216 protein-coding genes, 3 tRNA genes and 1 riboswitch (2 of these 220 only partly in view) are annotated in these 230,686 nt (G+C 38.8%); of the genes, 138 read left to right on the forward strand and 81 right to left on the reverse strand.

The window, feature by feature from the left end; translation table 11 throughout:
• The 17 genes from ACED20_RS03685 to ACED20_RS03765 form a co-directional block, all read right to left on the reverse strand.
• Window positions 1-691, reverse strand: the 5' portion of a protein-coding gene (locus ACED20_RS03685; protein ID WP_345767032.1) for a glycosyltransferase family 2 protein. The gene continues 233 nt to the left of window position 1, outside the view; 691 of the gene's 924 nt are visible here — the first part of the coding sequence; it begins with the start codon at window positions 689-691; its stop codon lies off the left edge, out of view.
• A 33-nt stretch (window positions 692-724) separates the two neighbouring features.
• Window positions 725-1,651, reverse strand: a complete 927-nt coding sequence (locus ACED20_RS03690) for a glycosyltransferase family 2 protein (protein WP_378103542.1) — start codon at window positions 1,649-1,651, stop codon at window positions 725-727.
• A gap of 16 nt (window positions 1,652-1,667) precedes the next feature.
• A complete protein-coding gene (locus ACED20_RS03695; RefSeq protein ID WP_294239488.1) occupies window positions 1,668-2,336 on the reverse strand; it encodes a hypothetical protein in 669 nt (222 codons plus the stop codon).
• 14 nt (window positions 2,337-2,350) lie between these two features.
• Entirely contained in the window at window positions 2,351-3,283 is a 933-nt protein-coding gene (locus tag ACED20_RS03700; RefSeq protein WP_378103545.1) for a glycosyltransferase family 2 protein, read from the reverse strand.
• 10 nt (window positions 3,284-3,293) lie between these two features.
• Complete coding sequence (locus ACED20_RS03705) at window positions 3,294-4,229, reverse strand: glycosyltransferase (protein ID WP_378103547.1); 936 nt, start codon at window positions 4,227-4,229, stop codon at window positions 3,294-3,296.
• Entirely contained in the window at window positions 4,226-5,053 is an 828-nt protein-coding gene (locus ACED20_RS03710) for a glycosyltransferase family A protein (protein ID WP_294324557.1), read from the reverse strand. The genes ACED20_RS03705 and ACED20_RS03710 overlap by 4 nt, the downstream gene beginning before the upstream one ends.
• A 4-nt stretch (window positions 5,054-5,057) precedes the next feature.
• On the reverse strand, window positions 5,058-5,957 hold the full coding sequence (locus tag ACED20_RS03715; RefSeq protein ID WP_294225261.1) for a glycosyltransferase family 2 protein: 900 nt from the start codon (window positions 5,955-5,957) through the stop codon (window positions 5,058-5,060).
• Window positions 5,958-5,966: 9 nt separating this feature from the next.
• Entirely contained in the window at window positions 5,967-7,067 is a 1,101-nt protein-coding gene (locus ACED20_RS03720; protein WP_294225264.1) for a DegT/DnrJ/EryC1/StrS aminotransferase family protein, read from the reverse strand.
• Entirely contained in the window at window positions 7,064-8,500 is a 1,437-nt protein-coding gene (locus ACED20_RS03725) for a hypothetical protein (protein ID WP_378103550.1), read from the reverse strand. The genes ACED20_RS03720 and ACED20_RS03725 overlap by 4 nt, the downstream gene beginning before the upstream one ends.
• Window positions 8,501-8,564: 64 nt before the next feature.
• Window positions 8,565-9,032: an acyltransferase gene (locus tag ACED20_RS03730; RefSeq protein WP_294225271.1), complete on the reverse strand. Its 468-nt coding sequence runs from the start codon at window positions 9,030-9,032 to the stop codon at window positions 8,565-8,567.
• Window positions 9,029-9,427 (reverse strand): FdtA/QdtA family cupin domain-containing protein, encoded by a 399-nt coding sequence (locus ACED20_RS03735; RefSeq protein WP_294225274.1) that lies wholly within the window; start codon window positions 9,425-9,427, stop codon window positions 9,029-9,031. Before ACED20_RS03735 ends, ACED20_RS03730 begins: the two co-directional genes overlap by 4 nt.
• Window positions 9,428-9,440: 13 nt before the next feature.
• Window positions 9,441-10,415 carry a hypothetical protein gene (locus ACED20_RS03740; protein ID WP_294225277.1) on the reverse strand — a complete coding sequence of 325 codons (975 nt, stop codon included), beginning with the start codon at window positions 10,413-10,415 and terminating at the stop codon, window positions 9,441-9,443.
• A 24-nt stretch (window positions 10,416-10,439) separates the two neighbouring features.
• Complete coding sequence (locus ACED20_RS03745; protein ID WP_294225279.1) at window positions 10,440-11,690, reverse strand: ABC transporter ATP-binding protein; 1,251 nt, start codon at window positions 11,688-11,690, stop codon at window positions 10,440-10,442.
• A gap of 29 nt (window positions 11,691-11,719) precedes the next feature.
• Window positions 11,720-12,568 carry an ABC transporter permease gene (locus ACED20_RS03750; RefSeq protein ID WP_294225281.1) on the reverse strand — a complete coding sequence of 283 codons (849 nt, stop codon included), beginning with the start codon at window positions 12,566-12,568 and terminating at the stop codon, window positions 11,720-11,722.
• A gap of 159 nt (window positions 12,569-12,727) precedes the next feature.
• On the reverse strand, window positions 12,728-13,591 hold the full coding sequence (gene rfbA / locus ACED20_RS03755; RefSeq protein WP_294225283.1) for a glucose-1-phosphate thymidylyltransferase RfbA: 864 nt from the start codon (window positions 13,589-13,591) through the stop codon (window positions 12,728-12,730).
• 18 nt (window positions 13,592-13,609) lie between these two features.
• Window positions 13,610-14,689, reverse strand: coding sequence for a dTDP-glucose 4,6-dehydratase (gene rfbB, locus ACED20_RS03760; protein WP_294225285.1), 1,080 nt, complete (start codon window positions 14,687-14,689; stop codon window positions 13,610-13,612).
• Between the two features lie 4 nt (window positions 14,690-14,693).
• Window positions 14,694-16,007 (reverse strand): UDP-glucose/GDP-mannose dehydrogenase family protein, encoded by a 1,314-nt coding sequence (locus tag ACED20_RS03765; RefSeq protein ID WP_294225288.1) that lies wholly within the window; start codon window positions 16,005-16,007, stop codon window positions 14,694-14,696.
• 216 nt (window positions 16,008-16,223) lie between these two features.
• Here ACED20_RS03765 and rimP point away from each other — a divergent pair, with 216 nt between their 5' ends.
• The 13 genes from rimP to pckA all read left to right on the forward strand — a co-directional run bounded on the left by rimP (window position 16,224) and on the right by pckA (window position 40,527).
• Window positions 16,224-16,691 (forward strand): ribosome assembly cofactor RimP, encoded by a 468-nt coding sequence (gene rimP, locus ACED20_RS03770; RefSeq protein WP_294225294.1) that lies wholly within the window; start codon window positions 16,224-16,226, stop codon window positions 16,689-16,691.
• 14 nt (window positions 16,692-16,705) lie between these two features.
• Window positions 16,706-17,941 carry a transcription termination factor NusA gene (nusA, locus tag ACED20_RS03775; protein WP_294199969.1) on the forward strand — a complete coding sequence of 412 codons (1,236 nt, stop codon included), beginning with the start codon at window positions 16,706-16,708 and terminating at the stop codon, window positions 17,939-17,941.
• Window positions 17,942-18,020: 79 nt separating this feature from the next.
• A complete protein-coding gene (infB, locus tag ACED20_RS03780) occupies window positions 18,021-21,038 on the forward strand; it encodes a translation initiation factor IF-2 (RefSeq protein WP_378103554.1) in 3,018 nt (1,005 codons plus the stop codon).
• 589 nt (window positions 21,039-21,627) lie between these two features.
• Window positions 21,628-24,582 (forward strand): SusC/RagA family TonB-linked outer membrane protein, encoded by a 2,955-nt coding sequence (locus ACED20_RS03785; RefSeq protein WP_345767045.1) that lies wholly within the window; start codon window positions 21,628-21,630, stop codon window positions 24,580-24,582.
• An 11-nt stretch (window positions 24,583-24,593) separates the two neighbouring features.
• Window positions 24,594-26,090 carry a RagB/SusD family nutrient uptake outer membrane protein gene (locus tag ACED20_RS03790; protein WP_294239919.1) on the forward strand — a complete coding sequence of 499 codons (1,497 nt, stop codon included), beginning with the start codon at window positions 24,594-24,596 and terminating at the stop codon, window positions 26,088-26,090.
• Between the two features lie 721 nt (window positions 26,091-26,811).
• Window positions 26,812-29,793 (forward strand): SusC/RagA family TonB-linked outer membrane protein, encoded by a 2,982-nt coding sequence (locus ACED20_RS03795; RefSeq protein WP_294239917.1) that lies wholly within the window; start codon window positions 26,812-26,814, stop codon window positions 29,791-29,793.
• A gap of 5 nt (window positions 29,794-29,798) precedes the next feature.
• Window positions 29,799-31,253, forward strand: a complete 1,455-nt coding sequence (locus ACED20_RS03800; protein WP_294239914.1) for a RagB/SusD family nutrient uptake outer membrane protein — start codon at window positions 29,799-29,801, stop codon at window positions 31,251-31,253.
• A 149-nt stretch (window positions 31,254-31,402) separates the two neighbouring features.
• Window positions 31,403-33,334 carry a putative porin gene (locus ACED20_RS03805; RefSeq protein WP_378103557.1) on the forward strand — a complete coding sequence of 644 codons (1,932 nt, stop codon included), beginning with the start codon at window positions 31,403-31,405 and terminating at the stop codon, window positions 33,332-33,334.
• Window positions 33,335-33,346: 12 nt separating this feature from the next.
• Entirely contained in the window at window positions 33,347-34,933 is a 1,587-nt protein-coding gene (gene bshC / locus ACED20_RS03810) for a bacillithiol biosynthesis cysteine-adding enzyme BshC (protein WP_378103559.1), read from the forward strand.
• Between the two features lie 37 nt (window positions 34,934-34,970).
• Entirely contained in the window at window positions 34,971-36,917 is a 1,947-nt protein-coding gene (locus tag ACED20_RS03815; RefSeq protein ID WP_378103560.1) for a LysM peptidoglycan-binding domain-containing protein, read from the forward strand.
• Window positions 36,918-36,983: 66 nt separating this feature from the next.
• Window positions 36,984-37,859: an ACP S-malonyltransferase gene (gene fabD, locus ACED20_RS03820; protein ID WP_345767051.1), complete on the forward strand. Its 876-nt coding sequence runs from the start codon at window positions 36,984-36,986 to the stop codon at window positions 37,857-37,859.
• A gap of 15 nt (window positions 37,860-37,874) precedes the next feature.
• Window positions 37,875-38,777, forward strand: a complete 903-nt coding sequence (locus ACED20_RS03825) for a GYDIA family GHMP kinase (RefSeq protein ID WP_294234447.1) — start codon at window positions 37,875-37,877, stop codon at window positions 38,775-38,777.
• Window positions 38,778-38,907: 130 nt separating this feature from the next.
• The gene (gene pckA / locus ACED20_RS03830) at window positions 38,908-40,527 is read left to right on the forward strand and encodes a phosphoenolpyruvate carboxykinase (ATP) (RefSeq protein ID WP_378103563.1); all 1,620 of its coding nucleotides are present in this window, start codon (window positions 38,908-38,910) and stop codon (window positions 40,525-40,527) included.
• 99 nt (window positions 40,528-40,626) lie between these two features.
• Here pckA and aroQ read toward each other — a convergent pair whose 3' ends face one another.
• Window positions 40,627-41,040 carry a type II 3-dehydroquinate dehydratase gene (gene aroQ, locus ACED20_RS03835; protein ID WP_294199985.1) on the reverse strand — a complete coding sequence of 138 codons (414 nt, stop codon included), beginning with the start codon at window positions 41,038-41,040 and terminating at the stop codon, window positions 40,627-40,629.
• A gap of 196 nt (window positions 41,041-41,236) precedes the next feature.
• Between aroQ and ACED20_RS03840 the strand changes: the two genes are divergently transcribed.
• The 10 genes from ACED20_RS03840 to ACED20_RS03885 all read left to right on the forward strand — a co-directional run bounded on the left by ACED20_RS03840 (window position 41,237) and on the right by ACED20_RS03885 (window position 49,737).
• Complete coding sequence (locus tag ACED20_RS03840; protein WP_294199987.1) at window positions 41,237-41,656, forward strand: Fur family transcriptional regulator; 420 nt, start codon at window positions 41,237-41,239, stop codon at window positions 41,654-41,656.
• A 43-nt stretch (window positions 41,657-41,699) separates the two neighbouring features.
• A complete protein-coding gene (locus ACED20_RS03845; protein ID WP_345767054.1) occupies window positions 41,700-43,664 on the forward strand; it encodes a heavy metal translocating P-type ATPase in 1,965 nt (654 codons plus the stop codon).
• Between the two features lie 275 nt (window positions 43,665-43,939).
• Window positions 43,940-44,302, forward strand: coding sequence for a hypothetical protein (locus ACED20_RS03850; protein WP_294199990.1), 363 nt, complete (start codon window positions 43,940-43,942; stop codon window positions 44,300-44,302).
• A 141-nt stretch (window positions 44,303-44,443) separates the two neighbouring features.
• A complete protein-coding gene (locus tag ACED20_RS03855; protein ID WP_294199991.1) occupies window positions 44,444-44,719 on the forward strand; it encodes a YHS domain-containing protein in 276 nt (91 codons plus the stop codon).
• Window positions 44,706-45,386: an SCO family protein gene (locus tag ACED20_RS03860; RefSeq protein ID WP_378103565.1), complete on the forward strand. Its 681-nt coding sequence runs from the start codon at window positions 44,706-44,708 to the stop codon at window positions 45,384-45,386. The genes ACED20_RS03855 and ACED20_RS03860 overlap by 14 nt, the downstream gene beginning before the upstream one ends.
• Before the next feature lie 274 nt (window positions 45,387-45,660).
• Complete coding sequence (locus tag ACED20_RS03865; RefSeq protein ID WP_294199993.1) at window positions 45,661-46,335, forward strand: superoxide dismutase; 675 nt, start codon at window positions 45,661-45,663, stop codon at window positions 46,333-46,335.
• A 3-nt stretch (window positions 46,336-46,338) separates the two neighbouring features.
• Window positions 46,339-46,707, forward strand: coding sequence for a hypothetical protein (locus ACED20_RS03870; RefSeq protein WP_294199995.1), 369 nt, complete (start codon window positions 46,339-46,341; stop codon window positions 46,705-46,707).
• 187 nt (window positions 46,708-46,894) lie between these two features.
• A complete protein-coding gene (locus ACED20_RS03875; RefSeq protein WP_294239894.1) occupies window positions 46,895-47,722 on the forward strand; it encodes an MbnP family protein in 828 nt (275 codons plus the stop codon).
• Window positions 47,715-48,788 (forward strand): cytochrome-c peroxidase, encoded by a 1,074-nt coding sequence (locus ACED20_RS03880; protein WP_378103566.1) that lies wholly within the window; start codon window positions 47,715-47,717, stop codon window positions 48,786-48,788. Before ACED20_RS03875 ends, ACED20_RS03880 begins: the two co-directional genes overlap by 8 nt.
• 7 nt (window positions 48,789-48,795) lie before the next feature.
• Window positions 48,796-49,737 carry a transporter gene (locus ACED20_RS03885; RefSeq protein WP_378103567.1) on the forward strand — a complete coding sequence of 314 codons (942 nt, stop codon included), beginning with the start codon at window positions 48,796-48,798 and terminating at the stop codon, window positions 49,735-49,737.
• 133 nt (window positions 49,738-49,870) lie between these two features.
• Here the strand turns inward: ACED20_RS03885 and ACED20_RS03890 are convergent.
• The 15 genes from ACED20_RS03890 to ACED20_RS03960 form a co-directional block, all read right to left on the reverse strand.
• Window positions 49,871-49,942: transfer RNA gene (locus tag ACED20_RS03890), tRNA-Glu, on the reverse strand.
• A gap of 95 nt (window positions 49,943-50,037) precedes the next feature.
• A tRNA-Glu gene (locus ACED20_RS03895) sits at window positions 50,038-50,109 on the reverse strand.
• Between the two features lie 11 nt (window positions 50,110-50,120).
• Window positions 50,121-50,375, reverse strand: a complete 255-nt coding sequence (gene rpsT, locus ACED20_RS03900; protein ID WP_042721082.1) for a 30S ribosomal protein S20 — start codon at window positions 50,373-50,375, stop codon at window positions 50,121-50,123.
• A gap of 67 nt (window positions 50,376-50,442) precedes the next feature.
• Window positions 50,443-50,763 (reverse strand): hypothetical protein, encoded by a 321-nt coding sequence (locus tag ACED20_RS03905; protein ID WP_294200006.1) that lies wholly within the window; start codon window positions 50,761-50,763, stop codon window positions 50,443-50,445.
• 361 nt (window positions 50,764-51,124) lie between these two features.
• Window positions 51,125-53,326, reverse strand: coding sequence for a peptidase domain-containing ABC transporter (locus tag ACED20_RS03910; RefSeq protein ID WP_294239882.1), 2,202 nt, complete (start codon window positions 53,324-53,326; stop codon window positions 51,125-51,127).
• A gap of 5 nt (window positions 53,327-53,331) precedes the next feature.
• Window positions 53,332-54,372 (reverse strand): hypothetical protein, encoded by a 1,041-nt coding sequence (locus ACED20_RS03915; RefSeq protein WP_378103568.1) that lies wholly within the window; start codon window positions 54,370-54,372, stop codon window positions 53,332-53,334.
• 4 nt (window positions 54,373-54,376) lie between these two features.
• A complete protein-coding gene (locus tag ACED20_RS03920) occupies window positions 54,377-55,570 on the reverse strand; it encodes a lanthionine synthetase LanC family protein (protein WP_294239879.1) in 1,194 nt (397 codons plus the stop codon).
• Window positions 55,567-58,743 (reverse strand): lantibiotic dehydratase, encoded by a 3,177-nt coding sequence (locus tag ACED20_RS03925; RefSeq protein WP_378103569.1) that lies wholly within the window; start codon window positions 58,741-58,743, stop codon window positions 55,567-55,569. Before ACED20_RS03925 ends, ACED20_RS03920 begins: the two co-directional genes overlap by 4 nt.
• 65 nt (window positions 58,744-58,808) lie before the next feature.
• Window positions 58,809-59,051: a class I lanthipeptide gene (locus ACED20_RS03930; RefSeq protein ID WP_294200015.1), complete on the reverse strand. Its 243-nt coding sequence runs from the start codon at window positions 59,049-59,051 to the stop codon at window positions 58,809-58,811.
• 63 nt (window positions 59,052-59,114) lie between these two features.
• Window positions 59,115-59,336 (reverse strand): class I lanthipeptide, encoded by a 222-nt coding sequence (locus tag ACED20_RS03935; protein WP_294200017.1) that lies wholly within the window; start codon window positions 59,334-59,336, stop codon window positions 59,115-59,117.
• A gap of 156 nt (window positions 59,337-59,492) precedes the next feature.
• Entirely contained in the window at window positions 59,493-59,720 is a 228-nt protein-coding gene (locus tag ACED20_RS03940; protein ID WP_073335562.1) for a class I lanthipeptide, read from the reverse strand.
• An 85-nt stretch (window positions 59,721-59,805) separates the two neighbouring features.
• Window positions 59,806-60,009, reverse strand: a complete 204-nt coding sequence (locus ACED20_RS03945) for a class I lanthipeptide (RefSeq protein WP_073335563.1) — start codon at window positions 60,007-60,009, stop codon at window positions 59,806-59,808.
• A 48-nt stretch (window positions 60,010-60,057) separates the two neighbouring features.
• Window positions 60,058-62,409 carry a TonB-dependent receptor domain-containing protein gene (locus tag ACED20_RS03950; protein ID WP_378103570.1) on the reverse strand — a complete coding sequence of 784 codons (2,352 nt, stop codon included), beginning with the start codon at window positions 62,407-62,409 and terminating at the stop codon, window positions 60,058-60,060.
• 702 nt (window positions 62,410-63,111) lie between these two features.
• A tRNA-Glu gene (locus tag ACED20_RS03955) sits at window positions 63,112-63,183 on the reverse strand.
• Between the two features lie 57 nt (window positions 63,184-63,240).
• A complete protein-coding gene (locus ACED20_RS03960; RefSeq protein WP_294233547.1) occupies window positions 63,241-64,527 on the reverse strand; it encodes an N-acetylmuramoyl-L-alanine amidase in 1,287 nt (428 codons plus the stop codon).
• 66 nt (window positions 64,528-64,593) lie between these two features.
• Between ACED20_RS03960 and ACED20_RS03965 the strand changes: the two genes are divergently transcribed.
• From ACED20_RS03965 to ACED20_RS03975, 3 genes are all read left to right on the forward strand, one after another.
• Entirely contained in the window at window positions 64,594-67,182 is a 2,589-nt protein-coding gene (locus ACED20_RS03965) for a putative LPS assembly protein LptD (protein WP_294233549.1), read from the forward strand.
• Between the two features lie 68 nt (window positions 67,183-67,250).
• Window positions 67,251-67,631 carry a RidA family protein gene (locus ACED20_RS03970; RefSeq protein ID WP_294200030.1) on the forward strand — a complete coding sequence of 127 codons (381 nt, stop codon included), beginning with the start codon at window positions 67,251-67,253 and terminating at the stop codon, window positions 67,629-67,631.
• Window positions 67,631-68,083 carry a hypothetical protein gene (locus ACED20_RS03975; protein ID WP_294200035.1) on the forward strand — a complete coding sequence of 151 codons (453 nt, stop codon included), beginning with the start codon at window positions 67,631-67,633 and terminating at the stop codon, window positions 68,081-68,083. Before ACED20_RS03970 ends, ACED20_RS03975 begins: the two co-directional genes overlap by 1 nt.
• 84 nt (window positions 68,084-68,167) lie before the next feature.
• On the opposite strand, the gene ACED20_RS03980 is transcribed toward ACED20_RS03975, so the two are convergent.
• Complete coding sequence (locus ACED20_RS03980; RefSeq protein WP_294233552.1) at window positions 68,168-69,700, reverse strand: trypsin-like peptidase domain-containing protein; 1,533 nt, start codon at window positions 69,698-69,700, stop codon at window positions 68,168-68,170.
• A 352-nt stretch (window positions 69,701-70,052) separates the two neighbouring features.
• On the opposite strand from ACED20_RS03980, the gene ACED20_RS03985 reads away from it, so the two are divergent.
• Both ACED20_RS03985 and ACED20_RS03990 read left to right on the forward strand, forming a co-directional pair.
• A complete protein-coding gene (locus tag ACED20_RS03985) occupies window positions 70,053-71,420 on the forward strand; it encodes a rhodanese-related sulfurtransferase (protein WP_294263968.1) in 1,368 nt (455 codons plus the stop codon).
• 33 nt (window positions 71,421-71,453) lie between these two features.
• The gene (locus tag ACED20_RS03990) at window positions 71,454-71,999 is read left to right on the forward strand and encodes a 5-formyltetrahydrofolate cyclo-ligase (RefSeq protein ID WP_378103571.1); all 546 of its coding nucleotides are present in this window, start codon (window positions 71,454-71,456) and stop codon (window positions 71,997-71,999) included.
• On the opposite strand, the gene ACED20_RS03995 is transcribed toward ACED20_RS03990, so the two are convergent.
• Both ACED20_RS03995 and ACED20_RS04000 read right to left on the reverse strand, forming a co-directional pair.
• Complete coding sequence (locus tag ACED20_RS03995) at window positions 71,948-72,529, reverse strand: hypothetical protein (protein WP_294239873.1); 582 nt, start codon at window positions 72,527-72,529, stop codon at window positions 71,948-71,950. The genes ACED20_RS03990 and ACED20_RS03995 overlap by 52 nt on opposite strands.
• Window positions 72,513-73,691: a hypothetical protein gene (locus tag ACED20_RS04000; protein ID WP_294239871.1), complete on the reverse strand. Its 1,179-nt coding sequence runs from the start codon at window positions 73,689-73,691 to the stop codon at window positions 72,513-72,515. The genes ACED20_RS03995 and ACED20_RS04000 overlap by 17 nt, the downstream gene beginning before the upstream one ends.
• A gap of 184 nt (window positions 73,692-73,875) precedes the next feature.
• Here ACED20_RS04000 and ACED20_RS04005 point away from each other — a divergent pair, with 184 nt between their 5' ends.
• Entirely contained in the window at window positions 73,876-74,145 is a 270-nt protein-coding gene (locus tag ACED20_RS04005; protein ID WP_294200048.1) for a hypothetical protein, read from the forward strand.
• A 72-nt stretch (window positions 74,146-74,217) separates the two neighbouring features.
• Here the strand turns inward: ACED20_RS04005 and ACED20_RS04010 are convergent, their stop codons facing one another.
• Both ACED20_RS04010 and rmuC read right to left on the reverse strand, forming a co-directional pair.
• The gene (locus ACED20_RS04010; RefSeq protein ID WP_294239868.1) at window positions 74,218-75,000 is read right to left on the reverse strand and encodes an RNA methyltransferase; all 783 of its coding nucleotides are present in this window, start codon (window positions 74,998-75,000) and stop codon (window positions 74,218-74,220) included.
• Window positions 75,001-75,065: 65 nt separating this feature from the next.
• A complete protein-coding gene (rmuC, locus tag ACED20_RS04015; protein WP_294239861.1) occupies window positions 75,066-76,571 on the reverse strand; it encodes a DNA recombination protein RmuC in 1,506 nt (501 codons plus the stop codon).
• Window positions 76,572-76,755: 184 nt separating this feature from the next.
• On the opposite strand from rmuC, the gene ACED20_RS04020 reads away from it, so the two are divergent.
• Window positions 76,756-77,415, forward strand: coding sequence for an SGNH/GDSL hydrolase family protein (locus tag ACED20_RS04020; RefSeq protein WP_294239858.1), 660 nt, complete (start codon window positions 76,756-76,758; stop codon window positions 77,413-77,415).
• A gap of 16 nt (window positions 77,416-77,431) precedes the next feature.
• On the opposite strand, the gene ACED20_RS04025 is transcribed toward ACED20_RS04020, so the two are convergent.
• From ACED20_RS04025 to ACED20_RS04045, 5 genes are all read right to left on the reverse strand, one after another.
• Entirely contained in the window at window positions 77,432-78,187 is a 756-nt protein-coding gene (locus ACED20_RS04025) for a DUF5995 family protein (protein WP_294220234.1), read from the reverse strand.
• A gap of 102 nt (window positions 78,188-78,289) precedes the next feature.
• The gene (locus ACED20_RS04030) at window positions 78,290-78,535 is read right to left on the reverse strand and encodes a hypothetical protein (protein WP_294239855.1); all 246 of its coding nucleotides are present in this window, start codon (window positions 78,533-78,535) and stop codon (window positions 78,290-78,292) included.
• A gap of 230 nt (window positions 78,536-78,765) precedes the next feature.
• Window positions 78,766-78,900, reverse strand: coding sequence for a hypothetical protein (locus ACED20_RS04035; protein WP_294293353.1), 135 nt, complete (start codon window positions 78,898-78,900; stop codon window positions 78,766-78,768).
• A 3-nt stretch (window positions 78,901-78,903) separates the two neighbouring features.
• The gene (gene pncB, locus ACED20_RS04040) at window positions 78,904-80,082 is read right to left on the reverse strand and encodes a nicotinate phosphoribosyltransferase (protein WP_294200058.1); all 1,179 of its coding nucleotides are present in this window, start codon (window positions 80,080-80,082) and stop codon (window positions 78,904-78,906) included.
• A 94-nt stretch (window positions 80,083-80,176) separates the two neighbouring features.
• Window positions 80,177-80,653, reverse strand: a complete 477-nt coding sequence (locus ACED20_RS04045; RefSeq protein WP_294200060.1) for a Dps family protein — start codon at window positions 80,651-80,653, stop codon at window positions 80,177-80,179.
• A gap of 73 nt (window positions 80,654-80,726) precedes the next feature.
• Here ACED20_RS04045 and ACED20_RS04050 point away from each other — a divergent pair, with 73 nt between their 5' ends.
• From ACED20_RS04050 to ACED20_RS04090, 9 genes are all read left to right on the forward strand, one after another.
• Window positions 80,727-82,355, forward strand: a complete 1,629-nt coding sequence (locus tag ACED20_RS04050) for a hypothetical protein (protein ID WP_378103572.1) — start codon at window positions 80,727-80,729, stop codon at window positions 82,353-82,355.
• Between the two features lie 110 nt (window positions 82,356-82,465).
• Complete coding sequence (rpsL, locus tag ACED20_RS04055) at window positions 82,466-82,879, forward strand: 30S ribosomal protein S12 (RefSeq protein ID WP_027381287.1); 414 nt, start codon at window positions 82,466-82,468, stop codon at window positions 82,877-82,879.
• A 23-nt stretch (window positions 82,880-82,902) separates the two neighbouring features.
• Window positions 82,903-83,379: a 30S ribosomal protein S7 gene (gene rpsG / locus ACED20_RS04060; protein ID WP_034677991.1), complete on the forward strand. Its 477-nt coding sequence runs from the start codon at window positions 82,903-82,905 to the stop codon at window positions 83,377-83,379.
• A gap of 6 nt (window positions 83,380-83,385) precedes the next feature.
• On the forward strand, window positions 83,386-85,503 hold the full coding sequence (fusA, locus tag ACED20_RS04065) for an elongation factor G (protein ID WP_294200088.1): 2,118 nt from the start codon (window positions 83,386-83,388) through the stop codon (window positions 85,501-85,503).
• Between the two features lie 17 nt (window positions 85,504-85,520).
• A complete protein-coding gene (gene rpsJ, locus ACED20_RS04070) occupies window positions 85,521-85,826 on the forward strand; it encodes a 30S ribosomal protein S10 (RefSeq protein WP_002661363.1) in 306 nt (101 codons plus the stop codon).
• 95 nt (window positions 85,827-85,921) lie between these two features.
• Window positions 85,922-87,313 (forward strand): leucine-rich repeat domain-containing protein, encoded by a 1,392-nt coding sequence (locus tag ACED20_RS04075; RefSeq protein ID WP_294240354.1) that lies wholly within the window; start codon window positions 85,922-85,924, stop codon window positions 87,311-87,313.
• A gap of 93 nt (window positions 87,314-87,406) precedes the next feature.
• Entirely contained in the window at window positions 87,407-88,243 is an 837-nt protein-coding gene (locus ACED20_RS04080) for a GLPGLI family protein (protein ID WP_294200262.1), read from the forward strand.
• Window positions 88,244-88,333: 90 nt separating this feature from the next.
• A complete protein-coding gene (locus ACED20_RS04085; protein WP_294200263.1) occupies window positions 88,334-89,158 on the forward strand; it encodes a GLPGLI family protein in 825 nt (274 codons plus the stop codon).
• Window positions 89,159-89,242: 84 nt separating this feature from the next.
• On the forward strand, window positions 89,243-89,740 hold the full coding sequence (locus ACED20_RS04090) for a low affinity iron permease family protein (protein WP_294200265.1): 498 nt from the start codon (window positions 89,243-89,245) through the stop codon (window positions 89,738-89,740).
• A gap of 15 nt (window positions 89,741-89,755) precedes the next feature.
• Here the strand turns inward: ACED20_RS04090 and ACED20_RS04095 are convergent, their stop codons facing one another.
• Window positions 89,756-92,458, reverse strand: coding sequence for a hypothetical protein (locus tag ACED20_RS04095; protein WP_378103577.1), 2,703 nt, complete (start codon window positions 92,456-92,458; stop codon window positions 89,756-89,758).
• Between the two features lie 77 nt (window positions 92,459-92,535).
• A complete protein-coding gene (locus ACED20_RS04100; RefSeq protein ID WP_378103579.1) occupies window positions 92,536-93,513 on the reverse strand; it encodes a hypothetical protein in 978 nt (325 codons plus the stop codon).
• 519 nt (window positions 93,514-94,032) lie between these two features.
• Here ACED20_RS04100 and ACED20_RS04105 point away from each other — a divergent pair.
• The 31 genes from ACED20_RS04105 (at window position 94,033) to ACED20_RS04255 (ending at window position 110,289) form a co-directional block, all read left to right on the forward strand.
• The gene (locus ACED20_RS04105) at window positions 94,033-94,269 is read left to right on the forward strand and encodes a hypothetical protein (protein ID WP_294240345.1); all 237 of its coding nucleotides are present in this window, start codon (window positions 94,033-94,035) and stop codon (window positions 94,267-94,269) included.
• An 82-nt stretch (window positions 94,270-94,351) separates the two neighbouring features.
• On the forward strand, window positions 94,352-95,173 hold the full coding sequence (locus tag ACED20_RS04110) for a GLPGLI family protein (protein WP_294240343.1): 822 nt from the start codon (window positions 94,352-94,354) through the stop codon (window positions 95,171-95,173).
• A gap of 358 nt (window positions 95,174-95,531) precedes the next feature.
• Window positions 95,532-96,158 carry a 50S ribosomal protein L3 gene (gene rplC / locus ACED20_RS04115; RefSeq protein WP_042720943.1) on the forward strand — a complete coding sequence of 209 codons (627 nt, stop codon included), beginning with the start codon at window positions 95,532-95,534 and terminating at the stop codon, window positions 96,156-96,158.
• Window positions 96,149-96,778, forward strand: coding sequence for a 50S ribosomal protein L4 (gene rplD, locus ACED20_RS04120; protein ID WP_294233587.1), 630 nt, complete (start codon window positions 96,149-96,151; stop codon window positions 96,776-96,778). Before rplC ends, rplD begins: the two co-directional genes overlap by 10 nt.
• 3 nt (window positions 96,779-96,781) lie before the next feature.
• A complete protein-coding gene (gene rplW / locus ACED20_RS04125) occupies window positions 96,782-97,072 on the forward strand; it encodes a 50S ribosomal protein L23 (protein WP_294233589.1) in 291 nt (96 codons plus the stop codon).
• A 21-nt stretch (window positions 97,073-97,093) separates the two neighbouring features.
• Window positions 97,094-97,915 (forward strand): 50S ribosomal protein L2, encoded by an 822-nt coding sequence (gene rplB, locus ACED20_RS04130; protein ID WP_034678013.1) that lies wholly within the window; start codon window positions 97,094-97,096, stop codon window positions 97,913-97,915.
• A gap of 2 nt (window positions 97,916-97,917) precedes the next feature.
• On the forward strand, window positions 97,918-98,196 hold the full coding sequence (gene rpsS / locus ACED20_RS04135) for a 30S ribosomal protein S19 (protein WP_002983209.1): 279 nt from the start codon (window positions 97,918-97,920) through the stop codon (window positions 98,194-98,196).
• Window positions 98,197-98,198: 2 nt separating this feature from the next.
• A complete protein-coding gene (gene rplV / locus ACED20_RS04140) occupies window positions 98,199-98,597 on the forward strand; it encodes a 50S ribosomal protein L22 (protein ID WP_027387214.1) in 399 nt (132 codons plus the stop codon).
• 7 nt (window positions 98,598-98,604) lie between these two features.
• The gene (gene rpsC, locus ACED20_RS04145) at window positions 98,605-99,360 is read left to right on the forward strand and encodes a 30S ribosomal protein S3 (protein WP_294233592.1); all 756 of its coding nucleotides are present in this window, start codon (window positions 98,605-98,607) and stop codon (window positions 99,358-99,360) included.
• A gap of 99 nt (window positions 99,361-99,459) precedes the next feature.
• Window positions 99,460-99,885: a 50S ribosomal protein L16 gene (gene rplP / locus ACED20_RS04150; RefSeq protein WP_292009953.1), complete on the forward strand. Its 426-nt coding sequence runs from the start codon at window positions 99,460-99,462 to the stop codon at window positions 99,883-99,885.
• Between the two features lie 12 nt (window positions 99,886-99,897).
• Window positions 99,898-100,083, forward strand: coding sequence for a 50S ribosomal protein L29 (gene rpmC / locus ACED20_RS04155; protein WP_027381309.1), 186 nt, complete (start codon window positions 99,898-99,900; stop codon window positions 100,081-100,083).
• Between the two features lie 12 nt (window positions 100,084-100,095).
• The gene (rpsQ, locus tag ACED20_RS04160) at window positions 100,096-100,350 is read left to right on the forward strand and encodes a 30S ribosomal protein S17 (RefSeq protein ID WP_042720938.1); all 255 of its coding nucleotides are present in this window, start codon (window positions 100,096-100,098) and stop codon (window positions 100,348-100,350) included.
• 2 nt (window positions 100,351-100,352) lie between these two features.
• Window positions 100,353-100,721 (forward strand): 50S ribosomal protein L14, encoded by a 369-nt coding sequence (gene rplN, locus ACED20_RS04165; protein WP_007839504.1) that lies wholly within the window; start codon window positions 100,353-100,355, stop codon window positions 100,719-100,721.
• A gap of 19 nt (window positions 100,722-100,740) precedes the next feature.
• On the forward strand, window positions 100,741-101,067 hold the full coding sequence (gene rplX / locus ACED20_RS04170; RefSeq protein ID WP_294233604.1) for a 50S ribosomal protein L24: 327 nt from the start codon (window positions 100,741-100,743) through the stop codon (window positions 101,065-101,067).
• 13 nt (window positions 101,068-101,080) lie between these two features.
• Window positions 101,081-101,632, forward strand: a complete 552-nt coding sequence (rplE, locus tag ACED20_RS04175) for a 50S ribosomal protein L5 (protein ID WP_146939921.1) — start codon at window positions 101,081-101,083, stop codon at window positions 101,630-101,632.
• Between the two features lie 3 nt (window positions 101,633-101,635).
• Entirely contained in the window at window positions 101,636-101,905 is a 270-nt protein-coding gene (gene rpsN, locus ACED20_RS04180) for a 30S ribosomal protein S14 (RefSeq protein WP_027387207.1), read from the forward strand.
• Window positions 101,906-102,049: 144 nt separating this feature from the next.
• Window positions 102,050-102,448, forward strand: coding sequence for a 30S ribosomal protein S8 (rpsH, locus tag ACED20_RS04185; RefSeq protein ID WP_116095828.1), 399 nt, complete (start codon window positions 102,050-102,052; stop codon window positions 102,446-102,448).
• 17 nt (window positions 102,449-102,465) lie between these two features.
• Window positions 102,466-103,011 (forward strand): 50S ribosomal protein L6, encoded by a 546-nt coding sequence (gene rplF, locus ACED20_RS04190; protein ID WP_294202821.1) that lies wholly within the window; start codon window positions 102,466-102,468, stop codon window positions 103,009-103,011.
• 15 nt (window positions 103,012-103,026) lie between these two features.
• A complete protein-coding gene (rplR, locus tag ACED20_RS04195; RefSeq protein ID WP_066434448.1) occupies window positions 103,027-103,380 on the forward strand; it encodes a 50S ribosomal protein L18 in 354 nt (117 codons plus the stop codon).
• Between the two features lie 19 nt (window positions 103,381-103,399).
• A complete protein-coding gene (rpsE, locus tag ACED20_RS04200; protein WP_027387203.1) occupies window positions 103,400-103,921 on the forward strand; it encodes a 30S ribosomal protein S5 in 522 nt (173 codons plus the stop codon).
• Between the two features lie 11 nt (window positions 103,922-103,932).
• Window positions 103,933-104,109, forward strand: a complete 177-nt coding sequence (rpmD, locus tag ACED20_RS04205) for a 50S ribosomal protein L30 (protein ID WP_007839493.1) — start codon at window positions 103,933-103,935, stop codon at window positions 104,107-104,109.
• Window positions 104,110-104,128: 19 nt separating this feature from the next.
• The gene (gene rplO / locus ACED20_RS04210; RefSeq protein WP_294202842.1) at window positions 104,129-104,578 is read left to right on the forward strand and encodes a 50S ribosomal protein L15; all 450 of its coding nucleotides are present in this window, start codon (window positions 104,129-104,131) and stop codon (window positions 104,576-104,578) included.
• A gap of 9 nt (window positions 104,579-104,587) precedes the next feature.
• The gene (gene secY / locus ACED20_RS04215; protein WP_146939925.1) at window positions 104,588-105,967 is read left to right on the forward strand and encodes a preprotein translocase subunit SecY; all 1,380 of its coding nucleotides are present in this window, start codon (window positions 104,588-104,590) and stop codon (window positions 105,965-105,967) included.
• A gap of 3 nt (window positions 105,968-105,970) precedes the next feature.
• Window positions 105,971-106,186, forward strand: a complete 216-nt coding sequence (infA, locus tag ACED20_RS04220; RefSeq protein WP_029297754.1) for a translation initiation factor IF-1 — start codon at window positions 105,971-105,973, stop codon at window positions 106,184-106,186.
• Between the two features lie 66 nt (window positions 106,187-106,252).
• Entirely contained in the window at window positions 106,253-106,369 is a 117-nt protein-coding gene (gene rpmJ, locus ACED20_RS04225) for a 50S ribosomal protein L36 (protein ID WP_007839480.1), read from the forward strand.
• A 9-nt stretch (window positions 106,370-106,378) separates the two neighbouring features.
• A complete protein-coding gene (rpsM, locus tag ACED20_RS04230; protein WP_034678036.1) occupies window positions 106,379-106,756 on the forward strand; it encodes a 30S ribosomal protein S13 in 378 nt (125 codons plus the stop codon).
• 12 nt (window positions 106,757-106,768) lie between these two features.
• Window positions 106,769-107,158, forward strand: a complete 390-nt coding sequence (gene rpsK, locus ACED20_RS04235) for a 30S ribosomal protein S11 (protein ID WP_034694697.1) — start codon at window positions 106,769-106,771, stop codon at window positions 107,156-107,158.
• Between the two features lie 19 nt (window positions 107,159-107,177).
• Window positions 107,178-107,786, forward strand: coding sequence for a 30S ribosomal protein S4 (gene rpsD, locus ACED20_RS04240; protein WP_027381319.1), 609 nt, complete (start codon window positions 107,178-107,180; stop codon window positions 107,784-107,786).
• A 33-nt stretch (window positions 107,787-107,819) separates the two neighbouring features.
• On the forward strand, window positions 107,820-108,815 hold the full coding sequence (locus ACED20_RS04245; RefSeq protein WP_288374579.1) for a DNA-directed RNA polymerase subunit alpha: 996 nt from the start codon (window positions 107,820-107,822) through the stop codon (window positions 108,813-108,815).
• Window positions 108,816-108,821: 6 nt separating this feature from the next.
• Window positions 108,822-109,346, forward strand: a complete 525-nt coding sequence (gene rplQ / locus ACED20_RS04250; protein ID WP_288374581.1) for a 50S ribosomal protein L17 — start codon at window positions 108,822-108,824, stop codon at window positions 109,344-109,346.
• A 121-nt stretch (window positions 109,347-109,467) separates the two neighbouring features.
• Window positions 109,468-110,289 carry an N-acetylmuramoyl-L-alanine amidase gene (locus ACED20_RS04255; protein WP_294238693.1) on the forward strand — a complete coding sequence of 274 codons (822 nt, stop codon included), beginning with the start codon at window positions 109,468-109,470 and terminating at the stop codon, window positions 110,287-110,289.
• Between the two features lie 67 nt (window positions 110,290-110,356).
• Here the strand turns inward: ACED20_RS04255 and ACED20_RS04260 are convergent, their stop codons facing one another.
• Complete coding sequence (locus tag ACED20_RS04260; protein WP_288376272.1) at window positions 110,357-110,791, reverse strand: hypothetical protein; 435 nt, start codon at window positions 110,789-110,791, stop codon at window positions 110,357-110,359.
• A 225-nt stretch (window positions 110,792-111,016) separates the two neighbouring features.
• On the opposite strand from ACED20_RS04260, the gene ACED20_RS04265 reads away from it, so the two are divergent.
• The 13 genes from ACED20_RS04265 to ACED20_RS04325 all read left to right on the forward strand — a co-directional run bounded on the left by ACED20_RS04265 (window position 111,017) and on the right by ACED20_RS04325 (window position 120,505).
• Entirely contained in the window at window positions 111,017-111,205 is a 189-nt protein-coding gene (locus tag ACED20_RS04265) for a hypothetical protein (RefSeq protein ID WP_288376270.1), read from the forward strand.
• A gap of 88 nt (window positions 111,206-111,293) precedes the next feature.
• Window positions 111,294-111,926, forward strand: a complete 633-nt coding sequence (locus tag ACED20_RS04270; RefSeq protein WP_294238696.1) for a response regulator transcription factor — start codon at window positions 111,294-111,296, stop codon at window positions 111,924-111,926.
• 6 nt (window positions 111,927-111,932) lie between these two features.
• Complete coding sequence (locus ACED20_RS04275) at window positions 111,933-112,718, forward strand: hypothetical protein (RefSeq protein ID WP_294238699.1); 786 nt, start codon at window positions 111,933-111,935, stop codon at window positions 112,716-112,718.
• A 699-nt stretch (window positions 112,719-113,417) separates the two neighbouring features.
• Entirely contained in the window at window positions 113,418-114,149 is a 732-nt protein-coding gene (locus tag ACED20_RS04280) for a sensor histidine kinase (protein WP_294238703.1), read from the forward strand.
• Window positions 114,150-114,283: 134 nt separating this feature from the next.
• Window positions 114,284-114,613, forward strand: coding sequence for a hypothetical protein (locus ACED20_RS04285; protein WP_288376265.1), 330 nt, complete (start codon window positions 114,284-114,286; stop codon window positions 114,611-114,613).
• Between the two features lie 20 nt (window positions 114,614-114,633).
• On the forward strand, window positions 114,634-115,890 hold the full coding sequence (locus tag ACED20_RS04290; protein WP_288376263.1) for a hypothetical protein: 1,257 nt from the start codon (window positions 114,634-114,636) through the stop codon (window positions 115,888-115,890).
• A gap of 2 nt (window positions 115,891-115,892) precedes the next feature.
• Window positions 115,893-116,213, forward strand: coding sequence for a hypothetical protein (locus tag ACED20_RS04295; protein ID WP_378103587.1), 321 nt, complete (start codon window positions 115,893-115,895; stop codon window positions 116,211-116,213).
• Between the two features lie 5 nt (window positions 116,214-116,218).
• Complete coding sequence (locus ACED20_RS04300; protein ID WP_378103589.1) at window positions 116,219-116,374, forward strand: hypothetical protein; 156 nt, start codon at window positions 116,219-116,221, stop codon at window positions 116,372-116,374.
• The gene (locus tag ACED20_RS04305; RefSeq protein ID WP_378103590.1) at window positions 116,361-116,753 is read left to right on the forward strand and encodes a hypothetical protein; all 393 of its coding nucleotides are present in this window, start codon (window positions 116,361-116,363) and stop codon (window positions 116,751-116,753) included. The genes ACED20_RS04300 and ACED20_RS04305 overlap by 14 nt, the downstream gene beginning before the upstream one ends.
• Window positions 116,719-117,177 carry a hypothetical protein gene (locus ACED20_RS04310; RefSeq protein ID WP_378103591.1) on the forward strand — a complete coding sequence of 153 codons (459 nt, stop codon included), beginning with the start codon at window positions 116,719-116,721 and terminating at the stop codon, window positions 117,175-117,177. The genes ACED20_RS04305 and ACED20_RS04310 overlap by 35 nt, the downstream gene beginning before the upstream one ends.
• A 97-nt stretch (window positions 117,178-117,274) precedes the next feature.
• A complete protein-coding gene (eno, locus tag ACED20_RS04315) occupies window positions 117,275-118,567 on the forward strand; it encodes a phosphopyruvate hydratase (RefSeq protein ID WP_288448413.1) in 1,293 nt (430 codons plus the stop codon).
• Between the two features lie 86 nt (window positions 118,568-118,653).
• A complete protein-coding gene (locus ACED20_RS04320; protein WP_378103593.1) occupies window positions 118,654-119,940 on the forward strand; it encodes a citrate synthase in 1,287 nt (428 codons plus the stop codon).
• A 112-nt stretch (window positions 119,941-120,052) separates the two neighbouring features.
• Window positions 120,053-120,505: a hypothetical protein gene (locus ACED20_RS04325; protein ID WP_378103595.1), complete on the forward strand. Its 453-nt coding sequence runs from the start codon at window positions 120,053-120,055 to the stop codon at window positions 120,503-120,505.
• A gap of 220 nt (window positions 120,506-120,725) precedes the next feature.
• On the opposite strand, the gene ACED20_RS04330 is transcribed toward ACED20_RS04325, so the two are convergent.
• Complete coding sequence (locus ACED20_RS04330; protein WP_288376255.1) at window positions 120,726-120,887, reverse strand: hypothetical protein; 162 nt, start codon at window positions 120,885-120,887, stop codon at window positions 120,726-120,728.
• Window positions 120,888-121,180: 293 nt separating this feature from the next.
• Between ACED20_RS04330 and ACED20_RS04335 the strand changes: the two genes are divergently transcribed.
• The 18 genes from ACED20_RS04335 to ACED20_RS04420 all read left to right on the forward strand — a co-directional run bounded on the left by ACED20_RS04335 (window position 121,181) and on the right by ACED20_RS04420 (window position 142,349).
• Window positions 121,181-122,095 (forward strand): dimethylarginine dimethylaminohydrolase family protein, encoded by a 915-nt coding sequence (locus ACED20_RS04335; RefSeq protein WP_288448407.1) that lies wholly within the window; start codon window positions 121,181-121,183, stop codon window positions 122,093-122,095.
• Between the two features lie 133 nt (window positions 122,096-122,228).
• Window positions 122,229-122,609 carry a four helix bundle protein gene (locus ACED20_RS04340; protein ID WP_294239823.1) on the forward strand — a complete coding sequence of 127 codons (381 nt, stop codon included), beginning with the start codon at window positions 122,229-122,231 and terminating at the stop codon, window positions 122,607-122,609.
• Window positions 122,610-122,874: 265 nt separating this feature from the next.
• On the forward strand, window positions 122,875-123,798 hold the full coding sequence (gene ctlX, locus ACED20_RS04345; RefSeq protein ID WP_294239825.1) for a citrulline utilization hydrolase CtlX: 924 nt from the start codon (window positions 122,875-122,877) through the stop codon (window positions 123,796-123,798).
• Between the two features lie 562 nt (window positions 123,799-124,360).
• On the forward strand, window positions 124,361-125,914 hold the full coding sequence (locus ACED20_RS04350; protein ID WP_378103598.1) for a T9SS type A sorting domain-containing protein: 1,554 nt from the start codon (window positions 124,361-124,363) through the stop codon (window positions 125,912-125,914).
• Between the two features lie 10 nt (window positions 125,915-125,924).
• The gene (locus ACED20_RS04355; protein ID WP_378103599.1) at window positions 125,925-129,395 is read left to right on the forward strand and encodes a hypothetical protein; all 3,471 of its coding nucleotides are present in this window, start codon (window positions 125,925-125,927) and stop codon (window positions 129,393-129,395) included.
• A 10-nt stretch (window positions 129,396-129,405) separates the two neighbouring features.
• Window positions 129,406-132,852 (forward strand): DUF6443 domain-containing protein, encoded by a 3,447-nt coding sequence (locus tag ACED20_RS04360; protein ID WP_378103601.1) that lies wholly within the window; start codon window positions 129,406-129,408, stop codon window positions 132,850-132,852.
• A complete protein-coding gene (locus ACED20_RS04365; protein ID WP_294266573.1) occupies window positions 132,849-133,244 on the forward strand; it encodes a hypothetical protein in 396 nt (131 codons plus the stop codon). The genes ACED20_RS04360 and ACED20_RS04365 overlap by 4 nt, the downstream gene beginning before the upstream one ends.
• Before the next feature lie 44 nt (window positions 133,245-133,288).
• Window positions 133,289-134,359: an RHS repeat-associated core domain-containing protein gene (locus tag ACED20_RS04370; protein ID WP_378103603.1), complete on the forward strand. Its 1,071-nt coding sequence runs from the start codon at window positions 133,289-133,291 to the stop codon at window positions 134,357-134,359.
• On the forward strand, window positions 134,344-134,976 hold the full coding sequence (locus ACED20_RS04375; protein WP_345767098.1) for a hypothetical protein: 633 nt from the start codon (window positions 134,344-134,346) through the stop codon (window positions 134,974-134,976). Before ACED20_RS04370 ends, ACED20_RS04375 begins: the two co-directional genes overlap by 16 nt.
• A 456-nt stretch (window positions 134,977-135,432) precedes the next feature.
• Window positions 135,433-136,398, forward strand: a complete 966-nt coding sequence (locus tag ACED20_RS04380) for an RHS repeat-associated core domain-containing protein (protein WP_345767099.1) — start codon at window positions 135,433-135,435, stop codon at window positions 136,396-136,398.
• A gap of 473 nt (window positions 136,399-136,871) precedes the next feature.
• Window positions 136,872-137,744, forward strand: a complete 873-nt coding sequence (locus ACED20_RS04385; RefSeq protein WP_378103675.1) for an RHS repeat domain-containing protein — start codon at window positions 136,872-136,874, stop codon at window positions 137,742-137,744.
• Window positions 137,745-137,950: 206 nt separating this feature from the next.
• Entirely contained in the window at window positions 137,951-138,307 is a 357-nt protein-coding gene (locus tag ACED20_RS04390; RefSeq protein ID WP_345767101.1) for a hypothetical protein, read from the forward strand.
• Between the two features lie 85 nt (window positions 138,308-138,392).
• The gene (locus ACED20_RS04395; RefSeq protein WP_345767102.1) at window positions 138,393-138,830 is read left to right on the forward strand and encodes an RHS repeat-associated core domain-containing protein; all 438 of its coding nucleotides are present in this window, start codon (window positions 138,393-138,395) and stop codon (window positions 138,828-138,830) included.
• Window positions 138,725-139,552: a hypothetical protein gene (locus tag ACED20_RS04400; protein WP_378103605.1), complete on the forward strand. Its 828-nt coding sequence runs from the start codon at window positions 138,725-138,727 to the stop codon at window positions 139,550-139,552. Before ACED20_RS04395 ends, ACED20_RS04400 begins: the two co-directional genes overlap by 106 nt.
• A complete protein-coding gene (locus ACED20_RS04405; protein WP_378103606.1) occupies window positions 139,552-139,893 on the forward strand; it encodes a hypothetical protein in 342 nt (113 codons plus the stop codon). The genes ACED20_RS04400 and ACED20_RS04405 overlap by 1 nt, the downstream gene beginning before the upstream one ends.
• Before the next feature lie 115 nt (window positions 139,894-140,008).
• On the forward strand, window positions 140,009-140,137 hold the full coding sequence (locus ACED20_RS04410; protein ID WP_378103608.1) for a hypothetical protein: 129 nt from the start codon (window positions 140,009-140,011) through the stop codon (window positions 140,135-140,137).
• Between the two features lie 98 nt (window positions 140,138-140,235).
• Complete coding sequence (locus ACED20_RS04415; RefSeq protein WP_378103609.1) at window positions 140,236-140,523, forward strand: hypothetical protein; 288 nt, start codon at window positions 140,236-140,238, stop codon at window positions 140,521-140,523.
• A 68-nt stretch (window positions 140,524-140,591) separates the two neighbouring features.
• Window positions 140,592-142,349 (forward strand): discoidin domain-containing protein, encoded by a 1,758-nt coding sequence (locus tag ACED20_RS04420; RefSeq protein WP_294226122.1) that lies wholly within the window; start codon window positions 140,592-140,594, stop codon window positions 142,347-142,349.
• A gap of 188 nt (window positions 142,350-142,537) precedes the next feature.
• On the opposite strand, the gene ACED20_RS04425 is transcribed toward ACED20_RS04420, so the two are convergent.
• The 3 genes from ACED20_RS04425 to ACED20_RS04435 all read right to left on the reverse strand — a co-directional run bounded on the left by ACED20_RS04425 (window position 142,538) and on the right by ACED20_RS04435 (window position 148,097).
• A complete protein-coding gene (locus ACED20_RS04425; RefSeq protein WP_294233844.1) occupies window positions 142,538-143,389 on the reverse strand; it encodes an alpha/beta hydrolase in 852 nt (283 codons plus the stop codon).
• Between the two features lie 99 nt (window positions 143,390-143,488).
• Window positions 143,489-145,774 (reverse strand): TonB-dependent receptor domain-containing protein, encoded by a 2,286-nt coding sequence (locus tag ACED20_RS04430; RefSeq protein WP_294233845.1) that lies wholly within the window; start codon window positions 145,772-145,774, stop codon window positions 143,489-143,491.
• 67 nt (window positions 145,775-145,841) lie between these two features.
• Entirely contained in the window at window positions 145,842-148,097 is a 2,256-nt protein-coding gene (locus ACED20_RS04435) for an outer membrane beta-barrel family protein (RefSeq protein ID WP_294240708.1), read from the reverse strand.
• Between the two features lie 327 nt (window positions 148,098-148,424).
• Here ACED20_RS04435 and ACED20_RS04440 point away from each other — a divergent pair, with 327 nt between their 5' ends.
• Window positions 148,425-150,209 carry a carboxypeptidase-like regulatory domain-containing protein gene (locus ACED20_RS04440; protein ID WP_294240710.1) on the forward strand — a complete coding sequence of 595 codons (1,785 nt, stop codon included), beginning with the start codon at window positions 148,425-148,427 and terminating at the stop codon, window positions 150,207-150,209.
• Between the two features lie 159 nt (window positions 150,210-150,368).
• Here the strand turns inward: ACED20_RS04440 and ACED20_RS04445 are convergent, their stop codons facing one another.
• The 5 genes from ACED20_RS04445 to ACED20_RS04465 form a co-directional block, all read right to left on the reverse strand.
• The gene (locus tag ACED20_RS04445; RefSeq protein ID WP_294202450.1) at window positions 150,369-150,707 is read right to left on the reverse strand and encodes a DUF3817 domain-containing protein; all 339 of its coding nucleotides are present in this window, start codon (window positions 150,705-150,707) and stop codon (window positions 150,369-150,371) included.
• A gap of 97 nt (window positions 150,708-150,804) precedes the next feature.
• Window positions 150,805-151,389, reverse strand: coding sequence for a nicotinate (nicotinamide) nucleotide adenylyltransferase (gene nadD, locus ACED20_RS04450; protein ID WP_378103611.1), 585 nt, complete (start codon window positions 151,387-151,389; stop codon window positions 150,805-150,807).
• Window positions 151,390-151,410: 21 nt separating this feature from the next.
• Complete coding sequence (gene recJ, locus ACED20_RS04455) at window positions 151,411-153,123, reverse strand: single-stranded-DNA-specific exonuclease RecJ (protein ID WP_294226101.1); 1,713 nt, start codon at window positions 153,121-153,123, stop codon at window positions 151,411-151,413.
• Between the two features lie 66 nt (window positions 153,124-153,189).
• The gene (locus tag ACED20_RS04460; RefSeq protein WP_378103612.1) at window positions 153,190-154,563 is read right to left on the reverse strand and encodes an alpha-amylase family glycosyl hydrolase; all 1,374 of its coding nucleotides are present in this window, start codon (window positions 154,561-154,563) and stop codon (window positions 153,190-153,192) included.
• A gap of 79 nt (window positions 154,564-154,642) precedes the next feature.
• Window positions 154,643-156,265 (reverse strand): ABC-F family ATP-binding cassette domain-containing protein, encoded by a 1,623-nt coding sequence (locus ACED20_RS04465; protein ID WP_294226095.1) that lies wholly within the window; start codon window positions 156,263-156,265, stop codon window positions 154,643-154,645.
• Window positions 156,266-156,458: 193 nt separating this feature from the next.
• On the opposite strand from ACED20_RS04465, the gene smpB reads away from it, so the two are divergent.
• From smpB to ACED20_RS04490, 5 genes are all read left to right on the forward strand, one after another.
• On the forward strand, window positions 156,459-156,917 hold the full coding sequence (gene smpB / locus ACED20_RS04470; RefSeq protein ID WP_294240719.1) for an SsrA-binding protein SmpB: 459 nt from the start codon (window positions 156,459-156,461) through the stop codon (window positions 156,915-156,917).
• A gap of 77 nt (window positions 156,918-156,994) precedes the next feature.
• Window positions 156,995-158,482 (forward strand): OmpA family protein, encoded by a 1,488-nt coding sequence (locus ACED20_RS04475; protein ID WP_294202440.1) that lies wholly within the window; start codon window positions 156,995-156,997, stop codon window positions 158,480-158,482.
• Window positions 158,483-158,575: 93 nt separating this feature from the next.
• Window positions 158,576-159,316: a YebC/PmpR family DNA-binding transcriptional regulator gene (locus ACED20_RS04480; RefSeq protein WP_294202439.1), complete on the forward strand. Its 741-nt coding sequence runs from the start codon at window positions 158,576-158,578 to the stop codon at window positions 159,314-159,316.
• 57 nt (window positions 159,317-159,373) lie between these two features.
• Window positions 159,374-160,201, forward strand: coding sequence for a UDP-2,3-diacylglucosamine diphosphatase (locus ACED20_RS04485; RefSeq protein ID WP_294226569.1), 828 nt, complete (start codon window positions 159,374-159,376; stop codon window positions 160,199-160,201).
• Window positions 160,198-161,169: a glycosyltransferase family protein gene (locus tag ACED20_RS04490; RefSeq protein WP_378103613.1), complete on the forward strand. Its 972-nt coding sequence runs from the start codon at window positions 160,198-160,200 to the stop codon at window positions 161,167-161,169. Before ACED20_RS04485 ends, ACED20_RS04490 begins: the two co-directional genes overlap by 4 nt.
• Here the strand turns inward: ACED20_RS04490 and ACED20_RS04495 are convergent.
• Window positions 161,158-161,448: a GNAT family N-acetyltransferase gene (locus ACED20_RS04495; RefSeq protein ID WP_294292271.1), complete on the reverse strand. Its 291-nt coding sequence runs from the start codon at window positions 161,446-161,448 to the stop codon at window positions 161,158-161,160. The two genes, ACED20_RS04490 and ACED20_RS04495, sit on opposite strands and share 12 nt — an antisense overlap.
• Window positions 161,449-161,632: 184 nt before the next feature.
• Window positions 161,633-162,382 carry an RDD family protein gene (locus ACED20_RS04500; RefSeq protein ID WP_294226561.1) on the reverse strand — a complete coding sequence of 250 codons (750 nt, stop codon included), beginning with the start codon at window positions 162,380-162,382 and terminating at the stop codon, window positions 161,633-161,635.
• A 27-nt stretch (window positions 162,383-162,409) separates the two neighbouring features.
• Between ACED20_RS04500 and ACED20_RS04505 the strand changes: the two genes are divergently transcribed.
• The 8 genes from ACED20_RS04505 to ACED20_RS04540 all read left to right on the forward strand — a co-directional run bounded on the left by ACED20_RS04505 (window position 162,410) and on the right by ACED20_RS04540 (window position 169,945).
• Window positions 162,410-163,393 (forward strand): stage II sporulation protein M, encoded by a 984-nt coding sequence (locus ACED20_RS04505; RefSeq protein ID WP_378103615.1) that lies wholly within the window; start codon window positions 162,410-162,412, stop codon window positions 163,391-163,393.
• A complete protein-coding gene (locus tag ACED20_RS04510; RefSeq protein ID WP_378103616.1) occupies window positions 163,380-164,339 on the forward strand; it encodes a DUF4013 domain-containing protein in 960 nt (319 codons plus the stop codon). The genes ACED20_RS04505 and ACED20_RS04510 overlap by 14 nt, the downstream gene beginning before the upstream one ends.
• Window positions 164,332-165,132 carry a DUF4129 domain-containing protein gene (locus ACED20_RS04515; protein WP_294316473.1) on the forward strand — a complete coding sequence of 267 codons (801 nt, stop codon included), beginning with the start codon at window positions 164,332-164,334 and terminating at the stop codon, window positions 165,130-165,132. The genes ACED20_RS04510 and ACED20_RS04515 overlap by 8 nt, the downstream gene beginning before the upstream one ends.
• A 13-nt stretch (window positions 165,133-165,145) precedes the next feature.
• Window positions 165,146-166,309, forward strand: a complete 1,164-nt coding sequence (locus tag ACED20_RS04520; protein WP_294202425.1) for a DUF4350 domain-containing protein — start codon at window positions 165,146-165,148, stop codon at window positions 166,307-166,309.
• Between the two features lie 62 nt (window positions 166,310-166,371).
• Window positions 166,372-167,403 carry an AAA family ATPase gene (locus ACED20_RS04525; protein WP_378103618.1) on the forward strand — a complete coding sequence of 344 codons (1,032 nt, stop codon included), beginning with the start codon at window positions 166,372-166,374 and terminating at the stop codon, window positions 167,401-167,403.
• Between the two features lie 41 nt (window positions 167,404-167,444).
• Complete coding sequence (locus tag ACED20_RS04530; protein ID WP_378103620.1) at window positions 167,445-168,767, forward strand: DUF58 domain-containing protein; 1,323 nt, start codon at window positions 167,445-167,447, stop codon at window positions 168,765-168,767.
• A gap of 21 nt (window positions 168,768-168,788) precedes the next feature.
• Complete coding sequence (locus tag ACED20_RS04535; protein WP_378103621.1) at window positions 168,789-169,523, forward strand: phosphodiester glycosidase family protein; 735 nt, start codon at window positions 168,789-168,791, stop codon at window positions 169,521-169,523.
• Window positions 169,520-169,945 (forward strand): OsmC family protein, encoded by a 426-nt coding sequence (locus tag ACED20_RS04540; protein ID WP_378103623.1) that lies wholly within the window; start codon window positions 169,520-169,522, stop codon window positions 169,943-169,945. Before ACED20_RS04535 ends, ACED20_RS04540 begins: the two co-directional genes overlap by 4 nt.
• A gap of 74 nt (window positions 169,946-170,019) precedes the next feature.
• On the opposite strand, the gene ACED20_RS04545 is transcribed toward ACED20_RS04540, so the two are convergent.
• Together ACED20_RS04545 and ACED20_RS04550 are read right to left on the reverse strand one after the other, a co-directional pair.
• Window positions 170,020-171,720 (reverse strand): T9SS type A sorting domain-containing protein, encoded by a 1,701-nt coding sequence (locus ACED20_RS04545; protein ID WP_378103624.1) that lies wholly within the window; start codon window positions 171,718-171,720, stop codon window positions 170,020-170,022.
• 231 nt (window positions 171,721-171,951) lie between these two features.
• A complete protein-coding gene (locus tag ACED20_RS04550) occupies window positions 171,952-174,564 on the reverse strand; it encodes a glucosidase (RefSeq protein WP_345767125.1) in 2,613 nt (870 codons plus the stop codon).
• 187 nt (window positions 174,565-174,751) lie between these two features.
• Window positions 174,752-174,860, forward strand: a riboswitch (SAM riboswitch).
• 58 nt (window positions 174,861-174,918) lie between these two features.
• Here ACED20_RS04550 and ACED20_RS04555 point away from each other — a divergent pair.
• The 7 genes from ACED20_RS04555 to metF all read left to right on the forward strand — a co-directional run bounded on the left by ACED20_RS04555 (window position 174,919) and on the right by metF (window position 184,727).
• Complete coding sequence (locus ACED20_RS04555) at window positions 174,919-175,857, forward strand: alpha/beta fold hydrolase (protein WP_378103626.1); 939 nt, start codon at window positions 174,919-174,921, stop codon at window positions 175,855-175,857.
• Window positions 175,858-175,860: 3 nt separating this feature from the next.
• Window positions 175,861-177,402, forward strand: coding sequence for an ACT domain-containing protein (locus ACED20_RS04560; RefSeq protein ID WP_294321755.1), 1,542 nt, complete (start codon window positions 175,861-175,863; stop codon window positions 177,400-177,402).
• A 208-nt stretch (window positions 177,403-177,610) separates the two neighbouring features.
• Window positions 177,611-178,771, forward strand: a complete 1,161-nt coding sequence (locus ACED20_RS04565) for an O-succinylhomoserine sulfhydrylase (protein WP_294312425.1) — start codon at window positions 177,611-177,613, stop codon at window positions 178,769-178,771.
• A gap of 73 nt (window positions 178,772-178,844) precedes the next feature.
• A complete protein-coding gene (locus ACED20_RS04570) occupies window positions 178,845-179,855 on the forward strand; it encodes a homocysteine S-methyltransferase family protein (RefSeq protein WP_345767126.1) in 1,011 nt (336 codons plus the stop codon).
• Window positions 179,856-179,941: 86 nt separating this feature from the next.
• Window positions 179,942-181,033, forward strand: coding sequence for a fatty acid desaturase (locus ACED20_RS04575; RefSeq protein WP_294239782.1), 1,092 nt, complete (start codon window positions 179,942-179,944; stop codon window positions 181,031-181,033).
• Between the two features lie 7 nt (window positions 181,034-181,040).
• On the forward strand, window positions 181,041-183,701 hold the full coding sequence (metH, locus tag ACED20_RS04580) for a methionine synthase (RefSeq protein ID WP_378103628.1): 2,661 nt from the start codon (window positions 181,041-181,043) through the stop codon (window positions 183,699-183,701).
• A gap of 66 nt (window positions 183,702-183,767) precedes the next feature.
• Window positions 183,768-184,727 carry a methylenetetrahydrofolate reductase [NAD(P)H] gene (metF, locus tag ACED20_RS04585; protein WP_294321747.1) on the forward strand — a complete coding sequence of 320 codons (960 nt, stop codon included), beginning with the start codon at window positions 183,768-183,770 and terminating at the stop codon, window positions 184,725-184,727.
• Between the two features lie 54 nt (window positions 184,728-184,781).
• On the opposite strand, the gene ACED20_RS04590 is transcribed toward metF, so the two are convergent.
• The gene (locus ACED20_RS04590; protein WP_294232586.1) at window positions 184,782-185,270 is read right to left on the reverse strand and encodes a hypothetical protein; all 489 of its coding nucleotides are present in this window, start codon (window positions 185,268-185,270) and stop codon (window positions 184,782-184,784) included.
• A gap of 23 nt (window positions 185,271-185,293) precedes the next feature.
• On the reverse strand, window positions 185,294-186,448 hold the full coding sequence (locus ACED20_RS04595; protein ID WP_294232587.1) for a hypothetical protein: 1,155 nt from the start codon (window positions 186,446-186,448) through the stop codon (window positions 185,294-185,296).
• 97 nt (window positions 186,449-186,545) lie between these two features.
• On the opposite strand from ACED20_RS04595, the gene folE reads away from it, so the two are divergent.
• The 7 genes from folE to ACED20_RS04630 all read left to right on the forward strand — a co-directional run bounded on the left by folE (window position 186,546) and on the right by ACED20_RS04630 (window position 195,791).
• Entirely contained in the window at window positions 186,546-187,211 is a 666-nt protein-coding gene (gene folE / locus ACED20_RS04600) for a GTP cyclohydrolase I FolE (RefSeq protein ID WP_378103629.1), read from the forward strand.
• Between the two features lie 251 nt (window positions 187,212-187,462).
• Entirely contained in the window at window positions 187,463-188,929 is a 1,467-nt protein-coding gene (gene cysS, locus ACED20_RS04605; RefSeq protein WP_378103631.1) for a cysteine--tRNA ligase, read from the forward strand.
• Window positions 188,930-189,213: 284 nt separating this feature from the next.
• Window positions 189,214-190,380, forward strand: coding sequence for a T9SS type A sorting domain-containing protein (locus ACED20_RS04610; RefSeq protein WP_294237375.1), 1,167 nt, complete (start codon window positions 189,214-189,216; stop codon window positions 190,378-190,380).
• Window positions 190,381-190,504: 124 nt separating this feature from the next.
• Complete coding sequence (locus tag ACED20_RS04615; protein WP_378103632.1) at window positions 190,505-193,156, forward strand: 4-alpha-glucanotransferase; 2,652 nt, start codon at window positions 190,505-190,507, stop codon at window positions 193,154-193,156.
• Window positions 193,157-193,292: 136 nt separating this feature from the next.
• Window positions 193,293-194,330 (forward strand): hypothetical protein, encoded by a 1,038-nt coding sequence (locus ACED20_RS04620; RefSeq protein ID WP_294199929.1) that lies wholly within the window; start codon window positions 193,293-193,295, stop codon window positions 194,328-194,330.
• Window positions 194,331-194,508: 178 nt separating this feature from the next.
• A complete protein-coding gene (locus ACED20_RS04625; RefSeq protein WP_294237371.1) occupies window positions 194,509-194,973 on the forward strand; it encodes a hypothetical protein in 465 nt (154 codons plus the stop codon).
• 308 nt (window positions 194,974-195,281) lie between these two features.
• Window positions 195,282-195,791, forward strand: a complete 510-nt coding sequence (locus ACED20_RS04630; protein WP_294237368.1) for a ferritin — start codon at window positions 195,282-195,284, stop codon at window positions 195,789-195,791.
• A gap of 537 nt (window positions 195,792-196,328) precedes the next feature.
• On the opposite strand, the gene ACED20_RS04635 is transcribed toward ACED20_RS04630, so the two are convergent.
• Window positions 196,329-199,469, reverse strand: coding sequence for a UvrD-helicase domain-containing protein (locus ACED20_RS04635; protein WP_378103633.1), 3,141 nt, complete (start codon window positions 199,467-199,469; stop codon window positions 196,329-196,331).
• A 182-nt stretch (window positions 199,470-199,651) separates the two neighbouring features.
• Between ACED20_RS04635 and ACED20_RS04640 the strand changes: the two genes are divergently transcribed.
• From ACED20_RS04640 to ACED20_RS04650, 3 genes are all read left to right on the forward strand, one after another.
• Complete coding sequence (locus tag ACED20_RS04640; RefSeq protein ID WP_294241745.1) at window positions 199,652-200,398, forward strand: hypothetical protein; 747 nt, start codon at window positions 199,652-199,654, stop codon at window positions 200,396-200,398.
• Window positions 200,399-200,403: 5 nt separating this feature from the next.
• Window positions 200,404-201,183, forward strand: coding sequence for a carboxypeptidase-like regulatory domain-containing protein (locus ACED20_RS04645; protein WP_378103635.1), 780 nt, complete (start codon window positions 200,404-200,406; stop codon window positions 201,181-201,183).
• A 93-nt stretch (window positions 201,184-201,276) separates the two neighbouring features.
• Complete coding sequence (locus tag ACED20_RS04650) at window positions 201,277-202,011, forward strand: SIMPL domain-containing protein (RefSeq protein ID WP_294309664.1); 735 nt, start codon at window positions 201,277-201,279, stop codon at window positions 202,009-202,011.
• Window positions 202,012-202,317: 306 nt separating this feature from the next.
• Here the strand turns inward: ACED20_RS04650 and ACED20_RS04655 are convergent, their stop codons facing one another.
• The 6 genes from ACED20_RS04655 to ACED20_RS04680 all read right to left on the reverse strand — a co-directional run bounded on the left by ACED20_RS04655 (window position 202,318) and on the right by ACED20_RS04680 (window position 207,980).
• Complete coding sequence (locus ACED20_RS04655; protein WP_345767146.1) at window positions 202,318-202,830, reverse strand: N-acetyltransferase; 513 nt, start codon at window positions 202,828-202,830, stop codon at window positions 202,318-202,320.
• A gap of 2 nt (window positions 202,831-202,832) precedes the next feature.
• Window positions 202,833-203,054, reverse strand: coding sequence for a PspC family transcriptional regulator (locus tag ACED20_RS04660; protein WP_294203571.1), 222 nt, complete (start codon window positions 203,052-203,054; stop codon window positions 202,833-202,835).
• The gene (locus ACED20_RS04665; RefSeq protein WP_345767147.1) at window positions 203,044-204,321 is read right to left on the reverse strand and encodes a DUF2851 family protein; all 1,278 of its coding nucleotides are present in this window, start codon (window positions 204,319-204,321) and stop codon (window positions 203,044-203,046) included. The genes ACED20_RS04660 and ACED20_RS04665 overlap by 11 nt, the downstream gene beginning before the upstream one ends.
• Window positions 204,322-204,458: 137 nt before the next feature.
• The gene (gene bshA / locus ACED20_RS04670) at window positions 204,459-205,607 is read right to left on the reverse strand and encodes an N-acetyl-alpha-D-glucosaminyl L-malate synthase BshA (RefSeq protein ID WP_294221962.1); all 1,149 of its coding nucleotides are present in this window, start codon (window positions 205,605-205,607) and stop codon (window positions 204,459-204,461) included.
• 18 nt (window positions 205,608-205,625) lie between these two features.
• Window positions 205,626-206,273, reverse strand: a complete 648-nt coding sequence (locus ACED20_RS04675; RefSeq protein WP_294237394.1) for a hypothetical protein — start codon at window positions 206,271-206,273, stop codon at window positions 205,626-205,628.
• A gap of 27 nt (window positions 206,274-206,300) precedes the next feature.
• Window positions 206,301-207,980: a glycoside hydrolase family 3 protein gene (locus ACED20_RS04680; RefSeq protein WP_294237398.1), complete on the reverse strand. Its 1,680-nt coding sequence runs from the start codon at window positions 207,978-207,980 to the stop codon at window positions 206,301-206,303.
• Window positions 207,981-208,097: 117 nt separating this feature from the next.
• Between ACED20_RS04680 and ACED20_RS04685 the strand changes: the two genes are divergently transcribed.
• Window positions 208,098-208,619, forward strand: coding sequence for a hypothetical protein (locus ACED20_RS04685; protein WP_294203577.1), 522 nt, complete (start codon window positions 208,098-208,100; stop codon window positions 208,617-208,619).
• Between the two features lie 86 nt (window positions 208,620-208,705).
• On the opposite strand, the gene ribA is transcribed toward ACED20_RS04685, so the two are convergent.
• The 8 genes from ribA to ACED20_RS04725 all read right to left on the reverse strand — a co-directional run bounded on the left by ribA (window position 208,706) and on the right by ACED20_RS04725 (window position 215,744).
• Window positions 208,706-209,311 (reverse strand): GTP cyclohydrolase II, encoded by a 606-nt coding sequence (gene ribA, locus ACED20_RS04690; protein WP_294203579.1) that lies wholly within the window; start codon window positions 209,309-209,311, stop codon window positions 208,706-208,708.
• Between the two features lie 15 nt (window positions 209,312-209,326).
• On the reverse strand, window positions 209,327-209,785 hold the full coding sequence (locus ACED20_RS04695; RefSeq protein ID WP_294203581.1) for a hypothetical protein: 459 nt from the start codon (window positions 209,783-209,785) through the stop codon (window positions 209,327-209,329).
• Entirely contained in the window at window positions 209,782-210,396 is a 615-nt protein-coding gene (locus ACED20_RS04700) for a DUF4254 domain-containing protein (protein WP_294203583.1), read from the reverse strand. The genes ACED20_RS04695 and ACED20_RS04700 overlap by 4 nt, the downstream gene beginning before the upstream one ends.
• A 16-nt stretch (window positions 210,397-210,412) precedes the next feature.
• On the reverse strand, window positions 210,413-210,619 hold the full coding sequence (locus tag ACED20_RS04705) for a twin-arginine translocase TatA/TatE family subunit (protein WP_294203585.1): 207 nt from the start codon (window positions 210,617-210,619) through the stop codon (window positions 210,413-210,415).
• 30 nt (window positions 210,620-210,649) lie between these two features.
• On the reverse strand, window positions 210,650-212,215 hold the full coding sequence (locus ACED20_RS04710) for a peptidoglycan DD-metalloendopeptidase family protein (RefSeq protein ID WP_294203586.1): 1,566 nt from the start codon (window positions 212,213-212,215) through the stop codon (window positions 210,650-210,652).
• A complete protein-coding gene (locus tag ACED20_RS04715) occupies window positions 212,212-213,057 on the reverse strand; it encodes a DUF4292 domain-containing protein (protein WP_294203587.1) in 846 nt (281 codons plus the stop codon). Before ACED20_RS04715 ends, ACED20_RS04710 begins: the two co-directional genes overlap by 4 nt.
• Window positions 213,058-213,164: 107 nt before the next feature.
• Entirely contained in the window at window positions 213,165-214,181 is a 1,017-nt protein-coding gene (locus ACED20_RS04720; protein WP_294203589.1) for a sugar phosphate nucleotidyltransferase, read from the reverse strand.
• Between the two features lie 144 nt (window positions 214,182-214,325).
• The gene (locus tag ACED20_RS04725) at window positions 214,326-215,744 is read right to left on the reverse strand and encodes an oligosaccharide flippase family protein (RefSeq protein WP_294266455.1); all 1,419 of its coding nucleotides are present in this window, start codon (window positions 215,742-215,744) and stop codon (window positions 214,326-214,328) included.
• Between the two features lie 203 nt (window positions 215,745-215,947).
• Between ACED20_RS04725 and ACED20_RS04730 the strand changes: the two genes are divergently transcribed.
• Window positions 215,948-217,279, forward strand: a complete 1,332-nt coding sequence (locus ACED20_RS04730; protein WP_294266452.1) for a dihydroorotase — start codon at window positions 215,948-215,950, stop codon at window positions 217,277-217,279.
• Between the two features lie 611 nt (window positions 217,280-217,890).
• Here ACED20_RS04730 and ACED20_RS04735 read toward each other — a convergent pair.
• The 3 genes from ACED20_RS04735 to ACED20_RS04745 form a co-directional block, all read right to left on the reverse strand.
• Window positions 217,891-220,188 (reverse strand): GH92 family glycosyl hydrolase, encoded by a 2,298-nt coding sequence (locus tag ACED20_RS04735; protein WP_345767150.1) that lies wholly within the window; start codon window positions 220,186-220,188, stop codon window positions 217,891-217,893.
• Window positions 220,189-220,509: 321 nt separating this feature from the next.
• Complete coding sequence (locus ACED20_RS04740) at window positions 220,510-221,190, reverse strand: response regulator transcription factor (RefSeq protein WP_294332552.1); 681 nt, start codon at window positions 221,188-221,190, stop codon at window positions 220,510-220,512.
• 15 nt (window positions 221,191-221,205) lie between these two features.
• The gene (locus ACED20_RS04745; RefSeq protein ID WP_294199124.1) at window positions 221,206-222,453 is read right to left on the reverse strand and encodes a sensor histidine kinase KdpD; all 1,248 of its coding nucleotides are present in this window, start codon (window positions 222,451-222,453) and stop codon (window positions 221,206-221,208) included.
• Window positions 222,454-222,612: 159 nt separating this feature from the next.
• Here ACED20_RS04745 and ACED20_RS04750 point away from each other — a divergent pair, with 159 nt between their 5' ends.
• Entirely contained in the window at window positions 222,613-223,026 is a 414-nt protein-coding gene (locus tag ACED20_RS04750; protein ID WP_294199123.1) for a DUF1573 domain-containing protein, read from the forward strand.
• Window positions 223,027-223,097: 71 nt separating this feature from the next.
• Here the strand turns inward: ACED20_RS04750 and ACED20_RS04755 are convergent, their stop codons facing one another.
• Window positions 223,098-224,717, reverse strand: a complete 1,620-nt coding sequence (locus ACED20_RS04755) for a DUF1501 domain-containing protein (RefSeq protein WP_378103643.1) — start codon at window positions 224,715-224,717, stop codon at window positions 223,098-223,100.
• Window positions 224,718-224,721: 4 nt separating this feature from the next.
• The gene (locus ACED20_RS04760) at window positions 224,722-226,356 is read right to left on the reverse strand and encodes a DUF1800 family protein (RefSeq protein WP_294237410.1); all 1,635 of its coding nucleotides are present in this window, start codon (window positions 226,354-226,356) and stop codon (window positions 224,722-224,724) included.
• Window positions 226,357-226,607: 251 nt separating this feature from the next.
• Here ACED20_RS04760 and ACED20_RS04765 point away from each other — a divergent pair, with 251 nt between their 5' ends.
• From ACED20_RS04765 to ACED20_RS04775, 3 genes are all read left to right on the forward strand, one after another.
• Complete coding sequence (locus tag ACED20_RS04765; protein WP_294199120.1) at window positions 226,608-227,489, forward strand: SDR family oxidoreductase; 882 nt, start codon at window positions 226,608-226,610, stop codon at window positions 227,487-227,489.
• Window positions 227,490-227,663: 174 nt separating this feature from the next.
• The gene (locus tag ACED20_RS04770) at window positions 227,664-229,862 is read left to right on the forward strand and encodes a M1 family metallopeptidase (RefSeq protein ID WP_294237413.1); all 2,199 of its coding nucleotides are present in this window, start codon (window positions 227,664-227,666) and stop codon (window positions 229,860-229,862) included.
• Window positions 229,863-230,118: 256 nt separating this feature from the next.
• Window positions 230,119-230,686, forward strand: partial view of an endonuclease/exonuclease/phosphatase family protein gene (locus ACED20_RS04775; protein ID WP_294199118.1) — the 5' portion only. 266 nt of this gene lie beyond the right edge of the window; only the first 568 of its 834 coding nucleotides appear in the window; it begins with the start codon at window positions 230,119-230,121; its stop codon lies off the right edge, out of view.

Below are 230,686 nucleotides of genomic sequence, written 5' to 3' on the forward strand. Positions count from 1 at the left end.
TAGAAGTCCGGTATTGATTTTCGATTTTGAGCGAACTGTAGATTCCTCCGTCGTGCAGTCGGTATACACCGATAACATGATTGAAAGCTCTACCTTTACCAAATTCCAAAAGATGATAAAAGTAATATAGATCTCTGTAATCAGGATAAATATCAATCCATTTAAAATCAAGGTATTTCCTTCTGAGCAGATAGGTGAATGTTTGCGTAGGACGTTCTTTAAAGAAACTGTCCTGTGTATAATCTACAAAGTCCTTGTCACGGAATATATGGGTTTTCCCGTCATCACTAAAATGGCCGTCATTCTGATGAAATAATAAGTTTCTTGCCGTTGTCATTACGTAATCCGGATTTTTATCCAAAAAATCGGTCTGAAACTGAAGCTTGTTGAGATCTGTCCAGTAATCGTCACCTTCACAGTAGGCCATATATTCTCCTTTGGCAAGTGTAAAGGCAAATCGCTGGTTTTCTACAAATCCTATATTTGTTTCGTGTTTATAGTATTTTATGATGCCGGGATATTTTTCCGTAAAATCTTTTACCACCTCATCCGTATTATCCGGGGAATGATCATTGCAGATAATTAGCTCGAATGGAAAATCGGTTTGTTGCGAGAGAACACCATCAATTGCCTGCTTCAGATAAGGGGCATGATTATAGGTAAGCATGATTACAGATACTTTTGGATTCATCAATAGACTTTTTGTAATTATTAACCGTAGTTTTTATCGGGAAAGGTTTAGAAAAGAGGCCCCTGTATTTTTTAAAATTGCCCGGGAACTGATAATTTCGTTACATCTTGAACACTGGTATCTGTATTCCTGCCACGTTTTGGAAGCCGCAGAAAATTTCAGCATAAGCATCTGCTTTATTATTTTGGGTACGAATTCATGATTCAATACACTTTTGTTAAAATCAAAGGCAGGATTTAGATAGCGTTGCTCTCTTTGTACTCTCAAGGCATTGATATGGTCGGTCTTACTAAAATCTTGTCTACCATCGTGCACTACCTTACTTTGAGGACAGATTAATATTTTTTTCTTAAAAAAAGCAATACGCTGCACATATTCATAGTCTTCTGAGTAATGAAAAAAATATGGATTAAAGCCACCGATTTCTTCTATTGTTTTTTTTGGTAGGAACCAATGGGCAGCGTTAACAAAGTCTATCTCATAGCTTTTCTTCAGATTATTTTCAAAAGCATCAGAGAATATTCTGTTGCATTGAGTATTCCGGGCAAGATATCTTTCAAAAAAAATATCCAGTTTCGTTTCCGTACCATCAATGTGCATCGGGCTCAGAATGCCTATTTCCTTTTTATTAGGATAAGATTGATAGACCTCCAGCAGCTTTTGAACACTGTCCTCATAAATCCACGCATCCTGGTTCATCAGATAAAAGAAGTCTGCATCTTCCCAGTAAGCTTTTTCAATGCCTATGTTATTGGCTTTTCCAAAGCCTACATTTTCTTTCGACTGTATAAGTTCTATTTCCGGAAAGTTAGTGGTAATATATTTCTGAGTACCATCGGTGGAACCATTATCAACGACAATACATTGAACTGGTACAGAAGACAGCTTCAGGCTGGTGAAGCATTTCTCTGCCCATTTCATGGCGTTGTAGGTAACAATAATAAAATAAATTTTTGGCATCTGTGTTCAGTCTTTTTTAAATGTATTTTTCTGCCAGATTTTTTAGATATTCATCCGCATCAATCCCTGTAAAAAAACCGTCGGCAGTCCCGTCGAAATCTATTTTATAGAAATCGCCGTCATCTGTTTCCGTATAATTTGCTTTTTTCATCATCCTGATTTCTATGGCCTGGACAATTTCCTTTAAATCATAATAATAAGGATAAGCAAAGTTAACGGTTTGATTATTTAAATCGTCACCATAGGTTTGCAAAAATTTTGAAACGTCGTCGACATCCAACAGCAGTCTTCTGGCACGCTGATGAATTGTGAAGGTCATTCCTTGAGAAATCTGAGTTTTGAGAAAATTAAACAAGGTATTTGGATTACCGCCTTTTCCTACAATATTTCCTATTCTCAAAATCAGATGGCTGGTCGTATTATTTCGGATATACTCTTCAAGCTTCAGCTTATGCAAGACATATTGGCTGTCCTGCTTGGACTGGTCGTTTACACTGAGAGTCGAAAAATACAGCAGTTTACATTCAGAATATTTTTCAATACTTTTTTTAAGAAGCATAAATTCTCTCTCAAATTCAGAACTTCTGGTTTCAAGGGAATTGGAAACCCCTGAAGCAAAAAACAGATGGTTTTCCTGGTCGATAAATTGTAAAGATTGGGCAATAAGCCCACTTCCTATGATCATTATTTTTTGTGTTTTTAGATAAAACTTTTATTCTTTTCCTTTATCTGATATTTTTGACTGATTGTATGTCTGCTCCATTTTACAGCCAGATATAATTCTACCGGACTTATGGAAAATTTTGACAAGACATTATAAAAAAAGTATCCCGTTGATGCTTTGTAGAAGTTCAATTTTGTTATTTTATTAGAATACGACATCAGGGTATAGTAAAAATAACCTTTTAACTTAAATATGCTGTAGTCCGGGCCATATTTTTTAATGAAGGGAATGATGACAAAATCTTTTTTCATAACCTCATCAGTTACATTCTTCGAGATACTTGCGGAAAATTGTCTGTAGGTGCTCATCTGTTCAGGTAGGATCTTTATTTTACCAAAACATCCCGTCAGCAAATAAAGACAACGGTCTGCTGAAATTATTTCGGTAGGGAAATCTTCTTTTAGAATACTTTTTCTGAAAAAGAAAGTAGAGGTCTGACAGATCTTAGGATCCGTTAAGTCGTTTTTATCCAATATATCTCCCGCATGATTTGAAAAACGATGACTTTCTATATTCACATCTTCATAAATAACCAAAGAATCCGCTCCAATTCCCGCAAAATCCAAATGAGTTTCTAAAAAGTCGAATTGCTGTTGCAATTTGGAAGGATCGATCCAATAATCATCACCGTCTAAAATCGCAATATACTTTCCTAAAGCTTTTGAAAAGGAAAATAATGTATTTTTTACATATCCCAGATTAGGTACATTTTTAAAATATTTAACTGTATTTCCTTTGGGATGTGTATTTATTATTTCCAGTATAACAGCCTCTGTTTCATCCGGAGAATTGTCATTACAAACAATGATTTCATAGGTGCCGTTAAACTCCTGAGCGAAAATACTCTCAAGACATTGGGCAATATATTTTTCATGTTTATACGTAGTAATGCAAATGCTTACATCCATAGTATTAGGCTTATATTCTAAATAAATCGGTTACGTTGAGATCAAGATATTGGTGGCGTATACATTTCAGAATGTATAGCTTTCTCTCTCTAAAGCTTAGCATTTTTAAATAAGCATCTCTTTTTTTTATAAATTTACTATAAATGGCGGTCTTTTTTTCATCTTCACCGGGGTTTATTTCTTTAAATCTTTCCAGAATTTTGGTATACAGCCATACATTTTCCTTAAAATACTTTTCCGTATCCGTCATTTTCTTTTCTTCCAGTTTTTCAGATTTATATCTTAATCCGTATACCTGATTGGGATGAAGCCTGTAGGAAGATAATGAGGCAGGGATAAAGCCCAGTTTATTTTTGGAACTGAGTTTTTGGACTATATAATAATCATGAGCAATCGGAAAATCCTGCATCCCATATTTTTGCAATGCCTCTTTCCTAATGGCTAATGCACAGCCCAGAATGAAGCTGCCTTTTCTCACCAAGGCTTCAAACAGGATATGATTTTCAATTTCAGTGATAACGTCTTTATGGCTGATGCCTTTCCAATTTAAATAAGAAGGTTGTCTTATTTGTCCGTCAATAAGTTTTAAGTCATGAAATACGCCGTCAAACTGAGGATTCTTTTCAAAAAAATCTACTGTCTCTGCAACCTTACTGTTTTCCCATATATCATCCTGATCGCTGATGATGATAATCGGGTTTTCACAAAGCTGTATGGCCTTTTCAAAATTTTTAATAAACCCAAGATTGGTTTCATTCTGAAAAATCCTAAATAAACCCGGATATTTTGCTTGGTAATCGGAAAGAATCTGCAGGGTTTTATCACCGGAACCATCATCACAGATCACCACTTCATCCACAGGTTTTGTCTGGCTGAGGATGGAGTCCAGTTGTTCAGACAGGTACTGCTCGCCGTTGTAGGTGCAAAGTGCTACGGATATTTTCATCGCTTAAAAATATTAAATATTTTATTCACCAGCCGATATCGTTTACTATTTAATATGTTCTTCAGATATATATTTTCCAGCATTAATCTTTGGTTAGTTTTATATAAAATCTGAAAATCTCCAAGTTCTTTTGTGAAAAATTCAATATGCTTTTTATAAATGATATTTTTTGAAATTGTAATCTTAAAACTATTATCTGCGGACTTCATATCCGTTATCATAGACACATCCTTAATTCTATAATAGAAACAAATCTCAGGAATCTTATATACAAGTCCACCATTTTTCAAAAGTGAAATCCAAAAGTCCCAGTCTTCCCAGCCGTAAATGAGGTTTGTATCATATCCATTTACTTGTATCCAGCTTTCTTTTTTAAAAAAAGCAGAACAAAATATAATGTTTTCTACAGCTAAATTTTTTTTATTATAATCTTCTAAGATCCATTTGCCGCTTTCCGTTCCGAATTTTTCAGCTTCGCAATAAATAACGGTATAGTTTTTATTAAATTCTTTTTCAGCAAGTCTGAGATATTGTTTGCTAATTTTGTCATCAGCGTCTAATGGAAGAATCCATTCACCTTTTGCTATTTCTATTCCTGCATTTCTAGCTGATGAAAGACCTCCATTTGTCTTAAAAAGGTAATGAAACCTGTTGTCTCTCTCTATCCATCTTTTTACAACCTCTGCTGTATCATCTGGAGAGCCGTCATTTACAATGATACATTCCCAGTCCTGATAAGATTGATCATATACTGATTGAAGACATTCATCAAGATATTCTGCCTGATTGTAACAGGGTACAATGATGGAAATTGTAGGATTCATTATCTTAAATAATTTTATTGATCAGTTTATAAAATCGTATAGGAATATTATTTTTTAAAGCAAAGTTCAGCCTTTTAATATGATATGGATAATTATTATAGGCTTGAAGAAAGTCTGAAGAAATTTTTTGTCCCGTTAAATAGTAGTTTTGCATTTTACTATTAATTTCACTTCTTACGATACCCTCTTTATCAAACATCATTTTAAGCATTAGAGTTTCTCTTTCTATCCTTTCTTTTTTCAATGAGGAAATATTACTTGTATGTATTCTGTAATAGGCTAATTTCCGTGGGATATAAGCAATATAATATAATGCGTTAATTTTTAACCATCTGAAATAGTCTTCAATTAATAGGTCAGATTGGTATTCTCCGGTTTTTTTTAAAGCTTCTTTTCGCATTAAAACCGTAAGGGCGGCGATTCTATTATTTTTGATAAGTTCTTTTCTAAACAGATCTTTGTCAATATTGCCTAAAATATCGTAATCTGCTAGATCGTCAGTAATATCGGATTTTTCATTAACAAAATAAGTATTTGTAAAAACCATTCCGTATTCATCTCCAAGCCTGTTAAGTTCTGTGATACAGTTTTCTATTGCTTCAGGATGAAGAAAGTCATCGGCCGCAATTACTTTTACAAATTCACCTTTTACAAGTTCTATACATTCATTAAGTATTGTTGCCAGACCTGTATTTTTTTCATGAAAGTTTTTTTCTACAGAATAGTTATTTTCTCTGATCCAATCCTCAAAATTTTTAACAGAATTATCTTTTGATGCATCATCAGCTATAATTAATTGTATATTTTTATATGTTTGAAGCTTAATACTATCCAAACATTCTTTTATATATTTTCCATGATTATAGCTGCAAACTATAATACTGACCAATCCTTTTCTTTCCAAAATATGCGTTTAGAAATTATTTAAAATATGTATAACGGTGGATACTTCATCTTCTGTCATCACAGGAGATATCGGTAAGCTTAGTACCTCATTATGTATCTTCTCCGTAATCGGCATGTGTAATTCATTCATATCAGAGTAGGCCTGCTGTTGATGAGGCGGAATAGGATAGTGAATTAAAGTTTGTATTCCGTTTAATTCAAGGTATTTCTGAAGGGCATCCCTATTTTCCGTTCTAATAACAAAAAGATGATATACGTGACTGTTTTCCTGGATTTTATAATGAGGAAGAACAATTTTTGTATTTGTTATTTCTGTGATGTAACGATGTGCAATTTCTTTTCGCCTGTTGTTTTCTTCATCTAAATACCTGAGCTTTATAGAAAGTACGGCTGCTTGAATTTCATCCAGACGTGAATTATATCCTTGGTATTGATTGATATATTTTTTTTGAGAACCATAGTTTGCTAAGGTTCTTATACAGGCTGCAAGATCATCATCCTGACACGTTACAGCACCAGCATCTCCAATAGCTCCTAAGTTTTTCCCGGGGTAGAAACTGAATCCTGCCGCATCACCTAAGCTTCCTGACAGGCTATTATTCCATACAGCACCGATAGCCTGAGCATTATCTTCAATTATTTTCAGGTTGTATTGGTCTGCAAGCACTTTGATTTCTTCCGAAAAAACAATGCTTCCATACAAATGAACTAGAAGAATCGCTTTAGTTTTAGGTGTAATTTTTCCTTCTATCTTATTTAAATCAATATTGTAAGTTTCTAGGTCTGGCTCTACTAAAACAGGAACTAATTTATTATCTGTAATGGCTAAAATAGAAGCAATATAAGTGTTTGCAGGTACTATAACTTCGTCACCGGGAGCCATAAAACCCAGTTCTATATATGCTCTGAATATTAATCTGAGGGCATCCAAACCATTGCTTACGCCAATCGCATGCGGAACCTTACAATAAGATGCCAATTGTTGTTCGAAAAATTTTACTTTATCACCTAAGAGATACCAACCAGAACGAAAGGTCGCTAGCAGGGCATTCTCTATTTCTTTCTGATGCTTAAGGTTTATCTTTTGTAAGTCTAGAAATTTAATCATTTGTATATATAAAAATATTTTGTAGAATCAATTTTAGTTTTGTTTTTAAGTAAGTATGTTGTAATGCTACTCTTAAAAAAACCATTTCTATATTCAATTGCTGGATTTTTATCAACAATAATACAATTATTTGTGGATTTATCTGCGGTCCAGTTAGGATATTCCACATCCATTTCCCAGGATGCTCTCCCCGGAAAATCATTATTAATAATATCCGCAACGGGATTTCCCGGAAGAAAAGTAATTTTATTATATTTTTTATGCAGTCTGTAAGATTCTTTAAAATAGAGATAATTTTTCTCAGACATATAAATACCTGAAATAGCATTAATATTCGTTGCCCGGATAAATCTGATTTTTAAAGGCGATTCGCTAAAATATGGATATATAAATCTTACAGAAAAAAACAGGAAAATACTGGCTGGTAATATGTAATTTATAAGATTATTATATTTCTTCTCATAGAAAAGAATCATTAGAATGAAGAATATTAAAAAGATGGGTGTATTATAACCCCATGAGATTGAAGAGGTCCAACCCAATAATAATAGCAGGCATAGTACGATTTTCTTGTCTTTTGTAAAAAAAATAGATTGTATTGCAAGACTAATAAAAAGAATTTTATCTCCTTTATAATTTCCTTGATTAAATAATGGAGATATAAAAATTATTGTTGAAAATATTAAAAAAAACAGTGGTAAAATTCTATTTTTATAAATATTAATATAAATAAGTGATGCTATTACACTAGCATATAGTATACTTTCTTGCAAATTTTTTGGAAAGTAAATGTATAATGAATGTTCTAAAAAATCCTTAAGCCCATTTTCAGTTTTGGTCTGTTTTAAAAAATATTGAAAAGAATAAATTACTTCTTCCTGTAATATTATCGCAAAGCTAATAAGTAATAATATACTTGAAATGATAATATCAAAAAGTCTGATATTTCTTTTGTATTTTAAAATTAATATTAAATTTAAAAGACCAGAAAAAATAAAATAAATATAAAAAGACTGTTTGGTTAAAGCTGCAAAAAATGCTAAAATGATCGCTGAAAAATAATATTTTCTATGGGTGAAAAATATTGAAAAAGTAGCGAAAAAAATACCATCGATTGTATGCCATGGCATGATATTAAATGAGTGTAAAAAAAAGATATTGGTAACGATAGTCAGTGTAATTGTTTCAGCACTATTTATCTTAAGGTCAAGTAATCTAATTACTAAATAAGAAATTATCAAGGTTTGTAAGATAACGAGTGCTCTTACGATTATAAATAAATATGGATTTTTAAAAGAAATAGGATAACAAATAGTTTTCCAAAATAAAGGGCTTCCGAAAGGACGGATATAATCAAAATCTTTGTAAATAATTTGTCCTGCTTTAAGCCTCCCGACAAATGACAATATGAAGCCGGAGTCAATTGTATCCAAAGAAAATAATAAGAGAAATATATAATAAAGGAGGGCAAAAATCATGCTGCTCCAAAAAAAAGAATTATAATAGAGGTGTCTCATATTTTTTATAAAATTTTGCAGGATTTCCTATCCATAATTCATTAGCGGGTATATCTTTAGTTACAACACTGCCTGCTCCTATAAGAGAATTTTCTCCTATTGTAATTCCTGCAAGAATAGTAGCATTGGCTCCTATTGAAGCTCCTTTTTTTATAATGGTCTCTTTAAGGTTAAAATTTTGATTTTTCGATTTTGGAAATAAATCATTGGTAAACGTAACATTAGGCCCAATAAAAACATCATCTTCTACAGTAATACCATCCCAGATCTGTACTCCTGGCTTAATAGTTACGTTATCTCCGATGACAACCTTGTTTTCAATGAATACCTGGCAGTTTATATTGCAATTTTTACCGATAGCCGCATTTTTCAAAACTACACAAAATTGCCAGATTGTGGTACCTTCTCCTATTTTTTGAGATTGGACGTCAGCTAAAGGATGTATCATTTTTTGTAATTTTTAAACTCATCAAAATCTCTGAAATAGTCTTTCTCGTCATATAATTCTGAAGCCAGGCACAACAAAACCGCACTATGGCTGAATTTTATATCTCTCCATATTAGCTTTGGAATATAAAGTCCTTTGGAAGGAGCATCAAGAATAAAAGTTTCTTTGTTCCCCTCCAGATCTAAAGTATTGAACTCAATAGTCCCGGAAACTGCAAAAATGATCTGCTGAAGTTCTTTGTGCGCATGGCCTCCTCGAATAACGTCCTGTGGCGTATAATACGTCCAGTAAACTCTTTTGATTTCAAAAGGAACATTTTTTTGTTCTTCAGCTACAGTAATATATCCCAGATCCTGAGAGCCTATTTTAGAAAAGTTTATAATATGTGGAAGCATAAATTTATTTTTTCTATTCTTTTTTTGTTCCTTCAACTCCATAAGAGTTTTGAACTTTTTTCCCTTCTTCGTCGATAGAATAAATAACTTCTATTTCCTCTCCCCTTTCAATAATTACCTCAAAAGGTACAATATTCACTACAGTTATCAGCATAGGTAGATTGAGGCGAAGAGTATATCCCTCAATAAATTTTTGATTTAAATAATCAACGTCTATATTGATCGTCGGATTAGAATTGTCTGTTGAGACTCTGTTTAACGTTGTTCCAACTAATTTTGTTTTCAGAGGACCAATCCCGTTTCTAAAAAGTTTATGTTTCAAAGCATATCTAAACACATTTTCTTCCAATGTTATTGGATTATGGTAGGGCACTTTTTCTAAAATATTTAATAGATTTCTGGTGTTATAAATAGTACCATCTACAGAAAAAGGATAAGACCAATGAGTGATATTCTTATCAGTATAGTAGTCCCATTGGTAATAGCTGTTTTTTTTCTCAATATAATCTGGAAATCCATCGATATTATCTCCAACATACATTCTATAAGAAGTAGTATCGGGATTTTTCCTGAATACAGAAACAATATCGTCGTTTAACACTACATCATCATAAAATACTCCGTCATCAGTATTAAACATAACAAATTCATGTTTTGTTTCTCGTAATAACTTTTGAAGTAAACCTTTAAAGTTATCTCCTTTTTTATTTTTTAGATTTTTTTCCAGAAAAAAATTGAAATTCTTCTTACTGTTAAAAGTCTTAAAAAAAGAAATGTCAAACCAAACCTCCTTTCTTTCGACAAATCTTATGTTAGGATATGCTTTATATTTTTCAATTAACTTTTTATAACCTAAATGATGATTGCCTGTGGTATGATAAAGTATAACAGTATTGTAATCAGGTATCTTCAATCTGTTTAAAACAGTCGTTAGAAGATAGTCCAATTGCATAGCACGATTATACGAAAAAATGATATTTAAAAGCATAAATATTTAGTTAAGACCGTTAAGCTATATTTTTCTAACATTTGAAATTATATTAGGGAAAATAACACCCGGAGATTTTCTAATATCGCCGAATTGATTTCGATTGCCAGTGATTTCAAAACCAAATGACTCCGTTTTTAGTGCAATATCAGACCGATTAACCCCCCAAAACATTTCAAAATAATAAGAATCTTCATTGAGAATGTTTGGCTGAATTTCAAATACAAGCGAATACGGTCCTTTTTCAATATTATCACTTATAATAAATCCATTACTCATAACTGTTACTTCATGTGAGTTCCTTAAATAAAATGAAAGATCCAACATAGCGTTTTGAACTTTACTTAAAAAATTAATTTCAAACCTAGCCCCGGAATTAATATTTAAAACATTACCATGGATGGGTGTAGCAGAATATGATAATACTTGAATTTTATCATTTTCTATTTTAAAATCATTCTCTAATATATTATAGTAAGAAATATGTCCGCTTCTTTTTTGGTATTCGATAATACATTTATCCTTATCTCCCTGCATCAAAACAGTACCTTTATCTAATAAAATTGCGTTATTACATAATTCATTAATAGCAGCCATGTTATGGCTTACAAAAAGAACGGTTCTGCCCTGTCCTTTAGTGACATCGCCCATTTTGCCCAAACATTTTTTCTGAAACTCAACGTCTCCTACGGCAAGAACTTCATCAACAATAAGGATTTCAGATTCAAGATGTGCAGCAACAGCAAAAGCAAGACGTACATACATCCCTGAAGAATATCTTTTTACCGGTGTATCGATATATCTTTCAACTCCTGAGAAATTCACAATCTCATCAAATTTTCGTGTAATTTCTTTTCTTGTCATTCCAAGAATAGCACCATTGAGGTAAACGTTTTCACGGCCGGTCATTTCAGGATGAAAGCCTGTTCCTACCTCCAAAAGAGAAGCAATTCTACCATTGGTATAAATTTTTCCGGTGGTAGGTTTGGTTACTTTACTTAAAAGCTTTAAGAGAGTTGATTTTCCTGCCCCGTTTCTTCCGATAATTCCTACTGCATCACCCTGCTCGATCTCGAAATTGATATCACGGAGTGACCACACATATTCCGAAGTTCCTTTTTGGGTTCTGTCATTCGCTTCACCAATTTTTAAATAAGGATCTTCTTTTCCTCTCATCTTATGCCAGAATCTGTTCAGGTCGTGAGATAAAGTCCCTGTTCCGACCTGGCCGAGACGGTATTGTTTGGATATATTTTCTGCTTTTAAAGCCAGCATATTGTAATTGTTAGAGGGATTATAAATTTTTAAACCGTATCCATAAAAGATTTCTCAATCTTATTAAAGATAACAACACCTATCATTAATAACAACAGTATTATAGCCGAACTAATTACCAACATCAATGGCGAAAAATCGCCAACACCTAACCAAGCATATTTAAAACATTCAAAAACACCTGTCAGAGGGTTATAAAATGAAAGTTTTTTAAAAAAAACAGGTAATGCTGATGTTGGATATATTACTGGAGTTGCGTACATGTACAAACTTACCCCAAATCCAAGAAGCATGTTTAGATCCTTGTATTTTGTGGTAAGCGAAGAGAATATCATTCCTACTCCTAGAGCGAACACTGCCATTAAAAGTATTAAAAACGGAGTTGCCAACACCCAAATATTCGGATGCACCTCTCCCTTAGAAAAGTAATACAGCCAGCCAATAATGAACAGTAAAAATTGTACTCCAAAACGCATGAGGTTGGATATGACAATAGAAAGCGGAGTTACCAATCTGGGGAAATAAACTTTCCCAAATATACCGGCATTTCCTACAAAAGTAGAAGAGGTGCCTAATAAACAAGATGAGAAATAATTCCAAAGCGTTACGCCTGCCAAATAAAAAAGTAAAGGTGGAGCTCCGTCTGTAGGAAGATTGGCTATTTTTCCAAATACAACCAGGTATACGATTGTTGTTAAAATAGGATTTATAAAAAACCAGATGGGACCTAAGATCGTCTGTTTAAAGCTTGATACAAAATCTCTTTTTACAAACATATAAACAAGATCTTTATATTGCCAGACCTCTTTTAGTTTCAGATCAAATAAGGAGTGTTGGGTCTCAATCGTTTCGGTCCATTTCTGTTTTGGTTCGGTCATCTGTGCAAAATTTAGTGCAAATTTATACTATTTAATTTATTCATGATTCTCTTTTTGAAGATTATTTCCAGTAGTAAGAAATATCAATTAGTATTAGTTTGATGTAAAAAATAATTAATCATAAAACTAACGGCCCGATTGATGTTAGTCCATTAATAGTTATTTGTTCACCAGCTGCTTCAGATATTCTCCGTAGCCGCTCTTACCATATTTGGTAGCAGTTTCCAGTAGTTTCTCTTCATCAATGAATTTATTTCTGAAAGCGATTTCTTCAATACATCCGATTTTGAAGCCCTGCCTCTTTTCAATTACCCTTACAAATTCCGAAGCATCGTTCAGGGAATCAAACGTTCCCGTATCAAGCCATGCTGTTCCTCGATCCAAAACACCTACTTCGAGTTTCCCTTTTTGCAGGTAAACATTGTTCACGTCGGTAATTTCAAGTTCTCCTCTCGGAGAAGGCTTAATATTTTTGGCAATTTCAACCACTTCATTATCATAGAAATATAATCCGGGAACGGCGTAGTTGGATTTGGGCTCCAGCGGTTTTTCCTCAATCGAAACGGCTTTGAAATGATCATCGAATTCTACCACTCCATAACGCTCAGGATCTGAGACGTGATACGCAAAGACTACGCCTCCTTCCGGATTTGTCTTATTTTTAAGCAAGGTCCCCATTTCGGAACCGTAGAAAATATTATCGCCTAAAACCAGGGCTGCGGAATCGTTTCCAATAAATTGGTCTCCGAGGATAAAGGCCTGTGCCAATCCGTCTGGGCTTGGCTGAACCATATATTCGATATTACAGCCAATCTGCGAACCGTCTCCTAACAATTTAATGAAACCTGGCTGATCATGAGGGGTTGTAATAATTAAAATATCTTTAATGCCTGCCAGCAGCAAAGTAGACAGCGGATAATAAATCATCGGCTTGTCGTAAACGGGCATCAGCTGTTTACTGACAGCAATGGTAAGAGGGTAAAGCCTTGTTCCGGAACCTCCGGCTAAAATAATACCTTTCATCTGGTTTTGTGCGTTCTGTTAGTTGTATTGTTTTTCGTAATATTTCTGGTAATCTCCGCTGGTTACATGTTCAAGCCATTGTTTATTTTCAAGATACCAGTCGATGGTTTTTCCGAGTCCTTCTTCAAAGGTTACCGAGGGGGTCCATCCCAAATCTTTATTAAGTTTCGTGGCATCAATAGCATAGCGCTTATCGTGGCCCGGCCTGTCTTTTACAAAAGTAATCAGTTTTTCAGAATAACCTTCCGGTCTTCCCAGTTTAGCATCCATCTGCTTGATAAGCTCTTTTACCAGGTCAATATTCTGCCATTCGTTGAATCCGCCGATATTATAGGTTTCACCTGTTTTGGCTTCGTTGAAAATCTGGTGGATGCCTTTTGCGTGATCGATCACAAATAACCAGTCTCTGGTGTATTTCCCGTCACCGTAAATCGGTAAAGGTCTTTCATTCATAATATTGGAAATGCAGAGAGGGATCAGCTTTTCAGGAAAATGATTCGGGCCGTAGTTGTTGGAACAGTTGGAGATGATAAATGGCATGCCGTAAGTATTTCCATACGCTCTCACCAAATGATCGGAAGCGGCTTTGGATGCCGAATATGGCGATTGAGGGTCATAAGCCGTTGTTTCCAGGAAAAATCCGGTTTCTCCCAAGCTGCCGTATACTTCGTCGGTAGAAACGTGATAGAAAAGGTTGGTTCTTTTTTCATCCGGGAATCTTCCGTGGGTGTGATCCGGGTTTAAAGTCCAGAACTCTTTGCAAAGATTGAGAAGGTTTGCTGTTCCGTTAACGTTGGTGTTAATGAATGCCATCGGATCCGTAATACTTCGGTCAACATGACTTTCTGCAGCAAGGTGTACAACTGCATCCGGATTGTACTTTTCGAATATTTTTCTTAATTCTTCAGGTTTGGTAATGTCTGCTTTTTCAAAAACATAGTTAGGCTCATTTTCAATGTCCTTTAAGTTTTCGAGATTTCCGGCATAAGTAAGCGCATCAAGGTTGATGATCTTTGTGTCAGGATTGTTCTTTACAAATTCTCTTACGACATGCGAACCGATAAAACCGGCTCCTCCGGTGATGATTATATTTTCCATTTGATTAATTTAAAATTGTTCTACGTCCGATGCTCTTGTAATAAAACCCATGTTGTTCCGGAATTTCCAACGGATACATATTTCTTCCGTCAAAGATCGCCTTACCGTTCATTTTCTGAGCCATCAGATCGAAATTCGGATTTTTAAATTCTGGCCATTCGGTAGCAATTAGCAAAGCGTCTGCATTTTCCAATGCTTCGTACATACTTTTGGCGTATTGGATTTTGTCTCCTAATAATCTTTTCACATTGTTCTCTGCGATCGTATCATAAGCGACGATTTTAGCTCCTTTTTCGAGTAAAAGCGCGATATTGTCCAGTGAAGAGGCTTCACGGATATCATCGGTATTGGCTTTAAAAGCGAGACCCCATAAAGCAATGGTTTTCCCTTCAATATTCCCTCCGAAATATTTTTCAATTTCAGAAACGAGGATAACTTTCTGGGCGATATTTACATTTTCTGTCGCTTCAAGAATCTGAAAATTGAAATCTTCCTGCTTTCCTGATTTTATCAGTGCTTTTACATCTTTAGGAAAGCAGCTGCCTCCGTATCCGATGCCGGGAAACAGGAACCTTTGCCCGATCCGGTCGTCACTACCCATTCCCAATCTTACTTTATCCACATCCGCACCTACTTTTTCGCAATAGTTGGCAATCTCGTTCATAAATGTGATTTTTACCGCTAAAAAAGAGTTGGCGGCATATTTGGTAAGCTCGGAAGATTTTTCATCCATGAAAATAATAGGAATTCCGGTATTGGTAAACGGCTGGTAAATTTTAGCCATGATGTCTTTGGCCTTATCGGAACTTGAACCTACCACCACTCGCGCAGGATTCATAGAATCTTCTACAGCAAAGCCTTCTCTCAGGAATTCAGGATTGGAAACAACGTCAAAAGGGATTTGGGTTTTGGAAGCGATCACTTCCCGTACTTTATCTGCCGTACCTACAGGAACGGTACTTTTATTGACGATCACTTTATATTCGGTCATCATATCGCCGATATCGTTCGCTACTTTCAGAACATAAGAAAGATCTGCTGAGCCGTCTCCTCCGGGTGGCGTAGGCAATGCCAGATAGATAACTTCGCTTTTGTCCAGTGCTTCTTTTAAATCGGTCGTGAAAAATAATCTCTCTGCCTGAATGTTTCTCAGGAACATTTCTTCAAGATTCGGCTCATAGATGGGAACTACGCCGTTTTTCATGCCTTCTACTTTTTTTTCATCAATATCTACACAGTATACTGAATTACCAAGCTCTGCCAGAGTGGTTCCTGTAACCAAACCTACGTAGCCTGTTCCTACAATAGTAATGTTCAAAATATATGTTTTTAAATTAAACCACAAAAGTAATAAAAATACCATCATTTAGTTCTTTAATTTAATGTAAATGCAAATTAACTTATCCTGTTGATAATAAGATATTTTGCTTTTTTAATAAAAAGTCGTATATTTGCAGTGGATTTACGGAAAAATATGGGAAGGCCTTCGGAAGAAAGCCTTTTTTCGTACGGGTAAATCAAGATTACATTATATATGGAGTTTAGAAAAAGAATTGAAGAATTATTACATGAGTTCCTGGAAACCAGAAAAGATTTATTTCTTATTGATTTAAAGTTTTCTGCAGGGGACGACATTACGGTGATTTTAGATGGTGACAACGGCGTTTCTTTACAAGACTGCCTTGATGCAAGCCGGGCCATAGAATTTAATATGGATCGAGAGGAACACGATTTCAGCCTGCAGGTAATGTCGGCCGGATTAAGCGAGCCGCTGGCTACTCCAAGACAGTTTGCTAAAAATATCGGAAGGGAGATTGACGTTTTACTAACGGATGATACCAAGATTGAAGGCGAGCTGGCGAAAATAGATGAAGAAAAAATCACACTGATCCTGCGATACCGAAAGCCGAAAGATATCGGTAAGGGAAAGATGGATGTGGAGGAGGAAAAAGAAATTCCGTACTCTGAGATTAAGAAAGCATTAGTAACAATTAAATTTTAAAAGAAAAAAAGTAAATGGACAATATAGCGTTGATTGAATCCTTCGGTGATTTTAAAGACGAAAAAGGGATCAGTAAGATTGATCTTATGGCGATTATTGAAGATTCTCTAAAAACCCTTCTGAGGAAGCGATACGATTCGGATGATCACTTTGATGTGATTGTAAACCCTGACAAAGGGGACTTCCAGATATTTTTAAACAAAACCATCGTGGAAGACGAGATGTCGGAAGACGATGATCTGGAAATCGAAATCTCCGAAGCTAAAAAAATCGATCCTACTTTTGAGGTAGGTGAAGATTTTACGATGGAAATTCCTGTTGCCCAGCTGGGAAGAAGGAATATTCTTACCCTGAAGCAGATCTTGGCTACAAAATTGCAGGAGCACAACAATGCCATGTTGTATGAGCAGTTTAAAGACCGTATCGGGGAAATCGTAGTCGGGGAAATTCACCACATCCGTCACAAGCATGTGATCCTGTTGGATGATGAAGAGAACGAATTCATTTTGCCAAAAGAAAATCAGATCCCATCCGATTTCTTTAAAAAAGGTGAAAATATCAGAGCTATTGTTGAAACAGTAGATTTCAAAGGTTCCAAACCGCAGATTATTATTTCCAGAACTGCACCTAAATTCTTAGAAAAACTATTGGAGCTGGAAATTCCTGAAATCCAGGACGGAACCATTATGCTGAAGAAAGTGGTACGGATTCCGGGAGAAAAGGCAAAGATTGCAGTAGATGCTTATGACGACAGAATCGATCCGGTAGGAGCCTGTGTAGGGGTGAAGGGATCAAGGATTCACGGGGTCGTAAGAGAGTTGAGAAATGAGAACATCGACGTTATTCAGTGGTCTAAAAATCCTGAAATCCTTGTAAAGAGAGCTTTAGGAAATGTTACCATCAATAAAATTGACATCAACGAGGAGCAGGAATATGCATTGGTATATACTCCGGTTGAAGAGATTTCCAAAGTAATCGGTAAGCAGGGACAGAATATAAGACTTGCTTCTTGGTTGACAGGTTATGAGATCGATGTGCACAGAGAATCCAGCGAAGATGATGATGTTGAACTGAAAGAATTCAACGATGATATCGAGCAGTGGATTTTGGATGAGTTTAAAAAAGTAGGTCTTACTACGGCCAAATCTGTTTTGGATAAAGAAACCGAAAGCTTGCTGAATATGGTTGACCTGGAAGAGGAAACTATTGAAGATGTTAAACGTATTCTGAGAGAAGAATTCGAGGATTAAGATTTTTAAGTAAATTTTAATAAACAGTAAAAAAGAAATACTTTAATTTTAAGAATTAAAAAAAATAGTAATAATATAGATGCCAAAAATTAGATTAAATAAAGCGGTTAAGGAATTCAACATTTCGATGTCCAGGTTAGTAGAATTTTTACAGGCCAAAGGCATTGAGGTTGAAAGCAATCCTAACGCTCAATTAGAAGAAGCGGCATATTCTGCATTGGAGGCTGAGTTTGCCAAGGACGGCGAACAGCGTAAGGCTTCCCATGAGGTGGTGATCACCAAAGTTCCGGAAGAAAAGCTGGAAATTGAGGAAAAGAAAACCCCTGAAGTAATAAGAGCTAAAGCAAACAAACCGGAAACTAAAATTTTAGGTAAAATAGACTTGGAGCCTAAAAAACCTGAAGTGGAAGAAACGCCTGCTCCAAAGCCTGCACTGGCAGCAGAGGAGAAAAAAGAAGAAGCTGCACCGGCAGAAGAGGTGAAAGCAACTCCTGAAAGACAGGAATTTAAAGTTCTCGATAAAATAGATTTGTCACAGATTGAGTCTAGAAACAGACCTGCTAAAAAAGACAAACCGAAAACAGAAGATAAAAAAGAAGAGGAGAAACCTGTTGAAAAACCGGCAGCTCCTGTTCAGGAAGCACCAAAACCTGCAGTTGAAAAGCCGGCTGAAGAAAAACCAGCAGCGCCTGTGAAAGCTGAAGAAGAATCTCAGGAGCCGCAAAAAATCGAAACGGTTTATCAAAAACTTGACGGTCCTAAAATCGTTGGGGAAAAGATCGACCTAACTCAATTTGCACCTAAGCCGGGAGCGGGAGCCAAAAAGAAAAGAAAAAGAATTGAAAAGCCGGGAGGTAATAATCAGCAAGGCGGTAACAATAACCAACAGGGTGGAAATAACCAGGGCAACCGACCGCAAGGTCAGGGCGGCCAGGGCGGCCAGGGCGGAAACCGTCCGCAGGTGCAAGGTGGACAAGGAGGTAACCGTTTTGGAAATAACCAAGGTGGTACGCAAGGCAACCGGCCTCAGGGGCAGGGCGGACAAGGTCAGGGTGGAAACCGTTTCGGAAACAACCAGGGCAACCGTCCACCGGGACAGGGCAATCGCCCGCCGGGACAAGGCGGCCAGGGTGGAAACCGTTTCGGAAACAACAGACCTGGACAAAGAACCATGCCTGTTGAGCTTACTGACGAACAGGTTAAAAACCAGATCAAGGAAACCCTTGAGAAATTAACCAATAAAGGAGGGAAATCTAAATCTGCAAAACACAGAAAAGATAAGAGAAACTACCGTAGAGAACAGGACGAGCGCCAACAGGAAATCGATGCGGCAGACAGAACATTAAAGGTAACGGAATTCATCACGGTAGGTGAATTGGCGAGTTTGATGAACGTGTCTCCGACGGAGGTGATTTCTGCATGTTTCTCGCTGGGAGTAATGGTTACGATGAACCAGAGGCTTGAAGCTGATACCTTATTATTGGTGGCAGATGAATTCGGATATAAAATTGAGTTCTCCGATGCTGATCTTGAAGAGGCAGAAGCTGATGAGGAAATCGACAATGAAGAGAATTTAGTCTCAAGAGCGCCTGTGGTTACTGTGATGGGACACGTTGACCATGGTAAAACTTCATTGCTGGATTATATCAGAAAAACAAACGTCATTGCAGGAGAATCCGGAGGGATTACCCAGCACATCGGAGCTTATAACGTAAAGCTGGAAAACGGACAACGAATTACATTCCTGGATACTCCTGGTCACGAAGCCTTTACGGCAATGAGGGCGAGAGGGGCACAGATCACGGATATTGCAATCATTGTAATCGCTGCCGATGACGATGTAATGCCTCAGACCAAGGAAGCGATCTCTCACGCACAGGCTGCGGGAGTACCTATGATTATAGCAATCAACAAAGTAGATAAGCCAAATGCAAACCCTGATAATATCCGTCAGCAGCTTTCCGGTCTGAATCCTCCTGTTCTTGTAGAAGAATGGGGTGGAAATGTTCAGGCACAGGAAATTTCAGCAAAGATGGGTAACAATATGGATCTTCTGTTGGAGAAAGTTTTGTTACAGGCAGAATTACTTGAATTAAAAGCGAATCCTGAACGCTCTGCAAACGGAGTTGTCATTGAAGCTTCACTGGATAAAGGTAGAGGATATGTGGCAACAATGTTGGTACAGGCAGGAACTTTAAAAGTAGGAGACTATGTAGTAGCAGGTAAAAACCACGGTAAAGTGAAAGCTTTGCTGGATGAAAGAGGGAAAAATCTTGCTGAGGCAGGTCCTTCTATTCCTGCCACGATCTTAGGTCTTGACGGCGCACCTACTGCAGGTGATAAATTCCGTGTATATGCTGATGAAAGTGAAGGAAAAGCGATTGCAAACAAGAGAGAACAGCTTCAGAGGGAATTATCCATCAGAACCAAAAAACATACAACCCTCGAAGAATTAGGCAGACGTATTGCGCTGGGTGAGTTCAAAGAATTGAACATTATCCTTAAAGGTGATGTGGACGGTTCCGTAGAAGCACTTTCCGATCAGTTGCAAAGATTATCGACAGAGGAGATCAGTGTGAAAATCCTTCACTCAGGAGTTGGACAGATCACCGAATCCGATATCAACTTGGCGGCGGCATCTGATGCTATTATTATTGGATTCAACGTAAGAGCCGGAGCCAATGCTAAAGATCTTGCAGACCGTGAAGAAATTGAAATCAGAACATACTCCGTGATCTATAAGGCGATTGACGAGGTAAAAGAAGCGATGGAAGGAATGCTTTCTCCGGAAATTCAGGAGCAGGTAATCGGTAACGTTGAGATCCGTGAAGTATTCAAGATTTCAAAAGTAGGAACCATTGCAGGTTGTATGGTGTTGACAGGAAAAGTTACCCGACAATCGAAAATACGCTTACTAAGAGATGGTATCGTGAAGTTCGAAGGCGAGCTGGAAAGCTTAAAACGTTTCAAAGATGACGTACGGGAAGTAACCAAAGGCTACGAATGCGGATTGAACCTGAAAGGCTATAACGACATTGAACAAGGCGATATTCTTGAAGTGTATGAAGAAGTTGCTGTGAAGAAGAAGCTGAAGTAATTTTTTCTTATAAATAATAAACAGGGCATCCAAAATTTGGATGCCTTTTTTAATGATTTACTGAGAGACTGCATGTAAATTTTGATTTATACCAATTATGTGTATACAATGGTCTGATTCAATTGAAGAAGTAGTCAAAACCACAAAGGTCGATAATCAAATTAATGGGTTTGTTCTTAATAAACTTTAGAGTTCCCGTTCTATTTCTTTTACGATTATCTGTTTTGCCAGAGCCATATACAAATGATATTTATAGAGATTAACATTATAGCAAAATACAACCTAAAAATAGGCTATTTTTTAAATATGATTGGTATTAGATACGTATTTTAATAATATTTTGTTATTATTTAGATTTATTATAAATAATTTTTTAATTATTTATAATAAAATGTTAAAAAGTATTTGCAATAATATGATTTTGCCATATTATTTTAAGATTTAAAAGTCAAAAATAATGTAATTATGTTTAACATAAAAATATTTTACAAAAATGATTTAGATCATAGGAAATTGCAAAAGTTAAAAATTTGTTAATGTTAAATTTTATTAACATATTTGTCTTTGTTAAATATTAAAAACTGTTAATATGAGTGTGAAATTAAAAGTAATAACTATTGGAGCTTGTTTCTTTTTGGGAGAAATAGTGTCAGCTCAGCAAAAGCGGAATGATACTATAAATACCAGAGAAATAGAAGAAGTCGTAGTAGTTGCATACGGTAAGCAAAAAAAAGAAACTGTTGTTGGGTCTAATACTTTAATTAGTGCAAAAAAATTAGAGCAGAGAAGTATTACAAATATCGCCCAAGCCATTGATGGTGCTGGTCCAGGTATTCAAGTAAGTACCTCGACAGGGCAGCCGGGAAGTGCTCCTTCAGTAAGAATTAGAGGATTCAGTTCGGTCAATCTTTCTAATGAACCATTATACGTTGTAGATGGATCTCCATATCCCACCGGTATTGCTTTTTTGAATCCCAATGATATTGAGTCAATGACCATTTTAAAAGATGCGGCTTCAACATCCCTATATGGTTCAAGTGCTGCTAATGGAGTAGTTCTAATTACCACAAAAAAAGGGAAGAGGGGTAGAGATGTGATTAATTTTACTGCTTTAACAGGTGTTACGGAGAGAGCCATCCCAGAATATGATCGGGTAAATGCATATCAGTATTATCCTTTGGTTTGGGAATCTTTAAGAAATGGTTATAGAACATCAAATCCCACAGCAACTGTTGCTACAGCTAATGCTTATGCTTCTAATAATTTAATTACTGTATTAAAGAATAATGTATTTAATGTGCCAGATAATCAACTGGTTGTCGATGGTGTATTAAATCCAAACGCCTCTTTAAAATATACAGATTTAGATTGGCAAAAAGACTTGGTTAAAAAAGGTTTTAGACAAAGTTATGATTTAAATTATAGCGGAGGTACCGATAAAACTACATATTTTGCTTCTATCGGATATTTGAATGAAACGGGATATATTATTAAATCTGATTATGAGCGTTTAACATCTCGTTTGAATATAGATTCTCAAATGAAAGACTGGTTAAAGGTTGGTGTGAATCTATCAGCTGCATCAAGCTTTGGTAACAACGCGGTGGATGGAGCAAGTAACAATTCCTCTTACATAAATCCTTTTAGCTGGACCAGAAGTATGGGTCCGATCTACAGCCCGTACGCTCATGATGCCAATGGGAATACTTTATATGATGCAGATGGGCAAAAAGTATATGACATTACAGCTATAAGGGGTGCTGACGCTGCTTCGGGAAGGCATGTTATTCAGGAAACTCTTCTAAATAAAGATTTCTCTAAGACCTTCTTAATTAATTCCAGATCATATGCTGAGTTTAAGTTAGCAAAAGGTTTAACTGCAACAATGAATGTAGCTTATGATATCAGGAACTTTAAAAACAGTACCTATACCAATAAAATCATTGGAGATGCTGCTCCTGCAGGGGCAGCTTCAAGAACTGCGGTTACTAATCAAACTATAACTTTTAACCAGATTATTAATTATAGGAAAAGTTTTGGAAACCACAATTTTGATTTAACAGGAGGTCATGAATCGATAAAATATATTTATGAATATTTATATGGATATAAACAAGGGCAGGTAGCTTCAGATAATGATGAGCTAGTAAACTTTATAACGCCAACATCTTTGACATCTCAGACAGATAATTATCGGAAAGAAAGTTATTTTGCTAGATTAAACTATGATTTTTCGGAGAAGTATTTGCTTTCTGGATCAATCAGAACAGATGGATCTTCGCGTTTTGCACCCGATAGAAGATGGGGCACTTTTTGGTCTGTTGGTGCAGGTTGGAGAGTTAATAAAGAAGCATTTTTAGCAAATGTAAAATTTGTTAATGATTTCAAAATAAGAGGTTCTTATGGTGAAGTTGGTAATGATCAAAATTTTACTAACTCAGCTTTATCATATTATGCATATCAGAGTTTATATAGTTTAGGATATAATAATGCAACAGAAGCAGGTATATTATTAGGTCTGGTTTCTGATCCAAATATTACTTGGGAAACAAATAAACAATTTGATATTGGAGTTGACTTTGCTTTTTGGAATAACCGTATTTCCGGAAGTATTGAATACTATAAGAGATCAACAACCGACTTAATTTTTGCTGTACCTACTCCTGTATCTGTAGGTGTACCTGGAAATTCTATTTATACAAATGTTGGGGATATGTTCAACAAAGGTATTGAAGCAACATTAAATTTATCAGTAATTAAAAGTAATGATTTTGGCTGGGATCTGACAGCGAATGCATCAACAATAAAAAATGAATTGACAAGATTGCCTGACGGGCAGACGCAGATCATAAATGGAACAAAAAAGTTAATGGTTGGTCAGTCTATTTACGACTATTGGTTGAGACAATGGTATGGTGTTGATCCTAGCGATGGTTCGCCATTATTTCTTGTAGATGACGCTTATGCAAATACTACAGCAACGGATATAAGAACAGTTAATGGAGTTTTGGTAACAACAAATTATACAAAAGCAAAATATGATTATTCAGGGTCTGCGATTCCTAAATTGTATGGTAGCTTTGGAACAACATTGCGATATAAGAATTTATCATTAAATACAATGTTTACATATCAAATAGGAGGAAAAACCTATGATTCGAACTATGCATCACTGATGTCTGCATATACGCAGGGAGGAGCCTTAAGTACTGATATTTTAAATAGATGGACAACGCCAGGACAAATTACAGATGTTCCAAGGATGGATGCTACAACATACATAAGTAGTAATGCGGCTTCATCAAGATGGTTGGTTAACTCAGATTTTATCTCATTGCGTTCTGCATCGCTGGCTTATACATTTGATGTGGAAGACATTTCTCAATATGGAATCAGAGGCTTGAAATTATTTGTAAGTGGTGAAAATATTTGGTCCAAAACAGCGCGTAAAGGTTTGGAGCCTGTACAATCTTTCAATGGTACAACGACGAACAGATACACACCTGCAAGAATTTATAGCTTAGGTCTTAATGTAACGTTTTAATTAAATAAAATATGAAAAAATATATTTACAGCTTTGTTGTAATAGCTGGATTATTCACATTATCATCCTGTAAAGGAGATTTCTTAGAAACCGTGCCTACTGATTCTGTAGGTGATGTATCTGCAGTTGCTACTGCTGAAAATCTTATGGCCATTGTGAATGGGATGCATCGTGATTTATATGTAAGGCAAAATTCTAATCAAGGTCAAAACGGACAGGCTGGAATTATGATTATGATGGATGCTTTAGGAGAAGACCTTGTTTTCCCATCTACCGGAAACGGTTGGTATATTACTACGGTTAGATGGCAGGACCAGATCAACGAAAATGGAGCTAATGATTTTTATCCATATCAATTTTATTATGCATTGATTCGTAATGCAAATACTATAATTAATTTGGGACAAAATGCAACGGGTGATGTAGCTATTAAAAATAAGGCGATTGCTGAAGCTTATGCTTACAGAGCTTTTTGCCATTACATGCTTGTTCAGCTTTATAGTATAAGATATGCAAACGGATCAAATAATAACCAACCGGGAGTTCCTATCCAAACAACATTAGATACTGCACCAAAGGCAAGAAATACAGTTGAAGAAGTTTACACTCAGGTAAATTTAGATTTAGATAAAGCAATAGATTTGCTTACCACATATACCGGACGAGCAGCTAAATCACATTTCGATATTAATGTTGTCAGAGGACTAAAGGCTAGGGTTGCCTTAACACAGGGTAATTACCAAATTGCCGCAGACAATGCAAAATTAGCAAGATCTGGGTATAGTTTGATGTCAAATGCTGCGTATCTTTCAGGATTCAATACATTAACGAACAATGAATGGATGTGGGGATCTTTAATTGTTGCAGATCAGACAGATTATTTTGGAAATTTCGGAGCTTATATGTCTAGAAATTATAACTCTACAAATATTCGTACTGCTCCAAAGGCAATTAATAAACTTTTGTACCAAAAATTCCCATCTACTGATGTAAGAACCAAAAATTTTGATCCAACGGGGCAGCATAGTACATTGGGATTGCCGTCAACTTTTTCAAAGTTTGCTTACACAAGCCAGAAATTTTTAGCAGTAAGTACTTCTGACAGTAGATGTGATGTACCTCTTATGAGAGCAGCAGAAATGTATCTTATAGAAGCTGAAGCTTTAGCCAGAATTTCTGGAAAAGAGGCTGATTCAAGAGTCGTGTTCAATCAATTCATGTCAAACAGAAATCCAAGCTATGTGGCTTCTTCTAATACTGGGACCGCATATATTAATGAAATTCTGGACAGTAGAAGAATAGAGCTTTGGGGAGAAGGTTTTAGATTCCTTGATCTAAAGAGATTAAATCTTCCATTAGACAGAGGAAGTTCTACTACCAGTAATCATTCTCCTACAGTTGTAAATAATATTTATAATGTACCTGCAGGAGACAAAAGGTGGCAATATTTGATTCCAAAGTCAGAAATTGACGCAAGTAATGGACTGGTTGTACAAAATCCTTTATAAAAATTTTTATTATATCCTGCGAGGCTACTCTTAATGAGTAGCCTTTTTGCTGTTTGGTATTGTAAAAAACTAAGTCATGTGTAATTCTTACGTATATCTGTCAAATTCCAGTTTGAATTAAGATGAATTCTTAAATTTATAAGAACTTATGATATTGATTATTAATATGTTATTTATATATTTGCTTCAATAATATCTTGTTAAATAGAGATAATTAATTATTTGGAAGTCTCAGTGGAAAAGCATTAACATCAATGCAAATGGCTGCGCGTTTCTCAGCAGTTTCATATTAATGAAGGCTTGCCATAAAGCTGTTGTTTCCGTGTTTGCTAATATTGAACTTAACGTTAAATAAAAAAATTATAATAGCGTCGATAGCGTTTGAATAACCTGATTTTTTTTTCATAATAATGATTCTTTTTTAATATTAGGAGATAAGATATAAATTCTTTCATAAAACCTCTTTATTATAAGTGATTTTTATTTGTAATCATTTTAAATAAAAATAATATGGTTATGAAATTTTAATTAAATTAAAATTAAAGTTGTTTTATTTATATAATTTTTCACTTATGAGAGAATATGATTTTATATTAATATTCATTGCATAATACAAATTAGAAATAAGTTTATATAATTGAAATAATAACCTTTATTAGCGGTTTGGTAGTTTTAATATTTATTAACATATTTGCGATCTTAAATATTAAATTCTATTAATATGAATGTGAAATTATGTGTCCTGAGTACAGGAGCTTTGTTTTTCCTAGGCTATAATGCTTTTGCACAGTCATCAAAAAAAGATACTGTTTTAAAAGAACAGAAAATAGATGAAGTAGTTGTTGTAGCGTATGGTACACAGAAAAAACAAAGTATTACTGGCTCTATTACAACTATTAATGCTAAACAGTTAGAAGATTCACAATCTTCAAACGCGATGCAATCACTAACAGGTAAAGTAGGAGGTGTCCAAATTTCTGCCAATTCTGGACAGCCAGGAGATCCGCCCCAAGTTAGATTTAGAGGTATAGGTTCCTTATCTTCTTCAAATAATCCACTTTATGTTGTAGATGGTGTACCGTACAATGGTAATATAAATGCCATTTCTAATCAGGATATTGAAACAATTTCTTTTTTGAAAGATGCATCAGCAAATGCATTGTATGGAAGCAGAGGAGCGAATGGAGTAGTTTTAATAACTACAAAAAAAGCAAAAAAAGGAAGATTTTCTATCACATTTGATACCAAATTTGGAGTAAACTCCAGAGCTGTTAAAGAATATGATATCATAACCAATCCAGGAGAATATTATGAAGTTTTCTATAATCGTCTAGTGACAGATGGTGTATACAATGGAATGTCAATTACTGATGCTTCAACAAATGCGGCTAATACAATGATTTCTGATTGGCTGGTTTATAACAATTATAATGTTCCAAATAATCAGGTAATAGATCCATCTACAGGAAAAATTAACACTAATGCAAAGTTATTATATCATGATGATTGGAACAAGAATTTATTTAAAGATAGAACTCGTCAAGAATATAATATAAATATAGCAAACTCTTCAGAAAAGAATGATATATATCTTTCTTTAGGATATTTGAATGATGAGGGATACGTAATTAATTCTGGATTTAAAAGATATACAGCAAGATTAAACAATGAATTAAGATTAACCTCTAACATTAAAGTTGGAATTAATTTAAATTATGCTAGGTCAGAACAAAATGCTCCAATCCAAGGAGCTTCATCAAGTCAATATAGTAATTTATTTAGTTGGGCAAGAAATATAGCTCCGATTTATCCAATTTGGGCAAGAGATGCTAATGGAAATTTTATGTTAGATAGTAAGGGACAGCGACAATATGATTTCGGAACGCTTAGTGGTCCTATGGGTCTATCTAGACCATATGGGGGTACATTAAATCCTTATGGAACAACCTTACTTGACATTAAAAAAAATGCAGAAGATAATTTAAGTGGAAGAGCATATGCTTCAATTAATTTCCTAAAAGATTTTAATTTTACGTATAATTTAGGATATGATTTGGTAAGTGGTTATTATATTGATTATTCAAATAATATAGGAGGTGATGCAGTAGGATATGGAGGAAGTATTACAAACGCTACTACTAATGATTATACAGTAACAAATCAACAGTTATTAAATTGGAATAAAAGTTATGGCAAGCACAGTTTGAGTGTAATGGTGGGTCATGAAACCTCTGATTTCAAAAGTAAAATGTTGGCAGGAAGCAAAAATAATATAGCTATTCCAGATCTTCCAATTTTAAGTAATGCTACAAAATTTGCTGCGTTAAATAGTTATAATGACCTTTACAAAGTAGAAGGTTATCTTTCAAGAGTAAATTATAACTATGATAATAGATATTTTATTAACGGAAGTTTCAGAAGAGATGGTTCATCTGTATTTGCACCTGAAAATAGATGGGGCAATTTCTTTGGTTTAGGAGCTGCATGGGTGACAACTAATGAAACTTTTTTAAATGGTAATGAAATATTGACAAATCTTAAGTTTAAAGCTAGTTATGGAGAGCAGGGCAATGATAATATTTTGTACGCTGGAAATGTAAATTTAAGTAATAGATCGTATTTTAGTTATGGTAGAAACTACTACGCATATGCTTCTCAATGGGAGGTTGTTCCGGATTCAGATGGGAATATGACTATTGTCCAGGTTTATGAAGGAAATAGAAATATTAAATGGGAAGTTTCAAAAAATTTTAATGCAGGGTTTGAATTGAGTTTATTCAACAAAATTAATATTGATGCACAGTATTTTGAAAGAGGAGTACAGGATATGATTTATAACAAGCCGTTATCTCCATCAAGTGGTACTCGATTTATTTCTACTAATGTTGGTGATATGAAAAATAGAGGTGTTGAAATATCTATAGATGCTGATATAATTAAGAATTCAAATTTTACATGGAACTTATCTGCTAACGCAACGCATTATAAAAATAAGATTACAAATTTACCTAATAGTTTCGTATCAGGAATTTTTAAATTTGAGAAGGGTGTAGCTGCATATACTTATTATCTGAGACAATTTGCCGGCGTTGATTCTTCTAATGGTGACGCATTATGGTATATGAATGATGCTAATGGTAATAAAATTACAACAAATGATTATACAAAGGCTACTCTTTATTTAAGTGATAAAACATTAAATCCTAAAGTATATGGAGGGTTTGGAACAAACTTAAATTATAAAGGTGTAAATTTAGCTTTAAATTTTGCATATCAGTTTGGAGGGTATATGTATGATAATGTATATCAAGGATTACTTCCTTCTGGAGGTGATAACATTGGACAAAATTATCACAAAGATGTATATAATACCTGGACTCCTACCAATACAAATGCTCAGCTACCTGCTTTAGATTTATCAAGACCAAATCAAATGGCTGCTTCAGATTTATTTTTAATTAAATCAGATTATATAAGCCTACAGGATGCTTCTCTTAGTTATGATTTTACTAATGATGTTCTTCCAGAAGGTCTGACAGGCCTAAGATTGGGGCTTTATGGTACTAATTTAGCTATGTGGAGTAAAAGAAAAGGCATGGATCCACGACTGGCAAGAATTGGAGCTTCTGGTAATAATGGAGTTTCATTAAATAATTATGGAGTTGTCAGATCAATCTCTTTAGGTTTAACAGTTAAATTTTAATTAAAATGAAAAAAATAACAATATATTCCTTATTTGCTACTTCCCTCCTTCTTACAAGTTGTGCAGATGACTATTTAAATACAAATCCTGAATCTACAATTAATGAAGAACAATTAGCGACTTCTCCCTCTGCATTGCAGGGGCTGGTTGATGGAGTTTATACAGGATTTCGAACTTTTGGTAATACCAATAGTGGTAATCATGAAGATTATGGGCATAAATCTATGCTGGCAGGGTTAGATTTAATGTCTAACGATGTAACAATGGCAAAATCAAGTTGGTACATTAGCTGGTATAACTACACCGGAAGAGTACAAACTAATGGAAGATCTTTATTGCCTTGGAATACATACTATTTACAAATAAAGACAATTAATACTATTATTAATACAGTTAATCAGGCTGGTGTTAATGATAGCAATAAATATGTTCTAGGACAAGCATATGCATTAAGGGCATTGTCTTATTTTATGTTGGCAAGAATTTATGGTCCAACTTATATAGGTCATACTAGTGACTTGTGTGTGCCGATATATACATCAGTAGGTTTTGAAGGTAAATCAAGGTCGAATGTTGGTGAAGTGTATGCATTGATTGAAAATGATCTTCTGAAATCAATCGATTTATTAAATGGTTATACTCGTCCAACTCGAGAGAAAGTTGATAAGAGTGTTGCTAATGCATTGTTAGCACAAGTATCGCTTGAAATTGGAAAATACACTCAAGCGGCAAGTGCTGCAAATGCTGCGAGGCAAGGATATAATTTAGGTACTGAAGCACAATGGAGAAACGGATTCTATGATATCAATTTAACTACGGATGCGATGTGGGGAGCGGTTATTAATTCTTCCAATACATCTTTTGTTGCTAGTTTTCATGGCCATTTTGACAATACAAATACCAGTGGATATGCAGGAGGTTTAGGTATTTATAAAAATATAGACAAAAGGTTATATGATAAAATTTCTTCAACAGATTATAGAAAAAAAGCTTTTGTATCACCAGTAGGTGGAGACCCTTCCTATCCTCAATTACCAGCTTATGCCAACATTAAATTTATTGATCCAACTGTGTCTGATGCAGACTATATTTATTTGAGAGCATCTGAAATGTATTATATTGAGGCAGAAGCTTTAGCCAGATCTGGAAACGAAACACAAGCTAAAGCAGTTTTATATCAGATTACTCATGCTAGAGATGCAGGATATGCTTCTTCTCTAAATACTGGTTCGGCTCTTATCGATGAAATTATTACCCAGAAGAGAATAGAATTATGGGGTGAAGGAGCTGCATGGTTTGATATGAAAAGATTAGGTGTAGGATTAGATAGAAATTATACAGGAACGAATCATCCAACGTTTGGGCAGCTTAACATTCCTGCGAATTCTTCGAAGTTCTTATGGCAAATTCCTCAGGCAGAAATTGATACAAATCCAAATATTGTACAAAATCCTAACTAAATAATTATTCCTAATAAAATAAATTGAATATTTTTTATTAAACCTCGCATCGCAAAATGCGGGGTTTTTTATTCCCCATTATTTCTTATTTTTGTTCTACGAAATCTGAGACTTGAATTTTAAGAAGATTTTGTGTAATGATAATCCAAATGAAATACATCCTTTCCATCATATTTTTCTTCAGCCTCACCATTGAGGCGCAGGTGGTTAACAAAACCGATTCCAACCAGCTTCCCAAAGAAGATACGTTGGTAATCGACTCCGGAAAGAAAGACTCCCTGAAAATATTTAAGCCAACAATCAACGATTATCTCTATCAGAAACAGTTTGCGGAAAAAAAGGTTTTTGATACGGTGATGACTTTCGATAAAACCTATCTCTTTTCCCAATATAACAACCGGGACAATTTCGGAAGGGCACAGGTGGCGAATATTGGTGCCGGCTTTAATCCCTTAACGTATGAAGTGATTCCAGAACAGAACCTCGCCTTGCTGCCGACGAATAAATCCTACTGGATTTTAGGTGTTGACGATATTGATTATTATGATGTCAAAACACCGACAGCAACGTTCATTTACCATAATTCCATGAAGAACGGAGCGGCTCTAAAATCCATGTACACCCAGAATATCGGGAAAAGATTCAACTTCTCCCTGCAGTACAGCGGTCTGCGTTCACAGGGGATGTACCGGAACTCGTTGGCTTCCAACAACAATACATTGTTCACAGGACATTATGTTTCAAAAAGCGGCAATTATGAGTTGTTTGCCCACTACCTGCATCAGAATGTCAACAATCAGGAAAATGGGGGAATTGCCGTAGACAGCTTGTTTCAGCAGGGCGACAGCAATTCAAGGAACCGACAGAACATGCAGGTGAATCTCGCTTCTTCCAGTTCGCAGTTCTCGTATAGACGCTACTACCTGACCCATCAGTTTGCCCCTTTTAATTCAGACAAAATCCCTTTTAAAATAAGGCATACCATATCCCATCAGGGAAACAAATATTATTACAGCCAAAATGCTCCCGAATCCTACTGGTACGACGTTCCGCAACAATTGGTTTCTAACGGACCGCTTGGCTCAAAAAAATATTCAGATAACTTGAGTAATACGGTAAGCCTGGTTTGGGACAACGAAAAATTTAAGCTTGATGCGGGAGTACGATACCAGATGCTGAAATTCGGGACCAATGAAATCAATCTGCCCGTACTGCAGATCCCGACCGAAATAAAAGAAAGCCGTCTCGGAGCCGTCGGAAACCTGCAGGTTAAATTGTTCGATAAAATTCAGTTGAATTCATTCCTGGAGTTTTCCAATGGAAGTCAGTTTGGTACCTACCTCAGAACAGCCAATAATTTAAAGTTTGAACCGGTAAAAGATTATTTTGTCAATGCAAAAGTAAATTTCCAGAGTGCCTATCCGTCATTCAACTATATACTGAATACTTCGATTTATAATAACTACAATTACTATCTTCAGAATGCCCGGAATCAGACGGTTTCGGAAATCGGGGGAAGTTTGGGTTTAAAATGGTTCAGGACCGAACTGTTTGCCAATTATTACAGAATCGACAATTATACCTATTTTGATTCCAACGCTATGCCTCAGCAAAGCGGAAGTTCTGTGAATATTTCGCAGATTGGAGGCGATGCCACTTTTAGTTACGGAAACTTTCACCTGAATACCAGGCTGCAGTTTCAGAACGTACTGACGAATAAAGATCTTCTGCCGCTTCCTGGATTTATCGGACGGGCCAATTTCTTTTATCAGGCGAAAGCGTTTAAAAAAGCTGCAGAAATTCAGACGGGTATTAAGGTGTATTATTTCTCAGAATTTGCATCCAGAAAATATTTCCCGATCCTGAACGAATATATTCTGCCGGATGCCAATTCATTTTCTATCGGAGGACATCCGATTGCTGACGTATACTTTAATATGAAAGTTAAAAAAATGTTTTTCTTCATCGAAGGGCAGCAGGTCGGGACGTTCCTTTCACACAACAAAGCCTATGCATTTCCGAGTTATCCTGTCTATGATTTCAGGCTGAATATAGGGATTGTATGGTATTTGTTCAACTAAAATTTTTACAGGTTGAAAACGATTAATAAAATATCTTTCCAGGATATCGAAAGCATTCCTCAATTGGTCAAAGATTTTCTGAACCATAACATTAAAGGATTTGAAGAAAATACTTTTTCGCTGGATCATTTTAAAAAGCAGATCCATAAGAAACAGGAGTCTTTTACTGCAGATCAGAGAAACATTCTGGCAGATACCATCACCAGTCAGTTGGCGCATCTTAAACTTTCGTCTAAGCAGAAGGAACATCTTAGCAATCTTAGGGATTCCAACACCTTTACGATAACAACAGGGCATCAGCTTAATCTTTTTTCCGGGCCCGTTTTTTTTGTCTATAAAATTTTACAGACGATTAAAACTTCTTCTTACCTGAAACAGAATTTTCCGGATTTTAATTTTGTCCCTATATACTGGATGGCTTCCGAAGATCACGATTTTGCGGAAATCAACCATTTTAAAACGGAAAACCATTTTTATGAGATAAATGAAAAATCGGGTGGTGCAGTAGGAAGAATTACGGCCAGCGATACATTTTTTATTTCAGAATTTGAAAAAGAATTCAAAGACCACATTTTCGGGACCGAACTGATCTTAATGCTGAAAGAAGCATATAAGGTAGGAAATACTTTAACGCAGGCTATTCAGACCTTAGTCAACCGGTTGTTCTCAGAATTCGGACTCCTGATCGTGGATGGAGATTCAAAAGAACTTAAAGAGCAGATCAGAGAAACATTTAAAGACGAGCTTCTGAATTTCAGTTTATATAAAAATTCTGAAGACAAAGTAAATTTCCTGACCAGGAAATATGGAAAAGTTCAGGTAAATCCACGGGAGATCAATTTATTTTACCTTTCGGAAACCAGAGACCGTATCGATTTTGATGGCAAAAAATATAGCATAGTTGATAAAAACATCTCATTTACAAAGGAAGAAATCCTGAATGAACTGGAAAGCCACCCTGAAAGATTCAGCCCGAATGCTTTAATGCGCCCGGTATATCAGGAAACCATTTTGCCAAACCTGGCCTATATTGGAGGAAATGCCGAAATCATGTATTGGCTGGAGCTGAAAGACTACTTCTCAGAAATTGATATTCCTTTTCCTATTCTTATTCCACGAAACTCTATGCTGTTTTTAAAGGAAAAGACAATAGGGAAAATTGATAAACTGAATTTAAAGATCGAAGACTTTTTCCGGAATTTTACCGCCGTTACCAATACCAAAATACTGGAAGACAATGCCATTCTTAAAGCATTGGAGCAAAAGGAAAGCTTATTAATCGCACAATTTTCAGAATTGAAAGCCTTGGCGGAAACTACTGAAAAATCTTTCGGGAATATCGTAAAAGCGGAAGAAATACGGCAGTTGAAATCTTTTAAAAGAATGAAAAAACGCCTGCTTCACGCGGAAAAAATAAAAAGGAGTGAATTGCTGGAAAGGCTGGAGAAGTTGTTTCTAGACGTAAATCCTTCCGGAACCTGGCAGGAAAGGGTCTTCAATTTCAGTGTTTTTTTTGCAGATCACGGTTATTCCTGGCTGGAAACTTGTTTAGAAGAAATGCAAATTGACGAGTCCAAACTAATAATAGTTGCCATTTAATTTTAAAGAAGTATTTTTGCACTTATAATCACCGAATATGATAAAGAGGTTTTTTATACTATCCAGTTTATGTATGGTTTTGGGTGTCTCGGCCCAGAAATCGCATACCGTTGTAAAAGGAGATACGCCTTACAACATTGCCAAAAGATACGGACTTACGGTAGACGAACTGTTGAAGATGAATCCGGAAGTGAAAGACGGAAAATTGGCATTGGGCGACGTGTTGACGGTTAAGAACGATAAGACCGCTGCCGCTTCTTCGAAAACGGCGACTTCGTCAAAACCGGTAAGCAATGCGAAAACCGGAACCATCATTCTTCAGCCTAAACAAACCATCTACGGAATTACAAAACAATACAGGATCTCTGAAACCGATCTTCGCAAGCTGAATCCTGAATTGGATTCCCACATGAAAATCGGAGACGAAGTTACCCTGCCTTTTGAAAGTATAAAAAAATACGGCGGAATCCAGTCAAATCCTGCAGTTGCCGTTACTCCGAAGCCTAAACCTGCAGAGACAGAAGTTGAAACAACAGCTGTTGTGCCTGCTGAAGGTGATTATATTATCCAGCAGAAAGACAATTATTACAGGATTTCAAAACAGTTCAATATTTCCAGAGAAGAACTGTTTGCCCTGAATCCGGGATTGGAAGATCGGGGATTAAAACCCGGCGAATCCATCAGGGTAAAAAAGGTCGGCGGTAAAAGTACCGGTGCCGATGTCTTTGCGGAAAATACCAACCCGAAGACAAAAGTAGATATGGGGAACGAAAGAACCTCATCCAATGCAGATCCTGCCGCAGCAGATGATTATGTGACCTATACCGTTCAGCAGGGAGACACCGTTTTCTCTATCGTTAACAAGTTCGGGATTACCATCGATGAGCTGATCGCGCTGAATCCGGAACTTTCCAGAGGACTGAAATCCGGAATGGTTTTGAAAATCAAAAAGCTGGATCCGGCTTACGTAAAGAAAAACGGCGATGCGTTAAGTGTGGTCATGATGCTGCCCTTCGGCTACAGCACCGGTGAAACCCAGTACCGTGCGATGGCATTGGATTTTCTGACGGGTGCCAAGCTGGCTATTGAAAGAAATGCAGCCAGCGGACAGAAATTAGATGTGAAGATCGTAGATTCAGGAAACGAAGCTTCGTTCCGGAACTCACTTACCCAGATCAATCCTAATAATACGGATCTGATCATCGGACCGTTCTTCAAATCAAACGTGGTGGATGTTCTGGACTTCACGAAAAATCAGAAAATCCCGATTGTGGCCCCTTTTGCCAATTCCCCGGAACTCTATAATTACAGCAACCTGATTATCGTGGAAACCAACGATCAGACGTATGCCGATAAAATTGTGGACGAAGTAAAATCTACGTTTTCAGATCAGAAAATATACATCGTAGCTGATGCGAAAAAGGAAAATGCCAACTACATCAAGGCCGGTCTTGAAAAAGTACTGAAAAATCCAAGCATTACCATGGTTACAGCTCCGGCAGATATCCAGCTGGATAAGAATATGATGACAGGCCAGTCGGCTCCGGTAATTGCCATACTTGCCAATGATACGGATTCGGCTGCTGAAGGCTTTGCCAACAGGGTAATCGCTTTATCGAAAGAAGTACAGGATGTGAAAGCCTTCAGCATGTATTATGCTCCGGTATTCGAAAGAAAAGTGGATGATCTCAGCCAGGCCCATTTGGTATACCTGATGGACAGGAAGATCAATACGGAAGGAAGCTTCGAGAAGGAAATCCTTGCCGCCTATAAAAACAAATACTGTAAAACCCCTCCTAAATTTGCCGTTGTCGGTTTTGATATCGTAAATGATATGCTGACCCGGGAAAACAAAAAAGGGGAGATCTTCCGGCAGATGAATAAAGTACAGACTCAGCTGGCAACAAAGTTCGAGTTTGTGAAATCAAAAGCAAACGGTGCATACGTAAATACAGGGTACCGTGTGATCAGACTGGTTCCGTAAGGATGATCTGAATCCGTTTTAAAAAATATTTTTAACATTATATTTGCATAATATTTAAATTAATACATGAAAGCACTTGTATTTCCAGGGCAGGGTTCTCAGTTCGTAGGGATGGGAAAGGAGTTGTATGATTCAAGAAAAGACATCAAGGATCTGATGGAATCGGCCAATGAAATTTTAGGTTTTGATATCCTTTCCATTATGTTCAGCGGAACAGATGAAGACCTTAAAAAAACAGAAGTTACTCAACCTTCAATCTTTATACATTCCGTAGCAGCATTAAAAGCGGTAAACGGTTTAGGTGCTGAAATGGTGGCCGGACATTCTCTGGGCGAATTTTCAGCATTGGTTGCCAACGGAGTCCTTTCTTTTGACGATGGGCTGAAGCTGGTTTCCGAAAGGGCAAAGGCCATGCAGGCAGCTTGTGATGCCAACCCGAGTTCTATGGCTGCAATTTTAGGATTGGAAGATGCTAAAGTTGAAGAAATATGTGCACAGATCAGCGGTATCGTTGTACCTGCCAATTATAACTGTCCGGGACAGCTGGTAATTTCAGGAGAAACATCTGCCGTAGAAGAGGCTTGTGTGAAATTAAAGGAGGCCGGTGCCAAAAGAGCATTGCTATTGCCGGTAAACGGGGCTTTCCATTCATCGTTGATGCAGCCTGCACAGGAAAGGCTGGCGGCAGCGATCGAGCAGACGAAATTCAGAAAGGCTATGATCCCGGTATATCAGAATATCACCACAACCGCAGTTTCCGATCCGGATGAAATCAAGAAAAACCTGATCGCCCAGCTTACAGGACCTGTAAAATGGACACAGTCGGTACAGAATATGATCAAAGACGGTGCTACGAAATTCGTAGAAGTAGGACCGGGAAAAACATTGCAGGGGCTAATCAAAAAGATCGACGCTTCTGCAGAAGTGGCTTCTGCCATTTAATAAGTAAAAAAAATCATGGGCGAGATATTTTCACCGGGAAAGCTGATGCTTACTTCAGAATATTTCGCTATGGACGGAGCTCTTGTCTTAGCGGTACCTACACGGCTGGGACAAGAGTTTTCTTTTGAAGAAATACCGGACGGCAAATTTCTCATCATTTGGGAGGCCTTCCATCAGGAGAAACCCTGGTTAAGAGTCGTCATCGATTACCGAAGCTGGCAAATCATTGAAACCAATATTTCATCAAGCGCTGAATTTATTGTCAGAACCTTAAAAAACGTTCAGGCGCTTTCCTCTATCAAATTCAAACATAATTTTACCTACCATCTAAAGACCAACCTTCAGTTTCCGGCAGACTACGGTCTGGGTAGCAGCTCCACATTAATGAACAATCTTGCGGAATGGGCGGAGATCGATCCCTTCCATCTAAATAAGATAAGCCTGGGCGGAAGCGGGTATGATATTGCTGTTGCCAAAGAGAAATCGGCGGTTCTCTATCAGAGTGTTCCGGAGATCAGATATGAAAAGGTAAATTTCGATCCTTCTTTTAAGGATGAGTTGATTTTTATTCATCTGAATCAGAAACAGGACAGCCGGGAAGGAATCAGTCTTTACCGTTCAAAAAATAAATCTCAAAAACTCGTTGACGAATTTTCGGATCTTACAAGAAATATTTTACTATGTAACGAATTGGAAAATTTTTCACGCTTAATGTTAATTCATGAACAAAAAATATCGGATTTCCTTGAAATTCCTACAGTTAAGGACCGGTTTTTCGAAAATTGCCCTGTTTTTGTTAAAAGTTTGGGAGCATGGGGTGGAGATTTTGTCATGAGCTCAAAATTCGGCGGCTTCAAGGACTATTTTTGGGGAAAAGGTTTTACTGCAATTTTCGACTATTCCGATTTAGTTTATTGATTTTCAGTTTTTTATAAACTTGTTTTTTTATTTGTCATTCTGACTTATATCATTATATTTAAACCGTTTTTAACAATTAATTAATATTAATTTTGTTAGACTCCAAAAAAGAAACAGAAATATAAGTAAAATGAAAAACGCTAAAATCATCCGGGATTTAGAAAAATTAGGGATTAAAGGAAACTTTGAAGTCGTTTACAATCCGTCGTACGAGGAATTGTATCAGGCTGAAATTGCTCCTGAAAACCAAGGCTTTGAGAAAGCTGAGCTTACGGAATCTGGTGCCGTATCAGTAAAAACAGGAATTTTCACAGGTCGTTCACCTAAAGACAGGTATATAGTTCAGGATGATGTTACAAGAGAAACTATTTTCTGGGACGGTAAAGTAAACCTGCCGACGACTCCGGAAATTTTCAGCTCTTGTAAAGAATTAGTGCTGAACCAACTTTCTGATGCTAAAAAAATCTATGTTGTAGATTCATTCTGCGGAACCAATGCAGATACAAGATTAAAAGTACGATTTATCTTTGAAGTGGCTTGGCAGGCACATTTCGTTACGAATATGTTCATCCGTCCTTCCCACTACGAGCTTGAAAACTTCGGCGAACCGGATTTCACGGTGATCAACGGTTCCAAAATTACCAATCCTAATTGGGAAGAACAGGGGCTTAATTCCGAAAACTTTGTGATGTTCAACCTTACGGAAAGACTTCAGATCATCGGGGGAACCTGGTATGGAGGAGAGATGAAGAAAGGAATGTTCGCCATGATGAACTATTATCTTCCGTTGAAAGGCATGGCTTCTATGCACTGCTCGGCTAACGTAGGCGAAGAAGGGGATGTTGCTCTTTTCTTCGGGCTTTCAGGAACAGGGAAAACAACCTTATCCGCAGATCCGAAAAGATACCTGATTGGTGACGATGAACACGGCTGGGACAACAATGGGGTGTTCAACTATGAGGGAGGATGCTACGCAAAAGTAATCGACCTTTCCGCTGAAAAAGAACCGGATATCTACAGAGCGATCAAGAGAGATGCACTGCTCGAAAATGTTGTCGTAAACAACGGCGTTTCCGATTATACCGACGGATCTATTACCGAAAATACCAGGGTTTCTTATCCGATTTATCATATCAACAAAATCGTATTGCCTTCAAAAGCGGGACATGCGAAAAAAATCGTTTACCTTTCCGCCGATGCGTTCGGGGTATTGCCTCCGGTTTCCATTCTGGATGAAAACCAGGCACAGTATCATTTCCTTTGCGGATATACATCGAAATTAGCAGGAACTGAGAGAGGAATCACTGAACCTGAGCCATCCTTCTCGCCGGCTTTCGGGGAAGCATTCTTAACATTGCATCCGACCATGTATTCAAAAACCCTGATCGGAAAAATGAAAGAACACGGCGCAAAAGCATATCTTGTAAATACCGGATGGAACGGTACCGGCAAAAGAATCTCCCTGAAAGATACCAGGGCCATCATTGATGCCATTATCGACGGTTCTATCGAAGATGCTCCGAAAACAAGGATTCCGATCATGAACCTGGAAGTTCCTACCGAACTGCCGAATGTTTCAGAAGGAATCCTAGATCCGAGAGACACCTACAGCAATGCCGGTGAATGGGAAGAAAAAGCAAGAGACCTTGCTGCAAAATACATCAAAAACTTTGAGCAGTACTGCAATACGGAAGAAGGTAAAAAACTAATTCCTTCAGGACCACAGTTACAGGAACAAACAACAAACTAAAATAGAAATCCTCATCAAACCAGATGAGGATTTTTTATATATGCTATTAAGAAAGCGCTAATAATTTTCCTGCAGTAACTTTATAAAAATTACAGCAGCTTAAGCGGACACCAGGCTTAGTAAAGCCAGCCTGTATCCATTCATTCCGAATCCCGACAACACAGCATCCGTATGGGCTGCTGTCACGGACTTCTGCCGGAATTCCTCTCTTTTATAAATATTGCTGATGTGGACCTCCACTTTAGGTTTACTGATATTCTTCAGGCAGTCTGCAATCGCATACGAATAATGGGTATACGCTCCCGGATTGATCACCAATGTATCAAAATCATTGGTCTGAAGTCTATTGATTAGTTCTCCTTCGATATTTGACTGATAATATTCCAGTTCCAGGGAAGTGAATTCGGATCTTAAAGCATCCAGGTAGTCTTCCATAGAAACCGTTCCGTAAATTTCAGGTTCCCGGGTCCCCAGCAGATTGAGATTGGGGCCATTGATAATTAAAACTCTCATTGAAAAATGATTTATTCAAAGATAAGGTATTTTAAAAATAGATTTTAAGGAATATGGTTTAATACTTTTACAAATATTCCAAAGGCGTAATATGAACTGATTTTAAAAGGGAATAATAAGGCGCAGCAAGATGCATCCTCTTTTGTTTATGATCATATGGGAAATAAATCTTACATTTATACAGCATTCCATCATTATGAAAAAAGATATCGAAAGCAAGCTGATAGATAAAAATACCAGGCCCACCAGCATGAGGATTCTGGTGTATGATTTCTTAAGTGTCCAGGAAGCAGCTCTTTCTCTGTCTGAAATTGAAAGCCATTTTGAAAATGCCGACCGCACTACCATTTATCGTACCTTAAAAACGTTTGAAGAAAAAGGGATTGTACACGGCATTCAGGAAAATGTCACCACGAAATACAAGCTCTGTCACGATGGCTGCAGCGAAAGTACCCATAAAGACAGGCATCTCCATTTCTACTGCAAAATCTGTAAACAGACTACTTGCAAAGAGGAAATCTCTTTTCCGGAAACCCTGAATACGAATTTCAGGATCGATGAGATCAGGCTTTTTGCAAAAGGAATCTGCGAGCACTGTTTAGAAAGTTTGCAATAGTATTGCATTTGCTGTACCGTTACCTTTGATTAAAATTAGATTTATGGAAGAATGCTGCAGTACAAAACCGGAAAAACCACATAGCCATAATCATGAAGGCCACGATCAAGATCATGATCACGGGCATTCCCACGATTCGGAAGGAAAATCTGTCATTGAAATGTTTCTGCCTGCCATCGTGTCTTTTATGCTGCTGATAGTGGGGATCGTCATGGATCATATGATAAAACCCGAATGGTTTACAGGCTGGATCAGGCTGATCTGGTATCTCATTGCTTATATTCCTGTTGGCTTGCCTGTGCTGAAAGAAGCATTCGGAAGTATAAAAAACGGAGATGTTTTTTCCGAATTCTTCCTTATGGGTATTGCTACGGTAGGTGCTTTTGCCATTGGTGAATATCCGGAAGGCGTTGCAGTTATGCTTTTTTATTCGGTAGGTGAAGTTTTTCAGGCCATGGCCGTGACGAGGGCAAAAACCGATATTAAATCGTTGCTGGATCAGCGTCCCGATGAGGTTACGGTAATCAGAGACGGGAAGCCGGAAACCGTAAAAGCGGAGAAAGTAAACATCGGCGATATTATACAGCTGAAATCAGGAGAAAAACTGGGGCTCGACGGTAAGCTGCTCTCAGAAACGGCTTCCTTTAATACAGCCGCACTCACGGGTGAAAGTAAACCCGATACCAAAACAAAAGGTGACCTTGTCCTTGCCGGAATGATCAATCTGAATACTGTGAGCGAGATAGAAGTTACCACTGCTTACAAAGACAGTAAGCTGAGCCATATCCTGGAAATGGTACAGAATGCCACCGCCCAGAAAGCGCCTACTGAGCTGTTCATCCGTAAATTTGCTAAAGTTTATACGCCGATTGTCGTATTTCTTGCCATAGGAATTGCCTTAATGCCGTATTTCTTTGTTGGAAATTATGAATTTCGCGATTGGCTGTACCGTGCACTGGTATTCCTGGTGATTTCCTGTCCGTGTGCGTTGGTGATCTCCATTCCGCTGGGATATTTTGGGGGGATAGGAGCGGGAAGCAGGAATGGGATCCTGTTTAAAGGAAGCAATTTCCTGGATGTGCTGGCTACGGTTCAGAACGTTGTGATGGATAAGACCGGAACCATGACGGAAGGTGTATTCAAAGTGCAGGAAGTAAATTTTAATAATGAATTTAACAAAAATGAAATCCTGACATTCATCAATGCCCTGGAAGCTAAAAGTTCGCACCCCGTAGCTACCGCAATTCATGAATATGCCGGGGCAATAGACCATTCCGTAGAATTGGAAAATATAGAAGAAATTGCCGGACAGGGCCTGAAAGCGATCGTGGGCGGTAAAGAATTATTGGTAGGAAACTTCAGGTTGATGGATGCGTCGGGCATCCGGTATGATCTCAAACCCGATAATATTATCTATACGGTTGTTGCAGTCGCTTACGATAAAAAATTCGTCGGTTATCTTACCATCGCCGATTCCATAAAAGCCGATGCAAAGTTTACAATCGATCAATTAAAGTCTTTAGGCATAAAAACTACCATGCTCAGTGGCGATAAATCGTCGGTGGTAAAATACGTAGCCGACACTTTGGGTATTCAGAATGCACACGGGGATCTGCTTCCTGAGGACAAAGTAAATAAAGTAAAGGAAATCAAAGCAAGGAAACAGACGGTTGCCTTTATCGGGGACGGAGTGAATGATGCACCGGTCGTTGCTTTAAGTGATGTCGGCATTGCGATGGGCGGCCTGGGAAGTGATGCGACCATCGAAACGGCCGATGTGGTGATCCAGGACGACAGGCCCGGAAAAATTCCTATGGCCATAAACATCGGAAAGCAGACGAAAAGAATAGTCTGGCAGAATATCATCCTGGCATTTGCGGTAAAAGCCGCTGTGCTGGTACTCGGAGCAGGAGGCCTGGCCACAATGTGGGAAGCTGTCTTTGCCGATGTCGGAGTGGCATTGCTTGCAATTTTAAACGCGGTGAGGATTCAGCGGATGAAGTTTTAGAAAGCTGGAACTTTGGTGCCTGGAGCTTATTGATCTCATACAGATGATCAATCGTGTTTTTACCCATTACAAACAGAAGAATATTTTAATGGCTTGAAACTATTTATCTTATGTGATCTGAAATTGTCTCAAAGCGGGTCTAAAATCTTGTGTATTGAGAACAATCCTGATGGATATGGTTCATATAATTTCTGATGAATGCTTGGAAATGACTTTCATCATAATTGCCCATAAAACGATTTTCATTGGTATATTTGTAAAACGAAAATTATCTGTTGAAGTTTTTCATTTCCATATTCATCATTTTCACCATTGCATTACGTCCGGTACTGCCATTGATTGATTATGCCGTAAACTATAAGTATATCGTGAAGAACCTTTGCGAAAACAGGAATATCCCACAGTCTACCTGCAAAGGGAAGTGTTACCTGGAAAAGGAATTATCGAAAACAGGAAAACAAACGGGCAGTGCACAGAATATAAAGCTTTCGGGAATAGACATTTTCCTTTCCAATGAAATCCTTTCTTTTTCAAATAATAACAATTCCGCTTTTCAGAATGATAATAAAGTATCGGAATATGTTGCTTTTCATACTTCGGAATATATCCCGCAGGTATACCATCCCCCTTTGATGTAACATCCTTGTTGCATACAAAGCTGATTTTTAAGATACTACACCGATTGTTTGCATTTGAATAATGCTTTAACGACATTGTTGATTCTCAAGATCTTACTTTCAGTCAGCATTCATTATTTAACTCATTTCAATTTAAATAAAATGAAATCAAAACTTATATTAACGGCATTAATGTCGGTTTCCTTAATGGCCTGCGCCCAGGAAACACCTAAAGTAAAACATAAAAAAGCCCCTTCCGCTTCAAAATCCGAAACGAAAACAATGAAATTTGCCAATGCGGCAGACCCAATCTGCCATATGCCTACGGAACCCGATATGAAGGACACGGCGGTCTATAAGAATAAAACGTACGGTTTTTGCAGCGTATACTGCAAAGACGAATTCAAAAAGAACCCTGAGAAATATGTCCAGAAGTAAAAAACCGGCCCAGTCAAAAAGCAGGATCATTGTTCCGGTTGCGGTAATGGCAATACTCTTTCTGGGAATCGGCATCGGGATGGGCTATTTCAAAAAGAACCTCTATACCGTTATGAAGGTGCCGGCGTTCCGGCTGACGGATCAGAATAAGAAGAAAATTACCGATAAGGATATGCTCGGAAAAGTCTATCTGGTAGAATTTTTCTTCAGCAGATGCCCTACCATCTGTCCGGTAATGAATACCAATATGAGAGCCATTGAAGAAGAAATCGATGACTCCGGTTTTGGGATTATTTCCATCAGCATCGATCCGGAACATGATACTCCGGAGCTGCTGAAAGAACATGCGGAAAGGATCGGGGTGAAATCTCCGAACTGGCATTTTCTTACCGGAAACAGGGATTATATCGGAAAGCTGGCCGATCAGTTCAATATTTATGTTGGCGATAAAGAAGACGAAAGCGAGAGTCTTAATCACAGCGGGATGATTGCTTTAGTGGATAAAGACGGGAACATCCGTTGCCGGTATAACAAAGACAATATGCCGATCTTATATTATTCAGGACTGAATTACGAAGACCCGGCAGGGAAAACACCCAAACTCGCCGGGAAATACCATCCGGACCGGGAAATCCTGATTGAGGATATCAGGAAGCTGTTGAAGTAAAAGCTGGATGATGGAAGTTGCTTTTGGCTTAATCAAACCTATCATCCTGTAAAAGAATATTATCTATTTGATTAAATGGAGGATGGAAGAGAGAAGAGGGATATGAGAAGTTAATTTAGTTTAACATTCAACTCTAGACTAAACCACTTGTAAGCATTAAATTTGCTACGATAGATTAGAAGATGAAGAAGGGACTTGAAATTTATATAAATTTCCGGTACCCAGCATCCATCTTCCAACAAAAATAAATACAAACCACAAAAAACAAAACGTTATGAAGATTTTGAAAGTAGCTGCCCTAAGTGCAGTATTTGCGGCGCAGTTTGCCTTTGCGCAGTTCAAGCAGACGCCTTTGCCGTACGCTTATGATGCATTGGAAGGAAACATCGATGCCAAAACCATGGAAATCCATTACTCGAAACATGCGGCAGCGTATGTGGCTAACCTGAATAAAGCGATTGCCGGAACCCCACAGGAGAAGCAAACGCTATTTGAAATTATGTCGAATGCATCGAGGTTACCGGCAGCCGTAAGAAACAATGCCGGCGGACATTACAACCATGAATTGTTCTGGACCGTACTTACCCCGGTAAAAAACACGCAGCCTTCTGCAAAACTGGCAAAAGCAATCAATGAAACATTCGGAAGCATGGAAGCTTTTAAAGAAAAAATGGCAAAAGCGGGCGCTGATCGTTTCGGTTCCGGATGGGCATGGCTTTCCGTTGATAAAAACGGAAAACTGTTTGTTTCCTCAACACCTAACCAGGATAATCCGCTGATGGATGTGGTTGAGGAAAAAGGAACTCCTATTTTCGGGATCGATGTATGGGAACACGCTTACTATCTGAAATATCAGAACAAAAGAGCCGATTACCTTGCTGCAATCTGGAATGTTACCAACTGGAAAGAAATCAGCAGAAGGTACGAAGAAGCCATCAGCAAGAAATAATCTATGAATGTAATTTGCAGCATATTCCTCACATTATTCGTGGTATTCAGACCTCTGGTGCCGCTGGTGGAGTATGCTGTGAATTATCAATACATCGCTGAAGTATTATGTATCAATAAAAACAGTCCCGAGCTCCATTGTAACGGGAAATGTTATCTCGGCAGGCAGCTTGCCAAAACCAATGATACGGATTCCTCACCTTTACAAAAAACAAAAAATTCGGGACAGAAATTACTGGACGTATATGTCCTGCCTGATATTTCCACAATTGTAGGAACAGAAAACGTCCGATCTCTAAAATCCTGTTTTCTCTACAGCCCTTCCTATACCTTTCTTTTTCTGAAGCATATTTTCAGGCCACCGGTCTTTTAAGTTATTTTTTCAAAATCTTTTATACTGTTGTTATTCCCAAGAATTTCAACAGATATTCTTCCGTAATCATGTTACACTCCGGATATATTTTACCGGAACGGAAGAAGAATCTTCATAGTGTAAAGATTTCTGCTATTCATAAAATAGAATGTTCGGCATTCAAAAAAATTAACTTAAAAAATCAACAATGAAAATTTATAAATTTTTATCATTATTCTTTATTGCCCTTACTTTATTTACCTTTTCATCATGCAAAACCAGTAACGACGACGAGGTGATAGATTCAGCTCCGGGAAACATTCAGTTGAAATTCGAAAACGGGTTTAATACTGTTGGAGATATTGTTTTAAACCAGACTACACAAACTTCTGTCAACGGACAGAAGCATCAGTTTTCAACCCTGAAATATGTCATCAGCAACATCACTTTGATCGATGAAAATGGGGGCGAATTCAGATACCATTACAACGATCCGGACAACGGTGCATTTATCATAGATCAGGCAGAAGCGGTTGCCGGAATTAATTATGTCAACCTGAAAGAAATTCCTAAAAATAATTACAGAAAAGTAAGAATCGGGTTGGGGATCAGTCAGTCGGCCTATCTTTTAGGGCAAAACGGACAGGGGATTTTCTGGCAGAAAGCAAAAACGGCCGGAATGGCCTGGTCCTGGGCTGCAGGGTATATTTTCACAAAACTGGAAGGTAAGTACGGAACTTCTTCAGCAACTTCAGAATTTATGAATCACTGTGGAAATATGGGCAATACTTCTGCCAACAATACACCGGATCTTTACCGTGAGGTTACCCTTGATTTTCCAACAACAGCGAGAGTTTCAAAAGAAATTACACCCTCAGTTCATGTTTTGGCAGACCTTAATCAATTTCTGAGCGGACAGACTGTTTTAACGCTGGATAATTCCAACGATATGGCTATGGGATCGAACCAGCATCTCGTGAATGTAACCAACAATATTTCTAAAATGTTTACAGTAGATCATGTTCACAATGATTAATTTTTTCAGACAAATCCAAAGAGGGAAGAGTGCTCTTTGGATTTTCCTCTTTTTTACAGCTTTTGCATTAATATCCTGTACAGGCGATGAGGTTATCGAACCTTTACCAAAAGATGAAGCGTATCATCTGGAAAAACCTTCGGGGTTTCCGGAAATGACTTTCGATGTAACAGGAAATCCGGTTACAGTGAATGGCGTGGCTTTAGGGAAAAAACTTTTTTATGAAGGAAAATTATCCCGGAACAATACTATATCATGCGGATTCTGCCATATTCAGGAATATGCTTTTACCCATCACGGTCATACGGTAAGCCACGGAATAGATGACCGGTTGGGAATCCGGAATGCTCCACCAATACAGAATATGGCGTTTCTTAAAAATTATACCTGGGACGGAGTCAGTCATAACCTGGATGAAAGATCTCTCGTTCCGATCACCACTGATTTTGAAATGGACAGCTCGCTTCCCGAAGCGGTAGGCAAATTAAATGCGGATGAAAATTATAGGAAGATGTTTAAAGCTGCATTTGGGAATGAAAATATTACCGGTGAAAAAATTCTGAAAGCGATTTCCCAGTTTATGGCAACCATGATTTCTGCCGATTCAAAATACGACCGGATGAAAAAAGGGAATGCTGTGTTTACGGCTGAAGAAAATCAGGGCATGGCTTTATTTCAGAACAGATGTGCAGCCTGTCATTCGGGAGATTTGTTTACCGATGAAAGTTTTCGGAATACAGGGATGTATTATAACGCACAGTTTGACGACAGAGGAAGATATCGGGTAACACTGGATTGGAGTGACAATATGAAATTCCGTGTCCCCAGCTTAAGAAATGTAGAATATACCGCACCGTATATGCACGATGGAAGATTCTACAGTTTGGAGGCTGTGATGAATTTTTATTCTGACAACGTGGAAAACCAGCCGAATCTTGATCCGTTACTTAAACAGAACGGACATATCGGTATTTCAATGACCAGTCCGGAAAAACAGAACATTATAGCTTTCCTGAAGACTTTAAGTGATAAGAATTTTATTACCAACCCGAAATTTGCAGAATAATAAGACCATGAAAAAAGTATTTTTAACAATGAGTCTGGCAGGGTGCTTGTTAAGCCAGGCTAAAACAACGGGCGATAGTTTACTTATCCCAAGAGAATTACGTCCGCTTACTCCGGAAGATTGTGATGCTTGCGGCTGTGCGGCGGGTAACGGGTCCTCCGGTTTTGAATCTTTACTGAATCCTCAGTTTGTCGGGATTAAGTATTTTGCCCAGCATTACAAGGCAAAGGAAAATCTTTTTGTAAAGGACCTGACCCAGGACCAGTATTTCAATACCCTGCAGCTTTGGGCCAGAGTTCCGGTTGCGAAAAACATGAGTGTATATGCAAGTGTTCCTTTTCAGTTTCATACCAAGAAAACGTTGCAGGGGGATATCAATATTGAAGGAATCGGAGATGCAAATGTCATAGGGATTTATCAGATTATCGACTCCAAAGATTCTTCCCATCAACTTAACGGGGGGTTCGGTGTGAAAGTTCCGATCGGAAAGTTTGATGAGAAAGGAATTTCAGGAGTAAATCCCAGCTTTCAGTTGGGGACGGGAAGCTGGGATTATCAGATGGCTTTGAATTATAAATTTCAGAAAAACAGCATTGCTGTTCTGTTAAATACAGATTACACGATCAAAACAGAGAACAAGAAGCATTACCGGTTCGGAAACCAATGGAATTATGCGGCGACTGGATTTTACAGACTTTGGAAAAATGAAAACAGCATTTTCTCTGGAAAATTGGGGATGCAGGGCGAAGTTTATGACTGGAACAGACAGTTTGGAGAAGTAATGCCGAAAACCGCAGGAAGTGCCCTGTACGGAAAGTTCGGTTTTGAAGCCTCATATAAAAAATTAAGCCTGGGAAGTGAGATCATGCTTCCTGCCTACACAGATCTTGCCGGGGGAGATATCGAAGCAAAATCCAGGTTCACTGTTTTTCTGAATGTTGGGATTTAATAATAAACAGAATGATGTAATTATAAGACCTTCTTCTTCGGATGAAGGTCTTGTTTCTTTTATTTTGTTTGTTTCCTTCTGGTCTTTTAAGCTAAAAAACAAAAAGAGATCCAAAACTGAATCTCTTTTTAAGTAGCCCGTAGGGGAATCGAACCCCTCTTACCAGAATGAAAATCTGAGGTCCTAACCGATAGACGAACGGGCCATCTGTCTTCCGCTAAATAAATAGCGTGTTAGTTTTTTGTTTTTATAAGTATCAACTCTTGTTAATTACCAGGTTAGAACAGTAATTAAATTTTGTAGCCCGTAGGGGAATCGAACCCCTCTTACCAGAATGAAAATCTGAGGTCCTAACCGATAGACGAACGGGCCAACTATACTTATTAAGCCAGTTTATTAACGTGCTTAGTTAATTTGCTTTTTAAGTTAGCTGCTTTGTTTTTGTGGATAATATTTTTCTTCGCTAATTTATCCAACAAAGAGATAACCTTTGGCAATTGTTCTGCAGCAGCAGCTTTATCTTCTTCATTTCTTAACACCTTCATCGCTGTTCTAGCAGTCTTGTGGTAGTATCTGTTACGAAGTCTTCTTACTTCGTTTTGTCTAATTCTTTTTAATGCTGATTTATGATTTGCCATATCGTTCAAATGTGAGTGCAAAAGTAAAAACTTTTTTTTTATCCTCCAAATTTATTTTTAAAAATTTTTAATTTTCTTCAGATAAATATTTTCGAAGCTTACCGATTGCCTGTTCTATTTTAATATTCTCTTCTTCTCTTTCTAATTTTTTGATGGTGCTTTGCAGCATCACCATCGCGTTGTTCCATTCTCCAGTGGTATTGGTGAAGGTAAGTCCGTCAATCGTTACTTCAAAATCGACTCTTTCTTCTTTCCTGTAAAGTCTGAAACTTATTTTATCATCACTGCCTGCAATCCCGTCTTCATTGATTTTTAAATCATAACTTTTTGGGTTAGAGTGGATTTTCTTAAAAAGCAATTTTGCTTCCTGTATTTTTAAATCCGGCATGATATAAATTTGGTAGCCTATAGGTTAAGCTATACATTAACTTTATATGCTTATCTCATTTTGAGTTGGCAAATATAACAAAATTTTTTTTGATTTTCACTTCTTTTTTTTGATATTCTCCCCATACACGTTTTGTCGAAGTTTCGTAGATGTTCCGTGAACTTTTTGTCAACAAGCTTTTTCCAAATTTTCACACGTTTCTTTCAAATGTTAAAAAAATTAACAGTTTTGATATTTAGCAAAAAAATATTAAATTAAAAAGATTGTAGCGTTGAAATTTTTGAAAATAAGAATGACATAATCTCAAAAAAAGCGACAAGTTTTGTCGCTTTTAAGACACTTATGATTTTATAAGCCTTTCTTAAAGTCCCAGCTCCAATTGATTTTTTACCAAGTTGAAATATTCAGTTCTTTCACTCACTAATTGCTGATGGTTTCCTTTTTCTATAAGTTCTCCGTTTTTAAGCACCAAGATCTGATCTGCATTCTTTACAGTAGAGAGTCTATGAGCAATAATTACAACTGTTTTTCCTTTAAAAAACTCCTGAAGATTATCATGAATTATTTTTTCATTTTCTGAATCCAGAGCTGAAGTAGCTTCATCGAAAAATATATAGTGAGGATTTTTATACACAGCACGTGCAATAAGAATACGCTGTTTCTGTCCACCTGAAATTCCATTGCCGGAAGCTCCGATCTTGGTTTCGTATCTTAAAGGAAGGGATTCAATAAACTCTTCTATATTGGCCGTTTTTACAGCCTGTCTCAGTTTGCTCTCATGTGCATTTTTTTCACCGGTTATAATATTTCTTTCTATACTGTCAGAGAATATATATCCATCCTGCATCACCACACCACAGCTGCTTCTTAAATTTTCGGGAGATATATCATTAATATTGATATGGTCGTATGAAATTTTACCTTCAGTGGGTTCATAAAACTTTAACAGGAGCTTCATCAAAGTTGTCTTCCCACTGCCGCTTGCACCTACGATGGCTGTTATTTTTCCTTCGGGAATAAAGAGATTGATATTTTTTAATACATAGGGAGATTTACTGCCCGCATATTGAAAACTTACATCGTCAAATCTGATTCCTTTAAATTCATAATTATTTTGTGTATGCAATGGTAAGGCTACCTGTCCAGAACTTTCTTCAGCAGGGTAGCTTTGTACTTCGTTCAGTCTTTCCAAGCTGAGTTTTGCATCCTGAAGTGAACGGAAAAAACTGATAAGTTGATTAACGGGTGAGTTCATCTGCCCGATAATGTAGGAGACGCTGAGTAATCCTCCTAAAGTCATTTTATCATTTACCACAAGAGTTGCAGCTAGAAAAGTAACAAGAATATTTTTCAACTGATTCATAAATTCAAAACCGGATAACTGAATCTGATTCAGCTTGAGAATTCTGATATTTACTTTAAATAATTTTTGCTGTACTTCTTCCCATTGACTGCGTTTGAAATCTTCAAACTGGTTGAGTTTCATTTCTGTAACTCCCTTAATGATTTCAAATACGGATTCCTGATTTTCTGCCCGCTGTTGGAAACGAAGATAATCTAAAACTTTCCTTTTTTTCAGCCAATAATAAGACCAACCTATAGAGAGTACCGTAAGAATCAGGTAAACGGTAAGAATTGTATAATTATAATAAAGAAGAACACCAAAGAAAACAGAAAAATTAATAATGGAGAAAAAGGTAAGTAAACTCTGAGAAGTAAGAAATTCTTCGATTCTCTCATTATCCTGTATTCTCTGATTAAAATCTCCCATTTTTTTTGTGTCAAAAAACCTTATGGGAAGCTGAAGCATCTTTTTTAAATAATCGGAAATAATGGTAATACTCAGTTTGGTACCTATAAAAAGCATAAGCCAGTTTCTGACCACTTCTATTGTTATTGATCCCAAAAATAATCCTAATTGTGAAAGAAGAATTAATGCAATAAGATTAAGATTTTTGGCGCTTACTCCATCATCTATCAATGCCTGGGTTAAAAATGGAAAGGCAAGTGTGACAGCACTTCCTACCAGCAATAAAAAGAACATTAATATCAGTTGCCTTTTGTAGGGAGTAAGATATTGCAGGATATAATTCAGCGTTATTTTCTTTTCTTTGGGGACCTGGATGTTGAAAAATTCTTCTGAGGGCTTTAAAAACAAAGCTATTCCCATACTATCATTAGAAATCCAGTATTTTTTAAATTCCTGTTCTTTGATAGAGATCAATCCATGTGCAGGATCTGCAATCTGAAAAGTATAGTATAAGGATAAGAATTTTTTAGATACTTTTTTTAGTACAACAAAGTGGTTTTTACTCCAGTAAAGGATACAAGGGAAAGATTCATGTGAACTGATCAGTTTCTCTATGGTTAGTTTTACCGGAAATGTTTCAAAACCGATCTTTTTTGCTGCTTCAACGATACCGAACATAGATACCCCTTCTTTCGTGATAAATGAATTGTCACGAAGATATTGAAGGCTGTAGTTTTTTCCATAATTGCTGGCTACCATTGCAAGACATGCCGGGCCGCAATCCATCTGATCATGCTGAATAATAATTTTCATATACGTTATGCTTTGAAAATATTTTTTATAAGAAATGAACGGATAGACTGGTTGAAGTATAATTTATTTTCCATAAAATCGATTATTCCCAGGGTCAGAGTTGTAGTGTAGGAGGGGGTATTTTTCTCTACAAATTTATAAAGATCAAGAAGCAGAGCGATTTTCAGAATATCATAAAACTGATTATAAGGCTGCTGGAAATAATAAATTAAACCTTTAAAGTAATCTTTATAATTAGAATCCCGAAGCTGTTTGTTTATATAGATCCAGTTATATATAATTTGTCTGTCCGGAGTGTTGACCTCAAAGTCTAAACCTGAGTACCAATCATCGGGCAGAAATTCTGTGCTGTGAATATTAAATCTGATCATATCTTCAGTAATCATCGTGAAAAGCTCATAGGCATAAGTTTCTCTTATAATGGGTACTTTCATCCAGTACTCCTTTTGGCTGAAAATATTTCCAAAAAGATTTTCATTGACTCCGTTCAGCAAATAGTTAATAAGGTTAAATATGAGCTGGTATCCTGAATCTTCCTGATGATTTCTGAAATATATTCTTGAAATGTTTTTATTCTGCTCAAAGCATCTCAAATTTAATGTATAAATACCCTGCTGAACAAGATAGTCATTCAGAACCAAACATTCTAAAGTGAAGTTCGCAGCTTTGGGGAAATCTTTTATTTTATAGTAATAAAGTGATTTCACAGACAGAGCCCCTTGCTTGGCATACATATAAAGATTTCCTGAAAAAGAGTTTTCAATCTTCTTTTCAATGTCTAAATACTCTTTTAATGACTGATCAAGATCAGTTTCTTTAAGCAGGTCGGAAACAATTTTTCCTAATTCGCGATCGGTACGGTCTATTGAATCAAACTGTTCTTCATCTGTATTGCATATTTCGAATACTTCCTTTTTTTGTAAGATTTTAATTAATTTACCAGTGTCATACTCAAATGTTGAGTTGAAAGAGGATGCCGGGAAAGAAGACACCGCATCTGCAAATTCTTCAAGTTCTTTATAATAGGTTACCATTTCTTTTTCCATAAGATTATGCGATAAAGGTTAAATCTGCAAACGATGGCAGGGAGGCATCATCAAAATACATGAGTGTTATACCAATTCCTAAAATTCCCCATCCAAAAGATACCTGCCATAGAATATTATCTTCAAGCAGGCGGCTTTTGAACCCTGCAAAATCATTGGAATGCATTGCATATGTCAGAATCTGTTGGTTCCAGTAATCTGCTCTTTGGATATATCTGATATCATCAGATAGTGTTCCTAGTTTATCAAATGTAATGGCAAGACCCGAAGCTCCATAAAATATTCCTGCATCCAGCGTGAGATTATCTTCTTTGGTCCTCAGCAGACAGTCATTTAATATGACATTGGCAAAGTCTGCAGTATCGCTGTCTTTCAGTAGTTGTGAAGCTCTGAGAAGCGCATATCCGATTCCGAGATCTCCATAGCACAATGCAAACTGCATCGGTTCTATCGCATCTCCGATCATATTGGGAAACAGTCCTTTATAATCTGACTCTCTATATTGTTTAATAAGAAATGCAGTTGCTTTTCTGATGATCTTTTCACATAATTGGATTTCTAATCCTGCTTCATATACTGAAGTAAGAAATGAAATGATCAGTGATGAACCATGCGAAATTCCCAGATATATCCTGTCATACAAAGACGGACATTTCCAATAATAATCTCCCGTATCATCTTGAAATGCAGCTTCATTAATACTGTTAATAAGAAATATGAGCTGTTCCTGAACATCCGAGCCACTTTTTAAACGCGCCAGATAATAGTACCCTGCGGCAAGAGCTCCCGTACCCGAATCGAAATCTTTAATATTTATTTTACTCTTCATGAGACCGAAAAGGATCTGGTCCAGATTTAAAAGATATTCTTCACTTGAAACAGATAACAAACCGTTGTTTTCGCAGAAAATTAAATACCTCCCGATATGCGCAAGATGAGCATCCAAAGAATCGGTACCATGTACCCTCTGAAAGGTCTTGGGATTAAAACTGGCCAGGCCTTTGTTAAAATATTCCTCAGCAGTAGTGGTGTATTTTTGATCACCGGTATATTTGGATAAGTATAAATAATAAAGAGAATATCCTAACAGACCTGTTTCATAGGAAACATTTTTTAATACCTCTTCGTCAGAATACTTTTCCAGAGATTCTGTTATTTTATCAATGAGTTGTCTATGTTTGGTTTGGTCTTTTATCATATGGATATATTATTTTTTGCTTTCGCAATCTCCGATTCGTAAAACTTCTTTAAGAAATAATAGATAACAAGCTCATGTCTTCGCTGATTTACCATAAATAAACGGTTTAAGGTCATATGAATATAGCTCATTATCAGATGGTCTTTAGTTTCCTGTGGCAGTTCAGGATACCGGGATAATTCAGTGGCGATATTTTCACTTCTTTTGTTAAAGCATTCGTATGCTTCATGATATTCAGCTTTGTCTTTTTCAAAAATAATATCAGAAATTTCTCTTTTAAGTTCCCTGTGTCTGGTACTCAATGTTCTCGACAGCGCTACATAATTATCAGCATTGTTGAAACTGAATTCATTGGTAAAATTTTCACATAAAGTACCGATGACTTTGATTTTATCTTTTACAGAATATTTAAAATCATCCAGGAGCTTGTCTACATTAACTAGTGCAAACTTCCATCTTAATTTTTCGCCTTCATTACCATGAATAAGATTGAGAAACTCAGAAACGGCTGTGCTGTCATAGTAAAAGATATTTTCGCTCAGTTCCATGGTATGGTCACCGTATCTTTCCAGTTCTCTTATATAAGTATCTATCGTTATTCTTAAAGCTTGCTCTTCAGGGATAAATTCGTGGATAGCCTTTTGTAGGTTTTCTGATATAAGATACCATTCTTCCTTTTTCTTGTCGGGATTAAAACAGTGAAATCTGACCCGTATATGATGATCGGGATCATTATATTTTATAAAGAACCATTTGTCAATGATTTTTTTGTTTAATAGGTCAACGGCAAAGTCGGAAATTACTTCTGTAAGGATGTCCTCAACATTTTTACTTCCTGAATAGATTTTTATGTAAAACCACTCGCTTCCTGGAGGGAATGTTCTTTTAATTTTGGGGGTTGAGACATGCTGGAGGACGGATGGCAGATAAACTGTCATTTTGTTAAGAAGCGGAATTACTACTTCATTCGCGTAGCTGTTATCCCCTTCCTTGATAAAACAATTTTCTTTATTATGAATATTTTCATATACAATAACATTTTGCTGGCTTATTTCTTTCAGCAGAATAGCTTGGCCTATTTTATTGTCCAGATCTATAAGAAGTTCGTTGTCTCCGGAGGATAAAACGACATACTGGGGCAGATTATATTGTATTTTTAGATCTGCTATTGCTGCTTCTGCAGCTTGTTCATTCCTGTAATCTGTTTTTATTTTTTTCATGAACCAGCGTGCCCGGCTGATGATGATTTTTTTGTATTCGATTCTGGGCAGGAAAGGTTCATTCTGGTATATTCCCCAATCCCAAAAATAACCCAGTCTCATATTTTGACTTCCCACGTCGGCAAGAAACTTATACAGAGGCTGTGCAAGTGTCGTATTATATGTATTGGAAAGGCATGGAATAATTTCTTTATTCAGTTTTTTTGATCGTAAGACTACTTTTCCGTTTCTTACAGAAACCAGAAGGTCATCGGCATGGATCTGATGATCTTTGCTTAATTTTGAATTGGATAGAAATGGGATTTCATAATCCCTGATGGTAGAATATAATGTGATATTGGCATAGTTGTCATCCGGAATGGTGAGTACCTCAGCCATAATAACATCGGGATTTGCTTTTTGCTCAAAATCGGCTATTTTTTTCACTTGGTTTTTCAGCTGATTATTTCCGTGCGTGAAGCGTGTCAGTAATCTGGCAGCAAAAGGGGCATGGCATTGAGTTGGAAAAAATTTATAATCCCCGTTATCCAGTGCTTCTGCAGATGGGGATAGAATTCTTCCGAATATGTAAGCACTTGGAGCTTCTCCTTCACGGGAAAGTTGTGGTTTTTGGGATAAGTAGTTTTTGAAATCTTCATCAGCATAGATAACAGTATCACCTGTTTTACAATATTGTTTGAATATTTTGTCTCTCATCATTTCAAATCCACCATAAATGATTCGTGCCTCACTCCGTGAATCAGACATTACAGGAATACCGTCTAAAAGAGGAGTGTATTCAGCGTTACCGGATACAACTTTTTCATATCCAATACCATAATTAGTATCTAATACCTGTACCAACGGAAGTTCTCTATCTTCATATCTCGAGGCAAAGGCGTTTACAAAATGGCTCAATGCTAAAGAAGTTCTCTGCGAAAACAGATGCATGACCTCATAAGATATATCATTGATCTCGTTCAGGATTTTTCTATTTAAATTTCCCTTTTGCAGATTGTAAAAAAGGTCCAGCTTGTAAAAGTCCCTTGATATGATACTACTGCCTGAATTATTTTTAATATAAGTCCTGAAAAGATCAATATCATCAACAGAAGACATATTTCTGATAATATGGTTGATCTCTTTTAATTCATTGATCTCCTCAATATTTATTTCTTTTTCGTCTATAGTATTTATTAAATCTTCAATGAAATTTTCTGTAGAAACACTTGGAAGGAGCTGGCTCACCAGGATTTGAGACTGGATAATATTTTTTATAAAATTTTGTTTCTGTTCCAGGGTGATTGCAGGATTTGATATTTTGTCAGCCATTTCAACTACTGTTGCTCCCTGTTCTGCACATTGCAGAATAATCTTTACATATTCACTGAGTCTTATGGAGGTAAGATTGGATGCTATATATCGGCCATTATCAAATTGCTCAACAAAGTAAGCTTTGTTTCCTAAGGTGTAAAGGGTATTGTTTTTATAATATTTGATTTTGTTGATAAGCTCATTATTCAGGGGATCAATACTGCGGATCAGTTTGGTAAGGGTGTGAATATTGAGCTGGCATACAAGTCTGTATCTGTTATTGTCAAACTTGATATTAGTGGGCTGATCAATTATACCTGCTGAATATGTGCCTGAAAAAAGGCCGTATGGGGTAGACCTGTTAGACATTCTTGAGAAGTATTTATAGAATGTCATAAGAAAGCGCTTTGCTGCATCTTTATTGGCGAAATTATTTTCTTTCAGTTCTAAAAAAGTTTCATATAAGTCTTTGGAGGCAATGTAAACTGCTTCTTTGTAATAGGTATTCGAAAAAATATGGTTTAAAACTTGTACAAGTTCCTCATGATTTTCCAGGCTAATATTTTTAATATTCTCATTAAAGTCCAAAAAGGCATCAATAGAATGAGAAGGTATTCTCAGACAGCAGTGATCAAGTAAAAAATATTTGTTATTCTCCATTAGTATAGACGCGGTTTTAGGTAATTTAAAGAAAAGGGCTGTAAAAAATACAGCCCTGCTTGTTGTTATCCAGCTGTTGACTGTGCAGAACAAGTACTACCTCCGGAACCGCATCCTGTAGATCCTCCTCCGGTGCTAATAGTAGTTGTTGTTTGTGCAGCACCGCAAGTACTACCTCCTGTACCACATCCTGTGGATGTTCCCGGAGCTACTGCTTTACCACCGATAATTTCCATCAACTGCTTTTCATCTAATAAAGCAATGGTTTCCTTGTCTAATGACAATGGGTCTAGTTCTAATTTTTTCATAATAAAAAAGATATGATGTTTTGTTGCCTACTCTTTAAAGGTTTTTCGGCTTCCCCCTTGTCTTTATTTCATAGCTAATTCTGCCTGAGATACACAAGTACTACCTCCAGAACCGCATCCTGTAGAACCGCCGCCGGCACCACATCCGCTACCTCCTGATCCACATCCTGTAGATGTTCCCGGAGCTGCAGCCTGTCCGCCAACGATTTCTTGCAGTTGCTTTTCATCTAGTAAAGCAATGGTTTCCTTATCTAATGATAATGGGTCTAATTCTAATTTTTTCATAATAAAAAGATTTAATTTTCTGTCAGTTTTAAAGATTTTTTCAGGAATTATCTTTTTATGCTTATTGGAGATTAAAATAATCCCTGTATTTTCATTGGATTAGAAAAATAAGGGCAATTTTATACATGAAAAATTACCCTCATAAAAAATCGAAGATTAGTTTGCGCTGATCGTATCTGTAACACTGCAGGTACTGCCTCCTGATCCGCATCCTGTAGATGCCCCTGTTCCGGTGTTGTCACAAGTACTGCCTCCGGTACCACATCCTGTAGATCCTGCCGGGGCAGCTCCTTTTCCTCCAATAATTTCCATTAACTGCTTCTCATCTAATAAAGCAATAGTTTCTTTGTCCAATGACAATGGGTCTAATTCTAATTTTTTCATATTAAAAAAGTTTTTATAAGCGCCTACTCTTTAAAGGTTTTTCGGCTTCCACCTATTTGTATCTCGGTTATTGATAATTGTGATTTTAGCTTTGTACAGGACATGCAGAGGTGCCTGCTCCACATCCTGTAGAACCTCCCCCGCTACCGTTTGGGTCGCAGGTGGTAGCTCCTGCCGGACACGGAGAAAATCCGGTTTTACCACCTTTGATTTCCTGAAGCTGTTTTTCGTCCAATAAAGCAATGGTTTGCTTGTCCAATGACAACGGGTTTAATTTTAATTTTTTCATGGTATTAATATTGAGTATATAGTTTTTTTGTTTTTGGATGTCCACCCTTTAATTAACCCTGCTTTTTTCCTCCAACTGTATCTGTTTGTTATTTGTTTTTACATTCTTGTTTCCAAACGTATACGTCATATTCAGAGTGAAACGTCTGGTATCATAATAATTGTTGTAGAATTGCGTAAATTCATCGTAAAAGATCTTGCCTTTGCTTTGTGTTCCTCTGAAAATATCTTCTACCATAATGTTGACTCTCAGCTTTTTTTCCATTAATGAAAACCTAAAACCGGCAGAAAGGTTTGAAATATTTCCGATATAGGTATTGCCTTGTTTGTTAGGTAGATAGTGGTAAAAGTTTAATAAAAAAAACACCGATTTTTCTTTATTTATCGTGAAAGTATTATTGAAGGTATAGTACATTGATACGCCTTTTTGAGGTACAACTTCAGGAATGGATGATTCTGACTCAGAATAAAAGGAGACAATGTTGGTATTGTTTTCCCACCATTTGGTCACATTGGTATAAAGGCTTGCATTTAACCCTGCATCATATTGTGTAAGGTAATTTTTATAATTTACTTCTTTAATTCCTTGGGTTAAAGAAGTAATCCTTCCATACCCGTTAATCAGCTTCTGTCCATATACCGTAACGGAAAATCTGTTTTTATAAAGATAGGAGAGCTCTACATTATGATTGTAGGATGGAGAAAGAAATGGATTTCCTGTATAAAAAGAATAAGGGTTAGAATACCACCTGAAGGGATTTAAAGCAGTAAAGTTAGGACGATTGATTCTTTTTGAATAATTGATTGATAAGGTATTATTCTCATTGGCTTTGTACTCCAGATAGGCTGAAGGAAAAAGACGTCCGTATTCATTTTTATTTCTTTCGCCTGCAATTTCTGAATACCCTTCAATGGTTGAATATTCGTAGCGCAGACCTGCTTTTGCAGACCATTTTTCGCCCAGACTTTTATAAACACTAACATAGGCAGCAGCATTGTTTTCTTTATATTCGAAATAATTACTTCGGCTTGGGTCTACAGTATATTCATAATTTTTAAATGAAAAATATTTAATATTGGAACTATTCAGAAAATGAGTGAATTTCAGCCCGGTTTCGAGAGTCCCCCATTTGAAAGGGAGATAAAGATCTGCCTGACCTGATAATATCTGGTAATCCAGATTGCTTAGGTTTCTGATTTTCTGAGTACCGGGAGTATAGTCGGAAATGGTCTGGAAATTTACCTCCGCATCTGGACTGTTTGAAAAATAATTTCCGGCAATACTCAATTTTTTCCCTAGAGAATCAATTTTATAATCATAGTATGCATTTAATGAATGGGTAACTATTGGTTTTCTATGTTCAGAGGAGGTAGTTAATAGAGAATCCTGAATACTATTTGTCTGGTAGATTGATCTATTGAATATATCCATATCAGAATGAGATTTGGAAATATCGTAGATGACTCCGATATTGGAATTTGGATTCAGTTTGTAATCAAAACTGAAATTGGCTCCTGCTCCTTTGAATTTATCTTTTCGTTGATCTGCACTTAAAATGGAATTGGTTCCGATAATATCGATAAGTTCAACGGCTTTTGATGGTCTGTCAAACTGTCTCAATCGCAAAGAACTTGTAATTTTGTTGGAATTGTAGTTTAAAGTAAGGTTATTGGCATTTCCTACATAGGTAGTCTGTATATATGAGGAACTTAGGATACCATTCCATCCTAATTTTGTGTTTTTCTTCAAGATAATATTGAGGATTCCACTATTTCCCTGTGCTTCATATTTTGCCGGTGGAGTAGTTATAATTTCAACCCTGGAAACATCATCAGAACGGAGTGAGCGCAGATAATTAATCAAATCTGTACCACTAAGATTCAGAAGTTTGTCATTGACCATTACTGCAACGCCGCTTTTCCCAACAATGGAGACCGAATTATCGCTAACAGAAAGCATTGGAGTCCCAGATAAAACCTGTGCCAGATCTGCACCGCTGGAAAATATAGAGTTTTCAACGTTGAATACGGTCCTGTCTATTTTTTTCTCAATCAGCTTCTTTTTCTTTTCAATAATAACCTCTTTAATCTGTTGTATATCTACGAGCTTTATTTCATTTAAACGGAGATTATTTTCAAGTTTTATCTTTTTGGTGTATAAGATACCTTTAAACCTTTTTACCTGTAATATATATGAATCTTTGGGAGCATCGATAGTGAACATACCATTAGCATTGGTAATTTCACTTCTTATTTTGACAGAGTCATTTTTCAGAAGAATTACTTCAGCAAACTCTACAGGAGAATTTTCATTGTTTAAAATTCTTCCTGTAATTTGGACGTTTTGTGATAAGAATATTTGGCTGCATAAGATCAATAAAACCAATATTATATTTCTCATTGATTAGAATTATATAACGTAAATATAGAAATAAATTAAAAATATTCATCTAATGCGGAATAATATTTTTAATTTAGAATTAATATAAATAGTGAATTTATCGAACTTAATAATTTATTTTAAAGAATTTAATAAAGATCTTTCTTTACCTGATGATCATTTAATTTTTTAAATTTAGTATATGGTTTATTGTATTTATAATCAACGTTTTGCTGTATTTCTATTTTATAAATCGCTATAGTAAATAACCTGAACGATTTAAGATAATTTTATAATAATAAATCATTATAGAGTATTTTTTCAAATTACATTTTTTATAATATTGAACTTCAGACACTCTGCTTTTGTATTATTTAACCCGAACTGGGGTTATATTAGACACTCATCACATTAAACAACAATAATCTGAAACAGGTCTATTTTTTATTTCTTCAAATTTCTCCTTTAACAATCTCCTTGTCTAAGCTAAAAGAATATCATTCAAATAGTTTCTGATTAGATACAAGAAACAGTATTGAGTTGGTTTCGAAAAAACAAAGGAAAAGAAAGAAAAATTTTAGCGAACAAAAAAGATTTTTGAAATTCGCCCTGTAAGAAGCGTGTATTGGTGTTCTTTTCAAAATTCGTGGAGATTCAGTTGATTTTTGGAATAAAAAAATCCCTGAACCTTGTGTTGATCAGGGATTGATTGGTGTAGTTTAGTAGCCTATAGGAGAATCGAACTCCTGTTGCAAGGATGAAAACCTTGAGTCCTAACCACTAGACGAATAGGCCAAATTTTGAGGTTGCAAAAGTAATCATTAACTTTTTAACTTCAAAATTATTTTTTTCTTATTTGAAGACTTTCTGAATCACGGTATTCTTAATCCCTTTAGCTTCAATGTCTTTCTGTAACTTTACTGCATCTTCCAAAGTGTAAACTTTTCCGTAAGTATAATAGAATACGCCGCTTTCTTTATTACGTTCCACATCTTTCAGGGCTTGTAGAATCGGGGAATTTCCGTTCAGTTTATCGCCTACATAGACTTCAATCGTGTAATAACCCAAGTTCAGCTTCTGGTTCGGCATAAAGCCTACCGCATAGGCATTCCTGAAGCCGGCATCCTTAGCCGTTCTAATGTTGATATCCCGCACCGAAGCCATATTGGTTACTCCATAATAATATTTGTACTGGCCGTTTTCTTTAATCGGTAAAATGTAATTCAGTCCTTTCAGGGCAGGATCCCCGTCATTGAATTTCTGCGGTGAGCTTAGCAGGAGAATTCTGAAATCATTTTTCAGAGCTACTTCAACAGGTTTTTCAGGTTCCGGTTTTTTTACATTGGCTGTTATTCCGGATTTTCGGTCGATGGCTTTTTTGTAATCGATAATCGCCTGGTAAATGCTCTGTGATATTTCTTCCTGGCCTTTTTCGGAAGCCAGGTAATGGCTTTCTTCGGGGTGGTTGATGAATCCGGTTTCAATAAGAACGGAAGGCATCGCATTCATCCGGAGTACGTGCAGGTTTTTCTGGAAAACCCCTCTGGAAAACCTTTTGTCCTTGTTTACGAAATTATCCTCTACCAGTCCGCCCAGCAGAAGACTTGATTCCAGGTATTTACTCTGCTGCAGTTTCAGGGCGATTAAAGATTCCGGAGAACTCGCGTCGTATGATCCGAAGGTCTGCTTATCTTTTTCATCAAGAAAGATTACGTCGTTTTCCCTTTTTGCCACTTCCAGGTTGGTGTCGTTCTGGTCGGGTCCCTGTACATAGGTTTCCGTTCCGTAGGCAGTAGGCCTCTTTGCAGAATTACAGTGGATCGAAACAAAAAGATCTGCTTTGCTGCGGTTGGCAAGGTTCGTTCTGTCTGAGAGCGAAGGGTATTCGTCGATCTTCCGGGTATAGATTACTTTAAAATCTTTGTTTTTTTCAAGCATAGCCCCGACTTTCAGAGTGATGTTCAGCGTAATGTCTTTCTCGGCAATTCTTCCGATATCCGTATATGTTCTGTTTGCTCCGTGATCACTTCCTCCGTGTCCCGCGTCCAGAACAACGATGAATTTCTTTTGCGAAAAAATAAAGTTGGTAAGCAGTAAGAAGAGAAATGATAAAATTATTTTAAAATTTACTTTGTGCATCTTTCAGTTTTAAAAATTATATTAATTTTGAGCCTTAGTATTATACTTATAAATATAACGAAAAAATTGGTCAAAACCGTCTCCAAAAATATATTACAAATTTTAATTATCCTAATTTTTAACAATTTTTTAGCACAGAAGACGCCGGAAAAATTGCCTGAAAATGCGGTTAATGATACCATTTCCAGAAAGGACACCGTCGTGGTGAAAAAGGAATCCCTCGAAGATGTTCTCCGTACCAAAGCGGATGTTCAGCGCAGGGATTTCCAGAAGAAAATGATTTACCTGAACAAAAATGCGCAGGTGAAGTATCAGGACATGCAGATCGATGCCGATTACATCTCCATCGATGAGCAGAAAAATATCATGTACGCCCGCGGGAAACAGGATTCTCTGGGGAAGATTATAGAACCTGTGATCACCACCCAGGCCGGAAAAATATATGAAACCACTGAGTTCCAGTATAACACAAAAACCAGGCAGGCGATTGCCTTTAATGCAAGGACAGAAGAAAACGAAGGGGTTATTGTTGCCGATAAAACCAAAAAATATAACGATTCGGTCTTTGCGATGAAGCGTGCAATCTATACGACCGACGATTATTTTATCAAGAAAAAAGATACGGCGGCAGATTATTATCTGCGCGCATCCAATATCAAACTGGTAAAGACGAGAAACAAATCGTCCATCATTTCCGGACCTATCCAGATGTATATCGAAGAAGTTCCGACCCCGCTGATCATGCCTTTTGCCATTCTTCCGTTTTCGGATAAAAGATCGGCCGGTATCCTGATCCCCAGTTTCGGGGAACGGCAGGACGTCGGGTTCTTCTTGAACGGATTGGGTTATTACCAGCCGATCGGAGAGCATTTTGACCTTAAAATTCTTGCCGATATTTATACCAAAGGGAGCTATAACCTCCGGCCGGAGATGAACTATATCAAAAAGTACCGGTATTCAGGAAATTTCTCCGCCGATATCGGAACTATGGTGCGTGGAATCAAAGGGCTTGATAACTATGGAAAAACAGGAACTTACCGGATCGCGTGGCGGCATACGCAGGATACAAAAGCGAATCCTTTCCTTACTTTCTCCGCTTCGGTGGATGTCGTAAGTACGAAATTCTACAACAATACGCTGAACAACAATTACATTCTTAATCAGAATGTTCTCAATACCCAGCAGAACTCTACGGTAACGCTTACCAAAAGATTCCTGAAGCTGCCGGTGACGATTACGGGAACGGCTTCTTACTCACAGAACTTTGCGACTGGCTTTTCGGATCTCCGTTTGCCGCAGATGAATATCGCCATCAACCAGTTTTATCTGTTCGGCTCGAAAACAGGCGTAAGATCAGGACTACTGGAAAACCTTACGGTAAACACCGGGATCAATTTAACGAACTTTGTACAGACCCAGGAAGGCGAGCTTTTCAAAAAAGCGATGTGGGATAAACTTCAGACCGGTCTTAAAAACAATATTGCTTTAGGAACGAATACAACGGTGGCCAAATATTTCACGTTCAGTTTAGGTGCCAATATCGATAATGCGCTTACCACGAAAACGGTTGATAAATTTTACGATCCGATCCAGAATAAAGTGGTTACTGAAATAAACAAAGGCGTTTCCGGATATTCCACATTTTCCACTACGGCAAGCATTCAGACTACTTTATACGGAACGAAAAACTTTAAAAAGGGATCGGCTATTGAAGCCATCAGGCATATGATGACTCCAAGTATCGGGTTTACCTATTCTCCGGATTTCGGAGGTTCGGGATTCGGATACTTCAGAAATTATTATGATGCCAACGGAGCTTTAACGCCTTATTCCATTTTTGAAGGGGGAATTATCGGTTCGCCGACAAGCGGTCTGGTGGGTGCTCTGGGCTTCAATATCGGAAACAACGTTGAAATGAAGGTGAGATCAAAAAAAGATTCCACGGGAGTAAAAAAAATAAAACTGTTTGAGGCCTTAAACCTTTCAGGTAATTACAATTTTGCGGCAAAAGATCATCCTTTTTCCATTATTACCATCAACGGGCAGTCTTCTTTCTTTAATAATAAACTGAGTGTAAATACAAGCCTGTCACTGGATCCGTACCGTATTATTTATATTCCGGGACAGGAAGCGGGAATCAGAACAGAAAATTTCGGACACTTTAGTGTACAGGGATTCAATGTTCAGATGTCTTATCCTTTAAGCAGCGAAATTTTCGGCGAGAAAACGGATTACAGCAAGAAATACAGCAAAAAAGGAGAAGTAAGGAATGAAAATTATTATTTCGACGACGATAACTATGCCCATTTCGACCAGGCCTGGACGCTGAATGTAAATGCTAATTACGCTTACACCAAAACCTCAGCTTCCAGGACACCGACCAAGCTGGCCTCCGTAGGCCTGGATGGAAGCATTAAGCTTACACCTTACTGGAACATCAACGGAAGTACGCATTACGATATGGTGACGCAGAAGCTTGCCTATACGAGAATTGGTTTTGCCAGAGACCAAAGGAGTTTCACCATCAATTTCAACTGGGTACCTTTCGGGCAGTATAAAGTATATGACTTCTTTATCGGAATCAAAGCGAACATCCTGAGCGATGCGCTGAAGTATAAAGACCGAAGCTTTACGCAGCCGAATTCACCATTCTAGCATCAGATTTGATATTTGATTATGGAAATAGAATATAAATTTTATATTTGCACCCAAAATAAATTCTAATGAAAAAAATAATCAACACGGAAAATGCGCCTGCAGCAATCGGACCTTATTCACAGGCTAATCTGGCCAACGGTGTTTTGTATATCTCAGGACAGATTCCTGTAGATCCGGCAACAGGTAAGCTGGTGGAGGGTATCGAAAAAGAAACGCACCAGGTGATGAAAAACCTTGAAGCGATTCTTACGGAAGCTGGAATGACGTTTAAAAATGTGGTAAAAGCAACCATCTTCCTTAAAAGTATGGATGATTTTGCGGTAATGAACGATATCTATGCTTCGTACCTGGATGCGGAAAGCTATCCTGCGCGAGAAACCGTACAGGTTTCCTGCCTGCCGAAAAATGTTGATATTGAAATTTCTATGATCGCACATCAGGATTAATGAATTTTATAAGAAATACAATTGCGGTTATCGTAGGTCTTGGCATTGCAGGACTCATCATCACCCTTGGCATAAGGGCGTTTCCGCAATGGGTAACTTTCGAAGCTTTTGCTCCCTTTGAGCATTGGCAAAAATTTCTTCAGAGCATGCAGAAAGACGGTGCTTTTTTCGGCTTCCTGCTGTTTATTTCAGGATTGGGAACAACGGTAGGAGGTGTGGCAACTGCTATTATCGTAAAGTATGCTAAAGTAGCCTATGCCATCCTTATCGGCTTCATCATGCTTTTCATAGCAATGCTTGACGTTATTGTTTTTCCATATCATCCCACTTTCTATAAAGTATCTATTTTTCTCACCTTTTTTCCCTTTTCGTGGATCGGAGGAAAAATTGTAGAGGTGATATACGAAAGAAAAAAGAAAAGAAGAATTGCCGAAAAAATGAACAGGTCATAATAAACAAAAAACTAAAAGCCGCTGCAAATCAGAATTTGCAGCGGCTTTTAGTTGATATGAAGTGAAGTTTAGTTCTCTTTTGATCTAGGGCATCTTAAAGCCTCTCTGGTAGCCTCTTCCGTAATCATCCATATATTTTACCTGTACAGTTCCGGAAAACTTGCCTAATATATTCTCCACATCTTTTTGTGAATTTACGGGCTTCCCGTTAATCTCGGTAATAATATAGCCATCTACGATTCCTGCTTTGGCCATTTCGCCGCCCTCTACTACATTTTTAGCTACGATTCCACTGTTTACTCCGTAATATGCCTTCGTTTTATCGTCAATGCCCTGGAAATCGGCTCCAATTTTTTCGGTTACACTCAGATCCGCTTTGGTTCTGGTAGAAGTGCCACCTTTCTGGTCTCTCAGAGTAACAGTTGTTGTTGACGGTTTACCGTTTCTCTGGTAGGTTACCGTAACCTTATCTCCGGGACGCTTACTTCCTATAGCAATCGAAAGATCGGCAAAATCTGTGATTGGAGTGGTATCGATCTGTGTGATGATGTCACCTGTTTTTAGCCCGGCATCTTCGGCACCGCTGCTTTCTCCGAATCCGGTTACCAGAACGCCTGAACCGGCTTTATAATTTGTATTCTTTTCTTTATTGTAGGCCGCTACGAGCTGATCATTGGATAAATCCAGGGAGGTTACTCCCAAGAACCCTCGCTGTACAATTCCGAATTTCTTAATATCTTCAACGATTTTTCTGGCCAGGTTGGCAGGAACGGCAAATCCATATCCCTGGTAATATCCTGTCGTGGATTGGATAGCAGAGTTAATACCGATCAGGTCTCCATTTGTATTTACCAAAGCACCTCCTGAATTCCCCGGATTAATGGCTGCATCCGTCTGAATAAAGCTCTCAATCGGATTGGCCGCTTTGCCTTGTGAACCCAAAATTCCGATTCCTCTTCCTTTTGCTGAAACAATTCCTGCGGTTACGGTAGAATTTAGTCCCAGCGGATTTCCAACCGCTAACACCCATTGTCCGACTTCAATATTATCGGAATTGGCAAAATTCAGATAAGGCAATCCTTTTTCTTCAATTTTCAGCAGGGAGATATCGGTATTCGGATCGGTTCCCACCAGCGTTGCGATATAAGATTTTTTATTGCTGAGGACAACTTCCAGTTTGTTGGCTCCCGCAACGACGTGATTATTGGAGATGATATATCCGTCTGGTGAAATTATAACTCCTGATCCCATTCCGGAAGGCATATTATCCGGTGCCTGCTGTTGCTGTTGCCGTTGTCTTTGCTGTCCTCTTCCGCCAAACGGATCCCCGAAAAAGAAATCGAAAAGATCCTGTTCCGATGCTCTGCTGTTTGATCTGGACTGGTAATTTTTGATGGTAACTACAGCCGGAACGGTTGTTTTGGCTGCTTTTACAAAATCGTCACCTACTGCAGAAGAGTTCATTCCTGCAAAAGATACATTGGAAGATTTTGTAAAATAAGACTGGTCTGCGCTGTTGGAATCATGATTCAGGTATTGCAGCCCCCCAACAGTGGTAGCTCCTGAAATAACACCTACTACGGCAAATGGCAATAGTTTTTTTAAAGTACTCTTCATTGTATATCTTTCTTTATTTGATTAATTAATTTACATTTTACTCTAAAACAAATTTAATGCTAAATAGGTATGCAATTGTTATATAATGTTTCAGTTTTAACTAAAATTTAACGGGAATAGCAATACTTTATGGATTATGTCGTAATTGTTAAAGCTGAGATTAACGAATATTAAAAATTACTTAAAGACAAAATGTCATAGTTAAGATACAATTGTCATACTAAAGGTTAAATCAGTTTACTTAAAACAGCTTAGTAAATCTAAGAATATATGCATTGCCTGTAAAAATGGAAAATCTGAAAAATTGTTTATCTTTGCAGTATTAATTTTTCTCACTTAAAACGTTTATAGCATGCAACTGTACAACACCTTAAGCGCAGAAGAAAGAGCTCGACTTATCGATGAGGCCGGAAAAGAGCGCCTTACCCTGTCTTTCTATGCGTATGCCAACATTGAAGATCCCAAAAAATTCCGCGACGATTTATTTATAGCCTGGAATGCCCTTGATGCATTAGGCCGTATTTATGTAGCACATGAGGGTATTAATGCCCAGATGAGCGTGCCGGCCGAGAATTTTGAAGCTTTTCGGGATACGCTGGAAGTCTATGATTTCATGAAAGGCATCCGCCTGAATGTTGCCGTAGAGCAGGATAACCATTCTTTTTTAAAGCTGACCATCAAAGTAAGGCATAAAATTGTAGCTGACGGCCTTAGCGACGAGACCTTTGATGTGACCAATAAAGGCGTGCATTTAAGAGCAAAAGAATTTAATCAGCTGTTAGAAGATCCGAATACGATTGTTGTGGATTTCAGGAATCATTATGAAAGTGAGGTCGGTCATTTTGAAGGAGCTATTACGCCTGATGTAGAAAACTTCAGGGAAAGTCTTCCGATCATCAACGAGCGGCTGCAGGATCATAAAGAAGATAAGAACCTGCTGATGTACTGTACCGGAGGTATTCGTTGTGAAAAAGCAAGTGCCTATTTCAAGCATCAGGGTTTTAAAAATGTCTTTCAGCTTGAAGGCGGAATTATTGAATATACCCGACAGATCAAGGAAGAAGGAATTGAAAGTAAATTCATCGGGAAAAACTTCGTTTTTGACCACCGCCTGGGAGAAAGAATTACAGACGATATTATCGCCCAGTGCCACCAGTGCGGGAAGCCATGTGACAATCATACGAACTGTGCCAATGATGCCTGTCATTTACTATTCATCCAGTGTGATGAATGTAAAGCAGCGATGGAAAACTGCTGTTCCACGGAATGTCTGGAAACCATTCATCTGCCGTGGGAAGAACAGGTGAAATTAAGAAAGGGCCTGCAGGTCGGAAACAAAGTTTTTAGAAAAGGAAAATCCGAAGCCCTGAAATTTAAGAAGTCCGGTGACCTTCCGGATAAGCCATTGGCCAAAGCGGAAATAAAAGATATCCGTCAGAAAATAAAGATTAAGAAAACTCTGATCGGAAAAGCGGAACATTATTTTACAAAGTCGAAAATTGCTCAGTTCCTGATTGAAAATAATGAACTTTCCGTAGGAGACAAAGTGCTGATTTCCGGTCCTACTACCGGACAGCAGGAAATTACCATTACGGCAATCCATGCCAACGGAGGACCGGTAGAAACTGCCATAAAAGGGGATCAAATTACTTTTGAGCTTCCTTTCAGGGTGCGTTTGTCTGACAAATTATATAAAATTTTATCTGCTGAAAATGCTTAACCTATGTTGAAAGCTCAACTCAGAAAAAAATATATGCAAAAAAGAAAGGCCTTATCGGATGATGAGGCTTTCTTCTTATCTAAAAAGATTTTTGAAAATTTTACTGAATACTTTAAACCGCTTCCGGGACAGAAAGTTCATCTGTTCATTCCGATTCAAAAATTCAGGGAGATCGATACGAAAATGTTTATTGATTATTTCCTAAGCCGTAGTATTAGGGTTTTTGTGCCTAAAATCGTAAGCACGCAGCTGGTCTCCATTGAAGTTTTTAACGATACAGTTTATGAGGTGAATGCCTGGGGGATTTCAGAGCCGGTTTCTAATAACGATACCGGAATTTCAGATTTTGATTTTGTCATTACGCCTTTGTTGTACTGTGACTCCAAAGGGAACAGGGTAGGCTATGGTAAAGGTTTTTATGACGGTTTTTTTGAAAGTGTTTCCGGGAGTACAAAAAAAATCGGAGTTAATTATTTTAACCCCGATGAAGATATCGATGACACCCGCGAAAATGATATTCCGCTGGACTATTTGGTTATCCCTGCTGAAGTACTGTCCTTTTCAGGTTTGTCCGAATAAAACTTTACAAAATAGAACTTAAATTCTTTATTTTTCTGATCAGGTTTTGAAACGAGAGTGTATTGCGCATTTCGTTCAAAATTCCCGATTTTCTTATTTTTCTCGCCGGTGTATTCTACATTAAATTTAGCAAAATGCAGGGTGTCTTTTTCTTTGATTTTCTGAAATACATTGATGTTGCTCACTTTTACTTTCTTTACATTCAGGCTTTCCAGTTCCTTAAACAGATCTTTGAAAGTAGTAGAATCCGATTTTTGGAAGTATTTTTCAATTTTAGAATAGATTGCCGTATCAATCTCGGTATTTTTCTGTCCTGAAAGATACAGGGTCGAAAGATCCAGCACATCCTGTACTTTCTGCATGGTAATCGCATTGATGGCCTGGGCACTGTCCATTTTTACCGTAATGTTATTGGTGTTCCTTAACTTTTCAAGATCGCTTTGTCCTGGATTATCATCTTTTTTAATGCAGGAAATCATGATTATTCCTATAAGTATCGCAGAAAATAAAATATTACTTATTGTTTTCATTGGTCGAGATTTTAAATTTGATCGATACAATCTTTCCTTTTGTATCTTTTTTCATTTCTATAACATTCAGGTTTTTAAGAGAAGTGGTAGGAGTCGTTACCAGGGTAATGTAATCTTCCTTATCCAGGGTTTCAAGACCATAGATATCATTATCGTAAACCTGGGTAATGACGGCATTGTTGCTAATGCGGTCTTCCAGCTGCTTTCTTTTCTGTCTGATAAGCTTAAGCTGTTCCTCGGGATTGCCTCCGTTTATATCTTTGGTGGAGAAATAGTAGAGGGCCATTTTATAATCATCCGGTTTCAGCTCTATAATTTCTTCTTCCGGAGCATTTTCAAGGTTTCTGCTTACTTCCTGATATTCATAGAAGGGAGAGCTGATCTGCATTTTAAGGATTTTGTCTTTCGTGGCATACCGGAAACATTCTCCAGGCTTTATCCTGTACAGGATCGGGGATTCATTATCTTTAATCACTTTGATCTCTATTTCCCGCTGGATGCTCATATTTCTGTCGGCATCCGTAAAGCAATAGACGTAGGTTTTCTGAAAAATGACGTCCTTAAAGCCGAGAAGTCCTGTAGCGATGATCAGAAAGGCCGTTACCAATACCCAGACATTCTTTCTCAAGAAGTTCTTCTTAGGTTTTTCAGGTTCGGAAATAGCTGTTTGAGAAATCTTCTCTTTTGGGTTAAGGGTTTGATTTTCAGTATCTGATTTTTGTAAATCGGTAATGTCTGTGCTTCTGATTTCCGTTTTTAGTGAAGGGATATCGTTTTTTGTAAGGTCAATAGATGCGGAAACAGTTTTCTCAAGTTCTTTAAGTTCAGCATCTTCAGGTTCTTCATTATCCTGTAGTAATTCACCGGCAAAAAGATGCTGTTTTTTAAATTCGTACCATGACTCGTAACCCGCATACATACTCAGTAAATTGAGCATATCAATTCTTGGTAGCTTGGTAACGGGTGAATTTTTAAAATAGGTATAAAAAGATTTTTCGCTGATGTTTCCTTTCGCCTTTTTTCTAAGGTCTTCCTGAAAATATATGATATCGATTCCCTTCCACTTCGAAATATCGTCATAGGAAGGGGTATGTTCTTTCAGATATTGAGCCTGGACCTCCTTTTTCAGCTGCTCAAAATGTAATAGATCTAGATCCGTCAATTTATTTTTAAATAATTAAATTATTGATTATCAGTTATGTTTAATTGTAAAACGATTTTACAAATGTATTACAATTATTTTTCATAAACAAATTTTCTATCCGCTATACCTTTGTCTTGTTCAAATAACAGAACAGAGAAAAGATTTTATAAAACAATATTAACAAAATTAAATTTAATTTATTATGAAAAAGTCATTATTCGTAGCTGCTATCGCTGCAATCTCTCTAGTAGCTTGTAAAAAAGGTGAAACTACTTCTACAGAAGCTTCTAAAGATTCAGTAGCTGCTACTGCTGATTCAGCTACTGCTGCTATCGATTCTACTGCTAACGCTACTGTAGATTCAGTAAAAGCTAACGCTTCTGCTGCTAAAGATTCAGTAAAAGCTGACGCTAAAGTTGCTAAAGAAGAAATCAAAGCTGAAGAGAAAAAAGCTGACGCTGCTAAAAAATAATTTTAGTGTAGCTAAAAATAAAAGAACCGTTCACTCAGTGAGCGGTTTTTTTATGCATTGATCTCAGATTGATTATCTTTTCCCTATTATCTTTTTTTTCTGTTTTAATGTTTCATAGCAGGTAATGGCTACGGCATTGCTCAGGTTTAACGAATCGATACTTCCGGCCATCGGGATCAGTGTATTTTTTCCTTTCCCGATCCAGAAATCGCTGAGTCCGGAATGTTCCGTACCAAACAGGATGGCTGATCTTTGTTTGAAATCCCGCAGATAAAGATCTTCCGCAGTTTCATCCATAATCGTCGTATAGATGTTGAACCGGTTGTACTGAAGAAATTCCAGGGTCTCGCTGTTTTCCGCCTGGAAAACCTCCATTCCGAAAAGGCAGCCGACACTTGACCGTATTACATTAGGATTGTAAAAATCAGTCTTTCCATCAGCCACAATCAAAGCATCGATGCCAAACGCTTCACAACTTCTCAGGATAGCCCCAAGATTTCCCGGTTTTTCAACGCCTTCCACAATAATCACGGTAGAATCTACTTTCGGTTTGAAGGATGACAAATCGGATTCCCTTGTTTTATAGATTCCGATGATCCCTTCCGAGCCTCCTCGGTAAGCAATTTTTTCGTATACCTTATCGCTTATCAAATGGATTTTCCCTTCCGGAAGTTTTTGCTGGAAAATATTTTCACAGATGAAAAATTCCACAGGCTCGAAGCCATATCGCTGTGCCCTTTCATTTTCCTGCTGTCCTTCTACCACGAAAACACCGGATTTTTTCCGGAACCGGTTATCGGTAAGAAGTTTGGTAATGTATTTTACTTTTTCGTTCTGAAAACTTTCTATGACCATTGCGCAAAATTAGTTAAAATTTACAGTTAAATAAAAAACCTCAGCTGTGATCTGAGGTTGGTATTTTAATCTTCCGAAGTTTCCAAGGAAATCTGCGAATTTTCTACCAGGCTCGGTGGCAGATCCTTTTTATTTTTAATTCCCAGGGATTTTAGTTTCTGGGTCTGAATAATCAGATTATCGTTTCCTGTAGAAAGCTGTTTGTAGGCATCATTGTAAACATTTTTGGCCTGATCGAGATTTTTACCTACTTTTTCCAGGTTTTCAACGAAGCCTACGAATTTATCATAGAGTTTGGCGCCTCTTTCCGCAATTTCCATGGAATTCCTGTTCTGGTATTCTCTTTTCCAGAGATCGGCAATCAGTTTAAGAGAAGTGATGAGATTGCTCGGATTCAGCAGCAAGATCCTCCTTTCGTAGGCAAAGTTCCAGAGATTCTGGTCTGCCTGCATGGCTGCAATATAAGCCGGCTCACTTGGGATGAACATCATAACGAAATCCAGGGATTTCCCATAATCATCGTAAGCTTTCTGGCTGAGCTGGGTAATGTGGTTTTTAATGGAAGATAAATGCTGGTTGAGTCGCATCAGGTAAATATCCTGGTCCGTTTCGTCTACCAGATCCGTAAAAGCAGTAAGTGAAACCTTGGAATCGATGATGACATTTCTTTCATCCGGATATTTTATCACAGCATCGGGGCGCATTTTTTTGCCTGAAAATTCCGAGAAAAGAGCTTTGTTGTCTTCATCCCGGAGTTCGTGTTCCAGGAAGTACTCTCTTCCTTTAACGAGCCCGGATTTTTCCAGAATGCTTTCCAGGATCATTTCGCCCCAGTTTCCCTGGGTTTTGCTTTCGCCTTTCAGGGCGCGGGTCAGCTTTTTGGCATCTTCGGAAATCTGCTGGTTGAGTTCGGCGAGTTCCTTTACTTTTTCTGCCAGGGAAAAGCGTTCCTTGTTTTCTTTTTCGTAGGCTTCGTTGACGCGGTTTTTCAATTCCACGATTCGCTCCTGGAACGGTTCGAGGATATTTTTTAAATTATTTTGATTTAGTGTTGTGAATTTTTCCGTCTTTTCTTCCAGGATTTTATTGGCCAGGTTCTCAAACTGCAGTTTGGAATCCTCCTGAATTTTAGCAATTTCCTCTTTTTGGGTTTGCAAAGATTTCTGTAAGTTTTCATTAACCGCTGAAAGCTCGGCATTTTTGGCAAATAGTGACTGCTTTTCCGTTAAAAGGTTTTCCGTCTGTATATTCTGCCTGGCAATAAGTTCTTTTTGTTCTGAAAATTGTTTTTGAAGAGAAGCGTGTTCTGCTGAAATCCTGGCAAATTCGTTCTTCAGATCATTAAACAGGTCAGCCTGCTGAAGTGTATGCTCCTTTTCTTTTTCAATATCGCGGATCAGCTCCCGGATTTTAAGACCGGCATTTTCAAGATCCGAATTGTTTTTAATATATAAATTGTTTAGCTCGTCGTAAGAATTTCTTGATATGGTTGATGATTTTAAGGCAAAATAGATAATCACTGCTCCAATCATTCCTCCGGCAATACATCCGATTATTAAATAGGTTATCATTTCTCAAAATTACAAAAAGGTAAGTTTATTTGTTTTACGGGAACCCGTAATTTTTATGTTGGGGGAACATTTTTATTTTGAGCCTTTTAAAATTCAGTTCTCAGCATGAAAGTTTTAAAACAGATGCTTGTAAAATCAATTTGTTTTCCGTTACTTCATGTGTTCAAATTGTAACATTTAATCTATGAAATTCTTAAGCATGGCTGCGATTCTCTTTTCAGCAGCGTTATCAGGACAGGATTTTGCCAATTACGCAAAATATGAAAAGCAGAATCAGGAAGTTATAGCCGGTAAGATTGCACCCAACTCCGTTTTTATGGGCGATTCCATTACGGAGGGCTGGTTTTCAAAAGATCCTTCTTTTTTCAAAAAGAACAACTTTGTCGGCAGGGGAATCAGCGGGCAGGTGACTTCGCAGATGCTTTTAAGATTCCGGGAGGATGTTATTAAACTGAACCCTAAACGGGTGATCATCCTTGGAGGAACCAATGACATTGCGGAAAACCAGGGGCCGATTTCTTTAGACAAGGTTTTTGGGAATATTGTTTCTATGGCTGAACTTGCGAAGGCCAATAATATTAAAGTTGTTCTATGTTCTGTTCTTCCGGCTTATGATTTCGGCTGGAGAAAAGACATGCATCCTGCAGATAAAGTAATTGCCCTCAACAAAATGATTGAAGCATACGCGAAAAAACATAACATCCCTTATGTGGATTACCATTCCCAAATGAAGGATTCACGAAACGGGCTTGATAAAATTTATACTGAAGATGAAATCCACCCCACTGAAAAAGGCTATGAAAAAATGGAAGGAATCCTGATGAAAAAGCTTGGCAAGATATAAGGAGAACATCTTTTAATTAAATGTTTTTTGTTGAAGCCAGAATTTCTATATTTTTACTGACATCAATGCTCTCGCATTTCTTTAATTCTTTTAATAATGCGGGAGTAAGGATGTTCGGGTTTATAATCTGTGAAGCGACTTTAGCGGCAGCATAGTCTACAATTCCTATTACGGATTCTTTCAGAAGGTTGGGCGTGTTGGATGTCATCACGGCAGTTGCCCATGAGGTTTCCCGTGCTTTGGAAATAGCGAAATCAAGTACGGTATTATCTTTTCCATTGGAGATTTTGTCGATCAGTTCTACCGGATAGCAGATCTTATTCAGGGAATCCTGGACTTTTTGGTTGATGGAAGCAATGACGTTATTGATGTTCTCAAAGTCTTTTCTGAGAGGAGCAATTTTGCGGTAGGGCATGATGGAGGCGGCAGAAATTCCCAAGTCCAGATTGATGTGGGCATTCATCCCCAGAAAAATATGCTGAAGAATCAACAGGTTTTTATTTTTGGCTGCTTCAAAAGCAATGTACCAGGAATTGGTGCATCTCTTTCCTTTTGAATAAGAGTCCCATGCCTCAAGGTAGCGGGTGGCAAAAGCAATATCCAGCAAAGTCATCCTCGGGTTATCTTCAAACTTTTTCTGCTGGATTCCTTTCAGTACCTGTGCCGTCATAATCCGGTACGTGCACGCAAAATACCCGATTGGGTTTTGGTTTTCTTTAGCCCAGGCAATGATTTCGTCTAATTTTTTAAGAACTTCTTCGATGGTTTTCATGATGGTTTTGTTTGGATAAATATAAGAAAAAAGCTTGTGTGAATATTTAGATGAATTAAAGATAAAAAAAGTGAGCCTCGAGACTCACTTCATTTTTTTTGATTAAGGTTGTGTTGCAGTGGGAACCCCAATTTCCGGTGACGGGCAGATTCCCGTATTCATCATGCATGTTCCTCCCATGCAGGTGTAATTTATCATTGACGAAGTTCCGTCAGGGCACATGATTAAAGCTTCTCCATAATGGGCGCATTCTCTGTTGGAATAGCATTCCAAGGCAGGATGCAGTGTTCCTCCAAAGATATTCTTAAGATCTTCTCTCGAAAGTTTAATGGTGTTCAGATTTTTCATAGGAATACATTTTTATGATTTGGTATTTTGTTTTTAACGGTCTTATAATGTGTTTTTAAACATCCATCTAAGATAATAAAATAATCATAAAATGTTTTTCTGAATGAAATGCGTTTTAACTTCAAATACAGAATCTTCTTTTTTGCATCCGGTTAAGGCTAATAGCAGTGCTAAAATAGAAATGCTTTTCATTCAGATTTATTTTAAAGACGGTGATGCTGAAAACAAAGTTATTTGCCACTGGTACTGTTTACGCCTGAAGTTCCCGGACTTCCCGGTTTTCCCGGCGTGCCGTCTTTGCCTCTTACGGTTACACACGATATCATCAGGCTGCAGACGATAAGTAAACACCCTATTTTCTTCATGATTTATTCTTTGATTCTTAAAAATTCTTTTGCTAACTCAATCATCTTCGGATCACCGGTATATTTTCCGTGTTCGTCGGAAAGTTTTACAGTAGGGATTAATTCCTTATTCGGAGCCTGAACACCAATTAATTTCATCACGATATTCATAGGCTTTAAGCCGACGTCATTGGTGAGGTTTGTTCCGATACCGAAAGATATCCCGATTTTTCCCCTGCAATAATTGGTAATTTCTTCCACTTTTTCAAGATTCAGCCCATCGGAAAAAATGATGTATTTAAATAAAGGATTGATGCCGTGTTTCTGATAATGGGCAATGGTTTTATCAGCAAATTCAAGAGGGTCACCGCTGTCGTGACGGACACCGTCGAAGAGTTTGGCAAATTTTTTATCGAACTGCTGGAAGAAAACATCGGTTGTATAGGTGTCGGAAAGGGCAACGCCAAGATCACCGCGGTAGACGTCTACCCAATGTTCGAGTGCCAGTTCATTGGCCATTTTGAATCCGTATTCCGCTGCGTGAAACATGAACCATTCGTGAGCGTGGGTACCGATCGGCTTTACGCCGTACTTCATGGCAAAATGCACGTTTGATGTTCCGATAAAAGTAGATTCTTTTTTCTGCGTAAGGGCTTCCATCACCAGGTTCTGAACTTTGTGGGAGTGTCTTCTCCGGGTGCCGAACTCTGCGAAAGTTACTCCGAGTTTTGCAAGAGCATCTGCTTTTTCAAGGGTTTTGCTCATCACCACTTCGTTGGAATCTCTTTCCATGTGGTTCATTTCATAATGCAGTTCACTGATGAGGGCCAGCAGGGGAACTTCCCAAAGGATGGTTCTATACCAAAGCCCTTCTACCGTTACGGAAAGATCGCTGCCTTCCTGGTGGATCTTTACTTCAGACGGATCGTAGTGGTACCCTTCCAGGAAGTCCAGATAAGGAAGATCAATATACGGACAGGTTCTGGCCATAAATTTCTTTTCCTCTTTTGTGAGTTTTAATTCTGCCATTTTATTTACTGCTTCCCGTAAAGCCACATCAAAACCTTCCGGAAACTGGTGTTTCCCTCTGTTGATGAATTCGTATTTCACAATAGAACCGGGGAATAGTTTTACCACTGCATTCTGCATGGTTATTTTATAGAAGTCGTTATCCAGAATGGAGTTTAAACGTACGTTGTGCATAATTGTGTAATTTATACGCAAATATAATCATTAAAAATAAAATCACCTAAATGTAAGGTGATTTTTTTGATTTTTCCTGATAAAATTTTATAGATTACTTTCCAAGATAAGAGTTATACATCCAGACTTCTTTTTCCTGTTCGGTGATATAGTCGCTCATCTGAGAGTTGGTCCCTTCGTCTCCGGCTTCGTCGGTAATATCCAGCAGCTCTCGCTGGAGATCAATCACGACTTTAAAAGAATTCAGAATGTTTTCAACACTTTTCGTACCGTCGCTTACTTCCTGGCTTTCCTTAATAGTGGCTACCTTTAAGTAATCTGTATAATTGTGTGCCGGTGTAGCGCCCAGGGTAAGAATTCTTTCGGCAATTTCGTCGATTTTCAGGACCAGACTGTTGTAAAGTTCCTCGAATTTCGGATGAAGGGTAAAGAACTGGTCTCCTTTAATATTCCAGTGAGAACCTCTTGTGTTTTGGTAGAACACCGAATAATTTGCTAAGAGAACATTTAACTTTTCTGCGATTTTTTTACAATCTTCTTCCTGAAGACCGATAATGTTGGCGTTTTTCATATGATAAGCAGTTTATTATTTTTTAAAAGCAAAATTAAGTAAATATTGTGCCGAAAACATGGTTGGCTGATTGATGATACTTATCTTTGAGATTTTTAGAATGAATGTAAACATGGCATCTTCTCAGATTATCAGTTTAAAAAGTCTCTGGATTTCACTTTCCATATTTTTTGCGGTCTGCATTATATATTATATGTTGTCGATCCCGAAGACTGACGGACATTATATATATCCTATCGATGATGCTTACATCCATCTGGCAATGGCGAAAAATTTTGCATTGTATGAGATGTGGGGTGTTACGCGGTATAAGTTTTCCTCAACCTCTTCTTCTCCTCTGTTTACTCTTCTTTTGAGCTTCCTGATTAAAATCTTTGGAAATAACAATCAGATTCCTTTGTATTTGAATGTCGCTTTCGGAGCGGGGACGGTTTATGTTCTGAATTTATATTTCAGCAGTATTTTTTACAAAGTTAAAAGTATTGTGTTATCGGTACTTTTTACCTTATTCATTTCTGTTCTGCACGTGCAGGTCTTATCGGGGATGGAGCATGTTTTTCATGTTTTTTTATTTGCTTTAAATATTTTCTGTCTTACGCGCCTGGAAAATAAAAAGGCTGTTTTCGGGTTTTATTTTTCTTTGGCGCTGATGGGATTGGTTCGTTTTGAAAGCATGTTTTATTTCGCTGTGCTGGCCAGTGCTTTTATAATCCTCAAAAAATGGGAGCGGTCTTTTTATATTTTGCTGGCAGGTTTTATTCCCATTGCCGTTTTCTGTTGCATCAATTATCAGCAGGACGGATATTTCTTTCCTAATTCGGTGGTGGTGAAAGGAACTAAGCTTGCATTTGACAGCCGTTTTCCGCATCAGCTGAAACATATTTTTCTGGATAATTTTTTGCTGAATGTCAGCTTTTACAAAATCGGTTTTTTTCCGATACTGATTTGCACGATCCTGATCTATCGGGATTTTAAAAAGAAGAAGTTTAACGACGCGGTTCAGGACAATTTCATCCTGATGGTTATTTCCCTGGTTATGGTCTGTCATGCCATGTTTGCGGATCTGAAAGGGTTGTTCCGCTATGAAGCATATCTGCTGACGGGGTTTTCTATGGCTGTTATTCCTAAAGTTAATGGTTTCATTGAGGATTCCCGGTGCTATTTTAAAAAAGAAAAAGCGATTTCATTTCTTATTATAATAAATGTTGTTCTGTTGTTTTACAAATGTTTCAGTGCGCATTTTATGCTGTCTGAAGGCGGAAAGAATATTTATGAACAGCAAATCCAGTCGGCAAAATTTCTGCGAACATATTATAATGAATCAAAGGTGGTTGCAAACGACATTGGGGCGATCACTTACTTTACGGATATACATCTTCTGGATACGGCAGGGCTGGCATCCCTGGAAACCATCCCTTTCAACGAAAACAAGAGAAAGCCTGACCTTGCATTTGAGCATTTTCTTACAGGGTATGCCCTTAATAACAGATATGATATTGCTGTTATTTATGATGCGTGGTTAACGGTCTATATTCCCAAGAACTGGAAAAAAGCGGCTGTCCTGAAAATAAAGAATCCGGTTACGGTAGCAGAGGATGAGGTATCCGTCTATGCTGTTGATCCTGCTGGCGAAACTGAACTTAAGCAGAATGTCAGAAAATTCAGGTGGAACAAAAACGTTCATGTTACCATCGTAGATTAAACCGTAAGTAGCTGTTAATTAAAATTTAAATAAAAATATTATTTCTGTGCAACTGCTTGTTAATTAAAAAAATATTACTATTTTTGCACCCTAAAATAAAAAGCAATTAAATGCCTACTATTCAACAATTAGTAAGAAAAGGAAGAGCCACGCTTGCCAAGAAGAGCAAATCGGCTGCCCTAGATTCTTGTCCACAAAGACGTGGTGTATGTACGAGAGTATATACTACCACACCGAAGAAACCGAACTCTGCACTAAGAAAAGTTGCAAGGGTAAGACTTTCTAACGGTAAAGAAGTGAATGCCTATATCCCGGGCGAAGGACACAATCTTCAGGAGCACTCGATAGTATTGGTTAGAGGCGGAAGGGTGAAAGACCTACCGGGAGTACGTTACCACATCGTAAGAGGTGCATTAGACACTGCAGGTGTAAATGGAAGAACACAGAGAAGATCGAAGTACGGAGCTAAGAGACCTAAACCAGGTCAGGCACCGGCTGCACCAGCTAAAGGAAAGAAAAAATAATCATTAAATAAGGTACAGAAGCAATGAGAAAGACAAAAGCGAAAAAAAGACCGTTGTTACCAGATCCGAAATTTAATGATCAGTTGGTAACAAGATTCGTAAATAATTTAATGCTTGACGGTAAGAAGTCAATCGCATTCAAAATTTTCTATGATGCATTGGATATCGTAGAAACTAAAAAAGGAGAAACTGAAAAAACGGCCCTTGAAATATGGAAAGACGCATTAACAAACGTTATGCCTCACGTAGAAGTACGTTCCAGAAGAGTAGGTGGTGCTAACTTCCAGATCCCAATGCCAATCAGAGCAGATAGAAAAATTTCTATGGCGATGAAATGGTTAATTAGCTACTCTAAAAAGAGAAATGATAAGTCTATGGCTTTGAAATTAGCTAATGAGGTTGTTGCCGCTTCAAGAGAAGAAGGTGCAGCTTTCAAAAAGAAATCTGATACTCACAAAATGGCGGAAGCAAACAAAGCTTTCTCACACTTCAAATTCTAATCTGAAATGGGAAGAGATCTTAAATTTACAAGAAATATTGGTATTGCTGCTCACATTGATGCAGGTAAAACTACCACTACAGAAAGGATTTTATTCTACACAGGTGTAAACCACAAAATTGGAGAGGTTCACGATGGTGCTTCTACAATGGACTGGATGGAACAGGAAGCGGAAAGAGGTATTACCATTACTTCTGCTGCAACTACTTGTAACTGGAATTTCCCAACAGATCAGGGTAAGAAATTACCTGAAACAATGCCTTACCACTTCAACATTATCGATACACCGGGACACGTTGACTTCACCGTAGAAGTAAACAGATCTTTGAGAGTATTGGATGGTCTGGTATTCTTATTCTCTGCCGTAGACGGTGTAGAGCCTCAGTCTGAAACAAACTGGAGACTTGCCGACAACTACAAAGTGGCAAGAATGGGATTCGTAAACAAAATGGACAGACAGGGTGCTGACTTCTTGAACGTTGTAAAACAAGTAAAAGAAATGTTAGGATCCAACGCCGTTCCAATCGTTTTACCAATCGGTGCTGAAGAGGACTTCAAAGGGGTTGTAGACTTAATTAAAAACAGAGCGATCATCTGGGATGAAGCAGGACAGGGTGCTACATATGAAGTAGTTCCGATTCCTGAAGACATGAAAGATGAGGTGCTGGAATACAGAGAGAAATTAGTAGAAGCTGTTGCTGATTACGATGAAACTTTGATGGAGAAATTCTTCGAAGATCCGGATTCAATTTCTGAAGAGGAAATTAACGAAGCACTTAGAAAAGCGACTATCGATCTTTCTATTATCCCAATGACTTGTGGATCTTCTTTCAAAAACAAAGGGGTACAGTTCATGCTTGATGCTGTTTGTAAATATCTTCCTTCTCCACTGGATAAGGATAATATTAAAGGAACAGATCCAAGAACTGACGCTGATATCGAAAGAAAACCATCTGTTCAAGAGCCTTTCGCTGCATTAGCTTTCAAAATTGCTACTGACCCGTTCGTAGGTAGATTAGCATTCTTCAGAGCGTATTCAGGAAGACTGGACGCTGGTTCTTATGTATTGAACACAAGATCTGGTAACAAAGAAAGAATCTCAAGAATCTATCAGATGCACGCGAACAAGCAAAATCCGGTTGAGTATATCGAGGCTGGAGATATCGGTGCTGCTGTAGGATTTAAAGATATTAAAACAGGAGATACCTTATCTGATGAAAAGAACCCTATCGTTCTTGAATCAATGATCTTCCCGGATCCGGTAATCGGTATTGCTGTTGAGCCTAAAACGAAAGCTGACCAGGATAAAATGGGTAACGCTTTGGCTAAATTGGCTGAAGAAGATCCTACGTTCCAGGTTAAAACGGACGAGGCTTCAGGACAAACTATTATCTCCGGTATGGGTGAGCTTCACTTGGATATCATCGTAGACCGTATGAGAAGAGAGTTTAAAGTGGAAGTTAACCAAGGGCAGCCGCAGGTAGAGTACAAAGAAGCTCTTACACAGAAAGCTAACCACAGAGAGGTTTACAAGAAGCAGTCCGGAGGTAGAGGTAAATTCGCCGACATCGTATTCGAAATCGGTCCTGCAGACGAAGGGAAAACAGGTCTTGAATTCATCAACGAAATCAAAGGGGGTAACATTCCTAGAGAATTTATTCCTGCCGTTGAAAAAGGATTCAAAGAATCAATGAAGAACGGTCCATTGGCCGGTTTCGAAGTTGAGGCCATGAAGATTGTCCTTAAAGACGGATCTTTCCACGCGGTTGACTCCGATCAGCTTTCTTTCGAATTAGCTGCTAAAATGGGATTCAAAGATGCAGGTAGAGCTGCGAAAGCAGTTATCATGGAGCCGATCATGAAGCTTGAGGTAGTAACTCCTGAAGAATATATGGGAGATATCGTAGGTGACCTTAACAGAAGAAGAGGTACGGTAAACGGTATGGACGACAGAAACAACGCTAAAGTTATCAAAGCTTTCGTTCCGCTTTCTGAAATGTTCGGTTATGTAACTTCTCTTAGAACTTTATCTTCAGGTAGAGCAACATCTTCTATGGAATTCGAAAAATACGAAGCTGCTCCTAGTAACGTTGCTGAAGAAGTAATCGCTAAGGCTAAAGGTTAATATTAAATTAGATTAAAATGTCACAAAGAATCAGAATAAAACTTAAATCTTACGATTACAACCTGGTAGATAAATCTGCAGAGAAAATCGTAAAAACGGTAAAGGCTACCGGTGCTGTGGTAAACGGACCGATCCCATTGCCTACCAATAAGAGAATCTTCACTGTATTGAGATCTCCGCACGTAAACAAGAAAGCAAGAGAGCAGTTCCAGTTGTCAGCTCACAAGAGACTGATGGATATCTACTCTTCTTCTTCTAAAACTGTAGATGCCCTAATGAAATTAGAGCTTCCTTCAGGAGTAGACGTTGAAATCAAAGTGTGATAATCGCATACTTTGTATGATTATAAAAAATCCGTTCCTGCAAAGGAGCGGATTTTTGTTTTTTAATCAATTTAAAGCACTCGTTAAAAGCAAATATGAATAGAAAAGTTGAGAAAACTGCAGAGTTGCATAAGGTATCGAAAGACTGCTATAATTATGAAGAAGATTATCATAAAGAAATAATCTCGCTTTATATTTATAACCCAGATTATAATGAATTGCAGGATTCCGACAGAGAAAATCTTCTCCGCTTTGCCTCTTCATTTGAATATCTTGAAACACTTGATGTTTCATTATGTGATTACAGGCTTTCTGATTTGTCTTTTCTTAAAAAGCTTAAATATCTTAAGAGACTTACATTGGACTGCGATTCACAGTTTGAGAATCTTCAGGGCTTTTTACATCTTACCGAATTAGAGTCTCTGTATGTAGAATCTTCACAAATCAAATCGGTTGAAGGAATTGAAAATCTGAAAAAGCTTCAGTATCTTGCTGTGACATCCGGTCAACTGAAGGATATCAATTCCGTTCGAAAACTTTCCGGAACTTTGAAATCAATCGATTTCAACAGTAACCGGATTGAAGATATTTCATGGATCAGTTCTTTGAGGCACTTGGAATATATTACATTTTCCCAGAATAATATTTCCGAAATCCCTGACCTTTCCAATCTCTTGAATTTAAAAGAGATGAATCTGTACAACAATAAGATCGGCAGCATCACTAATCTCAAGGGCATTCCACAATTGCTATCCATCAATTTATCCGATAATCTTATTAAGGATATCGGGAACATGCGGAATTTCAAGGCACTTGAAAATATATATGTCAGAAACAACATGATCGGAGACATTTCAGCTCTTTCAAAACTTGTAAATCTTATAAACCTTGATATTTCGCATAACCAGATTAAGTTTTTATCTCCGCTGAAACAACTCTCCAAACTTAATTATCTAAGCTGCAATCATAATCCGATTGAGGACCTAAATACATTTGCTTTCAAGTCTCAGTTAAAGTTTTTATATGCAAATCAATGCGGTATCACCCGTCTTGATTTTCTGCAAAACCAGGATGATGTCAGGATGATGGAATTGGACAATAACTGTATTGACCATTTTCCACATGTTACAAAATTAGAAAAACTTGTCAGGCTTTCACTCCGTAATAATAGGATCGAAAAATCTTTTCCGATTGAAAATTTTCCTTTACTCCAAGAAGCAGATCTTTCAGGGAACCCATTTGGCGGCAAAAAATTCTTGGCCGATTCATTGGAACCTGGAAGAAGTTTTCTTCACGAACTGTCAAATAAAGGAGAATTCTCTGAAGGTTCGCTTTCAGGAGTCAGAGAGACTTGTCAGAATACCCGTCAAGAAATAGACGCAGACGCAGTTTTACTACTCATTTTTGTGTTATTGCTATTTGTCATATTGATTATAGGAATTGTTGTATTCGTGGGATTGCTTATCGAATATTTCCGTCTTTACTAATCCGGATTATTGGTAACCTCATTTCTTATTTTATAAAGTAAACAGAAAATTTCAGAGTCTTATTTTATCTGTATATTCGTAAAAATTATTATCATGAAAAGACTTTTGCTTTTGTTTGTCATGATCAGTATCTCACTAAATGCGCAAACGCACCGCTTTATTTATGACTTGGTCTACCGGCCGGATTCTACATCGGCAGACGTGCGAAAAACCAATTATTATTTAGATATCAATCCTGAAGAAACCTTTTATTACGAACGGTCTTTTTTTGTGAGTGATTCAATCGAAAAAGCTACGGGCATGAGAATCTTTGATGGGAAGCTCAGTGATCTTTTAAGTAAGAACTTGAAGACCGGGCAATGGACACTATTCACCTTTCAGGGTTTTGATCTTTACCATCTGAAAGATCATCCCAAAATTACCTGGAAAATAGAAAAAGAAACCAAAGTTTCCGCTTCACTACAGCTGCAAAAAGCAACTGCCAGATTTGGAGGAAGGAGCTGGACGGCCTGGTTTTCGAAGGAATTTCCTTTTCCGGAAGGTCCTTACAAATTCCACGGATTGCCCGGCATGATCGTGGAAATTTATGATGATAAAGAGAATTATCACTTTACCCTAAACAAATCACAGAATTTTGCTGATACCCAACTTAACAGTATGTATAAGAACGCAAAAGGACGGGGTGTTGAAATTCCTTATTCCAAATATCGGTCGATGCTTTTAAATCATTACCGGGATCCGCTGAAATTTATAAACAGCGGGCAGACTGAAATTAGTGAAGAAAACAAACTGGGGCTTGATGACGGCCGGATTATTTATAAGCCTGAAGAACTCAGGGAATATGGCATTGAAGAACAGCAAAGAATCAAAAAGTACAATAATCCCATTGAGCTGGATAAGGCAGTGCGCTATCCTGAAATAAAAAAGTAATTACGGTTTTTCATATATAGAAAAGTATCAAAATCAGTATTATGTATTGCAAGGTTCTGTTTAATATGTATCTTTGTAAAAAATGATACTATGAAAAAGATCCTGTTGCTGATGATTCTGTTCAGCTTATGCATGGCCGCACAGACCCACCGTTTTATTTATGAATACCATTTCAGGATGGATTCCGCTTCTGTAGAGAAGAGAAAAGTAAGCATGGTGCTCGATGTGAATCCGGAAGAGGTAAAGTTTTACAATTACGATTTTGTTGTTACAGATTCTATTAATAAAACAAGAGGAGAAAACAATGTGATCTGGGACGATACACCCGCACTGATCCGCAAAAGAAATTCTACGGTAAATTCCAATTACATCATGATCCAGAATATGTTTATTGTCGACACCGACGATAAGATAACCTGGAACCTGACCGATGAAACAAAAACCATCGGCGGATACAATGTACAGAAAGCTACTGCCCGATACGGAAGCAGAAACTGGACGGCATGGTTTACGAAAGATATTACGTTAAGCGAAGGGCCTTACAAATTCAGGGGGCTGCCTGGGATGGTCTTCGAAATTTATGATGATAAAGACAACTTTAAATTTTCCCTTGTGAAAAGCTATAAATTGCCTAAGACCTATGAGACCTTAAGCATCCTTGAAAATCTTGGTGGCCAGAAACCCGTAAAAATCAACGAAGCCAGAGTGCGGAAAATGATGCTCGACAATTACAACGATCCCCTCCGCGAATTCAAAGAACATTATAAAAACAACACCAATCCGGATGCCCATTTTATGGTGATGGGAATTGAAGTCAAAAGACCGGAGCAGCTGAAGGAATTGTCGGATATGATGCAGAAAAACATTAAGAAAAACAACAATCCGATTGAGCTGGATAAAGCCATTAAATACTGACCACAGCACCAATTGACTTAAACCTGAAAACTCTGCCGTTTCGGCGGAGTTTTTGATATCCCTACCTTATTTAAAATTAAAGAAATGGCTAAATCAGATAAAAGTATTTTCGAAAAATTTTCAGATTGGGCATCCAAATTTACAGGAAGTTCTTACGCATTTATAGGAGCCACTCTCATTGTTATTATCTGGGCTGCCTCAGGGCCTGTTTTTAAATACTCGGAAGACTGGCAGCTGGTTATCAATACCGGAACCACCATCATCACTTTCCTGATGGTTTTCCTGATCCAAAAGGCACAGAACAAAGATTCCAAGGCGATACAGATTAAACTGAACGAACTCATCGCGGCCAATGAAAAAGCCAGCAACAGAATTGTAGATATTGAAGACCTGACCGAGAAAGAGCTGGACCAGCTGCATTGCTATTATGAAAAGCTGGCGGATTTCGCGGAAGAAGATGAAGATATCCATGCTTCCCATTCCATCGACGCCGCACAGCAGAATCAGGATCATAAGGATGAAATGTTCAGGAAGCGCCATGAAAAATGGCTTCAGGAACAGGAACAAAAAAAGGAATCGTAACGATTCCTTTTTTGTTTACCTCATAAAATACCCAAAATAAGAACAGCTCCCCATCAGTTCCTTAGCGGTTTCCGTATTGGCATACTGGTTTTTCAACAGGGCGAAATACGTTCTGTATTTCTGATTTTTAATCTGGTCCAGCTGCTTCTGGTAAGCATCGCTCTTTTCGCTGTATTGAGGATCCGAATAATCAATCTTGGAAGGATTTTTGGCTTCATACTGATAATATTTGCCTTGTTCGGCACTTGCCATCTGGAAAAGAGTCCTTGCTTTCTGTTCCCTGTCAGCAAAAAGATCAAAGGCTTTTTTGTAATAGCTGATGGCGAGATCAAAATTATCCGGCTCGATATAGCTTTGGTCCGTAAAGTTTTTATAATAATACTGGTACGGATTTTTCCGGTCCGTACTCCAGAAATCATATTTTCCGCCATTCGTATTATCGATGTCCATCACGAAAAGCTGACGGTAATAGCCTAAGATTGAGGTATTGTACAGAAGGTTCCCTATCAGCTGGTTGGCTGCGGCAGCTTTTGCATCTTTTCCGGAACCTATTCTTTTAAGCTGAAGCAAAGCATCCGCCAGCTGCAGTTTGTTCATTGTTGGCTTAATAAAAGGAAATGGGGTGTAATCTTCCTTTTTCATGCTTTCTTCAGCAGTGCTCTGGAAGCTTTCCCATACATTATACCCGAAGACAAGGTCGGAGATATTATTAAATCCGTTATAGGCTGCCGCGGGGTATTGGGTTGGCATTAGCTTTTTAGCATCGTAATTCCAGTCTGTTCTTGGGATGCCTTTGAATCCCTGGGCTTTTGCGTAATAGGCTTTTGCTTTTTCAAAATCCGCCTGTCTCATGGCGCGGTCTCCGTAGATTACCGCAAAAAAAGCATCGATATTTCCGACATCATCAATGTTTTTAGCAATGATCTGTTCTTCAAATTTTGTTTTATCAGGCTTCTTGTAAAAATCCTCGACGCTTTTCACCAGGCTTGAGTTCGGGTTATATTGAAGGTCTGAAAGCTTATTGTTCATCAGGAAAGATTTTCCGTCTTCACCCTGTAGAAAATAGCGGTTGGCCAGGACATCCTTCAGGAAATCTTTAGTTGACGGTACGGTTCCATAATAATCATCTGCGGTATCCGTACTGTCTTTTTTAACTTCCGGCTTGTCGACAAAATATTCTGCATAATCATTCATTAAATGATCTTCATAGGCCGCATCGATCTTTGGTTGGGAAACAATGTCGTTCAGGATTTTCATTCTTTTGATCTGCTCCTGATATTCCGGATTGGTCGTGGTTATCTCATTTAAGATCTCCGTACTCGCTTTGTAGTCTTTCTTTAAAAATTTAAGGTATGCATCAGCAATCTGCCAGTATTCATCCTTGGATTCTTCTTTGACCTTATAGGTAAATTTCTCCAGATCATCCAGAAAGTCCTTTGTTTTATCGTCGTACCAATAAGTATTTTTGCTGAATACCGGAATCCGGTTCGGATTGTCCAGTAGCTCGTCATCACTCTGATCCGCCTTGCTTTCCGTTGAAGTTTTATCTTTTTTACTGCTGAAAAGATTTTTGAAAAACCGTACAATTTTCTGCCAAAAAGAAAGTTCTTCTTTTTTAGGCTCTGCAGCTGTATTTTTCCCCTGATCTGAGTTTTTGTCAGCCGTTGCATTCTGGGCAGAAGTATTTCCGTCTTCATTATGGTAATAGTAAATCGGAAGGTAGCTTCGTTCCAGCTCGTTGATGCTTCTAACAGCCATTACTTTCAGGATCTCGGAATCGGGATCGATCTCAAACATTTTTTCCATGGTTGGGATCGGATTGTTGAAATCTTCGTAGCCTAACAGGAAATAAGCCATATTTTTCTCCTGACTGGTGCCTGCTCTTTTCATGATATTGTTAAAAGAAGCGGTATCCGAAAGTTTCATTGATACAAAAGCAGATTCTTTACGGCTCTTGCTGTTCATAAACACCTGGAAAAAATTCCAGTTGGCATCGCTTTTAAGATCCAGTCCGCGCTGTGCACCTGCCAGCTGATCCAACGCCATAAAGTAGATGGCTCCTCTCAGCCTGATCGGTTCCACATACTTTCGGAAGACCTGCACTGCGGCATCGTAATTTCTTGTATAGTGGTTGAATCTTACCAGCTGGTACCCATACCGCTGTTTGATTTCCGGATTTTTTGCGGCATTGTAAAGGGAGGTCAGAGCAGCGATGGTTTTCCTGTAATCCAGGTTGGTGGCATTCTGGCTACTTTCATTCTCACGATAATAAAAAGAATCAGGTGTTTCAACATAGTTTATCTTCATATAGGGCTCAAGATATTTGGCCTCGATCAGATAGTCAACGGCTTCACGGTATTTCGGGTAAAATCCGGCACCAAGCTTTATCAGCAACGTATTGGAGGGAGTTCCTTTTTTCAGGGCATTCAGATCGTTTATGCTCATTTTATTCACCAGATAATCCGTTTCCGCATAATTCAACTGGTTATTGAAAAACTTTTTCCAGGCATAGGTATTATCATCCGGAATCTGAGACGGTTTAAAATCGGAATAGAACCTTGTCGAGTAGCTGTGAAGAAACGGCAGATAGGATTTATCCCGGATAATGCTCTGGGTAAAAAGATTGAAATATTCGTAATCAGGATCCGACCATGCGCAGGCACTGGATTCAGTATAGAAAAGCGAAAGAACCGCAAGGGTAAGCAAAGACTTTTTCATTTTATGATGGTGTTTTTAGTTTGTAATTTTAATAGGTTTTATTTGAAGAATCAGCAGCCTGCTAAACGAAACAGTATTTAAAAATCAAACCGCTGGCCTTTTACAAATTTACGGTCTAATTGATAATAAATAATATCGAAAGGCTGTATTTTTTTCTGCAGAAAATCTATGACCGCCTGAAGCTGATCGTCTGAAATTTCCTCGACTCTAATCCTGAATCCTTTATTCAGATAATGGCCGAAATAAAACCCGTCTTTCAGGACTTCAGCTTCCGTATCGGAAATTTTTTTGAAGGAAGGGTTTTCCAGATCTTTCTGTGATAGAGCATTAATCAGCCGGTGCTTACCCAGATGGTTCGTGACAATGCCCCATGAATAAATAGGTAGTGCAACTGCCATGTTTTTAACCGGGTAATCTTTAATTTTTGAAAGGTAGCTTCTCAGGATATTCACATCCAGGATTGAGTTCTTACCGGATTTTTTCAGCGGGGAAGAAGTGGAATAGCACATCAGGTAAACTTTTTCAACCGGCGGAATACCCATCAGTTTCTTATCCTTCACCTGGTGCAGCCGGAGCGTGCAGGTAACGGATTTCCCTGAAATCTTTTTTAGTTCATTTAAAAATTTAAAATAATCGTCGCGGGTGCCGGCCGTCCAGTCGCAGTCGATCTGAATTTCATTTCCTGTCTTCAAATGATACTCCGAAGCTTTCTTCCGAATCAACGCGTGGATGCTTTCAGCCAGGAAACGGGTTTCCTGATTTGTAATGTTCAGGAAGGTCCGGTTGGTGATAAAAACCGTCGGAATAATCTGCTTACCAGTGATGAAGCTTTTGTCTTTGGTAATCACCCCGACCGGCTGAAATTTTCCATCCGTTTTATCCACATCGAAAAACCGGGTGTACAGAAAAGGAAGAGAAGCTTTTTGCAGAACATCTTTTTCTGTCCGGGCAAGGGAAAGATCGGTTTTCCAGTAATAGAAAGTATACGGATGTAGCTGATGTTTGCTACAGGAAACAGCAAGAAGCAGAATGAAAAGAAAACGTAAAATTTTCATTAGGGATTTAAGGTTGCTTTATTATGAATGATCCTTTTCAATGATTTCTGGTAAGGTATAGTCCATGTTTTTTATCAGGGAAGCGCGGAACCAAAACTGCTGCTGTCTGCACTAGGCAGGGAAGCTGTCTTTTTCCTTTTTCATTTCCTCGAAAGTAAAAACTCTTAAGCAAAAATTACACCGTAAAATCACGGAAATTAAGTTTTAAAATACTTATAAACCATGAGATAATTGAAATTCAATCAGGATAGGCAAGTCCTGTTTAGCCGTTAGTCAATCAGTATTAATGAGTATCTCCTGAAGATGAATATAATTATATGATCATCCCCCTTCAATTATTATCTTGAGATTAAATTTATAATTAATAATGATAATTGTTATTGCCAGTGATTTTATTTCAGATAAATCTAATTTTTATTTCCGATAATTTATTATTATTTAATAAATATTGAAAATTATTTTGTTCGTATTGATAATTATTCATACTTTAGTGAAATCAAATTCAAAAAAATTAGTATCATGAAAAAATTAATCTTCATGGCAGCGTTCGCAGTTGCCGGAACCGTGAGTGCAAACACGATTGCAGCAGAAACAGAAAATTTACCGGAAGAACAAAAAGCCCCTGTTGAAGCAAAGGCTTACGGGTGTGTGGATGTAACTTTATCCTGCGGTGTCAGCGGAGTAGCCTGCGGTGAAACATTGGGGGATATCATCGATGTTGTTCTGGCGGCAGATGATGTTTACTGCGGTAATTAATCGGGCATCAACTTTTAAATGTTAATTAAATTAGTGGTAGAAGAGGATTTAGGTCCTCTTTTGCCTTTAAAAAAAGAGAAATATGAATAAAAGCATCGGAGCAGTACTGCTGTTCTTTTTTATGGCCGTTAATCTGTACGGACAAAAAGCGGTGGATCTGGATCAGGTAGAATCAAGGTATATTTATTTACTGACGCATCAGAAAGATTCTCTGGATAAAGCAAACATCGGTGAAGAATATTTTATCCTGGAACGCGGTAAGGAAAAATCCCAATTCATGAGCCTGAATTCTTATAAAAGAGATTCCGTAACGGCTGAAATGACCAACGGATTAAATACCCGCATCTCAATGCTTGATCTTACCGCTATTCCCAAAACCAATTTCACCTACCGGATCATAAAAGATCCTGCAAAGAAACAGGTGTTGTTTTACGATAAGATTATAAGAAACGATTTTGTTTATGAAGAACATCCTGAATTCAAATGGAAAATTACCGAAGAGAAGAAAAACATCGGCAACCTGAAATGCCAGGCTGCGCTTCTTTCTTATGCCGGGCGTGAGTATAAAGCCTGGTTTACCAATGATATTCCGGTTTCAGACGGGCCGTATAAATTTTACGGGCTGCCGGGGCTTATTGTGGAAATGGAAGATTCCGGAAAGCAGTATAAATTTGAATTGTTAAGTTATAAAAATCTGGCCGATAAGCCTGCCTTATGGATTTCGGAAAAAAGGTCAAACGGGAAAAAAGTATCTAAGGCAGAATATTATAAAGCTCTCAAGAATTCTCAGGAAAACCTGGTCTCAGAGATTTCCAAGAGCGGGTTTACGTTGGATCCTTCTGCAGAAGCCAAAGTTAAGGAGAAGATAAAGAAAAGAAACAATCCTATTGAGTTGAAGCCATAGCTTTATAAGTTACAGAATATGGAGTCGCCCGATACAAGCGGCTATTTTTAATAATCAGAAGTTAATAATTTATTATAGACTTTATTTAGCATTGCTTGTTAACCGTACGCGGTAATTTGTTGTGTAAAATGAAAATTCATCAGCTGCCGGGCAAAGAAATCAATCCGATAATTTCTGTTTTGCTGTAAATCATTAAAAATCAAAATATTTTGCTGTAAATATTTGCCAGTTATAAAATTATTCATAAATTTGCACACTCATTTTAGGGGCGTAGTATGCCTACATCAAACGTAGAAATTACTTCAGACTTCCTGGAAATGATGATAAATAAAGGATAAATTTTATTATAATATAAACAATGTCAGGTATTATTGGTAAAAAAATCGGTATGACATCTTTGTTTAACGAAGAAGGAAAAAACATTCCTTGTACAGTTATCCAAGCTGGTCCGTGCTCGGTTTTACAGGTCAGAACCATTGAAAAAGACGGTTATAAGTCAGTTCAGTTAGGTTTCGATGACAAGAGTGAGAAGAACGTTGGTAAAGCGTTAGCTGGCCATTTCAAAAAGGCTGGTTCTGCTCCTAAAGCTAAATTGGTAGAATTCTACAGAGAATTCGTTGATGAAGTAAAAGTAGGAGAAGAAGTAAAAGTAGACTTGTTCAACGAAGGAGAATTCGTAGACGTAACAGGTACTTCAAAAGGTAAAGGCTTCCAGGGTGTTGTTAAAAGACACGGTTTTGGAGGTGTAATGCAGGCGACTCATGGTCAGCACAACAGACTTAGAGCTCCAGGTTCTATCGGTGCTGGTTCAGACCCTTCAAGAGTATTCAAAGGGATGAGAATGGCTGGAAGAATGGGAGGTAAGCAGGTAACTGTACAAAACCTTCAGGTGTTAAAAGTGGATCAAGAACAAAATCTTTTAGTAGTAAAAGGTGCTGTTCCGGGAGCTAAAAATTCTTATGTAATTATCAGAAAATGGAACTAGTAGTATTAAATACATCAGGAAAAGAGACCGGAAGAAAAGTAACTCTAGACGAAACAGTATTCGGAATTGAGCCAAATCAGCACGCGGTTTACTTAGAAGTTAAACAGTACCTTGCCGCACAAAGACAAGGGACTCATAAAGCAAAAGAAAGAAGCGAAATTACCGCTTCTACCAAAAAGCTTAAGAAGCAGAAAGGATCTGGTTCTGCAAGATACGGGGATATCAAGTCTCCAACTTTCAGAGGTGGGGGTAGAGTATTTGGTCCTAAACCAAGAGACTACAGATTCAAACTGAACAAAGCGCTTAAGAGATTGGCTAAGAAATCTGTTTTATCTCAGAAAATGAGAGACAACAGCATCAGAGTTTTAGAAGATGTGAGCTTAGATGCTCCTAAAACTAAAGATTTCATTACTTTATTGGATGCATTGACATTAAACGGTAAAAAATCTTTGTTCATTCTTCCTGAAGCTAACAAGAATGTGTATTTGTCTTCAAGAAACTTACCTAAAACCAAAGTAATGAACTTCAATGAAGTGAGCTCTTACGACTTGGTAAATGCAGGTGAGATCGTATTCTTCGAAGGTGCAGTAGAAAAATTCCAGGAAAATTTAAAGAAATAAATCATGTCTATTATTATTAAACCAGTTATCTCAGAAAAGGCTAATTACCTTACGGATTTAAGAGGTTCTTATTCTTTCTTGGTAGATACCAAAGCGAATAAAATCCAGATTAAAAAAGCTGTTGAAGCGGCTTACGGTGTAAAAGTAGCAGACGTTAACACAATGATTTATGCTCCGAGGGTTTCTTCGAAATACACTAAAAAAGGTCTTCAGGTTGGAAAGACAAACAAATTGAAAAAAGCGGTAATCAAACTTGTTGAAGGTGACGTTATCGATATTTTTGCTGTAAATTAATTATAATTATAAATAATAGTAATGTCTGTTAGAAAATTAAAACCTATCACCCCGGGACAGAGATTCAGAATTGTAAACAATTTTGAGGAAATTACTACCAACAAACCAGAGAAATCTCTAACCGTTGGTATTAAAAAGTCAGGTGGACGTAACCAAACTGGTAAAATGACCATGCGTTACACCGGCGGTGGACACAAAAAGAAATACAGAATTATTGACTTCAAAAGAAACAAAGCAAACGTTGAAGCAACCGTAAAATCTGTAGAATACGATCCAAACAGAACTGCATTTATCGCTTTACTAGAGTACGCAGACGGAGAGAAGAGATACATCATCGCTCCAAACGGTATCAAAGTAGATCAGAAAGTAGTTTCAGGTGAGAGCGTAGAACCAAACGTTGGTAACGCAATGAAATTGAAAAATATTCCATTGGGTACTGTAATTTCTTGTGTTGAAATGAAGCCTGGTCAAGGTGCTATTTTAGCAAGAAGTGCTGGTTCTTCAGCGCAATTAACTTCAAGAGACGGAAAATACGCGATCATCAAATTGCCTTCAGGAGAATCCAGAATGATCCTTACGGAATGTATGGCTATGATCGGTTCGGTTTCCAACTCTGATCACCAATTAACAGTATCTGGTAAGGCTGGTAGAAGCAGATGGTTAGGTAGAAGACCAAGAACAAGAGCGGTTGTAATGAACCCGGTAGATCACCCGATGGGTGGTGGGGAAGGACGTTCTTCAGGAGGTCACCCAAGATCCAGAAACGGTATGCCGTCTAAAGGTTACAAAACGAGAAAGAAAAACAAAGTGTCTAACCGTTACATCGTATCTAAAAGAAAATAATTATGGCAAGATCACTTAAAAAAGGACCGTTCATTCATCATACTTTAGATAAGAAGGTTCAGGCAAATATAGAGTCTGGTAAGAAGACAGTTATCAAAACTTGGTCTAGAGCATCGATGATCTCTCCGGACTTCGTAGGACAGACTATCGCTGTACACAACGGGAAATCTTTTATCCCGGTTTATGTTACAGAAAATATGGTAGGTCACAAGTTAGGCGAATTTTCTCCAACAAGATCTTTCAGAGGTCATGGTGGTAACAAAAACAAAGGAAGCAGATAATCATGGGATCAAGAAAAAGAGAAAGTGCATTGGCACGTAAATTAACAAATCAGGATGTAGTAAAAGCATTACATAATGATTGCCCGTCTTCTCCAAGAAAAATGAGATTAGTAGCTGATATCATCAGAGGAGTAGAAGTAGACAAAGCTTTATACATTCTAAAATATTCTAAGAAAGACGCATCTAACAAGTTAGAGAAAGTCTTACTTTCAGCAATGGCCAACTGGCAAGCAAAAAACGAGGGTGCAGATATCGAAGAAGCAAACCTTATCGTTAAAGAAATCTTCGTGGATAGCGCAAGACAATTGAAGAGACTAAGACCGGCTCCGCAAGGTAGAGGGTATAGAATCAGAAAAAGATCAAACCACATTACGTTAATCTTAGGTACAAAAGAAAATTAATCAAGGTATGGGACAGAAGACAAATCCAATTGGTAATAGATTAGGTATCATCAGAGGATGGGATTCTAACTGGTTTGGCGGAAACGATTATGGAGACAGAATCGCGGAAGACTACAAAATCAGAAGATACCTTGAAGCTAGATTATCTAAAGGTGGGATTTCAAGAATTTATATTGAAAGAACATTAAAGTTAGTAACAGTTACAATTACTACCGCTAGACCGGGACTTATCATCGGTAAAGGAGGACAGGAAGTTGATAAACTGAAAGAAGAGTTGAAAAAATTGACTAAAAAGGATATTCAGATCAACATCTTCGAAATCAAAAGACCTGAGCTTGACGCAGTATTGGTTGCTGATAGCATTGCAAAGCAGATTGAAAACAGAATCTCTTACAGAAGAGCTGTTAAGATGGCGATCGCAGGTACAATGAGAATGGGTGCAGAAGGTATCAAAGTTCAGATCTCTGGTAGATTGAACGGTGCTGAAATGGCAAGATCAGAATCTTTCAAAGACGGAAGAATTCCATTGTCTACTTTCAGAGCGGATATCGATTACCACATCGGTGAAGCATTGACTCAGTACGGAAAACTAGGGGTTAAAGTTTGGATCATGAAAGGGGAAGTTTACGGTAAAAGAGAACTTTCTCCATTAGTGGGACAGCAGAAAAAAGGAGGTCAGTCTGACAGAAGAGATAACAGAGGAGGAGAAAGAGACAACAGAAGACCTAGAAAGAACAACAACAATAATAACAATAATAATTAAAAATTTTAGATTAGACCATTTTGAATTTTAAATTACCGTTACTTTTTTAAAATAAAAAAAATCTAAAATCTAAAATCTAAAATCTAAAATTTAGAAATTATGTTACAACCAAAAAGAACCAAATTCCGTAGAGTTCATAAGATGAAAATGAAGGGGAATGCCCAGAGAGGTAGTCAACTTGCTTATGGAACTTTCGGGATTAAGGCGACAGAAGGTGCTTGGATCACTGCAAGACAAATTGAAGCTGCTCGTATCGCTGCGACAAGATATATGAAGAGAGAAGGTCAACTATGGATCAAAATCTTCCCGGATAAGCCAATTACCAAGAAACCAGCCGAAGTAAGGATGGGTAAAGGTAAGGGTGCCGTGGAATATTGGGTAGCTGTAGTAAAGCCTGGTAAAATTATGTTCGAAATCGGAGGTGTTCCTTACGATGTAGCCAAAGAAGCTCTTAGGCTTGCTGCACAAAAATTACCGGTAGTTACCAAATTCATCGTTGCTAACGATTTTGTTAAACCTCTTTAATCTTTGAATACAATGAAAAAAGCTGATATTAAAAATTTAAGCGCGGGTGATATTCAAGCTCAATTAACTGAAGCAAAAGCTCAATATTCCAAATTGAAATTGGCTCATGCAATCAGCCCAATTGAAAACCCGATCCAAATCAGAGATTTGAGAAAAACAATCGCTAGACTAAACACTGAGTTAACTAACAAACAATAATTTCATTTTACAATGGATAGAAATTTAAGAAAAGAAAGAATCGGAGTGGTTTCCAGCAATAAAATGGAAAAAACTATTGTTGTTAGTGAAACTACAAGAGTAAAGCACCCGATGTACGGTAAATTCGTTTTGAAAACGAAAAAATATACTGCACACGACGAGAACAACGAATGCACAGAGGGAGATACGGTTCTGATCCAGGAAACAAGACCTTTGAGCAAGAACAAAAGATGGAGATTAGTAAGAATCATTGAAAAAGCTAAGTAATAATGTTACAAACAGAATCAAGATTAAAAGTTGCTGATAACACGGGTGCTAAAGAAGTATTGGTTATCAGAGTTCTGGGAGGAACCAGAAGAAGATATGCTTCAGTTGGTGATAAAATCGTTGTTACTATCAAAGATTCCACACCATCAGGAAACGCTAAGAAAGGTCAGGTATCTAAAGCTGTCGTAGTAAGAACTAAAAAAGCAGTGAGAAGAAAAGATGGTTCATACATCAAATTCGAAGACAATGCTTGTGTATTGCTAAACGCAGCGGGAGAAATGAGAGGAACGCGTGTTTTCGGACCGGTTGCTCGTGAGTTGAGAGACAAAGAATATATGAAAATCATTTCATTAGCTCCTGAAGTACTTTAATATTTAAAATTGTAAAAAAATGTCAAAGTTAAAAATAAAAAGAGGAGATAACGTAATCGTAACTACAGGTAAGAAAGGTCTTAAAGGTGGTACCGGTGAAGTTATTGAAGTGATCAAAAAAGAAGGGAAAGACCCTAGAGTAATTGTTGCAGGACTTAACATCGTTAAAAAACACGTTAAGCCTTCAGCTTCAAATCCTCAGGGAGGAATTACTGAGAAAGAAGCTTCTATTCATATCTCAAACGTAGCTTTAGTTGGTAAAGACGGAAAAGCGATCAAAGTAGGTTATAAAACCGAAGGAGATAAGAAAGTGAGAATCAACAAAAAAACGGGTGAAACTTTATAATTTTTAAGAACACATGGAATATATAGCAAGACCCAAAAAAGCATATAAAGAAACGATTGTTCCTGCAATGATGGAAGAATTCGGATACAAATCTGTAATGCAGGTACCTAGACTGGAGAAAATCGTATTGTCTCAAGGTTTAGGAGATGCTACTGCAGATAAGAAAATCATCGATTATGCTGTTGAAGAACTAACGAATATCACCGGTCAGAAGGCTGTTGGTACAATCTCCAAGAAGGATGAAGCTGCTTTCAAATTAAGAAAAGGTATGCCTGTAGGGGCTAAGGTAACACTTAGAGCTCACAAGATGTATGAATTCTTAGACAGACTTACTTCTTCTGCATTACCGCGAATCAGAGATTTCTCTGGAATCAAGGCTGATGGTTTCGACGGTAGAGGAAATTATAACTTAGGGATCACTGAGCAGATCATCTTCCCTGAGATCGTAATCGACAAAGTGAAAAAAATCCAGGGGATGGACATCACTTTCGTTACTACGGCGAAAACAGACAAAGAAGCTAAAGCTTTATTAACTCACTTCGGTTTACCATTCAAAAAGAATTAAGAAATGGCTAAAGAATCAATGAAAGCGCGTGAGCGCAAAAGAGAAGCGTTAGTTGCTAAATACGCTGATAAAAGAAAAGCTTTAAAAGAAGCAGGTGATTATGAAGGACTTCAGAAATTACCTAAAAATGCTTCTCCTGTAAGATTACACAACAGATGTAAATTAACAGGAAGACCAAGAGGATACATGAGAACGTTCGGAATTTCCAGAGTAACTTTCAGAGAAATGGCAAACAACGGTCTTATCCCGGGTGTTAAAAAAGCAAGCTGGTAATTTATTACTAAAAAAATCGGGACAATTAAGTTGTTCGGAAACTAAAGATAAAAATATCAGGCCGAAATTTCTGAGGCCTGATATTTTACTCTTTAAGTCTTTACAAAACTGATTGTTCTTTAACCAATAATTTATAAAAGAAAAATGGTAACAGATCCAATTTCAGATTTCCTAACAAGAGTAAGGAACGCACAAAGCGCAGGCCACAAAGTGGTGGAAATTCCTGCATCGAAAATCAAAAAGGAGATTACTAAGATCTTATTCGATCAGGGGTATATCTTAAACTACAAGTTTGAAGATAGCGCTGTTCAGGGTACGATCAAAATCGCTTTAAAGTACGACAAGCAAACCAACAAACCGGCGATCAAGTCTATTCAAAGAGCTTCAAGACCAGGTTTGAGACAGTACAAAGGTTCAGGAGAACTTCCAAGAGTACTTAACGGTTTGGGTATTTCTATCATCTCTACTTCTAAAGGAGTAATGACTGACAAGAAAGCCAGAGAAGAAAAAGTAGGCGGTGAAGTAATCTGCTATGTTTATTAATTTTTAATCACAGGAAAATGTCAAGAATTGGTAAAGCAATTATAACAGTTCCAGCAGGAGTTACCATCACTGAAAACAATGGTGTGGTAACCGTAAAAGGTCCTAAAGGAGAACTTTCTCAGGAACTTACAGCAGGAATTACTATAGAACAGAAAGATGGGGAACTGAACGTAAACAGACCATCTGATGCTAAACAACACAAAGCGCTTCACGGTTTATACAGAGCGTTAATCAACAACATGATTGTTGGTGTAAACACAGGTTTCGAAAAGAAACTGGAATTAGTAGGGGTAGGATACAGAGCTTCACACGCAGGTCAGAAACTTGAGTTGGCTTTAGGATTCTCTCACGGTATCGTACTGGAACTTCCAAATGAAGTAAAAGTAGATACATTGACTGAAAAAGGTAAAAACCCAATTATTACTTTAACGTCTCACGACAACCAACTTCTAGGGATGGTCGCTGCAAAGATCCGTTCTTTCAGAAAGCCTGAACCATACAAAGGGAAAGGGGTAAGATTCGTAGGAGAAATTGTTAGACGTAAAGCTGGTAAATCTGCTTAATAAATTATAAGTATTATGGCATTAACTAAAGTAGAAAAAAGAATAAGAATCAAAAGAAGAGTAAGAGGGAAAATCTCCGGATCTTCTGAATTGCCAAGATTATCTGTATACAAAAGTAATAAGGAAATTTACGCTCAGTTAATCGACGATAACAGTGGAAAAACATTGGCTTCTGCTTCTTCAAGAGAGAAAGGCGTTGAAGCTAACGGAACAAAGACTGAAGTTTCTGCTGCCGTAGGTAAGGCTATCGCTGCCAAAGCCATCGCTGCAGGAATCGAAAATATTGTATTTGATAGAAACGGATTCGTATACCACGGAAGAGTAAAAGCTCTTGCTGACGGTGCGAGAGAAGGTGGACTTAAATTCTAATCATTAAATTTCGGAAAATATGTTAGGACTAGATAATATAGAAAGAGTAAAACCGGGAGGATTAGAACTTAAAGATCGTCTCGTAGCTGTTAACAGAGTAACAAAAGTAACCAAAGGAGGTAGAGCTTTCGGATTTTCTGCAATCGTTGTTGTAGGAGACGAAGCGGGAACGATCGGTTTTGGTCTAGGGAAATCTAAGGAAGTTGCTTCTGCTATTGCTAAGGCGGTAGAAGATGCTAAGAAAAACTTAGTAAAAGTTCCTGTAATGAACCATACGATTCCTCACCAGACTTCTGCCAGATATGGTGGAGCTGATATCTTCTTGAGACCTGCTTCTCACGGTACAGGACTTATCGCCGGTGGTGCGGTAAGAGCGGTATTGGAGTCTGCCGGTGTACACGATATCCTTTCAAAATCCAAAGGATCTTCTAACCCTCACAACGTGGTGAAAGCTACTTTCAAAGCGTTACTGGATATCAGAAGACCTGAAGAAATCGCTAGAATGAGAGGAGTTTCTCTAACTAAAGTGTTTAACGGTTAATAAATAAAACAATGGCAACAATCAAAGTAAAGCAAGTAAGAAGCGCTATTGGAAGAACAAAAACCCAAAAGAGAACGCTTGAAGCATTAGGATTTAAGAAACTTCACCAAGTTGTAGAACACGAAGCTACGCCTTCTATCTTAGGAATGATAGCTGCAGTTAGTCACTTACTTGAAGTTCAAAAATAATTTTTAAAATAATTTTAAAATGAATTTAAACAACATAAAGCCAGCTGCAGGATCTACTTTCAATTCAAAAAGAATCGGTAGAGGACAAGGTAGCGGAAAAGGAGGTACTTCTACAAAAGGTCACAAAGGACAGAAAGCAAGAGCCGGATATTCTCAGAAGATCGGTTTTGAAGGAGGTCAGATGCCTTTACAAAGAAGATTACCGAAATTCGGATTCAAAAACGTAAACAGAAAAGAGTTTAGAGGAATTAACCTGGATACGATCCAGACTTTAATTGAAAATAAATCCATTACAGGAGATATCACAAGAGAAGTACTTATCGAAAACGGTTTAATTACGAAAAACGAATTAGTGAAAATTATGGGTAGAGGAGAATTGAAATCTGCGGTTTCAATCTCTGCTGACAAATTCACTAAATCTGCGGAAGAGTTGATCTCTAAAGCAGGTGGAAAAGCAATTACCTTATAATAATTACTAATGAAAGAATTTATACAAACACTCAAAAATATTTGGAGCCTTAAAGAATTACGGGATAAAATTATCTTCACTTTAGGGATTATTCTTGTGTATAGATTCGCATCTTATATCTCTTTACCTGCAATTAACCTTGCAGAAGTAGGGGATCTCTTAGAGCATTATAAAAATCAAGGCGGTAACAAGCAAGGAGCAGGTCTCCTTGGCTTGCTTTCGTCGTTTACGGGGGGAGCTTTCAGCCACGCTTCCGTAATGGCGTTAGGTATCATGCCTTATATTTCTGCTTCTATTATTGTTCAGTTGATGGGGATGGCTATTCCTTATCTTCAGAAACTTCAGAAAGATGGAGAGTCCGGTAGAAATACCCTGAACCAGATCACCAGATGGTTAACGATAGGCGTTTGTCTTGTACAGGCCCCTTCTTATCTTACCTCGATCACTCAGCTGTTTTTACCTTATGCTCAGTTCCAGTCTGCATATTATGTAGAGCCGAATTCCATTATGTTCTGGCTGCCAAGTATCGTGATTTTGGTTGCCGGCTCAGTATTCGCAATGTGGTTGGGTGAGAAAATCACCGACAAAGGTATCGGAAACGGTATCTCTATCCTGATTATGGTAGGGATCCTTTCAAGACTGCCTGAAGCATTCGTACAGGAAATGGCCGTGCAGAACGGAAAAGGAGGAATGGGATCGATCATGATCCTTATTGAAGTAATCTTCTGGATGCTGGTGGTTCTTCTTGCAGTGGTGTTATCCGTTGCGGTAAGAAAAATCCCGATCCAGTATGTAAGCAGAGCTCAGGCAAGAGGAGGTGTAAACAGAAATCTCATGCAGGGAGCAAGACAGTGGATCCCATTGAAAGTGAATGCTGCCGGTGTTATGCCGATCATCTTTGCCCAGGCATTGATGTTCGTTCCGGGGTTATTGACGAAAGTAGATGAATCCAATACTTTTCTTGCAGGTTTCAAGAATGTTTTTAGCTGGCAGTACAACGTATTGTTCGCGCTATTGATTATTATCTTCTCGTTTTTCTATACTGCAATTACGATTCCGGTAAACCAGATGGCTGATGATTTGAAGAGAAACGGAGGGTTAGTACCTAAAGTAAGACCAGGAAAAGAAACGGCTGATTATTTAGACGATATTTTATCAAAAATTACCTTGCCGGGTGCAATATTTTTGTCTATCTTTGCAATCCTTCCGGCAATTGTGCATGGAACCTTTGTTCAGACAGATGCATTCGCCCTGTTTTTCGGGGGAACATCACTATTGATTATGGTGGGAGTAATTTTAGATACCGTTCAACAGATTAATACTTATCTGCTGAACCATCATTATGATGGCTTGATGCAGTCTAAATTATCAAGAACGACTGGATATTAATTTATGGCGAAACAAAAACATATTGAACAAGACGGCGTTATCACGGAAGCACTTTCCAACGCCCAGTTCCGTGTAGAGCTAGAAAATGGGCATGTACTTATTGCCCATATTTCCGGTAAAATGCGAATGCATTATATTAAACTTTTACCTGGTGATAAGGTGAAACTGGAAATGTCTCCTTACGATTTATCAAAAGGGAGAATTACATTCAGATATTAAAACAATGCCAAATGGAACACATGTTCCATTTGGCTATTGTTAAAAAAATAAATACTATCAAACAAAATGAAAGTAAGAGCATCAATTAAAAAAAGAAGCGCTGATTGCAAAATCGTACGCAGAAAAGGTGTACTGTTCGTAATCAACAAAAAGAACCCAAAATTTAAACAAAGACAAGGCTAACATTAAATTATGGCGAGAATTTCAGGTATAGATTTACCAAAAAACAAAAGAGGTGTTATCGGTTTAACTTACATCTACGGAGTCGGAAGAAGTACTTCTTCAGAAATCCTTAAAGCTGCCGGTATCAGCGAAGACAAGAAAGTCAACGAATGGAATGACGATGAATTGGCTGCCATCAGAACCTACATTTCCGAAAACATCAAAGTGGAAGGAGAGTTGAGATCTGAAGTGCAATTGAACATTAAGCGATTAATGGACATAGGATGCCAACGAGGAATACGTCACAGACTAGGACTACCTTTAAGAGGCCAGAGAACGAAAAACAACTCTAGAACCCGTAAAGGAAAGAGAAAAACTGTTGCTAACAAGAAAAAAGCTAGTAAATAATCGTTAGGAATTATGGCAAAACAAACTAAAGTAGTTAAAAAAAGAAAAGTAAAAGTTGAAGCTATTGGTGAAGCGCATATTCAGGCTTCTTTCAATAACATCATCATTTCTTTAACAAATAAAAACGGAGAGGTTATCTCTTGGGCTTCTGCCGGTAAAATGGGTTTCAGAGGTTCTAAAAAGAATACTCCATTTGCTGCTCAGATGGCAGCTGAAAATTGCTCTGCTGTAGCTCATGAAGCGGGATTAAGAAGAGTAAAGGTGTTCGTAAAAGGTCCGGGTGCAGGTAGAGAATCTGCTATCAGATCTATCCACAATTCAGGAATCGAAGTTAGTGAAATCGTTGACGTGACGCCAATGCCACACAACGGATGCAGACCACCAAAAAGAAGAAGAGTTTAATTTTTAGAATTTACCCATTATGGCAAGATATATTGGACCTAAAACTAAGATTGCTAGAAAGTTTGGTGCTGCAATCTACGGAGATGACAAAAACTTCGAGAAAAGAAAAAACCAACCGCCAGGACAACACGGTCCTAACAAGAGAAGAGGTGCTAAAAAATCTGAATACGCAGTTCAGTTAGCTGAAAAACAAAAAGCTAAATATACATACGGTATCTTAGAAAGACAGTTTGCTAACTTATTCGAGAAAGCACACAGAAGTAAAGGTGTAACAGGGGAAGTTCTACTACAGCTTTGCGAATCAAGACTCGATAATGTAGTTTACAGATTAGGTTTTGCTAAAACAAGATCTGCTGCAAGACAATTGGTTTCTCACAGACACATTACCGTGAACGGAGAGATTCTGAACATTCCTTCATATTTGGTAAAAGCAGGTGATGTAATCGCTGTAAGAGAAAAATCCAAGTCTCTTGAAGTGGTTACCAATGCATTGGCTTCCAAAGCAAATTATGAGTGGTTACAATTCAACGATGAGAAAAAAGAAGGTACTTTCGTATCTGCCCCTGAGAGAATCCAGATTCCGGAGGACATCAAGGAACAGCTTATCGTCGAACTTTACTCTAAATAATTTTTTAATCAAATTTTTGCTCAACCCAATAATATGGCAATTTTACAATTCATAAAACCCGATAAAGTAATTTTACTTAACTCTGATGATTTTAGAGGTCAGTTTGAATTCAGACCACTAGAACCAGGTTTCGGGCTTACAATCGGTAATGCTTTGAGAAGAGTGTTGCTTTCTTCTCTGGAAGGATACGCTATTTCATCTATCAAAATAGAAGGTGTAGAGCACGAATTTTCAACCATTCCGGGAGTAATCGAAGATGTTACCGAAATCATTCTTAACCTGAAGCAGGTAAGATTAAAATCTACGGCAGAAAACCAGTCTAATGAGCAGGTTGTTGCCAAAGTATCGGGTCAGACGGTGATTACTGCTGGAGATTTAGGAAAAGCGATCAACGGATTTGAGGTGTTGAACCCGGATTTAGTGATTTGTAACCTAAACAATGACGTTACTTTCGAAATTACTTTCAATATAGAAAAAGGAAGAGGGTATGTGCCTTCTGAACAAAATAAGTCAAACAATGCACCGGTAGGTACTATTGCCATCGACTCTATTTTCACGCCAATCAAGAAAGTACAGTATAGCATTGAAAATTATCGTGTAGAGCAAAAAACAGACTACGAAAAACTTGTACTGGATATCGAAACTGACGGATCTATCAGTCCGCAGAATGCTTTAACTGAAGCTTCCAAGATCTTAATCTATCATTTCATGCTGTTCTCCGATGAGAGAATCACGCTTGAGACGGAAGCCGTAAAAGCATCGATCCAATATGATGAGGAGACTCTTCATACAAGACAACTACTGAAGTCTAAATTAGCAGACATGGATCTTTCCGTAAGAGCCCTGAACTGTCTGAAAGCGGCTGAAGTGGAAACTCTTGGAGAATTGGTTTCTTACAGTAAGTCTGATTTGATGAAATTCAGAAATTTTGGTAAAAAATCTTTGACAGAACTAGAAGAATTAGTGCATTCAAAAGGTCTAAACTTCGGTTTCGACGTTGCAAAATATAAATTAGACGCTGATAATTAATTAATAATGAGACACGGTAAAAAATTCAATCACTTAGGAAGAACAGCTTCTCATAGAAGCGCATTGCTTTCTAATATGGCTTGTTCTCTAATTGAGCATAAAAGAATCAACACTACTGTAGCAAAAGCAAAAGCTTTAAGAGTATATGTTGAGCCTCTATTAACAAAAGCAAAAGAAGATACTACACACAACAGAAGAATTGTTTTTTCATATCTTCAAAATAAAGAAGCGGTTGCTGAATTGTTCAGAACAGTAGCTCCTAAAATCGCTGAGAGAAACGGTGGTTATACAAGAATCATCAAAACAGGTTTCAGACCGGGTGATGCTGCTGATACTGCTCTTATCGAACTGGTAGACTTCAATGAGCTTTATAATCCGAATGCGGAAGAGAAAAAAGCGACAAGAAGAAGCAGAAGATCTGCGGCTCCTAAAAAAGAAGCTGTAGTTGCTGAAGCTCCTGTAGTAGAAGAAAAAACTGCTGAGCCAACGGCTGAAGCTGCTGATTCTACAGAAGAAAAAACTGAAGAATAATATTCATCAGATACATCATAAGAACCCATCCGTTTATTCGGATGGTTTTTTTATTTTACACAAAAGGGTAATTGATTTTGATAGGTTTATGGAATATGTTTGTGATACAAAAATTTTAGTTATGAAAATTTTAAATAACAAATTATCAAAAACGCTTTCCTCCGAAAGCATTAGTTTTGTATCTACTCCAAATAAAGGAGGAGAAATAATTCCTGATTCCATCATTATTCACTTTACTGCGGGGAGAAGTGCTGAAAGTTCTGTAGAATGGTTCAAAAATCCGGAAGCTAAGGCTTCTGCACATCTTGTTATAGATAGGGATGGTAAGGTGATACAAATGGTAGAATTCAACCATAAGGCCTGGCATGCAGGAGTCAGCAGATGGTCGGATCGATCGGGTTTTAATAACTTTTCCATCGGTATTGAACTGGATAATCCGGGAAGGCTGACAAAGGTGAACGATCGGTTTTATTCTTGGTTTAAAAAGGAATATCCGAAAGACGTGGTTGTTGAAGCTAGGCATAAGCATGAACAGGAGATTTCTTACTGGCACAATTTTACGGACAGACAGATTGAATCCTGTTTTAATGTATGTAAATTATTAATGGAAAATTATAATATACAAGAAGTCCTGGGGCATGAAGATATTGCTCCGTTCCGGAAAAATGATCCGGGACCGGCATTTCCTATGGAAAGTTTCAGAGCAAAACTTTTTGGTAGGGAAGATGACACGGCCGATGTATATAAAGTAACAGCAAACCAGGTTAATCTCAGGACTGGTGCAGGAACCGAATTTCAGATTATTGATAAACTTCAGTCTGATACAAAAGTCGAATTTGTAAAAAGTAAATCCGGTTGGTTCTATGTTTATGTATTGTCTAAAAATATAGATGGAGAGCCGTTGTACGGTTGGATCAATGGCTCATTGCTTAGGAAGGCATAAATACATAATATGGATTAAAAGTAAAACTAACCGACCGTTTAAAATGAATTAAACGGTCGGTTATATTTTATATTTTCGTTTTTTTCAGCTCAATAATATTATTTCCCTGGATCAGATGAATACTGTCCTGCGTTACTTTTGCCGTCATATCATCCTTTGTATATGTTGTTTCTTTACCGCTGCTTCCCGTTTTCTTCAGGATAAATGTTTTATTGTTATTTCTGATGGAAAGCGTACTTTCTTTCGGGGTGGTTTCAAAGATTACTTTTACCAGGGTGCCATCCGTTGCTTTATAAATATTGCTGGTCTTTTCCGTTTTCTGCCCGTTCACTTCCGTCATCGAGGATGATGTGCTTACGGAATCTATTTTACCGTTGTTATCCACCACCGAAGTCTCCGAACTTTCCGATTGAATGATCTCTTTGTTGCCGCCTTCACTTTTTTTACAGCTTACCATAGAAAGAAAAATCGCTGAAACTGCGACCAGAATTACCTTTTTCATGATGTTAATTTTTTTTAATGTATTGATTGTTAAATGTTTTGTAATATAAAATAATTTTCCTTAAATTTAATCAAAACAAAAACTAAACCAACCATGATGAACGTAAATCTTCTAAAATTACACAAACGGGTAATTGACCCGCTCCTTTACGATTCCGAACTTTACCGTAATAAATCAGGGAAGCCGAAAACTATATAGAGTAGGCCTATTTAAAACTTTATTACTATGTTCACAGAATCAGAAATCAAAAATGTATCATTAGAAAAAAGTCCGGAAAGCGTTAATTTTTGCGCAGTGTGGCCTGCAGCGAAAAAAGGGCTGGAGCTTCTGAAAGAAATCGTCAAAAATTCTGTACTTAAAGGTGTGATCGGCACGGTGATCGGTCTTGGAGACGGATTTTGTCCTTCAAAATAATGAATAGCAAGGGCTATCTCCATTTTTGTGATGTCCCAAATTGTTAGAATTGGAATTCTGAGTTGAATATTCACCCAATCCACGCCAGATGAAAATAACCATAGCCATCGTAGAGGACGAGAAAAACTACAACAATGCCTTGAAGAAAGTAATTGATTACCAGGATGACATGAAAGTCGTTGCCCAGTTTTTTGACGGACGCGAGGCTTTGCAACAGCTCTCTGATCTTTCTCCGGATGTGGTCATGATGGATATTCAGCTTCAGGATATGCTGGGCATCGAAATCATTGAAAAACTGAAACAGCAGATGCCGTCCACCCAGTTTATTATGTGTACGAGTTTTGAAGATGACGAAAAGATCTTCAATTCACTGAAAGCCGGAGCCATGGGCTACCTGGTGAAAGGGGAGAGCATGGATAAGATTCTTTCCTCCATTCGCGATGCATTCAACGGCGGCGCCCCGATGAGCTTCTCCATCGCTCGGAAAGTCCTTAGCCATTTTGAACGTAAACTTCCCCAAATCCAGGGTTGCAACGAACTCACGGACCGGGAAAAGGAGATCCTGGAGCTTCTCTCGCAAGGATTATTATATAAAGAAATTGCCGACAAGAAATTCATCAGCATTGATACGGTGAAAAAACACGTCGGCAACATCTACCGAAAGCTCCACGTCAACAACAAAGTGGAGGCTATTAATAAATTTAACCATTTTAAAAACTAAGAAATTATGAATCCAGAAGAATTGAAAAACTTTTGTGCGGAAATCAAATTAAATGTAATTAAAGAGATTTTACAAATAGATTGTGAATCATTCAAGGATATTGGGAATAAGCATATTGAAATGAACCTGGAGCTTACTCCTGATCAATTAAGATGTATGAGTAATGGTGCTGAAGAAATTTTTTCTGAAAATAGTATACCACAAATACTAGAAGATTTCATAATTAATACAAAATCTTTTAAAAGTGTTAATTTTTCATTTGATAATATTCATTTTATCTTCATTGATAATGTATCCTTAAATAGATTTCTTAAAGATATTAATGGTAGTGATATTTCAGTTAGAAGTATAAGTCAAAAATATATGCATTATTATATAATTTTAAATTGCAATGAAGACAATCTATATGAATTTGTACCTACTAATTATAATGCATACTTAGTAGATGATAATTCAGAACTGCGAGAAATTAATATTTCAACCAGTTTTGGAGATGTAAGAAAAGAATTTCTAGAAGGCATAGGTGAGTTAATCAGAAAAAAATCAACTTTAAATGGAATTACAGAATATATAACTTTTCCTTTAAAAGTAGTAGAGACATTCATAAAAGAACAATATGAAACAATAGATATTAGGGTAAAATTAATACGAATAAAAAAGGATTGTATTCTACAGGGCATTAATAGTAACGTTAATGATGTTTTACGAGATCCAAAAAAACAAAAAAAGCTATCTATGGCTTTTCAAAAAAACAATAGTAATTTTTATGATATTGGTAATATGCAGCCATGATGTATTCTAGTTTTCAAATAGCATATATCATAGTCTTATTTTTTGTTGCTTCCTTTTCTATTTTCTTATATTTAAAAATAGGAGGGAGGCAACAGGATTTTTTGTGTTTTTACTTAGGAACAAGTTTTATACTAGAATTTTTAATGTTTATATTTCAGATATATTTTGGGAGCAGTATTCAATTTGGATTTTTATATAATCTTTACATTTTATTTTGTTCTCTTTTTTTCCTTTTTTACTTTAATCGAAATCAAAATTTATTATTAGTAAAAGTCAATACCTTTATTTTTACAATTTTTGCTGTGATTTTTTTAACCTTTATCTTAAAGAGTTATAAAGAAGTAAATCAAATTATCGCAATTTCATTTTCATTAATGTACATTATTTACAGCCTCACTTGGCTATATGGAAAAATCAAATATCCAAATGAAATCTTTATAATTGATGAACCCAAATTTTGGATTTCCAGTGGGCTATTATTTTGGGGAGTTTTTTTTATTTTAAGAGTTATTCCAAGATATATGTTTGATCAATTTGATAATAAAATTCTAATTGTTTCTCAATCATTCTTTTTCGTCATAAATATTCTCTTTTACATTTCATCTTTTATTTCATTATTAAAATATAGTAAAATGTATGGTATTCGATGACAAAAACTTAACTGAGATAAAATTAACATACATTATTATTACAATTGTAATGTTTTTCTTTATTTCATTCATCATTTTCATTGTTTTAATGTACAACCGAAAACAACTCCTTTACCTCAAAGAAAACCAGCTCAAAGAATCTGAACACCAAAACCAACTCCTCCAGAAAGAACTCGAAAAACAAAAACTGATCGAAAAAGAACGGGAACGGATTTCCCACGACATGCATGACGATCTCGGAGCCGGGATCTCAGCCCTAAAACTCCAGGCGGAATTTTTAAAACAGCGTGCTGAAGACGAAGATCTCAAAAGCGACATCGATGAACTCCTGAAAACCTCCGAAGACATGAATCTCTCCATGCGGGAAATGCTCTGGAGCCTCAATTCCGGAAATGATACCTTGGGAAGCTTTATCGATTATGCCAAATCCTACGCCCGGAACTTCCTCAAAAAAACAACCATCGTCCTTCATATCGAAAATGAAAATGTGATTTCGGAAACCACCATTACGACAGAACAGCGGCGCAACCTTTTTTTATGCCTTAAAGAAGCCTTGAATAATGCTTATAAACACAGCCGGTCCGACAGGCTTACCCTTTCCTTTATTCAACAGGAAAAAGAATTCATGATGAAGATATCGGATAACGGAGTCGGCATCGATCCTGAAAACCCTGAAGGCAACGGCTTACGCAACATGAAGCGCAGGATGCAGGAACAGAACGGGCATTGTGAAGTCATGACGGAAAATGGGACGCATCTGTTTTTCAGGATTAAATTGTAATTGGATTTTTAAGTTTAAATAAAGCAGCATCATTTTTATGGTGCTGTTTTTTATTGTAAATCACCCGTTTGTGTAATTGACAGGGATTTGTTTTTGTGAGAACTTTGAGGTAGGAATTTAAAAAATCGATAACCATGAAAACAATTATTGACGACAGTATCGAAGGACTGACCACCGCACTCAAAAATGACGATAATCTTCAGGAAAAGTTTAAAAATGATCCTGTGGCAGCGTTGGGCAGCGTTGAAACAAGAAATCCCAAGGATACGGACTACTGGATTTATAGAATTATCGTTATTTCACTTGGGCTTGCGGTGATCTCAATCATTATTGGATTAATTATCATTTCAATCGATGGAATCAGATTGGAAAATCAGCTCATCACTATTTTTACTGCAATTTCATCAGGAGCAATTGGAGCAATGGCCGGGCTTCTGGCTCCTTCGCCCGGTAAAAGTAAATAATCATTTTAAAAATCAACAATATGAAAAATTTTTTACTGCTTACAAGTATTGCATTTTCCTGTCTGGTACATGCACAGAAAACAAGAGTGTTGGCTTTGGATCTGAGTACACCTACTGAGAAATCATTGCGATTTGAAGATGGTGAGGGGGATTCTGCAAGATGGCTTTCAGTAAGATCCGCAGATTTGATTTCTTTAAAATTAATCAAAGGAAATCCTTTAAAATACAGCTACAGGATAAACGGTGCTCCCATTACCTTATTCATGAATGCTGATGAATGGAACCGCTTATTTTCGGAGCCATCCGATAATAAAGAAGCATTTGCAAAACAGTATGATGCGGCCACTTATGAGAGCCTGCCGAAAAAAAATGAGAAACTGGAAAAAAGGCTGGAAAATTTAGAAATTACCCTGGACCGGTTTGAATTGGAAAATACGAATAAAGAAAGTCTTGATGATGACTTTAAAAAAGACAGAGCGTTATTGTTTGATACTCTTAAACAGGCAAATTATGAAGCGCATGCAAATAAAGCCTGTTTAGAACAGGGGATGAATAATCCGGAATACAAAAATCTCTTATCGGAGGAGGAAAAGGCTAAAGCTGAAAAAAATATCAAAAGTAACATAGACCAGGCGGATAAGATGCTGAAGTCATTTGAAACTAAATATTTCTTCTCTAATGAATTTTACACACTTCCCATGGAACACCAGGGCAAAAACATAGATGCCATTGAATTTACCGTTAAAAGGGTTAATAAAGAAACGAATGCGGAAGACGAGACATTCACCGGAAAATACAAGGTATGGATCACAGGCGGGATGAAGATAGACATCAGTGCCGGTGTTTTTCTGACGAGCCTGTTTGATAAAGAGTATGAAGCGAGGGATATCTCAGATGATTCGGGAAACAAGGAGATTGTCTTAAAGAATCATGGAAATTACGATTTTGCATTCGGCTCTACCATTAATACCAATTTCAGAATTAATTCCTGGGTACAGCCGCAACTCAGCTTTGGAGCGGTTTTTACGCAGAACCAGAAGTTTCAGCTCATCCTTGGAGGAGGTATTATTCTGGGCAGAGAAGAGCGGTGGATTCTTTCCGGCGGGCTTAGTATGGGAGTGGTAGACCGTCTGGCAGACAGGTTTCAGGCGGGAGGAATATATGATCTGGGAACCAGCGGACAGGTTCCTACGATAAAACAATTCAAATTCGGACATTTCTTCGGCATTACATACAATCTTTCAAAAGTGAATACAATTTCTATAAAACCTAAATAATTATGAACAATTCAGAAAAACAAGAGGAGCTTTTTGATCCGAATAATGTTAAACACGATCAGATGCTAGGAAACCTGCAGGGAAATATCCTTAAAGGGCATGGCAGAAATTTTACTTCCCATCTGTTTATCCGATTTTATAAAAATAAAAGAGAAGAGGCCGTAGAATGGCTAAAAAGCTTTTCAGGAAAAGTGACTTCCTGTAAAAAACAATTGAAGGAAACAGCTATATTTAAGAAAAACGGCATTTCGGGTAGTGTATTCTTTGGATTCTACCTTACCGGTGAAGGCTATTCCTATCTTGGGAAAAAGCAGATTTCTTAACAAGCATGAAAAATGCCGAACTGGAAGATCCGGATGTTACAAAATGGGAAGAAGGGTATCAGGAAGAAATTCATGCAATGATCCTGATCGCCGATGATAATTATGATACCGTTCAAAACCATAAACAGCTTCTGGTAAAAGAACTAAATGGTTTTTTCTGACATTCTGAAAATTGAAAACGGCAACGTCATCAGAAACCCTGGAGGAGAAGGTATTGAGCATTTCGGATATGCAGATGGAATCAGCCAGCCACTTTTTTTCCGAGAAGAAATAGAGGCGTACCGTGAAAAGTATAAATATTTCCAGGCTTTCGACCCAGCTTTTCCACTGGAACAAGTACTGGTAAAAGACCCTTTGCTGGAAAATGAAAATGCATTCGGAAGCTTTTTGGTATTCCGTAAGCTGGAACAGGATGTAAAAGGTTTTAAAAGACAGGAAAAACAAATTGCTGAAAAAATGAACCTGGAAAACGATGAAATTGTAGGTGCTGTCATGGTAGGCAGATTTGAAGACGGTAACCCCATATGCTTTATCACATGAAGACGGAATTCTCGACAATCTGACGAATAATTTTAAATATGGAAACGAAGCTGGAAAATGTCCTTTCCTGAATCACATCCGTGCCACGAATGAACGTGATGAGGCTTCGCGTTCGATGATTATGGCCAGAAGGGGAATCCCGTACGGTGCTGTTTTAGATATTGAAGATACCGGAGAAAAAAAGCGAGGGCTTTTATTTATGAGCTTTCAGAGCAATATTAAAGACCAGTTTGAGGCTTCCCAATTGCGTGCTAATGCAAAGAAAGATCCTATTATCGGCCAAGGCAGCTCTTTTACAGCAGAGGCTTTATGTTTCGGGGAAAATACGGAAAGTGTACAGATGGATTTCAAAAGCTTTGTTACTTTGAAAGGCGGCGAATATTTCTTCGCGCCTTCGATTCCTTATCTGAAAAATCTAAATTAACTAAAATTTAACTCTGAATAAACGTATAAATTACACCCCATTTGCTTCATAACGTTAAAAATTGATTAAATTTGTCTGAACTATAAAAAAACGAACAATGAGTTACATTTCTTACATAGAAGCGAGACAAATTTTGGATTCAAGAGGGAATCCTACAGTAGAAGTAGATGTATTCACAGAGAGCGGGGCGATGGGTCGTGCTGCCGTACCTTCCGGAGCGTCTACCGGGGAACATGAAGCGGTAGAGCTGCGTGACGGCGGTTCGGAATGGATGGGGAAAGGCGTTTCCAAGGCTGTAGAAAATGTAAGAGAAGTAATCGCCCCTGAATTGGTAGGCCTTCCGGTTTTCGATCAGAACCTGATCGACCAGATCATGATCGATCTTGACGGATCCAACAACAAAGGGAATCTTGGAGCCAACGCTATTCTTGGGGTTTCTTTGGCTGCCGCAAAAGCAGCAGCAGCAGACCTGAAAATGCCCTTATACAAATATGTGGGTGGGGTAAATGCCAATACGCTTCCTGTTCCGATGATGAACGTGATCAACGGTGGATCCCACTCCGATGCACCGATCGCCTTCCAGGAATTTATGGTAATGCCGGTAAAGGCAGACTCTTTCTCCCATGCTTTGAGAAAAGGAACGGAGATTTTCCACAACTTAAAAGCGATTCTTCATTCAAGAGGCTTATCGACGGCGGTAGGGGACGAAGGTGGTTTTGCACCGACTTTCACAGGAACGGAAGATGCTTTGGATACTTTACTTCAGGCCATCGAAAAAGCAGGGTACAAGCCTGGTGACGATGTGATGATCGCACTGGACTGCGCGGCTTCAGAATTCTATAAAGACGGGGTTTACGATTACAGAAAATTCCAGACGCCGGATGCTGCCCAGTATACCAGCAGCGAGCAGGTTTCTTACCTGGCTGAACTGGCCAATAAATATCCGATCATCTCTATCGAAGACGGAATGCAGGAAAATGACTGGGAAGGCTGGAAAATGTTAACGGATAAAATCGGAGACAGAGTGCAGTTGGTTGGTGACGATTTATTCGTAACAAATGTTGAAAGATTGTCAAGAGGAGTTAACGAAGGAATTGCCAATTCAATCCTGGTTAAAGTAAACCAGATCGGTTCTCTTTCCGAAACCATGGCTGCCGTACAGATGGCTCAGCACAACAAATTTACGTCTGTAATGTCTCACAGATCCGGTGAAACGGAAGATTCTACCATCGCTGATTTAGCAGTAGCGATGAACTGCGGACAGATCAAAACAGGATCTGCTTCAAGATCAGACCGTATGGCAAAATACAATCAATTGCTGAGAATCGAGGAAGCTCTTGGTGAAACAGCGGTTTTCCCAGGACTGGATGCTTTTAAAATCAAAAGATAATCAATCGAATTTATAAATTACGGCAAGCGAAATTTTTAGTTTGCCGTATTTTGTAATAAATAGTATATTTAGAAAAAAAATAAATAATGTCAGACAACAAAGTAATATTGAATTACGACGGTAATTCATATGAATATCCAATTGTGGATAGTACTATCGGAGACAGAGGAATCGATATTTCAAAATTAAGAGACCAGACAGGTTTAATCACGCTTGATTTAGGGTATAAGAATACCGGGGCTACACTTAGTGACATCACTTACTTAGATGGAGATAAAGGAGAATTATTCTACAGAGGATATCCGATCGAGCAAATCGCGGATAAATCCAACTTCACGGAGGTAATGTACCTATTATTACACGGTGAGCTTCCAACTCAGGATCAGTACAGTTCTTTCGAATCAAACATTAAAAAATATAATTTCGTAGCAGAGGAGATGAAAAAAATCATCGATGCTTTTCCTCGTTCTGCTCACCCTATGGGAGTTTTATCTTCTTTAACTTCCGCGTTGACGGCTTTCAATCCTAAAGCGGTTAATGTAAACTCAAAAGAAGAAATGGACCTTGCCGCACAATTGATGATTGCCAAATTCTCTCATCTTTGCGCATGGACCTACAGAAAAACTCAGGGATTGCCGCTTAACCACGGGGATAATAGCCTGAACTATGTAGAAAACTTCTACAAAATGACCTTCAGAATGCCGAACCAGGAATTCGAAATCGATCCTGTAGTGGTGCAGGCATTGGATAAATTACTGATCCTTCATGCAGACCACGAGCAGAACTGTTCTACTTCTACCGTAAGAATGGTAGGATCTGCGCATACCGGTCTTTTTGCTTCCGTTTCTGCAGGAGTTTCTGCTCTTTGGGGGCCGCTTCACGGTGGAGCAAACCAGGCGGTAATCGAAATGCTTGAGCTGATCGAAAAAGATGGTGGAGATGTAAACAAATGGGTAGCTAAAGCTAAAGATAAAAACGATAACTTCCGTTTGATGGGCTTCGGACACAGAGTATACAAAAACTTCGACCCGAGAGCTAAAATCATTAAAAAGGCAGCGGATGATATCCTGAACGCTTTAGGTATCCAGGACAAAGCTCTGGACATTGCAATGCAGTTGGAAAGAGTAGCTTTGGAAGACGAGTACTTCGTGGAAAGAAAACTGTATCCGAACGTAGACTTCTACTCGGGAATCATCTACCGTGCATTGGGAATTCCTACCGAAATGTTCACCGTAATGTTTGCATTGGGAAGACTCCCTGGATGGATCTCTCAGTGGAAAGAAATGAGAATGAAAGGAGACCCGATCGGAAGACCGAGACAGGTATATCAGGGAGCTCAGAAAAGAGACTACATCGATATGGTAAACAGATAAGCAATATCTCAACTTATATAAAAATCCCGGAGTTTCTCTTCGGGATTTTTTATTGTGCGGAATTTTCGTAATTTAAAGTATGGAAAATACACCGCAATACCCGGCAAAAAATATGATACGAATTCTTATTGTCCTGTATATTCTTTACGGACTGATTTTTCTGATCGAAACCTTCGATTTCCTGGAAATGCTGCATACCAAGCCAAAAGATGATCATCCGACTTATGGACTGGTGAATGTGATCTTTTACCAGATGGAAATGATCATCTGCTTTATCTGTGCGTTCAGTTTTATCATTCTTATTTCCACAAAACAGTCGGTTTCCACATTGCTGTTCGTATCCGTATTGCTTCTGATATTCAGAGCATCTACCGTATATTATCTGTACGCTTACGAAACCGAAGAACGGTGGGTACCTTTCATTTATAAAGAAGCCAATGACTTCAGCATGCTGTTCCGAAGAACCTTTGTTCCTGCTCAGCTGGTCTGTAATGTTGTTGCAGTAATTTCTCTATCAAAAAGATATTTCAAAGACCGTAAAGTGAAAAAAAAGAACCTGCCGTAAGTGACAGGTTTTTAATTTGACTAAAATAATTTTGAGAGCATTGATTTATTATCAGTAATCTGACAAAATAAAAAAGCAGGAAGATAATCAGACATGTAAATAGATTTACCTTTAACAGAATATCATTTGATATCAAAGCTAATTGGCCTCTTAGTAGAAAAAACTTCTCACATCCAACTTCCGTCTTTTTAACATGCTTTATACTTCAGATTCACCTTGATTAAGGACATTGGCAACGGTCGCATACCCAGATGGTACAGGCTCCTGTGGTATCATTCCACTCACAGCAGCGTCTTGCTGCAGAAGCACCTCCGATAATGTTTTTTTGCTGATCCCTTCCAAGTTTTTGTGCATTTTTAAGCACAGCATTCTTTGTTTTCATAATAAATGGTTTTAATGATTGATGTTGAGTGATTTAACATGATTAATATGTCACTAATGTATGAATTTAAATTGGATTTTAGTCAAAAAATCATTAAAAAATAAGGCATTAAAAAAATATCTGTGAAAAGTACTTCCTACAGAGATAAAATATAAAGATATTTGATATAGCATCAATAAAAAACTGGCATCATACACAATGGTAGAATTATCTCTCTGTAATCCGCTAAAACAGGCCTGAAAGTTTTCCAGATTCAGCCCTTTACTTATATTTGTAGCATTGCATAATTCTTTATGAAACTAAATATAAAAAACGAAACAGGCAGGCTGAAATCAGTGGTTTTAGGGCAGCCCAAGTCCATGGGACCGGTTCCTACACTGCTGGAAAGTTATGACGCTAAATCATATTATTCCATTGAAAACAATCTGTATCCGAAGGAATCGGAGATCATCAAAGAAATGGACGCTTTTGAGACGGTCTTAAAGAAATATGATGTAGAAGTGCTTCGACCGGATATTATTGAAGATTACAACCAGGTTTTTGCAAGGGATGTGGCCTTCGTGATTGATGATAAAATGATTATCTCCAACGTCATTGCAGACCGTGCGGACGAACAGGAAGCTTACAAAACAGTTTTTGAAAAAGTAGCATGGAGAAAAATCATCAACCTTCCGGAAACAGCTCACATTGAAGGTGGTGACGTAATCGTATGGGATGACTTTTTGTTTATCGGAACCTGTTTTAGCGAAGATTACCGAAATTATAAAACGGCAAGAACCAACGAATATGCCATTGAAATCCTGAAGGAATATTTCCCTAAAAAAAGGATCATCGATCTGGAATTAAAAAAGAACGACAAAATTCCGTATGAAGGCATCCTGCATCTGGACTGCACCTTTAATCCTGTCGGAACAGATAAGTGCATCATTTACAAAGAAGGATTTGTGGACGAAAGCGATTACCGCCTGATCATCGATATTTTCGGTGAAGAAAACTGCTTCCACGTAACAGCTGAGGAAATGTTTGAAATGAACCCGAATATTTTTTCCATCTCCCCGGAAATTGTGGTTTCAGACACAACATTCACCAGAATGAACAGTCATCTCCGTAACGAATGGGGAATGATCGTCGAAGAAATCCCGTACCGCGAAATTTCCAAGATGGGCGGATTGCTGAGGTGTTCTACCATGCCATTGGTGAGGGAATAAGCAGGTTTGAAAGTGTGAGAGTGATAGCGCCGGAGTGTGGAAGAGTTTGAGAGTAATAGAGTAAGGGTTTCTGTTTTTATAGGATTGTGAGAAAGTTATTGATATTTTTTCTATTTTAGTTAAAAATACAAAGATGTCAACAATTAAATTCCATCAGGATCTGAAGGTCTATCAGAAATCTTTTGAAGCTGCCATGAAGATCTATGGGATTTCAAAAACGTTTCCCAAAGAAGAAATCTACTCTCTGACAGACCAGATCAGAAGATCCTCATGTTCGGTTGCAGCGAACATAAGTGAGGCGTGGGGCAAAAGAAAGTATGAAAAATCTTTTATTGCCAAACTCACAGATTCCGAAGGACAAGCCCGAGAAACTCAGACATGGCTCCAATTTGCATTAGCCTGTCAATATATTAACGAAGAACAGTTTAGAATATTAAATGATCATTACAATCAAATAATCGGAATGTTGGTGAATATGATGATTCAATCAAAAAATTGGTGCACATTTCATTAATAAAACAAAAAATACATTTCAATAAGCAATAGAGGCTTGTGAGTGGAAGTGTTGGAGCTTTTGAGAGTGAGAGGATGATTGATGTTTTTTCCGATTTCAGTTAAAAATATAATCAGGTCGGCAATTAAATTTATAAGGTTCTCATTTTATACGACAAACCTATAAAAAGTAAATTTGCACTAAAACACTAAAACACTAAAACACTAAAACACTAAAACACTAAAACACTAAAACACTAAGACTCAACAACCCTAAAACCCAAACTATGCAGACTACAGATACCGTACTTATGATAGAGCCCATTGCATTTGGCTTTAACGAAGAAACCGCAAAAAACAATTATTTCCAGACAGAGCAGAAAGGTTTTGACATCCAGTTTAAGGCATTGTCGGAATTTAAAATGTTCGTTGAAAAACTGAGAAGCAAAGGCATCAATGTCATCACCATAAAAGATACCCTGGACCCGCATACGCCGGATTCTATCTTCCCGAACAACTGGGTGAGCTTCCACCGGGACGGAAAAGTAGTATTGTATCCAATGTTCGCCTCCAACAGGAGAGTCGAAAGAAGGGAAGACATTATTGAAACGATTAAAAAACAGGGATTTGAAGTCGCTGAAATCGACGACTGGTCTTTACCTGAAACCCAGGGACATTTCCTGGAAGGTACCGGCAGCATGATTTTCGACCATGATCATAAAATCGCTTATGGTTCGGTCTCCCTGAGGCTGGATGAAAACCTTTTCAGGGAATTCTGTGAAAAGTATGGTTTTACACCGGTGGTATTTCATTCATTTCAGACCGTAGGGGAAGAAAGGCTGCCGATCTATCATACCAATGTCATGATGTGTGTGGCGGATCAGTTTGTTGTCATCTGCCTGGATTGTATCGATAATGAGCTGGAAAGAAGCAAAGTGATTGAAACCATTAAAAATTCAGGAAAAGAAATCATCGAAATTTCCGAAGACCAGATGCAGCAGTTTGCGGGCAATATGCTGCAAGTACAGAACAAAGACGGACAGAAATTTTTGGTAATGAGCGAAACAGCCTGTAAATCTTTGACAAAAGACCAGATCGCCACTATCGAAAAATACTGCGAAATCATCCACTCGGACCTGAATACCATCGAAGTGAATGGCGGCGGAAGCGCACGCTGTATGCTGGCTGAGGTCTTCCTGCCGAAAAAATAATACTAAGGTTTTTTAATATGCAGGTTTTACCTGAACGATAAAAATTCCGGAATCTGATCAGAATTGACTGATTGGGCTCCGGAATTTTCATATGGCAGGAACAAAATTCCAAATGAATGTATGTCTTTTTATGAGAAGTATGGATGTATGGTTATGTTTTTACCATCATTTAATATTTTGCATTTATATTACTTTTATCGTATGTATTTCAGAGAATACTATTCTAAAAATGCTTTCAGGAAATGGGAAAACATATTTTATCGGTGTTGTATCTCAATCGTAAATTGAATAGTGTAAGATTTAAAGTTTGTAATTTTAGTATATTTTGAGATTGGTACAATATCTAAAAATCAATGATATGTAAATTTTTCATTCGCATTGGATTTATTTATTATATTTAGTGCAGAAAAACCAATCATGATAGACAAAGTACCGTTTATTGATCAACATGCGCTTCATGCCGCATGGTTGCATTTGAAGAAAGTAATACTTCAATTATAATAAATTACCGCGACTGAGTCTTCCTGATTTTAAAAATTAATAACACACTTAAATATAAAACATGAAAAAAATCTTTGTCAGTGTACTTACCATGTACACGATTTCAGGATTTTTTGCCCAGGAATTGGTTTGGCAGAAAGACATCCCATCCCCCACGCAGAATTTTCTTTCTCAGGTAATCACCACCATCGATAACCAGTATTTAATAACCGGAAGTTCAATACGGCCGGTTGCAGATCCGCAAACGGGAGAAAATTACGGCTACGATTACAAGGTAATAAAGCTGAACCAAAGCGGAGAAGAAATTTGGGAAAAGAAATTTTCCGGTAAAAATCACGATTATCTCGCTGCAACGGTAAATACCCAGGAGGGAGGTTTTCTTCTCGCAGGCACTTCATGGAGTAATAAAGGATTAGATAAAAAAGAGGATTCAAAAGGCGGTTCGGACCTCTGGCTTATCCGCATCAACGAATTTGGCGATGAGCTATGGCAGAGGACCATTGGCGGAGCAGCCGATGAAGAAGCGCGGGCTGCTGTACAGACCACAGATTTCGGTTTTTTTGTAGCAGGTAACATAGCTTCAGGTTCTGCTCAGGGAACAGAGAAGAATTACGGTTCAAAAGATGTTTTAATCGTAAGACTGGATAAAAACGGGAAGGTGGTGTCTAAGATTACTTTAGGAGGTAAAGGATTGGATGAAGTGCAGAAGATGATCCCAACTGTAGATGGTGGAGTATTGCTAGGGATCTATTCAAGAAGCGGTGAGGGTGGCTCTAAGCGAACCGAAAACTATGGTGAAGGAGACTTTTGGGTAATTAAGCTTTCTAAAGACAATAAGGTAGAATGGGAAAAGAATTTTGGCGGAAAAGGGGATGACCATTTAAGGACCCTCGCGATGACTTCCACCGGTTTCCTGATCGGCGGCGAATCCAGGTCAGAAAAATCAGGAAATAAAACCGTAGGCATTGAAGAAGGTACTGATCTATGGTTGATCGCTACAAATTTGAAAGGAGAAGAAATCTGGCAGAAATCCTACAATTTCAAGAACAGGGATATGTTGATGGGAATGAGCGTTCTGCTGAATTCCGATGATCACTCAGCTAAAGGATATTTGCTTGGTGGTTACACACAGGCGGAAGGAAAAGTAGAAACCGATGATGAAACCTTCTGGATGCTCTATCTGGACCAGAATGGCAACGAACAATGGCGGAAGCATGTAAAAGGAGAGTCACGGAAAAAAGAAGAGCGGCTTTCGGATATTAAGCTGAACCGCGACGGCTCGATTATCCTTGCCGGAACCAGCGCGGAAGAACTTGGTAAGGAAAACTGGAAGATCGTAAAGCTTGGCGATAAACAGATCGATCAGCTGATTGAGAAGAAAGATATCAAGATTTATCCGAATCCTGTGTCAGATTATGCTTATGTCGAGATCGGCTTTGATTTTAAAGAAGGTGAAATTATAATATATGATATGGGCGGAAGACAGCTTCAGAGTATCAAGACAAAAAATAGAGTAACCAAGATTAACACACAGCCGCTGATTCAGGGGGCTTACCTGGTGTCGGTAAAGACCGATGCAGGGAAAACGGCGAGTGCTAAATTAATTAAGAAATAAAAATACATACATGAGAAAGACAATTTTGCTATTTACTTTGTTATCAATTGTACTTTATGGACAGCAAGGTAATCAGAATCTCCAACTTCCCACTATCATTTCACCCTCGCCTGTTGCACAAAATTTCATGAGATATGGGGAAATCCCAATAGACTACAGTACAGGAGTACCAAAGATTGAGATTCCTATACATACAATACAGGGTAAGAAATTATCTCTACCGATATCTATTTCATATCATTCTTCAGGCATTAAAGTTTATGATATTCCTTCTGAAGTAGGATTGGGATGGGTCCTAAACGCAGGAGGAATTGTTACGAGAACAATGTTGGATGCGATAGATGAAAAAGGCGCCACAAACAATATCTATGCAAATGCTGAAGAATTTTTGGCTGCCGTACCTACTATAGCTATGTCGGGATATAACTCATTTTGCTACACTTATTCAGGCCCTCATATCATGGAAATGTACTTGGATGCGCGTGAGGATAGAATGAGCGATAGATATTTTTACAAATTACCGAATGGAGTCTCAGGAGTTTTCAGATATAATTATCCCCAAATGAGTACGTTAATAACCCTTCCTTACCGTCCTTTTAAAATAACTAAGACGATAGAACAGAATCAATCCAACGGGAATGTGGTTACGGAATTTCAAATAGTCGACGATCAGGGTATAATCCATAAATTTAAAAAATTTCAGGATTCGAGTTACGGCTCCTCTGAATGGTTTCTTACAGAAATGACTTCACCTGACGGAGAGGAAAAAATAAAATTTTCTTACAATTATGTGCAAACAACTCCGAATGGAATACCTAATGACACTTTCGCAAGTAAAAAAGATTTCGTAATCGGAGTTGGTGGTTGTCAGGTTCAGCCTTCTCCGGGTGATCCAAGCACAAGTATGGGAGGAACAGGTGGAGCTACAAACGCAGTTATCCTATCTTCTGTTGAGAGCGAAGATGTAATTATTAATTTTCTTTATGCCAACAGAGAAGATTTTCCTAACTTAAAAAAACTTACAGAAGTACAGATTTCACCTAAAAATTACCCAAATACGGTAAAGAAAAAAATCATTTTTCAGCAAAGTTATTTTGGTACGATAGGATATGAAAATACAAATTACAGGGATAAAAGGCTGAAATTGGATATGCTGAATATTTACGGAGAAGATGCTCAGAACATTCAAAAGTACACATTTAACTATGAGCAAAGTATGATGCTACCGGCATATTCTTCAAGGTCTTATGATTTTTGGGGCTATTATAATGGATCCAACTATAATGGTACTGCTATTCCGTATAATTTTTTACCACAAGAATATCAGAATCCTGTCAATGGTACAGGATACGGGGGCGATCGGAAAGCAGATAACGGTTATTTTTCAAAAGCCTGCATGCTAAAAGAAATTAAATACCCCAGCGGTGGAAGAACTGAATTCAAATTTGAAAGAGCATATGCTGACGGAGTTTATCGGGGCATTAATGGCGGCGGATATATAGGGGGCTTTAGGGTAGCAAGTATCACGAATTATTCAAAAGACAACAATGTTGCGAATATTAAATCATATCAGTACAGCCAACCAAAATTCAATATAATCGATCCGGAATTTTATACTTACCCGCAATGGACACTGGATTTAGAAGATCCCTATAGCGATTTTGTTAACTGTCAGGGCATGGGTGGATGCTGGCGTTATTACAAACAAACTATTGTTACTTCGAATCCTATTGTATCCCATGATTTAACTCCCGGAATGCCCATTGCATATCTCGATGTTACAGAGTATGATGGTATTCCTACGAATAATGTAGGTTCCACAGAATATCATTATTCCTCTCCTGATCATATCTCCTATACGAATTTAATAAGAGAACTTCACACCTATCAGGAGGACTGGGGAAATTATGAACCAAAGCTAGGATATAAATTAATAAAGAATCAGGCAGGAAATAAAATTTCAGAAGAGATCTTTCAATATTCTGATCATTTTCAGCAAGAATTTCTAACGGGCTTTAATATCACAAGAACCCTTACCAACCTCGCCAACTTAAAAAATATATTTCTTACTGAATACGGTTGCCATAATTGCCTTGTATTGTATACCCAATCCATACGGGCGCATAACACTAAAGCCTATCAGAATGCTAACCTTTTGGATTACAGTATTAAAAGAACATACGATCGTTTAAATCCTAATAAATTTGTGACAGATTCTACAGCCTACACGTACAATCAGCATAACCTGATGGTACAGCAAACAACCACGGTCAATAGCAAAGGAGAAAACATACTCACCCAATATAAATATCCTTACGATTTTAATTCGTCACAGCCTTATCAGACTATGTTGAGTAGAAATATTCTGACGCCGGTGATAGAGCAGACCTTAAGCAATACCACTTTGAATAAACAGCTCCAAAAAACCCAGACCTCCTACAAAGATTGGGGAAACAACATCATCGAGCCGGAAATCGTAAAAGCGCAGATGGATGCGGCAAGTCCGCTGGAAAACAGGATCCGCTATCTTTCTTATGACAGCAAAGCCAATCCTCTGACGGTAAAAAAAGACGTCGGCAACCCGCTGACGTATTTTTGGGGATACAACAAAACCTTACCGATTGCCGCTGTAGAAAATGCAAAATATGTATCGGAAATAGTAAACAATGATCTAAATGTGTCTTATTCCGGACTTCAGATTCCTATGGGGAATACACCTTATGAACTAGGAACATTTACCATTACAGAGGAAAAGAATTATAAAGTTGACCGTACTTATGAACGTTATCCTGAAAATTATTCGGTGATGTACCAAATTTCATTTGAGAATATGAGTAACAGCAGCGGTTCCGTATCTTTTACCGATACGACACCAGCTTCCGGAAACTTTTATACCTATACTTCACCTTCGGTACATCTAAAGCCGGGAACCTATAAAGTAAAGCTGACCAATATCGGATACAACGGATACCAGGGACAGATTGAAAACAATTTTAACTTCACGGTATACAATGCTGTTGAAGCTTCTGTTCCGTTCCATACAAGTTTTGAAGAAGAAAGTGTCGATATCAGTTCCGCTTATGCGATGACCGGGAAGGTTTCCCACACCGGAGCGTATATAGTTAATCTGCCTCCGGCTGCCTTAGGATATGATAAGGTGATTGTTTCCTATTGGGGCAAATCGAGTGCCTCTTCGCCTTGGCAGTATGTGGAAAATACCGTTACCCTGGGAAGCTCACAAAACTACAGTATCGGGTCAAACTACGCCTATATCGATGAGGTTCGGGTATACCCGGTTGATGCAAGGATGAAGACCTATACCTACGATCCTTTCCATAAAACCCAGACCAGCATCATGAATGAAAACGGCCAGACCGAATACTATGATTATGATGCCTTCGGCAGGCTGAAAGAAGTATACATCATGGAAGGAAATGTAAAGAAAACCATCAAAACGACCAACTACCACTATAAACCATAAAACCGGATCCATGAAAAAAAGAATCATTCCTGTCTGGATGCTGTTTGCAGCATCGGGCATCCTCTCTGCACAGGCGAATCCCAGCAGCGGAGAAAACTATATCTATACCAAAACCAATTTATCGGACCCTTCGCTTCCCGGGACGCCCAAAATTGCCGAAACGGTACAGTATTTCGATGGCTTGGGAAGACCAAGCCAGGTGGTCAGTGTGAAAGCATCCCCATCAGGCAAAGACCTGGTGATCCAAATTCCGTACGATCCGTTCGGCAGGCAGACCGAGAGCTGGCTTCCGGCACCGATGGCTACTTCAAACGGGGCCATCCAGTCCGGGGTGGGCAGTGCTGCACAAACCTATTACAATGATAATTTCCCTTTTTCGCGCAATAATATGGAAGTTTCTCCCTTAAACAGGGTGCTTAGCCAGGTGCAGCCGGGATCAGACTGGCAACAGCATCCGGTAGGATTGGAATATGAGGTCAACGGAGGTGATGTCAATAAATATACGGCGACTTATAGTTATTCTACCTTACAATCCTCCATCAGCCTTTCCGGAACCTATGGAGAAAACCAGCTCTATAAGAATACGGCTACCGATGAAGATGGAAATACAAGCATTGAATTTAAAAATAAAGAGGGTCAAACCATCCTGATAAGAAAAATGTTGAGTGCCACGGAAAAGGCTGACACCTATTATGTTTATAATGAATACAACCAGCTGGCTTATGTGATTCCTCCGTTAGCTTCCGTTTCAGGAGCGGTAAATCAAACTATCTTGGACCAGCTCTGTTACCAGTACAAATACGACGAACGGAACAGGCTGGTGGAAAAAAAGCTTCCGGGTAAAGGCTGGGAATACATGGTTTATGACCGCCAGGACCGTCTTGTGCTTTCGCAGGATCCTAATCTCGGAACGGCTTCCAATAGTTTTAATACACCGGGATGGATGTTTACGAAGTATGATCAGTTCGGAAGAGTGGTCTATACCGGGTTTTTTGCCAGTACGGCGGGAAGAGCGGCCTTACAAACGGAAATTAATAACATGACTTCCAATTCCGAAAACATGGAAGCAAGAAGCAGCACTCCTTTTACGCTGAACGGAATGGAGGTCTATTATACGAAAAATGCTTTTCCTACCACGGGAATGACGGTTTTAGGTGTCAATTACTACGATACATATCCTTCAGGAGCTCCTGCATTACCAACACAGATCCTGGCACAGGAGGTTATTACAGATACGGCTGCTTCAGGAATTACTACCAAAAGTCTTCCATTAGCTTCTTTTGTGAAAAATATTGAAAATAATAACTGGACGAAAAATTACAGCTGGTATGATAAAAGAGGAAGAGCCGTCGGAATCTATTCTTTTAACCACCTGGGCGGATATACCAAAACAGAATCTCTTTTTGATTTTTCCGGTGTAGCCCAGCAGACTGTTACCCGTCATAAAAGGCTTTCTTCCGATACGGAAAGAGTAATTACAGAGAATTTCCAGTATGATGCCCAGAACAGGTTACTAGTCCATAAACATCAGGTGGACAGTAACCCTGAAGAGATCCTGACACAGAATACGTATAACGACCTGTCGCAGATTACCAGTAAAAAAGTGGGAGGAGTTTCCGTTTCCGCTTCGTTGCAAAATATAGATTACGCTTACAACATCCGCGGCTGGATGACCCAAATTAACGATCCTCAGAACTTGGGAAGCGACCTTTTCGGATATAAGATCAATTATACGGTGGTGGAAGGTATGGAAACCCCTAATCTTGATTTCTCCAGCCTGAAAGTAAAGCCTAAATTCAATGGGAATATTGCTGAAACAGCTTGGAAAACTTCCACGGTTCCCGGCGATCATTTAAGAAGATACGGTTATGTGTATGATGGCCTCAACAGGCTGCTTGCAGGATTTTATCAGAAAGATATCAACCCTTCCGCAAAGGAATATTTTGAAAAAATGGATTATGACCTGAACGGAAATATTACCAATCTGAAAAGATCTGCTTATGTTGACCAGGGTAATTTTGCCGGCATCATCGATATTTTAGCATATACCTATACCGGAAACAGGCTGAATACCGTAACGGATTCATCTACTGATTATCGGGGGTATCCCGATACGTCTGGGACCCAGATAGAGTATGACAATAATGCCAATATCAATCATTATCAGGACAAAGGAATTCTGAACATAACCTACAATTATCTTAACCTTCCTTCCAACATTATTTTTTACAAAGGTTTATATACCCGTTTAGGCGTAAAACGTGAAAACACTTCTTACCTGTACCGTGCAGACGGAATAAAGCTTAGAAAGACCTACAACTATGCACCTTTTAATCCGTTAGGAACAGTTACCCAGCTTAAAACAAAAACAACCGAGTATCTGGACGGTTTTCAATACGAATCCGGTGAAAGCTTAAAAGGGCAGACAACCGCCTTGGCGTTAAAGTTTATTCCTACTGCGGAAGGCTATTACAATTTTGAAAATAATAAGTATATTTACAATTACACGGACCATCTTGGAAATGTAAGGCTCAGTTATTTTAACAACGGCAGCAGCCTGGAAGTTGTTGAGGAAAATAATTATTATCCATTCGGGATGAAACATGAAGGTTATAACGTCCTGGCCGGAAACCCGGCTTACAAATACGGCTATAACGGAAAAGAACTGCAAACTGAATCCGGAATGTATGATTACGGAGCGAGGTTTTATATGGCGGATATTGGGAGATGGGGTGTTGTGGATCCGCTGGCGGAAAAGCATCCAGGTTTAAACCCCATGATGTACGCTGCCAATAATCCTATCATGATGATTGATCCGGATGGTAGAGACTGGACTATTACTGAAAGTTATGATAAAAAGACAAATACAACTCACTATCAAATAACATTTACAGGAGCCGTATTAAATAGTTCTTCAAATAGAAAAATTGATATGAAGAAATTTGCCAGTGCTGTCCAATCACAAACTGAAAAGATCTTTAATAATATTGGAAATAATCCAAATATTACAGTTTCTGCAAACATAAATATTAGAGCTATTGATGATAAAGAAGATCTTAAGAGTACCGATACCCTGATAGAAATAAAAAATTCAAGTTCAAAAGAATTCCATGATGCTTTTAACGATGGAAAAACTGAAATTGCGGCGAGTGAAATGAACGGAAAGGAAATATCAGTAAATGAGAAATATGTGAACGATATGATTAATGGTACAAATAATAAGACTATGCCTCATGAAGTTGGCCATACTGCAGGATTACAGCATCCTTCTATGGCAACAAAAGAAACTTGGTTTGATTTACCTGAAACATTTTCAACCCTTAAAAGTAATTTTATGATACAAGGAACTATACGGAAACCTACTGGTTTAACCGTTGATCAAATGAATAGAATGTATAGACTATATAAGACAGGTAAATTAAATAGTAGAAAAATTAATCCTATATACGAAAGATGAAAAAATTAGTTTTAGTATTAGTAATAATATGTTTTTCCTGTACAGAAAAAGCATCATTAACTGAGAGAAAAATTAGATTTTCTCAATTAACTCAACCTCAAGATAATATTTATATTGAATTATTATCTTATTATTCAGCATCAAATGAAAAAGAATCAAATTTTTATGTTGTAAAAAATATATATAATAATGATACTCTATATGTTGTTGACAAGGATAATCTTCCAATAGCTGATTTTATAAAAAATTATGATGGTGTAGAAAACACAGCAATAGTTTTGCAAAGAGGGAAATTAAAAAGTAAAAGCGAATATATTATAAATATTCCGTCAGATTGTAATCTCAGTAATAAATCTTTGTATTTAGGTGAGCTTATAAGGTTAATTGATTAAAATTGGGTAATATAAATACAAATATTTGTAAATTATAGTATTCTTTGAATAAAGAACTCTCCGTGCTGGAGAGTTCCGCGAGTATCTTTAGATATCGAGAAGACCAGTTGAATTGTATCGACTATTGGAGAACAAGAGAAATAGTGGGACTGAATAATCCTATTGGGATGAGGCATGAAGGATATAATGGACTAGCAGGTAATTCTTCATATCAGTACAAGTACAATGGTAAGGAACTGCAGACGGAAAGTGGAATGTATGATTACGGAGCAAGGTTTTATATGGCGGATATCGGAAGATGGGGTGTAGTGGATCCACTGAGCGAAGAATATCGTAGATGGTCACCTTACAATTATGCTGTTAATAATCCTATAATGTTTATTGATCCGGATGGACGTGGTACGGAGAGTACTCATACAGATAAATTTGGAAAAGTTATTGCTGTTTATAATGATGGTGATTTAGGTGTTTACCGTCATGATGGTAATACCGAAGAGACTAAAAAAGAACTTAATCAAAATTATTCTAAAGAAAATACTTCGGCAGGTGGAGAAAAAATGGGATATACATTGGTTTGGAATTCTTTTACAGAATTTGATGGAAGTGGTCGGCCGGCAGGAAAGATAAATTTTGGTTCTTACCAAGCAAGAGATTGGTTGAATAACTTTAGTAGTGCAATTTCTAAAGATCTTGAAAACAATTTCGGATTAGGATTCGCTACAAGACAAAACTATGCTTTAAATGGAGGAAATGGTGATAAATATGATTATAAAAGTCAAAATGGAGGCGGTTTATATGCTGGCTCACAAATTTCAGAAGGAGTATATGTATCAGCTAGAGACGTTGGGAATTTTGCAGCTGGTAGAGCGGCTTCGTTGACAGGACAGTCCAAAATGGATTTTATGTTGAATGCAGGAGGTTTTAATTTATCAGGTAACAGTAAAGTAGGATTGATCTTTAAAAATTCCTACTGGAAAAACGAAGCCAAAAAGGTAGGTCCTCCTACATATGGAGAAGATTCTAACTCTAATCTATTTCAACGTTTAGGCTATGAAAATGTAACAACACGTCAAGGATTCAAAACAAAAAGTAAAATAATATGGGGTTCAAAATAAAAAAAAACTTTTTCCTTTTGCTACTGTTTTCATTTTTATCATGCGGAAATTCCAATTTCGGTAAATTTGAAGGAGCTGGTTTTTCTTATCAAGTTATTGCAGGCAAAACAGATATAATGCGTATTAGATATACCACTGATGAAGGAGCGCCTTCAATTCAGCTTTTTGATATAAAAGGAAATCTTAAAGAAAAAGTTACCATTGCTCCTTATATGGGCATAGGATTGACTGCAATTAAAAACAACACCATACAAATTACGTATACTGTCGGACAGCGTGACCTTAATATGTTTTTATCTTGGTTCGAAAGAAATAAAGATATTAATCCGAGTCGAATAGGCAATTATTCGATCCAGTATAATTATGAAATACAAAATGAGTATTTGGAAAATGAAGGTTCGAAAATAGATTCATTATATATTGATAAGAATACACAAATGATGTACTTATTTTTAAAACAGAAGTTAATTGTTAAAAAACCTATGTATTTATTTAGAGTTGAGCCTACTGAAATATTACTTTATGACTCATCAAGTAAATCATATACGCCTTATATATTTACAAAAAACAAAAATATGGTTAAAGATTATTTTGAAAAAGTTCTTGATTTATATTAATTTTTATCAACCCTTTTTTGTTGGGAAATGAACAGACTTTCCAAACGAAGATATGGTATAATATTTAACAGAAAAACCGGTTTACAAATATAAGTACAACGGGAAAGAGCTTCAGGAAACTGGGATGTATGATAGCAGCTTTAATATTTTTGTACACTCGTATATTTTCATTAAAAAGTTGAGATGGCTTTTTAGATGAAATGAGAGGAAAGAAAATAAAATCAATAATTATTAAGAAATATATTGATTATGAAAATCACGGTATTCCATATATTGTATATGGAAAAAAGATAGTATAATTATTTATAGATATTCAGAAGATAAAATAGATGTCGGAGATTCAGTAATAAAACTTAAAGGATCTTTAGAGCTTATCTTCAGAAATTTAAATAAATTAGAGCAATTTAGTTATGATAATCAAGATTTAAAACTTCCTTCACCATAATTCTCCCTAAAATGTACGGCTCAGTTCTTAACAACGGCAACAACCTGGAAGTTCTTGAGGAAAACAATTATTATCCTTTCGGGATGAAGCATGAAGGCTATAACGTCCTGGCCGGAAACCCGGCTTACAAATACGGCTATAACGGAAAAGAACTGCAAACTGAATCCGGGATGCATGATTATGGAGCGAGGTTTTATATGGCGGATATTGGGAGATGGGGTGTGATTGATAATATGTCTGAAAAATATAGACGACACAGTCCATACAATTATGCAATCAATAACCCTATCAAATTTACTGACCCGGACGGCAATGATCCATTATATGGTGAAGAAGCACAAGCTTTCTTTAGGCAACTTCAAAACTCTATGTCGTCAAAACCCAAAGATGATATAACAATTAAAAATGATGGTACAGTTTTAAAAAAGGTTGTAAATGGCAAGCCAAACAGATTTTTTGATGAAAGTGGAAAACAATTGTTCTTTAATGATCCTCAAGGAGTTAATAAAAGTTTTTTATCGAGAAAATTTAATGAAGGAGATCGGATTTATTATCCTGTAAGTATGGATGAAACAGTTGGAGCAGTAAATGATGTAAAATCTAACAATAGTATCAGATTTTTAAGGAAAATTGGTGCTTTTGGAGCAGCAAATGCATTAATTGCGAAAGAATCTATGTGGGGTAACGGAGATTTTTCAGGACATTTTTTATCTAGCGTTATAGGAGAAGAGAATGGAGACCATGTATATGAAAATGATTCATTTTACAATATCAGATTTGGAAAAACAAATACTATATTTAGTCTTATGGACGCGGGAAATGCTATGTGGGGATTGTGGACGTTTTCTTTAGGTCTGCCAAATGTAGAAGTAAAAGCTAGCTCTCACCTATATGAGCTAATAATTAACCAATCATATGACACCCCAGCTGACCAGAGAGCAATATTCTTCTTTAGAAATTTATTAAAAAGTAAATAATGGAAAATATTTTTAAGAAAAAATTTGCCCCTAATAAGGTTTTGATATTATTTGTATTCTTTGCAATAAGTATAATTTTCTTGTATACTTTTTTTGATTATACGTATAAAAAACTAAAAATGATAATTACTCTGATCTATTTTTTTCCAGGAATTATATTTTTTTCATTTATTTCCATTTATAATATTAAGAAATATAGTAAATCTGATATAAAAATAAAATTAGTAATACTTTTTCCGTTGTTAATCATAATTTTATATATAATTTATATAATAAGCATGCTATTATATGCAATGATTTACAGATAAGTCAGCCTCTTTACACTCCTTTATTTTAAATATCTTTACTCCAGATTAAGTAATATAGATTGCTACTAAAATGCACGGCTCAGTTATTTTAATAACGGCAGCATAGAAGTTCTTTAGGAAAACATTTATTATCCTTTTGGATTAAAGCATGAAGGATATAACGTCCTGGCCGGAAACCCGGCTTACAAATACGGCTATAATGGAAAAGAACTGCAAACTGAATCCGGGATGCATGATTATGGAGCGAGGTTTTATATGGCGGATATTGGGAGATGGGGTGTGGTGGATCCGCTGGCGGAGCAAATGAGAAGGCATAGTCAATATAATTATGCTTTTAATAATCCAATTAGATTTATTGATCCAGATGGAAGGAAACCTGATGATTTTATATTTAATGAAAAAGGAGATTATATAGGATATAAAAAAACAAAAGTAGATCAGATTGTTATACAGGATTCAAAATCTAAGAAAGAAATTGGAAGATATAATATGAATGATCCCAAGGCAGATGCAAAGGATATTAAGGCAGGCAGGATAACTAAAGTTAGGTTTATAAGTGAATCCCAGATAAAAGGTGAAATGGTTAGGAATGGATCAAAAACAACTACTGAAAATCGGTGGAAATATATTGAACGTGAAAGCAGACCATCAGGAAGAGAGTCTATTTTGTCAGGAACAAGTAGTGGAAAATTAGATCATGTAGCGACAAGTCCGCTTGTTGATTATGGAACATTGCATCTTGTGAATGGAAATGGAGCTAAAGACTCTGGAATGGCATATAATAATTTTGATTTTGGAAATTTTTTATGGGGTCAAGCTGGTAAGACTTTAGGATTTAGTTTAACAACTCTCAAATCAGCAGCTCATATAAACAATGCTGTAAATGGACAATCTGATAATCCTGGACTAAATACAGGAATCCTTGATTCGCCAGGGGATCAAGCAGCAATAGAGGCAGGATTTTATTATCCTCAGGGGCCTCCTGCAACAAAAGAAGAGCCACAAAGGGGATTTGAAGCAATATCACCAAAATTTTAATATTATGAAAAAGTACTTAATATATCATATTAGTCTTATTTTCTTGTTCTTGTACAAGCAATAAAAATTCATATCAAAAAAGCGTTGATTTAATCAAAAGTAATCAATATGAAATTTTTTATGGCGTAAAAATAGAATCTAGATTAAAAGATCAGCAAAAATATATTTATCCTTATTATTTAATAGAGAAAAATAACAAAGAATTCTTGCTTCCAAATTTTCTTTACTTTAAATGTAATGATGATCTATCTTGTATAGAAAAGAGTTCAGATAAAAAGTATAATATTTATGAATACGCAAGATTAAATAATATAAATGATAAAGATGCAGTAAAATTTGTTTATAATCAATCTGTCGAAATAAATAAAGTTTTCAATCAAATAAATGTGAAAAATATCATTAGTGATAGTTCTAATATTGGCAAATGCATTATATTTTTCCCAAATGCAGAAGAATTTATTGCTTATGTCCCAAACTCTAAAAATATAAGCAATGATTTTTGGAAGAAAAAATTCATAAAGAAGAATCAAATTTATGAAAATTGGTTTGCGGGAATCTACTAATTGATGGCAAAGGCTTTCTTCCGATACCGAAAGGGTAATCACAGAAAATTTCCAGTATGAAAGCTTAAAAGGGCAAACAACCGCCTTGGCCTTAAAGTTTATTCCTACTGCGGAAGGCTATTACAATTTTGAAAATAATAAGTACATTTACAATTATACGGATCATCTGGGAAATATACGGCTCAGTTATTTTAACAACGGCAGCAGCCTGGAAGTTCTTGAAGAAAATAATTATTATCCGTTTGGGATGAAGCACGAAGGCTATAACGTCCTAGTCGGAAACCCGGCTTACAAATACGGCTATAATGGAAAAGAACTGCAAACGGAATCCGGAATGCATGACTATGGAGCGAGGTTTTATATGGCGGATATTGGGAGATGGGGAGTAATAGATGCTATGTCTGAAAAATACAGAAGGTGGAGTCCATATACTATGCAATCAATAATCCTGTCAGATTTACTGACACGGATGGCAATGATCCACTGTATGGTGAAGAAGCACAAGTGGCTTTCTCACGAATAAAAGATTGGTATCAAAATAATAAGACAGGAAATATAGAATGGAAAGATACTGATAAGCAAATCAAAAGTTATACAAGTTTAGGCAGGAGTAAAACAATTGGAGCTTCTGCAGATGGTTATGATAGAATGTATCACTTACAAGCCAATGGCTCTGCTACAGTAAAAACGGGAGATGATAAGACTGAACTTTTACATGCAGAAGGGGGTGAAACATTGAGTATGGTTTCAGGCGGAACAATTACTACATCTGCTACTAGTGTAAGTGGCTTGGCTGCTCAGATTTCTTATAACCGAAAAATTTTGGGATTGGTTGGAACAACAGGAAGTATTGGTTATGTTGCAGATTCATATGGAGGGGCTTGGGGAGGAAAGTTTTATTACTCTTATGGCTATTCTATATCAAATAGCTCTGGTTTCTCTGCTGATTTCATGACGATAAAAAATACAGACCCAGAAACATTGTTTAAAGTCAGTGACTTTAAAGGTTTTGGAAATAGTTTTACTGCGGGATTTGGAAGTGGTTTTTCATGGGGAGGATCTTCCCCAGTTCAAGCTCATGATGGCGTGAATTTGCTAAGCAAACAAGAATGGGGAAGATATCCAGGAGGGTATTCTACTTTTGGATTTTCGTATGGATTAACAAAAGAAAGACCGGCATTTGGCATTTCACTGTCAAGAACACAAACCAGATTTGTAAGCGATATACCTAAAGATTGGAGATAATGAGAAGAAATAGAATTTTAATAGTTGTAATACTTATTATTGCAATGATGTTTTTGTACGATCGTATATTTTCACTAAAAGATGGAGGTGGCTTTTTAGATGAAATGAGAGAAAAGGAAATCAAATCATTAATTACTAGAAAATACATAAACCACGATAATCACAATATACCATTTTTGATCTACGGAAACAAGGATAGCATAATTATTTACAGAGACTGGTGGGATAAGATTTTTGTTGGAGATTCAATAATAAAACCAAAAGGTTCTCTAGAAGTAATTATAAAAAGTTCCGATAAAATTGAAAAATTTAACTACGAAGATAAATTTGGGTTAGAATAAAATGTAACCTTTGCTATTATTCATACTAAATTTTTGTAACTACGGTAATTATTATTCGGCAGAATTTGGACCATCACTTAGTACTGGTGGATCGACAAACTAATATATGACATTTATGCAAAATATCAATTCATACGCTTGGGGTAAAAATAACAATGGTTATATTACTGCTGGTGGTGGTTTTGGTATCGGATTAGATTTTGGTGCGGCTTGGACAAGAACAAATACAATACTGGAACAATGATACGTTTTGATAAAAAATATCCGCCAATAATGTTTAGGCTAATGTTTATACTAGTAGGCATTTTTATTTTTATTTTCATTTTTTTTAAAAATAGCCCAATGAGTGTTGACGATATGAATGTTCTGCTCTTTAAAAAAATTAGAAGTAAATCTATCAAATCTATAGTGACCAAAAAAAGTATAGACTATACTAATCACGGAGCCACATATGTAGTTTATGGAATGGACAGTTTACCCATTCATACAGAATGGGATGAGAAAATTAAAGTTGGGGATTCTATTTTAAAGCCAAAAGATTCTTTAAAAATTATGATAAAAAGCAATAGTGGGGTATCTGTTTTAGATTATGAACAGAATAAGGAAGAGATATTAACAACTAATTTTTAATGAATCTGTTTTTAGAAGATTACAATTAAAAAACTTACCTATTTTTGTGAAATAAGAAACCATAGATTATGCAGAAGTATTTCCTGATGTTCATAGTGCTGTTCGGGGTGTTGGGTACGAAGGCCCAGCAGAAGACGTTTTGTAACCCGATCAATATCGATTACGGCTATACGCCGTTTGAAGTTTTTTCCAAACAGGGAAAACATCGGGCAACGGCCGATCCGGTAATCGTTAATTTTAAGAACAAGCTCTTTCTTTTTTCGACGAATCAGGAAGGGTATTGGTACAGTGATGATATGCTCGACTGGAAATTCGTAAAAAGGAAATTCCTGAGAGACAACAAATACATCCACGACCTGAATGCACCGGCAGTCTGGGCGATGAAAGATACGCTGTATGTTTTCGGTTCTACGTGGGAACAGGATTTCCCGATCTGGAAAAGTACGAATCCCACCAAAGACGACTGGAAAATTGCGGTCGATACGCTGAAAGTCGGGGCGTGGGACCCGGCTTTTCACTACGATGAAGACAAAAATAAATTGTATCTCTACTGGGGTTCCAGTAACGAATGGCCTTTGCTGGGAACCGAAGTGAAAGTCAATACCCTGCAGTCGGAAGGTTTTGTAAAGCCGATCGTTAAACTAAAGCCTGAAGATCATGGTTGGGAACGTTTCGGGGAATATAATGACAACGTTTTTCTCCAGCCTTTCGTGGAAGGGGCGTGGATGACAAAGCATAACGGAAAATACTACATGCAGTACGGTGCACCGGCCACCGAATTCAGCGGATATTCCGATGGGGTCTATGTCAGCAACAAACCTTTGGAGGGTTTTGAATACCAACAGCACAATCCGTTTTCCTATAAACCGGGAGGTTTTGCCCGGGGAGCGGGACACGGAGCAACTTTTGAGGACAACTACAAAAACTGGTGGCATATTTCCACGATTTTCATTTCCACAAAAAATAATTTTGAAAGAAGGCTCGGCATCTGGCCCGCAGGATTCGATAAGGATGACGTGATGTACTGCAATACCGCGTATGGCGATTATCCGACCTATCTTCCGCAATATGCCCAGGGAAAAGATTTTTCAAAAGGGCTGTTTGCAGGCTGGATGCTGCTGAATTACAACAAGCCGGTTCAGGTTTCTTCGACGCTCGGCGGGTATCATTCGAATTATGCAGTGGATGAGGATATTAAAACCTATTGGAGTGCCAGAACCGGCGATAAAGGAGAATGGTTCCAGACCGATCTGGGTGAAGTTTCCACCATCAATGCCCTGCAGATCAACTATGCAGACCAGGATGCCGAATTTATGGGGAAAACCTTAGGTAAGATGCATCAGTATAAAATCTACGGCTCCAATGACGGTAAAAAATGGAGCGTTGTGGTGGATAAAAGCAAAAATACAAAGGATGTCCCGCACGATTACGTAGAACTGGAAAAACCGGCCCAGGCCAGATTCCTGAAAATGGAAAACCTGAAAATGCCTACGGGGAAATTTGCATTAAGCGGATTCAGGGTGTTTGGAAAAGGACCCGGAGCTGTTCCTGGAAAAGTTCAGAATTTTGTACCGTTGCGTGCTGACCCAAAAAAGTACGGTGAGAGAAGAAGCATCTGGATGAAATGGCAACAGAATTCCGATGCCGACGGATACGTGATCTACTGGGGAAAATCGCCCGACAAATTGTATGGAAGCATCATGGTCTATGGCAAAAATGAATATTTCTTCACCGGGGCCGACCGTACCGATCCCTATTATTTCCAGATCGAAGCCTTCAATGCCAACGGCGTTTCGGAAAAATCGGAAATTTTTAAATCAGAATAAAAAAGTTAGGATAGCCTCTTATCAGCCTAAGCAAAATTCGTGAGGAAAGGCTCTGTATCCTTTGTTAAGTTTACGCCTTTGTGAGACTTAAGAAAACATTTAAGCTTCAAAAAAACTTTGTGGACTTCGTGTTAAAATAGTTTTAAGATAAAAACTAACAATAAAACGCTTTGAAATTTTCAGAGCGTTTATTTTTTATCCAAATTTTTCAGGAAATCATTAATCTTCTCCAATAAAAACGATGCATGAGGTTGTTGCTCCCATCCCACATGGTCTCCGTTAAATTCATACGATTGATGGTACACCTTATTTCTGGCCAAAACCGAATCCAGAATTCTTTTTTGGGAAACCGGGACCACATGATCAGCGGTACCGTAATATGACAGGGTGGGAGCAGAGATTGGCGTAATCCAGTGAACCGGGCTTCCGAAATCCATCAACGAAATTTTTCCGTCAACAAGTTTAGGATCGATGAGGTGTTTTTCCACAAAAGCATAATCGTCGTAATTTTTGAATCCAGGATCATTTAAGTCTGCTGGACCGACAATATTTACAATGGCCCTTACTTTCTTTTCCTTATCGTAATGATAAGCATAAAACATTGAAAGATGGCCGCCTGCGCTGTTTCCGAGAAGAATATATTTCGGTTTGATATTTAATTTCTTTTCCACAAAATTTATAACCACTTTTATATCATCGGTCTGATCGGGAAGCGCAAAACGGGTCGTTGAAGCAAGCCGGTATTCCATATTCACGAAAGCCATACTGGGAAATTTCTTCATCAGATCGAAGGTAAAGCTGTTGAGCTGCGATTTTCTTCCGCCGCGCCATCCTCCGCCATGGATGATGAGGAAAATATTCTTATGGTCCCATTTCTTTTCCGGAATGTAAAGATCCAGTTTTTGGGCAGCATCTTTGCCGTAGGAAATATTCTGTTCTGCTTTGAAGGAAATATTTTCTCTCAGGTCAATGGTTTTCTGCCTACAGCCCGAAAGCATCAGGATCATCACACTTAAAAATATCATCAGCCGCTTTTTCATCAGACTTAGTTTAAATTAATAGATTTAAAAATAAAAAAACTCACCGGTTTCCCAGCGAGTTTACCACAAAAAATAATTAGTTATATGAAGAAATGATTGTTATCTTGTTCTCTTTTTAATATCGTCCGAAGCACTTTCGATCTCCCGTACTTTCTTTACCTTTTTATTTCCGAAATTATAGGTAAGACTTACCGTGATATTCCTTCTGTACATGTCGTTTTTAATATAATTATAATTTCCGTTACTTTGGTAATCTTCGATTTCTACGACATTCGTTCTCAAAACATCGTTTACATTCACGGCAAAGGTCCAGTCGTTCCAGTTTTTCTTGATGCTCAAATCGAGGCTCATTAAATTCTTCAGAACACCCAGTTCGATCTGCTGCTTGTCTACGTAGAAGAAGTTGACCCCCAGAAACCAGGTCTTACTTTTATCGAGGCGCAGGGTATTGTTGCTGTTAATAACCAGGCTGGTGGATTTTCTGTTGTTGATATACGTGTCAAAAACCTGTCCTGTCGTAGGATCTGTATTTAAAGTTCCGTTGTTGATGTTATGCTGGATCCCTGCATTGAAATTCAACGTCAGATACTGTTTGAAAAGCGATTTCTGAATTCCAAGCATGGCAGACATTTCCTGTTTGTCTCCGAAATTGGTCCGGATGTAGGCCAGCTTTACCCTTTTTATTCCTTCGTCATCGGTATATTCTCTCTGTAAAGGCACCTGGGTGATCTGGTCTTTTTCATAAGTATGGTTCAGAATTATGAAATAAGAGTTCTTGTACATGTAAGTCAGCTCCTGGTTATAGTTTGAAGAGGCCTTTACGAAAGGGTTATTCTGGGTGTAATTGTCTTCGGTAATGATATTCCTTACCGGGTTCAGTTCCCAGAAGCTGGGTCTTCCCATCCTGCTGGAAAATGAATAGGAAATGTTATTCTTGTCATTGATCGCATAATTGAAGGTGAGATAAGGCAGGAAATTATTGTAATTTCTTTCAATCCTCTGATACTGCTGCTCCGGGATGGTATTTGTCGGGCTGTCTGCGGTTCCGAGGCTGTTGGTAATTTCATAGCGTGCGCCCACTTTTCCGGAGAACTTATCAGAAAATTTCTTCTCGAAAGTAAGGTAAATCCCATAGATGTTTTCATCGTAAATAAAATGGTTGAAATCCGGGTTGGTCGTAACACCTGTCAGATTACCGGTTGCTTTGTCGTAATCGTATGCAGTATTGTAGTTTTTGGTATCGTTGTCGGTTTTGGTTTTATTGAAATTACCTCCGGCAGAAAAGGTGAAATCATTTTTAAACTTTTGAATATAGTCTACCGTTCCTGAAAAGTTGTTCACAATTTGCGGAATGTTCTGGATGATCTTTTTTCCTGTTCGTGAAAAACCGGATGGGCTGCCCTTCACATCGGAATACATGGTGTTGTTATCCGAATGCTGAAATCTTTTGTAAATAAGATAAGCCGCATTGGCATTGAATTTACTTCCCAGGGAATCAAGTTTTATTTCATAGTTTAAGTTTACCGAATTATTATAATTTCTTGCATCTTCTTTGTTCTTAGTTTTTGTATAACTGGTTTCGAGAACCCCTTTGTCATTCGGCATGGTTAAGGTATTCAGTAAATCGATGGTGGAATTATAGCTTTTATTGGCCCATGAATTCCAGGAAAGGCCAAGGTTGCTTTTTTCGGTCAGCTGATAATCCATGTTCAGGTAGCCTCCAAGGTTTTGATTGGGATCATCAATATTTCCTACGGATTCGTTCCGTATCTGGCCGATACCGTTTTTCAAGACATAAGATTGCGGGTTGATATTTTCCCCGCCGCTTAAGTTAGCGTTAATTCCAAGCTTGTCTTTTCTGTAATTTACAGAGAAGCTGGCATTGCTGGCATTGTATTTATTCTGAGTATTGGACATTCTCATGTTTCCGCTGGTTCCATTGCTCATCTTCTTTTTCAGTACAATGTTGATAATCCCGTCTGAAGATTCCACCTGGAATTCACTTCCCGGAACGGTAATCACTTCTATCTTCTGGATGTTCTCAGCAGGCGTGTTTTTCAGGAACTGGGTAAGGGATTCTGCATCCATATTGCTTTTTCTGCCGTTAATATAAATCAGTACGTTGTTCTTTCCTACGATTTTAAAGGTCTTATCATCGGTGGTGGATAGCAGGGGAGTTTGCTTCAGAAGATCAAAGGTCGTGTTACCTTTCGCTACAGGAGAAGATGCTACATCATATACAAAACGATCGCTTTGCTTTTTAAAAATCTGTTTGGTCATGGTAACGCCTTCTATGGTTTTTGTTTTTACGGTATCCTGCTTTTTTTCCTGGGCAAAAGCAAATCCACTGAAGAATATGGCGGCAATGAGAATTTGAGTTTTCATAAATATATTTTATTTGAGTTTCGGCCCTGAATTTTATCCAAGGCATATCTTAGGAGTGGCTGTACGCTTACGTTCTGGATTTTACGGCATCATTGGCAGATTTCATCTCCCTGGTTTTTTTTAGTTTCTGGTTACCAAAATTATAGGTAGCACCTACACTGAAAATTCTCGGATACTCAAAGCTGGTCATATTGTTATAACTTCCGTCAGGCTGGGTTCCCCTGAGCTTATAAAAGTTCTGATTAAATGCATCATATACTTCTGCCAGGAAGGTCCAGTTCCCCATGATCTTCTTTACGTTAATGTCCAGACTCTGTCTTACACCTACTTCTCCGATTTCCGCTTTGCTTTTTCCGGCGAAGAAATAATTGATTCCCAGGAACCAGTCTTTTTTGGAAGAAAGACGGATGCTGTTATTAAGCTGTGCCGAGAAACTGAGATTTTTTATATTGATTATGTAGGGGGAAATAATTTCGGTCTGTCCCGGGTTCGGCGTGGAAGTAGGATCTTCGCTTACTTTACCTGCATATACGGCATAGACCAGATTGGCAGAGTAGTTGGTTGTCCAGATCTCTTTGAACCAGGCTTTGTTCATACCCAACGTCAGGCCGAGCTGTTTGTTGTTCCCATAATTGGTTCTGATATATCTCAGGAACTTGGCTGTGGTCATTTTAGGATTCCCGTCGGAATCAAGGACAACGGTTCCGTTGCTGTCTTTCTCAGGCCGGGTTAATGTTCCCTGTAACGGGATCTGGCCTGAAGCATCTCCTGCATAATTAAAGCTCAGATTAGCATAGAAAGCATTCTTGAATATATAATTGATCTCCTGATTATAAAACTTGGAAGCCAGTATGAACGGGTTATTCTGAGTATAGTTATCCGGAGTAAAATAAGTTCTTGACGGATTGAGTTCCCAGAATCTCGGTCTTCTTACCCTGCTTGAAAAAGTATAGCTGAGGTTGTGATCTTCACTAATGGCATAATTTAGATTAAGATAAGGAAGCAGATTATTATAGTTTCTGGTAAAGCCGGTTTTTCCTAAGATCTCCCCAGTGCTCCTGGTCATCTCGTAACGTGTTCCGATTTTTCCGGAAATCTTTTCATTAAGTTTTCTTTCGTAGGTAACATAAGCCCCTAGAATATTTTCTTTGTAAATGAAATGGTTGGTCTGGTTAGGATCATTAACGAAATCGGGGCTCTGGTAGACATCTTGTCGGGTATCGTTATCTGTATTCGTGTTGTTATAGCTGATTCCCATCAGCCAGGAACCTCCTTTGATGGTTTTCTGCAGATAGTCTACATTAGCCGCATAATTGTTGATGATTTGTGGTACCCACTGTTTAAAAGCGCCATACGAATTGTCTTTATCCGCGTAAAAAGGAAATGTTTCATTGATGCTGTACTTGTCCCGGTTAAACCACAAATAAGACACATTAGAAGTCAGTTTGCTTCCCAGAGAGTCTGTTTTTACCTCATAATTTACATTGAACGAATGGTTCCTTGTCTGGGCATTTTCATTATTTACGGTCCTGTTTTTTAAGATTCCGTTTTGAGTGTTCGTAATGTCTAGGACGGAATTAAAGCTTTTATTGTATCGCATGTTGTACGTGAATCCTACATTTTGCTTTTTATTGATTTCATAATCCATATTGATGCTTCCTCCGACATTTTTATTCGGATCATCGTTGAAGCCGTATGATTCATTCATGTACGTCGAATTTCCGTTAGACAGCCTGTATTTTTCCCGTTCCGTCCAGCTTCCTACACTCATATTCGTATTGACGGCCAGTTTATCTCTTCTGAAATTAAAAGAAGCACTGGTGGAGGGATTGTTATAATAAGCCTGTTCGTTCTGTACCTTCAGTGTTCCGTTATACCCATTGTTCCTGTTTTTTTTCATGACAATATTAATTACTCCTTCACTGGACTCCACCTGGAACTCACTGCCGGGAACAGTTATTACTTCAATCTTCTGTATATCTTCCGAAGGCGTATTTTTCAGCATTTCTATTAATGCATCAGCATCCATATTGGATTTTTTGTTGTTGATGTAGATCACCGCTTCAGATTTACCCAGAATCTTTAATGTTTTACCATCTATACTGGAAATCATTGGTGTTTGCTTCAGGAGATTGAAAGTGTTGGTTCCTTTAGCCACGGGTGATGAGGCGACGTCGTAAATAAACCGGTCATTTTGCTTTTTAAAAACCTGCTTTTTTAAAGTCACCGCTTCTATGTTTTTAGTTTTCAAAGTGTCGGATTTCTCTTGGGCGAAAACAAATCCGGAGAAGAATATGGCGGCGATAAGAATCTGAGTTTTCATGATTTTATATTTTAGAGATTTTAATAGCTTGTATTTATTATTATTTAACATTGCAAAGATATATAATAAATTTAGTATCATGCAATACAAAGTACTTAAAATGTTTTTGATTTAAAATTAATGTTTTGATTTTCAGTGATTAAAATTTATATTAAAATTTTTTGATCGGTTGATTTTATATTAATTAAACAGTTCAGATTGAAATTCTATTACATATTCAACCTTAATTTTTTAAAGTATTATGAAATATTTTATTGTTAATCGAAAAGCATAGGATGCAGTTTAAATTTTATGATTAATTTAGTGCAAACTTAAAATTAATAGCGTATGAGAAAAATTTACATGCTTTTTTTGTTATTATCATTAATTTTTTCCTGTAAAGAGGAATCCCTCTTGGAAATAAGTGATAATTCTTCAAATCCCCAATCCAGTTATAATTTTGGAAATGCCACGCAAAAGAATTTTCAGGGTGTCGTGCTGGATACCAACGGAACTCCCGTTTCGGGAGCGATAGTGACTATCGGAACAAGTACGGTGACAACCAACCTTAAAGGGCTTTTTGTATTTAAAAATGCTTCGGTAAAAGAAAATTTTGCACACGTAAAAGTAACCAAAGCGGGTTATGTAAATGCGTCGAGGGTGTTGGTTCCTACCAATGGAATGAATAAGGTAAATATTATGATGATCCCGGCGACGACAACTTCTACCATTTCTTCAGGCTCAGCTTCTACGGTTTCTCTGCCTAACGGAACAAAAGTGAAGTTTGACGGAAGCTTTAAAGATGCAGGTGGAAATGCTTATTCAGGAAGTGTAAGTGTTGCTTTGTTTAATTTAGCTTCCTCAAATCCTTATCTGAACGAATTGATGCCGGGATCATTTCTGGCTACCAATTCAGGAGGAAATGCAAGGGTTATGGAAACTTTCGGAATGCTCCATGTGCAGCTGACAGGAAGCTCAGGACAGAATCTTCAGATTGCAAATGGTCATACGGCAGAAATTACAGTTCCTGTTGATGCTTCACAAAATTCATCTTCGCCGAATACAATTCCGCTCTGGTCTTACAATGAAGAGACGGGAATGTGGAATGAAGAAGGCGCTGCTACAAAAGTCGGAAATGCCTATGTAGGAACGGTAAGCCATTTCTCATGGTGGAATTGTGATGCCCAGTTTGAGCAGGCAACCATGAAAGTGACCGTGAAAAATGCTGCAGGTGTGGTTTTACCCAATATGAAGGTAACCTTAAAAAGAGCTTCCCAAACCTACGAGTCCTATGGCATCACAGATAATGCAGGGATGGTTTCCGGAATTGTTCCCGCAAACGAAGTTCTTACGCTCAAAGTTTACGGCATTTGTGATAATGTAATTTATACGTCCAGTGTAGGTCCTTTTGCAACAGGAAGCATAACGGCGATTCCCGACATTACCGTGAACCCGCCTGCATCTACGAATTATATCATCCAGGGAAACCTGAAAACGTGTGCAAATACGGATGTTACGGACGGTTATGTAACGCTTCGTAATGTTGGGGCAGCAAATTATTTTAATTATTTATCTGCTCCTGTAAGCAGTACCGGGAATTTTAATTTCAATACCTATGTATGTAATTCGACTCCTCAGTTTATCTATGAAGGATTTGATGTGACGAATCTTCAGACCACCGGGGAAATAACTTTTACGGCTGCTGCCAATACGGTCAATTTAGGAAATATTACCGTTTGTAATTCAGTAAGTGAATTTATCAGTTATAAAATAGACAGTCAGCCGGTAACTTATGTACTTGGCCCGTTCAATGCGAAATGGTATTCCGTTAGTACTCCGGTTAATCCGAACATACCTATAAAACAGTTGAGGATAGATTCACAGAATACTGTAGGAGCGTATTTTTCCATGACACAGAATAATATGATGGGAGTTCCGGCAAGTTTTACGACAGATTATTTTTTTGGAATTTCAAATGCGGATATTACACCTATGAACAGTAATCTGGTGGTCAATATCATCAGCTTTGGCGCCGTAGGAGACTATATAGATTTTACCGTCAACGGAACGTATACCAACACTTCCGGAAGTCACACCCTTACGGCTACAGGCCATGTAAAGCGTGATCTTTAGATGTATAAATAAAATAAGGAGTCCGTCTCACAACTAGTGAAAACGGACTTTTTTTATGATTTTTCTCGACCTCGACCTCCTCTCCTGTATGAGAATGATTTTCGTACAGTCGATTCTCAATCCACATCATTGAGTTATGAGACTGATTCTTTTATGCATTTATTCCCGGTCAAAGCGGGCCAGCTTTTTATCGATCCAGATGGTTGCAAAAGGAAAGAAAGCTGCAATTAAAGCAAAGACGCTGTCTTCGTCGTCCCAGGCAAATATCTTTCTTACGGCAGGCAGGAACAGAAGGTATAGGGTAAAAAACAAACCGTGGATGCTGCCGATCGTGCTGATGTAAACAATCGGGAAAATATCTGTAGGATTGGTCCGGATCCAGATCATTGCCGTAAACAGGAAAAACCAGGAAATGGCTTCTGCCAGACAGATGTTTTTAAACCACCGGATCACTTTTTCCTGCGGGTATTTCGAGAATAATTTTTCTAGGAAATTCATAATTGTTTAATTGACGGTTCAGTAGCAATCTCATAACCGGGATTCAGAAAACTTCCAGCTTCCTTCTTCCTGCGTCCAGCCTGAAACATTAACAAATTTACTTATAAAAACTGCTTCCGTCCAAATACTCAAAAACTTCTGGTGGCAGCATCGGTCTTACATTCTTTCCAGTTCGTATCATATTCCTGATTTCGGTAGCGGAAAGCTCTATAACCGGAGCTCTGATCAGGGAAATATTTTCATGCTCCAGCAAATCGGAATCTTTTTTCTCACCTTCAAAAATTCTCGGGTAAACAATGATGTGGTGGTTTTTAATTAAGGTGTCCGCATTTTTCCATTTGTGGAGGTTGATCAGGTTATCCTCACCCATGATTAAGCTGAACGAATAGTCAGGGTGTTTTTCGTGAAGATAGGCAAGGGTATCGATGGTATAGCTGGGTTGAGGCAATGAAAATTCGACATTGGATGCCCGCATCTCCGGATAGTTTTTTATGGCAAGCTGTACCATATCCAGGCGGTTATGATCTTTCAGCAGCGATTTTTTTTCCTTAAAAGGGTTTTGCGGGCTGACTACAAACCATAGCTCGTCCATATCCGAATGCTCCAGGATATAATTTGCCAGGATAAGATGTCCGATATGAATAGGATTGAATGAACCGAAAAAAAGGCCGATCTTTTTCATGTATCGCAGAATGAATGATTATTAATCCCTGAATTTTACGTCTTTAATATTCAGGTAATGCGTAACATTGCCTTTCCAGTGGTTTTCCTCCAGTGTAAAAGCAAGGTCAAAATATTTATTCCTGAAATCATCCGCAAACTGCCCCAGCTTAAAGCCTACACATTCGATATTTCGTCCGGTAGATTCCTGCCTGATGTAAAACTTGAGGTGGTTGTTGTCTTTCCCCATCGTTTTGATATAGCCGGAAACCTTTTGGTTTGTCAGCGTCAGGATCGGTTTCATGTTATGCGGGCCGAAAGGTGCCAGTTTTCGGTGGAAATTGATGAATTCCCGGTTGATCTCGTCGATCTGAATTTCGGAATCGATCGTAATGGAAGGTTCCTTCTGATGGTCTTTGATCTTCTCGGAAACGACCCTTTCAAATTTCTCTTTAAAAGCATCAAATTTCGATTTCTCCATAGAAAGTCCTGCCGCGGCATGATGTCCCCCGAATTTAAGAAAATATTCCGAGCACATATCCAATGCTTCATGTACATCAAAATCGGCTACGGATCTTGCCGAAGCCACCATTTCCCCATTATTTCCGTCTGTAAAAACCAACGTTGGTTTATAATAGGTCTCAATCAACCGGGAGGCTACAATTCCGATAACGCCTTTGTTCCATTCCGGATGATAAACGATGGTGGTATATTTTGTTTCCTGCTGGGATTCGATAACCTGGTTTAAAGCCGAAAGGGTGGAATTCATATCCAGCTCTCTTCTTTCGTCGTTCAGGTTCATGATGTCGCTGACAATCTGGTGTGCGTGCTTCAGGTTATCTGAAACCATAAGCTCAACAGCTGCTTTTCCATGGGAAATTCTTCCCGCAGCGTTAATTTTCGGAGCAATTTCAAAAACAATATTTGAAATTTCAAAATGCGAAAGTTTGTCTTCAGGAATTAATAGCCGTAAACCTAAATTTCTCGTTTTACGCAGTATTTTAAGTCCCATTTTAGCCAAAACCCTGTTTTCACCGGTCATCGATACAATATCGGCGGCGATGGAGATGGCAAGAAGATCGGTAAGTTCGAACAATTCCGCTTCCGGAAGCTTGTAAATGGTATTTAATCCCTGGCACAATTTAAAGCCGACCCCGCATCCGGAAAGTTCCTTGAAAGGGTAGCGGCAGTCGCTTCTTTTCGGGTCCAGAACAGCAACGGCGTTCGGAATCTCTTCGCCGGGAAGGTGGTGATCACAAATGATAAAATCGATACCTAAATTCTGGGCATAATTGATCATATCAAGCGCCTTGATCCCGCAGTCCAGGGCGATGATCAGGGAAAATCCGTTTTCTTTGGCAAAATCGATGCCTTCCGTGGAAATTCCGTAACCTTCGGAATTCCTGTCGGGAATATAATAATCTAAATATTTTTTCTGAACAATTTTACTGAGGTACAGGTACATCAGGGCAACGGCTGTTGTGCCGTCCACATCGTAATCTCCGTAAACCAGTATTTTTTCTCCGTTTTCGATGGCTGTAGCGATGCGTTCCACTGCTTTCTGCATATCTGCCATTAAAAACGGACTGTGGATATCGGTAAGGTTCGGTTTAAAAAATTCTCTGGCCTTTTGATAATTGTCAATTCCCCTAAGAACGAGGAGTTTAGATTCAAAAGTTCCAAAACCAAGAGACGAACTTAATCCGTCCACGATTTCCTCATCGGGTTCAGGCTTGTAAATCCATTTTTGACTCATTTCACAAAAATAGGGAAAATTTTTTTAGAAACTGTGTTAAATACTGTAGGCTCGACAGGATAAAATTTATTTATTCTTTATGAAAACCATGTAATCCCAGGCTTTAAGTTTCAGCGGGGTTTTGTCCTGGGAAATGATGAAAGGGCTTCCGGAAAACAGTTCTCTGTAGCTGTTTCTGAGATATTTTGAATCCAGTTTTACTTCCGCATCCTGATCGGAGAAATTAATTACCGTAAGAACGGCATCCCCGTTTTTCTCCCGGTAAAAAGACAGGATTTTATTCATCTTGTCATTCGTAACACGTTCCATTTCGCCACCCCATTTTCCGTTCCACAATGCCTGATTGTTATGTTTCAGGGTAAACAGTTTTTCATACATCAAAGCAAACTTATGGTTTTTCCACTCGATCGGATCTTTCTCGAAAAAAGCGAGGCTCCGGTTCAGGCCTGCTTCCTGCCCGCTGTATACCAAAGGCATTCCGTTAATAGTACTGCATAGGACCATAGCCGCTTCAAGCCCGTCTCCGAAATTCGAAAACTGGTTTCCTTCCCAGGAATTTTTATCATGGTTATCTGTAAAGGTCATCCGGTAAGAATCAAAAGGAAAGCTGTTGACATCATGGGCCATGTATTCGAAAAGTGCCGGTGCACCTTTCTTTTCCATGGTGGCCTGTTTCAGTTTGTCCCAGAGCGTCCAGGAATAAGTCATATCAAAAGACTTTTTATACAGATCCCGGGATTCCCATTCGGCGAGCATGAAAACCGGTTTTATCTCATCCAGTTCCGCCCTTGCGTTTTCCCAGAAATCGACAGGGATAAATCCTGCTACATCGCAGCGGTAGCCGTCGATATTGGTTTGCGAAACCCAATATTTGAGTGCGTCGGTCATGTATATCCTCAAATCCGGGTTGTTATAATCGAAATCGATCACATCATCCCAATCGTACCATGGCGTCGGCTGGAATTTCCCTTCCCGCGTTTGGGTATACCAGTCCGGATGCTGCTGTGCCAGGGGATTGTCCCAGGCCGAGTGGTTTCCGACCCAGTCGATGAGCACATACATTCCCATGCTGTGGATTTTATTCACCAGATTCTTAAAGTCGGCCAAAGACCCGAAATCAGGATTGATGTCTTTGAAATCTTTCACCGAATAGTAGCTTCCGAGACTGCCCTTTCTGTGAAGTTCCCCGATCGGATGGATGGGCATGAGCCAGATAATATCCACACCCATTTTTTTCAGCCGGGGAAGATGTTTCTCAAATGCTTTAAAGGTGCCTTCCGGAGTATACTGCCTGATATTGACTTCGTAAATCGTTGCGTTTTTCGTCCATTCCGGATGCTTAATTTCCACATAAGGCTTCGGCCGATACCGTGGATCTCTGGACTGACCGTAAGTTGTAAAAAAGCACAGCAGAATTATGAGATAAAATAACTTTTTCATGATGGGCAATTATTTACCCTAAGGTATAAATAAAAAAGCGTTCCCGGCGGAAACGCTTTAAATTCTATGCGAACGGATGTTATGAATACATCTTCTCTCTTAATTCTTTTATCTTTTTATCAGCAAGATATTCGTCGTAGGTCATTTCACGGTCGATTATTCCGTTTGGTGTCAGTTCAATGATCCTGTTACAAACGGTTGAAAGCATTTCGTGGTCATGAGAAGCCAATAAAAGATTTCCTTTGAAGTTGGATAATGAATTGTTCAGCGTGGTAATACTTTCCAAATCTAAGTGGTTGGTAGGTTCGTCTAACAAAAGAACATTTGCCTTCTGAAGCATCATTCTGCTGAACATACATCTCATTTTTTCACCTCCGGAAAGTACTTTACAGGATTTTAAAGCCTCATCACCGGAGAAAAGCATTCTTCCCAGAAATCCTCTCACGAATTCTTCGTGACGCTCTTCATCGTTTTTAGTGAATTGTCTTAGCCAGTCTACCAGGCTGATATCTTCCTGGAAGAATTTGGTATTATCTAAAGGCATCTGAGACTGGTTAGTGGTAACTCCCCAAGCTACGGCTCCTTTATCCGCTTCAATATTTCCCGCTAAAATTTCGAAAAATTCTGTAATGGCTAATGAATTTTTAGACAGAACAGCAACCTTATCTCCTTTTTTAAGATTTAAATCGATGTTTGAGAACAGCAATTCTCCGTCTTTTGTTTTTTCAAGACCTTTTACATCCAGAATCTGGTCTCCTACTTCTCTTTCCATTTCAAAAATAATCGCCGGGTATCTTCTGGAAGAAGGCTTGATATCGTCGATGTTTAATTTATCGATCATTTTCTTTCTTGCTGTTGCCTGTTTAGCTTTAGCAACGTTGGAACTGAATCGGGCGATGAAGTCCTGAAGTTCCTTCTTCTTTTCTTCCGCTTTTTTGTTAGCCTGTGCTCTTTGTCTTGTCGCTAGCTGGGAAGCCTGGTACCAGAAAGAGTAGTTACCGGTGTAAAGGTTCAGTTTCGCATAATCCAAATCTCCGATGTGTGTACAAACCGTGTCTAAGAAGTGACGGTCGTGCGATACAACGATTACGGTATTTTCGTAATCTGCCAGGAAATCTTCAAGCCATGAGATCGTATCAATGTCAAGGTCGTTGGTAGGCTCATCGAGAATCAGCACATCCGGGTTTCCGAAAAGGGCCTGTGCCAATAGAACTTTTACCTTGTCCTTGTTTTCAAGCTCGCTCATCATCTGCCAGTGCATATCGTCTTTAATCCCAACGTTGGAAAGCATGGTCTGTGCATCAGATTCTGCAGTCCATCCCCCCATTTCGTCATAGATTACACCCAGTTCACCAGCTTTGATCCCGTCTTCATCAGAGAAGTCTTCCTTCGCATACAGGGCATCCATCTCTTCTTTTATCTCGAATAATTTTTTATTACCTCTCAAAACCGCTTCAAGCACCGTATACTGATCATAAGCAAAGTGATCCTGCTCCAGAACAGACATCCTTTTTCCAGGCTCAAGCGATACGTGTCCTGTTGTTGGGTCCTGTTTTCCGGTCAATATTTTAAGGAATGTAGACTTTCCTGCACCATTTGCTCCGATAATCCCGTAGCAGTTTCCTTTCGTAAACATAATGTTTACCTCGTCAAAAAGAACTCTTTTCCCGAATTGTAAAGATAAGTTAGATACTGTTAACATATAGTTTTGTAAATTTGGCGCAAAAATACGAAAAGAATTTGGGTATTTCGTAATAATGTAATTGTCAAGTTTTTAAATATGGGATATTTTTTATATATTCCATCAGATAAATAACCTTTCGGTGGGAAGTTCTCCGGAAGGAATTGCCTCAAAATGCATTCTTATTGCATTATCCTAAATAGAACAACTTAAAATGAAGATTGAAAAAACAGTAAATATAGTAAACAGAAGAGCCCGTTTTGAATACGAAATCCTTGAAGAATTTGAAGCAGGAATGGTTCTTACGGGTACGGAAATAAAATCTTTGCGCTCTTCAAAAGCATCCATTGCAGAATCCTTCTGTCAGTTTATTGATGGGGAATTGTACATCATCAACATGATGATTGACGAATATAAACTGGGAACTTTTTACAACCATAAAACAAAAAGGGAACGGAAATTGCTCTTGCACAAAAAAGAATTACAAAAACTTGAAAAAAAGTTAAAGGATGCAGGCAATACGATCATACCTTTAAAATTATACATTAACGACAAGGGAAAAGCAAAGGTCCTGATTGCGCTTGGTAGAGGGAAAAAACTCTTTGATAAAAGGGAAAGCATAAAAGATAGAGAAAATAAACGAAACCTCGACAGAATATTAAAGAAAAGTTAAAAATCAGCGTGAAAACTTTGTATATAAAGAAAAATTATATTTATTTTGCATTATCAATTATTTAATCATTTAATTCTATGAAAAATCTAAAATTAGGAATTTCAGCATTGGCACTTACTGTTGCTTCTACTGTGTTCGCTCAGACTACCAACAATCCGTGGTTGATCGGGGTTGGTGCTCACGCGGAAAATCACCTTGCACAGGGAAGTAATTTCAGTAATACATTCTCTGCTAGAAACTTGACAAAAACAATGTTCAATGTGAACAATTTCTCTATTACTCCACCATTATCAAAACTTACTGTAGCTAGGAACATCGGTAAAGGTTTGGTAATCGACTGGCAGACAACTGTTGGGAATGTTGAAAACAAAAGATTCAACATGGGGAAAGAGTTCATGTTAATGACAGGTCTTGGTTTCCAGGCTAAAGCTGCAGGGCTTATCTGGAATGAAGAATCTTGGTTCGATCCATATTTAAGAGTTGGTGCTAACTACCTGAGACATGATTATACTTCGCTTACATTCCCAAGAATGGATGCTAACGGTGTAATGGTGAGCAATGGAGATAACGGTAACGAAAATGGTAAAGCTAACTTCTTTGCTGTTGCTGCAGGTGCTGGTGTTAACTTCTGGTTAACGAAGAACTTCGGTTTAGGAGTACAGGGAGATTACGTAGCTACTCCTGGAGATAAATCAAACGTTGCTAACTTCTGGCAAGCTTCCGCATCTCTTAACTTCAGATTCGGAAACAGAGACAGAGATAAAGATGGTATCTTAGATAAAGACGATTTATGTCCTGATACACCAGGTTTACCGGAATTCCAGGGATGTCCTGATACAGATGGTGACGGTGTTCCAGATAAAGACGATCAATGTCCAGACGTAGCTGGTCCGGTTGAAAACAACGGATGCCCTTGGCCAGATACAGACGGTGACGGTGTAATCGATAAAGATGATGCTTGTCCTACAGTTGCAGGTCCTGCAGAAAACAACGGATGTCCTTGGCCAGATACAGACGGTGACGGTATCCTTGATAAAGATGATGCTTGTCCTACCGTACCAGGTCTTCCAGAATACAACGGATGTCCTAAGCCAAGAACTGTAACAGCTAAAACTGTTGAAGAGAAATTAGGAAGTGTATTCTTTGATTTCAACAAAGCGACAATCAAAGCTGAATCTAAGCCGGCTCTTGACGAGGCTGCTGACCTGATCAAGAAAGACGGAGGTAACTATCTGTTAGAAGGTAGAACTGATGCTAAAGGTTCAGAAGCTTACAACCTGAAATTATCCAGAGAAAGAGCTGCTGCTGTAGTTGCTGCTTTGGATGCAAGAGGGGTTGATGCTAACGCACTTAAATCTATCGGTATTGGTAAAGCAAAAGCTACTGTACCTGCTACAGCTTCTGATGCTGAAAGACAAGTAGACAGAAAAGTAGTGGTAACAGCTATCGAAGATGCGGCTCAGTGGAATGCTCTTAAAAAGAGAGATTACGATGATCCGACTCCGGTAAAAGTTAAAAAAGCTCCGGCTAAGAAAAAAGCTCCGGCTAAAAAAAGAAGAAAATAATTAAATTTTTCTAAATATAAATACCTCCAGTGTTCTGGGGGTATTTTTTTTTCGTCGACTTTTAATTAATTTTGTTGAAAATTAAAATATAAAATGGGAAGAGCATTTGAATATCGAAAAGCTTCTAAAATGGCCAGATGGGACAAGATGGCCAAAACTTTCTCTAAAATAGGTAAAGATATTGCACTGGCAGTGAAGGCAGGAGGTGCGGATCCGGAATCTAATCCTGCACTGAGAAGATGTATCCAGAATGCGAAAGGGGCCAATATGCCTAAGGATAATGTGGAAAGAGCCATTAAAAAAGCAAGCGGTGCGGATGCGGAAAATTATGAAGAAATTACCTATGAAGGATACGGTCAGGGCGGCGTTGCTTTTTTCGTAGAATGCACGACAAACAATACGACAAGAACGGTAGCCAATGTAAGAGCGATCTTCAATAAATTTGATGGAAACTTAGGTAAAAACGGTGAGCTGGCTTTCATCTTCGACAGAAAAGGAATTTTTACCATTGATCTGGCACAAATCAAAATGGATTGGGATGATTTCGAAATGGAAATGATCGACGGTGGTGCGGAAGATGTGGAAAAAGATGAGGAAGAAGTAATGATCACGACGGCTTTTGAAGATTTCGGTTCTCTGTCGCACAAACTGGACGAACTGGGAATTGAAGCAAAAAGTGCGGAGCTTCAGAGGATCCCGAATAATACCAAAGAAGTAACCGAAGAACAATTCAAGGCAAATATGAAAATGCTGGAGCGTTTCGAAGATGATGATGACGTACAGAACGTGTATCACAACATGGAAGTCACCGAAGAGTTGATGGAAACGTTATAAAAAATAATATAGCATTCATATACAGTTAATTTTCAAGTACTTTCTTTGCATAAAACTATGAAAAGAAACGTTGAATTGGTTGTTATATCGGATGTTCATTTGGGAACTTACGGATGTAAGGCTAAAGAATTGCTAAGGTATCTTAATTCCATTCAGCCTAAAACACTGGTGCTGAACGGTGATATTATCGATATCTGGCAGTTCAAAAAGTCTTACTTCCCTAAACCCCACCTGAAAGTGATCAAAAAGATTCTTTCACTGGCTACAAAAAATACTGATGTGTTCTACATCACCGGAAATCACGACGAAATGTTCCGGAAGTTTACCGATTTTGAATTGGGTAAACTCAAAGTCTGCAATAAAATCTGCCTGAATATTAACGATAAAAAAACCTGGATCTTCCATGGCGATGTTTTTGATGCATCCGTACAGCATTCAAAGTGGATTGCAAAACTCGGAGGAAAGGGATATGATTTGCTTATCGTCATCAATAATGTTGTCAACTGGTTTCTGGAAAAGATGGGTAAAGAAAAATATTCCTTTTCAAAAAAAATCAAGAATAATGTAAAGAAAGCGGTTAAATATATTGGCGATTTCGAACTCACCGCTTCCGAACTGGCCATCGATAACCATTACGATTATGTAATTTGCGGGCATATCCACCAGCCTCAGATCCGGGAGGTGGTTAACAAAAAAGGATCATGCACTTATATGAATTCGGGTGACTGGATCGAAAACCTTTCCGCACTGGAATACCATGAAAACGAATGGAGGATCTTTTATTACGACGACTACAAACATCTGCTGAAAGACGACGGAACCGAAGAAATCCAGGATATTGACAGTACGGAACTTTTAAAGATAGTAACCAATTTCACCAAATGAAAATTCTATACGCTTTCCAGGGAACCGGGAATGGACATATTGCACGCGCACAGGAAATTGTTCCGATTCTGAAAAAATATGCTTCGGTTGATACGCTGATCAGCGGGCACCAATCGCAATTAAAGGCTGATTTCGACGTTAATTTTCAATATAAAGGTATTTCTCTTCTATATAATAAAACAGGGGGATTATCCTATCGGAAAACCTTTAAAGAAAATAAATTTCTGGAAGCGGTTAAGAATGTCCGGGAAATCGATCTTTCAAAATATGATCTCATCATCAATGATTATGAACCACTTACGGGCTGGGCGTGCAAATTAAAAAAGCTGCCGATGATCGAGCTGAGCCATCAGGCTTCCATGCTGTTTAAAGAAACGCCAAAACCGAAAAAGAAAGATTTCTTTGGAGATTTGGTCCTTAAATATTATGTTCCCAGCGAAAGAAAAATCGGTTTTCACTTTGAGAATTACCATCCGCAAATTAAGAAGCCTGTGATCAGAAGGAAAATCCGGAACCTTTGTCCTGAAAAAAAAGGATTTTATCTGGTGTATCTTCCCAGCTTTTCAGATGAAAATATCATAAAGGTTTTAAAACAGATCCCGGTAGAATGGAAGGTGTTTTCCAAGTATTCAGGCCTGTACTTTAAAGAAGCAAATGTCGAAGTTTTCCCGATTGATGAAACAGAATATCTAAAAGCGTTTGAAAACTGTGAAGGTATTCTTTGCAATGCAGGTTTTGAAAGTCCTGCCGAAGCGCTTTTCATGGATAAAAAATTATTCGTCATTCCTATTCACAACCAGTATGAGCAGGAATGCAATGCCTGTGCGCTGGATAAAATGGGAATCCCGAATTCAAAAGTCCTGAAACCGGAAGAAATTCAGCACTGGTTAGCTTCCGATCAGCATCTTAGGGTAAGTTATCCTGATGATATAGAAGAAATCCTTGTTAAAGAAGTATTATCGCTGTAAAAATACGTCTTCCACATTTTGCATACGTATCATAACCGCTCTGGCATAAGAACAATGTGGATATACTTTCCATTGGTTTTCCCGTGCAAACTTAATGGCTTCTTCTACCAGGTATTTTCCCATGCCCCGGCCTTCAAATTCCCGGTGTACCAGAACAAACGATATGACTAATTTATTATCCTGCGGAAATATGGTATACGTTAGTCTTCCAACCTCTTTAATATCATTATTAAGGGTAATGACCCCACCGTTTCCTGATTTGTTATTCTCGAATTGCATAACTTATATTTTAAACACAAAAGTGCAAAAACTGCACCGCACGCGTGAAAGTGAATGGTCAATGGTGAATTTGCTGCGCAGTCAACTTTTAAAATAGTAATTGATAATAAGTTGACTATCTGAGATTTATATAGTGATAAAAAAACTTACCATTCACCTGCAAAGCAAAATTCACCATTCACTCTTAACTCTCTTTCCCCGTATAATAATTATAATCCTTAATCACCACACCGATAAACTGTCTTTCCGTCATTTTGGTAGCATCCGCTTCAAGCTTCAGGATACTTTTGATTTTGTCGGAAAGCCTGCTGATGATCTGCCGGTCGTCCACGCGGATGGCTTTCAGGTAATTGTCTTTAATGATCCTCATATCGTTGTCACTCAGGGCGATCACCTGCGGAAAAGTGGGGATGTAATCTTCTTTGATATTTTCCAGGATTGTATGTGAAATATTAATGCTGTTCTTTAAAGAAATCACAGCTGTTCCGGCGGCGATGTCTCCCAGGCGCTGGTTATTTTTGGAGGCAATCATGGAGATCAGCCCGACAACACCCATGAAAGTCGTATCAATAATCCTGAATACCCAACGGATCATATAATCCCCGAATCCTGCCTGATAGCCGTCAATTTTAACTACCCTGATTTTCATGATTTTCTTACCGGGTGTCTGGCCTTCCATAAGGCTCTCCAGAACCAGAGGATAAATGAAAGTCGGGAAAAGCAGGATGACATAAATTGCCCGGATGGACCATGGATCAAGACCATTCAGGAGATATCCCAAATCCAGGATATTAAAAAAAACGTAAAAAGTGGCAATCGTATAGGCCGCCTTAATCAGGAGGTCGAGGATGAAGGCGATCATCCGGTCTCCCACACTGGCCGTATTGAAATTAATATTTACATTTTGTGAGGTGTTAATGGCGATTTGAGACATAATTTTTATTATTTTAGCCTTACAATTATGAGAGAAGTTTATTTCATTAAACAAAATAAAGAAAAATGGTTGGGAATCGAACAGGTTATCCAGGGGAAAATTAAAAAAAATCCCGATGACCTCTCTTCGCTGTACATCAACCTGGTGAACGACCTTTCTTTTGCCCAGACGTATTACCCGAAAAGCAATACGACGGTTTACCTTAACCATCTTTCGGCGCAGATCTTCCAGAAAATTTATAAAACAAAAAGGGTAGAAGAGAACCGGCTCGTTTATTTTTTCAAAACGGAAGTTCCTCTGCTGGTTTTTCAGTACAGGCGGTATCTGGGATATGCTTTTCTCTTTTTTACATTATTTACCCTCATCGGGATACTTTCAGCAGTCTACGATAAGGAATTTACCAAAATTATTTTAGGGGAAGATTATGTCAACCAGACCATCGAGAATATTAAGAGCGGAAATGCTGTCGGAGTTTACCAAAGTGGTTCGACCTGGGGAAGTACGATCGGAATTATATTCAACAATATCGGGGTAGGTGCAAAATTATATATTTATGGTGTAACAGGAGGAGTGGGAACTTTATACGCTCTACTTACCAACAGTGTCATGCTCGGTTCCTTCCAGTATTTTTTTTACGATTACGGAGCTTTAAAGGATAGTGCCCGCGGCATCTGGCTTCATGGCGTATTCGAGATTTTTGCCATGGTGGTGGAAGCGATGTGCGGCCTGATACTGGGGACATCCATTTTATTTCCGAGAACTTACTCACGGTTCAATTCTTTTAAAAACGGATTCAGGGATTCATTCAAAATATTTTTAAGCACGGTTCCTTTTACCATTTGTGCAGGAATCATTGAAGGATATGTAACGCGCCATGCACTGGCAATGCCTTTGGTTCTGAATTTAATCATTATCTTCGGCTCACTGGCGGTGATCGGATTTTATTATTTCGTCTATCCTTCCATAGTCAACAAAAAAACTAACAATCAGGTTCAACATGCAGTTTTATAAAAAAAGAGATTTCGGAACTTTCATCAGTGACAGTTTCACCTTTTTCAAATTATACGGAAAAAACTATTTTAAGAATTTTATTCTCCTCAACGGGTTACTGCTGATCCTTATGGTTATCGTTATCGTTTTAGGTTTCAGAGAATTTTTCGGCGTTCTTTTCAGCTCCAATCTCAGCGGACAGAGCTATTTTCTGGAGCAGTATTTTTCCGACAATCTGGGGATGTTTGTGATGCTGGGAATCTTTTTGTTTATCCTTTCAACTGCACTGATGACCATTAACCTGCTCTTTCCTGTTTTCTATATGAAAAGAATTGCAGAAGGAAAAACAAATATAAAAGCGGATGATATTTTAAGTGACTTTAAAAACCATATCAGGAAGGTGTTAATTCTTTATTTCGGTCTGACTTTCCTGGTGATGCCTGGTGCAACGGTGCTTTTCGGGATTACCTATATTCTTGTTTTCCTGATCATCGGTCTTGCTTTAATGCTTTTTTTGCTGCCGAATCTTTTTAATACGGTAACCTTTCTCTGTTATGATTATTTCAACGGAAACAGAAGCTTTTTTGATAGCCTGAGCTATGCCATCCGTTCGCAGTTTTCCTATCCGAATGGACGGGAAAGTTCACCCTACTGGAAATACTGGGGCTCTACTCTAATTATGGGATTGCTTTTTTACATCGTGAGCAGTATTTTTACCGCTGTGCCGATGATTATGTATATTGCAAAACTAAGTACTACGGCTCCTGACGGAAATTTTGAGCAGAATCCTCTGGGCGGAAGCTTCGGAATATTATTTTTCTTCATTTACGGTGTTTCTTCACTGGTTTCCACTTTGCTGATGAACGTTCTATACGTAAATTCAGGATTGATGTATTATGACAGCCGTACGGACCTTCACCAGAAAATGGAGCTCGCAGAAATAGAAACCATCGGAAGTAATGAATAAAATTCTTTTTTTCTTACTTATTTTTTGCGCCGTTGAATGTGCCTGTGCCCAGACGCAAAACGATCCGCCTCCCCCGGCAGCGGAAGTGTATGTGGATTCCATGGATACGGGGCATTACCGTAATATGTACCGTGCAGATTCTGTCCTCCAGAAAAATCCGGTGGGTGAAAATACCGTCTATCCTAAAACGTTTAAACCCAATGTTCCTTCCCGATACAAAGGGAAAGATTTTGATTATACTACGGTAAAGCCCAGGATGTCTTTCTGGGAAAAACTAATGAATAAAATCGGCCGTCTGCTGGACAGTATTTTCGGAGAGACCGTTTTTACAAAGACCGGAAATATTGCAGGAATTCTGTTCCGGCTTTTTGTTATTCTCTTAGTCGGGTTTCTCCTGTATTTCATTATTAAATATGCTATTGCCAATGGCGGAATTCCATTTTTTGGAAAGAAAAACAGGAAAGTAGATATCAGGGATGAAGAACTGCATGAAAATATCCACGAGATTAATTTTCCCGAAAGTATTTTAAAGTTTGAAAAAGCCGGCGATTTCCGTTCAGCAGTACGGTACCAGTTTTTATTTGTCCTGAAAAAGCTGAGCGATAAAAAATTAATCGCCTGGAATCCCGAAAAGACCAATAAAGATTACCTGGCCGAACTGAAAGCGCCTTATCTGAAAGACCGGTTCTATGATCTTTCCTATATTTTCGACTATGTCTGGTATGGGGAATTTACGATCGATGAAGAGGCCTATCTGAAATTCAAGAACCAATACCAGTCATTTAAACCGTAATTAAAACCTGATCATGAACAAAACTTTCAAAATATATGCTGTAATCTTCATCGTGGTGATGATTATTCTGGCGTTGTTTGAAGTCAACAAAACGGAAAGCACAGACTGGAGGAAAAATTTTAAAACCTACCAGAAATCACCTTTCGGACTCTTTGTTTTTGATCATGAAATAAGGGATCTTTTTAAAAACAAAGTCAGGAAGACCGACCAGACCCCTTACGATTATTACAACCAGAACCAAACTAAAAAGCCGCATAACATCCTGATTATTGAACATGAGGTTGATGGAGAATCCTGGAACAAGATTTTCGATCAGGTTGCCGGAGGCTCGGATGCAATGCTCATCGTCAGCGATATTCCAAAGGAAATCTCCGACAGCATCGGATATTACGATTCCAAACTTTCTTTTGAGGAAGAAAATGTATTAAAGCTGACAGACAAAAAATACCAAAACGATTTTATTAAACTTGATAAATTCCCGTCGGGACGCGGATTTACATTCATCCGGCCGGGTGCGGAAGTATTGGGGAAAACCGTCGAAAAAAACAATACCGATCAGGTAAACTTTATTAAGGTAAAATTCGGAAAAGGACAATTCTATGTGCACTGCGAGCCGCTTTTCATTACGAATTACTATCTTTTGAAAAAAGGAAACGTAAAGTACGCGCAGGACATTTTTTCGTATCTTGATGACAGGGAGACGGTATGGTTTGACGAAAGCAACTCGCAGGTATCGCGGTTCTTCCTGAGGTTTATCCTCTCGAACCCCGCCCTGAAATATGCATGGTGGGTGCTTTTGGGAGGACTGGTCCTGTTTATTTTCTTCAATGCCAAAAGAAAGCAGCGTATCGTCCCAATCATCGATCCGTTGAAAAATACTTCAGTGGATTTTGTAAAGAGCATCGGCAACCTGTATCTGCAGGAAGGCGATTTCCATGATATGATGGCCAAGAAAGCCCAGTATTTCCTGAATAAAGTCAGGATGGATCTTCTGATCGATACCCAGAACCTCGATGCTGGATTTGCCAAAAAACTACACCTGAAAACCGGTAAGCCGTTGGAAATCATTGATGAAGCCATTGCTCTGATTAAAAGAGCACAGGACCCGTATGCCCAGGTTATGAAAGAAGATCTCACCAGAATGAACAACCTGCTGGATCAGATTATTAAAATATAGAAAATAAAATTTCTGGTGTAAGGATTCTCTCACCGCACCGTAAAATGATAAATTAAAAGAATATGGAAAACTTGGATAACCTGAATCCAGAGCCTCAAAGCTCCATTAAGCTGGATAAAAAAGAAGATCAGTTTCAGTCGAGGATTGATATGATCGAGCTTCGTACCAGTCTTGAGAAAGTAAAATCCGAAATCGCAAAGGTAATTGTCGGCCAGGAAAGCATGATTGAACATCTTTTAGCTGCACTTTTATCGAACGGACACGTTCTGATCGAAGGCGTTCCGGGTGTTGCTAAAACCATCACGGCAAAATTACTGGCCAAAACCATTGATGTTAGGTTCAGCAGGATCCAGTTTACACCGGATCTGATGCCTTCCGATATTTTGGGAACTTCTGTTTTCAGCGTAAAAAATTCTGAGTTTGAATTTAAAAAAGGTCCCATTTTCTCCAATTTCATTCTGATTGATGAGATCAACCGATCGCCGGCCAAGACCCAGGCTGCTTTGTTTGAGGTAATGGAAGAAAGGCAGATTACCATGGATGGTACCAGATATATTATGGAAGAGCCTTTCCTGGTAGTAGCCACTCAGAATCCGATTGAACACGAAGGAACCTACAGGCTTCCGGAAGCACAGCTGGACCGTTTTCTATTCAAGATCAATGTCGGCTATCCAAACCTTGAGCAGGAAATTGCCATCATCAGGAACCAGCATGAAAGCAAACAGGAAGATAAGACCGACGTGGTTCATAAAGTAATTACGGCTCAGCAACTGAAAAACTACCAGCATCTTGTAAAAGAAATCATTGTGGAAGCACAGCTGATGGAATATATTGCCAAGATCATCATCAATACCCGGGAAAACCAATTCCTGTACCTTGGAGCTTCTCCGAGAGCGAGTCTCGCTTTACTCACCGCTTCAAAAGCATTTGCGGCATTGAGAGGAAGAGATTTTGTAACGCCGGAAGACATTAAGGAAGCGAGCTACGCGGTATTAAGGCACAGAGTCATCGTATCGCCGGAAAGAGAGATGGAAGGCTTAACAGCTGATGAAATCATCAGACAGATTTTAGAAGGCATAGAAATTCCAAGATAAAACTTTTTGCAGATTCTGCAGCTTAGATCAACATATAGTTAATGAAGAACTTATACATCAATACACGCTTTTTCTTCGCACTCATCGCAGTGGGGATACTGTATGTTTTTGCATTTTTCTTTCCGTTTGTGATGATGATAGCGCATGGTATCCTGTTGCTGTGCTTTCTGGCGGCAATGGTAGACGGGCTTCTTGTTTTCAATCAGAAAAACGGGATTTCGGCCCAAAGGATCCTGCCTGAAAAACTATCAAACGGCGATGAAAATCCGATCAAGATCGATATTAAGAACAACTATGGCTTCAAAATTCATGTCAATATTATAGATGAAATTCCGTTTCAGTTTCAGAAAAGGGATTTTCTGATTGAGAAGCAGATCGGGCCGGGGAACAATACTTTTTTCCAGTATATTCTTGAGCCGAAGGAAAGAGGGGAGTATAATTTCGGAAGCCTGAATGTGTATATTTCATCCCCGCTGGGATTGGTTTCCAAAAGGTTCAGTTTCCAGAAAGATGCGACACTGGCCACTTATCCGTCTTTCATTCATTTAAGAAAATACGAGCTGATGGCCTTGCAGAGCGAGTTTCTGTTGGGAGGAATCAAAAGAATCAGAAAGCTGGGGCACACCATGGAGTTTGAGCAGATCAAAGACTATGTTCCCGGTGATGATATCCGGACGATCAACTGGAAAGCGACTTCCAAGACGAATCGCCTGATGGTAAACCAGTTTCAGGATGAAAAATCCCAGCGGATCTTTATGCTTATTGATAAAGGGCGGACGATGAAAATGCCATTTAACGGTCTTAGCCTGCTGGATTACTCCATTAATGCAACGATGGCTTTATCCCATATCATTCTCAAGAAAGGCGACCGGGCTGGGATGATGACCTTTTCCAAAAAAACGGAAAATAAAGTAGCGGCCGAAAACAAATCGGGGCAGCTGAGAAAAATTTCGGAAGCGCTTTACAACATCAAAACGGATTTTTTTGAAAGCGATTTCAACAGGTTGTATCAGGATGTAAAATATTCCCTGAACCAGAGGAGCCTGTTGCTTTTGTTCACTAATTTTGAAACATTAGACGGCCTCAACCGCCAGCTGAAATACCTTCGCGGAATTGCCAAAAACCATTTGCTGGTTGTCGTATTCTTCAAAAATGCGGAATTGCAGACCCTCATTCATAAAAACCCTGAAAGTACCCAGGAAATTTATGATGAAATTATTGCAGAAAAATTTGAGTTTGAAAAAAAACTGATTATTCAGGAACTTCGTAAATACGGCATATATACTGTGTACACCCTTCCGGAAAACCTGAATGTGGATGTTATTAATAAATACCTGGAGATTAAGGCCCGTGGAATTCTTTAAATTCAAATCAGGTATTTTTTTATGCAGATTTTAAGAATTGCATTCTTCGTGCTGTGTTGTTCAGTTGTTTTCTCTTGTAAGAAAAAAGATGAACTTGGAAATGATTTTGTAATTTTTGAAGTAGATCCTAAAATTGAAAAGGTCTCTTTTTACTGGAAGGACACCGACGGGACAATTCTTAAAAGCATCAGCCGCTTAAAGCATAAAACAGAACGGAAAAGCGAAAAGTTAAAATTTGCCATGAACGGCGGAATGTTCAGTATAAATAATATTCCGAAAGGTCTTTATATTGAGAATTTTAAAGTACTGCATCCAATCGATACTTTATCAGGCAAAGGTAATTTCAATCTTCAGCCTAACGGAATATTTTATCTCATAAAAAATAACGAAGCCGGAATTATTGAATCGAAGGCTTTTACGCATGATTCCCATATAAAATACGCTACGCAGTCGGGACCTTCATTATTGATAAACAAAAAAATTAATCCCATTTTTAAAAAGGATTCTAAGAATACCAACATCAGAAACGGCGTGGGAATTTTAAAAAATGGAAATATAATTTTTATAATGTCAAAGGACGAAGTTAATTTTTATAATTTTGCTTCTGTATTTAAGGACGCAGGATGCGAAAAAGCCTTATATCTTGACGGATTTGTTTCCAGAACCTATTATCCTGAAAAAAGATGGATCCAGGAAGACGGGGATTTTGGAGTCATGATCGGAGTCACGGAACCGAAAAAATTAAATTTAAAATGAAAATAACACTAAATCGAATCAATGACGATTTTTTATTTGAATGTACCAATGCCCAGGGAAATTCAATCTTATTGGATAATACGACACAGCCCGGCGCAAAGGGGGTTTCTCCAATGGAAAGCGTTCTGATGGCGGTGGCAGGATGCAGCGGAATAGACGTGGTGGCTATCCTGAAAAAACAGCGACAGGAAATTACGGGATTTCAGGCGGAAGTAGAAGGCGAGCGGATTCCCGTGGATGATGCAAAACCCTTTAAATCCATTAAGGTAAAATTTCTTCTGGAAGGAAACATCGATCTTAAGAAAGCCAACAAAGCTGCCCAGCTGTCTTTTGAAAAATATTGCTCCGTTTCCAAAACATTGGAGCCTAATGTAGAAATTGCCTACGAAGTTTTCGTAAACGGATCTGTGGCAGAGGCATAAAAATTAAATTCAGTTAAAACAAACCCCGGGCAGAAAATTTTCCGCCCGGGGTTTTTGTATGAATGTGTAAACTTTTATTTTTTAATCGTCTTCATGCTCTTAACGGAACCGTCTTTCATCGTTAGGGTAAGAATATACATTCCTGATTTTACACCGCCTAAAAATAATTCGGAAGAAGGATTTTCAACGGTTTTTACCACAACCCCTGAAGGATCGGTTACCACCGCTTTTTTCACGTTTTCGGCCTTCTCAAGATAAAGGGTATCGGCAAACGGGTTCGGATATGCAATTCTTTCATTCCCTTTGGTGCTTACCTCGTTGGTAGCCAAAGCTGAAGCCGGCTTTAAGGTTACGGTCACTTTAAAGCTGTTATTATCTACTTTGTTATAGGTCGTATTACATCCAGAACCTCCGTAGGTTCTCCAGGCTCTCATTTCAAAATTTACCGTTCCGGTAAGATCATTGGCTATGGTAAGACCTGTCCTGTTATAAGAGAAAGTTCCGCCATTACTACCTGTTCCTGAAGACACGGAGGTTTCCGTACTTCCATTGTTTGTACAGGCCAACAAGCTTCTCTGTTCAGACATCCATCCGCCTCCCGCAGCAGTCATGGTGTATGAAACTGAAGTAGATTGTACTGCATAACCGGCAGGAATAGCGATACTTAATGCTCCTGCGCATGAAGTTGCAGATGTTGGTGTAACACCGCTGTTATTAAACAAAGTATTGATTTCTCCTGCCGTGTAAGTTGCTGAGATTTGTCCTGTAGTGAATTGAGTCATCGTCCAGAAACTTTGTGAGGAACCGCCACAATTGGATCTTACCCATACATAATAGGTTTGTCCTGTAGCTAAGCTGTTAAATTGTGCTGAAGTTACGCCGGCTGCCGTGCTTCCTGTAGGCGTGGTAGTAGCAGTAGGCGCAGTATTGGAAGTACTCAGATAATACTGGTAACCGGATGCCGGTGCATTGGCAGGAGCCGTCCAGTTTACCGTAGCACTGTTCATTGTTGTTGTTGCTGTTACATTGGTAGGAGCAGAACATGCATTATAAGTCTCTGCCGAAATCGCAAAAACATTTACAATATTCCCCACTGTTGTAGATGCAGGACCTGCTTTTGTTACGGCGATGCTCTGGACATTCTTTGACTGATTTGCAGCGTCTATTGCCAGAGGGATTTGATAAATTCTTGGATTTGTTCCTCCACCCGACTCAAGGTTGTTATTGGTTATGTTTACTCTTCCTATTCCACTAATGGCAGCATTGCTCCCGCCATACCAGTCACTGATAGGTACTGCAGAAAAAGTCTGTGTGGTATTGTCCGCAAAGTTTACGGTAATGTTTACGGTAGAATCTCCACTTCCGCTTGTTGCCAGCATATAAAGATTTACGACCGCTTTTGGTGTTGCGAATACAAGGGTCCCGCTGTCTCCTACGGAAGCCAGTCTTAGTGAATTGTTGGCACTGTAAGAAGCGAGCTGGTAAGTAAGTCCGGCAGGGGAAGCAACTGCGGAATTGATTGTTCCGTTAATGGGAAGCCCATAGGTAAGTGCAGGGCTTGATGCCGTAGCCTGGAAATCGCGTGAAACATAAGCAAAATCAACCGCATCTACACTATTATTTACACTTGTGGCAGAAGAACCTACGCCATTGGCAATAACATCAGCTGTAAAGCCGCTTTGTATCGGCATCGTCTGGTACTGTTGTGCGTTTAATTGATTGAAGAACATAGCTGTGCAGGTGACAGCAACGAGAGGGAGTAATTTTCCTTTCATAAAGACTTTTATTTTTTGTAGAGCTAATATAAGGATTTGGTGATGAAAATTTATTATATATTCATATTTAATATTAAATTTTACTTAAATTATACAAAATTGAATTAAAATTGTTATTTTTGAATAGATATTAGCTATCGAATCCCTATGTAGTCATTTAAAGTATTAATGAAATGGATAAAATAAAAGCCTTCCTGAAACGGAAGGCTTACTTATATAAATAGATTAAAATTAGTTTTGTCTTGGCTTCAGAAGTTTTGCTACAGTAGCGGTCCATCCGGTTTGATGTGAAGCACCGACTCCGCGGCCGTTGTCTCCATGGAAATATTCGAAAAACGTGATATAGTCTTTAAAGTTTTCATCATAATTAAATTTGGCATTGCCGCCGTTAAACGGCCTTTGCCCCACTTCATCTTTCAGGAATATGGAGCAGAGTCTGTTGCTAATATCCTGCGCTACTTCATCGAGGTTTTTCATTTCATTGCTGCCGGTCGGCAATTCAACCTTCAGGCTGTTTCCGTAATAGAAATGGAACCGCTGCAAACTTTCCACAATCAAGAAATTGATAGGAAACCAGATCGGCCCCCTCCAGTTGCTGTTTCCGCCGAACATCCGGCTGTCGCTTTCCGCAGGCGTATAATACACGACGTTTTCCGTTCCGTGCACGGAGAATTTAAACGGATTTTCTTCATAAACTTTCGACATGGCACGTATTCCGTACCGGCTCAGGAATTCTTTTTCATCCAGCATCCGCGACAGAACTTTTGTCAGTCGGGTTTTGCGGAGAATGCTCATCAGGTGCTTTCTGCCGTGGCCTTCTTCTTCCCAATGAGATACCAGTTTGGTAAGTTCCGGCTTGTTTTTCAATACCCAATCCATTCTTTCCACGAAATTCGGCATTTTATCAAGCAGATGATGGTCGATGATTTCCACAGCAAACATCGGGATCAGGCCCACGATGCTTCTTAATCTTAAAGAGGTACTGTCGCCGTTTCCAAGCTGGAGAACATCATAGAAAAATCCGTCCTCCTCGTTCCAGAGGCCTTTGGTGCCGTCACCCAAATTCTCCATCGCCTCAGCAATATAAAGATAATGCTCAAAAAATTTAATGGCCATATCTTCATATACCTGATAGTACTGGGCCAGTTCCATGGCAATCCGCATCATATTCAGCGCATACATCGCCATCCAGCTGGTTCCGTCGGCCTGTTCGAGGTGCTGTCCGTCCTTCAGGACCATATTCCGGTCGAAAGCCCCGATATTATCAAGCCCCAGGAATCCTCCTCCGAAAATATTTTTTCCGTTCTTATCTTTCCGGTTTACCCACCAGGTAAAATTCAGAAGCAACTTCTGGAATACTTTTTCCAAAAATAAAAGATCGGATTTCCCATTCTGCTTTTCATCAATTTTAAAAACCCTGAAGCAGGACCAGGCGTGGACCGGCGGATTAACATCGCTCAGGTTCCATTCATACGCCGGAAGCTGCCCGTTCGGATGCATATACCATTCCTTTGTTAACAAAAGGAGCTGTCCTTTTGCAAATTCCGCATCAATGAGGGCAAGCGGCACACAATGGAAAGCCAGGTCCCAGGTGGCGTACCATGGATATTCCCATTTGTCCGGCATAGAGATGATATCTTTATTGTGGAGATGATTCCACTCCGTATTCCTTACATAATGATTGAAATCCCTCGGAGCTGCAAAATTCGGATCACCTTTCAGCCATTTTCCGACATTGTAATGATAGAACTGTTTGTTCCAGAGAAGCCCTGCAAAAGCCTGCCGCTGAACGTTTCTCTCATCGTCATCCGTTACATCACTCTGGATTTCCTCATAGAACTCATTGGCTTCATCGATCCTGGTCCTGAATATTTTATCAAAGTCATAAAAAGGCTCGTCAAGATCATTGGGTGACAATCTGAAATCAAAAGTCTTAGATGCTCCGGCTTTGATGACGTCATCGATTAAAAAGGCTGCCTTCGATCCTCTTTTCTCAGGATTAACGGTATTGCTTCCGTAAATGATATAGTCATTAATCCCATCCTTGAAATAAGTATTTCCGGGATATGGGCTACCGTATAATTTGGGGGTGTTGGTCTCGTTCTCGCAGAAAACACTTTCTGCATTAATGTTTCTGGAATAAAACTTTTTAATACCGATACTATCATGTTCAATATTGATACAGCCCTCATGCGAAGCATTGGTTTGTCCTTTGTAGGTATTATAACCCCATTTCCAGTTGTTTCTGAACCATACCGTAGGAGCCACTACAATTGGGGCGTCGATCTGGCTTCTGTTGCATACCGTTATGCGCACTAAAAAATCATTGTGATCGGCTTTGGCATATTCAATAAAAATATCGAAATATTCATCTTTATCGAAAATTCCGGTATCTACAATTTCGTATTCGGGTTGCTTTTTGCTCCGTCTGGCATTTTCAGAACGGATCTCATCATATGGAAATTCGTTGATGGGATATTTATATACCATCTTCATGTAGCTGTGAGTAGGTGTATTATCCAGATAATAAAAAATTTCCTTGATGTCTTCACCATGGTTTCCCTGAGGATTGCTGAGCCCGAAGAAGCGCTCTTTTACGATCTTATCTTTCTTGTTCCAGAACGAAAGGGCAAAACAGAAGATCTGTTTGGCATCGGAAATTCCGGCAATGCCTTCTTCACCCCAGCGGTAAGCGTAGCTTTCGGCATCATTATGATTGGCGAAATTCCATGCATCGCCGTTGGGGCTGTAGTCTTCACGTACATTTCCCCATTGCCGGTTGCTTACGTAAGGTCCCCAGTTTTTCCAGTTGCTGTCCTGTAATCTTTGTTTTTCTCCAATCATATCTTCAACGGTTTCCTTACGAAGTTAGTTTTTTTTGAAAAAAATTCCAACCCTTATCATTTAAATTATCTTTAATATTTCTCCGGAGCCCTTGTGTTGATCGGTATTTCAATGTTAAATTAAATTTTTATAAAAATATAAAAGAAAAGTTCTATCTTTGCACCATTCGTTCATTCAAATATTGAAAATGTTATCAAGAAAGGTTGAGGGATTAGACCCTGCGAAACCTTAGCAACCCTTTGCGCAAGCAATGAAGGTGCTACGTTCTACCGGAATTATTTTCGGACAGATAACTTACTGAAGTTCTTTTCAGCCATTTCCTGTGGCATTTTCAATTGTATTAAAATAATAGAATTGAAAGCAGAGCTAAAACATATTAATTTTTCGTATTACACAAATTCCGGTAAGGAATATCAGATTCCGTTGAGCTATCAGCTTTTCGGAAAAGAACTGTTTTCTGCACCTATTATTTTAGTGAATCATGCACTAACCGGAAATTCGGATGTTTCCGGAGAAAAAGGCTGGTGGAAAAACTTGATCGGTCCGAATCAGGTGATTGATACAGACCAGCATACTGTTCTGTGTTTTAATATTCCCGGAAACGGCTATGATGATTTTTTTATCGATGAACATGAAAATTTCACCGCTTCGGATATAGCCGGTATCTTTTTAAAAGGTCTTGATATTTTAAATATTACAAGTTTACATGCCATTATCGGAGGTTCTCTGGGTGGCGGCATCGGCTGGGAAATGCTGGTCAAGAATCCCGGTCTTGCTGAAATTTTTATTCCGATTGCCTGCGATTTCAAAACTCATGACTGGCTTCATGCCCAATGCCTGGTTCAGAAATTTTTACTGAATCAGAACAATGAACCTTTGCAGAAAGCCAGAATTCATGCGATGCTGTGTTACCGTACTCCTGAATCGTTAAATGACAGGTTTGAAAACAAATACAATCAGGAAAAACAAAAGCTGGAATCGGAAGACTGGCTGATTTATCATGGCAATGCACTTAACGAAAGGTTTAGTTTAAAATCTTATAAGCTGATGAACCATCTGCTGATGAATATTAACGCGGAAGAATTAAAGCTCAAGAATATCAGGGCGCAAATACACCTGGTTTCAGTAGATACCGATTTATTTTTCCCCGCAGCCGAAATCCGGATGTGCTTTCATAAGTTGAAAGAAAATAAAGAAGATGTTTTCTACCACGAAATAAAATCAATTCACGGGCACGATGCCTTTTTAATGGAATACCAACAATTAAATACGATCATAAAAAATATTTTGTAGAAGATGAAGAATAATGCAAACGAGATAAAATTTTTGAAGAACAGGTCCATCATCAAATTTGAAGGCGAAGATTTCCTAGGGGAAATCGGGATCGACGGACGGATTTTTAAGGCGCTCACCCTAGCCCGGATCAGCGTGGGAGTCATTTCCCAACAGGCTATTGAGAACGGACTTTCCATCCTTGTACAGGAAAGCGATTCCGAAAAGGCGGTAAACTGTCTGATTGATGAATTTGAGGCGGAAAGGAAATCGGGAAAAGTCTCCCAGATTTACAGCATTAATAATGTGTCGGTTATTGGATTTGTTGCCGAAGATTTCAATAAAATATTGGCAGAACTGGCAAGGAACAATGTTTTCCCTTTGCTTTTAAACCAGATCGCAGCGGAAAAAAGAGTCAACATTGTTGTAACCTCCTCCCAGGACGAAAAAGCGAAGAACATCATCGAATCTGAAATTTCCAAAAAGCCGAAAACTGTACATTTGGCAATTATCGGCCACGGAAATGTCGGAAAGACTTTGATCGAGCAGGTGCTGGAATCTTCCGAAGAGATCAAAAGGAGGAAAAAAATTGATCTGAAAGTAGTGGCTGTAGCCAACTCCAGAAAGATCGCCTTCAACAAAAAAGGATTTGGAACCAACTGGAGTGATGAGGTTTTAACGGCGGAAAGTCCATCCAATATTCAGGAGCTGATCAGTTTTTCAAAGCAAAATCAACTGGAAAACTTAATTGTTGTGGATAATACCGCAAGCAAAGATTTTGTCCACAATTATCATGCGTTGGCCGAAAACGGTTTCGACCTGGTATCTTCCAACAAAATATTCAACACCCTGCCGATTGAGGAATACCGTAAACTAAGATATACGTTGAACAAAAACAACCGGCGTTACCTGTATGAGACCAATGTAGGTGCCGGTTTGCCACTAATTGATACCATCAAGCTTCTTCATCTTTCAGGGGAAAATATCACAAGAATCAAAGGGGTATTCTCCGGGACGCTCAGCTATGTTTTCAATAATTTTTCTTTAAGGGACGAGAAATTTTCCACCATTATCAATGAAGCTTTGGAAAAAGGATATACCGAACCGGATCCTAGAGAAGATTTATCCGGAAACGATGTGGCCAGAAAGCTGCTGATCCTGGCAAGGGAACTCGACCTCATCAACGAATTCAGTGACATCAGGATCCAGAATCTCGTTCCTGAAAGCCTGCTGGATATTTCAAAACCTGAATTTCTTGCCAGGCTGAATGAACTGGATGCAGAATATCAGAAAATCAAGGACAATCAGGAGCCGGGACATGTGTTGCGGTACGTCGGAGACCTTTACGGAGATCTTCAGAAAGATAAGGGTGAACTGGATGTGAACCTGATCTCCGTTCCTGCAGGTTCCGCTTTGGGCCAGCTGAAAGGCTCCGATTCCATCTTTGAAATCTATACCGAAAGCTATGGTGAAAACCCGATCGTCATTATGGGTGCCGGAGCCGGAGCACAGGTAACCGCAAGAGGGGTATTCGGAGATATTTTAAGAGTAAGTGAAACAAAATAAACAAATGTAACAATATAAAAGTGTAACAGTTTACCAATATATTATGCTGCGCAAGCCGAAGCAATTTACTGTTGCGGATAATTATAAAAAATAATGAATAACCTTATAATGCGGGAGTCTATCAATATTTATCACGGCTGTCATGCTGAGCCTGTCGAAGCATTTCATGAGTGTACTGATATACTGCTTCATTTGTAAATTTATCTCTATGGAAAATTTTGAAACCTTTGCCATAAGAACCCAGACGGAGAGAACGCAGTTTGATGAGCATTCTACGCCGCTTTTCGTAACCTCAAGCTTTGTGTTTGAAGATGCAGAAGATATGCGGGCGAGCTTTGCCGAAGAAAAACCGAAGAATTTATACAGCCGTTTCTCAAACCCGAATGTAACGGAATTCACCGATAAAATCGTAAAAATGGAAGGGGCAGAAGCCGGATATGCTTTTGCAACAGGAATGGCAGCGATCTATTCCACTTTTGCCACCTTGCTGAATGCGGGGGATCATATCGTAAGCTGTCAGTCGGTTTTCGGCTCCACCCATACGTTGTTCACAAAATATTTCCCGAAATGGAATATTGAAACCACTTATTTCAAAGCGGAAGATGCGGAAAAAGTAGAACAGTACATTCAGCCGAATACAAAAATCTTATATCTGGAAACCCCGACCAATCCGGCGATTGAAGTATTGGATCTGGAATATTTCGGACAGATTGCAAAAAAGCACAATCTTATTTTTATTGTGGATAACTGTTTTGCAACCCCTTATCTGCAGCAGCCGATAAAATACGGTGCCGACATCGTCGTGCATTCCGCCACCAAGCTGATTGACGGCCAGGGCAGAGTACTGGGTGGTGTTGCAGTCGGAAAAGCTGATTTGATCCGTGAAATTTATCTTTTTGCCAGAAACACGGGTCCGGCCATGTCACCGTTCAATGCGTGGGTTTTGTCTAAAAGTTTAGAGACCTTAGCGATTCGTGTAGAAAGACATTGTGAAAATGCCCTGAAAGTCGCTGAATTTTTGGAAAATCATCCAAATGTGGAACTGGTAAAATATCCTTTCCTGAAATCCCATCCGGGATATGAAATTGCCAAAAAGCAGATGAAACTGGGCGGAAACATTGTGGCTTTTGAAATCAAAGGCGGTATTGAAGGCGGAAGAAACTTTTTAAACAAAATTAAAATGTGCTCGCTCTCCGCCAACCTGGGTGATACGAGAACCATTGTCACCCACCCGGCCTCCACAACGCATTCTAAGTTAACGGACGAAGAGAGAAATGAAGTGGGAATTACAGCGGGATTGGTTCGCTGCTCGGTCGGTTTGGAACATGTGGATGATATTATTGCGGATCTCAAACAGGCGTTGGAATAATTCATCAATAGGAACGGGCTTTAGCCCGTTTTTAAAATCAACAAAACAAAATGGGCTTTAGCCTAAGCATACAATGAAAAACTCACAACAACTATACAAAGCCTTATCCGAAAGAATTTTAATTCTCGACGGGGCCATGGGCACCATGCTTCAGCGGTATAAATTTGAAGAAGAAGACTACCGTGGCGAACGCTTCAAAAACTGGGAACATCCGGTAAAAGGAAACAATGATCTGTTGTCTCTTACCCAGCCCCATGCCATTGAAGAAGTTCACAAAAAATACCTGGAGGCAGGTGCTGACATTATCGAAACCAACACCTTTTCGGGAACAACCATTGCGATGGCAGATTACCACATGGAAGAGCTGGTATACGAACTCAACTACGAATCGGCAAAGATCGCGAGGAAGGCCTGTGATGAATACACGGCTAAGAACCCTAACAAACCTAGATTCGTTGCCGGATCCATCGGACCGACCAACAGAACGGCCAGCCTAAGTCCGGACGTGAACGATCCGGGATACAGAGCCATCACTTTTGAAGAACTCAGGGTGGCTTACAAACAGCAATGTGAAGCTTTATTGGACGGCGGTTCGGATATCTTACTGGTAGAAACCATCTTCGATACCCTGAATGCCAAAGCAGCATTATTCGCCATTGACGAAATCCAGGATGAAAGGGAAATCAAAATCCCGATCATGGTTTCCGGAACGATTACCGATGCTTCCGGAAGAACGCTGAGCGGGCAGACGGCAGAAGCGTTTTTAATCTCCGTTTCCCATTTGAATCTGCTGAGTGTAGGCTTTAATTGCGCGCTGGGAGCGAATCAGCTCACCCCGTATTTGGAAACATTGGCGCATAATTCAGACTTCCCTGTTTCCGCTTACCCGAATGCGGGACTGCCGAATGCTTTCGGGAAATATGATGAAACCCCGGAAGATATGGCCGGCCAGATCAGGGAATATGCTGAAAAGGGACTGATCAACATCATCGGAGGCTGCTGCGGGACCACGCCGGAGCACATCAAAGCAATCGCCGACCTGGTAGCGGAATACCCGCCGAGAAAAGTAAGAGAAATTGTTTGAGCTTAATTGATTTTTTGATGAATTGAGAAGCAGAAGGGAACAATTTTTACTGTTATATTTTATTAAGTCACACTAAATCAAATATAATGGAAAAGCCTATTTACTTAAAAGATTCGGAAGATGCAAAATTGTTTAATGAACTGAGGAAGAAAGTGAACCGTAGAGTAGAAGCCATTCCTGAAAACCGGGATATTTATATTCAGATCAAAGCAGTCATTCTGCCTTTGGTCTATTTCGGATTGTATGTATTTGCTCTTCTCAATGTGAACAGGCCTTGGGTGTACATTTCAGGATTTATTTTGATGGGGATTTCATTGGTTTTAATTTATCTGAATTTAATCCATGAAGCAGCACACAACAACATATTTAAAAGCAAAAGGCTCAACAGTATGGTTCTGCAGATCTTCGATTTTGTAGGCGCAAACTCTTACATCTGGAAAAAAAGGCATATTGCGAGCCATCATGCCTATCCCAATGTTGACGGCTGGGATACCGACATCGAGCAGAGCGGATTGCTGCTGATCGTTCCATGGATCAAAGCGAAAGGCATTCAGAAATACCAGCACCGGTTTTTCTTTCTGGTCTATCCGCTCTATCTGTTTAACTGGATGTTCATCCGGGATTTCCGGGACTTTTTCGATAATGAAAGGGTCATCCTGAAAACCCAGGGAGCAATTCCGGTAAAAGAGAAAATTAAAATGGTGGCATATAAACTATTCTACTTTTTCTATCAGATCGCGGTTCCGGTTCTGTTCTTTAAGGTGTCGATCGGGCTGGCGTTGGGCGCGTGGTTTTTGCAGGTGATCGCGGCGAGCATTTTCGCCCTGTTTGTGTTGTTGCCACTGCATCCGCTTCCGGACAACGCGTTTCCGAAGCTGGATGAAAAAAACGGGTTGCCGTTCAGCTGGATCCGCCATCAGCTGGAAGTTACCAATGATTTAAAAGAAAACAACTGGTTCGTACGAAACGTGTTGGGAAATTTCAACTTTCACGTGGCCCATCACCTCTTCCCGAATTACAGCTATGCTTATTATAATGAAATTACCGAAGAAATCGAAGCATTTGCCAGAGAACACAACCTCGGCTACAAACGGTTTCCGATTGTTACCGCTTTAGGCAAGCATGTGGATTTGCTGAAGCAGAATGCGAACAACGCATACTATATTTTAGAAGAATAATAAATTGATGAAATATTTAAGATTATCAGGGCTGGAGCCTTTGATTATTACCCCGGAAAGTAATTTTATCAACGTTGGCGAAAGAACCAATGTTGCCGGGTCAAAGAAATTTTTAAGACTAATAAAAGAAGAAAAATTCGGGGAAGCACTCGATATTGCACGCCATCAGGTAGAGGGCGGCGCACAGATCCTGGACGTTAATTTCGACGACGGACTGATCGACGGGAAAGCTTCCATGGTTAAGTTCTTAAATCTCATTGCTTCAGAGCCAGATATCGCCAGGATTCCTCTGATGATCGACTCCTCCAAATGGGAAATCCTTGAAGCGGGTCTTCAGGTGGCCCAGGGAAAATGTGTGGTGAATTCCATCAGCTTAAAAGGTGGCGAGGAAGAATTCATCAAGCAGGCCAAAGCCATTAAAAGATACGGTGCCGCAGTAATTGTGATGGCCTTCGATGAAACAGGGCAGGCCGATACGTATGAACGGAGAATTGAAATTTCAAAACGTTCTTATGATATTCTGGTCAACCGTTTAAATTTCCCTGCAGAAGATATTATTTTCGATTTGAATATATTTCCCGTAGCAACGGGAATGGACGAACACCGCCGGAATGCTATCGATTTTATAGAAGCCACAAGGTGGGTCCGTCAGAATCTTCCGTATGCATCCGTGAGCGGGGGAGTTTCCAATGTGTCTTTTTCTTTCAGGGGAAATGATACCGTAAGGGAAGCCATGCACTCGGTATTTCTGTACCATGCCATTCAGGCGGGAATGAATATGGGAATCGTAAATCCGGCGATGCTAGAAGTATACGATGAAATCAACAAAGAGCTTCTGGAACTGGTAGAAGACGTGATTCTTGATAAAAGGGAAGATGCTACCGAAAGGCTTTTGGATTATTCCGAAAAGCATAAATCCGTTAAAAAAGAGAAAGTTGAGGAACTGGAATGGCGCACAAAACCTTTGCAGGAAAGAATCACCCATTCTTTGGTAAAAGGAATCGACCGTTTTATCGAAGAAGATGTGGAAGAAGCCAGGCAGCAGGCCACAAAACCACTGCATGTAATTGAAATAAATCTAATGACGGGAATGGGCGTTGTGGGTGATCTCTTCGGAAGCGGAAAAATGTTCCTGCCGCAGGTAGTAAAATCTGCCAGGGTAATGAAAAAGGCGGTTGCTTACCTGCAGCCCTTCATCGAAGCGGAAAAAGACGGGTCCAAGCCGGCAAACGGAAAAATTCTGATGGCTACCGTAAAAGGGGATGTTCACGACATCGGAAAAAATATTGTGAGTGTCGTGCTGGGCTGTAACAATTATGAAATTGTCGACCTGGGGGTAATGGTGCCTGCTGAAAAAATTATCCAGGCAGCCATTGATCATCAGGTGGATGTCATCGGCTTAAGCGGGCTCATTACACCAAGTCTTGATGAAATGGTGTACATTGCTTCGGAACTGGAGAGACAAAATCTTAATTTCCCTCTGCTGATTGGAGGAGCAACCACGTCAAAGGCCCACACCGCCGTAAAAATCGATTTAAAATATAAAAATGCCGTCGTTCATGTAAATGATGCTTCAAGAGCGGTAAACGTAGTGAGTTCATTACTGGGCGACCGGAACAAAGAATATGTTGAAGATTTAAAAAATGACTATTCCGAATTCCGGGAAAAATTCCTGAACCGGCAGGTGGAAAAAGATTATGTCTCTATCGTAGAAGCGAGAGAAAATAAATTTAAAATCGATTGGGAAAATGAAGAAATCTTTACTCCGAACCAATTGGGAATTCAGGTTTTTGAAAACCAGGATTTAAGGGAATTGCTGCCGTTCATCGACTGGTCGCCGTTTTTCAGAAGCTGGGATCTGCACGGAAAATACCCGAATATTCTGGAAGATGAAGTGGTCGGTGCACAGGCAAAAGAACTGTTCAAGGATGCCCAGGTGATTTTAAAACGGATTTTAGATGAGAAATTACTGATGGCCAAAGCTGTTTTCGGAATTTTTAAAGCCAATTCCAATGAGACGGATGACATCCTGATCTTCAATGAAAATCATGAGCAGCAGGTAAAATTTATTACACTGAGACAGCAGGCGCAGCGTTCCAAAGGAAAAGATTACCTGGCCTTAAGTGATTTCATCGCTCCTCAAAATTCCGGGAAAACCGATTATATGGGAGCTTTCTGTGTAACCACCGGTTTCGGAACGGATGAACTGGCCGCAGAATATGAAAAAGCCAACGACGATTACAACGCCATCATGGTAAAAGCCTTGGCCGATCGTTTTGCGGAAGCTTACGCTGAATTTTTACACAAGAAAGTCAGAACCGAATATTGGGGCTACGCCAATCAGGAAAACTTAACCAACGAAGAACTTATTGCCGAAAAATACAAAGGAATCCGTCCTGCTCCCGGCTATCCGGCTTGTCCTGACCATTTGGAAAAACATGCCATCTGGGATCTTCTAAAAGTGAAAGAAAACATCGGGGTGTACTTAACGGAAAGTTTAGCAATGTTCCCGACCGCTTCGGTTTCCGGGTATTATTTCGGAAGCCCGCACGCCAAATATTTCGGCTTGGGGAAAATCGCAGAAGACCAGTTGAAGGATTACTCCGTAAGAAAGGGGATTTCTTTGCAGGAAGCAAGAAAATGGTTGTCGCCGAATTTAGCGGATTAATTAGTACCAGTTTTTTTTGGTATTGAAATATACTATTTTACAAATATTCAGACTATAAAAATTAAAATGAAAATCACCGACCATATAAAAAACGCCAACGGCAAAACTCTTTTCTCTCTCGAAGTGGTACCACCACAGAAAGGCATCGGAATCGAGGATCTCTATAGAAACATCGATCCGTTAATGGAATTCAAACCGCCTTTTATTGATGTAACGACTTCAAGGGAAGAATATATTTATATTGATAAAGGAAACGGGCTGATGGAACGCCGGATTACCAGGATGCGTCCCGGAACCTTGGGGATCTGTGCGGCGATTCAGCATAAATACAATGTAGACACCGTTCCGCATTTGTTGTGCGGCGGCTTTACCAAAGAAGAAACCGAATACCTGCTGGTCGACTGTATGTATCTGGGAATCGATAATGTGATGGCCTTAAGGGGGGATGCGATGAAAGGGCATCAGTATTTTGAGCCAACCTCCGGCGGACATGCCAGTGCGATGGACCTGGTGCATCAGATCAATAACCTGGGAAGAGGGAAATATCTGCATAATGAAGAAAAGGAATGTGAAGAACATAACAAATTCTGCATCGGTGTAGCCGGCTATCCCGAAAAGCATATGGAAGCCCCTTCGATGAATTACGACCTGAAGTGGCTGAAGCAGAAAGTAGATGCCGGAGCAGATTATATTGTGACCCAAATGTTTTTTGACAATAAAAAATTCATTGATTTTGTAAAAAAAGCCCGCGAAATGGGAATCACCGTTCCGATTATCCCGGGAATCAAGCCGATTGCCACAAAAAAACATCTGAAGATATTGCCGCAGATTTTTAAAATCGATTTACCGGAAGACCTCATCAATGAAGTGGAACATGCCAAAAATAACGAAGCCGTTAAGCAAATCGGCATTGAGTGGGCCATCGCACAGTGTCGGGAACTGCTGGATTTCGGAGTTCCGGTGTTGCATTTTTATTCGATGGGAAAAAGTGATAATATTAAAAAAGTAGCCGGAGCGCTATTCTAATAAAGTAAAATGAATCTTATGAAAGTCCTGAAAAAAATCAGGGCTTTTTTTATGCTACCTGATTTCGCTCTGATATTGCAAAAGTCTTTCAAAAACACTGCGGGTGGTAGGTTTTGTAGAATTCAGATTGAAAATAAACATTCCGCTTTCAATATTGAAATAATATTTGGCTTCTTGGTCCTCTACTGAGAACCATTTTAAAAGCCCGTTGACAATATTGATGTCTTCCCATTTGATAGTACTGTCGTACAAAGGAAATGTATGGGGATGCTGATGCAGAGTGTCTACAAAATGAATATGATTATCTTCCACATAAATCATTCCGCTTCCCTGAAAAGCTTTGATCTTGAAAAATTCATTTTGTGCATTTCCCATATTATAACGTACAAAAGCATAATATTCCGGAGTTCCGATTTCCTGAAGAAGCAGGTTCTGTTTTTTTCTACGGCTTCTGGCTGCCAGATAGGCGATCAGGAAAATGATTGCCGGAATTGATAAAAGAAAAATTAATAAAATAACAATGAGAACAATAATCGAGGTCATCAGTGTACGGTTTAAGTTTTACATTACAATTCAGGGTGCCTTTCAAAATTCTTGTTTCTGTCGAACAAATATCGGTAGGTTGCCAGTTTCCGCGTAACGGTCGTATCCAGGTTCTCCGCGATCCTGATCATTTTAGGATTAAAATCGCCGATCCACTGCATTTCCGTGACTTTAAAATCGGTGTGCTTCCTAAGATGCTGTGTTCCTTCCCAGATCATGTATCCTTCAAGGCCCTTTCTTTGCCACTCCGGAACCACACCAAAAACAAGACCAATCATTTTCTCATTTTTTCTGAATTTTTTAATCCACAGAAACTTCAGCTTTTCCCACCAGCCGAATTTTCCGTTGAGGTATTTGAACCATTGGTTGGTATCCGGAATATTCATCCACATGGCGACAGGCTTTTCCTTATCATAAACAAACCAGGAAATATGCTCGTTGATGATAGGTTTCATCATTTTAAACATTTTCAAAACCTTGGATTCCTCCATCTGCTTCCCTTCACCGTGGGCAGCCCACGCTTTATTGTAAATTTCGGTAAAATCACGGGCAAATTTCTCCAGGTGGCTCTTCGTCATCGGCTGTGCGGAAATATCAGGATTCTTGCTGTGTTTGGCGTGCATTACCGTGAATACCCTTGAAACTTCTGCAAAAATCGGTCTGGAAAAGCAAAGCTGTTCAAAGTAAATTTTAAAACCGTAGTTTTCAAAAAGATCTTTGTAATAAGGGAAATTATAGTTCATCCCATACAGCGGTTCAATAAATCCTTCGATCACAAGTCCCCAGAATTTATCACGTTCCCCAAAATTGATCGGTCCGTCCATAGCTTCTATGCCCCGCTGCTGTAGCCAGTTTTTACAGTAATCAAAAATAAAATCGGCCGTTTCCTGGTCATTGATGCAGTCGAAGAATCCGATTCCTCCGGTAGGCTGTTTCTGCTGATAGGTCCCGTTGATGAAAACCGCCACTTTCCCAACTGTTTCCTGTTGCTTATTTCTGAATAAAAAACGGGCACATTCTCCGGTTTTGAACGCCTTGTTTTTTTCGGGATTGAAAACATCTTCAATATCGATATTCCTTGGTCTGATGTAGTTTTTGTCGTTCTTGTAAAGCCTTGCCGGAAACTCTAAAAATTCCTTTTTCTGGGAGTCGTTCTGTACTTCTTCAGCAGTAATCATGAGGTAAAAAGATGGTGGAGGTGAAAGATAATGTTTTTCAGCCAAATTAAATATGACGAACAGATTTTATCCGTATTTTTGTGCAAATTAAATAAAAATGGTTGATTTTACGGATAACGACGATGATATTTTTACGGGAAAAGAACATACGCCTATAAGAAAAGATGCTTTTGATAAATCACCGGAAGAAAAGATCGAAAAAATTACCGGACTGTTCGGGGAGATCATGAAAACCCTGGGTCTGGACATGACCGACGATTCTTTAAAAGACTCGCCAAGAAGGGTCGCCAAAATGTATGTAAATGAAATTTTCGGAGGGCTTCTGCCGGAAAACAAACCGGGGATTTCCACCTTTTCAAACAAATATAAATACCGCCAGATGCTGGTGGAAAAAGATATTACCGTATATTCGTTCTGCGAACACCACTTTTTGCCGATTATCGGAAGGGCACATGTGGCCTATATTTCCAACGGCGAAGTGATCGGGCTTTCAAAAATCAACAGGATTGTAGATTATTATGCAAAAAGACCGCAGGTTCAGGAAAGACTGACGATGCAGATCGTGGATGCTTTGAAAGAAGCACTGGGGACAAAGGATGTGGCCTGTATCATCGATGCCAAACACCTTTGTGTCAACTGCAGAGGAATAAAGGATACGGCAAGTTCTACGATTACCGCAGAACTGAGCGGAATTTTCAGAACCAATCCGATCACAAGACAGGAATTCCTGCATTATGTGGGAAGCCATGCGAAATTGGATTAATTAAGAAACTAGAGTACTTTTAGAAGTATTAAATGCTATTAATTTAAACTCAAATATATACTTTTGAGAAAGGAAGGAATTAAGTATGAAATATCATCCAGGTAATCACCAGTAATTTCAAAAGTAAAAAGCATTAAAGTTAATCATGATAAAATTTAAAAAAGTTTCACATAAAATTTTCATTACAACCATTATTTGTTGTAACCGATAATCCATTGAAAAACTTTAAACCCATAACTTTGAATACAATCATGCAATTAAAAATATACAACTCGCTTTCAGGCGAAAAAGAAATATTTAAACCTATTTTAGACGGGAACGTCGGAATGTATGTCTGCGGGCCCACCGTTTACAGCAATGTGCATTTGGGAAATGTGAGAACCTTCCTTTCCTTTGACTTCATTTACAGAAGTTTGATGCACCTCGGGTATAAAGTGAGGTATGTAAGGAACATCACCGATGCCGGGCATCTTACCGATGACGGCGACGTCAACAACGACCGTTTTGTAAAGCAGACGCGACTTGAAAAGCTGGAGCCGATGGAAATCGTACAGAAATACACCGTTGATTTTCATAAAGTGCTGGATCTTTTTAACCTTTTGCCGCCGAATATTGAACCTACGGCAACCGGTCACATCGTCGAACAGATTGAACTGACCCAAAAATTAATCGAAAGAGGATTTGCCTACGAAAGCAACGGATCCGTGTATTTCGATGTGCTGGAATACAACAACAGGGGCTTGAACTACGGAGAACTCTCCAAAAGAAATATCGAAGAACTTTTTGCCAACACCCGTGATCTGGATGGACAGGGGGAAAAGAAAAATCCGCAGGATTTTGCGTTATGGAAAAAAGCTTCTCCGGCACACATCATGCGGTGGAATTCGCCCTGGGGTGAAGGATTCCCGGGATGGCACCTGGAATGTACGGCCATGAGCACGAAATACCTCGGTGAAACCTTCGATATCCACGGAGGTGGAATGGACCTTAAATTCCCGCACCATGAATGTGAAATTGCACAGGGAAAAGCCTGTAACGATGCTGCTCCGGTAAATTACTGGATGCACGCCAATATGCTGACGATGAATTCCCAAAGGATGAGCAAATCCACCGGAAATTATATCCTGCCGATGCAGCTGGTAACCGGGGAAAACGATTTCTTTGAAAAACCTTTCCATCCATCGATTGTACGTTTCTGCTTCCTGCAGGCCCATTACCGAAGTGTACTGGATATTTCCAATGATGCGATGCTGGCCAGTGAAAAAGGGTTTATCCGATTGATGGAAGCCATTAAAGTATTGCAATCTATCACGCCGAACGATGAAAAATCATCCGGATTCAGTCTGGAAGAATGGAAGAGTAAAGCTTATGATGCATTGACGGACGATTTCAATTCCCCGGTGCTGATTGCCCATTTATTTGAAGCCGTAAAATACATCTTTGCTTTAAACGATGGTAAGGAAACCATCTCAACGAAAGATTTAGAGGATTTAAAATCTACATTAAATGCTTTTGTTTTTGATGTATTAGGACTTCAGACGATTGAGGAAAACAACAACGAAAAACTTGACCAAACTTTAAAAGTATTAATCGAGTTAAGAAACCAGGCCAGAAAATCGAAGAATTTCGAACTTTCCGATCAGATCCGCGATAAACTATTGGCAGAAGGCATCGAACTGAAAGACGGAAGGGATGGAACTTCATACGTATTGAATTAAATGAAAAATATTCTGATATAAACTCTCACAGTAATGTGGGAGTTTTTTGTGCCTATACTTCGGATGTATTCTTAATGTAAGATTGGTTGTAGTCATGTTGATAAAAAACTTCCAGCATCCCGCTTCCCTCTTCCAACCTATTAATCCGACTTCTACTTTGGGTTCACGCTATATAACATCTGAAACCTCCGTCTTTACCTCAACCTCAAAATTTTTTCTCAATCAATGGTAAAATTATGTAACTTAGTCATACTAAAATGATTAAACATTAAATTTATAAACCTATGAAAAAACATTTACTACCTTTATTCTTATTGCTTACAGGCGCAAATGCTTACGCCCAACAGGATTTTTTCGCATTGGTCGGAAAAGATACTCCGAATATCGTTTTCAATGACTTCCGTGCAATCGACGGGACCAGCGGAACTTCCGGGGAAAAAGTTTTTACTTCGGATTCTTCGGCGAAGGTTTTTTCTCAAAGCAGAAACAGCTCCGTTACTGAAGATAGAAATACTTCCAGCAATGCCCAGGCTGTTAACATGGCTACCCTGGCTTTCGATCCTTACAACAATAATCTGGTCTATATGCCGATGTTTTCTTCAAACATCTATGTGTTAAATGCTAAAACCAAAGAAATCACCCTGGTGGAAAATAATCTTGCGAGGGTAACTTCCTGTGACATCAATTCGCATTTTACAAGAATGGCTGCCGGCTATGACGGAAATATTTATGCCATTAACAATTCAGGAACCCAGTTTCTCCAGATTAGCAGAAAAGGAAATCAGTATGCTGTAAATGATCTGGGAATCATCAAAGACGATGCTTCCAACGGCAAAAATTCTTTTACAACCATTGAGACAGGCTTTGGAGGCGATATGATTGCAGATGCAGACAACAATTTCTATATCTTTTCAGCTTCGGGAAATGTATTTAAAGTTTCGACGAAAGAACTGAAGGCGAAATTCGTAGGGAAAATTTCCGGAATTCCGGATAATTATTCCGTGAACGGTTCCGCCGTAAATGCCCAAGGGAAAGTAGTAATTGCCAGTGCCAAAGGAGCTCCTTTATATGAAGTGGATATCAATACACTACAGGCAAAGCCTTTGGGAGGCGAGCAGAATCTGCACATCTACGATCTTGCAAGTAAATATTTCGCCAACGACAGGGCGGCTTCAACGACGGCCTTTGCGGGTCTAGAGATCTATCCTACAAGAGTAGATGATCAGTTAATTAATATAAACGTACATGATAAAGCGGTAAAAGGAAACATCAGACTAAATATTTTCGATATGTCCGGAAAAAATGTAATAAAACAGAATTTATCAGTAAAAGACGGTTTCCTGAATCAGCAGGTTCAGCTTAAAAACCTGGCAGGCGGCGCTTATCTGATAAGCATCACCGACGAATCCGGCAGGATATTATTGAACAAGAAAATTCTGGTTGCAGAATAGGATGAATTCTATTTAAAACTAAAAAACCTTTTCAAACGCTCTGGAAAGGTTTTTTTAATGAATATTTGATATTCAATAAGTTTTCTTTTTCAGGATTATAACGTATTTTTATAAAAAAATATAAATGAAGCTATACTTTAATGTAGGTTACAGTACAAAAGTCGGGGAGCAGCTGCAGTTGGTGATCAATGATGAAAGTGCTGTACAGCAGACTCATGCTATGGTTTACGGGGAAAACGGGTTGTGGAAATGTGAGGTGGATTATTTTTCAAGATCGGTTTCCTACCATTACAGAATGGTGGATGACCGGGGAAAGCTTCTTCGCGAAGAGTTTGTTCCACATCACCTGAATTTTCCGCATAACTATAAAGAATTTTCCATTTTCGATGAATGGAACAATAAAAACTTTCCGGAAAATTATTTAAACAATAAAATTTTTCATAACAAGCTGAATACATTTAAGCCCGAAAAAATTTCGGTCCTTAAAAAGCATACCCATTTATTCAGGATCGAAGCTCCCTTATACCATCCGGGCTGGAAGATCGTCCTGTTCGGAAGTACGGCTTCATTGGGGAATTGGGATTATAATAAAGTAATTCATCTGGCCCAGACGGATTTCGGCATATGGGAGACGTCGCTCGAAATTCCGGAAAATGAATTCATTCAGTATAAATATTGCCTGTATAACAGTACGGAAGGAAAAGTAATGGATGTGGAGAACGGCGAAAACCGTTTTGCCGTGCCGAATCAGCAGAAAGATGTGTTGCAGATCGTTTCCGATCATTATTTTAAATTCAAGCTGTACCAGATGTACCACGATGCGGGAGTAGCCGTTCCGATCTTCTCCCTGAGAACGGAAGACGGATTCGGGGTGGGTGAATTTTCAGATCTGAAAAAACTGGCGGACTGGTCAAATGAAACCGGGCTCGGCATCATCCAGATCCTGCCGATTAACGATACGACCGCCAATTATTCGTGGACGGATTCTTATCCTTACGCTGCCGTTTCAGTATATGCACTGCATCCACAGTATATTTCCCTCGAAAACCTGGATGTTAAGCTGTCGGAGGATTTACAGGAAGAATACCTGGCTGAAAAAGCAGAGCTGAATGCACTCGAACTGATCGATTACGAAAAAATGATTTCCGGAAAATGGAAATACCTGAAAGCAATTTTTAATGAAGATAAAGAAAAGATTTACAAAGACCGGAACTTTAAGAAATTCATTAAAGACAACGAAAGCTGGCTGGTTCCGTATGCAGCCTTCTGTGTCCTGAGAGACAAATATCGAACACCGAATTTCAATGAATGGAAAACGCATAAAAAATATATCGCAGGAAAAGTATCGGCATTCTTTACCACGAAGAGTAAAGATTATGATGCTTCCATGCTGCATGCGTGGGTTCAGTATCAGCTTCATAAGCAATTAAAGGAAGCGATTGATTATACCCATGATTTGGGAATCTCCGTAAAAGGCGACCTGCCGATCGGTATTTACAGGCATTCTGTAGAAGCCTGGACGGAGCCTGAACTTTTCGGAATGGATTTCCAGGCCGGGGCACCGCCGGATCAGTTCACCGAGTTAGGACAGAACTGGGAATTCCCAACCTACAACTGGGAAGCGATGAAGGCAGACCATTATACCTGGTGGAAAAACAGATTTAAAGCCCTGGAACAGTATTTCGATGCCATGAGGATCGACCACATTTTAGGCTTCTTCAGGATCTGGAGAATGCCCGTTTCTGCTACCCAGGGAATTTTAGGATATTTTTATCCTGCGGTTCCGGTTACGCTGGATGAATTCAACGCACGCCATATTCCGTTTAATTTCGACAGATACTGCAAACCTTTTATCAACGATCAGATACTGCGGAATTATTTCGGGGAGAGCCGCGAAAAGGTCTTGGAATTTATTACCAGTAACCATGACGGGACATATTCATTTAAACAAGAATTTGATACCCAACGAAAAATTGCGGATTTCTTTAAGAAAGATCCGGATAACCCGATTGAAGAACAGCTGATCTCACTCTGTGCCAATGTTCTGTTTCTGGTCGAAGAACGAAATGGTCAGGTGGTTTACCATCCGAGATTTAACGTATATCATACCGATTCTTACCATTACCTGTCAGATTGGGAAAAGAAAGCGATCTATGATCTGTATAACGATTATTTCTTCAAAAGACAGGATCATCTTTGGAAAGAAAAAGCCATGGAGAAACTTCCTGTCATCCTGAATGCGACAAAAATGCTGATCTGCGGAGAGGATCTGGGGCTTGTCCCGGACTGTGTTCCTGAAGTGATGGATGAACTGGCCATCGTTGCTTTAAAAGTGCAGCGGATGCCTTCCGATAATATCCCGTTCTATAATCCTAAAAATGCAGGATACCTGAATGTGGTCACCGCTTCTTCCCACGACAGCTCTACATTAAGGCAGTGGTGGAAAGAAAACCCGGATTTAACGCAGCAGTATTTCAATCAGCAGTTGGGACAGTACGGAAAAGCACCCGAAGAACTGGATGCCTATCTTGCGGAAATCATCATGAAGCAGCACCTCTATAATAATGCGATGCTGGCCGTTTTCCCGATCCAGGAGTTTCTGGCTACAGACCAGAAGCTGGTAAACCCGAAAATGGATAACGAGCGGATCAACAATCCTGCCGTGTTTCCGCATTACTGGAGATACAGGATGCACCTTAATCTGGAAGATCTAAAACAGGAATCCGACTTCAACAGCAAAATCGCTTATTGGGTGAAAGATAGTGGAAGGTTGTGAATTTAATATTTGATTATCAAATAGTTATCAATAAATTAAAAGAAGTTTTATCATACGATTTAACTTCTTTTTTCTATTTACATCAAAAAGATAGAATTAAGAATTCTGCTATATTAACCAATTAACGACTATAGAAATGAAAAAAATATTAATCGGTTTTGCTTTGGGTATTGCGACGTTGTCGTTTGCTCAACAGTATCCCAACAATGGCTGGAACGATGACGGCTATTATGACAATGACGGGGGATATTACAGTGATCAGGATGATCAGAATTATTTCCCTGACGATTATTATTATGATTATCCACAGGACTATTATCCGCAGGATTATTATATGACCAATTATAATGATTACAGGAACAGTATCATCAGCATCGACTGGAATATATTCTTCGCTCAGAACAGGCTGAACCGCTGGCAGATCGACCAGATCATGAGATTGAATAATCTGTATGTAAATTTTTCGACATGGAATAATTTCTACCGATACAATCCGGACAGATGGTATTACGACAGATTCTACGCATTACAGAGAATTATGGGACCAAGGGTTTTTGTGGTATTCCAGAATAATTATTACAGAGGATACAGCCCGGTGGTATATTTCCAGAATTACAGACGGACCCATTACGGCGCAATATGCAGGCCAATGCCACGCTACAGAAATGTAAATATTAATATTTACAGAGTAGATCGTGCAAGATTCCGCAGAATGGATAACCCGACATTCAACATTGTGAGAGGAAGCGACAGACCGAATAACGGTTTCAGAGGATCGGTAAGAGACGGTAACGGCGGATTCCGTGATCAGTCCGGAAACAGAAACGGAAATCCGGTTTTCAGAAATGATAATCCGGGAATAAGGAATAACGGCGGTGGTTTCAGAGGAGGCAACGATAATGGAGGATTAAGAAACGACGGCGGAATGAGAGGAAACGGGGGATTCAGAACAGAGCGCGCCGAAAGAACGGAAAACAACGGAACCCGCGGCGGAGGCTTCAGAGGAGGTGATATAAGAAGAGAGGAAGCTCCTAGACGTGAGAATAACGGTGGCGGTTTCAGAAATGACGGCGGCTTCAGAAGAAACGAAAGCCAGGCTCCGCGGGAACAGAACAGAGGAGGCGGAGAAAGCAGAGGAAACGGTGGATTCCGTACCGGATTTGCAAAGAATTAATTTTCATATATTATATTTAAGTGGTGTGAGGGCAGATTTTCGGATCTGCTCTTTTTATTTTTTTTATGGTTAAATAATTAATATTTAAATTTAACATTAATTGTTAATTTTTGCTTTTAACTTTTGATTTAACAGATAATCAAAAAGATATAAAAGAAATAATTAAAGATTTAAGAATATGAAAAAATTAGTTTTAGCGATAGCATTTATCGGAATAGGAAGTTTTGCAATGGCTCAGCAGACAACGCCGACCCCTCAGGACAGACAGGCAAAAAGAGCGGAGATGAAAGCAAAATTCCAGCAGAGAGAACAGGAGCACCTGGCTCAGATGCAGAAGGATTTAAACCTGAACCAAGCTCAGGTAGATAAGATCAAGGCGCTTCAGGATAAAAGAAAAGCGGAAATGAAGGCTGAGTTTGATAAAAACAAAGGGGAAAAACAGGCCAGAATGGAGCAGATGAAAGCGAAGAGAGCGCAGATGGACGCAGATATGAAGCAGATTCTTACGCCGCAGCAGTACGATAAATGGCAGGCAGACCGAAAAGCAAAAATGGAGCAGCGAAGAATGGCAATGAAGGATAAAGGAATGAAAGGGCCAAGAATGCACAAGCCGATGAATACGGCTCCGGAGCCAATAAAGTAGTTTATAATTTTGATTTTTTTAATGTGTTGAAGAGCGGAGATTTTCCGCTCTTTTGTATTGGTTTTAAGGTAAATTCGATAGTACTATGTTCAGCAAACTGACAAAAAAAAACGTTAAAATGTTAAATAGAATTTTCTATAAGTAACGGAGATATCATTTCTCATCGAATGCAATTATTGGCGTGATGTTCTGACAATAAAACTTCCGTCCCATCAATCTGATCTTCTTCTTTAGGTTCACGTTAATTTTATCTAAAACTTTTGATTTCGGGGTTTTATTCCCTAATTTTGACGGTAAAATTATGACTTATGGTAAGTGAAAAAATTGCAGCATTAATCAACGAGCAGATCGCGCACGAACAGTATGCAGCACAGTATTATCTATCGATGTCTGCATGGTTTTCCGCAAAAGATCTTGACGGCATTGCCAATTATTTCAGAGTGCAGAGCAAAGAAGAACTGATGCATGCCGATAAAATGTTCGATTATTTAAATGACGTAGGCGGACAAATCATTATCGGTGAAATTCCGAAACCACCACATGAATTTACAGATGCCATCGACATCTTTGAAAAAGCACTGGCGCACGAAAAAGTGGTTACCAAAAGTATTTTTAATATCGTAAAGAATGCCAATGACGAAGGCGATTTCGCCACCACTTCTTTCCTGCAGTGGTTCATCAACGAGCAGGTAGAAGAAGAGGCCAGTGCCTCACAGCTGGTGACCAAAATAAAAATGGTAAGCGACAACCCTTCCGCACTGTATCTTTTCGATCAGGAACTGGCCCAGAGGGTTTTCACTCCTGATGCGACACCCTAGTTTAAATTAATTCAGTATAAAAAATTCCGGCGGCACCAAAGGTGCCGCCGGAATTTTATGCCTGCTTCTTTAAAAATAAGTATTCCAGAACCATCCTGGAGAAGGAATGGTTTTAGTTTTCCCTTACCGAAGAATCAGAATCTACCCGTTTTTTCAGTTCTTTCGGGTTGGTATCTTTATAAGGGGAACAGAAATATAAAGCCGATTCACATGCGGATTGCTTTTTAAATAGACCACCGGAAATTTTTTCTCGATAAAAGTCTTTGCCTTATAAAAATTTAGCGGATTAATATCCGTCTCAGATTGATAGGTTTTCTCTCCGGTCTGAAAAGTATAGACAAACTCGTAGCCCGTTCCTCTTCCGTAAGGTTTTATTTTCTGAATTCTGCCTGCCGTATAAAGTCCTTTCGCCTCATAAGAGGTTTTGTATTTATTTATTTATTTATTTATTTATGAACTGATAATCGTAAATCAAAAGTCCGGTAATTAAAAAGACTGATGAATAAACACTGTACTTTTTAAAAAAAGCCATCATGGTTACAGATAAATCAGCTGCGTCTTCAGAACTTTTCTTCCCAGTTTTTCCAGGATGTTTTTATAATTTTCGATCTGCCTTTCATCCTTTTCCGATGGGTCGCCTGTCTTGAAATCAACAATAATATAACCTTCATCACTTTTAAGGATACGGTCGGGACGGTAGACACGGCTTTCCCCATTTTCCGTAATCATAATATCTTTTTCGTTGATAACTTCCCATTTTTCATCAAAAAACTCAGCATTGTTCCGGATGATGTCTTCCAGGTTTCTGTGAATTTCTTTACTTTCCTCAATCGTAATATGGCCTTCCAGAACATAACATTCCAGTACTTTGCGGATGTCTTTTGCCGTATTGATCTGAGACAGCAGCTCGTGAACAAAAAGCCCAATCCTCACTTTTTCCACCCGTACCTGATAATTTTTGGAAGGCGTGGCAATTTTGATCGATGTGTTTTTTTCGTTGACGTTTTTTAAAGCCGGAATATCTTTGGTCTCGAAATGCGAGGCTTTATCCTTGGAATATTTTTTCAGCATTTCGGGACGGATCTGATAGATATCGAACTCATCAAGGTTCTCAGGATTTTTAGACTGGAGGAACTCCAGCAGTTCAAGATTGTTCGACGTTTTGTTCGCTTTCTGAATATAAAAAAACAGCTGTTCGACAGGGCGCGTAGTGGCTACATATTGCAGGCACAGCCTGTCCACCATATTTTTATAGGCATTCTGTTTGTTGAAAATCTCAATTTCCTCATCATACACCTCAAGATTTTTACTGAACTGATTGATATTTACTGATCTCAATGCGCTATCGGTTGTGGTTTCAAACCAGTTAGTAAATTCGGCATCGCGGTTCTTGTTCATCATTGGGATGAAAACGATCGGGAATTCGAGTCCCTTCGCTTTGTGGATCGTCATGATTTGGATCGCATCAATATTTTCCGAAGCCTGAATAGTGTAGGATGAAGCTTCTTCATCCCAGTATTTGAGAAACTCCTTGATGCTTGCCCCGGCATTCTGGGTAAAGTTGAAAAGCATTTCCAGGAAGTTCAGTAGGAAATCGGTTTCCTTATTTTCTGCGGAAAATTCGTTGATGTAATATTCTATAAAATTGTATAAATTAAACCTCGGAAAATTATCCTGTCTCAGCTGTAAAGCATATGTATGATGAATGAACTGAAGTACCTCCTCATGCCCTTCGATATCCAGGATGGCCTTCATTTCCAATGTGAAATCTTCCATGTGAATCCTTCCCAGTTTGTTCAGGTAATACATCATCATGATCAGATTCGGTTTGTTCTTTGGATTGGTTTCCCAACGCAGGAATTCGACGACCGCTTTCAAGGTGTTGGAAAGTTCCAGCGTAAGCCCTTTATCAGAAATCGTTTTGATATTGGTCTCTTCGCCTTTGTACTTCACTTTGAGATTCCCCAGCTTCTGGGAGTAACTGAAAATATCAAAATTACCGCGGCAGAGAATCGTAATATCGGAAAACCGGAAACCGTTATCCAGGATCTCCTGGAGATCTTTCCGCATCCTTTCTGAAGTATCGTTGTAGAAATCTTCATTGGTGAGATTTTCGATAAGGTTTACCTTTACACGGCCTTCAATCGAAGACTTCGGATCCTGTATGCCGTCGGTCCCGAAAATATTTTTGTGTTCTTCCGTAAGATATTCCGAATGGTATTGATAAAGTTCATTGTTAAACCGAACGATATTTTTAGCGCTCCGCCAGTTGTCCTTCAGGACCAGCAGATCCGCCTGTTTAGGGGTTCTTTCCTTTTTGTTGATGATGTCCAGCATCAGTTTGCTTTCCCCGCCCCGAAAACGGTAGATACTCTGCTTCGGATCGCCTACCAGCGTAAAAGAAGTATTCTCCGTAGAGATGGAATGGTCTCTTAGCGGAAGGAAATTCTGCCACTGCAGCTCCGAAGTATCCTGGAATTCGTCAAAGAAATAATGCTGGAACTGTGAGCCTACTTTTTCATAAATAAAGGCAGAAGGTTCGTTTTTAAGATTTTCATTGATGAGGATATTGAATTTTGAAAGCAGAACGAGATCATTCTCTTCCTCGATCTTTTTTAATTCATCCTGAATGTCTTTGTTTACTTTCAGAGGAAGCAGGGCTGATAAAATCTTCTCCTTTTTCTGGGTTTCGATGTACAGAAGGATCAGCTGCATCCGGTTTTCCAGCAGCTGGTCCAGCACTTCTAAAATTTCAGGCTCTTTATTTTTTGATTTTGACGAAGCGCCTTTCCGGTAGTTGTTTACCACCGATTCTTCTGCGGTCGTCGGGAAGGGGAATCCCGGTCTTTTCTGTTGGTAAAAATCGAGTACTTTCGTGAAAAATCCGCCGATCCCGTTTTTCCCCTGGGCAAAATCTTCAATCTCAATATTTCTGGATCTGAACAGTTCGATGGATTGGGTAGCCAGTTCGACCGCCTGCTTTTTATTCAGGGAAATTTCCTTGCGGAGCGTATTCTTTATATTTTCGTAATTTGTATTATCGAAATCTTTGTTGTTCTTAAGGTGTTCGTAATGAATGTCTTTTACGAATTCTTTGGCCGATCCGTAAAGGCTTTTATTTAAATTGATCCGCTCGTTGTTTTCCAGGCTGTAATCCACATAATCCATAAATGAATTTGAGATTGCCTCGTTTTCCCCGATCTGGTCGAGCATTTTATCCACAGCTTCAATCAGGAAAGGCTCCGCTTCAATCTCAAGGTTGAAATTCTTGGCCAGTCCCAACTCATAGGAAAAGCTTCTTACCAGCCGCGAATTGAAACGGTCGATGGTTCCGATATTCAGGGTGGAGTAGTTGTGGAGCACGTAATCCAGCATTTTCTTTGCCCGGTAATGGAGCTCGTCGATGGTAATTTTCAGACCTTCTTCTTCAAAAGCTTTCTGGATATTTTTTAAATCCCCGTTTTCTGCAAAATTATCAGCAGAGAAATTACTTAGCCACGTAATAATCCTCTCCTTCATCTCATTGGCGGCTTTATTGGTAAACGTCAATGCCAGGATATTCCTGATCGACTGCTGCTGATTAGGATACCGGAGGCAGATCATCAGGAGCCTTTGCACGAGGACATATGTTTTTCCCGAACCTGCCGAAGCATTGATTACCGTATACGAATTTTGCATAAATTAAGTGGAATTCCATCTGCAAGTTACCTAATTTTTACCTGAAATTTTAACAATTTTCCGCCGCTATTTAACAGTTTTGAAAATAAAATTCCAAAAGAAATCCTAAAACGCGTTAACTGTGGTTAAACTTGCCGTTAAGTCTGAAAATAACTTTAGTTTTGTTTAATAAAAAGCTGTCCGTGAAAATTAAACTATTCTTTATTTTATTTACCGTTTTTTTCATCAACATCAGTGCTCAGGATTATATCTTCGGAAAAATTACCTCTGAAGACAACAATGAAATACCCGATGTTACCGTTATCAATATCAGGACGGATGAAAGAGTTTTAAGTAACCGTGATGGGCATTTTATGATCTCAGGAAGGGCAGGGGACGAACTCCGTTTTATAAAAACCGGTTATGAAAGAGCCAACAAAAAAGTAACCCGGGAGAATATCGCATCTTCCATTAATGTGATTTTAGTAAGGGCTGCTGAGCTTATTGCAGAAGTGGAGATTAAAAAAAATATTACAGGTGATCTTAAAACCGATTCCAAAAATCTTAATTCTCCAAGAAAAGTCGAAAAGCTGAAAAGCGATCTGGCAGTGTATATGTCCCAAAAATCCGATCCGAGGATCATGGCCGCAAGGCCTGGAGAATTCGTACAACCGAAAGGGCAGGGCTTTTCCATAGGCAAAGTAAAAGACAAATGGGATGATCTGGATTTTGCCAATTACCTTACCTACGCCTTGGGAGAAAAATATTTTACGGACCTGAAAATTGATAAAACCTTTATTCAGCATTTCATCTATTATGTTTTCGCCGGAGGGTTTGAACGGAAAAATATCCTGAAATATGGTTTTTGTAATGATGCCGATCTGATGCGTTTTCAGAGGGCGGTATTAGTAAGGATTTCATCATACAGGTCTCCTCAGACTCAAAAATAATGCTGATGAAAACCTGGCTGTCCATGATCCTGATTCTATTTTTTACCCCCGTATTTTCACAGCAGAAAATTTCGGGGAAGATAACCGATGAAGAAGGAATCGCTTTACCGGCTGTAAAGGTAATAAATATGGCAACGGACCGGAAAGCATACACCGTGGAAGACGGTACATTTTCCATTGAAATATCTTCTCCTGATGATGAGATCCGGTTTGTAAGAAATGGTTTTGAGAGATCTTCCCTAAAAGCTCAGTACGGACTTAATAAGAGCCTGAACATCCGGCTTACCCGGGTTGCTGAGGAAATTGAAGAAGTAAAGGTTGCCAAAATTACCGGAGATATTTCCAAAGATTCAAAAGCTGTGGCTAAAGTCGACAAATCGCAGATCGTAGAAGATGCCGTAGGGCTTCCACAGCCGGTGGGCAAAATGCGGGAAACTCCTGCCGATGTAAAGCAGGTACTTATTCCGATCCTGCTGGGAACGCTTAATGTACAGGGTTTGTATGACCTTATAAGCGGAGATGCCCGCAGAATGAAACGTCAGTACCGGTATGATGATCTTCAGGAAGATATTAAATGGATCAGAGATCGTGTAGAAGATGAGTATTTTACCAAAGAAGGGATTCCGGCTGAGCGCATTTCCGAATTTGTCGAGTTTGCATTTATCAATCAGCCGCAGTCCAGAGCTTTCGTAAGGTCTAAAAATTTAGCAGGTGCCCTTTCAAGAATGGAAGATGCTTTTCCGGTTTTTGTCGGGAGGCTGAAGGAAGAAAAAGCTCGGAAATAAATGTTAAAGAAATCTTAAAATATGGAATGGAAATTGATATGGTAGATCACTGGGAATTTCACTGAATCATACTTATAAAAGTCATATGTTTTTATGAATAAAAATATTTTCGCTACTGCTATTGCTGCCTTGGGGTTTGTTATAGGCCTGGGCTTTCTTGGAAATGCCATTAAAAACAGGAACAAATCTGAGAATACCATTTCCGTGACCGGATTAGGTACCAAACAGTTTACGTCCGATCTCATTACCTGGTCGGGAAATTTTTCTAAAAATAATTTTGACCTGAAATCGGCCTATGATGAATTGGCTCTGGACAGAAAAACAATCAATGATTATCTGTTGTCGAAAGGCGTTAAGCAGAGTGAAATTGTTTTCTCTTCAGTGGATATTCAGAAACAGTTTAAAAATTATACGGATTCCAGCGGGAATAATATCCAGAACGAATTTACCGGATACAATCTTACACAGACGGTTTCCATTGAAAGTAAGGAAGTGGCAAAAATCGAAAACCTTTCCAGAAATATCACGGAAATCATCAACCGGGGCATTGAATTTACTTCTTCTTCTCCCAGCTATTTCTATACAAAATTGTCTACGGTAAAGCAGGAAATGATTGCCTCGGCTACCAAAGATGCCAAAGAAAGAGCAGAAAAGATCGCGGAAAATTCAGGAAGCAAATTGGGGAATCTTAAAAAAGCAACAATGGGTGTTATACAGATTACGGCCCCGAATTCCAATGAAGATTATTCTTACGGCGGAACTTTCAACACCGCCTCAAAAGATAAGGAAGCCAGCATTACCATTAAACTGGAATATGAAGTGGATTAATCTTTAAGATTTTAACCAGGATTTTAAATGTTTAAAGATCATTTAATCATCTTCAAAAAATTTGGGAAATCTATAGGAAATAAAAAATCCGAAGCAAAAAACTTCGGATTTATATTTTAATGATATTTAATTTATTTCCATTGATTTAAAGGAAAAAAATAGAAATTGACCCGAATTTTAAATATCTTTTTCTTTTAATCAGTATCCAAACTAGATCATTTAATAGGTAAGACCGGTATCGAGATGTCGACAGAAGAAACTTCCAGCATCCAGCTTCCCTCTTCCAGCTTTTTTACATGTCGTTATTTAATGATAAACAATATCGTATATTTCATCTTTTATTTCCTTCAGGTTTTCAGGGGAATAATTGGCCAGCAGCCATAATTCCATAGGGTCTTTTCCCTGGCCGTAACTAGGTTGCACATACATTTCATCGATCACGGTAAAGCCGTTTTTGCGGTAAAAAGAATAGCGCCTTTGGGTTTCTTCATTCAGGTGGCCATGCTCAATTTCCAGGATGATCCGCGGATAATTTTCAAAAAGATATCCGGTAATGGCGGACCCCAGCTTTTGGTTTCTGAATTCCTCAAAAACCTCAAAATGTTCTACAAAAGCAAAACTGCTCAGTTCCCAGATGATGAGATAGCCGATGTTCCTGGCATCATGCAACACCGAAACGATTTTCACTTTAGGATGCAAAAAAAGCGGACACAGCTTATTCCAGTCACGCCTTTCATTTTCAAGAAAGGTTTTGCAGTAAGCATCAAAAATCTCCTGAACCCTGTAGTCTTCAGCAGAAGTAATCTGTAAAAATTCCATAATTATAAATCAAAAACATTGGGCCTTCGAGTAATGAAAATATCCTTTACCCAAAGCGTAAAGGCCAGCCCCAGATAAATTAAAAAGAAGAAACCTGCCGTTGCAAATGTAGAATAAATGAAAAATACACGCAGCTTGGAAACCGGGATGCCCAATTTTGCACCTATTCTGGTTAGGTTCCCAAACCATTCTCTTTCCATCTTGTGGCGGATATTATCTAGCATGTGAAGGTTCTTTTAAAAGTTTAAATCCAATACTGCAATGTAAGCAATTTTTTTCTTCGCACGAATGTTTAAAATGATAAATCAGGCTCTGGCTCTCCAAAGCGGTACTGCATTTAAGGCCCAGCGTTTTCCAGCCGTCCGTCACCGAGTTCTTCTCTGCCGGAATATGGTTGTAGAAACCGATGATCTCATCAGCAATATTTTCACGATGGTATTTGTGAAAGGTATATTTCAGAGGGAGGATTGTGTTGAGGATGATCAGTTCCATAAAATCTTTGGAAAGGACTTTGGGCTGGTCTGCCGGAGAGATTTTACCGAAGTTGAAATGATTGTCCCAGTATTCTGAAGCTTTTACGTCCTGCAAAAGACGGAAAAGTTCTTCCGCTTTGCTGATCCGGATAATTTTTGAAAACAGGTTCTGATGCTCATGGTACAATCCCGCAAGCTGCGACAGGCGGATGGTCGGGAAATTCGGCGGGCGTAGTCTCAAAAATTTCGGATGGAAGGTTAAACCGGAAATATTGAACTTAGACCTGAGAAAATCAAATTCGCGTTTCCAGATTCTCATCTGCTCATCTTCAGGATGCTCCAGCCATCCGGCCATTCCAAAGAACAGGGCTTCCAGCTGGGTCCGGTTCTGCCGGATTTTATTGATGATGCTGAAATCGATGCTTTCAGCCATCTGTCTGAAAATAAAAGCATTCACCTTTAACCCGAAAGAATAGGCCAGGCTATGGAATAAGACCGCTTCAAAATTATTCCTGGACTGCGTTAAATTCTGTTCCAATTCCAGAGACTTTTCCTCCAGTTTTTTCAGGACATTTTCCTCATGGAAATGAACCGGGATTTTCGCCGGATCAAAAATGGGTTCGCATGGGATAAAATGTGTTCCGCTGATCAGCTTTTCATATTTTCTGAAAACGTCCTGATCAATATAATCCTTCAGTTCAAGCGTGGTAATATTTAGTTCATTGAGTTCGGCAATTTCCACATCATGCTGAAAAACTACGTGAAGAATAATGTTCCGGTAATTCGGATCGATGGAGTGATTGTGGAAAATCCAGTCGGAGGACTTTAGGTGAAGCTCGATATTCCCTGCGAAGACAACGCCGTTGATGTTAATTTTCCCTCCTAAAAAGTCAGGTCCTGCATCGGTATTCCATTTGCCGAAATCCAGGATTTCCACCGGATCGCCCGCCGTATTTTTAAAATTGAAACGGCTAAAAATTTTGTAGTTCCAAAGGTATTGGAGTAATTTTTCCGTCATAGGTGTGTTTTTTGTGTTGTACTAATTTAGGGAATATTTAGAAAAATCAATTCATTACAATTACAAAAGATCATTATTTGAAAACAAAAAACAGCATCCTTTATCAGAATGCTGCTTTATATAATTTGAATAAAAGCCTAAGCTTTCGTCAGTTCGTTCTTAAAATTCTCAATCGTCGTGCGGTACATTTCTTCGTAGATCGGAAGGACGTTTTTCAGATCGAATTTGATGGCCTGCTCTTTAGCATTTTCCTTCATCGTAGTAAGAAGTTCTTCATTGCTCAGCAGCTTGATGGTGTAGTTGCTCATGGCTTCTACGTTCCCGATTTCTGCCAGGAAGCCGGTTTCGCCCTGGATGTTTACCTCCGGGATTCCTCCCGCGTTGGAACTGATGACCGGCGTATGGGCCGCCATCGCTTCCAAAGCCGCCAGCCCAAAGCTTTCCTGCTCGGAAGGCAGTAAAAATACATCCGAAAGCTGGAGGATTTTATAGAGATCGTTTACTTTCCCCAACAGGCGGATCTTGGAAATCAGGTCCGGGTTTTCTTCCAGGAACTGGTTTACTTTTTCCATATCCGGGCCTTCGCCGATGATAATGAGCTTCGATTTTACCTTTTTCTGCACATTTTTGAAGATCTGCAGCACTTCATCCACCCTTTTTACGGGACGTAAATTGGAAACGTGGATCAAAATTTTCTCATCAGGATTGGCAAATTGGGTCCGCTGGCATTCGTTGCGTTCCTCAAATTCGGAATTGTCGATGAAGTTGGTAATGACCTGGATTTCCTTTTTAATTTTAAAGAACTGCAGGGTATCGCGTTTCAGGCTTTCGGAAACCGAGGTGATGGCATCCGACTGGTTGATGGAGAATTCCACCGCATGTTTATAGCTTGGATGCTGGCCTACCAGGGTAATGTCCGTTCCGTGAAGCGTGGTTACCAAAGGAATGTCGTTGTTGTCTTCCTTCAGCATCTGCTTGGCAGTAAACGCGGCATAAGCATAAGGAATGGCGTAGTGTGCATGAAGCAGATCGAGTTTATATAAATTCACAACACGGTAAATCATCGAGCTCAGCGCAATATCATAAGGCTGGTACTGGAACAGCGGATAGGTCTGAACATTTACCCGGTGAAAGAAAATATTCGGGTTGGTAATATCGAGTCTTGCGGGAAGCGCGTTGCTGATGAAATGGACCTCGTAACCTTTGTTGGCGAGGGACATTCCGAGCTCTGTTGCCACGATTCCGCTTCCTCCGTAGGTCGGATAGCAAAGGATGCCTATTTTCATGTATTTTGTGGGTATTTTTTAATTTTTTGTACTACAGTTCTCGTTATAATACTGGCGTAATGCCTCAGGATTATTATTAGTTATTACTATTTTTTCTGCCTCAAGATCACTTACAAGTTTCGGGCATTTATCTTTAAAGAAATTGCGAACCATTCTTCTCAGCATCTGCTTTTTATTGAGTGTCCAGATACTGTTATTAATGTAGATTTCCTGGGGTTTTTCATTTTTATACTGAAAGAAGAAATATTCGTGAGAAGAGGGTGTTACGGTGTAATGATATCCGTTATTGACTCCTCCATCAAAGGCATAAGCAACATAGGTTGAAATTTCGCCTGAATTTATTTTTTTCATCCAGCAATACCCGGTTTTAGGTTTGTCAGATAAAAAATAATAAGTAAATTCCTTAAATTCCACTGTCACGGACTGATTGTTATTCAGGTTAATGTATTCAACTTTATCCAGTAGATAAATCTTAATTTTTTCCTTCTTTTTAGAGCCATTTTCTATGAATGCCAATTTGGTCTCTTCGTTGGACACCATATCAGCCTTTCCTGTTTTTTTACTCCCATCCAGAAAATACAGGACAGCATCAAATTTTTGCGCCTTTATATTTAAAGAAACGGTAACAACCAAAACCGTTAAAAGTTTACTGATTTTTAACATCATTTGTTTTGTAGAATTTATTTTTGTGAATTATTTTAAATCAATTCCCATTCCCGGTTTTAGGGTATCATTTACCAAAACAGGAAGCCTGCCGTGGATGACCGTTTTCCCCTTTAGCGCATCGGCCGTAGCTGTCATGGAATCGTCATTGTTTTCATAAGAAACCAATACGGTCGGCACACTGGAAATGTCAATATCCTTCAGAGCGTATGGACTTCCGAAAACGGTAAGGATCACATTCTGGTTTTTCGTTAAATCCATTAAGGTTTTCTTTGAGGCGTCAGAAATTTTATAAGGTTTATAAGCCGTAGAATTATCTTTATGGAAACCTACGATCACTGTAGAGTTTGCCGGAATGGTATTGATTTCAGTCGCTTTTTTAATGATGATATTTGTCCCCAACCGATTGGCGAAGGTCTGGTAAGGTGCTTCTTCCAAAGGAACATAATAAATCTCTTTTCCATTTAAAGGGAGGAGTTTCTTGTCATTCTTCAATAAGGTGATGGCATTGGAATATATATTCTGAACCAGCATTTTATGGGAATCGTTGTTCAGATCCGGATTGATGTTTTCCGGATTTCTAGGTTCGTATTTATCCAGGCCAAGAAAATATTTGGTCAGAAGGATTTTCTTTACGCTTTCCTCCACTCTTGATTGCGGAATCTCTCCCTTGTCAATAGCTTTCTGTATTAATTTCTTCCCTTCGGCAACGCCCTGTGAGAACAGCATAATATCGTTTCCGGCTTTAAAAGCCATGGCGTCCAGCTCTCCGGGTTTGTATTTGTTGGCCACAGCGCCCATATTTAAAGCATCGGTAATAATGAGGCCTTTATAGCCTAATTTATCTTTCAATAATCCGGTAATAATGTTTTTTGAAACGGAAGCCGGAATTCCTTTGCCGGATTCAAGGGCAGGAACATACAGGTGTGCCACCATCACCCCGCCGATTCCTTTATCCATTAATGCTTTAAAAGGAGCAATTTCCACAGAATTCAGTCTTTCCAGATTATGGGAAACCACGGGCAGATCCAGATGGGAATCCGTATTCGTATCGCCATGTCCCGGGAAATGTTTGATTGCTGCCAGTATATTGTTGTTCTGCAGGCCGTTCGCATACGATAGAGCGGAATTTACCACATTGTTTACCTCCGAACCGAAGCTCCTGTTGCCGATAATCGGATTATTCGGATTGGTATTCACATCGACTACCGGTGCAAAATCCCAGTTGATGCCCATCCGGTGGCAGTCTTCCGCGATTTTGGCAGCCATTTGCTCGATTAAGGATTTGTCCTGAATGGCACCTAATGTTATGGCCCAGGGAAATTTATGAGCGGCAGGGATTCTCTGGAACAGGCCCCATTCCGCATCCATTCCGATCATTAGGGGAACGTTGGATTTCTGCTGGAATTCATTCACCAGGTTGATTTCTCTGGCGGCATCGTCCTGCATCAGGATCAGTCCGCCTATTTTATCATTGGAAACAATGCTCCTTACTTTTTCAATTTCATTTTCTCCCCGGTTGGTATAAAGGGCAACGATAAAAAGCTGGCCTAATTTTTCGTCCTGAGAAAGATTTCTATACGTTTTGTTTACCCATTCGTCAGCCTTTTTCATTTCTTTTTTTGAAAGGTCTTTCGGGACGTATTGAGCTGTAAGTTCTGAGCTTAAAAAAAGGAAAATAAAGAGTGATGTATAAACCAATTTCTTCATAATGATTGAATAAGAACAAAAATACAATTAAAAAAATGATGGAAACCATATTTTTGAGTTTTTTGGTATATGATTTGAATACGCTTCATAAATAATAAACAACTAAACTTTTATAAAATGAAAAAAATTCTTCCGATTTTACTGTTGGCTTTTGTAAGCCTTTTTATATTCAGTTGTGATAACAACGATAACAATCCTGTTCAGGATAACGATACTTATTCTCAAATGAGAGATATTACAGGTTCTTTTAACAATGGGAACAGTTATGCATTTACACAGGGAATTAATATTCAGGGTACAGATGTTGTGCTTGTGTACAGGAAAGCCGGTAACGCCTGGCAGCAACTTCCATACACATGGTATTTGGACGCGGCAACCTCAACTTCAGCCAGAAAATTCGACTATAATTTCGTTTTCGATTCTCAAAATGTACAGATAAGAATTGATAACGCGAATTTTAATCTTTCTACTATGTCTTCAACGGAAGCTGCCAGTTATTTAAACAATCAGACATTCAGAATAGTCTTGGTTCCTGCAAGCTCCGGTAAAGCAAGTGTAGATTACAGCGATTATAATGCTGTTGTGAAATACTATAATCTTGATGAATCAAAGGTAATTAAGACGACAGTTACAAAATAATAAGAATATATCTTTTCAGTTTTTATAATTACAAAAAAGCTCCGGGAAATATTTCCCGGAGCTTTATTTTATTTACGTTCTGTTAATTATATATGGTTAATTCCATTATCATCCAGCAGATGGCCGAAATAATCTTTTTTGGTTTTCAGATATCCTCTGCTGATCTCATTAGCCGGGATCTGCAAGGGAAGTCTTGAATTCAGATGAATATTGCTTTCCTGTACATACTTTACCTTTTCGGGATTATTGGTAAGCAGGTTGATGTCTTTTACGCCAAGCAAATGTAAAATCTCAATGGCAACACCAAAGTTTCTGTCGTCTGCAGGAAGACCGAGCTTAAGATTGGCTTCTACCGTATCAAAACCCTGTTCTTGTAAAGCGTATGCTTTCAGTTTGTTGATAATTCCGATATTTCTTCCCTCCTGGCGAAGATAAATGATAATTCCGCCGTTTTCATGGATGTACTTCATGGCAGCATCCAACTGCTGTCCGCATTCACATTTTTTTGAATGGAAAACTTCGCCAGTAATACATTCCGAATGGAAACGCACGTTTACAGGCTTGGAAAAATCCGTGTTTTCCGCGATGATGGCCATGTGCGGCATCCAGTCGTTTTCATTTTCGGAGAGGGCGATCATTCGGAAAATTCCGTATTCCGTAGGAACATTGGATTCCGCCTGAATTTTAATCATTGATTTCCTTTGGTTTTAATTTCTTTTTATAGAATCTTCAATGGCTGAAACGTTGCTTTTCAGCCGAACCAGATACCTGTTGAGAACCTCATTATCGTCACTGTTGAGATTTTGTCTTAGTTTCTGAATCTTTTTGTATGATTTTTCGAAGTCTTTTAGGGCTTTGTTTTTTCCGGATATATTATTGGCATCAATGGCATACAGGTAATTTTGCAGGCTGTATTTTAATGCGGTAACTTCGGTATTTAGAGCTGTACTTTTAAATTGTGGAAAGGTAGCTGTAATATTGGAAATTTCAGAAGCATTTATGTTTTCCTTTACATTCATTTCAATGCTGTTCCTTGTGCCTTTATCCGAATCAGAGCCTTTGGCATCACTATAAAAGCTGTTTGACAACGGAGAAAAGTTTGGCTTTTCCGTTGTACACGAAGATGTAGTGATGATTAGTACTCCAAAAAAAAATATTCGTTTCATTTTTGCTGCCCCTTTTGATAAAGGATTGGATTAAGACTCTCATCGTTGTACATCTTCATCTGTTTGTACACTTTCATCTTAACGTCACCGTTCTCAATATCAGCAAGCAACTGATTAATAGAGGTCGAAAGATCTTCCTGCTGGGTAAGAAGAACATCCAGTTTGGCCTGGCAATTGGCCCTGTGCTCTTCTGAAGCAGATTCCCTGTTGGCTTCTAACGACATATGATAAACTTTTAATGCAAGAATAGATAAGCGGTCCACCGCCCATGCGACAGTCTCCGTATTGATCTTTGCATCAGGTTTCGGAATTATATTTTCGTATTTTTTAAGAAACCAGCTGTCAATAAACTCCACCAGATCAGTTCTTTTCTGGTTGGATGCATCTATTGCTCTCTTAAGAAGCAGAGCTTCAGCCGGATCAATATTTTCATCTCTTATTATATCTTCCAAATGCCATTGAACGGTATCAATCCAGTTCTTTGCATACAAAATCCGTTCCAAAGTATCTTTTTCGAACGGATTGTTAATCTGGGTGTTGACATCATCAAAAACATGATAATCTTCAATAGATCTATTGAAGACTTTCCATGCAGTCTCGGTAAAATTCATCGGGTAAAAAGACTTTTTAGTTTCCTGAAGGGGGATTGTTAGTCGGTTTGTTTTCTGCGCCCGGCTTATCTTCTTCCTTTACAGCGTCTTTAAATTCTTTAATACCGGAACCTACTCCTCTCATTAATTCAGGGATTTTTTTACCTCCGAAAAGTAAAAGAAGAAGGATCGCTACGATCAGGATGTGTTGCCAAGATAATGACAATATTGCTAATGTATTCATTTCTAAAATTTTTACAAAGTTAATCTTTTTTTAATAAGAAACCCAGCCTAATGGATCTACTGGTGTGCTTCCATTCCATACTTGAAAATCAAGCGTATACGTACCGTCAAAATCCTGTCCGATTACCCCGACCGGTGTCCCTGCGGAGACCTGCTGGCCTTTGGAAACACTTACGCTTCCAAGGTTCGAGTAGATGGTAAAATAGCTGCCGTGTCTCAGCATCACAGTTTTTGTTCCGTCACTATTTGCCAGAACCGAAGATACGGTTCCCGGGAATACGGATTTTGCTCGTGTCCCGGCGGGTACGGAAATTTTAATTCCGTTATTCTCTTCATCTATATTTTTAAATACAGGATGAGGGTGTCTTCCGAAACGATGGGTAATCTGTCCGATTTTATCTGCAGGATATCCCAATCTACCTTTATTATCGGCAAAATTGCTTCCTGCTACAGTTGTTACACCATAGTTCGTCATAGCTTTGCTTTCCGCTGCTTTCTTGTCGTCTTCTTTTTTCCTTACCAAAGCTGCTTCTGCTGCTCTTGCTGCTATCAATTTATCCGAGGCCTCTTTGGCCTTTGCTGAAGCCTCATCGGAGGCTTTTTTTGCGGCTACTTTCCGTGCTTCGTCTCTTGCCGTAGCTTCAGAGCGGGCCGCTTCTTCATTACGTTTTCTCTCTTCTTCGGCGCGTTTATCGGCTAGTTCCCGGGCTTTCCTCGCTTCAACTTCAGCAGCCAGCCTTTCTTTTTCCAATGCTTCTGCGCGGGCCTTAGCTTCTGCTTCTATTCTTGCTTTTTCCCTTTCTGCAGCTATTTTGGCTAAACGTATTTTTTCTGCCTCAGCTTTTTTCCTTGCTTCTTCTTCTGCTTTGGCTATTCTTATCTCTTCGGCAATGATGCTTCTGATCTGCCCTTCCAGTGCTTTGGATTGCGTCTGTTTCTGTCTCAGCTCAGCCGTCAGCTTGGATTCATTTTTTTTGAATTCTGTTACCAGCTGTTCTTTCTGGGCCCTTTCAGCATTGATGGTGGTTAAGTCTTTCTGCTGATTCACCAAAAGATTTGCCTTTTCTTTTACTGAGTTCTGCTTTTGAGCGATGGTCTGTTTTATTTTGTTGGCCGCGTTCGTAATTTCGGCCGCTTTTTTATCCTGATAATCAGAATACTGTTTTAAATACTGAACCCTCCTTATTGCTTCCCCCATATTTTTGGCGGAGAGAATAAAAGTTACCTTGTTCTGTACGCCTTTGTTTTTATAAGCATTAACAAGCACTTTCGCGTAATTGTCACGCAGTACTTTAAGTTCGCGATTCTGCCGGTTTATTTCTAACTGCCGCAGGTAAATATCATCTTCAATAAACCTTTTTTCCTTCTGGGTATTGGTGTACACCTTTTCCCTTAAGGCGAGTTTTTTATTAACGTTTTCAAGATAAGCGACGGATAATTTCGATTCCGTTCTCGTCTTTGCAAGGTCGGTGTTTATTTGTGCAATTTGTTTTTTAAGTTCAGCATTTTGCTTTTGCAGCTGTTCTTTTTTCTGACTCTGCCCATGGTAGAATCCGAACAGTAAAATACCTATTAAAAAGCTAAATTTTTTAATCATTGAATCTCAATTTTCTTATAACTGGATGGCACAGAATAGGGTGTGTCCATCCTAGAAAAATCAAATTTCGTATTTTCTATTAAAATCTGGCTGTTTTTGCTTCCTTTTATAATTATTTTAACATTTTTAGGCAGCCTCACATTATTGGGCTGCAATTCCCAGTCGTTGTACTCAATCTGCATGGAATCGTTTGAATTGGCATCCCGGAGATTTAAGGTTATCAGGTTAAAATCATCGGAGTACTGCATCATAATTTTATATTCGCGTTGTCCATCCTTTGTCTCAATTTTAATATTGGAAATTGATTCCACCAGATAACCATCGTTGTTTTTGACGATTCTTGCATTCCTGTTGCTGATGGTGAAAAATGTCCTTCCCAACAGCAGTTTCTCCAGGTTTTTATAATCAATAAAATTAACATTTAGAAGGTTATTTAAATAATCAAAATCTGAATCGATATAATTTTTGTTGTACTTGTCCACGGCTTTGATCCCTTCCGGAGTGATGAGTGCCCTTGCCGCATTAAAGAACAGGAAATCAATTTTTGCCCATATTTTTTTATCGGTTTCAATATAAATAATGGCATCCAATGGACTTACCCTGATGTTATCTGCTGTAATCTTGCTGCTTATTTTTAAATGGTCAAACTGGGGGTGAAGGTAAATCTTCTGGTAAAAATCCAGACGGTCTGCCACATTCTTTCCGTCGGTGGAAATGTCATCAGGATCAGCCACCACCACAGCAGTGCTATCTGAATTCTGATCCGTTTGTACGGCCGTTTTCCGGGATTTACAGCTATAAATCAGTAAGGTGAGGATAAGTAACGGAATCCACTTTTTCATGAAGGAAATTTGATAAATCGTTGCAATATTAACGCCAAACCACACAAAACATTTTGTGTGGCCTGAATATATTTTATTTGAGGTAAATATTTTCTGATCTGAAGAAATTATTTAGATAGAAAATCAAGAACGGAATAATCGCCCAATGAAATTTCTCTCGCTACCCCAAAATACTGAGCCGAATTTCCGATCATCGAGTTGGAAAGGTTTCCGTGGTTGATTTGTGTGTTTTCCTGGATCAACGAGTTCTCAATATTAGAATTAACAACTACCGTATTGTTACCCAAAGAAACGCCCGGACCTACTTTTGAGTTGGAAATTTTTACATTTTCGCCGATAAAACATGGTGGGATGATCAGGGAATTTTCGATGATAGCAGAAGCAGGGTGAATGTTCATTGCTTCTCTTTCATATTCCAGAATTTTGCTGTTGGTTTCTACGGTAGCATTCTTGTTTCCGCAATCCATCCAGTCATTTACTTTTCCCAGGGTGAATTTTGCTCCTTTTGCCCTGAGGTTTTCCAATGCTGTCGTCAACTGGTATTCACCACCGTTTTTGATGTTGTTATCCATGATGTAGTTGATCTCGTCCATCAGTTTTTCAGCACTGTTGAAATAGTAGATCCCGATAATGGCAAGGTCGGAAACGAAAGTTTGCGGTTTTTCCACAAAGTCTGTAATAAAACCGTAGTTATCAAGTTTTACAACTCCGAATGCGGAAGGATCTTCAACGCTTTTCACCCAGATTACGCCGTCTGAGTTTTTATCCAGAATAAAGTCTGCCCGGAAAAGCGTATCGGCAAAGGCAATAACAACATCTCCGCTCATCGACTGTTCTGCGCATTTGATGGCATGTGCCGTTCCCAGCGGGTCGTTTTGGTAGTATATGCTTCCTTTTGCTCCCAGTTTTTCAGCAATCTGAATAAGCGATTTCTCAATTTCCGAACCGAAATCCCCGATGATAAAGGCTACTTCTTCAATTTCTTCCCCAGCAACTTTAGCAATATCTTCCACCAATCGCTGTACGATCGGTTTTCCGGCAATCGGAATAAGCGGTTTCGGAACGGTAAGGGTGTGCGGACGTAATCTTGATCCACGTCCAGCCATAGGAACAATAATTTTCATAGATGATAAATGAATATGTTTTTTTGTTTAGTACGTTTTAATTTCTGATAAAGATAACAATAAAAGCGATGTGTTGTCATGCATTTCCAATATCAGATTATAATTTAAGACGGAACAGGTATTTAGCAAAACAAGGACCAAAACTTACTTCCTGATTTTCGCCAGCAGCATATTTTTTTCAGAATAAACTAAAATTCCCGTATATACAATAAATAAAAGGTTTCCGATCCATAGGTTGTAATCGAAAAAGACAACGATAATGTAGCTGAAAAGCATAAGCATTCCTAGGAACAATGTCATCTTTTTTATACGGTATGGAATCGGGTAGTATTTCTGGCCTAATAAATAGGAAGTGATCATCATAGTAAAGTAGGCAATAAAAGTAACCCAGGCAGAAACCATAAAGCCGAATTTCTTTAAAAATAATAGATTTAAAACAATAGTTAGTCCTGCTCCAAGCCATGAAATTACAGTTCCGATCCTGGTCCTGTCCGTCACCTTATACCAAGTGGAAAAATTATAATAAATACCAAAGCAGAGGTTGGCAATAACAATAATCGGAATAATATCAATGGCTGTCCAATAAGAGCTGCTTGGAATTAAAATTTGTTTTAACCATGAAATATTAGCTATAATTCCCATGGCAACCGTTGAAGCAAAAAACGTAAAATATTCAGTTACTTTAGCATAAGTATCCTTTGCATTTTCATTATTCATCTGTTTGAAGAAGAAAGGTTCGATCCCCATTCTGTAAGCGGTTACGAAAAGTGTCATCAGTACGGCCAGTTTATAGCATCCTCCGTAAGCCCCCGCATCGCCCTCTGGAATAAACCAGATCTGAATGGCTTTATCAAAATTTTCATTGAACATAAAAGCCAGCCCGGCAATCATAATCGGCCATGAATATGAAATCATTTTGCGGAAAAGATCGGCTGAAAAATCAAGCCTAACCTTAAAGACTACAGGAAGCAGTAGAATAAATCCTAAAAAACTTGCTGCAAGATTACTATAAAAAGGAAACGAAACTTTTTCCTTTAATCCGAAATCCTGTGAAAAACTTAACGGAATATATAAAAATAAAGCAAGCGTAAGTGCAGTCTGAAAAAGAGATTGCAGTACTCTTACCAATGAATATTTTATGGGTTTGTTGTTATAACGAAGCCAGGCAAATGGAATAACACAAAGGTTATCAAAAAATGCAATCCATGCAAACCATCGGATATATTCAGGATTTGATGAGTATTTCAGCGTATCTGCAATGGGCTGAGCAAAAATGAGGCAGCTTAAAAGGAAAATTGTAGATAATCCAAACAGAAACCAGAATGAAGTATTGAATGTCCTTTTCTGATTGTCTTTATCTGAAGAAAAACGAAAAAAAGCAGTTTCAAATCCGAAAGAAAGCAGGATATTGACAAAAGAGATCAGTGCATAAAGATTTGAAAATATGGCAAATTCTTTTTTATCAATCTGATCGATATATAAAGGATTTAAAATAAATAAAATGACTCTGGGCATAATCGCCCCGATTCCATAAATAATAGTCTCGTTGAGAAGTTTCTTCAAAATCTGAAATTTTATGCAAATGTAAATATTTAGAAATTGATTTTTTATCGGTGGGGTTAAAATTCATTCATAAACCTTAATTTTGGAAAACTTTGTCAAAGGCTCAGAACATTGACAAAGTTTGGAGTCCTAAAACTGAGCGTTTCATCGCAGGTAAAATGCTTGATTTCAGAAACCCCTACAGCTAATCAAAAAAAGTAAAAATGAAGACCTTAATTAAAAATGTAAAAATCGTCAACGAAGGAAAGATTGTTGAAAGCGATATTTTAATTGAAAACGAATTAATTTCAAAAATAGAATCCGGAATTTCGGAGCCGGCCGACCGGGTAATCGACGGCGAAGGGAAGTATCTTTTGCCGGGTGTAATTGACGACCAGGTGCATTTCCGCGAGCCGGGATTAACACATAAAGGAGATATCGAAACGGAATCCAGGGCAGCCATTGCCGGCGGAACCACCAGTTTTATCGATCAGCCAAACACCGTTCCGAATGCCGTAACGCAGGAGCTGCTGGCCAATAAATACGAAATTGCGGCTCAAAAGGCCTACGCCAACTACGGATTTATGATGGGCGGAACCAATGATAATCTAGAAGAAGTACTGAAAACGGATCCGAGAAACGTTCCCGGAATCAAACTGTTTTTAGGTTCTTCTACCGGAAATATGCTGGTGGACAATCCGGAAACACTGGAAAATATTTTCAGCAATACCAAGATGCTGATCGCGGTTCACTGTGAAGACGAAGCGACCATTAAGGCCAATACCCAGAAATACATGGATGAATACGGCGAAGACATTCCCGTGAAATTCCATCACCTGATCCGGAGCGAAGAAGCCTGTTATAAATCTTCCTCAAAAGCCATTGAGCTGGCAAAGAAAACCGGAGCAAGGCTTCATGTCTTCCATTTGTCAACGGCGAAGGAAACGGAGCTTTTCAGAAACGATATTCCTTTAAAAGATAAAAAAATTACGGCGGAAGTCTGTGTACATCACCTGACGTTTACCAATGAAGACTACGAAACGAAAGGCGGACTGATCAAATGGAATCCTGCCGTAAAAACCCAACACGATAAAGACGGACTTTGGGAAGCTCTGCTGGACGACCGGATCGATGTTATTGCGACGGATCACGCACCACACACCTGGGAAGAAAAGCAGAATGTCTATACCAAATGCCCGTCCGGAGCCCCATTGGTTCAGCACTCTCTCACGGTAATGCTGGAAAATTATAAGAACGGCAAAATTTCCCTGGAGAAAATCGTTGAAAAAATGGCCCATAATCCGGCTATTTTATTCAGGATTGAAAAAAGAGGATTTATCAGAGAAGGTTACAAAGCGGATCTCGTATTGGTAGACCTAAATGAAAACTGGACGGTTGCCAAAGAAAATATCCTGTACAAATGCGGCTGGAGCCCGCTGGAAGGAATGAATTTGCACTCTAAAGTTACCCATACGTTTGTTAACGGAAATCTTGTTTATGATAACGGGAAAATCAATGAAGGAAAATTCGGGGAACGGTTGCTTTTTGAAGCTTAGAAAATAATAAAAAAAGCCTTTTCAAATTGTTGAGAAGGTTTTTTTCTGATGTTTATTTAAAGAGTATTAGTCTGTTGCAATCGCGTCAATTGCTTTTGCCAGTGAAGTTTCCATAATTCCGGGAATCGATAAGCCTTCTGCACGGAAGGAACTGATATCCAAAATTCCATAAAATCCAGAAATATGTTGGAAAGGTATATTGGAATCATAGATTCAGGAAGGTCCGGCCTAATAGATACTGCCTGAAATAAAAGTTATGTACAATTTTTTGTTATTGTTTAGTAAATCTCCCGGTTCTGTCTTTACTATATTTGAAAGTATCGATTGTTGCTAAGGAGAGTGATCTCGTGTGAAGATAAAAAAGTATTGATGTGTACCTCTTCCAAAACCGGAACTGGTTATTTTGCGAAGTTACGTTATGTTAAAATTTTTAAACCACATGTTTTTATAGGTGAGGATGGTTTTTCTATCATCTTCGTAACTATTTATCAAATCTCATGGTAATTCAAAATTAATAATCAGGATTACTTAAAATTGAAAAGTTAATTTTAAAGCACGCCAAGAATAGGCGCAAACATCCGTGAGAATCCGTGGGACATAAAAATCAAAACCTACTTTTTCGGTTTAGCACCCATATAAAAAGTAAGCTTTCCTCCATTCATGATATCCGAATGTTTCAATGTGAAATTTTTAATCTCTTTTCCGTCCAATAGGATTTTCTGCACATATACATGTTTCGGTCCTTGATTAACCGTTTCAATTTCAAACGTTTTTCCGTTTTCCAGATGCAGAGCTGCATGATCGACAGCGGGGCTTCCAATCGCATAATCTTCCGATCCCGGAGCTACCGGATAAAACCCCAAGGAACTCAGAATATACCAGGCACTCATCTGTCCGGCATCATCATTTCCGCCCAGTCCATCGGGTGCAGCCTTGTATTGCATTTCCAGGATCCGTCTTACCTGGGCCTGGGTTTTCCATGACTGGCCTGCCCAGTTGTAAAGGTAGGCTACATGATGCGCCGGTTCGTTTCCGTGGACATAACCGCCGATAATTCCTTCGCGGGTAATGTCTTCCGTATCGGCGAAAAATTCATCCGGCAGATGCATCGTAAACAGCTCATCGAGTTTGGAGGTAAACTTTTTCTTTCCGCCCATCATCCGGATCAGTTCATCCGGGTTTTGAGGGACAAAAAAGCTGTAATTCCAGGAGTTACCTTCGATAAATCCTTGTCCGTGAGTACTCAGCGCGTTAAAGTCTTTTTTGAAGCTTCCATCGGCCAACCGCGGACGCATAAATCCGATACTGTTGTCGAAATTGTTTTTCCAGTTTTCGGAACGCTTGATAAACGTATTGTAAATTTCCGTTTCTCCCAAATGTTTGGCCAACTGTGCAATCGCCCAGTCATCGTAAGCATATTCCAGTGTGTTGGAAACTGAAGTGCCGTTTTTCTCAGCCGGGATATAACCCAAATCAATATACTGCCCAATACCTTCGTAATCTCTTTTGTTGGCCGTTTCCACACAGGCTTTCAGAGCTTCCCCGGCATCTCCGGAATAATTGCCTTTGATGATTGCATCGGCCACAACGCTTACACTGTGATAACCGCTCATGCACCAGTTGTCGTTGGCATAATGCGACCAGATCGGCAGCATCTTCATGGAGAACTGATTGTAGTGCTCCATCATCGATCGTACCATATCACCGTTTCGCTTCGGTTGAATGATATTAAAGAAAGGATGCAGCGCACGGTAAGTATCCCAAATGGAAAAGGTGGTGTAATTGGTAAATCCTTCCGCTTTATGGATGTTCTGATCAAGCCCTTTGTATTCTCCGTTGACATCAGTGTATACCGTAGGATTAATAAACGTATGATACATCGCCGTATAAAAATTCGTTTTCTCTGTTTCTGAACCTTTGATGACGATTTTATTCAGTTCCTTATTCCAATTTTCCTGGGTTTGTGCTTTCACCTGATCGAAGGAAAGGTTTCCCGCTTCCGCTTCAAGATTTTCCAGCGCATTGGCCTGGCTTACCGGCGAAATCGCCAGCTTGACTTCAATAGCTTCATTTTCATTCGTACTGAAATCAAAATACATTTTCAGGTTTTTCCCTGCAATCTCCGGGAAGTTCTTGGTCTGGTTGAATTTTCTCCAGAATCCGTTGTAAACCTGTTTGCCATCATAATTTTTCTGGCCGTATGCGGTAAAAGGCTTTGAAAATTTCAGAGCAAAATAAACGGTTCTCGTTCTGGCCCAGCCGTTCGTCTGCCGGTAACCGGTAACCGTAGTTCCGTTTTCCACACGGATGTATGTCCAGATATTTTTGCCGTCGTAATTATAAATCCCGGCCATCAGATCCAGAATAATATGCGCCTGATCGGATTTCGGAAAAGTATACCGGTGAACGCCGACACGTGTCGTCGTCGTGAGCTCCGCAAGAATATCATGATCTTCTAACTTTACTCTATAATAGCCGGCTTCGGCAGTTTCATTCTGGTGGGAAAACCTGCTTCGGTAGCCATTCTCCGGATGAGAAGCCGTTCCGGGATTCAGCTGTAGCTTCCCGACGGTCGGCATGATCAGGAAATCTCCCAAATCGGAGTGTCCCGTTCCGCTGAAATGCGTCGAGCTGAAACCCACGATCGTTTTATCTTCATAGCGGTAGCCGGCGCAATATTTATACACTTCACCGTTGTATTTTCCGTTCAGCTCATAGGCAATGGTATCCGTTTCGGGACTTAGCTGAACGGCTCCGAACGGTGCGGTAGCGCCTGGATACGTATGGCCCATTTTTTCGGTACCGATCAGCGGGTTTACATACAGAAACAGTTTTTCATATTGCTGAGCCTGTAAGTAAAAACCTGAAAATAAAAGAAAGATAAAAGCAGCGATCCCTGACCTTTTCATAGAACGATATTTTTGTGAAGGGTAAATTTATAAAAATTAAAAGATAATGATTTATTGCTTAAAAATTTAATATGAATTGGCTGAAAAGGGATGCTGGGTGCTGGAAGCTTTGCTGGTCAATATCATAACCAGCCGATGAAGATCAAGCTCGGTTTTTTTCACCTTGCTCCGTAGGAGCAATATCTGTGTAGTAGCAAACATGAGAATTCTGCGGCATCAGAACTCCAGAGGAGTTCTATCTTACCAGGATGGCAAACCTGTAGCGTGCTTTTCATTTAAATCTTAAACAAAAAGGGTGTGATCTTATATTGTTAGAAACAACTACTTCTCAGAAAAACGGAAGCCGATCCCGTGCAGGTTTTCGATAACGATGTTTTCTTCTTGGGCAAGCACTTTACGAAGCCTCGAAATGAAAACATCCAGGCTTCTGCCCATGAAATAGTCATCATCGCCCCAGATGGCTTTCAGGATCTCCTGTCTTTTCAGGACCGTATTTTTGTGGCGGATAAAATAAAAAAGCAGCTCGGATTCCCTTTGGGTAAGGGTAATGGTCGTTTGAGAATCTTGCAACGTATAATTTTTAGGATCAAAATCGAACTTTCCGACTTTGTATTTTTGCGGAGCGCTGTTTGTTTTCTTAGACCTTCTCAGGAAAATTTCGATTTTTAAGATCAGTTCTTCAATGCTGAAAGGCTTCACCAGATAATCGTCGGCCCCGATCTTTAGCCCTTTGATCCGGTCTTCCTTGAGTGCTTTGGCAGAAATGAAAATAATGGGAATCTCGGAATTTTTGCTGCGGATCTGTTCGGCAAGTTCAAAACCGTTCATTTCCGGCATCATGATATCCAGCAGGCAAATGTCAAAATCCTCCCGTTTAAAAGCTTCCAGGGCAGATTTGCCGTCGGAGAAGCAGGAAATGTCATAATGGTTTTCAAGGCTGTCCTGAATCAGGAAAGCGATGGTCTGATCATCTTCGGCGTACAGAATTTTAGATTTTTCCATGGTATTTTCAAAATACTAAAAAGGGATAAACAGGGTGGTGGTAATGCCTTTGTCGCTGTTGTTCTCCACAGAGATCTTCCAGTTGTGCTGCCGGACGACTTTTTTGACATAAAACAAACCCAGTCCGAAACCGGTTACCTCCTCACTTTTCGGCGTATTCACCCGATAGAACTTATCGAAAATATGAGGAAGATTTTTAGCGGGGATTCCCATTCCGTTATCTTTAAACTTTAAAGATAAGCCTTTTTGTTCGGTATGGGAAGAAATAATAATCACGGGTTGTGTCTCGCAATATTTAATGGAGTTATCTATTATATTGTAAATGATATTGGCAAAGTGGAATTCGTCAGCAATGATGGAAGTGTCTTTATCAACATGAATCTCAATTGAAACATTTTCACTCTTCTGTCTGATCGTCGAAACAATTTCCTGAATAAATGGCATTAGAACAATCCGTTGTGGTTTCAGGGATAAGCCTGAAGCATCGTTCTTGGCGATATTCAGGATTTTTTCGATGTGATGGTTAAGTTTATTGCCCTGATCGGTAATAATGGAGGTGTAGGTTTGGAGCTTGGGATTTTCCTTCACCGCATTCTGCTTGGTCAGCGCCTCCGAAGCGAGCAGTATCGATGATAAAGGGGTTTTGAATTCATGCGTCATATTGTTGATGAAATCCCGCTGCAGTTCCGAGAACTTCTTCTGCTGGATGATCGTGTAAATGGAGTAGACATACACCAGAAGGATAATGATCAGGGCAAAGGTAAGCAGGTACCAGAACCTGAGCGAACTGATCATATATGTTGTTTTATTCGGAAAGCGAATGGAAAAATAATACACCAGGTTTTTATGCTTCGGGAATTTAATCACCTTATTGTTGGTTTCGTCCTGATCTTTGGAAATATACTTTCCGTAAAGCATTTTATCGCTGTGGCAGTTGTAAACGGCATACACGTAATCGGTATTGATCTGGAATCTGGTGAATTCCGTTCTAAGGTAATGCTCCAGGACATCAGGATGAAATTCGTTATTGATGTTCACTACATAATAATCGTTGGAAATATTCTGAACCGGGCTTTCGGCAAAAGAGGCTTTTCCGTCGGAAAGTTTCTCCACGACTTCCAGTAAGGCAATATTTACCGTCTGGTTGAATTTTTTATCCTCAAGATTGTACGCCTGGCGTGTCCAAAGCAGTTGGGCGATCAGGATACCTATAATAGCCACAAAGCCGAGCGTAATGATAATATTGAGTTTCTTGATTTCCATTTGCAGGACAATATTATCCAAAAATATCTATTAATTTTTGATCATTAACAACTTATTAACAAATGTTTGAGAACGGTTAACAGGCTCGATTCATAATTTCCGCTTACATTTGTTCTGTTAAATAAAATTATCGGTTAATCATCATTAAAAATGTATATCATGAAAAAATTAAAAGTTACCGCACTTCTTGCTGTCTTAGCATGTTCTCCGTTCTATGCAAACGTATTGCCTTCCGTAGGTACTCCTGTAGTAAGCGTATTGGCAGATGCCATCAAATGGAAATCGGAATCTATTGAAGTGGGAAATATTCCTCAGGGAAAACCGAAAGTGATCAGATTTGAGTTTACTAATACGTCAAACAAGCCGATCATCATCGAAAATGTAGCACCTTCATGCGGATGTACTACAGCGAATTATACAAAAACGCCGATCCTTCCGGGAAAAGTAGGTTTTGTAGAAGCAAGCTATAACGCTGCCAACGCAGGACCGTTCATGAAAACGGTAAACGTTACGACCAGCGACAGCAAAACACCTAAAACCCTTTCGTTCAAAGGAACGGTAGTGGCTTCTTAATTAATTTTAATCTTGTTATAAAAACAGCCTGACATTTCTGCCAGGCTGTTTTTATTTGGAATTTGTTGTTTTTAATGATGTGCAATCACAATTTTTTTATTGATTTCTTCGGAATTCACTGTAAGCTTCAGAATGTAATTTCCCTGCGGAACTGATGAAACATTGATTTCAATCCGTTCGGAGGCCGGCTTTTCACTGCGCTGAAGGATCACCCGTCCGCTCATGTCCAGCATCTGGTATTTTATTTCCGGCGTTCTGCTGTTCTCAACATCCACGTAAATATATTGGCTTGCCGGAACAGGATATACTTTAACGCCTTTTTCAGAAGTCACGCTGGAGGTGCCTAATGTTGTTGCACAGACCGTACCTGCTTTCTGTGCATTGGAAATAACATCCACTTTCTGGTTTCCGGTAACATAATAATCCAGCTCAGACGTTACCATAAGGCTCGTGCTTGCTCCCAGCCAGTCCTGGAGAAGCGAGGCAAAAATCTGCCGGTAATCGTATCTCCTCTGGTTTTGGTTGTAGTAAAAACTGGTCTGGTTCGTAAATACCGGATGGTCGCCCAGAATTCCTGCCGCTGCCGCATTACCGATCACAAAGAACGGTGCGAGATCGCCATGGTCGGTTCCGGTACTTCCGTTTTCCCGTACCTGCCTTCCGAATTCACTGAAGGTGACGGTCATGATCTTGTCCGCAATGCCCAGCTGCTGAATGTCTGCCTGGAAAGCGGCTACCGAATTGGCAATATCGCCCAGGAGATTGGCGTGGAGTCCCAAATGGGTGCTTCCGGCCTGTACCTGATTAACGTGCGTATCAAAGCCGCTAAGATTCACCTGGAAGATTTTCGTTTTGCTACCCCCTTTGATCATCCGGGCTACGGTTTTCAGCTGCTTGCCCAATGAAGAATTGGGATAGGTGGCGGTAGAGTTGTTACCTGCATTAAATACCTGCATCACCCGATTGTAATAAGCATCCATGCTTGAAGCGACACCTTTAATATAGGTTAGAAGATCATTATATTCAGAATTCATCAGGTTTAAATTGCTGAAAACGCTGGATTGGAACCCCGTCATATTATACTCTATATTTTTCTCCGTTGTATGCTCATAAAACAGGCACGGATTCAGGTTGCCCATCTGGATCGCCAGCGGATCGGGATTAAGGGTGGTTGGGTTCCCGGCCAATCCCGGATACAAAGCGCCCAGATATCTTCCGAATATCCCGTCCAGCAGATCCGAATTGACGGTGCCGTCCTTACCGGCAAACATCAGGTTTTCCGACCGGAAATGCGAATAATTCGGATTCGGGTAACCTACCCCGTTCATCAGCAAAAGTTTCCCGGAATCATAAAGGTTTTTAAAACCCGTCATCGAAGGATTCAGGCCGACAAGTTTCCCGGAAGATACCGTGCTGTCTAAAGGAATATAGCTTCCCGTTCCCGAGCTGTTGATCTTAATGTTAGGACGCAATGCGGCGTAGGTGCTGTACTGGCTTACGGGGATTACCGTATTAAGTCCGTCGTTGGCACCGGCCAGCCTCAGGATCACCAGGGAACGGTCATTAACAACATCGCAGCTGAGCTGGAAATCCAAAAACTGGTTCATAAACCGGGATGGCATTCCATTAAGATAGAAAGGAGCGCCTACTCCTGCGAGAGAAATTAATTTTAAAAAGTCTTTTCTGTTCATGATCTTAGAGTATTTGGAATTCAGGAGATTTGATGATGGCTTTTACCAGACGGTCGATAGGGATTTTTACATTGGTTGCATTTCCTGTGTTGATATAGTTGTTCCATTCATTCTGCCAGTTGATCGGGCTCAGATTATTCAAAAAAATGGTTTTAAACTCATCATAACGAGTACCGTCCGGGACTTCCACAAACATCATCTGCAGGAATTCGGTAACCAGCGTATCGGCATTTCCCGGGTTGGTAAAATAGCCGCTGTCTTTTACGAAAGCAGCATTGTTCAGCTTAAACGTAAATCCGTTATACGTCAGTCCGTTGATAAAGAAATCAATGGTGTTGTTATAACGTATTCTTAGTGACGAGGTCGTAATCCAGTTTTTGTCGTAATTCGGGCTGCTGGAATAGGCGGCATATCCGTTCACCGACTGCGGGCTGAATACCGGCATCCCCATATTGGAGGAATAATTCGCAACGACGCCCATAAGGCTGTGGATGGCCGAAGGATTTGCAGTGTACGCCGGAAGCTGTAAATTAAGTAGGGAAAACATATGAAGATAAAGCTCCACAGGGTTTCGTACAATATTCCCGATGGTCTGGTCGCCAGTAATACTGTCCTCTTCATCATAAAAGTGCTTACTTTTCAGAAGGGTGGTAAGCGTAGGGAGAATATTATAATTATCGGCTTTCAGCGAAGCAGCCAACGGGACAATGATGCTGTTTTCTATATCGGTAGTAATAAGCCTTCCTACAAAATAGCGGTATATTCTTCTGCAATAGGCTTTTGCTGTTTCATCTTTATCAAATACCATGTTGATGAAGTTCTGAAGCTCTGACTTGATCGTAGCTTCAGTTGTTCCTCCGGTAATGGCCTGTCCGCTGAATGCGGAAGAAAAGGTTTTGGTTCCTGTATCATGGGTATTTACTTTAACCTGGCCAGTGGGAATATTGGTAACGGAATCCAGTGAAGTAAGTCTTGCCGTTTTATCAAGATGGATGGATGAGGTTAGTGAAAAACCTGTGAGTACTCTCGCAGCCTGTTGTACATCGGTTTCCGTATAATTCGTGTAATTTCCCGTAGCGATCTGCGGACCTTTTAAGATCGTGAAAAGTTCCAGAAATTCCCGGGCATAGTTCTGATTGGGGCTGGTATTCTGGTTCAGGTTGTTATTTAAGAACAACAGCATTCTCGCATTTTGGGTAACCCGTACAGCAAGATCTTTCAGGCTTCCGCTGGTGTGGAATCTCAGAAGCTCTCTGTAATCGAAATTCGTCCAGAATGAAGCGCCATCGTCCGTTACAAAAAGGATGTGGAGGAAGTACACGATTTTGTGCTGTGCCGAAGGATCTTTTAACGCGCTGTGCAGCCACCAGTACAGATCGTTTTTCACAAAGCTGGCCGTACTTTGGCTGTCGGTAATCGTTGGGTTTGCTGCCGTAGGAACAATCGTCTCGCCTACATTATTAAGCGGTGACGGCGGAACCGGATTGCTGAAGGTGAATAATTCCGTGAGGGCCTGCTGCGGCGTTTTGGTAGCGAAGTCGAGAATTTTTGCCTTTGTAATATTATAGGTTGTCCGTCTCAGAAGATGATAGGCATTTGAAAATCCAAGGACAGTTGTTTTGGGAGCAAGGCTTGGCATGATGGTTTGTATTTTTAAACAAATTTACAATTTTAATGATAATGTGATATTTTTAATTTGAATTTAATGTAATTTTAATATTAATTAAGCAGATGCTTTGAATAATGGGTTATTCGCTGCAGAATATTATCGCATAATTATTTTATATATTCCGCATAGTTTTTTAATCCTGAGAAATAAATTTTTATAGTAAATTTACGGAACACACGATTGAGATAATAAATACAATTCTTCTCCGTAAAATAAAAATTATGAATCTTTATACACAACCGATGCTCCGGGAAGGAGCCCTGAAAGATAAAGTAGCCATTGTAACAGGAGGCGGAAGCGGACTGGGGAAAGCCATGACCAAATATTTCCTCGAACTGGGCGCTAAAGTAGTCATAACATCCAGAAATCTGGAAAAACTGCAGGGGACAGCCAAAGAACTGGAGGAAGAAACGGGAGGTAAAGTACTCTGCGTAGCCTGCGACGTACGGAACTGGGATGAAGTGGAAGCAATGAAGGAAGCGGCTTTAAAGGAATTCGGTAAAATCGATATCCTGTTAAACAATGCTGCAGGGAATTTCATTTCTCCAACCGAAAGGCTTACCCATTCGGCTTTTGATGCAGTTCTGGATATTGTATTAAAAGGAACAAAAAACTGTACGCTTTCCATCGGGAAACACTGGATTGATTCCAAAACGCCGGGCACGGTGCTGAATATTGTAACCACCTATTCCTGGACGGGTTCTGCTTATGTGGTTCCGTCGGCCTGTGCTAAAGCCGGCGTACTGGCTATGACAAGATCGCTGGCAGTGGAATGGGCGAAGTACGGAATCCGTTTTAATGCCATTGCGCCGGGGCCATTTCCGACAAAAGGTGCCTGGGACAGACTGCTGCCGGGAGATCTTCAGGAGAAATTCGATATGCGGAAAAAAGTTCCGCTGAGAAGGGTAGGAGAGCATCAGGAACTGGCGAATCTTGCTGCGTACCTGGTTTCCGATTATTCAGCTTATATGAACGGGGAAGTCGTTACGATAGACGGCGGCGAATGGCTGCAGGGTGCCGGAGAATTCAATATGCTGGAAGATATTCCGCAGGAAATGTGGGATGCACTTGAAGCGATGATCAAAGCGAAAAAATCAAACTGAATATTTTCCCTGATTACTATGGTAGTCAGGGCTTTTCTTTTAAAGACATTTACCTATTTCTTCGCAAGTCACTCAAGCAGACCTCAATTGATAAAATTTCTGATATTTTAGTTTTTTTTGTAACAAGTCTGAGATTTTCTTTACCTATTTTTAAATGTTCAAATCTTTTATTTAATGAAATTGAAATTCCCCAATTTACTTTCTGCTGTTGCAATTTTTGCTTTTACAGGTAATGCTTATGCTCAGGAAGCCCCGAAATACGATTACGTAGAGGCTTTTAAGCCGTTTTTCTACACCCAGACCGGTACGCCGACAAGATCGGCGAGCGGACAACCCGGATACGCCTATTGGCAGAATTCGGCCAGTTACAACCTGAATGTAAGCCTGAATGAAGCTAAAAATGAGATCACCGGAACTGCTGAAATTACCTACACCAACAACAGTACGGACAGATTAAGTTTCCTGTGGCTGCAGCTGGACCAGAATTTATTCGCAAAAGATTCAAGAGGGAATGCGGTAGTGCCGATGTCCGGAAGCCGTAACGGAGCACATGGTGAGGAATTTGACGGAGGTTACAGAATAAAATCCGTAAAGCTGGATGGTAAAGACGTAAAATATACTGTCACCGATACGCGGATGCAGATTGACCTTCCTTCTGAACTGAAAGCGCAGGGAGGTGTTGCCCGGATTAAAATAGAATATTCTTTCCTTTCTCCAAAATACGGTTCCGACAGAATGGGAATCGAAGATACGAAAAACGGGAAGGTTTATACGATTGCCCAATGGTACCCGAGAATGTGCGTATACGATGATGTGCTAGGGTGGAATACGATGCCTTATCTTGGGGCTTCCGAATTTTACCTGGAATATGGAGACATTACCGCCAATATTACTGTTCCGGCCAATCATTATGTAGTGGCTTCAGGAGAATTGCTGAATGCTAAAGAAGTATACTCCAAAGAAGAAAATAACCGTTGGGAACAGGCGAAAAACAGTGACAAAACCGTAATGATCCGCACGGAATCCGAGATCGGGAAAAACCAGCAGGCAGGTACCAAAACCTGGAAATTCAAAATCACACAGGCCAGGGATTTTGCATGGGCTTCTTCACCGGCGTTTATCCTGGATGCTGCGAGGATAAACCTTCCGGATGGTAAAAAATCAATGGCGATCTCAGCGTATCCCGCAGAAAGTGCAGGGAAGGATGCTTGGGGAAGATCCACCGAATACACCAAAGCGGCCATTGAGCATTATTCCGCAAAATGGTATCCGTACACCTATCCTGCTGCAACCAACGTGGCCGGAAACGAAGGCGGAATGGAATATCCGGGAATTGTGTTCTGCCACATGAAGTCTAAAGGAAGCGAACTATGGGGCGTTACGGATCATGAATTCGGGCACAATTGGTTTCCAATGATCGTGGGCTCCAACGAGCGACTTTTTGCATGGATGGATGAAGGGTTCAATACTTTCATCAACGAGCTTTCCACAGAGGCTTTCAATAAAGGGGAATATTATGAAAAGAAAAATGTCGCACAGATGGGTGCTTTCCTGATGAACGACAATTTTGAGCCGATCATGGTAGGACCGGACAATATGAAAGAAAACAGCATCGGGATCCTCGCCTATTACAAGCCGGGGCTTGGTTTGGGAATTCTTAGAGAATCGATTTTAGGACCGGAAAAATTTGATAAGGCATTCAGAACGTATATTGAAAGATGGGCCTTTAAGCATCCGACACCGTGGGATTTCTTCCATACGATGGAAAATGTTTCCGGCGAAGAACTGAACTGGTTCTGGAGAGGCTGGTTTATTAATAAATGGAAGATCGATCAGGGAATAAAAGACGTGAAATATGTAAATGGCGATTTCAAAAACGGAGCACAGATTACGGTAGAAAATATCGGGCAGTTGCCTATGCCGACCACTGTACAGGTAAAATTCAAGGATGGAACTGAAAAAATGGTGAAGCTTCCGATCGAAGTCTGGAAGCGAAATAAAGACTGGACTTTTAAACTGGATTCCAATAAAGAAATCGAACAGGTGAGGCTGGATCCGAATTCACAGATTCCCGATGTCAACAGCCAGAATAATCTATGGACTTCCGCGCAGGCAAAGCCTGTGGAGAAAATCAATATCAAAGACTTTACCGGGGTTTATGGCAGTAAGGAACTTCCATTGAAAATCACATTTACGGAAAAAGATAATAAGCTGTATGCCCAGGCTACCGGCCAGCAGGCATTCCCGCTGGAGTATACCGGAAGCAATACCTTTACTTTTGAAATGGCGCAGATCTCCATGACGTTCAGCCAGGATAAGAAAACCATTGTTTTCAGCCAGGCCGGAAAGGAATTTAAGTTTACAAGAGAATAAGTTTTAAATTAAAAATAATAGCATGCGCTTAATGGTGTATAGCTAACTGGTAAAAAGGCTGTCTGAAAAGGCAGCCTTTTTCATTAGAATATTACTGTACGTAATCAAACCTGTCAGGTTTTAATTATATGGCAAATGCTCGGATTTTAATTTAAAACCTGCTCTTTTATGAACAGAATATAATGATAAACTTCGGTATTTATATTCCCGCTCTGAGACATAATCTTTATTTTTGCTTAATTTTTAAAGTAAAAAAATGAATTTCAGATTTTCAATCGTATTCCTGGTTGCTTTTGCATTAGGATTTGCACAGGATCTTAAAGTAATGAGCTTTAACATCAGACTGAATGTTGATTCCGACAAAGAGAACTCCTGGACAAACAGAAAGCAGGATGTCACCGATTTGCTGACCTACTATCATCCGGATTATTTTGGGGTTCAGGAAGCATTGCCGGATCAGATGAAAGATATTAAGAACGGACTGAATAATTACGATTATATAGGCGTAGGCCGGGACGATGGAAAAGAAAAAGGGGAATTTTCCGCTATCTTTTATGATACCAATAGGCTTCAGGTAATGCATTCCGGGACATTCTGGCTTTCCGAAACACCGGAGAAGCCTTCAAAAGGCTGGGATGCCGCTTTAAACAGAATCTGTACCTATGCGGTTTTCAAAGATAAAAAATCAAAAAAGGAATTTATGGCCCTGAATCTGCACTTCGACCATGTCGGAAATGTAGCACGGGTTAAATCTTCAGAGTTGATTTTAAAGAAAATCAAAGAAATCAATCCTAAAAATTTACCGGTAACCGTGAGCGGCGATT

Origin of the sequence: Chryseobacterium sp. sg2396 (genome assembly GCF_042610505.1) — a bacterium.
GTDB lineage: Bacteria > Bacteroidota > Bacteroidia > Flavobacteriales > Weeksellaceae > Chryseobacterium.

Coding starts and splice junctions, on each gene's coding strand:
- ACED20_RS03690 (WP_378103542.1), bottom strand. CDS start 1,651: ATGCCAAAAATTTATTTTATTATTGTTACCTACAACGCCATGAAATGG.
- ACED20_RS03695 (WP_294239488.1), bottom strand. CDS start 2,336: ATGATCATAGGAAGTGGGCTTATTGCCCAATCTTTACAATTTATCGAC.
- ACED20_RS03700 (WP_378103545.1), bottom strand. CDS start 3,283: ATGGATGTAAGCATTTGCATTACTACGTATAAACATGAAAAATATATT.
- ACED20_RS03705 (WP_378103547.1), bottom strand. CDS start 4,229: ATGAAAATATCCGTAGCACTTTGCACCTACAACGGCGAGCAGTACCTG.
- ACED20_RS03710 (WP_294324557.1), bottom strand. CDS start 5,053: ATGAATCCTACAATTTCCATCATTGTACCCTGTTACAATCAGGCAGAA.
- ACED20_RS03720 (WP_294225264.1), bottom strand. CDS start 7,067: ATGATTAAATTTCTAGACTTACAAAAGATAAACCTTAAGCATCAGAAA.
- ACED20_RS03730 (WP_294225271.1), bottom strand. CDS start 9,032: ATGATACATCCTTTAGCTGACGTCCAATCTCAAAAAATAGGAGAAGGT.
- ACED20_RS03735 (WP_294225274.1), bottom strand. CDS start 9,427: ATGCTTCCACATATTATAAACTTTTCTAAAATAGGCTCTCAGGATCTG.
- ACED20_RS03740 (WP_294225277.1), bottom strand. CDS start 10,415: ATGCTTTTAAATATCATTTTTTCGTATAATCGTGCTATGCAATTGGAC.
- ACED20_RS03745 (WP_294225279.1), bottom strand. CDS start 11,690: ATGCTGGCTTTAAAAGCAGAAAATATATCCAAACAATACCGTCTCGGC.
- ACED20_RS03750 (WP_294225281.1), bottom strand. CDS start 12,568: ATGACCGAACCAAAACAGAAATGGACCGAAACGATTGAGACCCAACAC.
- rfbA (WP_294225283.1), bottom strand. CDS start 13,591: ATGAAAGGTATTATTTTAGCCGGAGGTTCCGGAACAAGGCTTTACCCT.
- rfbB (WP_294225285.1), bottom strand. CDS start 14,689: ATGGAAAATATAATCATCACCGGAGGAGCCGGTTTTATCGGTTCGCAT.
- rimP (WP_294225294.1), top strand. CDS start 16,224: ATGGAGTTTAGAAAAAGAATTGAAGAATTATTACATGAGTTCCTGGAA.
- nusA (WP_294199969.1), top strand. CDS start 16,706: ATGGACAATATAGCGTTGATTGAATCCTTCGGTGATTTTAAAGACGAA.
- infB (WP_378103554.1), top strand. CDS start 18,021: ATGCCAAAAATTAGATTAAATAAAGCGGTTAAGGAATTCAACATTTCG.
- ACED20_RS03785 (WP_345767045.1), top strand. CDS start 21,628: ATGAGTGTGAAATTAAAAGTAATAACTATTGGAGCTTGTTTCTTTTTG.
- ACED20_RS03790 (WP_294239919.1), top strand. CDS start 24,594: ATGAAAAAATATATTTACAGCTTTGTTGTAATAGCTGGATTATTCACA.
- ACED20_RS03795 (WP_294239917.1), top strand. CDS start 26,812: ATGAATGTGAAATTATGTGTCCTGAGTACAGGAGCTTTGTTTTTCCTA.
- ACED20_RS03800 (WP_294239914.1), top strand. CDS start 29,799: ATGAAAAAAATAACAATATATTCCTTATTTGCTACTTCCCTCCTTCTT.
- ACED20_RS03805 (WP_378103557.1), top strand. CDS start 31,403: ATGAAATACATCCTTTCCATCATATTTTTCTTCAGCCTCACCATTGAG.
- ACED20_RS03815 (WP_378103560.1), top strand. CDS start 34,971: ATGATAAAGAGGTTTTTTATACTATCCAGTTTATGTATGGTTTTGGGT.
- fabD (WP_345767051.1), top strand. CDS start 36,984: ATGAAAGCACTTGTATTTCCAGGGCAGGGTTCTCAGTTCGTAGGGATG.
- ACED20_RS03825 (WP_294234447.1), top strand. CDS start 37,875: ATGGGCGAGATATTTTCACCGGGAAAGCTGATGCTTACTTCAGAATAT.
- pckA (WP_378103563.1), top strand. CDS start 38,908: ATGAAAAACGCTAAAATCATCCGGGATTTAGAAAAATTAGGGATTAAA.
- aroQ (WP_294199985.1), bottom strand. CDS start 41,040: ATGAGAGTTTTAATTATCAATGGCCCCAATCTCAATCTGCTGGGGACC.
- ACED20_RS03840 (WP_294199987.1), top strand. CDS start 41,237: ATGAAAAAAGATATCGAAAGCAAGCTGATAGATAAAAATACCAGGCCC.
- ACED20_RS03845 (WP_345767054.1), top strand. CDS start 41,700: ATGGAAGAATGCTGCAGTACAAAACCGGAAAAACCACATAGCCATAAT.
- ACED20_RS03855 (WP_294199991.1), top strand. CDS start 44,444: ATGAAATCAAAACTTATATTAACGGCATTAATGTCGGTTTCCTTAATG.
- ACED20_RS03860 (WP_378103565.1), top strand. CDS start 44,706: ATGTCCAGAAGTAAAAAACCGGCCCAGTCAAAAAGCAGGATCATTGTT.
- ACED20_RS03865 (WP_294199993.1), top strand. CDS start 45,661: ATGAAGATTTTGAAAGTAGCTGCCCTAAGTGCAGTATTTGCGGCGCAG.
- ACED20_RS03870 (WP_294199995.1), top strand. CDS start 46,339: ATGAATGTAATTTGCAGCATATTCCTCACATTATTCGTGGTATTCAGA.
- ACED20_RS03875 (WP_294239894.1), top strand. CDS start 46,895: ATGAAAATTTATAAATTTTTATCATTATTCTTTATTGCCCTTACTTTA.
- ACED20_RS03880 (WP_378103566.1), top strand. CDS start 47,715: ATGATTAATTTTTTCAGACAAATCCAAAGAGGGAAGAGTGCTCTTTGG.
- ACED20_RS03885 (WP_378103567.1), top strand. CDS start 48,796: ATGAAAAAAGTATTTTTAACAATGAGTCTGGCAGGGTGCTTGTTAAGC.
- rpsT (WP_042721082.1), bottom strand. CDS start 50,375: ATGGCAAATCATAAATCAGCATTAAAAAGAATTAGACAAAACGAAGTA.
- ACED20_RS03905 (WP_294200006.1), bottom strand. CDS start 50,763: ATGCCGGATTTAAAAATACAGGAAGCAAAATTGCTTTTTAAGAAAATC.
- ACED20_RS03910 (WP_294239882.1), bottom strand. CDS start 53,326: ATGAAAATTATTATTCAGCATGATCAGATGGATTGCGGCCCGGCATGT.
- ACED20_RS03915 (WP_378103568.1), bottom strand. CDS start 54,372: ATGGAAAAAGAAATGGTAACCTATTATAAAGAACTTGAAGAATTTGCA.
- ACED20_RS03920 (WP_294239879.1), bottom strand. CDS start 55,570: ATGATAAAAGACCAAACCAAACATAGACAACTCATTGATAAAATAACA.
- ACED20_RS03925 (WP_378103569.1), bottom strand. CDS start 58,743: ATGGAGAATAACAAATATTTTTTACTTGATCACTGCTGTCTGAGAATA.
- ACED20_RS03930 (WP_294200015.1), bottom strand. CDS start 59,051: ATGAAAAAATTAGAACTAGACCCATTGTCATTAGACAAGGAAACCATT.
- ACED20_RS03935 (WP_294200017.1), bottom strand. CDS start 59,336: ATGAAAAAATTAGAATTAGACCCATTATCATTAGATAAGGAAACCATT.
- ACED20_RS03940 (WP_073335562.1), bottom strand. CDS start 59,720: ATGAAAAAATTAGAATTAGACCCATTGTCATTGGACAAAGAAACTATT.
- ACED20_RS03945 (WP_073335563.1), bottom strand. CDS start 60,009: ATGAAAAAATTAAAATTAAACCCGTTGTCATTGGACAAGCAAACCATT.
- ACED20_RS03950 (WP_378103570.1), bottom strand. CDS start 62,409: ATGAGAAATATAATATTGGTTTTATTGATCTTATGCAGCCAAATATTC.
- ACED20_RS03960 (WP_294233547.1), bottom strand. CDS start 64,527: ATGCACAAAGTAAATTTTAAAATAATTTTATCATTTCTCTTCTTACTG.
- ACED20_RS03970 (WP_294200030.1), top strand. CDS start 67,251: ATGAAAAAAATAATCAACACGGAAAATGCGCCTGCAGCAATCGGACCT.
- ACED20_RS03975 (WP_294200035.1), top strand. CDS start 67,631: ATGAATTTTATAAGAAATACAATTGCGGTTATCGTAGGTCTTGGCATT.
- ACED20_RS03980 (WP_294233552.1), bottom strand. CDS start 69,700: ATGAAGAGTACTTTAAAAAAACTATTGCCATTTGCCGTAGTAGGTGTT.
- ACED20_RS03985 (WP_294263968.1), top strand. CDS start 70,053: ATGCAACTGTACAACACCTTAAGCGCAGAAGAAAGAGCTCGACTTATC.
- ACED20_RS03990 (WP_378103571.1), top strand. CDS start 71,454: ATGCAAAAAAGAAAGGCCTTATCGGATGATGAGGCTTTCTTCTTATCT.
- ACED20_RS03995 (WP_294239873.1), bottom strand. CDS start 72,529: ATGAAAACAATAAGTAATATTTTATTTTCTGCGATACTTATAGGAATA.
- ACED20_RS04005 (WP_294200048.1), top strand. CDS start 73,876: ATGAAAAAGTCATTATTCGTAGCTGCTATCGCTGCAATCTCTCTAGTA.
- ACED20_RS04010 (WP_294239868.1), bottom strand. CDS start 75,000: ATGGTCATAGAAAGTTTTCAGAACGAAAAAGTAAAATACATTACCAAA.
- rmuC (WP_294239861.1), bottom strand. CDS start 76,571: ATGATAACCTATTTAATAATCGGATGTATTGCCGGAGGAATGATTGGA.
- ACED20_RS04020 (WP_294239858.1), top strand. CDS start 76,756: ATGAAATTCTTAAGCATGGCTGCGATTCTCTTTTCAGCAGCGTTATCA.
- ACED20_RS04025 (WP_294220234.1), bottom strand. CDS start 78,187: ATGAAAACCATCGAAGAAGTTCTTAAAAAATTAGACGAAATCATTGCC.
- ACED20_RS04030 (WP_294239855.1), bottom strand. CDS start 78,535: ATGAAAAATCTGAACACCATTAAACTTTCGAGAGAAGATCTTAAGAAT.
- ACED20_RS04035 (WP_294293353.1), bottom strand. CDS start 78,900: ATGAAGAAAATAGGGTGTTTACTTATCGTCTGCAGCCTGATGATATCG.
- pncB (WP_294200058.1), bottom strand. CDS start 80,082: ATGCACAACGTACGTTTAAACTCCATTCTGGATAACGACTTCTATAAA.
- ACED20_RS04045 (WP_294200060.1), bottom strand. CDS start 80,653: ATGAAAAACGCCAACATTATCGGTCTTCAGGAAGAAGATTGTAAAAAA.
- ACED20_RS04050 (WP_378103572.1), top strand. CDS start 80,727: ATGATACTTATCTTTGAGATTTTTAGAATGAATGTAAACATGGCATCT.
- rpsL (WP_027381287.1), top strand. CDS start 82,466: ATGCCTACTATTCAACAATTAGTAAGAAAAGGAAGAGCCACGCTTGCC.
- rpsG (WP_034677991.1), top strand. CDS start 82,903: ATGAGAAAGACAAAAGCGAAAAAAAGACCGTTGTTACCAGATCCGAAA.
- fusA (WP_294200088.1), top strand. CDS start 83,386: ATGGGAAGAGATCTTAAATTTACAAGAAATATTGGTATTGCTGCTCAC.
- rpsJ (WP_002661363.1), top strand. CDS start 85,521: ATGTCACAAAGAATCAGAATAAAACTTAAATCTTACGATTACAACCTG.
- ACED20_RS04075 (WP_294240354.1), top strand. CDS start 85,922: ATGAATAGAAAAGTTGAGAAAACTGCAGAGTTGCATAAGGTATCGAAA.
- ACED20_RS04080 (WP_294200262.1), top strand. CDS start 87,407: ATGAAAAGACTTTTGCTTTTGTTTGTCATGATCAGTATCTCACTAAAT.
- ACED20_RS04085 (WP_294200263.1), top strand. CDS start 88,334: ATGAAAAAGATCCTGTTGCTGATGATTCTGTTCAGCTTATGCATGGCC.
- ACED20_RS04090 (WP_294200265.1), top strand. CDS start 89,243: ATGGCTAAATCAGATAAAAGTATTTTCGAAAAATTTTCAGATTGGGCA.
- ACED20_RS04095 (WP_378103577.1), bottom strand. CDS start 92,458: ATGAAAAAGTCTTTGCTTACCCTTGCGGTTCTTTCGCTTTTCTATACT.
- ACED20_RS04100 (WP_378103579.1), bottom strand. CDS start 93,513: ATGAAAATTTTACGTTTTCTTTTCATTCTGCTTCTTGCTGTTTCCTGT.
- ACED20_RS04105 (WP_294240345.1), top strand. CDS start 94,033: ATGAAAAAATTAATCTTCATGGCAGCGTTCGCAGTTGCCGGAACCGTG.
- ACED20_RS04110 (WP_294240343.1), top strand. CDS start 94,352: ATGAATAAAAGCATCGGAGCAGTACTGCTGTTCTTTTTTATGGCCGTT.
- rplC (WP_042720943.1), top strand. CDS start 95,532: ATGTCAGGTATTATTGGTAAAAAAATCGGTATGACATCTTTGTTTAAC.
- rplD (WP_294233587.1), top strand. CDS start 96,149: ATGGAACTAGTAGTATTAAATACATCAGGAAAAGAGACCGGAAGAAAA.
- rplW (WP_294233589.1), top strand. CDS start 96,782: ATGTCTATTATTATTAAACCAGTTATCTCAGAAAAGGCTAATTACCTT.
- rplB (WP_034678013.1), top strand. CDS start 97,094: ATGTCTGTTAGAAAATTAAAACCTATCACCCCGGGACAGAGATTCAGA.
- rpsS (WP_002983209.1), top strand. CDS start 97,918: ATGGCAAGATCACTTAAAAAAGGACCGTTCATTCATCATACTTTAGAT.
- rplV (WP_027387214.1), top strand. CDS start 98,199: ATGGGATCAAGAAAAAGAGAAAGTGCATTGGCACGTAAATTAACAAAT.
- rpsC (WP_294233592.1), top strand. CDS start 98,605: ATGGGACAGAAGACAAATCCAATTGGTAATAGATTAGGTATCATCAGA.
- rplP (WP_292009953.1), top strand. CDS start 99,460: ATGTTACAACCAAAAAGAACCAAATTCCGTAGAGTTCATAAGATGAAA.
- rpmC (WP_027381309.1), top strand. CDS start 99,898: ATGAAAAAAGCTGATATTAAAAATTTAAGCGCGGGTGATATTCAAGCT.
- rpsQ (WP_042720938.1), top strand. CDS start 100,096: ATGGATAGAAATTTAAGAAAAGAAAGAATCGGAGTGGTTTCCAGCAAT.
- rplN (WP_007839504.1), top strand. CDS start 100,353: ATGTTACAAACAGAATCAAGATTAAAAGTTGCTGATAACACGGGTGCT.
- rplX (WP_294233604.1), top strand. CDS start 100,741: ATGTCAAAGTTAAAAATAAAAAGAGGAGATAACGTAATCGTAACTACA.
- rplE (WP_146939921.1), top strand. CDS start 101,081: ATGGAATATATAGCAAGACCCAAAAAAGCATATAAAGAAACGATTGTT.
- rpsN (WP_027387207.1), top strand. CDS start 101,636: ATGGCTAAAGAATCAATGAAAGCGCGTGAGCGCAAAAGAGAAGCGTTA.
- rpsH (WP_116095828.1), top strand. CDS start 102,050: ATGGTAACAGATCCAATTTCAGATTTCCTAACAAGAGTAAGGAACGCA.
- rplF (WP_294202821.1), top strand. CDS start 102,466: ATGTCAAGAATTGGTAAAGCAATTATAACAGTTCCAGCAGGAGTTACC.
- rplR (WP_066434448.1), top strand. CDS start 103,027: ATGGCATTAACTAAAGTAGAAAAAAGAATAAGAATCAAAAGAAGAGTA.
- rpsE (WP_027387203.1), top strand. CDS start 103,400: ATGTTAGGACTAGATAATATAGAAAGAGTAAAACCGGGAGGATTAGAA.
- rpmD (WP_007839493.1), top strand. CDS start 103,933: ATGGCAACAATCAAAGTAAAGCAAGTAAGAAGCGCTATTGGAAGAACA.
- rplO (WP_294202842.1), top strand. CDS start 104,129: ATGAATTTAAACAACATAAAGCCAGCTGCAGGATCTACTTTCAATTCA.
- secY (WP_146939925.1), top strand. CDS start 104,588: ATGAAAGAATTTATACAAACACTCAAAAATATTTGGAGCCTTAAAGAA.
- infA (WP_029297754.1), top strand. CDS start 105,971: ATGGCGAAACAAAAACATATTGAACAAGACGGCGTTATCACGGAAGCA.
- rpmJ (WP_007839480.1), top strand. CDS start 106,253: ATGAAAGTAAGAGCATCAATTAAAAAAAGAAGCGCTGATTGCAAAATC.
- rpsM (WP_034678036.1), top strand. CDS start 106,379: ATGGCGAGAATTTCAGGTATAGATTTACCAAAAAACAAAAGAGGTGTT.
- rpsK (WP_034694697.1), top strand. CDS start 106,769: ATGGCAAAACAAACTAAAGTAGTTAAAAAAAGAAAAGTAAAAGTTGAA.
- rpsD (WP_027381319.1), top strand. CDS start 107,178: ATGGCAAGATATATTGGACCTAAAACTAAGATTGCTAGAAAGTTTGGT.
- ACED20_RS04245 (WP_288374579.1), top strand. CDS start 107,820: ATGGCAATTTTACAATTCATAAAACCCGATAAAGTAATTTTACTTAAC.
- rplQ (WP_288374581.1), top strand. CDS start 108,822: ATGAGACACGGTAAAAAATTCAATCACTTAGGAAGAACAGCTTCTCAT.
- ACED20_RS04255 (WP_294238693.1), top strand. CDS start 109,468: ATGAAAATTTTAAATAACAAATTATCAAAAACGCTTTCCTCCGAAAGC.
- ACED20_RS04260 (WP_288376272.1), bottom strand. CDS start 110,791: ATGAAAAAGGTAATTCTGGTCGCAGTTTCAGCGATTTTTCTTTCTATG.
- ACED20_RS04265 (WP_288376270.1), top strand. CDS start 111,017: ATGTTCACAGAATCAGAAATCAAAAATGTATCATTAGAAAAAAGTCCG.
- ACED20_RS04270 (WP_294238696.1), top strand. CDS start 111,294: ATGAAAATAACCATAGCCATCGTAGAGGACGAGAAAAACTACAACAAT.
- ACED20_RS04275 (WP_294238699.1), top strand. CDS start 111,933: ATGAATCCAGAAGAATTGAAAAACTTTTGTGCGGAAATCAAATTAAAT.
- ACED20_RS04280 (WP_294238703.1), top strand. CDS start 113,418: ATGTTTTTCTTTATTTCATTCATCATTTTCATTGTTTTAATGTACAAC.
- ACED20_RS04285 (WP_288376265.1), top strand. CDS start 114,284: ATGAAAACAATTATTGACGACAGTATCGAAGGACTGACCACCGCACTC.
- ACED20_RS04290 (WP_288376263.1), top strand. CDS start 114,634: ATGAAAAATTTTTTACTGCTTACAAGTATTGCATTTTCCTGTCTGGTA.
- ACED20_RS04295 (WP_378103587.1), top strand. CDS start 115,893: ATGAACAATTCAGAAAAACAAGAGGAGCTTTTTGATCCGAATAATGTT.
- ACED20_RS04300 (WP_378103589.1), top strand. CDS start 116,219: ATGAAAAATGCCGAACTGGAAGATCCGGATGTTACAAAATGGGAAGAA.
- ACED20_RS04305 (WP_378103590.1), top strand. CDS start 116,361: ATGGTTTTTTCTGACATTCTGAAAATTGAAAACGGCAACGTCATCAGA.
- eno (WP_288448413.1), top strand. CDS start 117,275: ATGAGTTACATTTCTTACATAGAAGCGAGACAAATTTTGGATTCAAGA.
- ACED20_RS04320 (WP_378103593.1), top strand. CDS start 118,654: ATGTCAGACAACAAAGTAATATTGAATTACGACGGTAATTCATATGAA.
- ACED20_RS04325 (WP_378103595.1), top strand. CDS start 120,053: ATGATACGAATTCTTATTGTCCTGTATATTCTTTACGGACTGATTTTT.
- ACED20_RS04330 (WP_288376255.1), bottom strand. CDS start 120,887: ATGAAAACAAAGAATGCTGTGCTTAAAAATGCACAAAAACTTGGAAGG.
- ACED20_RS04335 (WP_288448407.1), top strand. CDS start 121,181: ATGAAACTAAATATAAAAAACGAAACAGGCAGGCTGAAATCAGTGGTT.
- ACED20_RS04340 (WP_294239823.1), top strand. CDS start 122,229: ATGTCAACAATTAAATTCCATCAGGATCTGAAGGTCTATCAGAAATCT.
- ctlX (WP_294239825.1), top strand. CDS start 122,875: ATGCAGACTACAGATACCGTACTTATGATAGAGCCCATTGCATTTGGC.
- ACED20_RS04350 (WP_378103598.1), top strand. CDS start 124,361: ATGAAAAAAATCTTTGTCAGTGTACTTACCATGTACACGATTTCAGGA.
- ACED20_RS04355 (WP_378103599.1), top strand. CDS start 125,925: ATGAGAAAGACAATTTTGCTATTTACTTTGTTATCAATTGTACTTTAT.
- ACED20_RS04360 (WP_378103601.1), top strand. CDS start 129,406: ATGAAAAAAAGAATCATTCCTGTCTGGATGCTGTTTGCAGCATCGGGC.
- ACED20_RS04365 (WP_294266573.1), top strand. CDS start 132,849: ATGAAAAAATTAGTTTTAGTATTAGTAATAATATGTTTTTCCTGTACA.
- ACED20_RS04375 (WP_345767098.1), top strand. CDS start 134,344: ATGGGGTTCAAAATAAAAAAAAACTTTTTCCTTTTGCTACTGTTTTCA.
- ACED20_RS04380 (WP_345767099.1), top strand. CDS start 135,433: ATGTACGGCTCAGTTCTTAACAACGGCAACAACCTGGAAGTTCTTGAG.
- ACED20_RS04405 (WP_378103606.1), top strand. CDS start 139,552: ATGAGAAGAAATAGAATTTTAATAGTTGTAATACTTATTATTGCAATG.
- ACED20_RS04410 (WP_378103608.1), top strand. CDS start 140,009: ATGCAAAATATCAATTCATACGCTTGGGGTAAAAATAACAATGGTTAT.
- ACED20_RS04415 (WP_378103609.1), top strand. CDS start 140,236: ATGAGTGTTGACGATATGAATGTTCTGCTCTTTAAAAAAATTAGAAGT.
- ACED20_RS04420 (WP_294226122.1), top strand. CDS start 140,592: ATGCAGAAGTATTTCCTGATGTTCATAGTGCTGTTCGGGGTGTTGGGT.
- ACED20_RS04425 (WP_294233844.1), bottom strand. CDS start 143,389: ATGAAAAAGCGGCTGATGATATTTTTAAGTGTGATGATCCTGATGCTT.
- ACED20_RS04430 (WP_294233845.1), bottom strand. CDS start 145,774: ATGAAAACTCAAATTCTCATTGCCGCCATATTCTTCAGTGGATTTGCT.
- ACED20_RS04435 (WP_294240708.1), bottom strand. CDS start 148,097: ATGAAAACTCAGATTCTTATCGCCGCCATATTCTTCTCCGGATTTGTT.
- ACED20_RS04440 (WP_294240710.1), top strand. CDS start 148,425: ATGAGAAAAATTTACATGCTTTTTTTGTTATTATCATTAATTTTTTCC.
- ACED20_RS04445 (WP_294202450.1), bottom strand. CDS start 150,707: ATGAATTTCCTAGAAAAATTATTCTCGAAATACCCGCAGGAAAAAGTG.
- nadD (WP_378103611.1), bottom strand. CDS start 151,389: ATGAAAAAGATCGGCCTTTTTTTCGGTTCATTCAATCCTATTCATATC.
- recJ (WP_294226101.1), bottom strand. CDS start 153,123: ATGAGTCAAAAATGGATTTACAAGCCTGAACCCGATGAGGAAATCGTG.
- ACED20_RS04460 (WP_378103612.1), bottom strand. CDS start 154,563: ATGAAAAAGTTATTTTATCTCATAATTCTGCTGTGCTTTTTTACAACT.
- ACED20_RS04465 (WP_294226095.1), bottom strand. CDS start 156,265: ATGTTAACAGTATCTAACTTATCTTTACAATTCGGGAAAAGAGTTCTT.
- smpB (WP_294240719.1), top strand. CDS start 156,459: ATGAAGATTGAAAAAACAGTAAATATAGTAAACAGAAGAGCCCGTTTT.
- ACED20_RS04475 (WP_294202440.1), top strand. CDS start 156,995: ATGAAAAATCTAAAATTAGGAATTTCAGCATTGGCACTTACTGTTGCT.
- ACED20_RS04480 (WP_294202439.1), top strand. CDS start 158,576: ATGGGAAGAGCATTTGAATATCGAAAAGCTTCTAAAATGGCCAGATGG.
- ACED20_RS04485 (WP_294226569.1), top strand. CDS start 159,374: ATGAAAAGAAACGTTGAATTGGTTGTTATATCGGATGTTCATTTGGGA.
- ACED20_RS04490 (WP_378103613.1), top strand. CDS start 160,198: ATGAAAATTCTATACGCTTTCCAGGGAACCGGGAATGGACATATTGCA.
- ACED20_RS04495 (WP_294292271.1), bottom strand. CDS start 161,448: ATGCAATTCGAGAATAACAAATCAGGAAACGGTGGGGTCATTACCCTT.
- ACED20_RS04500 (WP_294226561.1), bottom strand. CDS start 162,382: ATGTCTCAAATCGCCATTAACACCTCACAAAATGTAAATATTAATTTC.
- ACED20_RS04505 (WP_378103615.1), top strand. CDS start 162,410: ATGAGAGAAGTTTATTTCATTAAACAAAATAAAGAAAAATGGTTGGGA.
- ACED20_RS04510 (WP_378103616.1), top strand. CDS start 163,380: ATGCAGTTTTATAAAAAAAGAGATTTCGGAACTTTCATCAGTGACAGT.
- ACED20_RS04515 (WP_294316473.1), top strand. CDS start 164,332: ATGAATAAAATTCTTTTTTTCTTACTTATTTTTTGCGCCGTTGAATGT.
- ACED20_RS04520 (WP_294202425.1), top strand. CDS start 165,146: ATGAACAAAACTTTCAAAATATATGCTGTAATCTTCATCGTGGTGATG.
- ACED20_RS04525 (WP_378103618.1), top strand. CDS start 166,372: ATGGAAAACTTGGATAACCTGAATCCAGAGCCTCAAAGCTCCATTAAG.
- ACED20_RS04530 (WP_378103620.1), top strand. CDS start 167,445: ATGAAGAACTTATACATCAATACACGCTTTTTCTTCGCACTCATCGCA.
- ACED20_RS04535 (WP_378103621.1), top strand. CDS start 168,789: ATGCAGATTTTAAGAATTGCATTCTTCGTGCTGTGTTGTTCAGTTGTT.
- ACED20_RS04540 (WP_378103623.1), top strand. CDS start 169,520: ATGAAAATAACACTAAATCGAATCAATGACGATTTTTTATTTGAATGT.
- ACED20_RS04545 (WP_378103624.1), bottom strand. CDS start 171,720: ATGAAAGGAAAATTACTCCCTCTCGTTGCTGTCACCTGCACAGCTATG.
- ACED20_RS04550 (WP_345767125.1), bottom strand. CDS start 174,564: ATGATTGGAGAAAAACAAAGATTACAGGACAGCAACTGGAAAAACTGG.
- ACED20_RS04560 (WP_294321755.1), top strand. CDS start 175,861: ATGAAGAATAATGCAAACGAGATAAAATTTTTGAAGAACAGGTCCATC.
- ACED20_RS04565 (WP_294312425.1), top strand. CDS start 177,611: ATGGAAAATTTTGAAACCTTTGCCATAAGAACCCAGACGGAGAGAACG.
- ACED20_RS04570 (WP_345767126.1), top strand. CDS start 178,845: ATGAAAAACTCACAACAACTATACAAAGCCTTATCCGAAAGAATTTTA.
- ACED20_RS04575 (WP_294239782.1), top strand. CDS start 179,942: ATGGAAAAGCCTATTTACTTAAAAGATTCGGAAGATGCAAAATTGTTT.
- metH (WP_378103628.1), top strand. CDS start 181,041: ATGAAATATTTAAGATTATCAGGGCTGGAGCCTTTGATTATTACCCCG.
- metF (WP_294321747.1), top strand. CDS start 183,768: ATGAAAATCACCGACCATATAAAAAACGCCAACGGCAAAACTCTTTTC.
- ACED20_RS04590 (WP_294232586.1), bottom strand. CDS start 185,270: ATGACCTCGATTATTGTTCTCATTGTTATTTTATTAATTTTTCTTTTA.
- ACED20_RS04595 (WP_294232587.1), bottom strand. CDS start 186,448: ATGATTACTGCTGAAGAAGTACAGAACGACTCCCAGAAAAAGGAATTT.
- folE (WP_378103629.1), top strand. CDS start 186,546: ATGGTTGATTTTACGGATAACGACGATGATATTTTTACGGGAAAAGAA.
- cysS (WP_378103631.1), top strand. CDS start 187,463: ATGCAATTAAAAATATACAACTCGCTTTCAGGCGAAAAAGAAATATTT.
- ACED20_RS04610 (WP_294237375.1), top strand. CDS start 189,214: ATGAAAAAACATTTACTACCTTTATTCTTATTGCTTACAGGCGCAAAT.
- ACED20_RS04615 (WP_378103632.1), top strand. CDS start 190,505: ATGAAGCTATACTTTAATGTAGGTTACAGTACAAAAGTCGGGGAGCAG.
- ACED20_RS04620 (WP_294199929.1), top strand. CDS start 193,293: ATGAAAAAAATATTAATCGGTTTTGCTTTGGGTATTGCGACGTTGTCG.
- ACED20_RS04625 (WP_294237371.1), top strand. CDS start 194,509: ATGAAAAAATTAGTTTTAGCGATAGCATTTATCGGAATAGGAAGTTTT.
- ACED20_RS04630 (WP_294237368.1), top strand. CDS start 195,282: ATGGTAAGTGAAAAAATTGCAGCATTAATCAACGAGCAGATCGCGCAC.
- ACED20_RS04635 (WP_378103633.1), bottom strand. CDS start 199,469: ATGCAAAATTCGTATACGGTAATCAATGCTTCGGCAGGTTCGGGAAAA.
- ACED20_RS04645 (WP_378103635.1), top strand. CDS start 200,404: ATGAAAACCTGGCTGTCCATGATCCTGATTCTATTTTTTACCCCCGTA.
- ACED20_RS04650 (WP_294309664.1), top strand. CDS start 201,277: ATGAATAAAAATATTTTCGCTACTGCTATTGCTGCCTTGGGGTTTGTT.
- ACED20_RS04655 (WP_345767146.1), bottom strand. CDS start 202,830: ATGGAATTTTTACAGATTACTTCTGCTGAAGACTACAGGGTTCAGGAG.
- ACED20_RS04660 (WP_294203571.1), bottom strand. CDS start 203,054: ATGCTAGATAATATCCGCCACAAGATGGAAAGAGAATGGTTTGGGAAC.
- ACED20_RS04665 (WP_345767147.1), bottom strand. CDS start 204,321: ATGACGGAAAAATTACTCCAATACCTTTGGAACTACAAAATTTTTAGC.
- bshA (WP_294221962.1), bottom strand. CDS start 205,607: ATGAAAATAGGCATCCTTTGCTATCCGACCTACGGAGGAAGCGGAATC.
- ACED20_RS04675 (WP_294237394.1), bottom strand. CDS start 206,273: ATGATGTTAAAAATCAGTAAACTTTTAACGGTTTTGGTTGTTACCGTT.
- ACED20_RS04680 (WP_294237398.1), bottom strand. CDS start 207,980: ATGAAGAAATTGGTTTATACATCACTCTTTATTTTCCTTTTTTTAAGC.
- ACED20_RS04685 (WP_294203577.1), top strand. CDS start 208,098: ATGAAAAAAATTCTTCCGATTTTACTGTTGGCTTTTGTAAGCCTTTTT.
- ribA (WP_294203579.1), bottom strand. CDS start 209,311: ATGATTAAAATTCAGGCGGAATCCAATGTTCCTACGGAATACGGAATT.
- ACED20_RS04695 (WP_294203581.1), bottom strand. CDS start 209,785: ATGAAACGAATATTTTTTTTTGGAGTACTAATCATCACTACATCTTCG.
- ACED20_RS04700 (WP_294203583.1), bottom strand. CDS start 210,396: ATGAATTTTACCGAGACTGCATGGAAAGTCTTCAATAGATCTATTGAA.
- ACED20_RS04705 (WP_294203585.1), bottom strand. CDS start 210,619: ATGAATACATTAGCAATATTGTCATTATCTTGGCAACACATCCTGATC.
- ACED20_RS04710 (WP_294203586.1), bottom strand. CDS start 212,215: ATGATTAAAAAATTTAGCTTTTTAATAGGTATTTTACTGTTCGGATTC.
- ACED20_RS04715 (WP_294203587.1), bottom strand. CDS start 213,057: ATGAAAAAGTGGATTCCGTTACTTATCCTCACCTTACTGATTTATAGC.
- ACED20_RS04720 (WP_294203589.1), bottom strand. CDS start 214,181: ATGAAAATTATTGTTCCTATGGCTGGACGTGGATCAAGATTACGTCCG.
- ACED20_RS04730 (WP_294266452.1), top strand. CDS start 215,948: ATGAAGACCTTAATTAAAAATGTAAAAATCGTCAACGAAGGAAAGATT.
- ACED20_RS04735 (WP_345767150.1), bottom strand. CDS start 220,188: ATGAAAAGGTCAGGGATCGCTGCTTTTATCTTTCTTTTATTTTCAGGT.
- ACED20_RS04740 (WP_294332552.1), bottom strand. CDS start 221,190: ATGGAAAAATCTAAAATTCTGTACGCCGAAGATGATCAGACCATCGCT.
- ACED20_RS04745 (WP_294199124.1), bottom strand. CDS start 222,453: ATGGAAATCAAGAAACTCAATATTATCATTACGCTCGGCTTTGTGGCT.
- ACED20_RS04750 (WP_294199123.1), top strand. CDS start 222,613: ATGAAAAAATTAAAAGTTACCGCACTTCTTGCTGTCTTAGCATGTTCT.
- ACED20_RS04755 (WP_378103643.1), bottom strand. CDS start 224,717: ATGAACAGAAAAGACTTTTTAAAATTAATTTCTCTCGCAGGAGTAGGC.
- ACED20_RS04760 (WP_294237410.1), bottom strand. CDS start 226,356: ATGCCAAGCCTTGCTCCCAAAACAACTGTCCTTGGATTTTCAAATGCC.
- ACED20_RS04765 (WP_294199120.1), top strand. CDS start 226,608: ATGAATCTTTATACACAACCGATGCTCCGGGAAGGAGCCCTGAAAGAT.
- ACED20_RS04770 (WP_294237413.1), top strand. CDS start 227,664: ATGAAATTGAAATTCCCCAATTTACTTTCTGCTGTTGCAATTTTTGCT.